208 protein-coding genes and 1 tRNA gene (2 of these 209 cut by a window edge) are annotated in these 230,686 nt (G+C 40.0%); 108 read left to right on the top strand and 101 right to left on the bottom strand.

The window, feature by feature from the left end; all coding sequences use genetic code 11:
- Nucleotides 1–607, top strand: partial view of a hypothetical protein gene (locus tag G4Y78_RS23430; RefSeq protein ID WP_163835308.1) — the 3' portion only. Its footprint begins 176 nt before the window's first position; only the last 607 of its 783 coding nucleotides appear in the window; its start codon lies beyond the left edge, outside the window; it ends in the stop codon at nucleotides 605–607.
- Nucleotides 608–641: 34 nt separating this feature from the next.
- Here G4Y78_RS23430 and G4Y78_RS23425 read toward each other — a convergent pair whose 3' ends face one another.
- Together G4Y78_RS23425 and G4Y78_RS23420 are read right to left on the bottom strand one after the other, a co-directional pair.
- Nucleotides 642–1,787 (bottom strand): IS4 family transposase, encoded by a 1,146-nt coding sequence (locus tag G4Y78_RS23425; protein WP_163830996.1) that lies wholly within the window; start codon nucleotides 1,785–1,787, stop codon nucleotides 642–644.
- Between the two features lie 401 nt (nucleotides 1,788–2,188).
- Complete coding sequence (locus G4Y78_RS23420) at nucleotides 2,189–3,502, bottom strand: aminotransferase class III-fold pyridoxal phosphate-dependent enzyme (RefSeq protein WP_163835307.1); 1,314 nt, start codon at nucleotides 3,500–3,502, stop codon at nucleotides 2,189–2,191.
- Nucleotides 3,503–3,660: 158 nt separating this feature from the next.
- Between G4Y78_RS23420 and G4Y78_RS23415 the strand changes: the two genes are divergently transcribed.
- The 3 genes from G4Y78_RS23415 to G4Y78_RS23405 all read left to right on the top strand — a co-directional run bounded on the left by G4Y78_RS23415 (nucleotide 3,661) and on the right by G4Y78_RS23405 (nucleotide 9,092).
- Nucleotides 3,661–4,485 (top strand): sulfite exporter TauE/SafE family protein, encoded by an 825-nt coding sequence (locus tag G4Y78_RS23415; RefSeq protein WP_163835306.1) that lies wholly within the window; start codon nucleotides 3,661–3,663, stop codon nucleotides 4,483–4,485.
- Nucleotides 4,486–4,502: 17 nt separating this feature from the next.
- Nucleotides 4,503–5,867: a sulfoacetaldehyde dehydrogenase SafD gene (safD, locus tag G4Y78_RS23410; RefSeq protein WP_163835305.1), complete on the top strand. Its 1,365-nt coding sequence runs from the start codon at nucleotides 4,503–4,505 to the stop codon at nucleotides 5,865–5,867.
- 213 nt (nucleotides 5,868–6,080) lie between these two features.
- Nucleotides 6,081–9,092, top strand: coding sequence for a GH92 family glycosyl hydrolase (locus tag G4Y78_RS23405; protein WP_163835304.1), 3,012 nt, complete (start codon nucleotides 6,081–6,083; stop codon nucleotides 9,090–9,092).
- A gap of 180 nt (nucleotides 9,093–9,272) precedes the next feature.
- Here the strand turns inward: G4Y78_RS23405 and G4Y78_RS23400 are convergent, their stop codons facing one another.
- From G4Y78_RS23400 to G4Y78_RS23390, 3 genes are all read right to left on the bottom strand, one after another.
- On the bottom strand, nucleotides 9,273–10,268 hold the full coding sequence (locus G4Y78_RS23400; RefSeq protein ID WP_163835303.1) for a hypothetical protein: 996 nt from the start codon (nucleotides 10,266–10,268) through the stop codon (nucleotides 9,273–9,275).
- On the bottom strand, nucleotides 10,234–12,306 hold the full coding sequence (locus G4Y78_RS23395) for a hypothetical protein (RefSeq protein WP_163835302.1): 2,073 nt from the start codon (nucleotides 12,304–12,306) through the stop codon (nucleotides 10,234–10,236). The genes G4Y78_RS23400 and G4Y78_RS23395 overlap by 35 nt, the downstream gene beginning before the upstream one ends.
- Before the next feature lie 752 nt (nucleotides 12,307–13,058).
- Nucleotides 13,059–13,799, bottom strand: a complete 741-nt coding sequence (locus tag G4Y78_RS23390; RefSeq protein WP_163835301.1) for a GntR family transcriptional regulator — start codon at nucleotides 13,797–13,799, stop codon at nucleotides 13,059–13,061.
- A gap of 257 nt (nucleotides 13,800–14,056) precedes the next feature.
- Here G4Y78_RS23390 and G4Y78_RS23385 point away from each other — a divergent pair, with 257 nt between their 5' ends.
- From G4Y78_RS23385 to G4Y78_RS23335, 11 genes are all read left to right on the top strand, one after another.
- Entirely contained in the window at nucleotides 14,057–15,343 is a 1,287-nt protein-coding gene (locus G4Y78_RS23385) for an ABC transporter substrate-binding protein (protein ID WP_163835300.1), read from the top strand.
- 9 nt (nucleotides 15,344–15,352) lie between these two features.
- The gene (locus tag G4Y78_RS23380) at nucleotides 15,353–16,276 is read left to right on the top strand and encodes a carbohydrate ABC transporter permease (RefSeq protein ID WP_163835299.1); all 924 of its coding nucleotides are present in this window, start codon (nucleotides 15,353–15,355) and stop codon (nucleotides 16,274–16,276) included.
- A gap of 377 nt (nucleotides 16,277–16,653) precedes the next feature.
- Nucleotides 16,654–17,352, top strand: a complete 699-nt coding sequence (locus tag G4Y78_RS23375) for a carbohydrate ABC transporter permease (RefSeq protein WP_230425640.1) — start codon at nucleotides 16,654–16,656, stop codon at nucleotides 17,350–17,352.
- 14 nt (nucleotides 17,353–17,366) lie between these two features.
- Nucleotides 17,367–18,506: an ABC transporter ATP-binding protein gene (locus G4Y78_RS23370; RefSeq protein ID WP_163835297.1), complete on the top strand. Its 1,140-nt coding sequence runs from the start codon at nucleotides 17,367–17,369 to the stop codon at nucleotides 18,504–18,506.
- Nucleotides 18,507–18,630: 124 nt separating this feature from the next.
- Nucleotides 18,631–19,431 carry a glucosamine-6-phosphate deaminase gene (gene nagB / locus G4Y78_RS23365; protein ID WP_163835296.1) on the top strand — a complete coding sequence of 267 codons (801 nt, stop codon included), beginning with the start codon at nucleotides 18,631–18,633 and terminating at the stop codon, nucleotides 19,429–19,431.
- A complete protein-coding gene (gene nagA, locus G4Y78_RS23360; RefSeq protein WP_163835295.1) occupies nucleotides 19,428–20,591 on the top strand; it encodes an N-acetylglucosamine-6-phosphate deacetylase in 1,164 nt (387 codons plus the stop codon). Before nagB ends, nagA begins: the two co-directional genes overlap by 4 nt.
- A gap of 20 nt (nucleotides 20,592–20,611) precedes the next feature.
- A complete protein-coding gene (locus tag G4Y78_RS23355; protein ID WP_163835294.1) occupies nucleotides 20,612–21,523 on the top strand; it encodes an ROK family protein in 912 nt (303 codons plus the stop codon).
- Nucleotides 21,524–21,633: 110 nt separating this feature from the next.
- On the top strand, nucleotides 21,634–21,936 hold the full coding sequence (locus tag G4Y78_RS23350) for a hypothetical protein (protein WP_222937566.1): 303 nt from the start codon (nucleotides 21,634–21,636) through the stop codon (nucleotides 21,934–21,936).
- 177 nt (nucleotides 21,937–22,113) lie between these two features.
- Nucleotides 22,114–22,761 (top strand): SMI1/KNR4 family protein, encoded by a 648-nt coding sequence (locus G4Y78_RS23345; protein ID WP_163835292.1) that lies wholly within the window; start codon nucleotides 22,114–22,116, stop codon nucleotides 22,759–22,761.
- 43 nt (nucleotides 22,762–22,804) lie between these two features.
- On the top strand, nucleotides 22,805–23,533 hold the full coding sequence (locus G4Y78_RS23340; protein ID WP_163835291.1) for a cyclase family protein: 729 nt from the start codon (nucleotides 22,805–22,807) through the stop codon (nucleotides 23,531–23,533).
- Between the two features lie 338 nt (nucleotides 23,534–23,871).
- Complete coding sequence (locus G4Y78_RS23335) at nucleotides 23,872–24,081, top strand: hypothetical protein (RefSeq protein WP_163835290.1); 210 nt, start codon at nucleotides 23,872–23,874, stop codon at nucleotides 24,079–24,081.
- 306 nt (nucleotides 24,082–24,387) lie between these two features.
- On the opposite strand, the gene G4Y78_RS23330 is transcribed toward G4Y78_RS23335, so the two are convergent.
- On the bottom strand, nucleotides 24,388–25,230 hold the full coding sequence (locus tag G4Y78_RS23330) for a substrate-binding periplasmic protein (protein WP_163835289.1): 843 nt from the start codon (nucleotides 25,228–25,230) through the stop codon (nucleotides 24,388–24,390).
- A 792-nt stretch (nucleotides 25,231–26,022) separates the two neighbouring features.
- On the opposite strand from G4Y78_RS23330, the gene G4Y78_RS23325 reads away from it, so the two are divergent.
- The 3 genes from G4Y78_RS23325 (at nucleotide 26,023) to G4Y78_RS23315 (ending at nucleotide 31,503) form a co-directional block, all read left to right on the top strand.
- Nucleotides 26,023–26,499, top strand: a complete 477-nt coding sequence (locus tag G4Y78_RS23325) for a hypothetical protein (RefSeq protein ID WP_163835288.1) — start codon at nucleotides 26,023–26,025, stop codon at nucleotides 26,497–26,499.
- Between the two features lie 615 nt (nucleotides 26,500–27,114).
- The gene (locus G4Y78_RS23320) at nucleotides 27,115–30,744 is read left to right on the top strand and encodes a hypothetical protein (RefSeq protein WP_163835287.1); all 3,630 of its coding nucleotides are present in this window, start codon (nucleotides 27,115–27,117) and stop codon (nucleotides 30,742–30,744) included.
- Nucleotides 30,745–30,846: 102 nt separating this feature from the next.
- Nucleotides 30,847–31,503 carry a peptide deformylase gene (locus G4Y78_RS23315; protein ID WP_163835286.1) on the top strand — a complete coding sequence of 219 codons (657 nt, stop codon included), beginning with the start codon at nucleotides 30,847–30,849 and terminating at the stop codon, nucleotides 31,501–31,503.
- A 70-nt stretch (nucleotides 31,504–31,573) separates the two neighbouring features.
- Here the strand turns inward: G4Y78_RS23315 and G4Y78_RS23310 are convergent, their stop codons facing one another.
- Entirely contained in the window at nucleotides 31,574–31,987 is a 414-nt protein-coding gene (locus G4Y78_RS23310; RefSeq protein ID WP_163835285.1) for a hypothetical protein, read from the bottom strand.
- A 237-nt stretch (nucleotides 31,988–32,224) separates the two neighbouring features.
- Between G4Y78_RS23310 and G4Y78_RS23305 the strand changes: the two genes are divergently transcribed.
- The gene (locus tag G4Y78_RS23305; protein ID WP_163830705.1) at nucleotides 32,225–33,160 is read left to right on the top strand and encodes an IS1595 family transposase; all 936 of its coding nucleotides are present in this window, start codon (nucleotides 32,225–32,227) and stop codon (nucleotides 33,158–33,160) included.
- A 214-nt stretch (nucleotides 33,161–33,374) separates the two neighbouring features.
- Nucleotides 33,375–34,004, top strand: coding sequence for a uracil-DNA glycosylase family protein (locus G4Y78_RS23300; protein ID WP_163835284.1), 630 nt, complete (start codon nucleotides 33,375–33,377; stop codon nucleotides 34,002–34,004).
- 24 nt (nucleotides 34,005–34,028) lie between these two features.
- Here G4Y78_RS23300 and G4Y78_RS23295 read toward each other — a convergent pair whose 3' ends face one another.
- The 7 genes from G4Y78_RS23295 to G4Y78_RS23265 all read right to left on the bottom strand — a co-directional run bounded on the left by G4Y78_RS23295 (nucleotide 34,029) and on the right by G4Y78_RS23265 (nucleotide 42,818).
- A complete protein-coding gene (locus G4Y78_RS23295) occupies nucleotides 34,029–34,841 on the bottom strand; it encodes a lipopolysaccharide kinase InaA family protein (RefSeq protein ID WP_163835283.1) in 813 nt (270 codons plus the stop codon).
- Between the two features lie 282 nt (nucleotides 34,842–35,123).
- Entirely contained in the window at nucleotides 35,124–36,521 is a 1,398-nt protein-coding gene (locus tag G4Y78_RS23290; RefSeq protein ID WP_163835282.1) for a TRAP transporter large permease, read from the bottom strand.
- Nucleotides 36,521–37,060 carry a TRAP transporter small permease gene (locus G4Y78_RS23285; RefSeq protein WP_163835281.1) on the bottom strand — a complete coding sequence of 180 codons (540 nt, stop codon included), beginning with the start codon at nucleotides 37,058–37,060 and terminating at the stop codon, nucleotides 36,521–36,523. The genes G4Y78_RS23290 and G4Y78_RS23285 overlap by 1 nt, the downstream gene beginning before the upstream one ends.
- Before the next feature lie 305 nt (nucleotides 37,061–37,365).
- Nucleotides 37,366–38,358: a TRAP transporter substrate-binding protein gene (locus tag G4Y78_RS23280; protein WP_163835280.1), complete on the bottom strand. Its 993-nt coding sequence runs from the start codon at nucleotides 38,356–38,358 to the stop codon at nucleotides 37,366–37,368.
- A 304-nt stretch (nucleotides 38,359–38,662) separates the two neighbouring features.
- Complete coding sequence (locus G4Y78_RS23275) at nucleotides 38,663–40,021, bottom strand: sigma-54-dependent transcriptional regulator (RefSeq protein ID WP_163835279.1); 1,359 nt, start codon at nucleotides 40,019–40,021, stop codon at nucleotides 38,663–38,665.
- Between the two features lie 22 nt (nucleotides 40,022–40,043).
- The gene (locus tag G4Y78_RS23270; RefSeq protein WP_163835278.1) at nucleotides 40,044–41,837 is read right to left on the bottom strand and encodes a sensor histidine kinase; all 1,794 of its coding nucleotides are present in this window, start codon (nucleotides 41,835–41,837) and stop codon (nucleotides 40,044–40,046) included.
- Nucleotides 41,838–42,008: 171 nt separating this feature from the next.
- Nucleotides 42,009–42,818, bottom strand: a complete 810-nt coding sequence (locus tag G4Y78_RS23265) for a lipopolysaccharide kinase InaA family protein (protein ID WP_163835277.1) — start codon at nucleotides 42,816–42,818, stop codon at nucleotides 42,009–42,011.
- Between the two features lie 254 nt (nucleotides 42,819–43,072).
- Here G4Y78_RS23265 and G4Y78_RS23260 point away from each other — a divergent pair, with 254 nt between their 5' ends.
- Complete coding sequence (locus tag G4Y78_RS23260; protein WP_230425774.1) at nucleotides 43,073–43,909, top strand: HDOD domain-containing protein; 837 nt, start codon at nucleotides 43,073–43,075, stop codon at nucleotides 43,907–43,909.
- A gap of 12 nt (nucleotides 43,910–43,921) precedes the next feature.
- Here G4Y78_RS23260 and G4Y78_RS23255 read toward each other — a convergent pair whose 3' ends face one another.
- The 4 genes from G4Y78_RS23255 to G4Y78_RS23240 all read right to left on the bottom strand — a co-directional run bounded on the left by G4Y78_RS23255 (nucleotide 43,922) and on the right by G4Y78_RS23240 (nucleotide 46,355).
- Nucleotides 43,922–44,299: a VanZ family protein gene (locus G4Y78_RS23255; protein WP_163835275.1), complete on the bottom strand. Its 378-nt coding sequence runs from the start codon at nucleotides 44,297–44,299 to the stop codon at nucleotides 43,922–43,924.
- A 12-nt stretch (nucleotides 44,300–44,311) separates the two neighbouring features.
- Nucleotides 44,312–44,944, bottom strand: a complete 633-nt coding sequence (locus G4Y78_RS23250) for a pseudouridine synthase (RefSeq protein ID WP_163835274.1) — start codon at nucleotides 44,942–44,944, stop codon at nucleotides 44,312–44,314.
- A gap of 217 nt (nucleotides 44,945–45,161) precedes the next feature.
- A complete protein-coding gene (locus G4Y78_RS23245; RefSeq protein ID WP_163835273.1) occupies nucleotides 45,162–45,365 on the bottom strand; it encodes a DUF2788 domain-containing protein in 204 nt (67 codons plus the stop codon).
- Between the two features lie 381 nt (nucleotides 45,366–45,746).
- Nucleotides 45,747–46,355, bottom strand: coding sequence for a DUF416 family protein (locus tag G4Y78_RS23240; RefSeq protein ID WP_163835272.1), 609 nt, complete (start codon nucleotides 46,353–46,355; stop codon nucleotides 45,747–45,749).
- 315 nt (nucleotides 46,356–46,670) lie between these two features.
- Between G4Y78_RS23240 and G4Y78_RS23235 the strand changes: the two genes are divergently transcribed.
- The 5 genes from G4Y78_RS23235 to G4Y78_RS23215 all read left to right on the top strand — a co-directional run bounded on the left by G4Y78_RS23235 (nucleotide 46,671) and on the right by G4Y78_RS23215 (nucleotide 50,479).
- Nucleotides 46,671–47,732, top strand: coding sequence for a potassium channel family protein (locus G4Y78_RS23235; RefSeq protein ID WP_163835271.1), 1,062 nt, complete (start codon nucleotides 46,671–46,673; stop codon nucleotides 47,730–47,732).
- Nucleotides 47,733–47,811: 79 nt separating this feature from the next.
- A complete protein-coding gene (locus G4Y78_RS23230; protein ID WP_163835270.1) occupies nucleotides 47,812–48,465 on the top strand; it encodes a DUF2491 family protein in 654 nt (217 codons plus the stop codon).
- A gap of 72 nt (nucleotides 48,466–48,537) precedes the next feature.
- On the top strand, nucleotides 48,538–48,939 hold the full coding sequence (locus G4Y78_RS23225) for a DUF350 domain-containing protein (protein WP_163835269.1): 402 nt from the start codon (nucleotides 48,538–48,540) through the stop codon (nucleotides 48,937–48,939).
- Between the two features lie 13 nt (nucleotides 48,940–48,952).
- Entirely contained in the window at nucleotides 48,953–49,309 is a 357-nt protein-coding gene (locus G4Y78_RS23220; RefSeq protein ID WP_163830646.1) for a DUF1190 domain-containing protein, read from the top strand.
- Nucleotides 49,310–49,315: 6 nt separating this feature from the next.
- Nucleotides 49,316–50,479: a glutathionylspermidine synthase family protein gene (locus tag G4Y78_RS23215; RefSeq protein WP_163835268.1), complete on the top strand. Its 1,164-nt coding sequence runs from the start codon at nucleotides 49,316–49,318 to the stop codon at nucleotides 50,477–50,479.
- Between the two features lie 38 nt (nucleotides 50,480–50,517).
- On the opposite strand, the gene G4Y78_RS23210 is transcribed toward G4Y78_RS23215, so the two are convergent.
- The 3 genes from G4Y78_RS23210 to G4Y78_RS23200 all read right to left on the bottom strand — a co-directional run bounded on the left by G4Y78_RS23210 (nucleotide 50,518) and on the right by G4Y78_RS23200 (nucleotide 54,837).
- Nucleotides 50,518–50,961, bottom strand: coding sequence for a type III secretion system chaperone family protein (locus tag G4Y78_RS23210; RefSeq protein WP_163835267.1), 444 nt, complete (start codon nucleotides 50,959–50,961; stop codon nucleotides 50,518–50,520).
- 27 nt (nucleotides 50,962–50,988) lie between these two features.
- Nucleotides 50,989–52,773, bottom strand: coding sequence for an inositol phosphate phosphatase SopB (locus G4Y78_RS23205; protein ID WP_163835266.1), 1,785 nt, complete (start codon nucleotides 52,771–52,773; stop codon nucleotides 50,989–50,991).
- A gap of 234 nt (nucleotides 52,774–53,007) precedes the next feature.
- Nucleotides 53,008–54,837 (bottom strand): ABC transporter ATP-binding protein, encoded by a 1,830-nt coding sequence (locus G4Y78_RS23200; protein WP_178124484.1) that lies wholly within the window; start codon nucleotides 54,835–54,837, stop codon nucleotides 53,008–53,010.
- Between the two features lie 363 nt (nucleotides 54,838–55,200).
- Between G4Y78_RS23200 and G4Y78_RS23195 the strand changes: the two genes are divergently transcribed.
- Nucleotides 55,201–55,545, top strand: coding sequence for a hypothetical protein (locus tag G4Y78_RS23195; RefSeq protein WP_163835264.1), 345 nt, complete (start codon nucleotides 55,201–55,203; stop codon nucleotides 55,543–55,545).
- Nucleotides 55,546–55,640: 95 nt separating this feature from the next.
- Here G4Y78_RS23195 and G4Y78_RS23190 read toward each other — a convergent pair whose 3' ends face one another.
- Nucleotides 55,641–58,238, bottom strand: coding sequence for an ankyrin repeat domain-containing protein (locus G4Y78_RS23190; RefSeq protein WP_163835263.1), 2,598 nt, complete (start codon nucleotides 58,236–58,238; stop codon nucleotides 55,641–55,643).
- Nucleotides 58,239–58,576: 338 nt separating this feature from the next.
- Between G4Y78_RS23190 and G4Y78_RS23185 the strand changes: the two genes are divergently transcribed.
- Together G4Y78_RS23185 and G4Y78_RS23180 are read left to right on the top strand one after the other, a co-directional pair.
- Nucleotides 58,577–59,035: a chemotaxis protein CheW gene (locus G4Y78_RS23185; protein WP_163835262.1), complete on the top strand. Its 459-nt coding sequence runs from the start codon at nucleotides 58,577–58,579 to the stop codon at nucleotides 59,033–59,035.
- 163 nt (nucleotides 59,036–59,198) lie between these two features.
- Nucleotides 59,199–60,125 carry a hypothetical protein gene (locus G4Y78_RS23180; protein WP_163835261.1) on the top strand — a complete coding sequence of 309 codons (927 nt, stop codon included), beginning with the start codon at nucleotides 59,199–59,201 and terminating at the stop codon, nucleotides 60,123–60,125.
- A gap of 111 nt (nucleotides 60,126–60,236) precedes the next feature.
- Here G4Y78_RS23180 and G4Y78_RS23175 read toward each other — a convergent pair whose 3' ends face one another.
- Nucleotides 60,237–60,521: a hypothetical protein gene (locus G4Y78_RS23175; RefSeq protein ID WP_163835260.1), complete on the bottom strand. Its 285-nt coding sequence runs from the start codon at nucleotides 60,519–60,521 to the stop codon at nucleotides 60,237–60,239.
- 72 nt (nucleotides 60,522–60,593) lie between these two features.
- Nucleotides 60,594–61,163 carry a hypothetical protein gene (locus G4Y78_RS23170; protein ID WP_163835259.1) on the bottom strand — a complete coding sequence of 190 codons (570 nt, stop codon included), beginning with the start codon at nucleotides 61,161–61,163 and terminating at the stop codon, nucleotides 60,594–60,596.
- Between the two features lie 401 nt (nucleotides 61,164–61,564).
- Between G4Y78_RS23170 and G4Y78_RS23165 the strand changes: the two genes are divergently transcribed.
- On the top strand, nucleotides 61,565–62,125 hold the full coding sequence (locus tag G4Y78_RS23165; protein WP_163835258.1) for a hypothetical protein: 561 nt from the start codon (nucleotides 61,565–61,567) through the stop codon (nucleotides 62,123–62,125).
- A 287-nt stretch (nucleotides 62,126–62,412) separates the two neighbouring features.
- Nucleotides 62,413–62,847 (top strand): thermonuclease family protein, encoded by a 435-nt coding sequence (locus G4Y78_RS23160; protein ID WP_230425639.1) that lies wholly within the window; start codon nucleotides 62,413–62,415, stop codon nucleotides 62,845–62,847.
- A 56-nt stretch (nucleotides 62,848–62,903) separates the two neighbouring features.
- Here G4Y78_RS23160 and G4Y78_RS23155 read toward each other — a convergent pair whose 3' ends face one another.
- The 4 genes from G4Y78_RS23155 to G4Y78_RS23140 all read right to left on the bottom strand — a co-directional run bounded on the left by G4Y78_RS23155 (nucleotide 62,904) and on the right by G4Y78_RS23140 (nucleotide 65,815).
- Nucleotides 62,904–63,242, bottom strand: coding sequence for a DUF3301 domain-containing protein (locus G4Y78_RS23155; RefSeq protein ID WP_163835257.1), 339 nt, complete (start codon nucleotides 63,240–63,242; stop codon nucleotides 62,904–62,906).
- A 92-nt stretch (nucleotides 63,243–63,334) separates the two neighbouring features.
- Nucleotides 63,335–64,186: a polyphosphate kinase 2 family protein gene (locus G4Y78_RS23150; RefSeq protein WP_163835256.1), complete on the bottom strand. Its 852-nt coding sequence runs from the start codon at nucleotides 64,184–64,186 to the stop codon at nucleotides 63,335–63,337.
- Between the two features lie 125 nt (nucleotides 64,187–64,311).
- Entirely contained in the window at nucleotides 64,312–64,785 is a 474-nt protein-coding gene (locus tag G4Y78_RS23145; RefSeq protein WP_163835255.1) for a methylglyoxal synthase, read from the bottom strand.
- Between the two features lie 46 nt (nucleotides 64,786–64,831).
- Nucleotides 64,832–65,815, bottom strand: coding sequence for a phosphatase PAP2 family protein (locus G4Y78_RS23140; RefSeq protein WP_163835254.1), 984 nt, complete (start codon nucleotides 65,813–65,815; stop codon nucleotides 64,832–64,834).
- A gap of 186 nt (nucleotides 65,816–66,001) precedes the next feature.
- Between G4Y78_RS23140 and G4Y78_RS23135 the strand changes: the two genes are divergently transcribed.
- Nucleotides 66,002–66,460, top strand: a complete 459-nt coding sequence (locus G4Y78_RS23135; protein ID WP_163835253.1) for a DUF302 domain-containing protein — start codon at nucleotides 66,002–66,004, stop codon at nucleotides 66,458–66,460.
- Nucleotides 66,461–66,584: 124 nt separating this feature from the next.
- Here the strand turns inward: G4Y78_RS23135 and G4Y78_RS23130 are convergent, their stop codons facing one another.
- Nucleotides 66,585–67,145 carry a thioredoxin family protein gene (locus G4Y78_RS23130; RefSeq protein WP_163835252.1) on the bottom strand — a complete coding sequence of 187 codons (561 nt, stop codon included), beginning with the start codon at nucleotides 67,143–67,145 and terminating at the stop codon, nucleotides 66,585–66,587.
- A 140-nt stretch (nucleotides 67,146–67,285) separates the two neighbouring features.
- Here G4Y78_RS23130 and tpx point away from each other — a divergent pair, with 140 nt between their 5' ends.
- Together tpx and G4Y78_RS23120 are read left to right on the top strand one after the other, a co-directional pair.
- Nucleotides 67,286–67,783 (top strand): thiol peroxidase, encoded by a 498-nt coding sequence (gene tpx, locus G4Y78_RS23125; RefSeq protein WP_163835251.1) that lies wholly within the window; start codon nucleotides 67,286–67,288, stop codon nucleotides 67,781–67,783.
- 366 nt (nucleotides 67,784–68,149) lie between these two features.
- On the top strand, nucleotides 68,150–68,485 hold the full coding sequence (locus G4Y78_RS23120; protein ID WP_163835250.1) for an STAS domain-containing protein: 336 nt from the start codon (nucleotides 68,150–68,152) through the stop codon (nucleotides 68,483–68,485).
- Between the two features lie 94 nt (nucleotides 68,486–68,579).
- Here G4Y78_RS23120 and G4Y78_RS23115 read toward each other — a convergent pair whose 3' ends face one another.
- The 3 genes from G4Y78_RS23115 to G4Y78_RS23105 all read right to left on the bottom strand — a co-directional run bounded on the left by G4Y78_RS23115 (nucleotide 68,580) and on the right by G4Y78_RS23105 (nucleotide 70,662).
- The gene (locus G4Y78_RS23115) at nucleotides 68,580–69,248 is read right to left on the bottom strand and encodes a glutathione S-transferase family protein (RefSeq protein WP_163835249.1); all 669 of its coding nucleotides are present in this window, start codon (nucleotides 69,246–69,248) and stop codon (nucleotides 68,580–68,582) included.
- Complete coding sequence (locus G4Y78_RS23110; protein ID WP_163835248.1) at nucleotides 69,245–69,874, bottom strand: glutathione S-transferase family protein; 630 nt, start codon at nucleotides 69,872–69,874, stop codon at nucleotides 69,245–69,247. The genes G4Y78_RS23115 and G4Y78_RS23110 overlap by 4 nt, the downstream gene beginning before the upstream one ends.
- Nucleotides 69,875–70,425: 551 nt before the next feature.
- Complete coding sequence (locus G4Y78_RS23105; RefSeq protein ID WP_163835247.1) at nucleotides 70,426–70,662, bottom strand: hexameric tyrosine-coordinated heme protein; 237 nt, start codon at nucleotides 70,660–70,662, stop codon at nucleotides 70,426–70,428.
- Between the two features lie 152 nt (nucleotides 70,663–70,814).
- On the opposite strand from G4Y78_RS23105, the gene G4Y78_RS23100 reads away from it, so the two are divergent.
- Nucleotides 70,815–71,237, top strand: coding sequence for a MarR family winged helix-turn-helix transcriptional regulator (locus G4Y78_RS23100; protein WP_163835246.1), 423 nt, complete (start codon nucleotides 70,815–70,817; stop codon nucleotides 71,235–71,237).
- 345 nt (nucleotides 71,238–71,582) lie between these two features.
- A complete protein-coding gene (locus G4Y78_RS23095; protein WP_163835245.1) occupies nucleotides 71,583–72,719 on the top strand; it encodes a phospholipase D-like domain-containing protein in 1,137 nt (378 codons plus the stop codon).
- Nucleotides 72,720–73,257: 538 nt separating this feature from the next.
- Here G4Y78_RS23095 and G4Y78_RS23090 read toward each other — a convergent pair.
- Nucleotides 73,258–74,259, bottom strand: a complete 1,002-nt coding sequence (locus G4Y78_RS23090; RefSeq protein WP_163835244.1) for a type II secretion system F family protein — start codon at nucleotides 74,257–74,259, stop codon at nucleotides 73,258–73,260.
- Between the two features lie 163 nt (nucleotides 74,260–74,422).
- Nucleotides 74,423–75,190, bottom strand: a complete 768-nt coding sequence (locus tag G4Y78_RS23085) for an enoyl-CoA hydratase (protein WP_163835243.1) — start codon at nucleotides 75,188–75,190, stop codon at nucleotides 74,423–74,425.
- Between the two features lie 282 nt (nucleotides 75,191–75,472).
- Between G4Y78_RS23085 and G4Y78_RS23080 the strand changes: the two genes are divergently transcribed.
- Nucleotides 75,473–76,147 (top strand): metal-dependent hydrolase, encoded by a 675-nt coding sequence (locus G4Y78_RS23080; protein ID WP_163835242.1) that lies wholly within the window; start codon nucleotides 75,473–75,475, stop codon nucleotides 76,145–76,147.
- A 44-nt stretch (nucleotides 76,148–76,191) separates the two neighbouring features.
- Here the strand turns inward: G4Y78_RS23080 and G4Y78_RS23075 are convergent, their stop codons facing one another.
- Nucleotides 76,192–77,148, bottom strand: a complete 957-nt coding sequence (locus tag G4Y78_RS23075) for a 2Fe-2S iron-sulfur cluster-binding protein (protein WP_163835241.1) — start codon at nucleotides 77,146–77,148, stop codon at nucleotides 76,192–76,194.
- A gap of 199 nt (nucleotides 77,149–77,347) precedes the next feature.
- On the opposite strand from G4Y78_RS23075, the gene G4Y78_RS23070 reads away from it, so the two are divergent.
- Entirely contained in the window at nucleotides 77,348–78,085 is a 738-nt protein-coding gene (locus G4Y78_RS23070; protein WP_163835240.1) for a L,D-transpeptidase family protein, read from the top strand.
- Here the strand turns inward: G4Y78_RS23070 and G4Y78_RS23065 are convergent.
- The 5 genes from G4Y78_RS23065 to G4Y78_RS23050 form a co-directional block, all read right to left on the bottom strand.
- A complete protein-coding gene (locus tag G4Y78_RS23065) occupies nucleotides 78,082–79,125 on the bottom strand; it encodes an NAD(P)/FAD-dependent oxidoreductase (RefSeq protein ID WP_163835239.1) in 1,044 nt (347 codons plus the stop codon). The two genes, G4Y78_RS23070 and G4Y78_RS23065, sit on opposite strands and share 4 nt — an antisense overlap.
- Nucleotides 79,126–79,458 carry a hypothetical protein gene (locus G4Y78_RS23060; protein WP_163835238.1) on the bottom strand — a complete coding sequence of 111 codons (333 nt, stop codon included), beginning with the start codon at nucleotides 79,456–79,458 and terminating at the stop codon, nucleotides 79,126–79,128.
- Between the two features lie 194 nt (nucleotides 79,459–79,652).
- Nucleotides 79,653–80,105, bottom strand: coding sequence for a LysE family translocator (locus G4Y78_RS30860; protein ID WP_329604976.1), 453 nt, complete (start codon nucleotides 80,103–80,105; stop codon nucleotides 79,653–79,655).
- Between the two features lie 9 nt (nucleotides 80,106–80,114).
- Nucleotides 80,115–80,300, bottom strand: coding sequence for a hypothetical protein (locus tag G4Y78_RS30855; RefSeq protein ID WP_222937563.1), 186 nt, complete (start codon nucleotides 80,298–80,300; stop codon nucleotides 80,115–80,117).
- Between the two features lie 324 nt (nucleotides 80,301–80,624).
- The gene (locus G4Y78_RS23050; protein WP_163835237.1) at nucleotides 80,625–81,539 is read right to left on the bottom strand and encodes a LysR family transcriptional regulator; all 915 of its coding nucleotides are present in this window, start codon (nucleotides 81,537–81,539) and stop codon (nucleotides 80,625–80,627) included.
- Between the two features lie 230 nt (nucleotides 81,540–81,769).
- Here G4Y78_RS23050 and G4Y78_RS23045 point away from each other — a divergent pair, with 230 nt between their 5' ends.
- Nucleotides 81,770–83,290, top strand: coding sequence for a fumarate hydratase (locus G4Y78_RS23045; protein ID WP_163835236.1), 1,521 nt, complete (start codon nucleotides 81,770–81,772; stop codon nucleotides 83,288–83,290).
- Between the two features lie 54 nt (nucleotides 83,291–83,344).
- Here the strand turns inward: G4Y78_RS23045 and G4Y78_RS23040 are convergent, their stop codons facing one another.
- The 12 genes from G4Y78_RS23040 to G4Y78_RS22985 form a co-directional block, all read right to left on the bottom strand.
- Nucleotides 83,345–83,623, bottom strand: coding sequence for a late competence development ComFB family protein (locus G4Y78_RS23040; RefSeq protein WP_163835235.1), 279 nt, complete (start codon nucleotides 83,621–83,623; stop codon nucleotides 83,345–83,347).
- 207 nt (nucleotides 83,624–83,830) lie between these two features.
- Nucleotides 83,831–85,114: an NAD-dependent dihydropyrimidine dehydrogenase subunit PreA gene (gene preA, locus G4Y78_RS23035; RefSeq protein ID WP_163835234.1), complete on the bottom strand. Its 1,284-nt coding sequence runs from the start codon at nucleotides 85,112–85,114 to the stop codon at nucleotides 83,831–83,833.
- Entirely contained in the window at nucleotides 85,114–86,484 is a 1,371-nt protein-coding gene (locus tag G4Y78_RS23030; RefSeq protein WP_163835233.1) for an NAD(P)-dependent oxidoreductase, read from the bottom strand. The genes preA and G4Y78_RS23030 overlap by 1 nt, the downstream gene beginning before the upstream one ends.
- A gap of 36 nt (nucleotides 86,485–86,520) precedes the next feature.
- Complete coding sequence (gene hydA, locus G4Y78_RS23025; protein ID WP_163835232.1) at nucleotides 86,521–87,963, bottom strand: dihydropyrimidinase; 1,443 nt, start codon at nucleotides 87,961–87,963, stop codon at nucleotides 86,521–86,523.
- Between the two features lie 83 nt (nucleotides 87,964–88,046).
- The gene (locus tag G4Y78_RS23020) at nucleotides 88,047–88,913 is read right to left on the bottom strand and encodes a nitrilase-related carbon-nitrogen hydrolase (protein ID WP_163835231.1); all 867 of its coding nucleotides are present in this window, start codon (nucleotides 88,911–88,913) and stop codon (nucleotides 88,047–88,049) included.
- A gap of 85 nt (nucleotides 88,914–88,998) precedes the next feature.
- Entirely contained in the window at nucleotides 88,999–90,306 is a 1,308-nt protein-coding gene (locus tag G4Y78_RS23015; RefSeq protein ID WP_163835230.1) for an aspartate aminotransferase family protein, read from the bottom strand.
- A gap of 409 nt (nucleotides 90,307–90,715) precedes the next feature.
- Complete coding sequence (locus tag G4Y78_RS23010) at nucleotides 90,716–91,048, bottom strand: hypothetical protein (protein ID WP_163835229.1); 333 nt, start codon at nucleotides 91,046–91,048, stop codon at nucleotides 90,716–90,718.
- A 747-nt stretch (nucleotides 91,049–91,795) separates the two neighbouring features.
- Complete coding sequence (locus G4Y78_RS23005) at nucleotides 91,796–92,545, bottom strand: transporter substrate-binding domain-containing protein (RefSeq protein ID WP_163835228.1); 750 nt, start codon at nucleotides 92,543–92,545, stop codon at nucleotides 91,796–91,798.
- A 158-nt stretch (nucleotides 92,546–92,703) separates the two neighbouring features.
- Nucleotides 92,704–95,487 carry a valine--tRNA ligase gene (locus tag G4Y78_RS23000; protein ID WP_163836578.1) on the bottom strand — a complete coding sequence of 928 codons (2,784 nt, stop codon included), beginning with the start codon at nucleotides 95,485–95,487 and terminating at the stop codon, nucleotides 92,704–92,706.
- A gap of 168 nt (nucleotides 95,488–95,655) precedes the next feature.
- Nucleotides 95,656–96,354, bottom strand: a complete 699-nt coding sequence (locus G4Y78_RS22995) for a hypothetical protein (RefSeq protein WP_163835227.1) — start codon at nucleotides 96,352–96,354, stop codon at nucleotides 95,656–95,658.
- 50 nt (nucleotides 96,355–96,404) lie between these two features.
- The gene (locus G4Y78_RS22990) at nucleotides 96,405–96,836 is read right to left on the bottom strand and encodes a DNA polymerase III subunit chi (RefSeq protein WP_163835226.1); all 432 of its coding nucleotides are present in this window, start codon (nucleotides 96,834–96,836) and stop codon (nucleotides 96,405–96,407) included.
- Nucleotides 96,837–96,912: 76 nt separating this feature from the next.
- Nucleotides 96,913–98,409, bottom strand: coding sequence for a leucyl aminopeptidase (locus G4Y78_RS22985; protein WP_163835225.1), 1,497 nt, complete (start codon nucleotides 98,407–98,409; stop codon nucleotides 96,913–96,915).
- Between the two features lie 285 nt (nucleotides 98,410–98,694).
- Between G4Y78_RS22985 and lptF the strand changes: the two genes are divergently transcribed.
- A complete protein-coding gene (lptF, locus tag G4Y78_RS22980; RefSeq protein WP_163835224.1) occupies nucleotides 98,695–99,828 on the top strand; it encodes an LPS export ABC transporter permease LptF in 1,134 nt (377 codons plus the stop codon).
- Nucleotides 99,821–100,888: an LPS export ABC transporter permease LptG gene (gene lptG / locus G4Y78_RS22975; protein ID WP_163835223.1), complete on the top strand. Its 1,068-nt coding sequence runs from the start codon at nucleotides 99,821–99,823 to the stop codon at nucleotides 100,886–100,888. Before lptF ends, lptG begins: the two co-directional genes overlap by 8 nt.
- Before the next feature lie 252 nt (nucleotides 100,889–101,140).
- Here lptG and G4Y78_RS22970 read toward each other — a convergent pair whose 3' ends face one another.
- The 12 genes from G4Y78_RS22970 to G4Y78_RS22915 form a co-directional block, all read right to left on the bottom strand.
- Nucleotides 101,141–101,599: an RDD family protein gene (locus G4Y78_RS22970; RefSeq protein WP_163835222.1), complete on the bottom strand. Its 459-nt coding sequence runs from the start codon at nucleotides 101,597–101,599 to the stop codon at nucleotides 101,141–101,143.
- Between the two features lie 99 nt (nucleotides 101,600–101,698).
- Nucleotides 101,699–103,054, bottom strand: coding sequence for a magnesium transporter (gene mgtE / locus G4Y78_RS22965; protein ID WP_163835221.1), 1,356 nt, complete (start codon nucleotides 103,052–103,054; stop codon nucleotides 101,699–101,701).
- 291 nt (nucleotides 103,055–103,345) lie between these two features.
- Nucleotides 103,346–103,615, bottom strand: coding sequence for an HPr family phosphocarrier protein (locus G4Y78_RS22960; protein ID WP_163835220.1), 270 nt, complete (start codon nucleotides 103,613–103,615; stop codon nucleotides 103,346–103,348).
- A 5-nt stretch (nucleotides 103,616–103,620) separates the two neighbouring features.
- Nucleotides 103,621–104,472, bottom strand: a complete 852-nt coding sequence (gene rapZ / locus G4Y78_RS22955; RefSeq protein ID WP_163835219.1) for an RNase adapter RapZ — start codon at nucleotides 104,470–104,472, stop codon at nucleotides 103,621–103,623.
- Between the two features lie 167 nt (nucleotides 104,473–104,639).
- Nucleotides 104,640–105,101 (bottom strand): PTS IIA-like nitrogen regulatory protein PtsN, encoded by a 462-nt coding sequence (gene ptsN / locus G4Y78_RS22950; RefSeq protein ID WP_163835218.1) that lies wholly within the window; start codon nucleotides 105,099–105,101, stop codon nucleotides 104,640–104,642.
- A 25-nt stretch (nucleotides 105,102–105,126) separates the two neighbouring features.
- Complete coding sequence (hpf, locus tag G4Y78_RS22945) at nucleotides 105,127–105,435, bottom strand: ribosome hibernation-promoting factor, HPF/YfiA family (RefSeq protein WP_163835217.1); 309 nt, start codon at nucleotides 105,433–105,435, stop codon at nucleotides 105,127–105,129.
- A 156-nt stretch (nucleotides 105,436–105,591) separates the two neighbouring features.
- On the bottom strand, nucleotides 105,592–107,112 hold the full coding sequence (locus G4Y78_RS22940; RefSeq protein WP_163835216.1) for an RNA polymerase factor sigma-54: 1,521 nt from the start codon (nucleotides 107,110–107,112) through the stop codon (nucleotides 105,592–105,594).
- A gap of 237 nt (nucleotides 107,113–107,349) precedes the next feature.
- On the bottom strand, nucleotides 107,350–108,075 hold the full coding sequence (gene lptB / locus G4Y78_RS22935; protein ID WP_163835215.1) for an LPS export ABC transporter ATP-binding protein: 726 nt from the start codon (nucleotides 108,073–108,075) through the stop codon (nucleotides 107,350–107,352).
- Between the two features lie 62 nt (nucleotides 108,076–108,137).
- A complete protein-coding gene (gene lptA, locus G4Y78_RS22930) occupies nucleotides 108,138–108,656 on the bottom strand; it encodes a lipopolysaccharide transport periplasmic protein LptA (RefSeq protein ID WP_163835214.1) in 519 nt (172 codons plus the stop codon).
- Nucleotides 108,640–109,224 carry an LPS export ABC transporter periplasmic protein LptC gene (gene lptC, locus G4Y78_RS22925; RefSeq protein ID WP_163835213.1) on the bottom strand — a complete coding sequence of 195 codons (585 nt, stop codon included), beginning with the start codon at nucleotides 109,222–109,224 and terminating at the stop codon, nucleotides 108,640–108,642. The genes lptA and lptC overlap by 17 nt, the downstream gene beginning before the upstream one ends.
- Entirely contained in the window at nucleotides 109,224–109,763 is a 540-nt protein-coding gene (locus G4Y78_RS22920; protein ID WP_163835212.1) for a KdsC family phosphatase, read from the bottom strand. The genes lptC and G4Y78_RS22920 overlap by 1 nt, the downstream gene beginning before the upstream one ends.
- Nucleotides 109,760–110,734 (bottom strand): KpsF/GutQ family sugar-phosphate isomerase, encoded by a 975-nt coding sequence (locus tag G4Y78_RS22915; RefSeq protein WP_163835211.1) that lies wholly within the window; start codon nucleotides 110,732–110,734, stop codon nucleotides 109,760–109,762. The genes G4Y78_RS22920 and G4Y78_RS22915 overlap by 4 nt, the downstream gene beginning before the upstream one ends.
- Nucleotides 110,735–111,494: 760 nt before the next feature.
- Between G4Y78_RS22915 and G4Y78_RS22910 the strand changes: the two genes are divergently transcribed.
- The 11 genes from G4Y78_RS22910 (at nucleotide 111,495) to hisC (ending at nucleotide 121,703) form a co-directional block, all read left to right on the top strand.
- Nucleotides 111,495–113,165, top strand: a complete 1,671-nt coding sequence (locus G4Y78_RS22910) for a M20/M25/M40 family metallo-hydrolase (protein WP_163835210.1) — start codon at nucleotides 111,495–111,497, stop codon at nucleotides 113,163–113,165.
- Between the two features lie 436 nt (nucleotides 113,166–113,601).
- The gene (locus G4Y78_RS22905) at nucleotides 113,602–114,414 is read left to right on the top strand and encodes an ATP-binding cassette domain-containing protein (protein ID WP_163835209.1); all 813 of its coding nucleotides are present in this window, start codon (nucleotides 113,602–113,604) and stop codon (nucleotides 114,412–114,414) included.
- Nucleotides 114,414–115,208 (top strand): lipid asymmetry maintenance ABC transporter permease subunit MlaE, encoded by a 795-nt coding sequence (mlaE, locus tag G4Y78_RS22900; RefSeq protein WP_163835208.1) that lies wholly within the window; start codon nucleotides 114,414–114,416, stop codon nucleotides 115,206–115,208. Before G4Y78_RS22905 ends, mlaE begins: the two co-directional genes overlap by 1 nt.
- Before the next feature lies 1 nt (nucleotide 115,209).
- On the top strand, nucleotides 115,210–115,680 hold the full coding sequence (mlaD, locus tag G4Y78_RS22895; protein ID WP_163835207.1) for an outer membrane lipid asymmetry maintenance protein MlaD: 471 nt from the start codon (nucleotides 115,210–115,212) through the stop codon (nucleotides 115,678–115,680).
- An 18-nt stretch (nucleotides 115,681–115,698) separates the two neighbouring features.
- Nucleotides 115,699–116,361, top strand: a complete 663-nt coding sequence (locus G4Y78_RS22890) for an MlaC/ttg2D family ABC transporter substrate-binding protein (RefSeq protein WP_163835206.1) — start codon at nucleotides 115,699–115,701, stop codon at nucleotides 116,359–116,361.
- Nucleotides 116,361–116,675, top strand: coding sequence for an STAS domain-containing protein (locus tag G4Y78_RS22885; RefSeq protein ID WP_163835205.1), 315 nt, complete (start codon nucleotides 116,361–116,363; stop codon nucleotides 116,673–116,675). The genes G4Y78_RS22890 and G4Y78_RS22885 overlap by 1 nt, the downstream gene beginning before the upstream one ends.
- A 346-nt stretch (nucleotides 116,676–117,021) precedes the next feature.
- Nucleotides 117,022–117,249, top strand: coding sequence for a BolA family protein (locus G4Y78_RS22880; RefSeq protein ID WP_456242947.1), 228 nt, complete (start codon nucleotides 117,022–117,024; stop codon nucleotides 117,247–117,249).
- Nucleotides 117,250–117,300: 51 nt separating this feature from the next.
- On the top strand, nucleotides 117,301–118,563 hold the full coding sequence (murA, locus tag G4Y78_RS22875; RefSeq protein WP_163835203.1) for a UDP-N-acetylglucosamine 1-carboxyvinyltransferase: 1,263 nt from the start codon (nucleotides 117,301–117,303) through the stop codon (nucleotides 118,561–118,563).
- Between the two features lie 22 nt (nucleotides 118,564–118,585).
- The gene (gene hisG, locus G4Y78_RS22870; protein ID WP_163835202.1) at nucleotides 118,586–119,227 is read left to right on the top strand and encodes an ATP phosphoribosyltransferase; all 642 of its coding nucleotides are present in this window, start codon (nucleotides 118,586–118,588) and stop codon (nucleotides 119,225–119,227) included.
- 47 nt (nucleotides 119,228–119,274) lie between these two features.
- The gene (gene hisD / locus G4Y78_RS22865) at nucleotides 119,275–120,600 is read left to right on the top strand and encodes a histidinol dehydrogenase (RefSeq protein WP_163835201.1); all 1,326 of its coding nucleotides are present in this window, start codon (nucleotides 119,275–119,277) and stop codon (nucleotides 120,598–120,600) included.
- Nucleotides 120,600–121,703 (top strand): histidinol-phosphate transaminase, encoded by a 1,104-nt coding sequence (gene hisC, locus G4Y78_RS22860; protein WP_163835200.1) that lies wholly within the window; start codon nucleotides 120,600–120,602, stop codon nucleotides 121,701–121,703. The genes hisD and hisC overlap by 1 nt, the downstream gene beginning before the upstream one ends.
- A 63-nt stretch (nucleotides 121,704–121,766) precedes the next feature.
- On the opposite strand, the gene G4Y78_RS22855 is transcribed toward hisC, so the two are convergent.
- Entirely contained in the window at nucleotides 121,767–122,981 is a 1,215-nt protein-coding gene (locus tag G4Y78_RS22855; RefSeq protein WP_163835199.1) for a S1C family serine protease, read from the bottom strand.
- Between the two features lie 146 nt (nucleotides 122,982–123,127).
- Between G4Y78_RS22855 and G4Y78_RS22850 the strand changes: the two genes are divergently transcribed.
- From G4Y78_RS22850 to G4Y78_RS22820, 7 genes are all read left to right on the top strand, one after another.
- The gene (locus G4Y78_RS22850; protein WP_163835198.1) at nucleotides 123,128–123,889 is read left to right on the top strand and encodes a Nif3-like dinuclear metal center hexameric protein; all 762 of its coding nucleotides are present in this window, start codon (nucleotides 123,128–123,130) and stop codon (nucleotides 123,887–123,889) included.
- Between the two features lie 207 nt (nucleotides 123,890–124,096).
- Nucleotides 124,097–125,005: a sulfate adenylyltransferase subunit CysD gene (gene cysD / locus G4Y78_RS22845; RefSeq protein ID WP_163835197.1), complete on the top strand. Its 909-nt coding sequence runs from the start codon at nucleotides 124,097–124,099 to the stop codon at nucleotides 125,003–125,005.
- 37 nt (nucleotides 125,006–125,042) lie between these two features.
- Nucleotides 125,043–126,683 carry a sulfate adenylyltransferase subunit CysN gene (cysN, locus tag G4Y78_RS22840; RefSeq protein WP_163835196.1) on the top strand — a complete coding sequence of 547 codons (1,641 nt, stop codon included), beginning with the start codon at nucleotides 125,043–125,045 and terminating at the stop codon, nucleotides 126,681–126,683.
- A gap of 586 nt (nucleotides 126,684–127,269) precedes the next feature.
- Complete coding sequence (locus G4Y78_RS22835; protein WP_163835195.1) at nucleotides 127,270–128,289, top strand: amino acid ABC transporter substrate-binding protein; 1,020 nt, start codon at nucleotides 127,270–127,272, stop codon at nucleotides 128,287–128,289.
- Nucleotides 128,290–128,371: 82 nt separating this feature from the next.
- Nucleotides 128,372–129,559, top strand: coding sequence for an amino acid ABC transporter permease (locus G4Y78_RS22830; RefSeq protein ID WP_163835194.1), 1,188 nt, complete (start codon nucleotides 128,372–128,374; stop codon nucleotides 129,557–129,559).
- A 1-nt stretch (nucleotide 129,560) separates the two neighbouring features.
- Nucleotides 129,561–130,661, top strand: coding sequence for an amino acid ABC transporter permease (locus tag G4Y78_RS22825; RefSeq protein WP_163835193.1), 1,101 nt, complete (start codon nucleotides 129,561–129,563; stop codon nucleotides 130,659–130,661).
- Nucleotides 130,662–130,742: 81 nt separating this feature from the next.
- Nucleotides 130,743–131,471, top strand: coding sequence for an amino acid ABC transporter ATP-binding protein (locus tag G4Y78_RS22820; RefSeq protein ID WP_178124483.1), 729 nt, complete (start codon nucleotides 130,743–130,745; stop codon nucleotides 131,469–131,471).
- 131 nt (nucleotides 131,472–131,602) lie between these two features.
- Here the strand turns inward: G4Y78_RS22820 and G4Y78_RS22815 are convergent, their stop codons facing one another.
- The 3 genes from G4Y78_RS22815 to G4Y78_RS22805 all read right to left on the bottom strand — a co-directional run bounded on the left by G4Y78_RS22815 (nucleotide 131,603) and on the right by G4Y78_RS22805 (nucleotide 135,030).
- Nucleotides 131,603–132,475 carry a DMT family transporter gene (locus G4Y78_RS22815; protein WP_163835192.1) on the bottom strand — a complete coding sequence of 291 codons (873 nt, stop codon included), beginning with the start codon at nucleotides 132,473–132,475 and terminating at the stop codon, nucleotides 131,603–131,605.
- A gap of 108 nt (nucleotides 132,476–132,583) precedes the next feature.
- The gene (locus G4Y78_RS22810) at nucleotides 132,584–133,912 is read right to left on the bottom strand and encodes a dicarboxylate/amino acid:cation symporter (RefSeq protein ID WP_222937562.1); all 1,329 of its coding nucleotides are present in this window, start codon (nucleotides 133,910–133,912) and stop codon (nucleotides 132,584–132,586) included.
- 305 nt (nucleotides 133,913–134,217) lie between these two features.
- A complete protein-coding gene (locus G4Y78_RS22805; protein ID WP_163835191.1) occupies nucleotides 134,218–135,030 on the bottom strand; it encodes an SDR family oxidoreductase in 813 nt (270 codons plus the stop codon).
- Between the two features lie 594 nt (nucleotides 135,031–135,624).
- Between G4Y78_RS22805 and G4Y78_RS22800 the strand changes: the two genes are divergently transcribed.
- The 6 genes from G4Y78_RS22800 to G4Y78_RS22775 all read left to right on the top strand — a co-directional run bounded on the left by G4Y78_RS22800 (nucleotide 135,625) and on the right by G4Y78_RS22775 (nucleotide 142,160).
- Nucleotides 135,625–136,365 (top strand): substrate-binding periplasmic protein, encoded by a 741-nt coding sequence (locus tag G4Y78_RS22800; protein WP_163835190.1) that lies wholly within the window; start codon nucleotides 135,625–135,627, stop codon nucleotides 136,363–136,365.
- A gap of 756 nt (nucleotides 136,366–137,121) precedes the next feature.
- The gene (locus G4Y78_RS22795) at nucleotides 137,122–138,240 is read left to right on the top strand and encodes a branched-chain amino acid ABC transporter substrate-binding protein (RefSeq protein WP_178124482.1); all 1,119 of its coding nucleotides are present in this window, start codon (nucleotides 137,122–137,124) and stop codon (nucleotides 138,238–138,240) included.
- A gap of 218 nt (nucleotides 138,241–138,458) precedes the next feature.
- Entirely contained in the window at nucleotides 138,459–139,385 is a 927-nt protein-coding gene (gene livH, locus G4Y78_RS22790; protein WP_163835189.1) for a high-affinity branched-chain amino acid ABC transporter permease LivH, read from the top strand.
- Nucleotides 139,382–140,653: a high-affinity branched-chain amino acid ABC transporter permease LivM gene (locus G4Y78_RS22785; RefSeq protein WP_163835188.1), complete on the top strand. Its 1,272-nt coding sequence runs from the start codon at nucleotides 139,382–139,384 to the stop codon at nucleotides 140,651–140,653. The genes livH and G4Y78_RS22785 overlap by 4 nt, the downstream gene beginning before the upstream one ends.
- A gap of 1 nt (nucleotide 140,654) precedes the next feature.
- A complete protein-coding gene (livG, locus tag G4Y78_RS22780; protein WP_163835187.1) occupies nucleotides 140,655–141,410 on the top strand; it encodes a high-affinity branched-chain amino acid ABC transporter ATP-binding protein LivG in 756 nt (251 codons plus the stop codon).
- 48 nt (nucleotides 141,411–141,458) lie between these two features.
- The gene (locus G4Y78_RS22775; RefSeq protein ID WP_163835186.1) at nucleotides 141,459–142,160 is read left to right on the top strand and encodes an ABC transporter ATP-binding protein; all 702 of its coding nucleotides are present in this window, start codon (nucleotides 141,459–141,461) and stop codon (nucleotides 142,158–142,160) included.
- 243 nt (nucleotides 142,161–142,403) lie between these two features.
- Here the strand turns inward: G4Y78_RS22775 and G4Y78_RS22770 are convergent, their stop codons facing one another.
- Entirely contained in the window at nucleotides 142,404–142,697 is a 294-nt protein-coding gene (locus tag G4Y78_RS22770; RefSeq protein WP_163835185.1) for a hypothetical protein, read from the bottom strand.
- Between the two features lie 644 nt (nucleotides 142,698–143,341).
- On the opposite strand from G4Y78_RS22770, the gene G4Y78_RS22765 reads away from it, so the two are divergent.
- Both G4Y78_RS22765 and G4Y78_RS22760 read left to right on the top strand, forming a co-directional pair.
- Entirely contained in the window at nucleotides 143,342–143,788 is a 447-nt protein-coding gene (locus G4Y78_RS22765) for an RT0821/Lpp0805 family surface protein (RefSeq protein WP_163835184.1), read from the top strand.
- A gap of 30 nt (nucleotides 143,789–143,818) precedes the next feature.
- Entirely contained in the window at nucleotides 143,819–144,700 is an 882-nt protein-coding gene (locus tag G4Y78_RS22760) for a transglycosylase SLT domain-containing protein (RefSeq protein WP_163835183.1), read from the top strand.
- Nucleotides 144,701–144,767: 67 nt separating this feature from the next.
- On the opposite strand, the gene pyrI is transcribed toward G4Y78_RS22760, so the two are convergent.
- From pyrI to G4Y78_RS22745, 3 genes are all read right to left on the bottom strand, one after another.
- Complete coding sequence (gene pyrI, locus G4Y78_RS22755; RefSeq protein ID WP_163835182.1) at nucleotides 144,768–145,223, bottom strand: aspartate carbamoyltransferase regulatory subunit; 456 nt, start codon at nucleotides 145,221–145,223, stop codon at nucleotides 144,768–144,770.
- Between the two features lie 8 nt (nucleotides 145,224–145,231).
- Nucleotides 145,232–146,191 (bottom strand): aspartate carbamoyltransferase, encoded by a 960-nt coding sequence (gene pyrB, locus G4Y78_RS22750; RefSeq protein WP_230425638.1) that lies wholly within the window; start codon nucleotides 146,189–146,191, stop codon nucleotides 145,232–145,234.
- Between the two features lie 321 nt (nucleotides 146,192–146,512).
- Entirely contained in the window at nucleotides 146,513–148,327 is a 1,815-nt protein-coding gene (locus G4Y78_RS22745; protein ID WP_163835181.1) for an adenylate/guanylate cyclase domain-containing protein, read from the bottom strand.
- 159 nt (nucleotides 148,328–148,486) lie between these two features.
- On the opposite strand from G4Y78_RS22745, the gene G4Y78_RS31140 reads away from it, so the two are divergent.
- Nucleotides 148,487–148,813, top strand: coding sequence for a hypothetical protein (locus G4Y78_RS31140; RefSeq protein ID WP_230425637.1), 327 nt, complete (start codon nucleotides 148,487–148,489; stop codon nucleotides 148,811–148,813).
- Between the two features lie 7 nt (nucleotides 148,814–148,820).
- On the top strand, nucleotides 148,821–149,249 hold the full coding sequence (locus tag G4Y78_RS31135) for a substrate-binding periplasmic protein (protein WP_230425636.1): 429 nt from the start codon (nucleotides 148,821–148,823) through the stop codon (nucleotides 149,247–149,249).
- A gap of 28 nt (nucleotides 149,250–149,277) precedes the next feature.
- Here the strand turns inward: G4Y78_RS31135 and G4Y78_RS22735 are convergent, their stop codons facing one another.
- The gene (locus G4Y78_RS22735) at nucleotides 149,278–149,613 is read right to left on the bottom strand and encodes an STAS domain-containing protein (protein WP_163835180.1); all 336 of its coding nucleotides are present in this window, start codon (nucleotides 149,611–149,613) and stop codon (nucleotides 149,278–149,280) included.
- A gap of 389 nt (nucleotides 149,614–150,002) precedes the next feature.
- On the opposite strand from G4Y78_RS22735, the gene G4Y78_RS22730 reads away from it, so the two are divergent.
- The 4 genes from G4Y78_RS22730 (at nucleotide 150,003) to G4Y78_RS22715 (ending at nucleotide 156,512) form a co-directional block, all read left to right on the top strand.
- Nucleotides 150,003–151,211, top strand: coding sequence for a methyl-accepting chemotaxis protein (locus G4Y78_RS22730; RefSeq protein WP_163835179.1), 1,209 nt, complete (start codon nucleotides 150,003–150,005; stop codon nucleotides 151,209–151,211).
- 850 nt (nucleotides 151,212–152,061) lie between these two features.
- Nucleotides 152,062–153,213 (top strand): L,D-transpeptidase family protein, encoded by a 1,152-nt coding sequence (locus tag G4Y78_RS22725; protein WP_163835178.1) that lies wholly within the window; start codon nucleotides 152,062–152,064, stop codon nucleotides 153,211–153,213.
- Between the two features lie 246 nt (nucleotides 153,214–153,459).
- Nucleotides 153,460–154,455 carry an AAA family ATPase gene (locus tag G4Y78_RS22720; protein WP_163835177.1) on the top strand — a complete coding sequence of 332 codons (996 nt, stop codon included), beginning with the start codon at nucleotides 153,460–153,462 and terminating at the stop codon, nucleotides 154,453–154,455.
- A gap of 110 nt (nucleotides 154,456–154,565) precedes the next feature.
- Nucleotides 154,566–156,512, top strand: coding sequence for a ribonuclease R family protein (locus tag G4Y78_RS22715; RefSeq protein ID WP_163835176.1), 1,947 nt, complete (start codon nucleotides 154,566–154,568; stop codon nucleotides 156,510–156,512).
- A 74-nt stretch (nucleotides 156,513–156,586) separates the two neighbouring features.
- Here the strand turns inward: G4Y78_RS22715 and G4Y78_RS22710 are convergent, their stop codons facing one another.
- Nucleotides 156,587–157,369: a substrate-binding periplasmic protein gene (locus tag G4Y78_RS22710; RefSeq protein ID WP_163835175.1), complete on the bottom strand. Its 783-nt coding sequence runs from the start codon at nucleotides 157,367–157,369 to the stop codon at nucleotides 156,587–156,589.
- 252 nt (nucleotides 157,370–157,621) lie between these two features.
- Between G4Y78_RS22710 and G4Y78_RS22705 the strand changes: the two genes are divergently transcribed.
- Nucleotides 157,622–159,274, top strand: coding sequence for a M14 family zinc carboxypeptidase (locus G4Y78_RS22705; protein WP_163835174.1), 1,653 nt, complete (start codon nucleotides 157,622–157,624; stop codon nucleotides 159,272–159,274).
- A 531-nt stretch (nucleotides 159,275–159,805) separates the two neighbouring features.
- Entirely contained in the window at nucleotides 159,806–160,501 is a 696-nt protein-coding gene (locus G4Y78_RS22700; protein WP_163835173.1) for a YadA-like family protein, read from the top strand.
- Between the two features lie 81 nt (nucleotides 160,502–160,582).
- On the opposite strand, the gene G4Y78_RS22695 is transcribed toward G4Y78_RS22700, so the two are convergent.
- From G4Y78_RS22695 to amrB, 4 genes are all read right to left on the bottom strand, one after another.
- Nucleotides 160,583–161,512: an ABC transporter substrate-binding protein gene (locus G4Y78_RS22695; protein WP_163835172.1), complete on the bottom strand. Its 930-nt coding sequence runs from the start codon at nucleotides 161,510–161,512 to the stop codon at nucleotides 160,583–160,585.
- Between the two features lie 202 nt (nucleotides 161,513–161,714).
- Nucleotides 161,715–162,428, bottom strand: a complete 714-nt coding sequence (locus tag G4Y78_RS22690) for a substrate-binding periplasmic protein (RefSeq protein WP_163835171.1) — start codon at nucleotides 162,426–162,428, stop codon at nucleotides 161,715–161,717.
- 463 nt (nucleotides 162,429–162,891) lie between these two features.
- Entirely contained in the window at nucleotides 162,892–163,464 is a 573-nt protein-coding gene (amrA, locus tag G4Y78_RS22685; protein WP_163835170.1) for an AmmeMemoRadiSam system protein A, read from the bottom strand.
- Complete coding sequence (gene amrB, locus G4Y78_RS22680) at nucleotides 163,451–164,230, bottom strand: AmmeMemoRadiSam system protein B (protein WP_163835169.1); 780 nt, start codon at nucleotides 164,228–164,230, stop codon at nucleotides 163,451–163,453. Before amrB ends, amrA begins: the two co-directional genes overlap by 14 nt.
- A 180-nt stretch (nucleotides 164,231–164,410) precedes the next feature.
- Here amrB and amrS point away from each other — a divergent pair, with 180 nt between their 5' ends.
- Nucleotides 164,411–165,496 carry an AmmeMemoRadiSam system radical SAM enzyme gene (amrS, locus tag G4Y78_RS22675; RefSeq protein ID WP_163835168.1) on the top strand — a complete coding sequence of 362 codons (1,086 nt, stop codon included), beginning with the start codon at nucleotides 164,411–164,413 and terminating at the stop codon, nucleotides 165,494–165,496.
- 10 nt (nucleotides 165,497–165,506) lie between these two features.
- On the opposite strand, the gene G4Y78_RS22670 is transcribed toward amrS, so the two are convergent.
- Nucleotides 165,507–165,971, bottom strand: a complete 465-nt coding sequence (locus tag G4Y78_RS22670; RefSeq protein WP_163835167.1) for a hypothetical protein — start codon at nucleotides 165,969–165,971, stop codon at nucleotides 165,507–165,509.
- Nucleotides 165,972–166,326: 355 nt separating this feature from the next.
- Here G4Y78_RS22670 and G4Y78_RS22665 point away from each other — a divergent pair, with 355 nt between their 5' ends.
- Complete coding sequence (locus G4Y78_RS22665) at nucleotides 166,327–167,841, top strand: thymidine phosphorylase family protein (protein WP_163835166.1); 1,515 nt, start codon at nucleotides 166,327–166,329, stop codon at nucleotides 167,839–167,841.
- 137 nt (nucleotides 167,842–167,978) lie between these two features.
- On the opposite strand, the gene G4Y78_RS22660 is transcribed toward G4Y78_RS22665, so the two are convergent.
- From G4Y78_RS22660 to G4Y78_RS22645, 4 genes are all read right to left on the bottom strand, one after another.
- Entirely contained in the window at nucleotides 167,979–170,375 is a 2,397-nt protein-coding gene (locus tag G4Y78_RS22660; protein ID WP_163835165.1) for a Lon protease family protein, read from the bottom strand.
- Between the two features lie 177 nt (nucleotides 170,376–170,552).
- Entirely contained in the window at nucleotides 170,553–170,978 is a 426-nt protein-coding gene (locus tag G4Y78_RS22655) for a globin (protein WP_163835164.1), read from the bottom strand.
- Nucleotides 170,979–171,138: 160 nt separating this feature from the next.
- Entirely contained in the window at nucleotides 171,139–171,627 is a 489-nt protein-coding gene (locus G4Y78_RS22650; RefSeq protein WP_163835163.1) for a protease complex subunit PrcB family protein, read from the bottom strand.
- A gap of 210 nt (nucleotides 171,628–171,837) precedes the next feature.
- Nucleotides 171,838–173,157, bottom strand: coding sequence for an OprD family outer membrane porin (locus tag G4Y78_RS22645; RefSeq protein ID WP_163835162.1), 1,320 nt, complete (start codon nucleotides 173,155–173,157; stop codon nucleotides 171,838–171,840).
- A gap of 672 nt (nucleotides 173,158–173,829) precedes the next feature.
- Here G4Y78_RS22645 and G4Y78_RS22640 point away from each other — a divergent pair.
- Both G4Y78_RS22640 and G4Y78_RS31435 read left to right on the top strand, forming a co-directional pair.
- On the top strand, nucleotides 173,830–174,330 hold the full coding sequence (locus tag G4Y78_RS22640; protein WP_163835161.1) for a hypothetical protein: 501 nt from the start codon (nucleotides 173,830–173,832) through the stop codon (nucleotides 174,328–174,330).
- 83 nt (nucleotides 174,331–174,413) lie between these two features.
- Complete coding sequence (locus G4Y78_RS31435) at nucleotides 174,414–174,542, top strand: hypothetical protein (protein WP_268935010.1); 129 nt, start codon at nucleotides 174,414–174,416, stop codon at nucleotides 174,540–174,542.
- A 151-nt stretch (nucleotides 174,543–174,693) separates the two neighbouring features.
- Here G4Y78_RS31435 and trmA read toward each other — a convergent pair whose 3' ends face one another.
- Complete coding sequence (gene trmA, locus G4Y78_RS22635; protein WP_163835160.1) at nucleotides 174,694–175,779, bottom strand: tRNA (uridine(54)-C5)-methyltransferase TrmA; 1,086 nt, start codon at nucleotides 175,777–175,779, stop codon at nucleotides 174,694–174,696.
- Between the two features lie 5 nt (nucleotides 175,780–175,784).
- On the bottom strand, nucleotides 175,785–177,077 hold the full coding sequence (locus G4Y78_RS22630; RefSeq protein WP_163835159.1) for an NCS2 family permease: 1,293 nt from the start codon (nucleotides 177,075–177,077) through the stop codon (nucleotides 175,785–175,787).
- 348 nt (nucleotides 177,078–177,425) lie between these two features.
- Here G4Y78_RS22630 and hutC point away from each other — a divergent pair, with 348 nt between their 5' ends.
- The 5 genes from hutC to hutH all read left to right on the top strand — a co-directional run bounded on the left by hutC (nucleotide 177,426) and on the right by hutH (nucleotide 183,894).
- Entirely contained in the window at nucleotides 177,426–178,142 is a 717-nt protein-coding gene (gene hutC, locus G4Y78_RS22625) for a histidine utilization repressor (protein ID WP_163835158.1), read from the top strand.
- 219 nt (nucleotides 178,143–178,361) lie between these two features.
- Nucleotides 178,362–179,615, top strand: a complete 1,254-nt coding sequence (gene hutI / locus G4Y78_RS22620) for an imidazolonepropionase (RefSeq protein WP_163835157.1) — start codon at nucleotides 178,362–178,364, stop codon at nucleotides 179,613–179,615.
- The gene (hutG, locus tag G4Y78_RS22615; RefSeq protein WP_163835156.1) at nucleotides 179,608–180,567 is read left to right on the top strand and encodes a formimidoylglutamase; all 960 of its coding nucleotides are present in this window, start codon (nucleotides 179,608–179,610) and stop codon (nucleotides 180,565–180,567) included. Before hutI ends, hutG begins: the two co-directional genes overlap by 8 nt.
- Nucleotides 180,568–180,649: 82 nt before the next feature.
- On the top strand, nucleotides 180,650–182,341 hold the full coding sequence (hutU, locus tag G4Y78_RS22610) for a urocanate hydratase (RefSeq protein ID WP_163835155.1): 1,692 nt from the start codon (nucleotides 180,650–180,652) through the stop codon (nucleotides 182,339–182,341).
- A 20-nt stretch (nucleotides 182,342–182,361) separates the two neighbouring features.
- Complete coding sequence (hutH, locus tag G4Y78_RS22605; RefSeq protein WP_222937561.1) at nucleotides 182,362–183,894, top strand: histidine ammonia-lyase; 1,533 nt, start codon at nucleotides 182,362–182,364, stop codon at nucleotides 183,892–183,894.
- Nucleotides 183,895–184,139: 245 nt separating this feature from the next.
- Here the strand turns inward: hutH and G4Y78_RS22600 are convergent, their stop codons facing one another.
- The gene (locus G4Y78_RS22600; protein ID WP_163835153.1) at nucleotides 184,140–185,285 is read right to left on the bottom strand and encodes a methyltransferase; all 1,146 of its coding nucleotides are present in this window, start codon (nucleotides 185,283–185,285) and stop codon (nucleotides 184,140–184,142) included.
- A gap of 116 nt (nucleotides 185,286–185,401) precedes the next feature.
- Here G4Y78_RS22600 and gorA point away from each other — a divergent pair, with 116 nt between their 5' ends.
- Together gorA and G4Y78_RS22590 are read left to right on the top strand one after the other, a co-directional pair.
- Nucleotides 185,402–186,766 (top strand): glutathione-disulfide reductase, encoded by a 1,365-nt coding sequence (gene gorA, locus G4Y78_RS22595; RefSeq protein WP_163835152.1) that lies wholly within the window; start codon nucleotides 185,402–185,404, stop codon nucleotides 186,764–186,766.
- Nucleotides 186,767–187,042: 276 nt separating this feature from the next.
- Nucleotides 187,043–189,697: a response regulator gene (locus G4Y78_RS22590; RefSeq protein WP_163835151.1), complete on the top strand. Its 2,655-nt coding sequence runs from the start codon at nucleotides 187,043–187,045 to the stop codon at nucleotides 189,695–189,697.
- 213 nt (nucleotides 189,698–189,910) lie between these two features.
- On the opposite strand, the gene G4Y78_RS31795 is transcribed toward G4Y78_RS22590, so the two are convergent.
- Nucleotides 189,911–190,024 carry a DUF6538 domain-containing protein gene (locus tag G4Y78_RS31795; protein WP_408022078.1) on the bottom strand — a complete coding sequence of 38 codons (114 nt, stop codon included), beginning with the start codon at nucleotides 190,022–190,024 and terminating at the stop codon, nucleotides 189,911–189,913.
- 848 nt (nucleotides 190,025–190,872) lie between these two features.
- Between G4Y78_RS31795 and G4Y78_RS22585 the strand changes: the two genes are divergently transcribed.
- Nucleotides 190,873–192,192 (top strand): Na+/H+ antiporter family protein, encoded by a 1,320-nt coding sequence (locus G4Y78_RS22585; RefSeq protein ID WP_163835150.1) that lies wholly within the window; start codon nucleotides 190,873–190,875, stop codon nucleotides 192,190–192,192.
- A 62-nt stretch (nucleotides 192,193–192,254) separates the two neighbouring features.
- On the opposite strand, the gene G4Y78_RS22580 is transcribed toward G4Y78_RS22585, so the two are convergent.
- Nucleotides 192,255–193,157 carry a GIY-YIG nuclease family protein gene (locus G4Y78_RS22580; protein ID WP_163835149.1) on the bottom strand — a complete coding sequence of 301 codons (903 nt, stop codon included), beginning with the start codon at nucleotides 193,155–193,157 and terminating at the stop codon, nucleotides 192,255–192,257.
- 403 nt (nucleotides 193,158–193,560) lie between these two features.
- On the opposite strand from G4Y78_RS22580, the gene G4Y78_RS22575 reads away from it, so the two are divergent.
- Nucleotides 193,561–194,103, top strand: coding sequence for a flavodoxin (locus G4Y78_RS22575; RefSeq protein WP_163835148.1), 543 nt, complete (start codon nucleotides 193,561–193,563; stop codon nucleotides 194,101–194,103).
- Between the two features lie 44 nt (nucleotides 194,104–194,147).
- Here G4Y78_RS22575 and G4Y78_RS22570 read toward each other — a convergent pair whose 3' ends face one another.
- Nucleotides 194,148–195,128, bottom strand: coding sequence for a polyprenyl synthetase family protein (locus G4Y78_RS22570; RefSeq protein WP_163835147.1), 981 nt, complete (start codon nucleotides 195,126–195,128; stop codon nucleotides 194,148–194,150).
- A gap of 425 nt (nucleotides 195,129–195,553) precedes the next feature.
- Here G4Y78_RS22570 and rplU point away from each other — a divergent pair, with 425 nt between their 5' ends.
- The 4 genes from rplU (at nucleotide 195,554) to proB (ending at nucleotide 198,586) form a co-directional block, all read left to right on the top strand.
- A complete protein-coding gene (rplU, locus tag G4Y78_RS22565) occupies nucleotides 195,554–195,868 on the top strand; it encodes a 50S ribosomal protein L21 (protein WP_163835146.1) in 315 nt (104 codons plus the stop codon).
- 17 nt (nucleotides 195,869–195,885) lie between these two features.
- Nucleotides 195,886–196,143, top strand: a complete 258-nt coding sequence (gene rpmA, locus G4Y78_RS22560) for a 50S ribosomal protein L27 (protein ID WP_163835145.1) — start codon at nucleotides 195,886–195,888, stop codon at nucleotides 196,141–196,143.
- 112 nt (nucleotides 196,144–196,255) lie between these two features.
- Nucleotides 196,256–197,452 (top strand): Obg family GTPase CgtA, encoded by a 1,197-nt coding sequence (cgtA, locus tag G4Y78_RS22555; protein WP_163835144.1) that lies wholly within the window; start codon nucleotides 196,256–196,258, stop codon nucleotides 197,450–197,452.
- A gap of 9 nt (nucleotides 197,453–197,461) precedes the next feature.
- Nucleotides 197,462–198,586, top strand: coding sequence for a glutamate 5-kinase (proB, locus tag G4Y78_RS22550; protein WP_163835143.1), 1,125 nt, complete (start codon nucleotides 197,462–197,464; stop codon nucleotides 198,584–198,586).
- A gap of 67 nt (nucleotides 198,587–198,653) precedes the next feature.
- Here the strand turns inward: proB and rpsT are convergent, their stop codons facing one another.
- Nucleotides 198,654–198,920, bottom strand: a complete 267-nt coding sequence (gene rpsT, locus G4Y78_RS22545) for a 30S ribosomal protein S20 (protein WP_163835142.1) — start codon at nucleotides 198,918–198,920, stop codon at nucleotides 198,654–198,656.
- Between the two features lie 209 nt (nucleotides 198,921–199,129).
- On the opposite strand from rpsT, the gene murJ reads away from it, so the two are divergent.
- From murJ to ispH, 6 genes are all read left to right on the top strand, one after another.
- Nucleotides 199,130–200,695, top strand: coding sequence for a murein biosynthesis integral membrane protein MurJ (gene murJ / locus G4Y78_RS22540; protein WP_163835141.1), 1,566 nt, complete (start codon nucleotides 199,130–199,132; stop codon nucleotides 200,693–200,695).
- A 109-nt stretch (nucleotides 200,696–200,804) separates the two neighbouring features.
- Nucleotides 200,805–201,737, top strand: coding sequence for a bifunctional riboflavin kinase/FAD synthetase (ribF, locus tag G4Y78_RS22535; RefSeq protein ID WP_163835140.1), 933 nt, complete (start codon nucleotides 200,805–200,807; stop codon nucleotides 201,735–201,737).
- Nucleotides 201,738–201,841: 104 nt separating this feature from the next.
- Nucleotides 201,842–204,664 carry an isoleucine--tRNA ligase gene (ileS, locus tag G4Y78_RS22530; protein WP_163836573.1) on the top strand — a complete coding sequence of 941 codons (2,823 nt, stop codon included), beginning with the start codon at nucleotides 201,842–201,844 and terminating at the stop codon, nucleotides 204,662–204,664.
- Nucleotides 204,665–204,768: 104 nt separating this feature from the next.
- Complete coding sequence (gene lspA / locus G4Y78_RS22525) at nucleotides 204,769–205,233, top strand: signal peptidase II (RefSeq protein WP_222937560.1); 465 nt, start codon at nucleotides 204,769–204,771, stop codon at nucleotides 205,231–205,233.
- A 12-nt stretch (nucleotides 205,234–205,245) separates the two neighbouring features.
- Nucleotides 205,246–205,722, top strand: a complete 477-nt coding sequence (gene fkpB, locus G4Y78_RS22520) for an FKBP-type peptidyl-prolyl cis-trans isomerase (RefSeq protein WP_163835138.1) — start codon at nucleotides 205,246–205,248, stop codon at nucleotides 205,720–205,722.
- A complete protein-coding gene (ispH, locus tag G4Y78_RS22515) occupies nucleotides 205,722–206,666 on the top strand; it encodes a 4-hydroxy-3-methylbut-2-enyl diphosphate reductase (RefSeq protein WP_163835137.1) in 945 nt (314 codons plus the stop codon). The genes fkpB and ispH overlap by 1 nt, the downstream gene beginning before the upstream one ends.
- A 69-nt stretch (nucleotides 206,667–206,735) precedes the next feature.
- Here the strand turns inward: ispH and G4Y78_RS22510 are convergent, their stop codons facing one another.
- The 8 genes from G4Y78_RS22510 to G4Y78_RS22475 form a co-directional block, all read right to left on the bottom strand.
- Nucleotides 206,736–209,735, bottom strand: coding sequence for a pilus assembly protein (locus G4Y78_RS22510; RefSeq protein ID WP_163835136.1), 3,000 nt, complete (start codon nucleotides 209,733–209,735; stop codon nucleotides 206,736–206,738).
- Between the two features lie 27 nt (nucleotides 209,736–209,762).
- On the bottom strand, nucleotides 209,763–210,260 hold the full coding sequence (locus G4Y78_RS22505) for a pilus assembly PilX family protein (RefSeq protein WP_163835135.1): 498 nt from the start codon (nucleotides 210,258–210,260) through the stop codon (nucleotides 209,763–209,765).
- 17 nt (nucleotides 210,261–210,277) lie between these two features.
- On the bottom strand, nucleotides 210,278–210,979 hold the full coding sequence (locus tag G4Y78_RS22500) for a PilW family protein (protein ID WP_268935008.1): 702 nt from the start codon (nucleotides 210,977–210,979) through the stop codon (nucleotides 210,278–210,280).
- 5 nt (nucleotides 210,980–210,984) lie between these two features.
- Nucleotides 210,985–211,509 carry a type IV pilus modification protein PilV gene (gene pilV / locus G4Y78_RS22495; RefSeq protein ID WP_163835133.1) on the bottom strand — a complete coding sequence of 175 codons (525 nt, stop codon included), beginning with the start codon at nucleotides 211,507–211,509 and terminating at the stop codon, nucleotides 210,985–210,987.
- A gap of 16 nt (nucleotides 211,510–211,525) precedes the next feature.
- Nucleotides 211,526–211,939, bottom strand: a complete 414-nt coding sequence (locus tag G4Y78_RS22490) for a GspH/FimT family pseudopilin (RefSeq protein ID WP_163836572.1) — start codon at nucleotides 211,937–211,939, stop codon at nucleotides 211,526–211,528.
- Nucleotides 211,940–212,060: 121 nt separating this feature from the next.
- Complete coding sequence (locus tag G4Y78_RS22485; RefSeq protein WP_163836571.1) at nucleotides 212,061–212,633, bottom strand: GspH/FimT family pseudopilin; 573 nt, start codon at nucleotides 212,631–212,633, stop codon at nucleotides 212,061–212,063.
- Between the two features lie 316 nt (nucleotides 212,634–212,949).
- Entirely contained in the window at nucleotides 212,950–214,323 is a 1,374-nt protein-coding gene (locus G4Y78_RS22480) for a sigma-54-dependent transcriptional regulator (protein WP_329604900.1), read from the bottom strand.
- Nucleotides 214,324–214,340: 17 nt separating this feature from the next.
- Nucleotides 214,341–215,948 carry a sensor histidine kinase gene (locus G4Y78_RS22475; protein ID WP_163835132.1) on the bottom strand — a complete coding sequence of 536 codons (1,608 nt, stop codon included), beginning with the start codon at nucleotides 215,946–215,948 and terminating at the stop codon, nucleotides 214,341–214,343.
- A gap of 149 nt (nucleotides 215,949–216,097) precedes the next feature.
- Here G4Y78_RS22475 and G4Y78_RS22470 point away from each other — a divergent pair, with 149 nt between their 5' ends.
- Complete coding sequence (locus G4Y78_RS22470) at nucleotides 216,098–217,720, top strand: NAD+ synthase (protein WP_163835131.1); 1,623 nt, start codon at nucleotides 216,098–216,100, stop codon at nucleotides 217,718–217,720.
- 74 nt (nucleotides 217,721–217,794) lie between these two features.
- Here the strand turns inward: G4Y78_RS22470 and G4Y78_RS22465 are convergent, their stop codons facing one another.
- Nucleotides 217,795–218,820: an outer membrane protein assembly factor BamD gene (locus G4Y78_RS22465; RefSeq protein ID WP_230425635.1), complete on the bottom strand. Its 1,026-nt coding sequence runs from the start codon at nucleotides 218,818–218,820 to the stop codon at nucleotides 217,795–217,797.
- A 453-nt stretch (nucleotides 218,821–219,273) separates the two neighbouring features.
- Between G4Y78_RS22465 and rluD the strand changes: the two genes are divergently transcribed.
- The 4 genes from rluD (at nucleotide 219,274) to G4Y78_RS22445 (ending at nucleotide 224,260) form a co-directional block, all read left to right on the top strand.
- The gene (gene rluD, locus G4Y78_RS22460) at nucleotides 219,274–220,236 is read left to right on the top strand and encodes a 23S rRNA pseudouridine(1911/1915/1917) synthase RluD (protein WP_163835130.1); all 963 of its coding nucleotides are present in this window, start codon (nucleotides 219,274–219,276) and stop codon (nucleotides 220,234–220,236) included.
- 9 nt (nucleotides 220,237–220,245) lie between these two features.
- Complete coding sequence (gene pgeF, locus G4Y78_RS22455) at nucleotides 220,246–220,998, top strand: peptidoglycan editing factor PgeF (RefSeq protein WP_163835129.1); 753 nt, start codon at nucleotides 220,246–220,248, stop codon at nucleotides 220,996–220,998.
- A 212-nt stretch (nucleotides 220,999–221,210) separates the two neighbouring features.
- Nucleotides 221,211–223,775: an ATP-dependent chaperone ClpB gene (gene clpB, locus G4Y78_RS22450; protein WP_163835128.1), complete on the top strand. Its 2,565-nt coding sequence runs from the start codon at nucleotides 221,211–221,213 to the stop codon at nucleotides 223,773–223,775.
- A 275-nt stretch (nucleotides 223,776–224,050) separates the two neighbouring features.
- Nucleotides 224,051–224,260, top strand: a complete 210-nt coding sequence (locus G4Y78_RS22445; RefSeq protein WP_163835127.1) for a cold-shock protein — start codon at nucleotides 224,051–224,053, stop codon at nucleotides 224,258–224,260.
- Between the two features lie 143 nt (nucleotides 224,261–224,403).
- Here G4Y78_RS22445 and G4Y78_RS22440 read toward each other — a convergent pair whose 3' ends face one another.
- Nucleotides 224,404–224,787 (bottom strand): hypothetical protein, encoded by a 384-nt coding sequence (locus G4Y78_RS22440; RefSeq protein WP_163835126.1) that lies wholly within the window; start codon nucleotides 224,785–224,787, stop codon nucleotides 224,404–224,406.
- A gap of 305 nt (nucleotides 224,788–225,092) precedes the next feature.
- Nucleotides 225,093–225,179 (bottom strand) — tRNA-Leu (locus tag G4Y78_RS22435).
- Nucleotides 225,180–225,380: 201 nt separating this feature from the next.
- Between G4Y78_RS22435 and queA the strand changes: the two genes are divergently transcribed.
- The 5 genes from queA to secF form a co-directional block, all read left to right on the top strand.
- On the top strand, nucleotides 225,381–226,412 hold the full coding sequence (gene queA / locus G4Y78_RS22430) for a tRNA preQ1(34) S-adenosylmethionine ribosyltransferase-isomerase QueA (RefSeq protein ID WP_163835125.1): 1,032 nt from the start codon (nucleotides 225,381–225,383) through the stop codon (nucleotides 226,410–226,412).
- 31 nt (nucleotides 226,413–226,443) lie between these two features.
- Complete coding sequence (gene tgt / locus G4Y78_RS22425; protein ID WP_163835124.1) at nucleotides 226,444–227,577, top strand: tRNA guanosine(34) transglycosylase Tgt; 1,134 nt, start codon at nucleotides 226,444–226,446, stop codon at nucleotides 227,575–227,577.
- A gap of 44 nt (nucleotides 227,578–227,621) precedes the next feature.
- Nucleotides 227,622–227,951, top strand: a complete 330-nt coding sequence (gene yajC, locus G4Y78_RS22420) for a preprotein translocase subunit YajC (RefSeq protein ID WP_163835123.1) — start codon at nucleotides 227,622–227,624, stop codon at nucleotides 227,949–227,951.
- A gap of 155 nt (nucleotides 227,952–228,106) precedes the next feature.
- A complete protein-coding gene (gene secD / locus G4Y78_RS22415; RefSeq protein ID WP_163835122.1) occupies nucleotides 228,107–229,969 on the top strand; it encodes a protein translocase subunit SecD in 1,863 nt (620 codons plus the stop codon).
- Between the two features lie 36 nt (nucleotides 229,970–230,005).
- Nucleotides 230,006–230,686 carry the 5' portion of a protein translocase subunit SecF gene (gene secF / locus G4Y78_RS22410; protein ID WP_163835121.1) on the top strand. 243 nt of this gene lie beyond the right edge of the window, so the window shows 681 of its 924 coding nt (coding positions 1–681); the start codon lies at nucleotides 230,006–230,008; its stop codon lies beyond the right edge, outside the window.

Below are 230,686 nucleotides of genomic sequence, written 5' to 3'. Positions count from 1 at the left end.
AATTATTAATATTATGTTTAATCTGACGGCTATTGCTGAGGGCAGTAAACAGACAGAAGATATTCCAAAAAATAAGTATAAATATAGTTTACTATGTTTTTTAGGTTCTTTGATGGTTATATTTATGTTTTTGTACTTTGGTGATATTGCATCATCAAAGAAAAAGGAAAGATACCTAATCTCATCAGCATCAGCTTTACTCGAAGAGCAGCAAAGTATCATTGAAAGGCTGTCTGACTACTCTTTTTCTAGAGAGTATATTGAAAATGCAAGTCAAGGTATTAAAGTACTTGGCAAAGTAGAGGAAAAATTTCCAGAAATTACTGTTATAGTCAGAGATAATCTAAATGATAAACAGTTACTATTAGGGTTTAGTAGTTACACAGGCCTTAGAACTGAAGAAAACGCTCTTAAAGTGGACTATATTCTAAGTACTTCTAGTGAAGAAAGACAATATCTAAATTCGGTCTTTGATGGTGAGATTACAGACCATAAGTTCTCATCAAACGATGGTAAGTATGAGATATATTATCCAGTAAAAACTGATAAGGGTATAATTGTAATACATTTATCTCAATATAGCCGGTATGGAAAAATGGGATCGTAAAAATAGAATATAACTTATCACTGCTGTCCCACATTTACAGCATCCTCATTTGCTTATGATCATCTGTATTATTCGGTGGTGAGGGTGTAAATAATGCTTTAAGCTCTCTACGCTCAAACAAAGTGAGTTGCATGAGTCGAGCTATTTGAGTGATCGATAGTGTTATTCCATGAGAAAATTTTAGATAAGCGACGAGCAAATAAGCACACATGGCTACCCATATCTGGGTTAACACGGCATTTTTAGAGGTACCGACAAACGATTTTATCTTTAGGTTTTGCTTTATCCACTTAAAAAATAGCTCTATTTTCCAGCGTTCTTTGTAAATAGCTGCAATGGTGCTGGCTGCGAGCTTACTATTATTAGTTAAAAAGTAATATTGGTTGCCAGTCTCTGGGCATTTAAAACCGATACGACGTAAATGACCTTTATAAACAGCCCCTTGTTGGCTAGTCAACTGAATGTGCTGATCAGAAGTGACTGTACTGCTATTGTCGGTAGGCTGGCGCTTTAGTACACGGTATTTGGCTTGCTTTTTTAGTCGGGTTACAAAGAAGATTCCTTGCTCATTTAAAGTATTAAACCAGCGATAATCAGTGTAGCCACGGTCTACAGCAAGAATACTCCCCTTGGGGAGATCAAGGCTGCGTGCTATCTGTATTTCATGACATTTCCCTTCAGTAATACTCATAAATGCAGGCAAGTAGCCATTATGATCAAACCCAACATGTAACTTGATAGCACCTTTACTTTTTCGAAAATCTGCCCAAGGAAACATGGATAAACACAAGTCGATCACTGATGCATCAAGAGAATACAATGGATTTTTAAAACGAAACTTATGCCCTGGCCGATGATGATGACATTTATTTAATAGCTTATAAAACAAGGCTTCATAAAGCGTAGCGGGTTGCTGTTCATTGACACGGGCCAAACTACTTCTGGTGATATTTCCAATACCATGGTGATAGCGTTTATGCTGCTGAATCGATAGGTGATCAATGATGTCACGCAAACTATTGCGACCTGAGAGTTGACCAAATAATAGCGCAACAAACTGCCCCCACCGAGTCATTTTACGTAGCCGTTGACCCGTATGATGCTGATTGGCTAGTGATTCAAACTCATGTCTAGAAAGCAACTGAAGTATTTGGTGCAAGATTGTGTTACGATGAGCCAAGGCTTAAATCCTCTGGTTTTGCAGTGTTTGGTTGCACTCTCATTGTAACAACTTATGGGGACTTAAGCCTTTTTTGTTTCAATCTTATGGGACAGCAGTGATAACTTATCTCCTCTTGATCATTATATCAGTTAAAGTTTGATTTACTCTAGGGCCTGTTAGCCATCACTGCCGTAGACATTTTTTGGCCCAGCAAGGTACAAGGAGTTTCGCGTAGCATTTTGCATAAATGACTTATAACAGCGATGGGTGGAACAATAATCACGGCCCGAAGGCTTATGACTGTAAAAGCACGACTCGTTGTTGCTCATTGTTAATTTAGAGCACTAAACTTCTCTCTTCGCGTCTCGATTAGTGCTTTTACCGCCAAAACAGTGATATTCAAATAGCGTTAACAGCCCCTAGTACTGACGCAGCACTTTATGTAGAATATCGGTCATTTCCTCAATATGGCTCGGTGTTGATATATACGCAGGTGCAACAATACCAGCATCACCAGTTGTTTTAATATGTAAACCAGCTTCAAATAGTTTTAACTGTAAATCATTTCCTCTATTACCAGGTATTATATCTGATTCTATATCAAACCCGGCAAGTAGGCCATAACCGCGAATATCTTTAATAATAGGTAGTTGACTTAAAGAAAAAATAGCCTCTTGAAAGAGTGGAGCAAGTACAGAAGCTTTTTCAAATAAGCCTTCCTGTTCGTAAATTGCTAATGTTGCTAAAGCAGCTGCACATGCTGCGGGGTGACAAGAATAAGTGTAGCCATGAAAAAACTCTGGCATTCCAGGTTGTCCAGCGTTGATAATAGTGTCGTAGATTCTTTGTTTAACGGCAACAGCTCCCATTGGTTGGACGCCATTTGTTATAGCTTTAGCCATAGTGATAATATCTGGTGCTACATCAAAGCTGTCAGCTGCGAATGCTTTCCCTGTTCGACCAAAGCCAGTAATTACCTCATCGAATACTAGTAATACACCATATTGGTCGCATATCTCCCGAAGGCGTTTTAAATAACCCTGTGGAGGAACTAATACACCTGTTGATCCTGCTATAGGTTCAACAAAGCAGGCTGCAATGGTCTCTGCACCGTAAAGTTGAATCATCCGTAATAAGTCATCTGCTAGCTCAATGCCTTGCTCTCCTTCGCCGATTGTAAATTTATTTTCAGTTAGCCAGGTATGACGCATATGGACAACACCAGGTATACCTTGGCCAAAAACTTCACGATTTTTTACCATACCACTTAAAGAGGTACCTCCTAAATTAACACCATGATAGGCTCTTTCCCTAGAAACTAAGCGCTGACGCTGTGGCTGACTATTAGCGTAGTGGTAGGCATAAGCAATTTTAATTGCTGTATCAATAGACTCGGATCCGGAACTGCAAAAGAATATTCGGTTTAATCCTGTAGGAAGTAGTTTAGCTAACTGTTCTGCTAGGTCAAAAGAAGCAGGGTTAGCCCGCATAAAGTGTGGTGAATAATCCATTGTTTGCAGCTGCTGGAATACTGCATTAGCGATTTCTTTACGGCCATGGCCTAAAGGAGTGCAAAACAAACCAGAACAGCCGTCTAACACCTTTTCACCATGACTATTCCAATAATAAACACCTTCTGCTTTGCAAAATAATTGTGGGTTATCTTTAAATTTTTGGTTACTGGTAAAAGGCATCCAGTGGTAATTCATGTTGGGTTGCAGTTGGTATGCCATACGATGTTTATCCTTTTTCTATGGATCATGTAATGATGAAGGGCAAGTAAGACTGATTCTGATGATAAGCAGCCACTGATAGCGTTATGTAGAGCCAGGTAGTTACAGCTATTTGGTCCAGTTACTGGACCAATTAAATATAAAAGCTGGCTCTATCAATGGGGAGATACTCCAGTGAATATAGAGTTACCTTATTTTACGCATGGGCCATTAGCCTGGGAGTAGACCATTTGGAAGTTATTGATTTAAGTATTACAACATTAGTATTGCTTTCCTTGGTAGCTTTTGTTGCATCGCTAACTTCAACCGTTACAGGTATGGGGGGAGGGATGTTGCTTTTTACTGCAATGAATACTGTTATACCTTTACGCCCATTGGTTGCATTACATGGTATTGTCCAGTTTGGTAACAATTTAATTAGAATTTGCTTTTTATCAGTCAGTATACGTTGGCGTATCGTTATACCGTTTTGTGTGGGTGCATTATTTGGCACTATTACATGTGTGATAGTGATAGAACAGCTGGTGAATGAAAGTTTACCGCTTTTTATTCTATTAGTTTTAATTTTATATACTGTATTTAAACCAAATAAACTACCAAATCTGGTTATTAAGGATAGTAATTTTTTGTATGTTGGTGTAGGAACTGGAATAGTTGGTTTATTGGTAGGTGCTATTGATCCATTACTTGCTGTATTTTTTGTCCGTGATGACTTAAGTAAAGAAGAGATTGTTGCAAATAAATCAGCAATGCAGTGCTTTACTCATTTGCTGAAAGTTCCTGCCTATATGTACTTGGGTTTTTCATTTATTGATCATTTGGAAATTATTATATTACTGTTGGCTGCTTGTACGGCAGGTAATTATTTTGGTATTAAGCTACTTAAAAAAATTAATAAGAAAATTTTCTTCATATTGTTGAAGCTAGTGCTGTTAATTGCAGGTATTCGGCTCAGTTATCAGCTGTTGATATTGATTAATTAAAATACGAGGAAGTAGTGATGGATTATCAAATAACTAACCCCTATAACAACAATCTAGTTGGTGAGTTTAACTATACATCAGCAGCAGATGTTGAAAAGGCATTATCTCTCGTAGATGAAAGTAAGCAGGCACTAGCGCTATTATGTGTTGCAGAACGTTCTGAGATATTAGAAAAGCTAGGATGGTTATTAAAAGAGCATAAAGACAAGCTTGCTAATTTGATTACTCAAGAAACAGGTAAAACCATTAGTGATAGTAGGGTTGAATTAGATAGAGCAATTAATACCACTAAAGCTTGTTCTGTTGAGGTAAGAAAAATAAATGGTGAGTTACTGGATTCAGATGCTTATTCGCCAAAGCGTGGAAAATGGGGGCTGGTTTGTTGGCAGCCAATCGGAACTGTACTTTGTATAACGCCTTTTAATTTTCCAATTAATATTGCTATACATAAAATAGGGCCGGCATTTGCTGCAGGTAACCCGGTATTATTTAAACCAGCCCCACAAAACTATCTTTCAGCTAAATTACTGGTAGACCTCTGTTATGAAGCAGGTTTCCCTAGAAATGCATTGAAGTTGATATTGCCTGATATTCCTATACTAAGTAAATTAATTGCAAATCCGCGGGTAGCTGCTATTAATTTTACGGGGGGAAGCCAAGCAGGCGAAGCAATTGCAAGCAGGGCAGGGTATAAGAAATTATTATTTGAGTTAGGCGGTAATGACCCGCTTATTGTCATGCCAGATGGTAATATTGATCTAGCTATTAACGCAGCCGTTAACCAACGATTTGCTACTGCGGGGCAACGTTGTACGGCTGCAAAACGTATTTATGTACATCAATCCATTTATTCACAGTTTGCTGAAGGTTTATTAGCTAAGGCTGCTATGCTTCAGGTTGGAGACCCTGCTGATCCGGAAATATTTGTAGGACCACTGATTAATAAGCAAGCTGCTGATGTGGTAGAGCAACGTATTAATCAGGCAATTGAATTAGGAGCAACAGTATTGCTTGGAAATAAGCGAGACAATAATACTATTTATCCAACAATATTAGAAAATGTAGCGACTGACAGTGAGTTGGTAAAAGATGAAACCTTTGGCCCTGTCCTGCCTTTACAGGCATTCAACGACATAGAGGAAATTATAGCATTAATTAATGATAGTCCTTATGGTCTTCAGGCAGGCATATTTACTGAATCAATTAGTTTAGCAAAGTACTTATTTGAAAGGCTAAAAGTGGGTACTTTAGCTGTTAATGATGGACCAGGGTTTAGAGCTGAACATTTTCCATTTGGTGGTGTAAAAGCCAGTGGTGTTGGTCGGGAAGGGATTTACTATGCGATACGAGAAATGAGCATTCAGAAAACACTGGTAATTTAAATATAAGATTTTAGGTGCTCCTTATATAGTCAAAGCGAATGGTTTTTAGAGGAGGCTCATCGAGTGACGAGGCCCTATGAGCCTACACATAATAGATGATTGGGGTGAGGAACGATGACTACAAACCCAAAAATTATGCGATAAGAGTATAGGCCTGTCATAAAAATATATACATCTCCTGCTTAAATACTTTTTTCTGATACAGGAGGAGTCATGATGACAGGGATGACACAAAATGTTTTGCGAAAAAAAAGAGTAGGTTTGCTGCTGATTCCTGCGCTACTACTGAGTTTGGCAAATAATGGCCATACAGGGAAAGTTGAAATAGATCATTTGATAGACTGGGTTGATCCCTTTATTGGGACTGGGGGGCATGGCCATACTTACCCTGGCGCTACTATGCCCTATGGGATGGTGCAATTAAGCCCAGATACTCGACAAAATAGCTGGGATGCTAGCGCTGGCTATCACTATTCTGATAACACTATCATTGGTTTTTCTCATACCCATTTAAGTGGTACTGGTGTTGGGGATTATGGTGATATTTTACTTATGCCAACGACAGGTGATGTTCAGTTAGAACAAGGTAGCGAGGAGCATCCAGAAACAGGTTATCGGTCAAGGTTTGAACATGACCAGGAGTCTGCCTCACCTGGTTATTATCAAGTGAAATTAGTTGATTATGGTATCAATGCAGAACTGACCACTACTTACCGGGTGGGAGTGCACCGGTATCAATACTTGAAGGGCGAGCGAGCTAATATCATTCTTGATTTACGCCATGGTGTGGTAACTGATGAAATTATAGATTTGCAACTGGAAGTCATCAGTCCTTATAAAGTGCGAGGCTATCGTAAGACCAATGGTTGGGCACAGGATCAAACCATTTATTTTGTAATGGAATTTTCTCAGCCGTTTAAACAATATGGAATTAAGAACGGTGAGTCGCTTTTAGAAAATGCTAAGAAGGTAAATGGCAAACAAATCGCCGCCTATTTTACTTTTGCAGAGAATACTGAAGAAGTAAAAGTTAAAGTGGGAATATCCCATGCCAGTTTAGACGGTGCAGAGAAAAATCTAGCAGAAGAAATGCCGCATTTTGACTTTGATCGTGTGAAAAAGTCAGCTGAGTTTATCTGGGAAAATGAGTTAAAACGCATTCAGCTTGGCAGGCAGGAAAATCCCACGGATAAAACCATTTTTTATACGGCACTTTATCATGCCATGTTGGCACCTAATATATTTAACGATGTAGATGGTAGCTATAAAGGGCATGATAAAAAAATCCATATAACACATGATTTTAATTATTACACGGTTTTTTCATTGTGGGATACTTTTCGGGCTGAACACCCCTTATTAACATTAGTCGACCAACAAAGAACGGCGGATTTTATCAATACAATGCTCACCATGTATCAACAGGGTGGGCATTTACCTATCTGGGAATTAGCTGGCCATGAAACAGGTACGATGATAGGTCAGCATTCCATTCCAGTGATAGTTGATGCTTATATTAAAGGAATTAAAGGGTTTGATACAAAATTAGCCTATCAGGCAATAAAGGCTGCAATGAATCGTGACTATCGCGGTTTAGTACAATACCGTGAATTAGGGCATATCATGGCGGAAGAAGAAGGGGAGTCTGTTTCGATTACTTTGGAGTATGCCTTTGATGATTGGACCATTGCCCAAATGGCGAAGGCATTAGGCTACATTGATGATTGGCAGTTATATAGTAAGCGGGCCCAAGCATTTGTAAATTTATTTGATCCTTCCATTGGTTTTATCCGACCAAAGCAGTACACCAGTTGGATTGAGCCTTATGACCCAAAGCGGCCCACTGTGCATTACACAGAAGCTAATGGTTGGCAGTATAACTTTTTTGTTCCACACTATGTACAGTTATTAATAGAAAAAATGGGAGGAGATGAGCATTTTATTGATAAGTTGGATGAAATGTTTAATACGGTATCAGATATCCCTGGTAAAGATATTACCGGATTAATTGGCCAATATGCCCACGGTAATGAACCGAGTCATCATATTAGTTATTTATATAGCTTTGCTGGAGCTGCCTGGAAAACTCAAGAAAAAGTTAACCAGATAATGAGTAAGTTGTATTCAACCAAGCCAGATGGTTTAAGTGGAAATGAAGACTGTGGACAAATGTCGGCTTGGTATATTATGAGTGCATTAGGCTTTTATCCTGTCGCACCGGGTAGTGATATTTATGTATTTGGTACTCCACGTTTTAACCAGGTAACTCTTCCTTTAGTGAAAGGTAAAACCTTTACTATAAAAACGGTAGGGCTAACAGGGGATAACTTTTATATTGATAAAGTTGAACTTAATGGTAATTATTATCCCTATAGTTATATACGTCATGAAGATATCGTTGCAGGTGGTGAGCTGGTATTTTATATGAGTGCAGAGCCTAATATTGAGTTTGGTAAGGAGGTAAGCCATAGACCTAAGCACTATCAAGATATTAAGCCATTATTACCAGTGCCTTTATTTCAATCACCCAGTAAGAATTTTTATGACTCAATTAATGTTGATATTAAAAGTTCTGAGCCTGGTGTAAAAATACACTATACAACTAATGGGGAACACCCTACTCAGGAGTCACCAGTTTATTCTCAATCATTAACATTTACTGATACTACTGAATTAAAAGCATTAGCAACAAAAGATGGGTTTTTACCAAGTTACATTCAGTCATTGGAATATGTGAAAATTCCTTATCAATTTGGAGTAACTTATCATACAGAATATACCCCCTCTTATCCTGCCAATGGTGATGTTAGCTTGGTGGACTTTCAAACTGGTAGTACTAATTTTCGGCACCCAAACTGGCAAGGCTTTTATGATGTCAATTTTGATGTAACCATTGATTTAAAACAGTTACGAAAAGTAAAATCAGTGGCAACCCGGTTTTTAGAAGATAGTCGATCCTGGATTTTTTTGCCTAAAAATGTCACTTATTCTATTTCGGTGAATGGGGAGTCATTTAAACAGGTAAAAAATATACCTTATGAAACACCAAGTAATTTTAGACCAGCAGAGGTATTTATGCCTGCTGTTAATCTTGCAGAGGAAAATCCATTTCAATTTATCAGAGTAACGGGAGAAATAATTGGCAATTGCCCTGACTGGCACCCAGGGGCAGGTAAACCGAGTTTTATTTTTGCTGATGAAGTGATATTTAATTTAGCTGAATAAGGCTTTCTTTTTTTACTGGGTGGGCTTGTAAGAAGCAATATTATCTTGCTCTGTAGGTGACGTAAAAGTGGAGTTTAATTGGTAAAAATAGTTTAGTTCCAGCTTTAGCTCTAAAAGGCCAGGAATGGCTCTTTTAGAGTAGAGTGGTGAATTATTCAACTTCCTTTCGCAAAGGGGATATTAACGTAATGTTAACCCTAATTCTTCTATCGTCCTATGCCAATTACTTACATCAATAATAACTGGCTCTGAGTTGGTTGTTTTCAGGCTTAGTTCGTCTGGGTTTTGAACAAAGCTTTTTAGCTTTTGGGCGTTAGCGCTGGCTAATTTGTCATCAATACCGTACTGTTTCATTTGTTTGGCAATTTTTAGGTAATAACTGTCGGGAATTATAGAAGAGTATTGGTAGCCAGGAGGTAATGGTTCTGCATAGGGGTACCAGGTCAGCCAGCGTTTAACCATACCAGTGTCTTCATAAGAGATAGAGAAGTTGACCAGTTCACCGTGATTAAGCCGTTTTTCTATCGCAGCGGGTAGTTTTTGGGTTTTTCCTCGGTAGCGTGCGATATGCTTGATCAAGTTATCCAGTGAGTTGAGTTCAATATTTAAATTAATATGGCCAAACTCATCACTGGAAAGATTACCTTTAAAAGCAAAGGACTGATTAAAAGGATCATATTGCCATTTAACATGAATATCAGTTGCCATTTGCTTATAGCCCATACCTACCAATGCTATTACGGCTTCTTTACCAAACAATGCTGCGTAGAGTTTTCCATGCTTGTCTAAATCCAGCTTAAATCCTTTTAGCTCAATATAGCCATGGTTGAGTGTTGCTGCTTCCAACTGGTTTAGGTTGGTTACCGCTTCTTCGGCCTTAAAGGTAACTTTAGGGCGTTTACCAAGAAAAGAGCGTCTAGCCTGAAAAGTTAACTCGACATTGGATATTTCCAGCTGTTTTTCCCATGGGTCGTAATACAGCTCTTCATATTCAATATATTTGGACAGCCCTTGTTGATAAAGCGCTGTTTTAAATTGCTCCTCAGCCCTATGCTGCATTAATGACCAGCCAGCATAAGCTCCACCAGTAAGAATAAGCAATACAGTGATAATCTTTAAATAACGCATATAGGCTGACAGGTTATTGGTTTTCCTTAGGTGACCACTCAAGTTCATTATATTTTTGCCGGACAAGATTAATAATGTTGCTGTATTCGTTGCATTGCTCTTCTTCACAGGCAATCGCTTCAGTAACAGAAATAACGGGTTTTGGTAGTAAGCTATTGGCTAGCTCTTCTGCACTAACACGGCCTTTGATGATATACCATCCCTCAGTATCGATATGACCACCACTTTCCAACTTGATTGGATAGGGCCAATCAGTACTAGCATCTAATCCCTGAAGGCTGTTTACATGAACAACTGCTGAACCAGCCCATGGTTTTCCAGTAATTAATGAGGCAGCTGCAAGTTCCATAGGAGTGTCTTCAAATAAAAGCTCTGTGTGTAAATAATTAACCCTTTGATAGAAGTTAGCCTGCTTTAACATACCCCAGTCCTTTTGCATGCTAGCCAGACGGACCTTCTGTTGTTGATATCGGATGACAACATGGTTGATGGTGCTTTCATCAACTTGAGTCCACTGGTTTTCCTCTTTTGCCAAGTGAGTTTGATAATGCAACAGGTTTTTGTTTGGCACGGGAAAACGAAATATACCATAGCCAACTAAACTGATTTCACTGAGTTTACCTTGGCTAAACTGGTCTATTAGCCGAGAGGCCTCTTCCACCATTAAACCTTCCAGGGTTGGATCAGTATACCAGCGGGGATCTTCTGTAATTGTGGCTATTTTAACAGGAGTGGTATTAAACACTTTGGAATGGCTATCAAAGCTGAGTAGAGCAAAATAATGAGTGGATAGCCAAGGTGTGGAGCCAATATAAACGGCTAACATTGCTTGGTTTTCATTGTTAAACCTATAGGCTAACGGATAGCCGTTAATTAGGTCGTCACTAAAAGGGATTCCTTGATAGAAAAAGCCAGTAATTGTCGTTTTCTGATCACTTAACTTCAGGCTGCCACCACCATAAAATTGGCTGTCACGGCAAGGAAGGTTAATAGCATATATTGGTCCTTTGAACTCAGGAAGCCCTTTGATTTTAGGAAGGCTTATTGAGCATTCTTCAGCAACATTTTGCAGAGTTTGTTGCTTGGCTTGTTTACTGATGATGAGTTGTTGGTTATCTAAGTCTGGTAGCCAGCCTGCTACATCAAAGGGATGAAACTGATAACCGGCTGGCCCGGTATTTTCCCATTCGACTGCATTGAGCAGATCCGGGTTTGCTGCATCAATAATACCGGTTTGGATTTCTTCGTAACGAGTAGCAGGAATGTTAAACAGTTGTTGTTGACGATAATGAGCTTGGTCCAGAAGCCTTTGCTCTTCTTCTGCAAACAGCTTTTCAGTGGTGCGCTCTATACTGCCAGGCTCATTGGTTAGCTTGATGGTGCCGTGGTAGATAGCATTTTCGACTAAAGGTTGGTTGAGGGCTAACTTTGTAACGAGGTATATTTGAAAATGATCACTTTTTGCTAGGGCTTTAACGCTTTGGCGTGCACGAGAGATAATTTGCTGGACTTGTTTTTTGTTAATGGTTTCCTCAACAGAAGTGACCACAAGTGTTGGGTTGAGAGTGCTCCAACGATTTTCTGATTGGTCCAGAATTGCGTAAGTAGGTAGGTTATCATCACTTTCAGTGGTCAACGAGGGCAACTCAACTACTAATTGCTCTTCTTCAAATAGTTTACGTCGAGCTATGATAGGAAAAGCCTGCAGTTTACTAGTTGAAAATACAAAACCTTGTTTAAAAAAACCATGAAATGTTTCTAAGGTATTTCCGTTGTTATCAACCAGTTCTACTTTACCTTTACCGCTTAAATAACCACCCTCACAGTTGAGACTATCTGATTTAAGGGTAACTTGCTCATTTGCACTGTACCTTAAGTAGGGTAACTTTAAGTTGCAGTTGTCAGTTGAGCGCTTCAAGGTGAAATCCTTGCTATTAATATACTCAATAGCAGGGCTTTGGTTGTTAATTGAACTATTAGCTTGCTCTTCAATATTAGAATTAGCTGTCTCAGCATCATTGCTGGCATAACAGTTGAAAAAGGGTAAAAGTAGCAATGTGAGGAAACAAAACTGCACGTTTTTCATTACAACAGCCTAAAAAGACATCAGTTAATCACTGGTTCCTCTATGAACCAGAATGCACCACTAGTCACTAAGAGGGTAGAATTGTACGGCAAAAGCAGGGCTGGTTATTGGCTTTTTTTAGTTGATATGTGAAAGAAATCTGATTTTTTACTGGTTTAGTTAAGGTTACCGGCTACTGACATGCAAATTTGTCGACAAATTAATAAAGCCTAAGAGGCAAAGCACAATGTCAACTCAAATATACCAATTACTTTTTGATTGCTTTCATTTTGGTATGTGAACAGGATAAAAAATATTTTGTGAATTACTACCAATGCAAGATAAAGTAAAACTCAAAGCCTTATCTGTAATGGTCATGGAGTTTAATCTTTTCTTTAAATAAATGAAATATTGGTAAACTGGTTATACTAAGGACGAGACATTTAAAAAGTGCTGGTATTTATAGTTCATCAGTAATTGAGAGAGCGAGTCACTATTTTGCCTCGTAAAACGATATCTTCTAAGGGAGAGCACCTGGTAACTAACTAAAAGGTATTTCTAAAAATAGTAGTTTTTTGTGAGAGCAAGGTAGTACAACACGGAAGGCCACAGTATATAAGGAATACATGAGGGCTAAGCAGCTACTGCATGCTTAGCAATAGTAACCTCAAGTATTAATAAGAACTAACCGGGCCAAGAGTACCGAGTTAACACAGGAAAAGTGCATTTTTAGAGGCGCTCTAAAACCAAAAGATACTCTTCATTGAGTAGGGCTAATTAAACCCTTTCAACTCTGCAACAAAATCGAAAACATCCGCGCGATAGAATGATTTTGTAAACTCTACAGGGGTACCTTGGTTATTAAATGCGGTGCGGGTGATAAAAAATATGGGTAGTCCTGATTCAATTTTTAAGTGTTGAGCAATGGTATCATTGACAGCAATGGCGCGTATTCTTTGCAAACCACGAACAGGCTCGTGACCATTTTCCTTTAAATAGTTATATAAAGAGCCCTCGAGTGCTTTGGGGTCATCAAGTAACTGTTGAGGCACAATGGTCTCTTCATAGGCAAAAGGTTCATCATCGCCAAACCTTAGTCTTACTAATTTTGAAACCATGCTGCCAGGAGTTAATCCTAAAGTAAGCGCTATTTCAGGAGATGCCATTAAGGTGTCAGCTTCAAGTGTCGTCGAAGTGGGTGTTAGCCCCTTTGAACGCATATCATCAGAGAAATTGCTGAGTACACCATAGCTTCCATGAATCATTCCTCTAACAAAACTACCGGCGCCTTGGCGTTTGTAAATCAAACGATCATTTGCCAGGGCTGCCATTGCTTTCCTGACAGTAATGCGAGAAATACCCAGATTGGTGGCAAGATCCCTTTCTGGAGGTAAGGCGGTTTCCGCTGGCCATTTGCCTTTTTCAACTAATTCACGAATTTGTTGATAAAGCTGCCGATACAGAGGGGTGCTATTATCTGTATTAAGTTGAATTTCCTGTAGTGATACAGTCATGGTAATTTCTCACAAGATTGTAATAAAGTGACAAAACAAAATACCAATAAGGTACCGGGGTAAAATAGGTATTTTTTTTTGTTGACATTGGTAATATCTGGCAGATACTTTTAACAATATAGTATGTTAAATAAAAATAGTCTCAATTGAAGCATACCAATAGAAAATCTACGAATAAAACTAAAGTAAGCAAAAGCAGTATAATAATAACATAAAACTAACGTCGTATATTAGTATAACTATAATAAGGGACCTTCATGAAAACTACAATTAAAGATACCCTTAGATCATTGTTTTGCTTAGGTACCATCTTACCGTTCACTTGCGCAGCAGCCACTACATTAACAATTGAGAGCTGGCGGTCAGATGACCGACTTATCTGGCAGCGACAGATTATACCTGCATTTGAAAAAAAACACCCTAATATAAAGCTTAAGTTTTCACCTACATCACCTGCCGAATACAATGCTGCACTAAATGCACGGCTTGAGTCGGATACTGCTGGCGATTTAATCACCTGTAGGCCCTTTGATACGAGCTTACGTTTATACCAAAAAGATAAGTTAATTAAATTAGACGATGTGCCTACATTGGCTAACTTTTCAGCTATGGCTAAACTAGCTTGGCAAACAGATGATGGTATTGATACCTTTTGCATACCTATTGCTTCGGTGATTCATGGTTTTATTTATAATAAGCAGGTTTTTCAAGAGTTGAAACTAGAAGAACCCACTACAGAAGCTGAGTTTTTTACCATATTAGAAAAAATAAAATCTCAAGGTGATTATATTCCGTTAGCAATAGGGACAGCTGATCAATGGGAAGCGGCGACAATGGGGTTGCAAAATATAGGGCCTAACTATTGGCAGGGGGAACAAGGCAGGAAAGCCTTGATTAATGGCACGCAAAAGCTGTCAGACCCTCCCTACATCAAGGCTCTGACAGCTCTAAGTAAATGGCGACCCTTCTTGGCTAAAGGTTATCAAGCACAAACTTACTCGGATAGTCAGACGCAATTTACTTTAGGAAGAGCGGCTATTTATCCAGCGGGCTCGTGGGAGATTGGTTTTTTTACCAAAGAGGTAGACTTTGAACTGGGTGCATTTAAGCCGCCAGTACCTAAAAAAGAAAATATTTGTTATATCAGCGATCATACTGATATAGGAATGGGAATTAATGGTAAAAGTAAAAACATAAAAGAAGCAAAAATGTTTATAAATTGGTTAGGCTCAAAGGAGTTTGCTGAGTTATATTCGAATGCCCTCCCTGGGTTTTTTAGTTTGTCTAACCATCAGTTTGTGTTAAACAATCCACTTGCTAAAACATTTATTGGTTGGCGTAATGAGTGCCGTTCTACAATAAGAAATTCGTATCAAATTTTATCAAGAGGAATCCCTAATTTAGAAACTCAATTATGGTCAGTGAGCGCTAATATACTTAATAAAACCCAACAACCTGAAGAAGCTGCAAAACAATTACAAAAAGGATTAGCAAGTTGGTATAAACCAAAATTAGCCAAAGCTGAAATAGAAAAGACTAAATAGGTATTTAGCATGTTTATCAGCCAATTAAACAAACGTTGGCATATTCCTTTTTTTATTACTCCTGCCTTGGTCATATATAGTTTGTTCATGATTTATCCATTGATTGAGAGTCTAAAGCTTAGCTTCTTTCAGGTGGATGGGCAGGAGCAAATACAGTTTGTTGGTTTTGCAAATTACCTTCAGCTATTCTTTGATGCCTCCTGGTCAGAGCAGTTTTGGAATGCTTTTGCTAATAATGGTTATTTTTTCCTCATCCACATGTTAGTGCAAAACCCTATTGGTTTGTTAATAGCTGCATTACTGAGTATACGTTGGTTACCAGGCCGTAGTTTTTATCGTACAGCCATTTTTTTACCCGCTTTATTATCTTTTGTGTTGGTCGGGTTTATTTGGAAATTGGTATTAAGTCCATTATGGGGTGTATCAGAAAATGTAATGTCAGTGTTTGGTTTGGAAAACTGGTTTGCTCCCTGGTTAGGGCTTGAAAGCACTGCGCTCACAACAATTGCATTAGTATCAGTATGGCAGTTTGTTGGTATCCCAATGATGCTAATCTACGCAGCTTTATTAAGTATACCCGATGAAATAGTTGAAGCTGCTCGATGTGATGGGTTAAGTGCTTGGACGATATTCTGGAAAATTAAGTTACCACTGATTTTGCCAACTTTAGGTATAGTAACGATATTGACCTTTGTTGGTAATTTTAATGCCTTTGATCTTATTTATGTATCACAAGGTGCTCTAGCTGGCCCAGATTTTTCAACTGATATTTTGGGCACCTTTTTATACCGAACTTTTTTTGGGCATCAGTTGCAATTAGGTAATCCAGCTATGGGAGCAGCAATTGCATCTGTTATGTTTTTTATTATTTTATGTGGTGTTTGCCTTTATCTATTTTTTGTTCAACGGAAGCTGACTCGGTATGAACTATAGCTACAACTAGTTTTACGAATGTCTTTTGAAAATAAGCTTGGTGTCTGATATGGAATAACAGACTATGTTTCCTCTGCTTTTGAAGCATCAACCCGGGGTTGTCAAAAGCTAAATGGGCATCCTTGTTGCAGCTACAGAATGCCCTTTGTCCGCTAGTTTTCGCCAAACCTAAAGTGGATAAGGGTTTAAAATATGTTATCAATAATAAAAAGCATCCTGAAAAAAAGGAGCTTATTTTAATGAGTAAAAGAAACAATTTCATCAATCATATATCCGTACATTTGATACTGATTGTTTATGCTTTGATTTGCACTGTGCCATTGGTGTTGGTCATTATAAACTCACTTAAGACAAAGAAATATATTTTCAAGGAGCCAATGCTGCCTCCAACGAGTGAAAGCTTTTCCTTGGTTGGTTATCAAATTGTGTTAGAGCAAGGAGATTTTTTTGGCTATTTTGCGAATAGTATAATTGTAATGGTAGCTGCTTTGGTTTTTGTATTGTTATTAGGTGCTATGGCGGCATATGCATTAGCTGAATATAGTTTTAAAGGCAATGTGGTAATTGGGCTTTATTTGGCAATTGGCATCATGATTCCTATTCGTTTGGGAACTGTTGGTATTTTAGAACTTGTTGTTGATGTTGGAATAGAGAATACATTATTTGCACTAATTTGTGTTTATATTGCACAAGGGTTACCACTGTCAGTTTTTATCTTAACGGAGTTCATGCGGCAACTATCATCAGATTTAAAAAATGCTGCTCGAGTTGATGGCTTAAGTGAATACGCCATATTTTTTCGAATAGTGCTTCCATTGATTAGGCCTGCACTTGCTACTGTGGCGGTATTTACCATGATTCCTATTTGGAATGATTTATGGTTTCCACTAATTTTGGCTCCAGGTGATGGAGTAAAAACTGTGACATTAGGTACTCAACAGTTTATTGGCCAGTTTGTAACAAACTGGAATGCAGTATTGTCTGCGCTTACATTAGCATTAGTACCGGTATTGATATTGTATATTATTTTCTCCAAGCAATTAATTAGGGGAATTACGTCGGGAGCAGTCAAATAAATAAAGGTTAAGGCATGTCTACTATCCAACTAACAAACATCAGTAAAACCTATAATCGTGTTACTGTAATGGAAAATATTGACCTTTCCATTGCTGAAGGTGAGTTTGTGGCTTTTGTTGGGCCATCAGGCTGCGGTAAGTCTACTCTGTTAAGAATGATTGCTGGTTTAGAACAACAAACAACAGGTAACATTATTATCGATAATCAGGATGTTAGTAAATTACCACCGGCAAAGAGGGGGATAGGGATGGTTTTTCAAACATATGCTTTATACCCTCATTTAACTGTCTTTAATAATATGGCACTTGCATTAAAGCAAGCAAAATTGAAGAAACCTGAAATAGAGCAACGACTGGCTGAAGCGGCTAAAGTATTAAGATTAGAAAAATATTTAAACCGAAAACCTGCAGAATTATCCGGGGGGCAGCGACAGCGAGTGGCTATTGGTCGTGCAATGGTGAGAAAACCAAAAGTATTTTTGTTGGATGAACCACTTTCTAATTTGGATGCAGCATTACGCACAGAGGTAAGACTGGAGCTGGCAAAATTGCATCGTCGTTTATCTTCAACAATGATTTATGTTACCCATGATCAAGTAGAGGCTATGACTCTTGCAGATCGAATTGTTGTATTAAATGAAGGAAAAATAGAACAAGTCGGTGAACCACTGACTTTATATCACCAGCCAGCAAATCAATTTATAGCTGAGTTTATTGGCTCACCAAAAATTAATCTATTACCCGCCGAGTTAACAACAGATAACCGGAAAGTTACTCTTACTTCTTATTTATTTAAGCCTATAAAATGGCCCTGGCAGTTAAATGAAAAAGTAAAAAAAGTAAAGCTGGGAGTAAGGCCTGAAGATATTGAATTGATGAGTAATCATCAGCAGGCTGAGTTGGTAGGAAAAATAATTATGAAAGAAGCTCTTGGCTGTGATAGCTATCTTTATGTTAATTTAGCTGATGACTATAATTTGGTAGTGCGAATAACTGCTGATCAGCCTTGTTTTGTGGGACAATCTGTAGGATTAAAACTGAATTTATCTCGTGTACATTTATTTGCTGAAAATGGTCAGTCATTGAAAACATCAGTAAATGAATCTATGAAGTCAACAGTTATTGAAAAAGAGCAGTCAGCCCAGCTGGTTTAAAAAAAATAGACTAAAGGAAATTTTAGTATACCCAATATGACTTGCTTTTAGGTGCATCAGTCGATTGACTGGGAGTAACCTGAATATAATTCGTGAAGGGAAAAAAGGCACTGGTGGTTAATTAATGGAAATTATAATTCTACCAACACCGGATCATGTGGCCTGTTATGGGGCAGATTTATGTGAGGCTTTAATAAGAGCTAAGCCTACAGCAGTATTGGGATTGGCTACAGGCAGCACGCCTCTGGCTTTATATAATGAATTAATTAAACGCTATCAGCAACAGCGCTTATCATTTAGCCAAATTATCACTTTTAATTTAGACGAATACGTTGGGATTTCAGCAAATCATCATCAAAGCTATCATTATTATATGAAAACCCGGCTATTTGACTTCATTGATATTAATCCTGCTAACACACATATTCCTTGTGGTGATGTAGAGAATGTTTATCATGCCGCTATTTGTTATGAGCAGCAGATTCAAAATAAAGGTGGAATTGATTTACAGCTGTTAGGTATTGGACGAAATGGTCACATTGGCTTTAATGAGCCTACTTCCAGCTTGAATTCTATTACACGGGTTAAAGCGCTGACCAGAGCAACTCAAGCAGATAACCAGCGCTTTTTTGATGCTATAGAGCAACAGCCTACTCATGCCATTACAATGGGTATAAAAACTATTCTGCAAGCAAAACAGTTATTATTGTTGGCTACCGGGGTTAATAAGGCGAGGGCTGTAAAAGCTATGATTGAAGGGCCTGTTTGTGCAATGTGTCCTGCGTCTTGTTTACAACTACACCAATATGCGACCATTGTTTTAGATCAACAAGCCGCAAGTGAACTGACCATGCGAGACTATTATCAATTTGCTAAGCAAGCCAGTGATACTTTTTCCACTCAATACGTGGATTTAGGTCAATGAGTGAATATGTCTTACTGGCCCCTCAACTATTTGATGGTGAACATTGGTATGAAGATTATGCTCTTTGGGTTGCTGATACAAAAATAAAAGCAGTGTTGCCTACTTCTGAGCTACCTCCAGAACTCATGCAATTTACCTATGATGGTATGCTAGTACCAGGGTTTATTGACTTACAGGTTAATGGTGGTGGCGGGATATTATTTAATAATGATCCCTCCCTAAAGACTTTAGAAAAAATGTTGGTAGCACATCGCCAATATGGTACTACCATGATGCTGCCTACTTTAATTACCGCACCCTGGCAGTTAATGGAACAGGCCGTTGGTGTTGTCAATGAGGCAATTAAACGTCATTTGCCAGGTATTTTAGGTATACACCTGGAAGGGCCATTTTTAAATCCACAACGAAAAGGAGCACATCAACCCCAGTTGATGTGTCAGTTGGCAACAGGGATAGTCAGCCACTTACCTAAATTGGGCAGTGGCATTATGTTAATGACATTGGCACCAGAGCTTACCAGTGAGTCAATTATTAAACAATTGATTACTAAAGGAGTTATTTTATTTGCTGGGCACTCTAATGCTACAGAACAGCAAGCGAATACGGGATTTAAAGCTGGTATAACGGGTGTTACTCATCTTTATAATGCCATGTCACCAGTGACAACTCGTGAGCCAGGTTTGGTTGGTGCGGCACTCACCAATGATCAGGTCTGGGTTGATATTATTGCTGATGGTTACCATGTTCACCCTACCAATATGCAATTGGCTATTAAATGCAAGCCAGCAGGTAAAGTATTTTTAGTAACTGACGCGATGGCGACAGTTGGAGCTAATGATTGTAATGGGTTTATGTTAAACGGAGAGCGAATAGAAGTCAGTAAAGGCCGTTGTATTAATCAGCAAGGGGTGTTGGCGGGTGCGCACTTAGGGATGAACCAAGCAGTGAAGAATATCCTACAAATGACAACTGCTAATTTAACAGAAGCTTTACGAATGGCCTCTTTATACCCTGCAGCTGCTATTAATCAAGATCAACAATTAGGTAAGCTGAAACCTGGTTTTCGCGCTTGTGTAACGGTATTGGATAAAACACTCGATGTATTGGCTACGGTGAGTGATGGTGTTGTTTTCAAGAATAAAAAAATGCCAAATGAATGATTTTGATGGAAGTTTAATTAATGCACTATGGGTTTGATATTGGTGGTACCAAAATAAGTTTTGCTGTGTTTGATCAGCAATTTAATCAAATAGCGTATCAGCGGGTTGCTACACCTAGTGGGTTTACTGAGTTGTTGGACTTAATTGAGCAACTGGTTTACCAGCATGATCAACAGTATGGTCAAACTGGCACAGTTGGTGTAGGGGCTCCAGGTTGTGTTAATGGTGAGCTTTGGCTCGCAGCTAATGTTCCAGCGATTAATCAGCAACCATTTAAACAACAGTTGCAGCTAAGATTAAAGCGAAAGTTAGTGGTGACCAATGATGCCCATTGTTTTGGTATTGCAGAGGCAGTTGCTGTCGATGCAGATAAAAGCAAAACAGTATTTGCTACGGTATTAGGTACAGGGGTTGGAGGTAGTCTAATTGTTAATGGCCAGCTAGTCGAAGGAAAGCATGGTCTTACTGGGGAGTGGGGACATCAACCCCTACCTTTGCTTAGTTATCCCTCTACAGTTGAACAATTGAATTTACCCACCTTACATTGCAATTGTGGTCGCGTGGGCTGTATCGATACCTATATTTCAGGTTCCGGTTTACGAAAGTTGGTGAGGTGTTTTACAGAGCAAACTATCAGTGCTGAAGCTGCGGTTGATGCTTGGCGCCAGAGAGAGCCAATTGTTTCTAAGGCAGTTGATAGCTATATAGAATGTCTAGCAGCCAGTTTGGCAATGCTAGTTAATTTTATTGATCCTGATGTCATCATTTTAGGTGGGGGAGTGTCTCAAGTAGCTGAGTTTTACCCGGCTGTTATTTCACGCTGGCAAAAATATACCTTGATTGGCAATACTTCCACCACCCTACAAGCAAGTCAGTTTGGTGGAGATAGTGGGGTAAGAGGGGCTGCCTATTTGGGCTGGACAGCCCAATAGCCTTCAGTACTTGAAGTGTAATGACTGCCTGCTAAGCTGAGATGAGGCTAGTGGTAAGCTTACTTTAGCCAAAGTGAAGGGTATAATCTGTCTTACATAAGGAGATGACAATGGAAGTCAAGAGTTACCATGTTTTATTTTATGGGGGCCCAGAGGGTTACCAAACCAACAGGGCACAAATTGCTTTATATGGCAATGATGGTAAAACCAATGCATTTTTGCGGTTTAATGATGCTGGCATGGAGTATGAGAACGACTATCAACGTGGTGATATCATTTATATGCACATGCCTTCTGCCATGTTTGAAAATATCTTAGATGTGCTCCGTAATGAAAAGCCTGTTTATATCTATTTTGCTCAAGGTAGAGGCTTTTTATCCACCTCCAAAGAGCCAATTGGTGAAGGTGAGTAACACTACAGTACAGTTTGCAATCACTTAATTTGCTTTATTTTTTGTAATGTATTGGTGTTGAGCACTACACTTAGAAAGTGCAGCTTGGATAAGAAGCTGCACTTTTGTTTTATTATCAGGTGTTTTAATAACACCATATAGTAAATAAGGCTATCCCGCTGAAGTGACAAGAGTGTTATGACGATAACTTCTGTTCAGCAACAATGGCAACGGATTGAAATTTGGTTTAAGCAACATGAACCTGCGTTTTTAACAAACTTGGGTCAAGGGGCCAGTGATGTTGCGATTAAACAGCTGGAAGCAGCAATTGGTTTAAGTTTACCAGAAGATTATAAAGCTTTTTTAGCCATTCATGATGGAGAAGGAAGCTTGCGTTGTGATCCGGGTTCTCTTGAAGAGGATGATGACCTGGATGAAGATGCTCCTTTGGTCTGTGGAATTATGCCATTTCATGGTGATTTATTACCAACAGAAGAAATAGTTGCTTACCGAAATCAATTAATTGTTTGTGTTGAAGACTTGGATGATGACCAAACATTACAGAAATTATCTGCTCAGTGCCCAGAAGTGCAGCCGATTTTTTATGATGAGCGATGGATTCCCATTGCAGCAGATCCAGGCCATAATGAAGTATTTATTGATTTAAACCCAACCCCTAAAGGAAAAGCCGGGCAAATATTTATTGACTATAAAGAGCCTCTATATCGGGAGGTGTTAGCCGACTCGTTTGCTGCACTGCTGAAAAAGTATGCAGATGGGTTAGAGCAAGGCCTGTATGAAGTTGTCAAAGAAGATGATATTTTAAGTGTGGTAGAAAGATCATAAGTTAAAACTTCCGCTAACATCATAATCAAAATTGTTAATTAATATGGCGGCGCACCATCCTACTGCATGGATTAATCAACTACTCGGGCGTCAACAGATTGATTTAAGCCACTCTATTGACTCAAATATTCCATTATGGTCTGAAGACCCCAAGGTTGTTTTTACCCAAGTGGCAGATTACTTGCCAGATGGCTATTTTCTACGGAGTTTTACTATGGGAGAGCATAGTGGGACTCACTTGAATGCTAGCAAAAGTTTTATTGATGAAGGGGATGATATTGCCTCGATGCAACGCAGCCACTGGATATTACCTGCGGTGTGTATTGATATTCGAGAGGCTGTTGATGAAGAAGTCACTTACCAGTTAACGGTTGGTGATATATTACGCTGGGAACAACATCAGCGTCCGATTCGAAAAGGAGAAGTACTGCTTGTGTTGACTGGGTGGTCTGAGTACTGGCTTGCTCCCAAAGAATATTTCAATGTAGGAGCTGATGGTATTGCCCAGTTTCCTAGTGTATCGCAGCAAGCAGTTGAATTTTTAATCCACCAGCGAGAAATAGCAGGGTTAGGCATTGACACCCATGGTTTAGACTCGCCCCATGATAACCATTTTGGTATTAATCAAGCTTTATTAAGTAACCAAAAGCTTGCAATTGAAAATCTGGCCCATCTGGATCAATTACCCGCTGCTGATATTTTGCTGTTGGTAGCTGTCTTAAAATTGGTCGAAGGAAGTGGTTGTCCCTCTGCAATAACGGCGATAATTTGAGCGATTAATCTTTTAATTAAAAAAAATCATACGACTGCTTGATTATAGATTTGTTTTTAGTTATTTATGTGATGCCAATAACAACAGGCAGTTTAAAAAGTAAATTTCTTTAGATAAGAACGAACATGTTTAATTAAATCCCATGCCTAGGAGTATATATCCAAAAAGCATGAGGATATGGTCGATGCGAGTTTTTTTAGGAGAGGCTGTCAAGCGACGAAACCCCATGAGCTTATAAATAATAGGTAATTGGGTGAGGCGTGAAGACAACAAACGCTAAAAAACACTCGAGAACAGTATAAGGCCATTCGCAAAAGGGCAGAATTTAGGGGGAGCAGATGGTTGCAGTGACTGCTGAGTGGAAAGTTCAGCTTTGGGTGAATTGCCCAGCGTGTAAAATGCGATTCGATTTTATTGATACTGAAGAGTATCATATTTTGGATCATGATGATTTAATTCCTGCAAAAACCCAATCAGGGCTGGAAATAAAATCGAATTGCCCTAGGTGTGAGCAAGACTTTTATATTAATAATACAGTGTATTACTAATATTAAAAAAAAGCTTCATTACTATATAGCCAAAGCGAATGATTTTTAGGGGGCATCGAATGGTGAGTTCTTGTGGCACTTTTATGTAAATTTAAGTAGCTATTGCAAGCCTTTTTGTATCAGACTTGCCCTCCATGAGTTTATATTTTTATAAATGACTGGTGCTTAACAAGGACAATAAACACTAAAATTTATTCGAGAGCGGTATAGTAATGAATTTTTTGTTAAGTAAGTTTACTTAAGATGGGAGATTTTTTTGCTATAAAATAGCTTAATATAGTTTTTATTTCTGGTTTAAAAAAAGACTTAGTCAGATGAGGGGAACTTTGGATATTCAAAATGATATTTTTTTAGCAGTTGTCGATATTCGTCAGTTTTCTTATATTCAACCAGTGCTTCTGTAAATTTCGCGGCTAATTCATAAGCGTCATCTCTTGCTCTTGAAAAAGCCATATATACAGGAGAATCAGCCAGTGTTGGGGTTAAAAACTCAATCTGATCGAGTACTTGCATTCTCTTTGCGTGGTAGATAATAGTAGGCTTGGTGCCTAAAGCAATGTCAAATCTACCTGCCAACAGCATCTTAATTTGCTCCTGCTCACTAACCGCATTTTGTTTATTTAAGTAATTAGCAGTATCGTATGCTTTGCCAAATGAATAACCAATGACACCTCCAAACCGGTAGTTACTTAATTCTTGCAAGTTGTTTTGATAATTGATATTGCTTCCCTTTTTGATAAACATCCAGGCTGATTCAAATGCATGAGGAACACCCGTATAAATAACAGCCTTTGCTCTGTCAGGAGTATTGAAAAACTGACAAACCATATCAGCTTCTCCTGTTTGAAGATATAAAACTACTCGCCCAAAAGGATAGCGTTTAAATATTATTTTGTGGTTTAACTGCTTAGCAAGTTTCTGGGCAGTTTCAGCAGAGATACCCCGAATAGTGTCTTGATCATCTTGAAAATAATAAGGAGGATAATCAACCATTCCCAGTGCTAGCTTTAACTCTTTTGCAGCAGTATGAGTACTGGCTACACAAAAGAATAAAGATAACTGTATAGTTATTAAAAAGTGAGTTTTTATCTTCGCAGAAGTCAGTATAAACTGTAACGAGTCTGACAACACTGAAGGCCATGATTTCATTGGGCTATATCCAAAAAATGATGTTTTTTAATGAAAACTTTTATCTAAATTACATATTTAGTATAGAGGTTAATAATAATCATTGGCTGATAAGCTCTTTTTATAGCAGAAGGGTATTATTTTTTAGAAGTTAAATAATGAAAGTATAGAGTGCAGGCTATAGCTGTTATTTAGCATAAAGCCACTTTGGTAATTCAGAGTGTTGGAGGGGAGCTATCAATTAAATGACATGGTAGTTGGTGGTAATAAAGATATTCTTGGTTACCAAGAATTTAGCTAACTGCATAAAAGGCAGCTATTTGATGCCGCTGGCGCATTACCCTCCATATCAAGTTGTGATAGTTCAAGCGTTTAGTGATTTAGATATTTTTAGATATAGAGCTAATATAAAATATATTTGTTGATGCAAAATGTAATATAAAATTTATTGAAATGCTTTTGAAAAGAAGTGATAAGCAAATCAGAAGAGGTAGAAGTGATGTCTTAGGGTTGGCATAAAAAACTCCTGAAAGAGAATAGTTAGCACGTTTTTCTGAACCATACAGGCCTAAGAGAGCCCAGCTTTTAGTTATGAATGAGGATGAAGGAAAGTGGCCACTAAAATCATTAAAAAATGTGGTGAAATATAAAATTAAGATTTTATGGATAATAAATAACTATGTAGTTATATACAACTGTTTCTAGGCAGTTGCTTTTGTAGATATTATGCAGCGAACCATACTATAGTGATAGAAAGGTTACCTGATAACACTAAGTGTTATTGCTACTGCAATGGAATGAAAGGTGGTTAAAATGAGTGTTTTTGGCAAGCTTAAGTCTGCAATTAATATGGTTACAGGAGGCGCGGCAGAAGTATCAGTAGAGTTTGAAGAGCCGAAGCTTAATGAACCTTTCAATATTGTAATTCACGCTATGACTAAAAGTGAACCGGTAACAATTGATAAAGTTTACTTAAAAGTTAGAGGTATAGAGGAAGTAGAAGTTGATGTCACTTATACCGAAACCAATCAAGCAGGTGATACACGGTCAATCTCAGACTCTGAACACCGGTCGCAGATAACCTATGAATATGAATACATAGTGAGTGAGGAACAAGTGTTGTCTGCTGACACGGAACATGAGTGGGTTCAGGCTGTGAGTTTTCCTGAAGATTGTAAGCCTTGTTACTGTGGGCTTAATGCTACTCATCGGTATGAAATATTTGCAGGGCTAGATTGCTTTGGTAATGACCCAGATTCAGGTTGGATTCAATTACCTTACTTTAGTTGATTTTTAAGCAGACTTTATAAAATAATTAAATAAGCCTGTATTGTTATAGTATAAACAAGACAGGCTTATTTAGTAGTAAAAAAATATATGGTTATTTTTTTGTTGGCTGAGTGTAATGCTTAAATTGACTCTTTAGTAAATTATACCGATCATGGATTATTTTTTAGGTGTGAAAATTAGTCGGTAAATACTCTCGGAGTAGGGTAATTTAGGTGAGACAACGGAGAGATGAAGCCCTGAAATATAGTAAACTAAATGATTGGGGTAGTTGACGCCTCGGCAATTGCTTCTGCGATGCTCTAATTAGTGATATCCATACTACCTTTCCTAAATTGCATTATCACCATCCTTGCTGGTCAAGAATGATGGTAACAAAGCCTCAAAATTATTCGCAAAGAGTATAGTAAGAAAAGAAAGTTTTATTTTTCTTTATCTATGATATCTATCACAAATCTACTTTTTATAGATATATTGCAAATGTTGTATAAGCATTTAACTATCAAACTGTAAGTTTTGTAAAAAGCGTTGCTTGTGTAGTATGGCTGATGTTAATAAAGCTAGATATATGTATTGAATCAGTCTTGAACTAATAAATTTGGACATAACGTGAAAAAGTTGTTTGAAAAACTGTCAGTAGTAAGTCTTGGTACTTTAATTTCATTTAATTTATATTCTACAGAATCCCAAATTAATAAGGTATTATCCGAATCAAACAATCATACTAACTATCATCTCAATTTATTATCTAATGAAGAAGAAATTGAGCGTGAGGTGGAAGTAGCAGAACAGGCTTATGATATTAATGGCACCCTCTTAGGAAAATTATATGCAGATAACGTGTTTATTCCTGGTCCTGACGTGACTGCTAATCAGGTGCTAAGTAGATTGGGGTTTGATCAGGAAACAGGTTATTTGATGGATGTGTCTTACATAGGCAAAACGATTGAGAAGTTAGCCCGAGAACACTATACTGAATTTTCTCAACCATTTGCTGAAGCATTACTCAAGAGTGCTTTTAGAGCAGTTGGGCTTGACAGCTATTTTCCTTATGGCACAGAACTAAATATTAAAGCCTCTATTGCACTACGAACCCTTCAAGACAGCTTGAATCCAAAAGCAGATACAGCAACTGGTGAGGAGTTGTTATTGCTATTTGATCAATTGAAACCCTTTAGTGTGGCATCTGAAAATGAGAGTGGATCAGAAAGTGATTTCATAACGCCTCAAATTATCGCTGCCTTTATGTATTTAGAAGTTCGTACAATAGATAGACAAAACCTAAATTTTGCAGATGCTGTATTTAGTCTAAAAACAGATAAAATCGTATTGCAAGATCATAATGGTGTTCGATTTATTAGTGGAGCAGAGGGGAAGAAAAGCGGTGAAATAGCTGAAATTATTTTTGGTGAAAATAATGAGTTATCAGAGCTGGTGGTTGCTATTGCACTTGAAGAAGTTGGGGCAGATTACTTTTTTAAGTATGGTTCCATATATAACGTACAAGCGACAGTGGCCAAAAAAATATTACTAGAGAAGGGGGTTGATATAAGTGATTATACACCAGAGGGGCTGCTAGCTGTTTTTTATGAATCTCAAAACAACTATAACCAGGTTTCTGCTCAAACCTTTTTAGATTCTCCTGCATATCAAGCAGCATTACTGCTTGCGCTAATTCAAGGAAAAAATGTTGAGCTTGCTGATGTCACCTATGTGCGTACTAATTATGAACTTCAGCTTGAATATGTTGATTGGGTTACACAAACAGACTTTTCTATTATATTCGACTCCCAAGGTTATATAAGTTTACCTTCTCGTAAGGAAGTAGCTCAGGAAATATTGCAGTCATTAGATGTTTGGGAGCGGTTAACTAGTGAGACAGACAAAGAGGAACTCATCAAAATATTTCTTGAAACTGGAAACGCTCAGGATTATCAAGGAAAGCTCATGATCGGCGCCCTGGGTAATGATAATCAGCTATTTGATAACCTTACTGTAAAGGGAAGCCCATACCTAGGCATTAATGATAAAATTGATCTTAATGATATTTGGAGTCGATCCTATAATGAGTCCGCAGATAAAATTATTGATCTGAAAGTGAATACTTTACGGCTTGATATTTTTCAGCTAGGCGGTAAGAGTGCATTAGATCAATTCGATCAAGGTAAATATTATAGAATTAACAAAGTCCAAAGATTTAGCAGTCAAGTGATTTATGACTTGCCTGAGCCAGTATTTCTTGGCTTTAAACCAAAGCAATCTGAAGAAGGGGCACCATGGTTTAAAATCGATAAAAAAACGGGGGAAGTGTCATACTGGGATAGGTCTTTTACAGCACTTTACCCGACAAACAAAAGGTATCAAACTAACGTTGATGAGCTACTTTTTGGTAGTTGTAGAAAACCATATGATTCTATGCCTGACGGGGTGCCCCAGCATGTAAGAAAAGAGGAGCTGATATGCCATATCGAGTCGGGCATAATGAAACAAAAGTATCAGCTGTATTTTAAGAATCAATTTATAGCGAGTAAGTCAAGTTATAAAGATTTGACTGCCAGTCAAATCTTTATAAATTTTTTGAAAGGTTTTATACCTGGGTTAAGTACATTAGAAGCTATCAATGAAGCAAGTGGAGATGATTACGCTGATCCTAATAATCTTTTATCGAGCCTAGTGACAGACTCCATGAGTATCATCCCAAGTTTAGGTCCTTTATCTAAAGGTGCTAAAGCATCAACGTCAATCCTGCGGGGGACTTCTAAAGCATTGGCGCGAGGGGCTGTTAAACAGGGAATTAAAGGCTTAAGTAAGGCAAGTGCTGTTTTTGCCAAAGGGCTAGCTAAATCATTGAAAAATATTGCCCTAGATGCTTCAAATCTTGATATTGCAATGGCAATTGGTAAATCAGTTAAGCGGTTGTCAACGAATGGGTTAAATCGCTTCAGTGGTAAGCTTATTTCTAGGGTGGGGAATGAATCTATAGGCAGTGTAAATATATCCCAACAATCGATAGTAAGTAAATTGAACAAGCAGTATCGAGTTGAGGATCTAAGTAGTCATGTTGGTCAGCGAGTAAATAGCACCAATAAGTTGTATCACTATTTGGACAACAGCGGACAAGTGCAACAGGATTTGTTTGCATTGCAGATTAATGATGGCCATTATCTATTAGTGAAAAGAGGGCGTAGTCATAATGTGGCGGGAAATGCCAGGACAGAGAATTTATCTGATAGCTCATATTACCTATATCAACCTCAAACCAAAGCAAACCAGCACTGGTTATATAAAGTAGATAGCAGTGATCAATGGACATTGCATCATGTAGGAAATTTTGCTGGTGGAAACAGTAAAACGGGATATTTTTATGCGCCTTTTGGTACAGAAGATATTGTAAACATGGTCATTTCCGATAATGCAACTAAAATGATTGGGGGAAAGGCGCCACTTAAAACAATTGTCGATAGTAGTGCTTATAAAGATCAGTTTATGAATAGCTTATCTAAGTGGGCATCTAATGAAAAAAATGCAGTTTATTTTCAGTTGGTAAAGAAGATTGAAGATACTGCTAAAGCTAAAAATATTCCATTGATTGCAGAGGAGATACTAAGTATAGATCAGTTAAAACAGATACTTGGGGAATCGAGTAAGAAAACCATTTATAATTATTATAAAAGTTATCATATCGTAAAATCATACAGATGGATATCTAAAACAGATAATGTCATAGATAATAAAGGTGCGGGTAAATTTTTCAGTACCTTAGGAGATGACACCAAAATATACGTTCAGGGTCACGGTGAGGCAGCTTCTGATTTGATTTCTACAAAAAATCCAGGCAGCGCAATAGATACATCGGATTTGGCCAGTAGGTTAAAGAATGGTGGTTTACCTCTGGACTATAAAGATATCAGGATTACATCTTGCTGGAGTGCTGATATCTGTCAGCTTACAAGTTTTGATAAAGCTTCGACAGGTATGCCAAGCTATGCAGAGTTTTCTGACAGTTTGAAGCCATTAGCCAAAAGTGTTTCAGATGCTTTTAAGCATAAAGGTTTTAATCAATTAAAAGTGACTGGTTATCATGGGGCTGGGGTGGTTAATAGCTATGAGTACGGCAGACATATGCTTCGTGTTGTATTCCCTCAAAAAGGCGGTGTTTTAGGTAAGATGCGTAAGGTGTTGAAAAAGCCACCATTGTTAGGGAAAACTTTCGAAAAAAGCAGTGAAGCGAGGGTTGTGTTCGAATAATAGCTAATTTTTCATAAATTAAAGTATGTATGTTGTAAACAATATTTTGTATAGTTAATACGAAGAAAATTTAATGGCGGTTATATTAAGGTATTTAATTTAATGTGTACGACAAATAGAGTGGTCCAGATTGCAGCTATAATAGCTACAGTGTCTATTACAGCTTGCTCAAATCTGAATACTGTAACAACTGAGGATGCAGTTAATATTAATAACTTTACTTATACTGGTGGTGTTTTACGAGAGAAGTCATCTACAGCACTTATTGGCTCAGAGGAAACTAAAACTGTTGCTAATCGCTTATTAACAGAAGTAAAAAAAGGGGATCATGCTGTTGGTTTGGCTGCACCACAAATTGGAATTGGTAAGCGAATTTTTGTTTTTCAAGTGCCTAAAGGCATCCCAGAAAAATTAAAGGATAAAAATATTGAAAGCTTGCCCTGGACAGTAGCAATCAATCCAAAATATGTTCCTACTGGTAATGAAGTACAAGAAATGGTAGAGGGATGTTTTTCGGTACCCCATTTTTACGGTACTCAAGTACCTCGTTATAAGAAAATACGTTATAGCTATAGCACTATAGAGGGAGATGAAGTAGAAGGTATTGCAACAGGGCTATTTGCACAAATCTTTCAGCATGAAACAGACCATTTAGATGGTAAGTTATATATTGACTTGGTGAAAAATAAAAATAGTTTGAAGTTGTTGAAAGACTTACCGAAAAAGCCAGTTAAATCAAGTGATGATAAAAAGAGTTAAATTGCTAATACCTAGGACGAATATTAAGCCATAGCAGACGCTATGGCTTAAGGGGCTTCTAATAATATTACTACTTTTTAGTTAAAATAGCAGTAAGATCACCTTTATGATCTACTTCAAACTTACCAAAAAGGGTTTCGCCATTACTCAATTGAACGATAGCGGTAGAGCCTTCTATATCAATGTTATGTACGCCTGAACTGATATCTCCGGTAAAGTCTGGGTCCATTCCTTTAAATTTAACAGTTTCTCCATTGCTAAAACCGCTAAACTTGAAAAATACCACATTAGTATCAAGCCCAGTAGTTTTTACTAAAGTTGCAGGTCCATTAAAGGAACCAACAGAGTCCCAGGTGACAGGAAATCTGGCAGTTAAAGAGCTTAAACCAAAACTGCGAATATGGAAGTTAGACATGTTCTCGATTTGAAGATCGATAGCATATGAGTCAAGAGCATTTGGGAATTTGGCAATAACTTCGCTCATTTTTCAGTCCTTTGATAGTTTCTATTATTTTTTTGAACAGTAGTTTTTTTTGTATTGCTTATTGTTCAGTTAAAAACTGATCCTGCAATAGGTTATTCATGCAGTTGGCTGCAAGTATAGTACACAATGTGCGTATGGGAAGTTATAAGTATACTTTTACCTAATTATCACTATACCTAAGCCATTAACTGCTGTATATTTGAACAGCATGGAAACTTAATTGAGAAGGTATAAATAATGGCTATCAACAAAGTTCAATTTCAAAAAGGCCTGAGTTTAAACGAGTTTCTCAAACAATATGGTACAGAAGAACAATGCTTTAATACCTTATACAAATTGCGATGGCCAGAAGGTTTTCAGTGCCCCAATTGTGGATACGACAAATGCTGTCAACTCACTACTAGAAAGCTTCAGCAGTGCTATAAATGTCACCAGCAAACATCTGTAACTGCAGGTACTATCTTTGAATCAACCAAATTACCATTAAAGACTTGGTTCCAAGGGATGTATTTGATCTCCCAAGACAAAAAAGGTATATCAGCCATAGAATTACATCGCCATTTAGGTATTTCCTATCAAGCTGCCTGGAGAATGAAACATAAGCTCATGAAAGTGATGCAAGAAAGAGAAGGCACCAAGCAATTGTCGGGTTTTATTGAAATTGATGATGCCTATCTTGGTGGTGAGCGTACAGGTTGCAAAAGAGGTAGGGGAGCAGATGGGAAAATACCTTTTGTAGCAGCCGTAGAAACAACAAAACAAGGTCAACCGACACGAATTAAACTGAGCATTTTAAAAGGGTTTAATAAAGAAGAGATAACGGCTTGGAGTAGGCAGAATTTGGCCAAGGGCAGTACCGTAATCTCCGATGGACTGGCCTGTTTTAATGGTGTCATAGAAGCAGGTTGTCTTCATGATAAAATTGTATGCGGTGGTGGTCGTGCATCAGTAGAGGAACCTGAATTTTATTGGGTTAACACCATCCTTGGAAACTTAAAAAGTGCTTTACGTAGTACTTATCATGCTATTCGCGCTAAATATGCACAACGTTATCTTGCTGAATTTCAGTATCGATTTAATCGAAGATTTAGCTTAGTAGAATTTATTCCTAGGCTAGCATTTGTAGCACTGAGAACACCTCCACTACCAGGTAAGCTACTAAATATAGCTTAGGTATGATGATAATTAGGTACTTTTATTGTTAACTAAAGATGGAATAAACATTAATTAATTTATTGTTAATTTTTTATGGCTGAATATCTGTTATTCACTAAATGCAGCTAGCTCGCTAGTAACGTGTTAACAGGCCCTAGTGTAGAAACTGATTGCGAAGCTATCCTTATCAATGTTTCAATACCAATATTAGAGAGATGTTGATTAAGTCATTATGTCAAAGAAGTCTACGCCTAATCTTATTCAATTGGTGGAGCAAGTAAAATCCTGCCGATTGTGTGAAGCAGAGTTACCACTGGGACCCAATCCTGTATTAAGGGTAAGTGGAACAGCCAGGCTGTTAGTAATAGGCCAGGCACCAGGAACTAAAGTACATAAAACCTCAATTCCCTGGAATGACCCAAGTGGTGATCGATTACGTAACTGGTTGGCGATGGGTCGAGACACTTTTTACGATGTCCGAAAGATAGCCATAATGCCGATGGGTTTTTGCTATCCAGGAAAAGGAAAAAGTGGCGATTTACCTCCCAGACCAGAGTGTGCACCAACCTGGCATCAGCAATTGTTGCAATATATGCCTGATATCCGCTTAACTCTGCTGATTGGTCAATATGCCCAGCAATATTATTTGCAGGATAATTATAAAACACTGACTGAAAGGGTAAAAAACTGGCAGCAATGTTTACCTGGTCTATTTCCTTTGCCCCATCCTTCACCACGAAATACCTTGTGGCTAAGGAAAAATCCTTGGTTTGAGGAGGAAATAGTACCTGCTTTGCGAGCGCTGGTAAATAAAGCGCTATGCTCGCAGGTCTATGAAAAATCGATTGGTAAGATTATTTAAACAAGTTTATTTAGCTATGCTCGCTTATGCTAGGATAGGATTTAATTCGCTGTCCTCACCTTCTAAAATATTATAGAAAATAGCCATATTTTTAATACTAGAACCATGGTTTAAATATTGGCTAACAAAATACTCTAAATCTTGTTTTGCCATAGTGTGTTTTGTGTGGCGAATAAAACGAGCAAGGTCTTTATAGAATCGCTGTTTTCTGATTGGGTTGCGTTTAGCTTTTTCTAAATCAATTAGCTTAGCAGTAAAAGAGGCAGATGATGGCACATCATTAACGAAAATGTGCTTTGGATATAAGCAGTTATGGGTAAAACCACTATCATGTAATGCTTTGATTGATCTTGCTACTGCTTTTAATACTAACTGCCAGGAGGATAAATGCTGGGAACGATAGCGTTGATACCATTGTTCAAGGCTGCAATAACCTTCTAGTTCCTGAGTAATTAAAATGGCTTGCATGCCCTCACTAGTATGCATTTCACCATAGTAAAGCGGTACAGCAGTAGGAATGTTATTTTGTTGAAGTAGTTGCAGATTGCTAAATTCACGGGAAAAAGTAGGAATGCCATGGATGGGGTGGCGAATGGTTTTAGTGTTATGATTCAATTGTTTTTTGATAAATACTGGATGCTTTTCACTGGAAGGTGATTGTAACTCAATTTTTGATACGCCACTCCAGCCATTTCTTCTCTGATTAGGGGGCTCTACCCATTGCTCTGGAAACTGCCATATCTCTTTAAACCCGTGTAAATGGTTGCTTTCAAAAATGGCTTGCCAGGTAGGATTAGTGAAAAACTCCCGTTTGGGCTGGTGAGTTTTACTACTCATATTTCCCCCGCGTATCTTTTTAATTTTATTTGTTGTTAGCTAATGGAGCATTGCTAATAACTTTTATATTTATATATTTTGTAAATACAGACTAGAATTTTAGGAAGCGTTTAGCAATAAAGTCAAAGCTTAAGAGTGATAGTTTTGAAGAATTGAAAACAAGTCTCAACTTGGGTGAGTAGTCAGTCGATACTGATAAGATATACCCAAAGCGAAGTGTATAGAAAGGCATTGCTTCCTTGCATGCCTCTTTTGCTATAGAAGAGAATGGTTGGCTACAAGCTAATAGCCTTGCAGCTTATCTAAATACTCCGGTAAAAATAAGGAGATTGATGGAATATAAGTAATTAATAATAAAAAGCCTAGCAATAATATCAACCAGGGTAAGGCGGCTTTTATTACCCACCCAATACTTTGGTTAGTAATACCGGCTGTAACAAATAAATTGAGTCCAACTGGTGGTGTGAGCATCCCAATTTCCATATTAACTACCATTATAATGCCCAGGTGAATTGGGTCGATACCTAATTGAGTGGCAATTGGAAATAAAATAGGCGCCATGATTAGTAAGATTGCTGATGGTTCCATGAAGTTACCAGCTATCAGCAATAGAATATTAACAACAATTAAGAATCCCCAGGCTGGTAAGCCCCATTCCACGATCGTCTGGGCAATCGCGTGAGGAATTTGCTCATTAGTAAGTACATAAGCAAACAACATGGCATTGGCGATGATAAATAGCAGCATTACACTTACTTTAGCTGCTTCTAACACAACTTTTTTAACCTCGGCATCTACCACTGATTTAGGTAGAGCTAATACCATTTGCCAGCCATTACGAGAAATGGCTTTTAGGGCAGATTCATTAGGGTAACGCCAAGGGGTATTTTTAAGAGGGCCAATGTCTCTATAACCAAATACAGCGACTAAAAATGCATAAATTGCGGCAACAGCAGCAGCTTCGGTTGGGCTGGCAATACCGCCGTAGATGGCGCCTAATACAATGACAATTAATAGTAGACCGCCAGTTGCTTTAATTGCAGATACGGTCAATTGCTTAATGCCTGGGAACTGCTGAGCTGGCAAATTTTTAATGCGTGCTACTATATAAATGGCCACTAATAAAATGCCACCCATCATTAACCCTGGAATCAATCCAGCCATAAACATTTTAGCAGCAGATACTTCGGTTGCTGCTGCATAGACTAGCATAACAATGGAAGGGGGAATGAGAATGCCTAAAGTACCTGCATTGGCTATAACACCTGCGGCAAATTTTTCGGGGTAACCTGCACGAACCATTCCGGCAATAACTATAGAGCCAATGGCTGCAACAGTTGCTGGAGATGAGCCTGAAACTGCCGCAAATAACATACAAGCTAACACGGAAGCCATTGCCAGGCCGCCTCTAATGTGCCCAATACCGGCTAAAGCAAAGTCAATCAACCGTCTTGCTACACCACCGGTTGATAAAAAACCGGAGGATAAAATAAAAAAAGGAATAGCCAGTAAGGTGTAATGATGAGAAGTCGATTCAAATAATTTTAAGGCGATAGTGGCTAAAGAAACATCGGAAAAAAATAAAATAGTTAATATGCTGGACAAACCTAATGCAATGGCAACAGGCATGCCAAGCAGCATAAATAAAAATAATAAGGTAAATAAAGCAACTGTTGTCATTATTCTTTACTCCCTTCCTTTGCCAAGGACATGCTTTCTTTTGCTTCATTAGCAAACTGTAAGGTGGAGGTTTCTCCCTTAAATAATTTAATTGCTACTTGAATAAATCGCAGTGCTAATAAAATAAAACCGATTACCAAAATGCTGGATGCTTGCCATTTTTGAATAGGCAAGTCCTCCATTTCCAAGCCAATCATTTTCAGTTTGCTAAGATAAATCCAGCCGCCGTAAATAAATAAACCACAATATACCAAGCAAAGAGTGATAGTGAGTAGTGCAACCAGTCGTTGGTATAGGGAAGGGAGTTTTTTTACAAAAGCATCCACTCCAATATGAGCACCAGTTTTTACCCCATAGGAGGCACCAAATAACACTAACCAAGCACCTAAATAGAGGGTAACTTCTTCAGCCCAAATTAAGCCCTGGTTAAAACCAAACCGCATGACAACTTCGATAAACACCAGAAGTGTCATGGCGACCAGAAGTAGGCATAAAATGACCTCTTCCAGTTTATTTAACCACTGGAAAACTTTTTTCATAATATTACTCGTTAACTTGACTACCCTAAGCTATGGACATAACCCTCTCCACCCAAGCTTTCTTTAAAATAGGTTGTTAAAAGCTAATGGATATGGAGTAGCAGGGTATTCTGTGTAGCGGCGACAAAGATGTCGCTTTAGCTCTTGACGGGCCAAGAAAGGCCCTTCAAGAGTGGAGGAAGAATAGTCTGTTATTCTATATCGAACACTAAACTTATTTTTCCACCTACTCATTCTGACCTTTTCCCCATGGGGAAGAAGAAACTCAGTTTGGTAGCTAAAATGGAGAAAAACTAGGTTATATATTATTTACCCTTATTAGCAGCTAAAGCAGCATGAATTAACTCTTTACCTAGTTCCGCTTCAAATTTTTTCCAAACGGGTTTCATTGTTTCTACCCATTGTTGACGTTCTTCTGGGGTTAATGACACTATTTGAGAACGCTTGGAATCGATGATAGCTTGTTTATCTTCCTGATCTTTAGCCAAGGCTACTTGGTTTCCATAGGTAATTGCTTCTTGTAATGCTTTTTCTACAGCAGGTCGAATATCTGTGGGCAGGCTTGACCAAAACTCTTTAGAGCTGAGTACAACATAGTCTAAAACACCATGGTTTGACTCAGTAATATAAGGTTGTACTTCATAAAATTTCTTAGAGTACATGTTAGACCAGGTATTTTCCTGGCCATCAATAGCTTTGGTTTGTAATAAGGTAAATACTTCAGCAAACGGCTTTTTAACTGGGTTAGCTGAAACAGCTTTAAATTGTTCAACTAATACATCGGAAGCCATAATGCGGAATTTCTTCCCTTTAGCATCAGTTGGGGTTTTTAACGGAGAACTGGCAGATAGCTGCTTAAATCCATTGTGTAAATAGCCAAGGCCGACCAAGCCTCTTTTTTCTAAGGATTTTAATAGTTTTTTTCCTTCAGACCCTTGTTGGAAGCGGTCAACTGCTGCCATATTGTCAAACAAGAAAGGTAAGTCAAAAACCTGAACTTGTTTGTTATATTTCTTTATTTTGGATAAAGCTGGGGCTGCTAGTTGTACATCGCCTAGCAACATTGCTTCAAGTACTTTGTCATCACCAAATAATTGAGCATTAGGAAAGACTTTAACGGTTACTTTTCCCTGTAATCGCTCTTCAATCAGCTCCTTAAACTTGGTTGCCATTTTCCCTTTAGGAGTATTTTCGGCCACCACATGAGAAAACTTAATTTCAATGGGTGCTGCTAAGGCACTTGCTACACACGCTAAGGTAATTGATACTGAAGCAGCGATTGTTTTTAATAATTTCATTATTTTGTCCTCGTCGCAATATCCTAGTTTTTATTTAACTAATCTATTAGCTAATTGTTTTTGAGTTAATATTCACTAGCTATTCCTGGCTAATGAATTACCTAATGGTTCACTATCAATTGGCAAGTATGGGGCCAACTTTAACAAAAAGTAAATAGTTGTTTTTAATCAATAGGTTAAGCTGTGTAACAAGAGGAAAAAATGTTTGAAAAACAGTCGGTAGTGGGTGAAAAGCCATCTATCAACAAAATAAGATGGGTGGAAATCCACCCATCTTATTTTGTTATACCAAAAGTGTTGGAGATTAATAGCCTTTTAAATAGTCTTTACGAGTTAACCCATATTTTTTCATTTTGTCGTACAAGGTTTTACGTGGTAAACCCAGGCAAACCATGGTTTCTTTTATACTTCCTTGGTTTTGTTTCAAGGCCTCTTCGATTAATGCTTGTTCAAATCGTTCAACTTTTTCTACCAGGGTTTGGCGGCGCTGAATATCTTCTATTGTCTGAGAGGCTGGTAGCTCTATGCGCCAGTCGTCGCCTATTAGTACATAGCGTTCAGCCCAATTTCTCAGTTCCCTGACGTTGCCAGGCCAGTCGTGCTGTATCAGTCTTTGTTGTTGTTCAGTGGTGAGAGGACTAACCTCGCGACCATAACGGGCTGCAGCTATGGATGCAAAGTGCTGAAAAAGTAGTAGCACATCATCAAGGCGCTCACGTAAGGATGGGATTTTTATTGTCAGAACATTTAACCGATAATAAAGGTCATTTCTAAACGCGCCTTGCTCACTTTTTGCCAGCAAGTCTTCTTTAGTAGCAGCGACAACACGAATATCCAGATCAATTAATCGGTTAGAACCTAAGGGTTGTACCTGTCGTTCTTCCAATACTCTTAGTAGTTTAATTTGTAAACTCAGCGGCATACTTTCAATTTCGTCTAAAAATAATGTGCCACCATTAGCGTATTCCAGTTTGCCTACACGCTTTTGTCCTGCACTGGTAAATGCACCTGCAGTGTGGCCAAATAGCTCGCTTTCGATCAGATTCTCTGGAATGGCACCACAATTGATAGCGACAAAATGATGCTTGGCACGGTTGCTATGTTCGTGTAGGTAACGGGCAATCAACTCTTTACCAGTGCCTGTTTCTCCCTCAATTAAAATATCAGTAGGTGTATTCATAATTTGATGGATCAGCCGACGTAAGTTGCCTATGGCGGCATTGTTGCCTAAGATTCTGGGGCCGGGGGCGCTTTGGGTGGCTACCTCAACTTTTAGCTGCTGATTTTCAAGAGTAAGCTGGCGCTTCTCTAAGGCTCGTCGTACTACATCAAGAATTAAATCAGAGTCAAATGGCTTTTCAATAAAATCATAAGCGCCTGCTTGCATTGCCTTGACTGCAGTAGAAATATCACCATGGCCAGTTAGCAGGATGACAGGCTGGGTTAAATCCAGTTTAAACACTTGCTCCATTAACTCAATACCAGAAATTCCTGGCATATTAATATCAGTAATAATAATACCCGGCCAGTCTGGTTGATAGGCTTTTAGCATGGTGTCAGCAGAAGCAAAGGTTGTGACTTGATAGTCTGCCAGCTCTAAACTCTGCTGAACTACCCGGCGAATATGTTCATCATCATCGACAAACCAAATGTAACCTTTCATAGAAAACTCTTTTATTGAAAGCCTATTTTTGTTTATTTAGTTTTTGATTATCTTTATAAAGTGGCAACTCAACACTGAATACTGCTCCTCCATCCGGTTGACTAGCAGCAATTAATTTTCCATTAAATGATTCAATGATGCGTTTTGATATAGTAAGTCCTAAACCAAGTCCTAAACTTATCTCTTTAGTAGTATAAAAGGGCTCAAATACTTTTTTAAGATCACTAATGCCAGGGCCAGAATCACTAAACTGAATGATGACTTGATCATTATTGGTTTCAACCGTAATTGTTATTAGTTTCTCAGGGCTTTCACTAAGTTCCTGAATGGCATTGGATAGCAAATTAACAAAAACCTGTTCCAGTCTAACAGCATCACCTAAAATTAAGATTTCCTCCACAGTAAAATTAACAGTGCATCTTATTTGATGGCGTTTAATTTGGTTATCAACGAGGCTTAGAGAGTCATTTATACAGCTTGTGATGTGTACTGGTATTAAGCTACCTGATGTTTTGCGAGAAAATACTTTAAATTGAGCAATGATAGTTGCCATTTTTTTACATAATAAATTGATTTGACCAAGATTATCAGCTGCATCTTTCAAACGGCCTTTGGCTAAAAATTTTCCGGCATTATCTGCATACGCTTGAATAGCGGTGAGAGGTTGGTTTAACTCATGATTGATACTTGCAGACATTTGTCCTAGTAATGCAAGCTTTGCTGTTTGAATCAACTCCTCTTGAGTTTGTTTTAATTCAGCCGCAGTTTTTTCCCTTACTTTGACTTCTTCTTGTAGTCGTTGGTTACTGGCAGTTAAATCTGCAGTTCTAGCCATAACCCGGGACTCGAGTAAATCCCGAGCTTCTCGTAATTGGCGTTCATTTTTAACTTTTTCGGTAATAAACAAAACTACTAATAAACCTAAAGTGAGCAAGGAAGCAACTAGGATAAGGGTGAACCAGCTGTCTTTATGTGCTGAAGCTAAGTCTAGTAAAATATAAACCCGCCAGCCTGCTTCTGGCATGTCAAGATAACTGGTCAAATATTGTCGTATATTGCCATTAGACTCAGGAATAGAAAAAATTTCGGTGGTGTGGGTAAAAGGTTGTGTTAAGGACTTTGTTGTTAACTCCAACTCCATAATTGACTGGTTGCCATAGCGCCTAGCATACTGAAGGCGTCTGAGTTGGCTCATGGATAAGGGCTGTAATGATTTAAACCGCCACTGTGGGCGGCTGCTGATAAAAATAATACCATCAGGGTCTGCCACTACTAACTGGGGTTGACTTCGGTCCCAGGATGTCTCCCAACGGCTTTCAATATTACTGAGGCTTACTTTCACCACAACAATGGCCACAATTCTCTGGTTATGTTGAATAGGATAAGAAAAATAGTAACCACGTTGTTTAGACGTGGTGCCTATAGCATAGTAACGGCCTGCTTTGCCCTGTAAGGCCTGTAAAAAATAGGGGCGATAGTTGAAGTTTCTGCCGATAAAACTGGTTGGTTGATTCCAGTTATTGGCGGCAACAGTTAAGCCGGTGCTATCCAGTAGATAAATATTAGCTGCATTAGTTAGAGTAGCAGTTGTTGTGAACAACTGGTTAATGTGGTCAATTGCTTGGTCTGAAGGTTGAGCTGCGTAAGCTTGCAATAATGGGTGGGAAGCCAGTAACTGAGGAAGAGACTCATATTTTGCCAAAATACCCTGTAAGGTAATTCGATACCGGGCTAATTCATTTTGCGCCTGCTGTTGTAAATTAATATAGGCAGACAGTTTTGTATGTTGAGCAAACCATAGCAGTGTGATAAGCATTGCCATTATGCCTAGAACAATTACAACTAATCGGTGCCTTAAGTTGTTGGATGCTGGCTCCATAAATACCTGCTTAGTTGCCTAAGTATTGCTTGGCACATGATTATTTTATCTTATTATTGAAGCTGTGAAAAACCCTTAAACTTTTCATGTAAGGTTAATAGAGTATTATTAGAGGTGCCCTAAATCCTCTGTCAGCTTTTGTTTTACCTTCATTAGTTTTGGGTAGTGTGAAAAGTATACATCAAGCAATTGGTTTTTATCTTGTTTCGGTAAAGCTGAACTGTGCCTTAAAAAGCACTTAAGATCTTTATAAGCTCGCCACCGTTTGCTGGGTAAATACCTGAGTTTTTCCAGGTCGATGACTTTAATTGGCTGGGGATCGTTTGGGTCCAGTGATACAAAAATATGATTTGGGTATAAGCAATAGTGACATAAGCGGTGGCGGTGTAATTGAATAATCCAGTCAGCAATATGTTGAATGACTCGCTGCCGCTCTATAACAGTAGGACTCTTTTTGTACCATTCGAATAAATTAATGTGGTTGACTAATGCTTTCGTAATTAAAATAGCCTGGTGCTGATTTGCTTGGCGACGCTCACCAAAATATACAGGTGATAGTGTCGGTAGCTGAAGTTGTTGTAATTTACAAATATTTTTATATTCTCGGAGAAATGTAGGCTCTCCGTGAAAAGGGTGGGACAGACTACGAGTGTTATGATTTTCTTGGCGCTTAATAAAAACAAGTAGTGGTGAAAGGTTATTTTCCTGACAGCCGTTTGCTGTTGCTGCATTATTAGTTGTTTCTAAATGCACGTCAGGTTGTAAATGATATTGAATAACTCCACTCCAGCCGTTACGCCGATAGTTAGGCTTTTCAAACCAGTCAGTGGTTAATGACCAGATTAACTCAAATTTATCTAGCTGGTTGTGTTGAAATAGCTTTTGTAAACTGGGCGTGGCGAAGGTTTCAAACATCATTTCTCGGTTAGCAGTTCTAAACGACTCGCTAGTAAACCATAATCAGATAAATAGTCAAATTCTTATAAAGGACACTTTTAATAATTGTTTGCTGCCTTGCTTGGAAAGGCAACCACACTACTTTACTGTTCAAGACCCAGTCAGCTTGCACAGAGGCGATAAACAAAAGTTGCTACTGTGAAGCTTGATGGTTGAAGTTGGCTGACTAAACTGAATCATAAACCACAAACCCTGTTTAAGTTGTCGTGTTGGCTATGAACCCAGCAGAAGAGTTTGATTTAAAAGGTGTTTTTATTCCTCCACAGCCAAAGCTGATGCTGCAGATTAATGAAGCGGGGGAAGATCTTAATAAGATTGCAGAAATAATCAGCACTGACCCTGGTATTGGTGCTCAAGTGCTTAAAACAGTTAACTCACCAGCTTTTGCTAGGACCAAAACGATTAACTCCATTCATCAGGCAGTGATGATGCTGGGGAGTGGCTATGTCACCAATATTATCAATGGATTAATGCTGAAGCGTGCTTATGATCATGTGGATACAGAAGCACTAGAAAGCTTTTGGCAAGGTTCTAAAGACGTATCATTAGGAATGGTCTTGTTAGCCAGACAGCTGAATATGCTTGCAGTAGATGATGCTTATTTGATTGGCTTATTTCACAACTGTGGTATTCCTTTAATGTTGCAAAAATTTCCAAACTACATGGAAATATGTCAGCAATCCTATGGTGAGGGAGTGGAAAATATCGCGGAATTTGAAGACCAGCAGCTTAATACTAACCACTGTATTGTTGGCTATTATGTGGCCAAAGCTTGGCAGCTAAACAAAGATGTGGCTGAAATTATTAGAGACCATCATCACTTGACTTCAACAGAAGATAAGTCCGCTTATTTTAAGGGCAATGAGCAAGATGACTTAGTGTGTCTATTAAAAATGGCAGAGCATATCTGTAAGCTTTATAAGAGTTTAGGCAAGCAAGATACTGACTATGAATGGGAGCATATTAGAGGCACGGTATTGGATCATGTAGGTTTGTCAGAGCCTGATTTTCTTGACTTGCAGGAGCTGACCCGTGAACAACTTGGCTTATAGTTAGCTTTGTGGTTACCAGCGCCAATTGATAACAGGTAGGCGTTTCCACAAGGGGGTGAGTAACCAGTAGCAAAAGATACCTCCTATATCTGCAAGTACATCTAACCCAGAGGCAGATCGATTAGGCAAAAAGCTTTGCACTAACTCAATAAATAAACCATACCCCAATAGTGTTAGTACTTTTGCAAAGCTAAACCGTGTTTTAGGAAAGCTGCTATCCAGTAAATAAGCCAAATAACCAAAAGCAGCAAAATGCTTAAATTTATCGCCAAAGTTAGCTAATACAAAGTCAGGCTTTGGTGAAAACGCAAGCCAGCTGATAACCACCAAGCTGACCAGTAAACAGGCTAATGACAAGCGCTGGTGCAAGTAACTATTACCGTTTGCCATATTACTTTATCGTTATTTCACTTCTGCGAGTTTGTTGGGAGAGATTTCAAGCCACTCGCCAGGTTTTAAAGCTCCTAAGTGTATAGGGCCAATCTGATATCGCACAAGCCGTAATGTCGGGTGACCAATAGCAGCAGTCATTCTTCTGACTTGCCGGTTACGACCTTCAGTAATAGTAATACTTAACCAGCAGGTAGGGATCTGTTTACGTTCTCGGATGGGTGGGTTACGAGGCCAAAGTGCTGGGGGCTCAATAATGCTTACCTGTGCAGGACGAGTCACTCCATCTTTTAATAGGACGCCTTGGCGAAGTTGATTAAGAACCTTAATATCAGGAATACCTTCCACTTGAACCCAGTAAGACTTTGCCAGTTTGTGGCGTGGATGGCTGAGGCGGTGTTGAAGTTCTCCATTATTAGTGAGTATTAGTAAGCCCTCGCTATCCCTGTCAAGTCTGCCTGCAGGGTAGATGTTAGGGATGTTAATAAAGTCAGACAGTGTTTGGCGGCCACTTTGATCAGTAAATTGAGTTAACACTAAGTAGGGTTTATTGAAGATAATAACCCGTGGCTTAGGTTGAACACTTTTTGGCTTAATATCTTTGTAGGGCGAGTGATAGCGTTTGGGCGTGTAGGGGTTGTTCATAGAATAAGTTAACTACTGGCTCAATTTTTCGCGACAGCCTCTATAAAATAGAGGAGTTTGTGAATTGGTTACTAAATGATCCGTATTTGTACGGATTGTGGTCAAGCTAAATTTTAACCAGAATGAAGTTGTTGATAAGCTGCTCCAACCTTATCACTTATCATGTTCGTTCTTATCTTTGCCCAGCCAATAAGCTGGGTTTTTTTATGGCTGTTTATTAATAGCTACCAATCATTTCAACGACGATTGTTTTAATTACAAACGCTAGAACACCTAAACATAGCACCCCAAATAATACAAATGTGCCAAATTTTCCGGCTTTAGACTTTTTGGCTAAGTCATAAACAATGAAAGCCATAAATAATATCAAGCCTGTCAACAGTACTTTAAGCACGAGGCTTTCAAAGTCTTCACCTTCCATTACAACACCTAAACTTCAATATTTACATATAGGATTAATATTCCACCTGACCACAGCAACTCTTTATATAGCCTAGCATGTTGATAGCCGATGAAATATGTGGACTAGTATACAATAAGTTAAATGTCTGGGAGCAACTATCTAACTAATTATATTGCTGACCTGGAATGTCATTGAGTGACAATATTTTGGTTAACTTTGTCACACAAAGTGACTGGCTTGTGAGTTTTTTCACTTAAACACGCTACAAAAAAGTGGCATGATCTCTGCTGCATATTAGATGTCGTGTAAGCTGATAGCTCTATCTTGAAGAGGCTTTAATTAAGAAATATTTAATTAAGTGACTTGCAAGATAGGGCTAATTTTTTCTAAACCCTACAATTAAGCATCTTGCTCATTAGCTGTAATCCCTAGATGACTTATTTGGTCATTCTGTGCAAATTTTCTAAGTGCCTTAATTTCAGCGCTGCTAATAGATTTCTTTTTAGTTAACTGGTTATGTAGTTCTGTAAGGAAGCTGAGCTGAGTTAAATAAAGTGGGTGTGACTCTACATATTGGCGTAGCTCTATACCACTTAAGTCGTCTACTTCCGTGTGTTTGATAAACTTTAAAATAGTGACCAAGCTTAAATCAGCAACATGTACTGCATCTTCCAAGTTAGGTCCTAGTGCAAACATTAAGCACGAGATAACTGATACGGCACTGTCAAGTGCGGGTGATGCTCCATACATGTCGTATTGGTCTAAATCAGGCACAATCTCTTCAGCTTTAGCCAGCCACTTCTCTAAAGCTGCCGTATTTTTTTGGCCTGCAACATGTTCCCAAAGCAAGCTAATCGCTTGTTTCAGTACATTAATATCGCCAAACTGGGTCAGCTCTGAAAAAAGCTGGTAATTAGGTAAACTGCGTTCAGCTATTGCTGTTGCGAAAGCTAATTGTTGCCAGTTAGCAAGCGGTTTAAGCTGTTTAATCAATTGTGCTTCATTCACAAGTTAGTTGATCCTTGTCCTTTAATTATCTGGTAGGGTAGTGTAAACATTGAACTCGACGGGCTCAATGTGTTTACTCAAGATATTAATTGCGTCTGCTTTGTTATGGGTTTGCTTTGTAATTAAAAGAGCCATTTGCTACGCAATTATGATGATTAAACTGCTAATGCAGTATCTATTCTCAACAGCAATATAGTTAAACTATATTCGAGTGGTTGAATGAAGCACCTATCGTTTTGGTTTTCAGGTACACTAGAGGTATGCCTCCTCAGGGTGGGTATTGAAAAAAGTGCAGAATTATTGGTCTGAAGGTACATGATTTATTTACTAAATCGGTTTTTTAAGCAGCTGAATCAACAGTTTTTAATGATATCTCTGGTTGGAATAACACTGGTTGTTGTTTTTCATTCGCTGCTTTCTTGGTTGTTATTGTGGTTATTAGGCGAGGGCGATTTAGTTAAGCCTGAAGTGTATATTTACTACTATTTAACCACGGCAACAACAATAGGTTATGGTGATTATTCGCCAGTGACCATCTGGGGTAGATTATTAGTTGCTTTCTGGGTAATGCCTGGTGCTGTGGCATTATTTGCGGCTTATTTGGGCAAGACAACACAGTTAGTTGTAAGTTGGTGGAGGAGAGGTATGCAAGGTAAGGGGGATTATTCCAATTTAGCTGATCATTTTCTGATTTTAGGCTGGCATGATGATGACACAGCTCGGATGGTTGAGTTAATTACAGCTGATGCCAAACGAGCTGAGCGGGATATTGTATTGTGTGTAGATGATGAGATAGAAAACCCGTTTCCTGATACTGTTGCATTTGTACAAGGGCGCGCCTTATCTGATGAAAATCTACTCATAAGAGCTGGGGTGAAAACTGCAAGTCGAATTATTATTTATGGTCAAACCGATGACCAGACTTTAGCAACTGCACTTGCTGTTGATGCGTTGAAGCCGAAGGGGCATATTGTTGCTCATTTTGAAGATGAACGGAAAGGTGAATTACTGAATAGTCACTGTCCAAAAGTAGAATGTAATACTGATATTGCCGTAGAAATGCTGGTGCGATCTGCAGAAGATCCAGGTTCATCCAGGGTTCAAACACAGCTATTATCGGCTTTATCTGGGCCGACTCAGTACAGCTTAAAAGTGCCAGATCACTTTGCTGGTACTGATTTTGGCAAGCTCTTCTATTATTTAAAAGAGCATCATAATGCCACTGCTTTTGGAATGGCAGGAAATGTAGCAGGTACTGATTTAATTCTTAACCCCAAACCCAATACTCAAGTTAATCGTGGTCAACTGATCTACTTTATGGCGCAGGAACGAATTACAAGCGATGAGGTTAAATGGAACTCATTCGCCTCTGAATAATAAATGGCATCTCTAAAGTTAGTTCTTGTGTGTTCTTAAGTATTAGTGCTTGTTACAAATTAATAAAAGAGGCCAGTCAATGTTTGGAAAATGGTTTAAAGGCAAGCAGCCAGAAGCATCTGAACAAAATAAATTACCTAGCCCATTAAACTTACGGCTTGGAGCGGCGGTGACACTAGATACTGTGGTGATGACTATGCTGGCTGATAAGTTGAATTTTGAAGTGCCTGGCAGTCAGCAAATTATTGAAGCACAAGGTGTCACTAGCCTTGGCATGGGGTCATATATTAACCGTTACTATACATCGGAAGATGGGTTTATCCAGGTTAATACAACAGGTGGTCACGAAGAGCAGCACATTGATGATGTAAAGTTTTTTGTGTTTGCAAAAACGCTATACCCTGGCACTGAAGCAGAGTGGGATACCTGGTTGGCTGTGGGAGGGCAAATAGGCCAGCCAACCTTAAGCTTTCTTGATACTCAATATCAAAGAGGCTTCAACTCAGAGACACCTGGTACCATCCGGCCTATAGAGTTCACCGAGACTGTACATTCAAAAAGTGGTGAGCCCCCTTATCAAGTCGTACATCGTGCTATGTTTTATGAACGCCCATTGAGCGGTAGTGATCGTTATGAAGGATTATTGGTTTCCGCAGAACATAATCCAGATGGGGACTGCCTGGTATTTAGTTTAGGAGTTGATTTAGATCCTATGTCACTGTCTGTTATTTAGAAACATCCTAACGACGCGACAATTTGCTGTGATGTATGACTAGAAAAACTTAATTTGTAATAGGAAAATAACATGCTTACTTATTTATCCAATATAGGCTTATTCTTTTTGTATTTTATTTCAGCATCTGTGCTGACTATGGCGTATGTTTGTATTTACACTAAAGTGACGCCGCATGATGAATGGGAATTGATTAAGAAAAACATTACAGCGGCTGCACTGGCTTTTTCCGGTAGCTTGCTCGGCTTTATTATTCCATTAGCTAGTTTAATTGTCAGTGCGGTAAACCTTATAGATTTATTTTTATGGGGGGTTGTTGCATTACTTGTTCAGTTATTAACTTTTAAAGCAATTAGTCACATTATGCCTTGTATTTCTGAACGTTTAGCTAATAACGAAATGGCTTCTGGTATTTGGTTAGCTGCGGCGTCTATTGGTGCTGGAACAATAACTGCTGCTTGTTTGACATACTAACAGGAGGTGGTTAATGAAACGTTCAAAAACCGTTAAACTAGTCTTGATGGGATTAGCGCCTATTGGTTTGACGGCATGTGATGGTGAGCCGAATTATGAATATATGACACTCAATGAGTGTATTGATTATGTTAGAGCTGTTGATAGAGACTCTGAGTTTGATCTGGATATTTTAATTGGATCAGGATATTCCCGTTCAAAGCTGGATAAGTCCTTTTACAGGTATCGTGAGAAAAAATATGGTTCTTCATACAGTAGTAAAAAATCTTCTACCAGTAGCAGCAAGAAAACCACTACTTCATCTCGTGGTGGCTTTGGTTCCTCATCCTCTGCTCGAGGCTCTTGGGGTAAGAGCAGTTGGGGGGGATAACTAACTATGCAACGAGTGCCGATCAATCCTCGATCAGACTGGCAAGCATTAGCCAATCAGTTGGGTTTTAAATTTCATACCTTGTATGGAGAGCCATATTGGGATGAATCGGCCTATTATCAGTTTACCTTACAGCAAATAGAAAATGATATCGAAGATCCGACAGCTGAAGTACACAATATGTGTCTTGAGCTGGTGGATAAAGTGGTAAATGATGAGCAGCAGTTACAGCGTCTACGGATTCCTGAACTTTATTGGGATTATATTCGTAACAGCTGGAGGGCGGGTGATAAGCATTTATATGGCCGAATGGATTTAGCCTATGATGGCTCAGGTCCTGCTAAGTTTTATGAATATAATGCTGATACCCCCACCTCGCTTTATGAAAGTGCTTTTTGGCAATGGATTTGGCTGGAACAAACGATGGAACAGTCCATGATTCCTGCTAGTAGTGACCAATTTAACTCAATACAAGAGCAGCTCATTGAGCGTTTGACAGCAATAGATATACCACAGCCATTGTACTTTGCTTGTTGTAAAGGAACTGAAGAAGACCGAGGTACTGTCCAGTATTTTGAAGATTGTGCTGTTCAGGCGGGATTAGCTACAAAATTTATTTATGTAGAAGATATTGGTATTAGCCCTGACGGGGAGTTTACCGATTTAGACGATTATACCATTCCTACTTTATTTAAGTTGTACCCTTGGGAATGGCTAATGGACGAGGCATTTGGCCCTGTTATTCCTCAATCTGGCACTCAGTTTTTAGAGCCCCCCTGGAAAGCAGTGCTATCAAATAAAGGTATTTTACCGCTATTGTGGGAGATGTTTCCAAACCACCCTAATTTATTGCCAGCCTTTTTTGAGGATGAAATCAATCAAGGGAGTCGGTTTACCAAAGGATTTGTTCGAAAACCACTATTTTCGAGGGAAGGTTCAAATATTACTTTGCAAGATCACCAGGGTAACCAGCATATAGTGGAAGGCCCCTATGATGATAATGGCTATATTATCCAGGCTTATCATCCATTACCGGTCTTTTCTGATAATTATACCTTGGTTGGCAGCTGGGTTATTGCAGATCAACCTGCTGGTATTGGGATTAGGGAAGACCGGCAAGTAATTACGAAAGACTCATCACGGTTTTTACCCCATGTAATTATTGCTTGAGCAATAAAAAAGGTTTTATATATCATTCACCTAGCCGATTAAACTTTAATTTGACTTTGTGGTTGTGAGTTTTTCGTGTTAGGAAGAGCTAATAGCTCTTCTAAATACCAATTGCAACTATTTACAATGCGTTGAAAACCATCAACTACTTCTTCAACTGATACATTTATAAGAGGCAGATGCAGAACAGCGCATGCCTCTACCGCATCTGATGTAATAAAAAAACTGACAGGGAATTGTAGTTGAGTATCCCGGTTAGCAATCAATAAAGTAGCTAAAAGAGTCGGCTCTGCAGGTGCTGGCCCCAGTGAGGCTAATATTTCGAATTTTTCGTTTGTTGTTTCAGATAAGTGAATGGTTTGTCCTGACTCTAAGGTAAAAACAATTTCTACATCATCATCCAGTACAGGAACATATTCACCGCCAATTGCGGTGAATAAAGCTGCAACTTTTTCATTAAATAAACCACTACTGTTAGACATATTTTAAATCATTTTGCTAATGTTTGGTCAAGCGCTTACTGCACCAGACAGCCCTTGTACTTCTGCACGGTTTGGTTCAGCAATATTATTGGCATTTGAGGCGACAGCAATTCGTCCTCCTTCGAAAATTTTGTAACCTGGAACACCTGTGTTGGCTTGTTGAATTTCATGGTTGCCAGATTCTAATAGCATTTTATCGTGAAGCTTTTGACGCTCACCTATCATGGCACTGGAAAAGTCTGCTGCTTTGCCATCATTCAATTCTTGCTCAATTAGGGATTGTTTTATTTCTGCATCAAGCAGGCCAGTGCGATCTTTACCACTCATACAATTCCAAGCAGGTACTACACCAATCTCATTACTTAGAAGTACCACTTGCTCTGGTAGGGCATAGGCTCTGTTACCATCTAAACGGTGTTGGTTGGTTAATTTAAGCTTAGCAATGTTGTCCATATAGGATTGAATGCGTTGTTTTTTTACTGTATCAGTACAAGCTTCTTTATAGTTAACAGCCCAATTTAACAGTCGATTAAGGGGATCGTTGTTTAGCCTGTCAGCTAGTTTCCAGCCAGTTATATCAGTATTGGGATGTTTATCAGCAAGCTTAACGAGCATAGGGTATTTGCTTGCTAGTTTAGCACCACCATTTACTCCAAAATTAAATGCCAGTACATCAAGTTTTACCGTAATTTCTTTATTTTCACCATTAATATTAATCGTGAATTTTTTTGGTTCTTTACTTGCCCGTTCCCAAGCTAACAGTTGCTCTTGTATAAATTGTCTTTCTTTATAAGCTTTACCTTTGTAAAACTGGGAGGGAGTTAATAGTGAAGTTGATGTTAACTTTAACTGAAATGGTTCATTTTGCCTATTAGATTGTAGGTGTGCTATTAGCTGTTCCTTTTGAGTTTCAAGTGCAGCTTGAATAACTTCATGTGTACGCTTGTCTGCACCCGCTGCGCGAGTATTTGAGTCCTTTATGGCAAATGGCGTATTAACCCCATGGCGAACACCTTGAAAAACAGTTTTACCTGTTGAGTTTTTAAACTTTGACACCCATAAATTAACAGCATGGTTCGTTTCGTTGGTTGTCATGGAACTGATACCTGCCACTTTTGAGTTTTGATAGGTGACTTTTAATGAGGGCAGTCGAGCAGCAGGTATCATTTCGCTTGTATATTGACTGACTTGCTGATCTTGTTTCCATTCAATAGTTTTTGATATTGGTTGCCAATTTTCGGTATTTTGGTTCAGGCGTTTGGCTATCGCTTCTTTTAATTCTTGTTTGACTACTTTTTTTGTATCCTTTCCAATGGGGGCTGCTGCAAGCAGGATATTCTCCATATTATTTTTCAACTGGTTGGCGGCTTTCATCTGTTCTTTAGATGCGAATCCCTTGGTAGGGTATTGTTGTTGAAAATTTTTTAAATTATTGGTTAACGCACTAATTGTTTCCTGATTTTTAAAATCATGCATTGGAAATGTAACTAAAACATCGTGTGCTGCGTTGACATATAACTGAATCAGATTTTGAAGATTTTTTGCATTTTGAATACTACTGGAACTATCTTGGCTGTTTTTTATATTAATGAGCCTTGCAGCTGCAGGCTTCTCATTTTCGAAGGCATATTGGGCAGCAGTTAAATCATAAGATTTTGCTTTTTTACCAATATGGACCTGAAAAAAATGACCAATATTTGAAAAAAAACTGCTAACAGATGATGAAGGCTTTTTGTCATTAGCAATACTCAGATCTATTGAATTATTTGTTTTATCAGTAGAAAAAGCTGGAGAATTGCTAATGCCAGTCATAATAAAGACTCCTAAAGGTCTTATCCTTAACCGTAAAATATATAACCTGATAGTGAAAATAGCTATCAGGTTGCTATGAGTACATTTTTTATAGCTTGAATAGATACAGTGTTCTTTTAGATTTAGGTGATAAATTTTATGGTTTTATCAATTGAGGAGAAGGTTGGTTAGTTATCAGCCCAGTTATATAATAACTGGGCTTTGGTTTGAGTGAGGAAACAATAGTAGGTATGTTTATGTTTCTCCCAAAAAACCACCTGTTTGATGCGCCCATAGTTGTGCATAAATCCCGCCAGCTGATACCAGCTCTTGATGGGTGCCTTGTTCAACAATTTTTCCTTGATCCATTACCACAAGCCGATCCATTGCTGCAATGGTCGAAAGTCGGTGAGCAATTGCAATAACTGTTTTGCCTTGCATGAGTTTATACAGATTTTCTTGAATGGCGGCTTCTACTTCAGAGTCAAGAGCTGAAGTGGCTTCATCCAAAACTAAAATAGGTGCATCTTTTAGTAGCATTCTGGCAATAGCAATCCGTTGTCTTTGCCCTCCGGACAGTTTAACACCACGCTCACCCACTTGTGCTTCAAAGCCTGTATTGCCTTTGGGGTCAGTTAACTCTTGGATGAAGTCATAGGCTTCTGCTTTTTGGCAGGCAGCGATTAATTCTTCTTCTGTGGCATCAGGTTTTCCATAAAGAATGTTTTCTCTTACTGAACGATGCAATAACATGGTGTCCTGGGTGACCATACCAATATTGGCACGTAACGACTCCTGTTTTACAGTGGCGATATTCTGTTCATCAACTTGAATTTCTCCTTGTTCAACATCATAAAACCTGAGTAGTAAATTAACCAAGGTTGATTTACCTGCACCCGAGCGGCCAACTAAACCCACTTTTTCACCTGGTTTAATGTTCAAGTTCAGGTTATCGATAACACCAGATTGTTTGCCGTAGTGGAAACTGACATTGACAAAATCTATAGCACCTTTTTTGACCTGAATTGGTAGGGCTTGGTCATGGTCAAGTACTTCACGTGGTTGGCTTAAAGTATTCATGCCATCCATCACTGTACCAATATTTTCAAACAAAGAACTTATTTCCCACATAATCCAGTGGCTCATTCCATTTAAACGCAGAGATAACGCAACAGCCACTGCAATAGCCCCCGTAGTCACTTCATTTAATGACCATAAATATAAGGACAGAGCGCCTACAGCAAAAACCAATGTATAATTGATCCAATCCAGGCAAACATTGAATCCTGTTACCAATCGCATTTGTTTATGCACAGTAGTTAAGAATAGGTTCATACTGTCTTGGGCGTAGGCTGCTTCACGCTGAGTGTGGGCAAATAGCTTTACGGTTTGAATATTGGTATAGCTATCAACAATACGACCAGTCATTACTGAGCGAGCATCTGCCTGTTGGGTCGAAATACGACGCAAACGAGGAATAAAAAACCATTGAATACCAATATAGGCGCTAAGCCAGACTAACAGTGGAATCATGAGACGTTTATCTGCCTGGCCGATTAGTATGACCATGGTAATAAAATAAATGGAAATATATACCATTACATCAACAAGCTTCATCACAGTTTCACGTATCGATAAAGCGGTTTGCATCACTTTGGTAGCAATACGACCAGCAAAGTCATTTTGGTAAAAAGCCAAGCTTTGTTTTAGCAGGTAACGGTGTGCAAGCCAGCGTATTGCCATGGGGTAGTTACCTAGCAGGGTTTGATGCACTAACAATGAATGGATTAGTAGCACCCCTGGTATACCAATCAATAAGGCAACACTCAATATGATTAACCAGGTTTTTTCTTCGGTAAAGAAAGTAGTGGGGTCATGTTGTTCTAACCAGTCAACCAAAACCCCCATCATTCCGAACATAGAGGCTTCTGCAACAGCAGCAATTGCTGTAAAGAAAGAGACTAACAAAATAGGACGCCACATGCCGCGGGTGTAGTATAAGCAAAACATCAGCAGCGTATTGGGAGGCTGCTCAGGTTCCTGCTTAGGGAAAGCTTTTATTACTCGTTCAAAATAAGCAAGCATCATTTTTCCTTTACAAAACCAGGTTCGGCTATTTCAGCAAACTACAGGTATTTTGCATGTAGTCCAATGAGTCCAAAGTGTTAGTATTTTCAGCATATTTGCTAACAAAGTCCATTCTGGAAATATTGATAGCCTCTTTAGGCTGACTATTTCAACAAAGTACAGCCACTTTTAACATTCGCGAAAGGTATTACGCATTTCACAGTCCTTGGTAGCGCCTGTCAGTATTGAGCATTGTTGATAACAGTGGTGAGCTAACTCTGCACAAAATTTGCTAATTTAAATCAAAAAATTTGCACTTGCCTGTACTATTATTTGGCATTGAATATTATTGCTAATTTAAGTCAACCCAAAGGCTTTATTATGGTAAAAAATATTTTAAGATGGGAGCTAGTATTATTAGCATTATTAATTGCAGCAAACTTGTATCTGCAACTCACACCATTAAGTGAATTTGTAGAGAAGGTTAAATATACTCCAGAACTTGGAACAAAGTTTATTCCTTATTGTACCACGGGTGAGCTATCATCAGTGACAACTGATGTGGAAAGTCAGTTTAGTTGTTTGGCTGATCACCCAGGTGAAAAAGCAAGGGCTATGGTTTTTATACTGAGTATATTAATACTAGCTGCGTTCCCTTTCATTTATGTTTTTGTCGCACTTGCTTGCCGACTGGTGGGGCGAGTAGTTTTTGCAAAATACACTTAAACTGCAGGAGATAAAGATATCTGACAGTGTTATCTAAGGGTGGGGGTCTCCTGTAAGGGGGTAGGTATATAACCCACCCTGTTACTTGTTGGCAACTAACTATAATTAGCTAAAAATTCGGCAACTGCTGAATGCCCATATTTTCTTGCATAATACTCGGCGGTGTGAAAGTTTGAATGAGCTTTAATATCAGCACCTTTTTCAAGCAGTAATTTTACCATTTCTAAATGGCCTTCTTTTGCTGCTAAAGTAAGTGGGTGCCAAGTTTTTCGCATACCAAAATGGTTCGGTTTTACTCCTGCTTCCAGCAATGTTTTGGCAGCATCTAAAGCGTTGGCTTCTGCTGCAATCATTAAGGCGGTGTTTTTTTCATCATCTTCATCTTCTAAATCAGCTTTATTTTCTGCTAATAGCCTGACGACTTCACCGTGGTTATGTTTTGCTGCTTGCATCAATGCTGTCCGTTCATCCCAGGCTTTGGCATCAATATTGGCACCTTGTGAGAGCAGTAGTGCGACAATTGCTACCTCTCCTTTCGCTGCTGCTTTCATTAATGGGGTATAGCCTTGGGGTTGAACATAAGACTCAATATGAGCACCTGCTTTCAACAAACTATTGACAATTTCAGGGTGACCTGCCCCTGAAGCTAGCATTAATGGAGTATTACCATTAGGGTTGAGTCTTTCGGTGCTGGCTTTGTATTTAAGTAGCAACTGCACAGCTTTGTTATGGCCATTTTCAGCTGCCAGCATTAAAGGAGTTGTACTACGGGAAAGGTTGTCTGTCGAATCAATATTGGCACGATGCTGTAGCAATACTTTAATAGCTTGGTTTTTTCCGTGAGCTGCTGCTAACATTAGCGCGGTATTTCCTGCTTGGTCACGTCTTTCGACACTGCGTTCATCATTGGTAAGCAGTAAATCTAGAATTTGTGCATGGCCATTTTCAGCTGCTAGTAATGAAGCTGTTTTACCTTCATGATTAATTGCTTGAAGGTTGGCTCCAGCGGTCAGCAATGTTTCAACCATATCAAATTGCCCTTTGCTAGCGGCTATCATTAAAGGGGTTTGGTGATAAGCTAGTTGGGTATTTGCAGAAACGCCAACAGCTAAAAGGCGTTCCAACCAGGTAGCATCATTTCCTTTTAATGCTCGATTTAATAGTCCCCGGCTTAATGCTCCCTCGGGTTCTGCTGCAACAACTTTAGCTAACTCATTAGCATACTGGTTAATATAATCCGTGGTTTGTTGGCTATTTAATCGGTCAAAAAAAGTATGCCATTGGTCAGAGACTGCTAAATATCGTGGAGACAAATCTAATAGATGTTGATTATTTTTGGTGTTATTGATGGCCTCTATTACTAATGCAGACCAGTTTTCTCGGTGGTTATTGTTAATAATATCAATCTGCTCGGCAGGTAATAAATGCAATAGATCTTTGATTGTTAATAGTTGTAGTTCTTGCTGAATATTATTTTTTTTTAAATGCTGTACAAAAAACAATGGACCTTTATGTAGAATCTCAGTATTTGCTGCATCAGTTGTTGAAATTTTATGATATGGTATAAATGGTACTTCAGGTGTTTCTGCTAACCAACCTTTGCTCTCTAATAGCCGCATTAATGAAAGCGCTGCCAACGTTATTCCTGGGCGTAATTGCAGGCTATCATCCTGAACATCAAATAAATCTTCATGTTTAATTCCATGGGTCTCACCTGGTGCAATTTCCAGCTTACGATCCATCCGATTTAAAGCAGCTTCTATTTTTTGATGGAGGCTTGGGTTTTCATCATTCGGGAATAAATCTGCTCCGTATTCTTCATAAGAAACGGCTTGATCTAAATCAGATGTTTGTAGCTCGCTATTACTTTTAATAACTTTATACTGTTGCCAGGCTGCTTCAACTTCTTCATATAATGGTCTTAAAAATATATCTGCTACAAGCTTGGTGTTGAGTTTTTTCTGAACTGCTTCATAAGCTGCTGTTATGTCTTTAGGCGATATTGCCACCTCTGATATATAACGGTCTTGAATTTTAGTTAAGCCAAAATCTGTAGCGAGGTTATTCATATAACCATTTACATAGTGTATCTCATAGGCTTTTTTGGGGTTGTGGTGATTACGAACAAATTCTGTAATGATTTGTTCAATGGCTTTTTCTTTAGTTTGTTGAAGACTTTCTGACAACCCTCCTGCTGTTAGTGCTAACTCTCTGGTCGTGGAAAGAATATTAGATAGCGTTCCTTCGGAGCAAACGGTTACCCCTTGTGCTAAATTTTGTAAAGCATTCTTACGAATGTGTATAGGTATTTGTTCAACTTGAAGTAAGTGTATTAATTGGTCGATTGACTCTTTTCCCATGCTGTACAAAGTATCTATCATCGGACCAAAATAAGCGTGATCATCAAATAAACGGGTTTCTAGTAGAGAAAACGCCTCTCGACAACCAAGTTGCCAATCTTCGCTGAATTGGCGCAACACTGCCAGTTGCTGACGGTACTCTTCTTCAAATTTAGAAAAATCAGGGCTAGAGCGAAAACTAGGCAAATCTCTATGTTTTGCTGGTGAGTAGCGTATACCTGTTATTACCAAGTTGTTTAAGCCTGGCTGGTGTTGGTCAAGCAAATGAGGGCTTGGAGCTTGGTAATTATTGTTGAAAAACGTTGGAGTAAAAGATGAAACGGCTTGTGGCATTCTGACAAAATTCCTTATTGCTTCTGGTTACCAGCTAACCCCAATCATTGTTGAGTGATAAAGTGCTAACTTAGAAGTTATTACTATAAACAGTCTGTTGGGAGGGGCATGTTTCGATAATTTCCACGACAAGTGCTGGGTAATGGCAACTTTAACCAAATTTGATTGGAGAGTATAGAGGCTGGTTTTTTGAGGTAGCTATACTAATCTGTAACACAATTTGCGATTTTTTGATTTTGTACTGTGGGTCATGAAATCTCGGTCACCCAATAAGGGTCTAAACTATCTAATATAGCTAAAGCAAATAACTTATACCTATAAAAGGTGGTGAATGAGTAATGCAAGAGCAACAAGCATCGGATAATCAAATCGCTCAGTGGTTGACGTTTTCTCTTGAGACTGAAATTTATGCAGTAGAAGTGCTTCGAACCTTAGAGATTCTGAACTTTATGGAGTTGGCTCCAGTACCTGGGGCTCCAGGTTACGTGTTGGGAATGATCAGTCTACGTGGAGAAGTGATTAACGTTAATAGTCTTAGGCTATTGCTGGGGCTTCCTCAAGAGGACGTCACTGATCAATCATGTATTATTTTATTAGATATTGGTGGGCAAATTCAAGGCGTTTTGGTTGATAGTGTGTCAGAAATAGTCAGCATCAAGAGTGAAGATATTGACTCTTCTAACGAACACGGTACTGATTGCCCATTTATAAAGGGTACAGCTCACTATGAGGATAAAATATTAATTTTATTGTCAGTAGAAAAACTATTAGTTGGAGATGTAGGAGACGACTTTTAATGGAATGGATTCGCTTTTAGCGAATATGTCAATATAATACTTCTGCCCTCCTTGTAAATATTTATAATAAGACAACTCTGCTCATTTCTATCCATTTAGATTCAAAATAATAGAAGCTTTTATACTACTAATGTCTCTTTGTAAAACTATGGAGAGTTAAGTAATGAAATGGGTACTCATAGTATGTTTTTTACTATTACCAATCAGTGAGTTAAGTGCAGATAATAAGCTAATTCAGCGTTTGGCAGCTCAACAGGAGGCGATTCAGTTATTAGCACAACAGCTAGATGAACTTAGGAAAAAGTTTAAAAATCTGGAAGACAAGCTTAACAGTGAAAGTTCAAGTAAGATCTTTGGTGGTAAAGTGAGTTTGTCTAAGGATGGCCGTACGGTTGTATTTAGCGGTGTCAATGTACAAATAGTTAATGGAAAAGGTAAAACAAATACTACTAATGGGCTGGGCAATCTGATAGTTGGTTATAATGAATTATTAGTTAAAAATGGTGTACAAATGCATTACTTTTGCACAAATGGAGAATATCAGCATAAAAATACTTGTGAGGGAAATAATAGTAACTGGGGTAATAACCAGCAGAAAACTGGCTCGCATAATATTGTAGGTGGAATAGGTAACTCTTATACGCAGTATGGTGGAATGGTTATTGGAATTCAGAATATTATCAACAGAAAGTATTCTGTTGTCAGTGGTGGGTTGGCTAATCAGGCTAGTGGTGAGTTAAGTAATATTAGTGGTGGATATCATAATATAGCAATTGGCAGACTTAGCAGTATAAGTGGAGGGTTTGATAATATTGCGAGTGGTAAGTGGAGTACTATAAGTGGTGGGTATAATAATCGCTCGGATGGTCAGTGGAGTAGTATTAGTGGTGGCTCTGAAAATAAAGCAATCGGCACTGCAAGTAGTATAAGTGGTGGTGCAGCGAATATAGCTGATGGTTATAGAAGTAGCATTAGTGGAGGGGTTAAAAAGTCTGTTTCAGGTGACTATGAATGGAGAGCAGGGGAGTTTTATCAAACGATTGAACAAGGCAGTAGACGGCAATTAAGTTTATCTCATCATGAAGAGTAAAGTTTTTTATTTCTACAAGAAACAATACTGATGCAAAGCTACAGAGAAAAAGCCACTGAAGCTATTCAGTGGCTTTTATCTTAATGCTGATATCTAAAAAATAAACAGCGATTAATATGGCAGTCTTTCTATATGAGTAATACAAGCTTGTCCATCCAAAGGCTTATAGACTGTTACCATCGCGGGATAAGTAGTTGCGCCAGGATAAACAGGTGTTGCATTACAGAAGTACGCGTAGTTTGTGCCAGAAACCACTTGAGAGGCTACTGAGACAGGTTCATATTTTACTCCCACAAAATGCTCAAAGGCTTCACTAAAAGCAACTTTTGCTTGCTGATCAATATTGCAGGTAAAAGGACCATATGCGCCTAGAGCTGTGCTTGCATTAGAAGACATTTCTTTCTCCTTAAAGAATGTATTTAACTTAAGTGAATTTCTTAATGATTGTGTCGTATAGCTTAAATACTATTATTGTTCTTGCTCAACAACTACATAAGTATAGGCAATCCCTACTGGAGAACCAGCAGCTATAAAGCCGGAATCGACAACTTTAGCTGATATATGCCCAGGATATTTATTATAGAGCTGTTTAACTGCATTACTAAAGGCAAGATCCAGATTGCTTTGATTATAGGCATAACCTACCACCTGATTTTCTTTAACAGACTTAACTGATGCGGGAATAGCTTGGGGTTCATAATCAGCTAATAAATGGGTTACTTTATATTCTGTCGTACCATCAGGGGTTTGAATTTTAATCTCTTGCAGGTCGGGGCTGACTCCTTCAAAAGTTTGCTTGGCAGTGTAAGGGAAATAGCCTATAGCCGGAGTAGTGTATCCTACTACCTTAAAAACAGGTATTTTTGCATGTAAGTCAACAGCGACTACTTTAGTGGAAGTGATTCCTTCAGCTTGTCCTTCAGCGGTAATAGTTAAAGTTGGATTACCATGCTGGTGAGCTAAAACAAGCTCAAACTCTACTGCGGTAACTTTGGTAGGTGAAAGTTCTACTTCCGTTGTATGTGCTTGATTTGCCATTTTAATCTTTCCTTGAATATGTTTTTAGCACTTATATAAAAACGAATTTTTAAAAATAATAATATAAACTGCTGTCACATTAGGTTTGTAATATGAAGGAATGTTTTTTCAGTTTGCTGACTAAAATCAGCTCCATATCATGTTAGTTAACCAATCGTTTCTTGCCACTGTAGTTTTGTTAAGCTTTAGTGATAGTTTTTTATGTTTTCTAAAAAAATGACTTTCATTCACCTTGATTAAATAAATATTACATTATGCATTTTTATATGACTTATAAAAGAAAATTACTTTGTCTGCCTGTTTAAGCCTAAGTTAGAATGTGGCTGGGCTTTTATCTTAACCAGCCGGTAGTTGGTGCAATATTCAAGCAGACGGCGTATACAAAATCAGGATAATAAATAATGAAACTAACGTTATTAACAGCAATGCTTACCGCTTTTTCATCCATTTCCTTGGCTGAGGTGAAGATGATAAAGCTTGGTAATCCTGAACCGGAAATGACTAATCCCACCTTTGAAGTTAATACTGATTCATTACTAACTGAGGGTATTTCACGAAATATTGAAGTAGAACTTGATCGAATTACTGTGTTTGCTTCAAATAATCTACGAGGAACTACATTTATTATTCCCCAGCGGTTAGTTGATGAGTTTTGTGGTGATGTGGATGGCTGTAAGCTTCGTATGGCTATGTATAACTGGGATGGTACTGGTCGCACGGCATCAAGATCGAACCTGTTTTATTACAATAGTACTAATCATGTTTGGCGAGCAGAGAAAGGTGATAAACAAGGTACTGATGTTGATGGCACAACCCAGCATATTATGCAATCCTGGTCTTGTTATTTTACTGATGGTAGCTATGACAACTGGAAGAATGTTGGTGATTCAGAACCTGGCTTTGGGCTTTTATCTTGGAACCAATTTAATGCGGAAGAGTGTCGGTTAACGATTATTGACTAGAGGTACTCTCCAAGGTTTCTATTTTGTAGTCTGATGTAAATTCGGGCTAGGAGGCTCAGCACTCCTAGCGGTGCCTATTACTGTTTATGGCTCAGCGTAAGGCTTAACTAATATAACAAAAAGTTGTCAGACGAACAAGTTATGTACACCTAATGTTGTGAAGGGGTTGAAGTAGCCCAGGCTATTCATAGAGTAAATAATAAGTTTGGTACTTTGCTTGGTTGTTAGCACAACAGTTAGTGTATTTCGTTTAATATCTGTGCTTCTTGTCAAGTGAGGAAGTATTGGTGAAAAAATATACACTAATTGTTGCCCTTTTCCCTGCAATTGTTTTTGGTAAAAGTATTAAAGATACTGATTTTGGTCATGCTGTTGTTAGTAAAGTAACCAGTATCTACGATGGGGATACTTTTCGCGTCAATATTAAAGGGTGGCCTAAAATTATTGGTGAACGGGTTTCTATCCGCGTAAAAGGAGTAGATACACCAGAACTCAAGGGTCAGTGTGAAAAAGAGAAACAACTGGCTCGCAAAGCCAAGCAGCACACTGTGAGCTTATTGCGTTCAGCTAAAAAAATTGAGCTACGTAATATACAGCGAGGTAAGTATTTTAGAATCTTGGCAAATGTCTATGTTGACGGTAAGAGCTTAACCAATAGCTTGATTAAGGCGAAATTAGCCCGTCCCTATCACGGTGGCACTCGAAAAGGGTGGTGTAGTTAAAACCAAGGGGGGAGATTTCCCTCCTTTCTTTTAAAGAAACCGAGGCACTGGATTGATTACTGTAAGTAGGTTTGTTTGGTTGCTTCAGGCTCTTCATTTGGGTTATCAATTTGCATTTGTTGTATTTTATAACCCAGCAACTGGACAGCTCCTTTATAACGCTCAGCACCATCTAAGCTAAACTCAAACTGGTAACCACGAGCAAAGACTATTTGCCCCTGTGTATTACGTTTAAGTTTCACCCAATTAAGAGCAACTGTGTCGTCCAATAGTTGTAATTGCATAGATTTACAAGCCCTCGCTACCGCTTGCTTTGCAGTTTCTTTTGCTTTGATTGCATCCCACCACAGTAAGCCTGCTGTTATACATATGATAATAAGTAACCAGTCCAGCATATCCAATATTTCTTATTTAACTAATCAGCCGACTAAATAGATTACCTGATTAAGCTTAATAACACATGGTGTATTTCTTAAAAATAGTTATCTTAGCTAGTTTTTTTGGCTTGTTTGCTGAGGCTGGTAACCATTTCATCTGGCAGGTCATCTACAGTAAAAGGGGGGGTGATTACTGGATAACTGGGCTTCATTGCCGTGAGGGTGTGATTGAGGATTTTTGCTATAAGCAAGTCACGAAACCAAGTGTAATCGCTAGGAATAATATACCAGGGATGTAATGGGCTATGGGTTAGTTGAATGATTTGCTCATAGCTTTTTATGGTTTGGCTCCAATATTTTTGGATATGCAAGTCGGTAGTTGTTAACTTCCAAAACTCTTCAGGATTGGCAAGCCGTTGCAAGAGGCGATGACGGTGCTCTTGACGGCTAATATGTAAATAAAACTTAATTACTTGAGTACCACTATCCCTAAGCAGCAGTTCAAAGTTATTAATATGAGTGGCATGACTATGTAAGTATTTTGGATCAATATTATTACTAACTATATCCCGAAGTATCCACTCATAATAACTATGACTGAATATCCCAATCATGCCTTTACTGGGTGCATAATGGTGAAACCGTCGAATAAAGTCATGACGTTGATCATCTATACCGGGGGGGTCAAAAGTGTGGGCGGATATGCCGTGTGGACTAAGACTGGTAAATACCTGTTGGAGATTGGATAGTTTGGCAATGCTATCCATGGCTTGAAAAATAATTAACACGGACTGCTTTTGTTCTGCAAATAACTTGGTTTGCCACTCGTGTAAGCTAAGGCCAAGGGTTTGTGCTTCTTTTTTGGCATTAGTTTTATCCAAATTAAAGGTATAACTCGGGTTATATGCCTCTAAATTAAGTTCTCCCTGTGATGGTGGTAAAAAGTAGGCGAGATCCACCATAATAAGCCTATCCTCTCTGTGTTGCTTTTGTTTTTTTCAAGCTATAAGTATAGTTGTGACAGAAGAGATAACCTGTTTTGTTTCAGCTTGATTATTGTTCGTTCCCCACTAAGTAGGTGTTGGTATTAATTGGTCTCTGCAATATGCCGTCGTTTAATTCGGTAATGCTCATAATCAGGCACACTGTGTGTGTAGTTTTCACCTATGAGTGGTGAGCTGATTAAAAAGTCAGCCGAGGCTTGATTACAAGCAACAGGAATGTTCCACACCGCAGCAATACGCAACAGGGCTTTTACATCTGGGTCGTGGGGTAATGGCTCGAAAGGGTCCCAGAAGAAAATCAACATATCAATGTTGCCATCGGTAATTAATGAGCCTACTTGCTGATCACCACCTAAGGGGCCACTAATTAACTTTTCGATAGTTAAATCCAAGTTATGCTCTAGTAATGCACCTGTAGTACCTGTTGCATAGAGTTGATGTTGCTCAAGGATGGGGGCGTGTTCGCTAACCCAAGCTAGCATTTCTTTCTTTTTATTGTCATGAGCCACCAGTGCAATATGCTTGGGTTGGTTCATGTGGCGTTGTGTATACTTCATATTTTGCAATCAAGCCTTAACTGTTTTCAGCATAGTTCATAAGTGTTTACAGTGACAACGTATGACGACTTTGCCACCTTAAGCTAACCCTTGGCCATAGATAACTTACCCATACCCCAAAAATAAAACTACGAATAACTTGTAACAAATAGTAGCTGACTGTATCAAAGGAAGTAGTTACTTTTATGATTAACCCTAAGCCATACCAGATAAGCAGTCCACTGACTATTCCCCCCAGGCAGCGTACTAATCTTCCGTGTGGTTGTGCTAGTTGGTGCCAGCCTTGCTGTTGATAGCAGAGAATAGCGCCAATCCATAATCCAGTCAGCATTGCTGTATCACGACAAATGGACTTTAAATTGATAGGTATAAAGGGTTTATCTGTTTGGCTAGCTGCATAAGCATTAGTTAGCCAATACTCTGGAGTAATAAAAGACAAGGTTGCTAAATAACTGCAAATCCCTGTTAATAAAAAAGCCCCACAAATGCCGAGTACTACTGCTATTTGTGTACGACAGCTTTGTTGGATGAACCAAGGAGTTATTTTATTCTCACAATAACTAAAAATAACTAAACAGGTTAAGGCAACTCCCCAACCTGCAACAACCTGGCTAGGAAAGTGAGCTCCAAGATAAACTCTGGAAAGTCCTACAATTAACATAATGCTAATAGATAGTAGCCAGAAACCAGGGCGGCTAATCGCCAAAGCCCAGCGCCCCCAAAAGCTTAAACTGCTATTAGCATGGCCTGATGGCATACCAAAAGCATGGTCGGGAATACCTTTATATAATTCAGGGACTAACCAATAAGGGCGGGGAGCATGAAAGAGTAACTTGAAAATACCGTTTAGTGTGCTGGATAACAATAAATAACCGCTTAAACTAACACCTAAGCGTGGGTTCCAGCCCCAATAAAGTAAGCCGATGATTATCAGATAAAGCTCACCATAGCCAAGCCAGGAAAATAGTTGAAAAACAAAGTGTAAACTACTTAACTGAGCTTGAACCCAGTTTATAATTGCTACATCCAACAGTCACTTCCTTAGTTTTTTTGTTATTTATGGTGGGATTATACGTAAATTCTAATCTCCAAGGCGAGAGGGCAGGGTGAAAAATAAATTGTTAGCTACTTCCCTAAAATTTAAATTGCCTGGAAGGATTAGCCTGTTAATAGTGTCTATTATAAGAGCTGAATAACAACATAAGGAGTAACTGCAATGAAAGCCAAGCAACTACTATTTACCCTGCTTTGTATGGCTATGTCTGCCAGTATTTGGGCTGATGGTCTTGAACAGATTTCGTCTATTCATAATGTGGACCGTACAACTGACAACTTAGTAAAAGAACTTAACAACCTGAAAGATAAAGGCGTAAGGGTTTTTACTGTTATCGACCATAGAGATAATGCTAAAAAAGTGGGCCTGGAGTTACCACCAACCAAGCTTGTGATCTTTGGTAACCCTAATGTAGGTACTAAGTTAATGCAGTGTGCACACACGACTGCTATCGACTTACCACAAAAATATCTGGTGTATCAAAACAAAGCTGGCAAAACAATGATTACTTACAATAACCCAGAATATTTGGTTAAACGCCATCAAATGAAAGGTTGTGATGCTTTGATTAGTAAAATTCAAGGCTTATTAGCAGGAGTAGCAAATAAAGCAGCCAAATAGCATACTCTTCACGAATGATTTTTATGGCTTGTTGTCTTCACCTCTTACCCTAATCACCTATTATGTATAGGCTCATGGGGCTTTGATGCTCGACGGCTAGCTGTTGTATATCTAGCCGTCAGTTTTAGGCATGTTTCCACTTAATATTACAACCCATACTTGGCACTTGTTTTGTTGAAATGGGTTGTCCTGCAACTAGACTGGTAAGAGCTTGTCGTAGATCTTTGCCTGTTACAGGTTTATTGTTGCTTGGTTTGGCTTCATCAAATTGGCCACGATAAACACACTTTAATTGGCTATCAAATAATAAAAAGTCAGGCGTGCACGCTGCTTCATAAGCTTTTGCAACTACTTGGGTTTCATCATAAAGATAAGGGAATTTAAAGCCTTGTTTTTGTGCCATTATTTTCATTTTTTCTGGGTGGTCATCTGGATGGCTAATCACGTCATTAGCACTGATTGCTACACAACCAATCCCTTGTTCTGAAAATTCATTTAGCAGTTGGGTGTATTGGTCGATAATGTGAATAACAAATGGACAATGATTACAAATAAAAGTGATCAATAAACCTTTAGGACCTTTCAAGTCTGCCAATGAGTACTTTTTATCTGAAATAGTATCAGGTAAGGTGAAGTCAGGTGCTATTGTGCCTAATGGCATCATGTTTGATGGTGTTAGGGCCATATTTAGCCTCCTTGATAAGCTAGAATCCACTTAAAAACGTGTTGTATATGTTGCTGAGAGTATAAATTAGTTGCTTCTTGTTGCCTAATTTTATAAGTAAAATGGTTTTTCATTTTTTCAATGACAAATAGGTATTAATTATGTCTACTGTTACATTTCAAGGTAATCCAGTCAGCGTTTCTGGTAAATTTCCTACAGTTGGTGAAAAAGCAAACTCATTTAGTTTGTGTGGTGCTGACTTGTCGGATATTAAATTAGGCGCCTTTGCTGGCAAAAAAGTTGTGCTTAATATTTTTCCTAGTATTGATACGCCTGTATGTGCTGCCAGTGTTAGAGCTTTTAATCAGAAGGCAGCGGCAAAAGAAAACACCGCTGTTATTTGTATTTCAGCTGACTTGCCTTTTGCTGCTGGGCGGTTTTGTGAAGTTGAAGGAATTAATGGGGTGGTAACTGCATCATTTTTCCGTACCCCTGAATTTACTGAGTCTTATGGAGTGAATATTAATGAAGGTCCTTTACGAGGTTTAGCTGCTAGGGCAGTCATTTGTTTGGATGAGCAAGGCAAAGTGGTTCATAGTGAATTGGTTAAAGAAATTACTGAAGAGCCAAACTATCAGGCAGCATTGGATGCTTTGTAAAATAGTAGAGTTGCCCTGAGATATGCTTTTAACTTCTTAATAATTAATATAATCAAGGCGTGTAATCACATGCTTTGATTAAAACAGCCATAGCTTATTTTTTAGACAAGATTATATTCTGTACAACTGTCCAGGCATAAGGCCCTAGGAGAAAAGGGTAAAATGTCTCTATTCTAGAGTTACTAATGGGGCGGTGCGAGCGGATATATATTAAAAAACGTGATTTTAATCACAAATATTGTGTGACTTTACTATGCCTTTGTTTTTTTTGATCGCATGATTAAGCAAAATGTGAATTAAAACAAAATTATATTTCTACATGTGTTTATTATTCATCCGCCTGTTTGAATAGCGAAGTGATTGTTCATGGAAGCAGCAGGCAGTTATTCAGGAGAGGTTGATGTTATGGCTATTATGACTACTGAAACGAATGATGAAGTTGTCATTCATTTAGGTAAAACTTTTAAAAGTAGCGATGTTGCTGCCTTCGTAGATGCCTATTGCAATAGAGATTCGTCTAAGCAATTGATTGTAAATTTAGAAAAAACTGAATATATCAGCAGTTGTGCTTTAGGGCTATTCATCAATATACAGAAAGTAGGTACGCTTCGGTTTGCTAATGGTAGTGACTTTATTAAGAAACTGTTTAGCCCAACTGGGTTGGATGAGCGGTATTTTATCGAATCTGCGGCTACTGCTTAGTCATATTTCTGCTAATTCATTGTAATAAAAAAGACCTTTAATCAAATGGTCTTTTTTATTGTTACTTCGTTGATAATAGTGCTTGTTAGTAAGTTTACCTTGTCACTATTTTGCTTATTTGCTGAGCTTTCTCTTCATCTGATGCTTCTGATGAGGGGGGGATAGCAATCCCTTTTTGTACTGTTTGGCGTTCGCCAATTAAGTTGATCCATTGTTGTAAATGATTTAAGCCGGCAATATCAATACCACTCCACTCATAATTGCGGACCCATGGCCAGGTGGCAATGTCGGCAATGGTGTATTCATCTCCTGCAAGATATTGATTGGTTATCAATTGTTTGTCCATTACTTCAAATAAACGACGTCCTTCATGTTGATAACGCTCAATTGCTGCTGGAATTTTCTCAGGAAAATAACGGTAAAATACATTGGCTTGTCCCATCATAGGACCAACACCACCCATTTGGAACATTAACCACTGAATTGTTTGTGAGCGCTTGTAGGGATCTTTGGGCAATAATTTCCCAGTTTTTTCAGCTAAATAAATGAGTATGGCGCCAGACTCAAACACAATAAAGTTGTTATTATCACGGTCAATAATGGCAGGAATTCTTCCATTAGGGTTAATGGCTAAATAATCAGGTTGCTTTTGGTCTCCTGCTGATAAGTCTAAATGATGGACTTGATAGTTTAAGCCTAGTTCTTCCAGGGCAATCGATATTTTATGGCCATTAGGAGTGGCAGCAGTATACAGTTCAATCATGTTTGTTCTCCTAAAACGGCTTGAATCGCTGGGTGCTCACTTACTCTGGTATACCAGCTTTGTATGTTAGGTAGGGTGTCATCAAGGCGAATATCCAAATAAGCCATGAACTTAACTAAGACATAAGTGGTAATATCAGCGATGGAATATTTTTCACCTGCTATATATGGACAGTTTTCAAGTTGTCGGTTGAGGGTAGGTAGGAAATTAATTAACCGGTCTTTAGACTCATTTCCCCATGCCTCTACACAGTTTTCACGATCTTTGTAAACCCCAGTAATATTTCTAAATGCTTGAAAACCGACCAGTAGTCCTTGTAACTCAACAATACGCTGCCACATTTCCACTTGGGCGCGTTCTAATGGAGTATCGCCAAACAATGAAGGGGTAGCAGGGTATTGCTCTGCAAAGTAGCGGCAAATCGCAATACTTTCACAAAGGGTGGTGCCATCATCAAGCTCTAGTACAGGAATTTTGTTATTCAAACTTTTGGCTTGAAATGATTCATTTAAGTTTTCTCCTCCACGGATATCAACATTCACCCGTTCTACGTGGATGCCCATTTCTGCCAGGAATAAGCTAACCCTAAGGGCGCTTGGAGCAGTAGGCTGTTCGTATATTTTCATTACAAACCCTTTTCAGAGTAATCTTTTAGAGTGAAATCTAGCCTATACCTCAATGAACAGTCAATTTTGATTGATGTAATTAAAATACACCGTATATAAGGCAAAATAATACGACATGATTTCCAATACGATGGAGTATTAATAAGCAATTTAAAATTGCTTAAAGTAAAAAATTAACATTTATTAATAAATATTCTTAAGAATGCACATAATATGGATGTATCTTATGAACAAGGTAAGTGGCTATTCAAAGTTGCAAATAACATTTCATTTGCTGATATGGAAAGAAAAAAGAGGGAGGACATAAAAATATTTTTGTCCTCCGAGGAGAGTAAAGGAGGTATTAGTTAAAACAGGGACTCCTACATGAATATTCCACTAAACAACTAAATTTTAAAAATTGAATACTAGGGCCTATTAACCCATTTCTCCACGCAGTGGTTGTTACAAGTCATTTATGTAGAATGACTACACGGCATTCCTTGTGCCTCATTGGGCAAAAAATAGTTTACAGCAGTGGTGATCTAAATAGTGTTAACAGACACTAATGGTTATTTTCGCCAATAATTATTAGCCGCTGCTATAGTTTGAAATTCAATAGCGACTATTTGACCTGCTTTCATTAGTTTGGAGCTATCTTCTGCATAGTCTGGCCTTAATTTAGCTCGAATATTTGCGTCGGGTTGAATGGCTGCAATCGTTTTTCGCGCAATTTTTATAGCTAATTCTCTGCCTTCTGCGGGGGTGGTGGTTATCAGTGAAGGTAAAATTTCATCGTATACTGACATGGTTTATTCCTCATAGGGATATTCACGCATAGATTATGTGAATTTTTGTTTGCATGCGAACTATTCGTGGACTAATAATATGGCTGGAGAAGTTGCTTGTCAATTAGTTTGTGTGCAAACTATGTGGTAACGAATTGAGTTAAGGTTTTAATGTGTCTGCTCCCAAGTTAAATGATCAGCTATGTTTTGCACTATACGCCGCGTCTAATGCGGTCACACGCTATTATCAGCCATTATTGAAACCATTGGATTTAACCTATCCTCAATTCGTGGTGTTAATGGCCTTATGGGAAAATGAAGGTATTTCCATTAGCCAGCTGGCGGCAAAAACAGGCTTAACAAAGCCAACAATGACTCCATTGCTTAAACGTTTAGAGCAAAAAGCATTGGTTGAACGTCAAGCTGAGCCTGGGAATGATCGCCAAAAATCGATTGTTTTAACTGAAGCAGGCCGTAGCTTATCTAAACAAGGGGGAGAGATTGCACAAAAGGTGTTTTGTGCGACGGGGTTAACTGAGCAACAAGCCAGGGAGCAAATTGAACTCTGCCAACAACTTATCACGACACTTGAATAGTAGTTTTTATTACTCTCATTCTGCTTTCTTACTTTCTTTCAATAGTCAATTATAAGCTATTTACTTGGCTTTATTGTCTTTTACACTGCGGATCTAAAAATAGAACGATGTATAATAAAACAAGATAAATTATATTAAGGGCTATATTTATATGTAGATTGATTTTATATCCATTGGGCTAAGTTAAGTTTGACATAAATGAAACCAGTTGCTGTGATAGCATGGGTTTGCTGCCTATGAGTATTTAGGGCATGATAAACATCACTTGTTACTTGATCGAGCCTTGGTTGCTGAGCATAGGCTGAATTAGCAATGGGGTGCTGAACTTTATTTAATGAATACAAAGTGACTAAATACTACCCTTGGCGAACTGCAAACTATATAGAGTTACTCGTTGATGGCAATGAGTTTTTCCCGCACATTTTTTCGTCGATTCTTAAAGCTAAAGAATATGTCATTATTGAAATGTACTTGATGACTTCTGGTCTACTATTTGAAGCGCTATATGATGTGCTGACTGAAGTGACTGATAGGAAGGTAAAAGTATTTTGCTTGATTGATGACTTTGGTAGTTTGGGGTTAACAGCAAAAGACCGGCAACGACTACTTAAACTTGGTGTACAACTTACATTGTATAATCCATTAAGTCTAAAAAAACAGCGACTGACGGATAACTTTAACCGTAATCATCGCAAGCTTATTTTAGTTGATGGTGAACTGGCCTATATAGGCGGTTTAGGCATTACTGATGTTTTTTACAACCCTATTACGAGGAAGGCTACCTGGCATGAGGTGATGCTAGCGGTTTCGGGGCAAGTAGTGGCGGACTGGCTAACACTATTTAAACAGACATGGGTGAGATGCAGTGAATTGCCGATTGAGTTAAGCCAGCCGACAGTCAATATAAATGAAGTGGCTCCCCATTTTATGGCAAGGTTGAGTTTTGGTAGCTATTTTATAGATGCAGATATTGTCAGGTCATTAGTCAAGCAAATCAAAAAAGCGCAACATAGAGTTTGGCTGGCTACTCCTTATTTTTTACCTTCTAATAAAGTGAGGCGGGTATTGCGTCGAGCAGCTAGAAAGGGGGTAGATGTACGACTGCTGTTATCTGGAAAATATACTGATAATCGCTGGGTACGTTATGCTGGCCAGCGCTATTATTACCGTCAGCTTCGTGATGGCGTAAAGATTTATGAATATCAGAGCCGATGTCTGCATGCTAAAATGGTATTAGCTGATGATTGGGTTAGTATAGGCTCTTGTAACTTTGACCATTGGAATTTACGTTGGAATTTAGATGCAAACCAAGAAGTTAAGTCCGGGGCGTTTGCTGAAGGCGTTAAGTTATTATTTGAGCACGATTTCAATATCTGCAAGCAATATACTTTTGCCAACTGGTTAGATAGACCATGGCATAAACGCTTCCGAGAATGGTTGTTTAGTGTGTTGGGACGGCTTGCTATTAGAATTGGTCGTTAACCTGTTTGTTATTATCTAACCAAAGTGAATGGTTTTTAGGGACGGCCTCCGGGCGATGAAATTAATCAACAACACAAAGAAGATGTGGAGCAATTTATAAAATCTGTTGAGCCGTACTCCAGTGGGAGTTGTGAAAATTTATTTTTACGCTATTTTCAGTATTTTGCTGGCTTAGTTCTAACATTACTCACTCAAATGGTACTGATTATATGTTAATTGCATGGCAAGCTTCTACTATTGAAATAAATCCTTTAACACTAGGGTTATCTATAGGAGGATGTTTTCTTATTATTGGGCTTATCTTGAGGAGGTATAATATGAGTAGATTAGCCAATAATGCTGTGAAATAAAAAATTTGGTTTGCTAGGGAAATTAAAATAGTTAATGAAAATAAATGATTTTAAATTATTGTAAATATGGTTAAGCATAACATGAAAGAAATATAGCTTGTCATTTGTTGGCAGGTTTTATGTTGTAGGTTTTTTGATGGCTTTTGCTGATTTTATATTAATAAGTCTTATTTTATTCATAGGGCTCACTACGCCACAGTGGTCATTGGTAGTCCACCTTTGATAATACTATAAGCCATCCATACGGCAATTAATACATAAACTAGACGTGGTACCCACTCGGTTATCATACTGGTATATAAGTGAATTTGTTCAGTTTCCATTTTAGCACAATGTAACAGCATGCCACTTAAGTCTCCTGCATGCTCTCCTGTTGAGATCAATTGAGCAATGGTGGGTGCTGTGTTTTCTAAGCTTGAAAATGCTTCAGTGAAATTGTTTCCTGCTTGCAGTGATTGCTGAATAGCTTCAAATTGTTGACGCAGCATCTGGTTTTCTATAAAGCGATAGGCCTTTGGCACTGCTTCCATAATGGGTAGCCCAGCTTGAAGTAATAAACCAAGGGCTTGAATAAAGTCTCGAGTTTGCACTCTCTCATACCAGTTGCCAAAATAGGGGAAATGGATTGTAAATTTGTCCCATTCGCCTTTTAGTGCCCCCAAAAATCCATGACGAATCCAATAGGGTAGTCGCCAACCAATGTAGGCAATTGCTCCAAGTTGACCAAGCAATAATAAATTACCGGTAATATAGGCAAACAGTGTTATATTGCCTTGAAATAAAGCAGGAAACTGTCTAATAAACACGGCACAAATTAAAATAATCACAGGAAATACTAAACGGCTTTTGATTTGCTTAAGTTGAGAGGCACTGGTTTGGTATATTTCAGCTAATTGACGAAATATCGCCGTATGAACGCCACCAGCTTCTGCCACAGCTATTAGATAAGCATCTCTTTCTGTTAATAATCCAGCTCGTTTACCCGCAGTGGATAATGGTTGGCCACGTTTTATATCCTTCAAAGCAAGGCTTGCTCGCTGGGCTACTTGATCATTACCTTGGATAAGTAGGTTGATGGCGTGTTCCATCGACAGTCCAGATTGTTCCAATCGACTTAACTGAATGAATAGGTGAGCACGCTGCTGGTGAGATAATAGGGAGTGTTTAGTGGAACGGGCTGGTTTAGGCATAGTGGGTTGGTACTTGACCAAAGTTATTCTATTTATAGGAAGTGAAAGATAAAGTATTAATTTTGAAGAGTGTAGGTGTGAAGTTTTGCAAAAGCTAGTGGATATGGGGTAATTGACTATGCTACTGCAAGTCTTGTAGTAGCATAGTCAATACAGTATTTGACTAAAACTGACTAAAATCCGCTGGTCGTTTTTGCAAAAATGCTTTCATGGCTTCGGCTGCTTCAGGCGAACTCAGTCGTTTAATAAATTCTGCACCTTCCTGTTTCATTACTTCAATAAGCTTTTCTTTGATGGGTTGCTTCAACAGTCGTTTGCTTAATTGCACTGCACCAGGGGCAAGTGCTGCTAATTGATTGGCTTGATCAACTGCGTGGTCAACTAATTGAGCTGAAGGAACCTGGGCACTGGCAATGCCTAGGCTTACAGCTTCTTCTGAGCCAAACTTTTTGCTGGTTAATAATAGTTCAGCTGCTTTTCGATGCCCAACCAGCCGCGGTAATAGCCAGGTTGCTCCACCTTCTGGGCATAAGGCTAGTTTCACAAAGGGCATTTGTAGTTGGGCATTGTCGCCTACATAAACAAAGTCGCAGTGCAGCAGCATAGTAGTACCAATCCCTACCGCTGGACCATCAACGGCGGCAATCAGGGGCTTTTCTAGCTCAACTAAGGCCTGCAAAAAGTGAAACACTGGGCTGTTAGTACCAGTTGGGGGACGTTGCATAAAGTCATGGATGTCATTACCACTGGTAAAACACTGTGGATTCCCTTCAATAACCACAACTCGTATCTCGTTGTTTTGATTAGCATTAACCAATGCCTCTGCCAAAGTGCTATACATTTGGTTGGTTAACGCATTCTTTTTGTCTGGACGGTTGATTTTTAACCGCAGTAGCTGCTCGTGTTGGTTAACTATCACTAAATCAGGCACGTTGCTTGCTCCTCTTGTTTACCGGCGATTGGTTGCACCGATAATCATCTATTTATAATAGACTATATTAAACGTTTGTTTGAAACTAGGCTAGAGGAGAGTAATAGCTTAAATATTGTTTAGAGAGCGACCAATGTTCGCTTGATTTATAGTTAAGGGTAAACAAATCGCGCATCAAAAAATGAAATGAAGTGAATAAATATAGCTAATTATAAATTCGATAGAAAAAAATGAATATTTATGATTGACTGGCCACAAGTAAACAACTGAAGTATGTTTTTTATGGCGAATTTTAATACACATATTAATGTGGCAGCAACTTGCGGTGGTGTTGTTGCTATTACGGGTTTGGGTGAAGGCATTTTAAGTATTTCACAAGCATTGATTGCTTGGGTGTTAATTTCTATTGGAGGAATTTTGCCTGATGTGGACTCTGATCATGCCAAACCAGTAAAAGCTTTATTTACTGCATTAGCTGCTGGGGCTGTGGTTTTAGTAGTGACGCATATGCAGCCTATGCCGCCAACACCGGTTTTGTTAGTGGTTGGGATATCGGTTTATTTGGTAGTGCGAATATTGGGGTATAAGGTATTTGCTCAATTTAGTGCCCATCGTGGTATTTACCATTCGCTGTTAGCGGGTGCCTTATTTATGGCGGCAACAATTGTCTTATGTCACCAAGTATTGTCGACTAATGCAATATTGGCTTGGGGTAGTGGGGTAGCCATTGCGTTGGGCTTTTTGATTCACTTGGTTTTGGATGAGATTTATAGCGTTGACTTGGTAGGGGTTCGAATAAAGCGCTCGTTTGGTACTGCAATTAAACCAATTGATTTTAGAAACCCACTTAACTCATTAGTGATGGCAGGTATTGTCGTGGGGTTGTTTTTTCTTGCTCCATCACCAGAACCATTTGCCAAGTGGTTTAGTAATCAATGGCTAGGCCGTTTAATATAGGGAGCCATTACTATTTAAAGGTACCCTATCGAGTATATGGAATATTACGGCTGTTGTGGTTCATGGGAAATAAAGGCCATCATTTGAATCTGGTTATCTGGCAGAGAAAGCTCGGCAAAATATTGCCTGGCAGATTTGATCATGCTAGCAAGCCCTGTCAGATAAATATTGTACAGGTTTAACTGGGGTATTTGCTCTATTACTTCAATTAAATTGGCGACTGTTTGGGATGTGACTTGCTGATAATTAAACTGTGGAAAATGCTTTGCCAGTTCTGTTAATGCTTCTTGCCAATATAATTCCTGGGTATTAGAAACCCAATGGATGAGTTTTATATTGCCACGGTGCCCATCCATCTCAAGTTTGTCTTTAGCTGCAAATAAGGCGCTACCTAAACCAGCTTCTGCTGCAATAATTAATATTGGTTGTTGGGGAGAGGTTTCTGGTAACTTAAGGTCACCTTGCAAGTCACTAATCAGCAATTGATCACCAGATTTGGCATCATCATGCACCCAGCGGCTGAATTCTCCCCCAACTACTCGTTGAATATGGAATTTTAATTGAGAGGGTTCGGATAAATTCGTTAAAGCATAGGGTCGTGCAAGCGTTTGTCCTAACCATAAAGTAATGTATTGTCCTGGTTGAAAGCGAACCGGACGAAGTGTGGTTAAGGTTAATTCTTTTATGGTTGGTGTAAGCGAATGGATATTACTAATAATTGTTTGTTGTTGTTCGTGCTGACGATTGATTAAAGCAACTGTTATATCCTGCGTGGGGTGACATTGGCAGGCTAGGAATAATTGTTTGGCTAATTGCTCTTCGCTTAAACCTGCTTGAGCTGATTTAGGTGGTATGCCATTAGTCATTTTCATTAAGCAAGAGTGGCATACTCCAGCCCAGCAGGAATTAGGCACTTTTATTCCTGCTTCTAGCAGTGTTTCAAGCACACTTTTGTTTGCTTTTATAGGAATACTGGTTTTTCCATAGTGAATGGTTGCCATAAGTTACTATACCCATTCCCATTGGCTAAACGCGCCATAATTGGTTACTTTTCCACTATCTATAGAGTAGTGTACCTGAAAATTACTGTGTTAATCTTATGTTTTTAATTAATTTAGCTCTGCTTTCGTTTGCTATACTCTAACTGGGGTATATCCAAATTGTCATAACTCAGTAGTAAATGCAAGTAGTTGGTTAATTATGTTATACATAGCCATATTGATATCGTTTTTTATTTCTTCTAGTGTTGGGGCTTCATTTTATTTCGGTAAACCTGTTTGGTACTCTTACTATATTAGTGTTGTTGGGGTGCGAACGGTTAAGGATGTGATTGATCACTATCAAGAGGATGTACAAGGCCGACTAAAGCCCTATCTGGATCGGGCAGGTTTCAAAGAGTTACCAACAGCCTTAACTCTATTAGGAATTAAAAATGAAAAAAAGCTTGAATTATGGGGGCAAAACCTAGCCGGTGAGTGGCTGTTTATTCGAAATTTTCCTGTGCTGGCAGCCAGTGGCAAAGCTGGACCTAAATTACGGGAAGGGGATAAACAAGTCCCTGAGGGGGTTTATAAAGTCGTTGGCTTTAATCCCAATAGCCGTTTCCACCTTTCTATGAAAATTAATTACCCCAATTCCTTTGATTTGAAATATGCTAAGTTGGAAGGTCGGCATCGGCCGGGTGGCAATATTTTTATTCATGGTAAGGCGGCGTCGATAGGTTGTTTGGCTATCGGTGATCGGGCAATAGAAGAGTTATTTGTGTTGTCTGCATTGGTGGGTAAAGAAAATATTAGAGTGATCATTGCGCCTTCAGATCCGAGAAAAAGCCAGTTGAAAGTAAATAGACCACTTCCTTGGTGGACAAATAAATTATATCAGCAAATTAGTACAGAATTTACTGAGTTTGTGCCACAAGCCTATATAGCCTTGGATTAAGCATCGATGTAATCTACAACTGTCTTAGCCGTTAGTGGGGCGTATTTAAAACCAATCCCTGAGCAGGCTGAAACAAGGTAACAGAGATCATTACGAAACACTTGTGCCATATCTGTTGGGCCTTGTGTCCTGTGATTGTAAGCAAGCAGTTTAGGTTTTATTTGAGAGCAGTTAGGAAAGAACTCTTTGAAATGCATGATAAACTGGCTAACGAGATGATTTTCATTTATAGGGAGATCATTTGTATCAACGGTATGGGTTAAGCTGCCACAACCAAGTTTTAGGGGGATATCTAGTATTAGTGGTATACCCCATAAATCATTATAAGCAGGGAAGGTCCAGGCAGGCATATAAGACCTTACTGGAATAAGCGTTGTTGGCAGTTCAGCGTAAAGCACAAAACAGCGTTTAGTGGCAAAGTTTTGTTGTGAGAGTCCTTCCCAGTGATTCATTTGACCAAGTAAGGCACTTGTTCCTATACCAGCTGTGATAACAACAAAGTCCGCTGAAAATTTTTCTCCTGTTATTGTTGCAACAGTAGCTGTAGTACTATTTATTGTTTGTACTTTTTGGTTTGAGCGTATAGAAACCCCCAGTTTAGCCAAAAGGGTGACAAGATCTTGAAGAATTTGGCTTGCCATTAAGACTCCATATTCAGGGAATAAATAAGCAGATGCCTTTGTACTACCTGATAATATAGGCATTAGCTTGCAAGCATCATCAAAGCTTAGTTTATACGAAGCTGTTAGCCAAGGGACATCTTGCTTTTCTAATAAGACTACACCCGTTTTGTAAAAATGAGTTTGACCAAGCACACCCCATAAGTTATGCCACATGTTGAGTGCTTTTTTGGTAGCGTTAACTCTTTCTGGTTTATTAGGTGTATAGGGGTGTATAAGGCGATGTAGACCATGGGATGCTGACTTTGGATTTGGAATAGAGCCTTGATCGACAACAGTAACGTGCCATCCTGCTCTATTAAACTCATATGCTGTCATTAGACCATTAATACCAGCACCAATAATGATAACTGATTTCATTCAGTTTTTTATTGTAAATAAGTGAGCATCAAAAACTTCCATAAAGTAGTTAACTGAGTGAGTGTTTTTTGATAAATTTGAACTCAATTTTTGCATTAAGCTTGGCATAATTGGATACAAAGATTTGATCCATCCCTGAAGCAAATGGCTAATATTGGCGAGGAATGTTGCCTTATTGTTATTAGATATTGCAGTATCGGCAAGGGTAATCATAAATTGCAGGCCATGAAGGCAATCTTCTGCTGCCTGGCGTAAATGAAAATGTTCAACCGTATAACTTTGTTTGACTCGTTTTATTAGTGTTTGAGCTGCTATTGTATAGGTTTGATCCACCACCAACCTTTTAAAGAAATTTATCTTCCTTGTATTCAATTCATATCATAAATAGTTTAGATGTAAAAATAACCTAAACTTTAGTCGTATACAGCTTGGGGGATGCTGACAAGCTTTATAACATCCAAGGGTTGTCAGAAAATAAATGGCTTTGAAGACTGTTGCCCAATTTTACATATGGGTACTATTAGATGCTAAAAATTTACGTAAATAAGCCAAAATCCAATTAAAATTAACGCAATGGCTGATATGGAATGTAAGGTGGATGTCGTGCGAGGAGAATCCGCTGTGGACTTTGCTAAATAACCTCCAGATAAGCCGGCAAACAAGTCTATGGGTAATGCCGTTGCTGGTACGATAAGTGATATAGCAATAGCTTGAGTTAGGGAATAGTTTCCAGTTGCTAACAGCCCCGGTAATATCGATAAATAGAATAGAATTGTCTTTGGATTCAGAAACTCGACCATAACTGACTGAAAATAAAGTTTTAAAAGAGGAGCAGGTTGAGCTTCAATTAAGCTATTTTCATCTGCCTGATTGTTGACTTCTGCTTTCATTTTTACAAAAGATGAGATACCAAGATAAATAATATAACTACCGCCTATCAAGGCTATAGATTTCGCAATGACTTCACTACTGGCAACAATCGCTGTTACTCAAATTCCTGCTAAAATTGCATGAAAAGCACTACCAGTAGCAAGACCAAAGGCAGATAAAGCACCTGCAGATTTCCTTTGTAATACGCCTCGAGCGCTTACAAATAGTAATGATGGCCCAGGGCTAATTTTCATTAGCAGTGCTGCAAATGCAAAGGCGATAAGATGATTATATTCCTGTTCCATATTAGCTTAGTTCTATAAGTAAAAAAGAGTTGTTTCTTTGAAACAAGAACTATTATTGTTAATAGTTCTATAAAAAATATAATTCTGTTATTGTAAGCATGTTTGCTTGAAGAGAATATGTTATTATACGAAATAGGTTGTATATAAAAACAGTTATTAACTTAATTTTGTTACAGTACTGGTGGGCTTGTTATTTGCCAATAATACCAATTTGAATAATAGTGAGTGAGCTATTGTTTGAATTAAAAATGGTATATTAATTTGTAATCTTTGTGCAGTTAATATGAAATATATACGTAAAGGGATATTTTTCTTTAGCTCTTTTTAAGTTAATAAATACAAATGCTTTGCTTGTTCTGCAAGCTGCTCTTGAATAAAGTGAATTAACCGGCGACATCGCTCAGGTAACATTTGTTGACGTGGATACACCACATAAAGCGCACCTACAGGTATGGTGTATTCAGTGAGTAAGGGGACTAACCGTTTAGTGGTAATGTCTGTTTGTACTTCCCAAATAGATTTCATAACAATGCCTGCGCCAGCGACTGCCCATTGCCTTAAAATTTCTCCATCATTGGTATGGCGATAACCAGTAATGGGAATTTCAAAAATATTATCTGCAAGCGAAAAACGCCAGTATTGCATATGATTAAGCACTAAACACTGATGGTTAAGTAGATCATAGGGTGTTTGAGGATTTCCGTGGCTTTCAATATAAGCAGGTGCTGCACAAATTATTTGTTGATTAGGTGCGACTTTTAAGGCTTTTAAGCGACTATCACTTTGTGGGCCGATACAGATAATCAAATCGACATTTGACCAGTTGATATTTCCAATAGGGTCATTGACCAATAACTCCACTGAAACTTCAGGGTGTTTGTTTGAGAACTGTTCTAATAATAGGCAAATACATTGGCGGCCAATGTCTGCAGGAGCACTTACACTAATATTGCCAATTAAATTGTTTGGCTGATGGGCTAAATGCTGTTCAAGCCCTTCAAGCTCTGCCAAAATTCGCTGGCTGCTTTCCAATACTCGTTCACCAACAGCTGTTAATTGTAAAGTTGTAGAGCCTGGTTCATGCAACTGCAGGTTAAGCGATTTTTCCAATAGTTCGATAGCTTCTACCACTGCACTGTTTTTTTCTGAGAGATTACTGCCTACTGCAAAGCCATCCTGCTGGATGATTTTTGCCAGGTTTAGCATATCCATCAAGTTGACTGGTAGGTGGTTTGGCATTGTTTTCAGTGCTCCTGAATTATCTGACTGATAAGCCTCCTTAGCTAACAAATAACAGTCATTAATAATAAGCTAACTTGTTAGTTAGACAGTATATGTGGCTGTTAGTTAAGCAGGACTGGTTGCTTTAACCTTTTTGCCAAGAAACTGTTAGAATAGCGGCCGTTAACTTAAAACAAAATGAATAGCCTGAGCCTTTTAAGAGAGTTGTAAGAGGAGCACTAGCCCCCATGACTGTAATTCGCCAAGATGACTTTATCGATAGCATGGCTGATGCCTTGCAGTTTATTTCTTACTATCACCCCATTGATTTTATTCAAGCTGTGCATGAGGCCTATCAAAAGGAAGAGTCTCAAGCAGCTAAGGATGCTATGGCACAAATTCTGATTAATTCCAGAATGTGTGCTGAAGGAAAACGCCCTATTTGCCAGGACACAGGGATTGTCACCGTGTTTTTGAAAATCGGTATGAATGTGCAATGGGACGCGAAGTTAAGTGTTGAAGATATGGTGAATGAAGGGGTGCGCCGTGCTTACACTCACCCTGATAACGTATTGCGAGCTTCTATTCTGGCGGACCCAGCAGGCAAGCGAGCCAATACCAAAGATAACACCCCTGCGGTTATTCATATGCAGGTAGTGCCGGGTGATACGGTAGAAGTTCATGTTGCAGCAAAAGGTGGCGGCTCTGAAAACAAAACTAAAATGGTGATGTTAAATCCAAGTGACAGTATTGTTGATTGGGTGGTGAAAACCGTGCCGACTATGGGAGCAGGCTGGTGTCCGCCAGGTATGCTGGGCATTGGTATTGGTGGCACAGCAGAAAAAGCCGCTGTTTTAGCTAAAGAATCCTTAATGGATCCTATTGATATTCATGACTTACGTTCCCGAGGCCCACAAAATCGGGTTGAAGAGTTGCGCCTGGAAATTATGGATGCAGTCAATAAATTAGGTATTGGTGCCCAAGGGCTAGGTGGTTTGACCACGGTTTTAGATGTCAAAATTAAAGACTACCCTACTCATGCGGCGTCGCTCCCTGTTTGTATGATCCCTAACTGTGCTGCTACTCGCCATGCCCATTTTGAGCTGAAAGGCGATGGCCCTGCATTGCAGACACCACCCAGCATTGATAACTGGCCAGATATTACCTGGGATGTTGGCCCAAATGCTCGCCGAGTTGATTTAAACAGTATTACTCATGAAGAAGTCCAAAGCTGGCAACCTGGGGAAACGGTATTGTTGTCTGGCAAAATGCTGACTGGCCGGGATGCGGCACATAAGAAAATGGTTGAAATGATAGCCAATGATGAGCCGTTACCGGTTGATTTAAAAAATCGTTTTATTTACTACGTCGGTCCAGTTGATCCAGTGCGCGAAGAAGTGGTTGGCCCTGCAGGTCCTACTACTTCAACCAGAATGGATAAATTTACCCATACTATGCTGGAAACCACTGGGTTGCTAGGGATGATTGGTAAAGCCGAACGTGGCCAAGTGGCTATTGATGCAATTAAACAATTTGGGGCTGTTTATTTGATGGCTGTGGGTGGTGCGGCTTATTTAGTATCGAAGGCAGTTAAAGAAGCCAACGTGGTTGCCTTCCCAGAGCTGGGTATGGAGGCAATTTATGAATTTGATGTTAAAGATATGCCAGTAACTGTGGCGGTAGATAGCAAAGGGACTTCAGTACATCAAACTGGCCCTCAGGAATGGCAGGCGAAAATTATGCGAGCTGAGCCAGTGGAAGTTCAATAAGTCTTAATGCTCCTTGTCTTTGTATTGTGAGACTGGCAGCCACAAAAACCAGCCTCACAATTCTGCTTCTTTACTCCTTCTTACTCTGACAAATAACACTGCATCATCCACTGCTTTTTTTACTTTTGCTTCCATCTCAACCCGTTCGTCAGGAGATAAGTAATAGGCCATATCAATATCGTAATGAATATAACGTGGTGGCAGGTGGTTTAATGCTACACAAGCAATATCCGGCAAATACTCAGTAAGCGTTGGATCGCGTTGGTATCTATCGAGAATATAGTCTACGACCAAATGCTCGTAATAATTATGGAACTCTTCTTGTAAAGCCATTATGGATAAACCTATGTGAGCTACAGGTACTCTTGTAATACAAGTAGTGTAGCTCAAGCTTGAGGGGGAGGAGGGGTATGGGGTAAAACAGCACCTTCTTCCTCTGCTCAAAAAGGCCTTCCTTGACCTTTAGAGCTGAAGTTGTTCCAGACAGCCGCTACAGAACACCCTGTTTTAATTTGCTTGTGATGGTTTTCTAAAGTTTTATTAAGCTTCCTCTGTGCTTACTTCCCGCATTGGATTATTGGGATGTTGGGTCCAATTTAAATAGGGTTGATTAACGGGCTGAGGTTCCATGGTAATACAGTCAGTTACCGGACAAGTAATTTGACATAAATTACAGCCCACACAGTTTTCATCAATCACCTCATAAACCCGTTGCTGGTTATGTTCGGCTGCTTTAATCGCTTGGTGAGAAGTATCTTCACAAGCAGCAAAACAGCGGCCACAGCCTATACATAAATCCGGGTCAACTCTGGCTAGGGTTTTATAATTTAAATCTAAATACTTCCAATCCGTTAAATTAGGAACGGCTTTGCCGATAAAGTCATTCAGGTTTTTAAAGCCTTTACTCGCCATCCACTGACTTAAACCATCAGTTAATTCATCAATAATATTAAACCCATAAATCATGGCTGCTGTACAAACTTGTACAGTGCCAGCCCCTAATACCATAAACTCAGCAGCATCTCGCCAGGTGGTAATACCTCCAATTCCAGAAATAGGTAGCCCATGAGTTTCTGGGTTGCGGGCAATTTGCCCTACCATATTTAAGGCAATAGGCTTAACTGCAGTACCACAGTAACCACCACTGGTTACTTTTCCTCCGACAGAAGGAGCCCCTACCATGGTATCTAAGTCAATAGAGGTAATAGAATTTATCGTGTTAATTAGCGAAACCGCATCGGCACCACCTTTTTTCGCAGCAGATGCTGGTTGCAAAATATTGGTGATATTTGGGGTGAGTTTAACGATGACAGGTAAGCTTGAGTAATGCTTACACCAGCGAGAGACTATTTCTACATATTCTGGCACTTGCCCCACGGCAGAGCCCATTCCTCGTTCTGGCATACCGTGTGGACAGCCGAAATTTAACTCTATGGCATCTGCTCCAGTATCTTCCACTTGTCGTACAATGTCACGCCAGGAACCTTCATTGCAAGGCACCATTAACGAAACCACCATAGCTCGCTCAGGCCAGCTGCGTTTTACTTCACGAATTTCTTGTAAGTTTACAGCTAATGGTCGGTCTGAAATTAACTCAATATTATTAATTCCCACTAAATTGCCGTACATATCATGGTGGGCGGAATAACGGGAAGAAACATTCACTGGGGGTGGGTCTTCTCCCAGGGTTTTCCAAACAACGCCACCCCAACCCGCCTCAAAAGCACGGTTGACGTTGTACGCTTTATCTGTCGGAGGAGCTGACGCTAGCCAAAAGGGGTTGGGGGATTTTATGCCAATAAAATCACTGGTTAAATCAGTCATTATTTTCCCACCTTGGCTGTTAAATAATGGTGAATGGCTTGTGCTGCTTGTTTGCCTTGTTGTACTGCAGTTACTGTTAGGTCTTCACCTAGATTGATACAGTCACCACCTGCAAATACTTTATCAAGCGAAGTTTGGTAATTACTAAGTACTTTTATTTTTTCCTGTTCATACTCTAAGCATACTTTTTTATCTTTTACATGGGAGGAGTTATGACTAAATGCCGTATCTGCTAACGATTGGCCAATCGCTTTAAATACAAAATCAGTCGGTAAAATTAAATGCTCGCCTTTACCTTGCAACCTGTCGTTTACTAGCTGAGTATGTTCAAGTTCAATAGCGAGTAGTTGCTTTTTATCAGCAATAATTTTGGCAGGTTTAACCCAGGGTAAAATTTTAACCCCATGTAATAGTGCAAGTTGCTGCTCTTTTTCTGTAGCCCCCATTTGTGCTCGACCTCGGCGATAAGCTACCGTTACATCTTTGGCCCCCAGCTTTTTTAACTGTACGGCAATGTCAATGGCAGTATTACCTCCGCCAATAATGACTGCAGTTTTATTGGTGGGGAGTTCTGTTAGTTTTTGTTGGCGAATTTTTTCGATATATTCAATAGCATCGATTACTTGAGGGTGATCTTCACTTTCTACACCAAGCTTACGGCTACTAGCTAAACCAATTGCTAAAAAAACAGCATCGTAACTGTCTTGTAGTTCGTGAAGGTGAAAGTCAACTCCCATGGTTAAATTTGTGTGGAGTTGAATACCCCCAATTGCGAGAATTTTATCGATTTCTTGCTGAGCATAATCATTAATTAATTTATAGCCAGCAATACCGTATTCATTAAGACCGCCAGGTTTGGCTTTGGCTTCAAATAAATCAATTCTATGTCCTTGTTGAGCAAGTTGATGAGCACAAGCCAAACCCGCAGGGCCTGCGCCAACAATGGCAACTTGTTTGTTGGTAGTTGGTTGGCGACTAAAAGGGTAGGGATCACCTGCTAAACTATCGACTGCATAACGTTGTAATAAGCCAATTTGTACTGGCTGGCATTCTGGCTCTTTATTTCTCACACAAGCTTGCTGACATAAGGTTTCAGTGGGACACACTCGTGCACAACTACCACCTAATATATTCTCTTGTAAAATGGTTTTAGCGGCACCAATTGGGTTGTTAGCGCTTATTTTTCGAATAAAGCTGGGAATATTAATCCCCGTCGGGCAAGCCTCAATACAAGGTGCATCGTAACAAAATAAACACTGAGCTGATTCGGTTTTTGCTTCTAATGTAGATAACGGAGGATGCAAATCATCAAAATGATAGCTTTCACTATCAGTAATGTTTGCCTCTGCTAAGTTGATTTTTTCTTGCATAATTAAATTTACTAATCACAGTTTATTATTTTTTTATTAACGTCTGATAGCAAAGGGGGCATTAACTTCGGCTTGTTTAGTTAATGTTTCGTAAATACCGGGATAGGGAGGACGATTTATATAACGGCCTGTGCCTGGTTTGGTCAATAACTTCCCTTCACTCCAAGCTAGTTTTCCTCCTTTAATCGTATGATTGGGAATACCTTTTACGGTTTTACCCTCAAAAATATTAAAGTCAACTCGTTGGTGATGGGTTTTAGCTGAAATAGTGCGAGTGCCATCTGGATCCCAAATCACTAAGTCGGCATCAGAACCAACTCTAATACACCCTTTTTGAGGAAATAAATTAAAGATTTTTGCTGTGTTAGTGGAGGTCAGGGCAACAAAATCATGTTTAGATAGTTTGCCAGTGTTGACTCCCTCATGCCAAAGTACAGCCATTCTGTCTTCTATGCCTGCTGTACCATTAGGAATTTTAGTAAAGTCATCTTTACCCATGGTTTTTTGTTCATTACAAAAACAGCAATGGTCGGTTGCTGTTGTTTGTAAATGACCCGCTTGTAAGGCATTCCATAACGCTTGTTGGTGGTGCCTAGAGCGGAAAGGGGGGCTCATTACATAACCGGCTGCTTGCTGCCAATCTGGATGTAGATACACGCTATCATCAATTAATAAATGGCCTGCAAGACACTCTCCGTATATTTGAAAACCATGATCGCGAGCATAACGAATTTCATCAACGGCATCTTGGGTGGAAACGTGCACTAAATAAAGTGGTGCCCCTAAGGTTTGGGCAATCCGAATGGCACGGCTTGCGGCTTCACCTTCCACTTGAGGAGGGCGAGAAAGAGGGTGACCTTCAGGCCCTGTAATCCCTTTGGCTATTAATTGTTGTTGTAAGTGGTAAACTAGTTCACCGTTTTCCGCGTGAACAGTTGGTATAGCACCTAACTCTAAGCAGCGAGAAAAGCTAGCAACCAATATGTCATCTGTTGCCATAATGGCATTTTTATAAGCCATAAAGTGTTTAAAGCTATTTACCCCATGATTTTTGACCAAGATTTCCATTTCTTGGGAGACTGAGTTATCCCACCAAGTGATGGCTACATGAAAAGAATAATCGGCTGCAGACTTTTGCGCCCACTCACGCCAAATGTGGTATGCCTCTAATAATGATTGTTTAGGGTTGGGAATAACAAAGTCAATAATCATTGTTGTTCCACCAGCAAGACCTGCTGCTGTGCCTGTATAAAAGTCTTCACTGGCTACTGTACCCATGAAGGGTAGCTGCATATGAGTGTGTGGATCAATGCCACCTGGCATTATCAGTTGACCATTCGCATCTATTTTTTTTGTTTGAGCTGGTACGTCCAGCTGATTGCCAATGGCTTGGATTGTTCCATTATCACCACAGTAAATATCAGCTTGATAGGATTCTTCATGAGTGATGATAGTGCCATTTTGTATCAGTAAAGACATGTCGTAAACTCCCAATCCTTATTATTTTGGTGGGTTTTTCAGGCTATACCATTCGCTTTGGCTATACTCAATGCTTTAGGCCACTACTCCCCTTTGGTTAATATATCGTAAGTCTCTGGTCTTCTATCGCGAAAAAACTGCCACTGATTACGGACTTCCCTAACCAGCTCTAAATTTAAATCACAAATCAGTAACTCATCTTTTTCTTCACTAGCTTGGGCTTCTATTTCTCCACGAGGGTTTACAAAGTAAGAAGAACCATAAAAAGTGCCTATATCCCAGGGTGCTTCATTACCTACCCGATTAATGGCTGCGATATAACATCCATTAGCAACGGCTGCAGCAGGTTGTTCTAACTCCCATAAATATTTTGATAACCCTGCTACTGTTGCAGATGGGTTAAAAATAACTTCGGCACCATTGAGTGCTAATGCACGCCAACCTTCAGGGAAGTGGCGATCATAACAAATATAAACGCCTATTTTGCCGTATTTTGTTTCAAACACAGGCCAGTTGGACTGTCCTGGTTTAAAAAAGAATTTTTCCCAAAAACCTGCCACTTGAGGGATATGAGTTTTACGGTATTTACCTAAATATTGGCCATCTGCATCAATTACTGCAGCGGTATTGTAGTAAATGCCTGTCATGTCTTCTTCGTAGATAGGGGCAATGATTACCATTTGATGTTTTTGGGCATACTGCTTTAATAGCTGTATGGTTGGGCCCTCAGGGATTCTTTCCGCTGCACTATACCATTTGGTATCCTGGCTGGGGCAAAAATAAGGTTGGTTGAATACCTCCTGCATACATAATATTTGTACTCCAGACTCTCCGGCTTGATCGATTAATTGAATGTGGGCTTCATTCATTAAGTCGCGGATTTTTTCAGGTGATTCGTTAGTGTCTGCTTTTAAGCCCATTTGGATTAGGCCAGCTTTTACTTTATTCATATACATTCCCTTATATTCCCTTCGTTTTGGTTGTTGGTAGGTTTTACGAAGGTTTATACCGCTTCTATTTTATTTAGAGTTATCTTTATGCGAGATGTTGGAGCACTTTGGTCATGGTTTCCACCAATCGATCAATATGTTGTTTTTCAATAATTAATGGTGGGGAAAATGCAACGGTGTCACCTGTTGTGCGAATTAATAACCCTGCTTCATAAGCATTTAAAAACGCCGTAAATGCGCGTTGACCAGGTGATCCTGGAATAGTCTCCAATTCTATTGCGCCAATCAATCCTAAATTACGGATATCAATAACATAAGGTAGATTCATCATGCTGTGCATAGCATCTTCCCAGTATTGATAAATACCATCCTGACGTTGGAACAGGCTTTCTTCTTCATATACATCCAGTGCAGCCAATGCAGCAGCGCAAGCCAATGGATGCCCAGAAAAAGTATAACCATGGAATAATTCAACCATGTGCTCAGGGCCATGCATAAAGGCTCGATAAATTGCATCACTTACCATGACTGCTCCCATGGGCACTGTACCATTAGTGAGGCCTTTAGCTGTAGTAATAATATCTGGAGTTACTCCGAAATAATTGGTAGCAAACGAATCTCCCAATCGGCCAAAGCCAGTAATCACTTCATCAAAAATCAATAAAATATCATGCTGGTCACAGATAGCTCTTAATTTTTGGAGATAACCCTTAGGTGGAAGTAAGACACCTGCAGAGCCTGAAATAGGCTCAACAATTACTGCGGCGACAGTTGATGGGTCATGTAAATTTAGTAAATTATTTAATGCATCGGCTTTTTCTATACCATGAGATGGTAAGCCTCTGGAAAAAGCATTTCTACTGATATCATGGGTATGGGGTAAATGGTCGACACTGCCTAATAAATTGGCGAACATCTTTCTGTTGGCAACCATCCCGCCAACGGACATACCACCAAAGTTGACACCATGATAGGCCCGTTCTCGACCGATTAGTAAAGTTTTTTGTCCTTGCCCTTTGGCACGATGATAGGCTAAGGCAATTTTTAGTGCAGTTTCTACTGACTCTGAGCCAGAACTTGTATAAAACACATGTTGTAAATTGGTTGGTAATAAATCAGTGAGGCGACTGGCAAGTTCAAACGCTTTTGGATGGCCCATTTGGAATGCAGGGGAGTAGTCTAGTTCTTTCACCTGTTGTTGAACAGCATTAACAATTTTACTGCGACAGTGGCCTGCATTTACACACCATAATCCGGCAATGCTATCCATTACCTCACGGCCTTCTGAAGTGTAGTAAAACATACCTTTGGCCTTAGTAAACAACCGAGGGGATTGTTTAAACTGCCTATTGGCAGTAAAGCCCATCCAGTAGGCATTTAAGTTATTTTCCATCCTGGTACTCTTAAAAATTAATTAACCGGACCATAGTGTTTTTTACATGGCAGATTGAAAGCAGTGTGTTAGTGGAGCTATAAAAAATGGGTAAATGCTTATTAATGTAAACAATGCCCATGGGTTATGAAAACAGTATTTGATTATTTGAGTTTATTATTTATTTTGTTTCTAAAGACTGAAGTAATAAGAGTCAATATAAAGTTTGGGTTGCATTAAGTTTATTATTAATAGTAATATTTTTGTTTTCTTTTAGTCATAAAGTTAAAAAGTTGAAGGCAAATCAGTGCAAATGTTAAATGATTGTTGTTCTTGTTTTGGTATAGTATGGTTTATTGCTATCCTATAGCACTATTTCAAAAAAAGGCCCTGGTACTGGGGCCTGTTTCCAGCTTTTATGTTGAGTATTTTATAATTTGCGGATTTTAGCTGTATTAGGGAAACTGCCTGGACAGGATGTGCTGCTACCTCGGCCAGTAATGACATAGCCATTAGGTAAAGGAGAAATAGAACACATCTTATCTCTGCTAGCAGGCACTTTTACTCGCCATAAATTAGGGAAACGATGTGGAGAGGTACTACTGGATTCACTGGTAATAATATAATTCTTCGGTATTGCTGATACTTTGCAGATAGTATCAGAACTTGCAGGCTTTTTAATTATCCCAACATTTGGAAAACGCCCAGGGCATGAAGTGCTAGAGTTTTCTGCTTTAATAGCATAACCATTGGGTGCAGACATTTTCTGAATTGCCTGGCTGTTTGATAATCCACATGTTTGGAAAGCTACCAGAACAGCTGGTACTTGATGTTTCGCTGATAATTACCCATCCTTGGGGTACTCTTTGATTTTTGCATATCCGCATACTTCGAGACACAATGGAGTTTAATGTATCCATCTGGTCTTGATTAAGCGGTTGAAGTTTTTCTTCATTTTAATTTAATATCTCAATATCAGGGTCCCACTGATAATCTTCAGCAGATGCATATTGAGGCAAACTATTTATTAAAGCCAAAGTAATTGATGTACTAAATAATGTATTCTTCATTTTATGAGTCCTTTCATAATTAATTTTTTACACCCTAGTGGTAGTAGTATCTTTAAGCAAGATAGACAAACGTATAAGACTTTTATTTGTGTGGGCTGTTATGGAAGGATTTGACTAAAGTATAATAATATGAAGGCTTTGACTTGACTGTCTGATGTAGAAATATTCTTGTTGGTGTCTAGTAGTTAATTAGAATTATTGCTTTGTTTGAGTGCTTTAATTCTTAACCTTAAATGAACGTTTTCAATTATTAGCAAAATAATTGCAATTAAAATGAGAAGTTCAAAAAGCAATGATTGTCCACTACTACTCCAAAACAACCAGGCTAATAATGCCAAAGTAATGGCGGTAATCATAAATAGGAAGCGGTCTGCTAGTAACTCTATATATTTTTTCATTTTGGCTGAAATGGTTGTCTTGAATGGTTTTTTGTTGGCATTTTAGTCTAGCTCGTGATTTACTATGACTTTTTGGATGTACTCTTTTTCATCTAGTAAAAACTGATTGAATTTACTTATTATTTTTGCATGTTTAATGGTGGATAAATGGTAATTGCTTTTAGTGTGTGGTAATGATTCATTAAATACAAGTAAATCTGCTTGGTTTAGTTTGTGCTTTAAGTAATAAGAAGCGACTTGAATATTGAAGTAAGCAGCATCTAGTCGGTCGTTGGCTACTTGTTTTATCAGAGAGTCCAGTGAGCTAACACCGCGTAATGTCACTTTGTTCGCTTTGATTAAGTCGAGGTAGTCCCAGGCAGTGAACCCCCTAAGTGTGCCTAACCGTTTGAGCCATTCAATATTTTTGTCTTTATTTTCTGGCTTAACTAAAACACCATCAATAAAACTAAGAACAGGTTGGCTGTAAACGACAGAATGAGCTTTTTTATCTTCTTGCCCCCAATATGCGTTATCAGGAAATTTAAAGTCAACTTCACCATTTAAGTAGCTTTTTAGTAAGCGCGTAACGGGCATACCTTTATACGTAAAGGTGTAATTATTTTTCTTTGCAAAGGCGTCAAGGATTTCATATGCTGCGCCGGAGTACTCTTTATTGTTGTAGCTATAAAAAGGGTAGTAGTCTATATCTTCAACACCCACAGTGAATGTGTTGGCGAACGTTATTGAGGTTAGGCTTATAAGCACTACTACTAAATGAATGGTGAATATTTGAATATTAGGTCTTTTCATCACTTCCATTCCTCCAACACCCTATCAATGAAGCCTTAATGATTGATACTAAGTAAAAGTGTAGAACAGGGTGGGGAGGAAGATACGACTTAAATAGAGTAGTGGAGGTAAGGCTAACCAGCGATTGTGTGGCTAGCCCTATATAGCGCATGTGTGAATTACAAGGCCTCTATACTGGCTTTTTGCTCCAATAGTTTTTGTTGCGCAGCCAGTGCATCTGCTAACTTCGCTTTTTCCTTATCCACAACCTGACTAGGCGCTTTATCGACAAAGCTTGGGTTATTAAGCTTGCCTTGTAGGCGGCTAAGCTCTTTCTCTAGTTTGTCGATTTCTTTGGTTAAGCGAGTAAGCTCAGCAGTTTTATCAATCAGATCAGCCATTGGTACCAGCACTTTCATTTCACCGACTAGCTGGGTTGCAGCAGTAGGGGCTTGATCGTTGCTTTCTAACCAAGTGATAGATTCAATATTGGCCAGTTTTTGCAGGTAGGTTTTATTGGCTTCTAAGCGTGCTTTATCTTCAGTGCTGCCATTTTGTAGTAACACCGGCACCAGTTTTCTTGGGCTGATATCCATTTCGCCACGGATATTTCTGACCCCAACTAATACGCCTTTTACCCACTCGATATCAGCGATGGCTTCATGGTCTAACAAGCTGTCATCGGTTTCTGGGTAAGGTTGTAGCATGATGGTTTCACCTTGCTTGCCTGCTAATGGCGCCAGGCGCTGCCAAATCTCTTCGGAAATAAATGGCATAAATGGGTGTATTAGGCGTAAGGTGGTTTCTAATACACGAACCATTGTACGACGAGTGCCTCTTAATTGAGCTTCTGTGGCTGTTTTGTCATATATAACGGTTTTTGATAACTCAAGGTACCAGCTACAAAACTCGTCCCAAACAAACTGCTGAATAGAATTAGCGGCATGATCAAGGCGAAAAGACTCAGTCGCTTGAGCAACTTCTTGTTCCGCTTGCTGCAAGCGGGAAATGATCCAGCGATCAGCCAAACTGAGTTCAACTTCACCACCGTTCTGTCCGCAGTCTTCGTCTTCTGCATTGCTAAGTACTAGTCGGGCGGCATTCCAAATTTTGTTACAGAAGTTGCGATAGCCTTCCATCCGTCCCATGTCGAACTTAATGTCGCGGCCGGTTGAGGCTAATGAGCAGTAAGTAAAACGCAAGGCGTCTGTACCATAGGGGGCAATACCTTCTGGGAAGTGCTTACGAGTGGCTGCCTCAATGGATTTTTTCATATGAGGTTGCATTAAACCACTCGTGCGTTTGGCCAGTAAATCATCGAAGCTAATGCCGTCAATCAAATCGAGTGGGTCAAGCACGTTGCCCTTGGATTTAGACATTTTGTGGCCATCTTGATCGCGAACCAGACCATGGACATATACTTTCTTAAATGGAATTTCGCCACGGAATTTTAAAGTCATCATAATCATTCGGGCAACCCAGAAGAAAATGATGTCAAAACCAGTCACTAATACGTCAGTTGGATGGAAATCTTTCAGCTCAGGGGTTTCTTCTGGCCAGCCTAACGTAGAGAAAGTCCAAAGCGCAGAAGAGAACCAAGTATCTAGTACATCTTCATCCTGGCGAAGCTGAACAGTTGGGCTAATTTGATGCTTTTCTATTACTTCAGCTTCATCGCGGCCCACATAAACATTGCCGTTTTCATCATACCAGGCAGGAATACGGTGACCCCACCATAATTGACGGCTAATACACCAGTCTTGTAAGTCTCGCATCCAAGCAAAATAAGTATTTTCCCACTGTTTAGGCACAAATTCGATATCACCATCTTCAACTGCTTTGATGGCTGGCTCGGCCAGAGGGCCAACTTTTACATACCACTGATCAGTTAAGTAAGGCTCGATAACTACACCGCTTCTGTCGCCACGGGGCACCTTCAGCTTGTGATCTTCAATTTTTTCCAGTAAACCTGCAGCATCAAAATCAGCAACGATTTGTTTGCGAGCTGCAAAACGCTCCATACCATGGTATTTTTCAGGCACTTCGTTGTTAAGGTTTGCATCAATAGTGAAGATATTAATCATTGGCAACTGATGACGTTGGCCAATTTCATAGTCATTAAAGTCGTGGGCTGGTGTGATTTTTACACAGCCTGTGCCGAACTCCTGGTCTACATAGTCATCAGCAATAATAGGGATACGGCGCCCAGTTAAAGGTAGCTCAACAAATTTACCAATCAGTTCCTGATAGCGCTCATCCTCAGGATGAACGGCAACAGCTGTATCACCCAGCATGGTTTCAGGACGAGTAGTAGCGACTACAATATATTCTTTTCCTTCTGCTGTTTTAGCTCCATCAGCCAGTGGGTAACGGAAGTGCCACAGGTGGCCGTTCTCTTCTTCAGAAATAACTTCTAAGTCAGATATTGCTGTGTGCAGTTTTGGATCCCAGTTAACCAAGCGTTTGCCGCGATAAATTAGATCTTCTTCGTATAAGCGGACAAAGACTTCTTTTACTGCATTTGATAATCCTTCATCCATGGTAAAACGTTCACGGGACCAGTCTACAGAAGCACCCATCCGGCGTAGCTGTTTAGTAATAGTGCCACCGGACTCCGCTTTCCACTCCCAAACTTTTTCAAGGAATTTCTCCCGGCCAAGATCTAAACGGCTTACACCGTCTGCTAGCAGTTGCCGCTCTACCACCATTTGAGTAGCAATACCGGCATGATCAGTCCCCACTTGCCAAAGGGTTTTTTGTCCTTTCATGCGATGGTAGCGGATCAAAACATCCATAATAGTGTCTTGAAATGCGTGTCCCATATGTAAACTACCTGTTACATTGGGAGGAGGGATCATGATGGAGTATGGTTTTCCATCACCCTGAGGAACAAAGTAGTTTTTTTCTTCCCAGGTTTTATACCATTGGCGCTCTAATTCATGTGGTTTAAACGTTTTATCCATGGTAATGACTATTACTGATTGCCTTTTAAGTGGGTAATTAAAAAATGCTAGCCCGGATATTTCACCAGATATTAAGGGTTCTGGGTTTGGATTATACATAAGGTATAACCTTTCAGTTAAGAGGATTATGAACTGAAAGGAAATAAATAAGGGATGGTTGAGAGTTAATCAGTGATTGACAATGTGGTCAATGATGGCGTTTATTTCAGAGCGAATCCGCTTATGGAACTCAGCTTCAATTTGAGGGATAAACTCATCAATCACTTCTTGTAAAACAATTTCGCTCTGCATTTCCAGTTCTTGACGTAATTTGTTGCGAACGCCTTCATCCAGACATTTGGCTCTGCGCAAGTTTTTAGAGGATAGCTCGCTTGATGAGTTGTCCGAAGTATGTGTGGAAGGAATAGGTTGTGAAGAAGTTGGTTTATCTGCCTTATAAACTACCTGTTGGCTCTGTGGTTGCTCCTGTTTAGCTTTAACGCTTTCTGGAATAAATGGATTGTTGACATTAATTTTGTACTGAGCAGCTTTTGAAGGTACTAACTGCTCTGCTCGTTGCTTTTTAGTAGCAGATTTAACAGCTGGTGTTGTTAACGTTGGAATATCTGTGGTCGACTTGTTGGGTTGCTTCTTTTTAATGACATGTCCATTAGTGAGTTGCTGTGCTTTTTTTAAGGTCGAATTGTTTAAAGACGAATCTGCTATGTCATTTAACGTAGGTATATCGTTTCGTTCTATAGATTTTAAGGTGTTTGTATGGCTCAACATATTATCGTGCTGCTTTGACTCAGCTAATAGCCCTTGATGAGGCTTGTCTGATGCTATTGGCTGGTTAGGGTTTTGTTTTGTAAAGTAAGGCTTGGCCATACAGCAATAATAAATACTAATAATTATAACTATGCTCTACGCAGAGCTTGCTAACTTCGTATGTTATGACTGTGTAAAGGATACCCTTGGTCTCGATAACTTTTGAAGTTCTGACGTGCAGTTTTGCGACGTGTGCCATCTCCTGCAACAATTTCTGCTACTCGCTCAAATTGATTAACAAACGAAGGTATTGAATCAGTCAAGTTAATGAGCAAGCTATTCGATGATTTTGCTGGTAATTGCCAGCCAATTTCCACTGGGCAGGGTGCTGATTCATGACTCGCAGCTAATTGGTGAGGGATAAAGCTATCCTCGCGGAAAGACCACAATAGCTCATCAAGTGCTTCAGCCTCAGCTTGCCCATCAGTATGAATATAGACTGACTTGGCATGCTTAACCGCTTTTTCGGCTAAACGGCAGCAAAACTGTTGGCGAGCGGTAGGGTGTTGGTCAGGTAAGATATAGAAGTCAATGCGTGTCATACGAAGTTTGGATTGTGAGAGTGCAATAGAAGTTGGTCAACTATGTATCTTGACTATGTTGGCCAACCCTACTTCACTATTTGGATTGATTGATTAAATACTGCACAAGCAGACTGACTGGGCGACCTGTGGCGCCTTTTTTATCGCCTTTTAGCCAGGCAGTTCCAGCAATATCTAGGTGTGCCCAATGATACTTCTTAGTATAACGAGCTAAAAAACAGGCTGCAGTAACTGATCCTGCTTCTGGGCCACCGATATTTGCCATATCTGCGAAGTTACTATCTAACTGTTTTTGATAAGCATCCCATAGAGGCATGTGCCAGATTCTGTCGTAACTTTCATCGCTAGCTTTTTGTAGGGCTTTAGCTAGTTTATCATTATTACTGTACATGCCTGATGCATGGCTACCAAGAGCAACCACACAGGCACCTGTTAAAGTAGCAATATCTACAACTGATTCAGGCTCGTACCTTTCCGCGTAGGTTAAAGCATCACACAGAACCAGTCGCCCTTCTGCATCGGTATTAAGAATTTCAATGGTTTGGCCTGACATTGACGTCACGATGTCACCAGGCTTGGAGGCATTGCCGCTGGGCATATTTTCGGCAGCAGCAACAATGCCAACAACATTGATTGGTAACTTAAGCTCAATGATACTGTTGAGAGCGCCAAAAACGCTGGCAGCTCCACACATATCAAACTTCATTTCGTCCATACCCTGGCCAGGCTTGATGCTGATGCCGCCACTGTCAAAGGTAATACCTTTGCCAACTAGCACATGGGGCTTGTCACCTTTTTTGCCGCCGTAATATTCCATCACTATTAGCTTGCCAGTCTCTTTGCTGCCCTTGCTGACGGATAGAAAAGAGCCCATGCCTAGCTCTTCCATTTCTTTTTCATCTAGTACAGTGACTTTTAGTTTTGCTTCATCTTTTTTGGCTAGCTGTCTAGCTTGTTTAGCTAGGTAACTGGGTGTACAGATATTACCGGGTAAATTACCAAGATCGCGGGCAACATTAATGCCTTTAATAGTGGCCGCTGCTTCTTGAGTAAGCTGTGAAAGTGTTTTATGGGTAGACTCAGGTGCTAGAAATGTTAGTTTTTTATACTTGCTTTTGGTTGTTTTGGGTTTAGTTGATTTAAGTTGGTTAAACTCATACTGACTGGTACCTGCCAATTGTGCTGCAATGCGAACCACCCAGGTTTTTTCTCGACCAGCCACATGGATATCAGCTAGGGCGATAGCCACCTGTTTTAAGTTAAGTTTATTGAGGGTGCTAAACACAGCGGAGAAAGATTTAATTAAATCATCCTCGGATAGTTTTTTATTAAGCTCGCCTGCACCAAACAGCATAATACGTTTAGCTTTAATTTCACCCAGCTGTGATAAAACTAGTGTGTCGCCAGGTTTTCCTGCAATATCACCTTGTTTAATGATGCTGATTAATTGCCCCTTGGCTGCATCATCAAGGGCTTTGCCAGTGTCGCTTAATTTTGAATTTTCAAATACCGGTATGACCAAGCAATCAGTACTGATTGTGGCTGGTTGAGTGTTTTTGATTAGAAATTCCATGAAAACCCCACAAGACAAATTTATCGCTTTGTTGGATAATTAGCAGTCTTTGCCAGCAGCTACTTAAAAGTAGGTGGGTGCTAACCCAAATATTTTCAATTTAAATGGCAGTGCTGTGAGCTAATTGTTTGACAAACCCTATTAAATTAAGTTTTTGAGTGTAACAGAGTCTTATCTTGATTGCCTATGTACAGGCCAGGGGTGTGAAAGTTTTCGTCGCGCAATGGTAAAGAAAAAGGTATCACAGTATTGGATGGTATTTGGAAAGTAAGTTAGGAGAGCCAGTTGATTATCTTCCGCTACTTAGCAAGAGAAGTTTTTACAGCCATGCTGGCTGTTAGCGGTGTACTGTTACTTATTATTATGAGTGGCCGCTTCAATAAGTATTTAGCGCAAGCTGCTTCAGGGCAGCTGAGTGCAGATTTTTTGTTTGTGATTATGGGTTATCGCCTACCGGAGTTTTTGGAACTGATAATTCCTTTAGGGATGTTTATTGGTATTTTGCTCGCCTATGGTCGGCTATATATCGAAAGCGAGATGACAGTATTAACCGCCTGTGGTGTCAGTCAAAAAAGTATCTTACTACAGACATTGGCACCTGCAGCAGTGGTTGCCTGTATAGTTGCTTTATTGGGCTTGTTGATTACTCCGTGGGGAGCCAAAAATGTTGAAGAAATCTTTGCTAAGCAAGATGCTTTGACTGAGTTTGAAACCCTAGCCCCTGGGCGCTTTCAAGAGCAAGAAAGCGTTGGTCGGGTAACCTATACCGAACGCTTATCTGAAGACAGACTGCAAATGGGGGATGTTTTTATCTCCCAGCAAAATGAAGGAATAGGTAAGCGTGGTATTACTCTGTTATTGGCGGAGGCCGGAGTGCAGCATGTGGAGCAGCAAACTGGAGCTCGTTATTTGATTTTGAACAAAGGTTATCGTTATGACGGTATGCCTGGCCAGGCTGATTTCCGCATTACTGAATACGATACCTATGGTATAAAAATGCCAGAAAGTAAGGCGAGTAAAGAAACAGATAAAGTGAAAGCCATTGCTACAAGTGAATTGATAGGTTCTACCGAGTTAAGCCATGTGGCAGAGCTTCAGTGGCGGTTATCTTTACCAATATTGGTATTTATTGTTGTATTGCTGGCAGTCCCATTAAGTAAGGTAAACCCACGACAGGGGCGTTATTTAAAATTACTACCCGCTATTCTGACTTATCTATTGTATCTGGCACTATTAATTGGTGCCAAAGGGGCAGTGGAAGACGGTAAACTTCACCCTATGGGACTATGGGGGGTGCATGGACTGTTTTTAATTATCGCAGGGTTAATCTTGGCCTACGAGCCATTTCAAACTAAGAGGCGCCAGCAACAACTGCAAAAAAAAACAGCGTTAGCAAATGAGGTGGCAAGCCATGAATAAAATTGATCGTTATATTGCCGCCAGTGTTCTTAATGCGACCTTTTTGGTACTAATGGTAATTGTATCATTGGATACCCTCTTTGCCTTTGTGGGTGAGCTAGCCAGTATGAAAGCCAGTTATCAGCTGGTAGAGGTATTGCAATATGTTGGTTTATCGATACCTAACCGTATTTATAAATTCATTCCTTTTTCTGCTCTTATAGGTTGTTTGGTAGGCTTGGGCGCTTTGGCCAATAATAGTGAGCTGGTAGTGATGAGAGCGGCAGGTGTATCACTGTGGCGAATTGTATGGGGAGTGATGCAACCAACGTTACTGATTATTTTAATTGGTATTTCTATCGGTGAGTTTGTATCACCTTACACTGAACAACTAGCTGATAGCGGTCGAGCGATTGCGCGTAGTAAAGATGGCCCTTCAGCCCAGTTTAGCCAGCAAGGAGTTTGGCACCGAGAAGGTAATGAGTTTATGCATTTTAATGCCGTAGAACCTGGCGGCATTTTGCATGGCATTACCCGTTTTAAGTTTAATGATAAAAAAGAACTGCTAGAGGCAAGTTTTGCTGATCGTGGTGTATTTAAAGGCGATTATTGGTTGTTGCAAAATCTTCAGTCGAATCAGTTTAAAGGCGACCAAGTAACCACTGAACGACTACCATTTTTGCAATGGCAAACGAGTTTGTCTAAGGATTTGTTGGATGTAGTTGTAGTTAAACCTGATGACTTATCTATTCGTGGCTTGAGTACTTATACTGATTACCTGGCTCAACAGGGGCTAAATGCAGGGGAGTACCAGTTAGCTTTCTGGCGGAAAATCCTGCAGCCAGCAGTCATTATTGCTTTAGTGTTAGTGGGTATTTCTTTTGTATTTGGTCCTTTACGTTCGGTGACAATGGGACTAAGAATTTTTATTGGGGTAATAGCAGGATTTTCTTTTAATATTATTCAAGAACTTTTAGGTCCATCCAGCCTGGTATTTGGCTTTTCACCACTCATAGCGGTGACTGTGCCACTATTGTTGTGCTTTATCGTGGGTGGTGTATTGCTGAAAAGGGCAGGGTAGCTGCTTACCTATGTTTAGTTTGAAGTTATTGCAAAAATTAGCAGGCATGAGGCGAGACGGGTTAACCCGCTATTGAATGGTTACCGACCGACTCTAGTTGATAAAAGCCTTGAAAGGCCAGGAAAGGTCTTTCAAGGCTAGCGTAAGAATATCCTGTTACTCCGTATTGAACACTAAACTTATTTTCAACACTCTTTCGCGACAGTCTGGCTGAGGTAAATTATTTTTTCGGTGGCTTTTTCTGAGTGAATATTATTTTTTAGTTTTCTCAAGCAATACGACTTCTGTTTTTGCTGCATAGTCGTAAATCGCTTGGTCTTTCGGATCAAATAGAACCCACCAGATACCAATGCCTCCTAGAATGAAACTTGGAATTCCTATTAAAAAGCGGATTAGGCATTGCTGAAGATTCAGGGTTTTGCCAGCGTAGCTAGTCACCATTATTCGCCAGGCAATCATCCCTGGTGTTTGACCGCTTTTTCGCCAAAAATAAGCATAAAAACTAAAAAATATGATGAGCAGGATTAAGGCTAAATCCCATTTAAAGCCAACTGCAGTAGCTTTTGCTTCACCTACCAGCAAAATACTTATCCATAAATGGATACCAGAAATCACAATAGCAAGAGCTATCAGTAGCAAACCGTCGTATACCATGGCCGCAAGTCGGCGCCAAAGTGGAGCAGGGCCTAAAGATGAAAGTGGCTGTGTCATGCAAAAAACGTCGTTAAATCAGTAGTTGATGCTTCCTGTAAATAAGCGGCATTTTACTTGGTTGGCTCTTAAAAGCACACTTATTTATAGGGTGCACCACTAGGTCAAAAATAAGGTAGCTAGGCCTAAAAACGAGATATAACCCACAACGTCTGTAACGGTGGTTAAAATGACGCTACCAGCGAGTGCGGGATCAATTTTAAGGGTTTTTAGGATGATTGGTAATGCAGCACCTGCCATCACGGCAACTACTAAATTAATAATCATTGCGGCTGCGATAACGGTTGAAATGATGCCATCGTTAAACCAGACAAAAGCCACACCTGATACGACCAGTGCCCAAATTAGGCCATTGACCAACCCTACAATGCATTCCCGATTTAATAACCAGAAAGTGTTGGATTTGCCAATTTGGCCGAGCGCCATAGCACGAATAACCAGTGTTAGCGTTTGACTGCCAGCAATGCCACCCATACTGGCTACGATTGGCATTAATACCGCTAATGCAACAACCTTATCAATGGTATCCTGAAACATCCCAATAAATGCTGAAGCGACAAATGCAGTGACAAGGTTAATACCCAGCCAGACTGCTCTGCGCTTCGCTGTTTTCATGGCTGGGGCGAAAGTATCAGCATCATCTTCCAAGCCAGCCATACTCATCAGAGAGTGATCTGCTTCCTCACGAATAACATCTACAACATCGTCAATGGTGATCCGTCCTAGCAATTTGCCATCGTCATCAACCACTGGAGCAGATACCAGGTCTTGCCGTTCAAACAATTGAGCAACTTGGCTAGCTGGAGTCATTGCATTAATGGCTTCAATATCAGTATTCATTACTTCACGGACCGTGATGGACGGATTGGTGGTGAGCAATTTATTGATGGGCAATACCCCAATGAAGGCATCTTGGCGATTAACTACCAATAAACTATCTGTCATCGCTGGCAATTCATCATGACGACGCAGATAGCGAAATACAACATCCAAAGTATTGCTGGGGCGGATAGTGATGGTATCTGTATTCATCAAGCCGCCAGCAGTATCCTCCGGATAAGACAGAATATGCTCGACTCGTGCCCGATCCTGAGCGTCCATTGAAGACAACACTTGCTGGGTAATTGCATCCGGCAGCTGTTGTAAAAGGTCGACTAAGTCATCAGCATCAAAGCCTGTAGTGATTGCTGCTAACTCATCAGCATTCATTTGATCCAGATAATACTGACGAACGTCGTCACTAAGCTCTTGTAGTACTTCTGCTTCTTGTTCTTTATCGAGTAATTGCCACAGTAAACTCCTGGCCTTGGGGGGAGAGGATTCGATTAAGTGTGCAGCGTCGGCAGCAGGAAGGCTATTAAGCATTCGCTTAACAGGTGAAGAAACTCCTTGGTCCAGCGCAAGGCTTAGTTCTTGTAACTGATCCTCTGATTTTCCGAGTTGTTGTGTGGACATCAGGTAATCCTATTTTTGAGAGCAGCTAGCTGTATGCATTAGCGCTTCATCCTATAAACAAGTGGTATTGAGACTGTTAAATAAGCACTTATTTATAGGATGTAGTGCTAGTTACTACTTTATTTGGCGGGTTAGTTTACCTGAAGAGACTGGCTACTGGTATTGTGGATTGTAGCCAGTTTTATAAGTGATTCCAGAAGTAGAGGTTATTGAAAGCGATTTTGTATTCGCGAAGAGCTATTCGGTTAAAGCTGAAAAGTAAGGTATGCAAATAAACCTAACTGAAGAAGCTTATTCTCCTTCATCGAAATAATTATTGATGAGTTGGGTAATGGCCTCAAAGGCTTTTTTTTCATCGTCACCATCAATTTCAAGATCTAGAACGGAGCCTTTACTGGCAGCTAGCATCATCACTGACATAATGCTTTTGCCGTCTACCATTTTGCCATCTTTACCTACCTTAACAGAGCTACCAAAAGCAGCGGCAGTAGAGACAAGCTTTGCTGCGGCACGGGCATGCAAGCCAAGTTTATTAATGATTATGACTTTTTCTTGAATCATGGAGCCTAAGGCAATTCTCGGTGACGTACTTGAACATTTGGCCACTTTTCACGAAAGTAAATTGCGAGCTTCTCGCTGATATAGACTGAACGGTGGTGGCCCCCCGTACACCCAATGGCAATAGTAATATAACTTCGATTATTTGCTTCAAAGCATGGTAGCCAGTGTTCAACAAAGCGTTTGATATCATCAAACATATCCAATACTTGTTGTTGAGAACCTAAAAATTCTTTAACAGGTTCCTCCAGCCCTGAGTATTGCCTTAAATGGGTGACCCAGTAGGGGTTTGGCAGACAGCGTACATCAAACACGTAGTCTGCATCAATGGGGATTCCTTTCTTAAAGCCAAATGATTGGAAAAGTAGGGCTATACTGCTGTGCTGCTTGCGAGCAACGCGCTTACTGATGATATCTCGCAGTTCATGCAAAGACAGCTGGCTGGTGTCGATAGTAAGGTCAGCCATTTTAGCGATAGGTTCAAGAACTTCTTTTTCTTGTTTAATAGCCTCATCTAAGGAGCGCTGTTGGCTAGAGAGTGGGTGTTTACGGCGTGTTTCACTAAAACGCTTTAGTAAGGTCGCGTGTTCAGCATCAAGATAAATAGTTTCTGCATCAATTTGCTGCTCTTTGAGCGCATTCATAATAGCCGGGAAACGCCTTAAATCCTGGGAAACATTTCGAGCATCAATACTAACCGCTGCTTTGTCGTACAGTGGCTCCTTTTTCATTTCCTCAACAAAGGCAGGAAGCAAACCAGCAGGCATATTATCAATGCAATAATAGCCTTGATCTTCCAGCACATGTAAGCCGGTACTTTTGCCTGAGCCAGAGCGGCCACTGATTATAATTAACTTCATAAATATGCAGAGTTGCTTTGTTAATTCATTTGTAGGGCTGGTAGTACAATCCTAGCCCAAATATATTCTGGGCTAGTATAACAAAGTTTATGTGATATACGGCAGATTAGTTAAGTAATACTCATTAGCTGGCTTTGAAGATTTTAAAACTAACTTAACTATTGTGCTTATGTGGTAGGTACGCTTTGAATTGCAACGTCAAATAACTCAGGATTAGTATCAGCTCGGCGTAAATTATTGCGATAACTGGAGTTTTCGAAGCGGGTAGCAATTTCCTGAAGGATAGCGAGGTGCTCATTTGTGGCTTCGGCAGGAACAACCAGGGCAAAAATTAAGTCTACTGGGTGACCATCCATCGAGTCGAAGTCAATGCCTTCTTGCAGTTTAAGTAAGCAAGCAAAGGGCTTAAGACAACTTTCGAGACGACAATGTGGAATCGCTATGCCATTGCCAAAACCTGTGCTTCCCAACCGTTCACGATTGATTAAATTATCAAACAGTTCATTGGGATTAATATCACCAGAATACTCAGCTAAGAGGTTGGCAATGAGTTGTAAAACTCGCTTTTTACTCCCCCCTTGCACCCCGGTAAGGGTGCATTGTGGGAGAAGGACTTGTTCGATTTTCATGCTTTATAAATAAGTAAACTACTTTTTAACGAATACCGGCTCCCTGAAGTCGATCCAGGGTTTTCTCTTTGTGTTTGCTTAATTGCCGGCCTAGTTTATCACTAAGTAAATCAATTGCAGCATACATATCTTCAGATTCTGCAGTGGCGGCAATGTCAGCACCACGCACATGCAAGCTAGCTTCTGCCTTTTGGCGTAGCTTTTCAACACTTAGGGTAATTTGCACGTTAGTAATGCTATCGTAATGGCTTTCAATGCGATCAAGCTTTTTGGTGACATATTGGCGCAACGCATCAGTCACTTCTACATGATGACCACTGATGTTAACTTGCATGCAACGACCTCCTAATAGGGCTTTATGGTTGTAATCAGCTTCACTGACTTGCTAGGCTGATTGTCAACTGCTTCATTACTAAGTGTAATGGAAAGCAGGCTTGGTATTGCTTGTTGCTAGTCAATATAACGCTTAATTTCGCGCTAACCTATTTCATCACACCAGCCGCTTTCGCTCATTGGACGGCGGAATGGATAGTGATTCACGATATTTGGCTATGGTTCGTCTTGCCACCTTTATGCCTTGCTCTTCCAGTAAGCTGGCAATTTTGCTGTCACTTAATGGTTTTTTAGGGTTCTCCACAGCTACTAACTTTTTAATGATAGCTCGGATAGCAGTGGAAGAGCACTCACCACCAGATGACGTGCTGACATGGCTTGAGAAGAAATATTTCAGCTCAAAGATGCCGCGAGGTGTATGCATAAATTTTTGAGTGGTTACTCGGGAGATGGTTGATTCATGCATTCCAACCGCTTCTGCTATATCGTGCAGCACCAGTGGTTTCATCGCTTCTTCACCATATTCTAAAAAACCACGTTGATGCTCGACAATACGAGTAGCTACTTTCATTAATGTTTCGTTACGACTTTGCAGGCTTTTTAAAAACCAGCGAGCTTCTTGTAAATGGTTTTTCAGATAGGTGTTGTCGGAACTGCTGTCGGCTCGTTTTACCAAAGATGCATAATTGCTATTAATCCGTAGTTTGGGGGTGGCCTCGGCATTAAGCTCGACTAACCAGCGATCATTATGCTTTCTAACAAATACATCAGGAATGACATACTCTGTTTCGGACGGTTGAATATCAGCACCTGGTTTTGGGTTCAGGGCTTGGATCAGCTTTATGCTTTCTGCCAGCTCTTCTTCTTTCAATTTTGTTCGGCGCATAAGCTGATTGTAGTCGTGATGACCTAGCAAGTTTAAGTGCTTTGTTACAATTAGCTTAGCATTATCAAGAAGTGGTGTGTCTTGCGGCAGGTGAGAAAGCTGGATTTGTAAGCATTCCTGTAAGTTTCTTGCAGCTACACCAACAGGATCAAAATGTTGTAAGCGACGTAGCACAATTTCCACTTCTTCTTGTGTAATTTCCAGCTCAGGGTCCAGGCCTTCCCAAATTTCTTCAGTGCTACAGCTAAGGTAGCCATCGTCATTGATCGCATCGATAATAGCAATAGCCACTAAGCGGTCGTTATCAGACATTGGAGTAAGGTTAAGCTGCCACTCTAGGTGGCTGTGCAAAGACTCTGTCGTGCCATTTCGGTTGCTGAAGTCATACTCATCGTCATCTGCTGATGAGGAAGAACTAATAGGAGCTGAAGATGTTTGGTAAACATCGTCCCAGGCACTATCTACAGGAAGGTCATTAGGGATTTCTTCTGACCAGCTGGTTTCGTCTGAGTTGTCTTGAGAAGTTTCAGATGTGCTTTTATCTACGTTGTCTGATGAATCTGATCCATTTAAGCCAGAGCTATTGAGTTGCTGTGAGTCATTGGCTTCACCATTAGCCGATGAGTTGCTGTCAGACTCATCAGTCAGCTCAAGCATAGGGTTGGATTCAAGTGCTTGCTGCACTTCTTGCTGTAAATCCAATGTGGATAGTTGAAGTAGTTTTATGGCTTGTTGCAGCTGAGGAGTCATCGTCAGCTGCTGGCCAATTTTCAAAACTAGGGATGGCTTCATTGCTAAATAATTACCTTATAGTGCAATCGTGCCTGTTTTGATTTGGCAAAGTCAACAACAATGGAAGTGAATTCAAATACGGTTACCTGAGTTGCTGCTTGAACAAGCGACTGAATATTTCCATTGCACCTATTATTTATTTCAATTGCGTGTTTATTTCAGTATTTCTTTTGTTTCTGAAGCTTTGTTATTTCTTAGTGGGTATTAAAAATTATATGAGTATCCTTGCCAGTTGTCTTATATTTTAAAGTCGTGTCCAAGGTATACTTCTTTCACCTGTTGGTTAGTCATTACGGCTTCAGCACTGCCTTCCGCTATTATATGCCCCTCACTAACTATGTATGCATTCTCACAAATATCAAGTGTTTCTCTAACATGATGGTCGGTGATTAGGACGCCAATGCCACGGTCTTTCAAGTGCCAGACAATGTCTTTAATGTCTTTTACCGAAATTGGGTCAACGCCTGCAAATGGCTCATCCAACAGTATGAAGGAAGGCTCTGTTGCAAGTGCTCTGGCAATTTCTACTCGACGCCTTTCACCACCAGATAAACTCATACCCTTACTGTCTTTTATATGGGTGATATTGAACTCTTCAAGTAGTGAGTTGAGCTTTTCTTGTCTTTGCTTACGATTTAGCTCTTTACGGGTTTCCAGAATAGCAAGAATATTGTCAGTGACAGTCAGCTTGCGGAATACAGAGGCTTCTTGTGGTAGGTATCCTATGCCAGCCTGAGCCCGTCCATGCATAGGCAGGTGGGTAATATCACTCTCATCAATCCATACATTACCCTGGTCTGATTTGACTAGACCTACAATCATGTAGAAACAGGTGGTTTTCCCCGCACCATTGGGGCCAAGTAGACCCACTACTTGACCGCTTTGAATTTGTAAGGATACATCTTTTACTACAGCACGGCCTTTGTAGCTTTTGGCGAGGTGCTCGGCTTTCAAAATACTCATATACGGCGCTTATTTCTTTTAAATACAGAGCTGTAAGTTGATTGGCTTTAACAAAGCAGTTCTCATTGATTTTGCCTTTTGCTACGGGGCTGTAACACCATCTCTACGCGGCTCTCATTGGTTTTGCCACCTTTCGCATTAACTTTTTGTGTCTTGGCAAAATATTCAATCTGGTTACCCGTAAAAGTATTGCCCTCTTGAAACAGTTTGGCGTTAGTAATGATGTCTACTTTTTCGGTATTTGAGTAGTATTTGATGGTGCGACCATAAGCTTTGATCAGCTCTTTGTTTTCAGCAGGTTTCTCCCGATAGTGGGCAGGACGGCCTACCGCAACAATTTTATTTATCCCATTACTGTCTGAATAGAGGGTGACCTTATCACCTCTAATTTGAATGGTGCCCTGAGTAATAATGACGTTACCTGTGTAGATATATACGCCAGACTTATCGTCAATATCAGCGCTTTTGGCTTTGATGTTAATAGGTTTGTCTTTGTCACTAGGAAGTGCCCAGCTGAACAGGCTAAATCCAGCGGCTGAGAGAGTGATAATCCCTACAATTAAGTTACTGATTAACTTCATATTGTCCTCTGACATTAGAAAACAGTTGAACTCTATCTTTGGCTAAAAATGCCCGCATACCAACCCCGTGGGTAATAGAACCATTGGGTGATGTTATCACAACTGGGTGCTGAGTATCGGCAACTTCTTCCTCAGCATAAAGGGTTAGAAAGTTGGTTTTCAGTAAAATGCCAAGTTCGCCACTTGATTTCTGTTCTTTGACTCTGACTTGGTCTGATAGCTCAAGAATATCGCCACCAGGCAGCAAGCGGCCATGTTTAGCTGTAGTTTTCCACTGGTTGCCGTTAGTTCGGTATAAATCGATGTTAGGTTGTGCTAATAAAGAAACATCGTTGTGGGGGTAATGGCTGATTTTGTCTGAGACTAACAAATAGTCTTTGTTCCCATCTAAAGAGTACTGGGTAACGCGTGGATTTATTAAATAATAGTCAGGTGCTTGCTCTAGGTTGTCAGCAAGAGGCTCACTTGGTGTGATTATGGGAGGTTTGGCTCCCGTGCCTAGTGCAAGATAGCCACAATAGGCTATTACTAAAATAGCAATCAAGCTTAGAAAGCTGCTTCGATTCATTAGTTTGCCTGTAAATAAGGATCTAGCGCCTGCTGCAAGGTGCTTTGTGCATTCATAATAAAATCACAAACCTCTCTAACTGCGCCTTGGCCACCAGGTGTTTCGGTAACACCATCTGCCAACTGTTTTACCAGCCAGTAGCCGTTAGGCACGCTTAGCCCAAGACCGACTTGCTGAATGGCAGGTAAGTCAGGTAAGTCATCACCTAAGTAGGCTATTTCGTGCCATTCTAACTGAAGTTGTTGGCGTATTTCATTTAAAGCGACTCGTTTGTCTTCACGGCCTTGCAATAAAATCTCAATACCCAGGTTTTTTGCTCGATTAGCGACAACAGGGGTTTCACGTCCGGTGATAATGGCAACTTTTACGCCTGTGGACTGAAGCATTTTGATGCCATGGCCATCAAGAATATTAAAAGTTTTGCTCTCTTGGCCATCGGCACTAAAATATAGCCGGCCATCTGTCATTACACCATCAACATCAAGCCCTAGTAGCTTAACCGGTTGTGCTTTGACTTGTAATTGTGGGTCAAGGTTCATACAACCCCTGCCTTGATAATGTCGTGTAAGTGGATAATGCCTTCAATATGCTTATGCTGCTTAACCACAACCAAACTGGTGATTTTATGATCCTCCATGATGTTCAGTGCTTCGGCTGCCAGAGTGTCGGCGTTAACTGTTTTGCAATGAGCTGTCATTACTTGGCTGATGGGAGTAGTCTGAAGGTTTAGCTCTTGGTCTAGTACCCGGCGTAGGTCGCCATCGGTGAAAACGCCTAATAACTGGTTGTGCTCATCAGCAATTGCTGTCATCCCCAGTCCTTTTTGTGAAACGACAAGTAAAGCTTCTTTTAGAGGTGTTGTTAAGCTGACAATAGGGAGTTGTTCGCCAGTATGCATGATGTCAGAGACTTTGAGCAGCAACTTGCGGCCAAGACTGCCGCCAGGGTGAGAAAAAGCAAAGTCTTCAGCGGTAAACCCTTTGGCTTCTAATAAAGCAATTGCCAGGGCATCTCCCAGCACTAGGCTAGTGGTCGTGCTTGAGGTTGGTGCTAAATCAAGCGGGCAGGCTTCCTTTTCTACATAAGTGTTTAAGTTAACATCTGCTGCTTGTGCTAATGCTGACTTTTCGTTGCCTGTCATACTAATCAGTGGTGTGCCTAGACGCTTTAGCAAGGGAATGAGCATTACCAATTCAGCAGTATTGCCTGAGTTAGATAAAGCTATCACTACATCGTTAGCTGTAATCATTCCCATATCACCATGGCTGGCCTCGCCGGGGTGAACAAAGAAGGCAGGAGTACCTGTGCTGGCGAGTGTAGCCGCTATTTTGTTACCAATGTGTCCTGATTTACCCATGCCCACCACCACAACTCGGCCTTGGCAATTCAGGATGATTTGGCAAGCTTGCGTGAAAGAGCCATCTATTCTGGGGATTAGTTTATCAATAGCATCCCGCTCACTTTTAATAGTGCGAATAGCTGACTGAGCAAAATCAATATCTTGTGACATAGTTCCATGGTGTTGTTGCTGCTTTTGGAATGCAAATTATTTGGTATTTGTCGGAATTGAGCAAGGTAAAATATTCGACCTGTAAGCATTTGAGCGCAAATTTACTGTTACTCATGTATTTTCAGATGAAGAGGCTTATATAGATATTATCGTTGATTGACTGATTTACTTGAGCATGGATCAGGACTGGAGAGAGAAGGTTATAATGGATGAGGTCAGAGGGATGGTTGAAAAATGGTCTTTTTGAACAGGTGGAGAAGCCCTGGGTTTTGTCTATAGCCATAAACAAAAACAGATCACTAGTTGGTTGTGTTGTGCTCAGTTATGTGAATATTGGTTGGGCAATTAATTGATAACTGTTATCTAGGCAACAAATTTAGTTTAGGAGTATTAATTATTATAAAATAGCTATAAATTTTTCCTTATTCGTCAGTTTTTGTATGAATTGGATAAGGTATGCTTCCTACCTAATGCGCAGCCCTGAAAGCAAGTCAGGAGGTTGTGTATGTCAAAATGAAAAATGCGATCTGGTATTAAGAAATATCCCATTCTTTTATTTTACGGTCACTGCTAATCAAAATGGTAACTGTTTAATTGATGAATATTAATTAAATTATTTTTGTTTTATTTGGCAGTTTCTAGCTTGGTTTTTGATTAATTAACAGTTGCTTGAAAAGTGAGCAAGTGTTTTTAGGGGTGAATGCTAAAAAACTAATGCTCATTTTGACTTTCTGCATGCAGTGAAAATACGAGGTTACCCATGCTGATAAAAAATATTAGCGCTATTGCTTTAGTGGGCGCATTAAGTAGTTTAGGGTTTGCTGGTGAGCAGCCTCCTGCCTGGATTACAGTGGATGATGAGGCTTATCAACTGGTAAAGGATGGAATGCCAAGCTTGTTTTCTGGTTATGAAACAGAGCAAGGTTTAATTGATCGACTGGAAAATATTAGTCAGGGTAAAGTGCATATAGTTGCTATTAATCCTAAAAAAATACCTGCATTAAGCTTGTTTTTGCATATCAAGCAAAAACGCTGTGGTGGCTTTATCCAACATGAAACTGCTGAAACAGCGATATCTGGTGTGGCTAATGCATTTAATCCGCCAAGCACAATGGCTGAGATCAATTACCAAATTAGTGAAGATGAATTGGTAAGAAAACTGATTGCACAAACCAAAGAAAGTAGTATTCGTGAAACTATACAGCATTTGTCCAATTATCATGATCGTTACTATAAAAGTAAAACAGGCGTAGAGTCAGCTAACTGGATTAAAGATTTTTGGCAAAAATTAGCAGGTGATAAAGATGGTATTTCGATAGAAACATTTAAACATAATAGTTGGCAGCAGCCTTCAGTGGTTATGACTTGGCAAGGTACTGAAACGCCGGATGAAATCGTTGTGCTTGGTGGACACTTGGACTCAATTAATGGCCGAGGTAATACTCAACTTAAAGCGCCGGGTGCAGATGATAATGCTTCAGGTATTGCGACCATTTCTGAAGTTATTCGGGTATTGGTAGAAAGTGATTTTAAACCGAAAAAGACCATTAAGTTTATGGGGTATGCGGCTGAAGAAGTAGGGCTGAGAGGTTCTTCAGAAATTGCTCGCCAACATAAAAATAGCGGAGCTAAAGTTGTGGGTGTGCTACAACTTGACATGACCAACTACAATGGCTCCCAAGATGATTTCAATTTGGTTTCAGACTATACGAGTGATAAACAAAATAAGTTTATTGCAGAACTAGCGAAAAAGTACTTGCCGCAATTAAAGGTTGGCTATACTCGCTGTGGTTATGGCTGCTCAGATCATGCGTCTTGGCATAACAATGGCTTCCCTGCCTCGATGCCTTTTGAAGCTAAGTTTAACCAAAGCAATAGAAGTATTCATACCGAGCGGGATACCTTAGGACAAATGGGCAGCAATGCTAACCATGCACTGAAGTTTTCAAAGTTAGCTACTGCTTTTGTAGTGGAAATGGCTAAGCAAGCCGCTGGTGATAACCCCCAGCCACCTAAGCCAAATCCGAACCCAGATGATGGAAAATATCAGCAGCTGTCCACAGGAAAAGACTCTTGTCTAGGTATTCTGTCTGATGGTACCGCAATAGGCTCTCGCGCAAATACTACTGAATGTAACAGCACTCCTAGTCAACTTTGGACGATTGACAGTAAGGGGTTGATTCACCCTAAACATGCGCCTGAAAAATGCCTGATAATGAGGAACTGGAAAAAAGGGGTTAATACCGCTGAGTTAGGTGAATGTAAAGCAGAGCAGCTGAACCAGCGATGGCAGTTGGAAAATGGTCGTATCAACAATGTGGCCTATCCAAACTTTTACCTGACACATTTTGGCCGCTATTATGGTGATTGGACTGGGGTTTGGACAAAATACGAAAGTGACTATCAAAAGTGGAACTGGAAAAGTAAATAAACAGTTGTATTAAACGTAGTATGTTGAGTTGTCTACAAACTAACGAAAGTGGAGAAACGTTTAATCAAATAAAGGTTGGTTGATATTTGTTCTATTTCGTAGTTTGCTTCTTAATTAGGCTGACTGTTAGCCTGGCATTTCTGCAGTTTGCTCAGGTGTCTAGGTTAAGGTCAGCTTATTTTGTAGTATTTCTTTTTCGCGTATAAAAATAAAAAATCTGTTTGCTATTTAATAAATAGGAAAGATACCTATTCGGCCCTGTTGTTGATCGTGCTATTCTCCGCGGCTGCTGTATAACGGTTGATCAGGTTATGATAAGCCTTAGTTCAACTTTTACTAAATTTGCTAAAGAAGTGTTACCATACCTCGCAAGACGCATACTTAATAAACGGCTGATGTTGATAAAATTGTTGTTGATGGATAGGGTGATAGCCTGATGACAGCTCATGATAATAACTTTGTGGAAATCAAAGGGCTTAGCTATCGCCGCGGAGATAGGGTTATTTTCGATGATATCGATATTAGTATACCCCGCGGTAAAGTAACAGGCATTATGGGGCCTAGCGGCACTGGAAAAACCACCTTACTTAGGTTAATTGGTGCTCAGTTGAAACCAGAGTCAGGTGATATTTTTGTTGATGGGCAAAACGTACCTAAGTTGTCGCGTAATGAGTTATTTAAACTACGCAGTAAAATAGGCATGCTGTTTCAAAGTGGTGCCTTATTCACGGATATGAGTGTGTATGAAAACGTCGCCTTTCCACTGAGAGTTCACACAGAACTACCGGAATCGATGGTGCATGACATTGTTTTAATGAAGCTTCAGGCAGTGGGCTTACGTGGTGCGAGAGATTTAATGCCCAGTGAGTTATCTGGGGGGATGGCGCGTCGTGTCGCGTTGGCAAGGGCCATTGCGTTAGATCCAGTAATGATTATGTATGATGAGCCATTTGTTGGTCAGGATCCTATTGCAATGGGGGTATTGGTCCAATTAGTTCGTCTATTAAATGATGCTTTGAATTTAACCAGTATCGTTGTGTCCCATGATATCCATGAAACCGCAAGTATTGCAGATTTCTTGTATTTAATTAGTGATGCCAAAGTAATTGGCTATGGCACGCCAGAAGAACTACTGAATTCAGATGATCCAAGAATCACCCAGTTTATGCAGGGCTTACCTGATGGCCCAGTACCCTTCCACTACCCAGCTCAAAAATATGTTGATGATTTAATGGGAGGGGGTGTTTAGTGATTCATGATTTTTGGGCATTTTTACGCAGACTGGGGCAAGCTGGACTGCTTAAAGTAGAAGCGATTGGTCGCTCAGGCATTTATTTGATGCTGGCAATTTTCGGTCGCTCAGGATTTGGCTCTCGGTTTCAGCTATTGCTCCAGCAGCTTTACTCTGTTGGTGTTCTATCGCTCATTATTATTGCCGTGTCAGGTCTGTTTATAGGCATGGTGCTTGGTTTACAAGGCTATAACATATTAGTGCGTTATGGTTCTCAAGAAGCGGTTGGGCAGATGGTTGCCTTGACTTTGGTTCGTGAGCTTGGGCCAGTTGTTACAGCACTACTATTCGCAGGTCGGGCAGGCTCTGCTTTGACAGCTGAAATTGGCTTGATGAAGGCTACCGAGCAACTGTCTAGTATGGAAATGATAGGGGTTGATCCTTTAAAGCGAATTGTTGCTCCTCGGTTTTGGGCTGGGTTTATTTCCATGCCATTGTTAGTGGCCATCTTTAACATGGTGGGTGTTGTTGGTGGTGCTATGGTGGGTGTTGACTGGCTTTCTATTGATGAAGGATCTTTCTGGGGCAACATGCAACAAACAGTGAATTTTGGTGATGATGTAGTTAATGGCATTATCAAAAGCTTAGTGTTTGGTTTTGTTGTTACCTGGATCGCGGTTTTTCAGGGCTATGATACCCTCCCTACCTCAGAAGGCATTAGTCGTGCTACGACTAAGACCGTGGTTTATTCATCCCTAGCAATCCTGGGACTCGACTTTATCTTAACTGCAGTTATGTTTGGAGATTTATAAGATGCGCATGAGAACGGTGGAGATCAGCGTCGGTGCGTTCATGCTGGCAGGGATTTTTGCCCTGGTAATGCTAGCACTTAAAGTGAGCGGCTTGTCTATTGAAAATAATCAGCAAACCTACCGGGTTCATGCCTTTTTCGATAATGTTGGAGGGCTTAGCCTTCGAGCTAAAGTGTCGATGAGTGGTGTGACCATTGGGCGGGTAGTTGATATCAAGCTTGATAAAGAACTGTATCGAGCAAAAGTGGTAATGGATATTCATAGTGATGTTAAAAATATTCCCTTAGATAGTACCGCTAGTATATTAACCTCTGGCCTGTTGGGAGAGCAGTATATAGGCATTAGTGTGGGAGGGGAGGAAGAGTTTCTCGATGATGGTGATGAACTTGAAGATACTCAGTCTGCGCTGATTTTGGAAGATTTAATAGGAAAGTTCCTACTAAATACAGTCAAACAAACTGATAGTGAATAACTGGTTTAAGGAAGCTTTATGAAAGTGATGACTCAATGGTTATCAAAGTTAGTGGTAGTTTTTGGCTGGCTTTTAGCTGTATCAACAGTTGTTTCCGCTCATGCAGCTGAAAGCCCAGATGCAACAGTGAAAACAACAACTGATAAGATGCTGACAGTGATCAAAGAAGGTAAGCAAACCTATAAACAGGCACCAGATCAATTTTACTCACAGCTGCTGACGGTTTTAGAGCCCGTTGTTGCCTTTGATGTTATTGCTCGTGGAGTAATGAGTATTAAATATTCAAAGCAGGCGTCTGATCTACAAATTGAGCAGTTCACTAAAGCCTTTAAAGTGAGCATGGTTGAGTTTTATGGTAAAGCACTGTTGAAATACGATAATGAAAAAATAGAAGTACATCCAGTTAATAAAGCTGCCTTGAAAAAAAGAAAAGTGCCTGTAGATATGACTATCTATGCGTCAGGTGGGACAACTTATCCACTCACTTACACCATGTTCAAAGATAAAAAGTCGAACCAATGGAAAATGCGTAATGTGATTGTCAACGGAATTAATATTGGCAAACTATTTAGAACCCAGTTTTCTGAAGCAATGCAGCAGAACAAAGGTGACTTGCAACAAGTGATTAATAATTGGACTGATATTATGAAGACTGCAAATGAAAAGAAGGGTAAGTCTTAGTGGCCGACTGTGAAGTATTATCTATTGCGCCTGGGCAGCTAAAATTGGTTGGTAGTATAACTTTTGAAACTGCTACAGACATTGAGCTGCAAGGGCGAGAGTTATTAATAAAACAGGTTGGTAGTTGCACTGTAGACTTGGCAGAGCTGGAAGATGGCGGGAGTGCAGCTTTGTCAGTATTACTCTCCTGGATGCGTCAAGCTCATCATTTATCAATCAGCTTGTCTATGATCAATATGCCTATTGATCTCTATGATTTAGCAAGAGTAGGTGGTTTAGATTCTGTGTTGCCTATTCAAATTCAAGCGCCTTAGCTATAGCTTGCTGGGGAAGGAGCCTCAGTAGCAATCTAGGTGTTATGAAAAAAACTCTCCAAAAGTAACTCCTCCAAAATTAGTCTTTCCAAATTAACTTCTTCTTTGTAGTTGAATGAGCTTTTTCGAAAAGAGTTGATTGTATCTAGAAAAGATTTCCAAAAAGGTGTGTCAGTTTTCGCCTTTTTGCTTGTTTTTATATATCATTACCGCCCTTTCTTGAAGCTGTAACTTCATATTAGATCATTATTTATACATACTGATATTTAGTATATTAGAAAACACCCAAGTACAATCATATACCAAGGGTGACCGCGAAGGGGAGAAACAAGTGCAGGCATTAGAAGTGAAGCAGCTAGTAGAATCAGCTTTACCCAATACTGAAGTGGTAGTTGAAGGTGAGGGCTGTAACTTCCAATTAACATTAGTTAGCGATGAACTGATGGCTCTTGCTCCTGTAAAGCGTCAACAGCAGGTTTATGCTCTTTTGAATGAGGCAATTACCTCTGGTGCAATTCATGCGGTGACTATGAAGTTTTTTAGTGTGGCTGACTGGCAGGCTCAATCCCAATAAGCCGGTAGCCTGACTATTTATCGACGTGACAAATTAACAGCAGGAGCTTGCATGGATAAACTGATTATTTCTGGTGGAGTAAAACTTGATGGTGAAATTAGAATTTCAGGGGCTAAGAACGCTGCTTTACCCATCCTAGCTGCAACGCTTCTGGCTGATGAGCCTGTAACTGTTTGTAACTTACCCCACCTAAATGATATTACCACAATGATTGAGCTGTTTGGCCGAATGGGGGTTGAACTGGTTATTGATGAAAAGCTCAATGTGGAAGTCCATGCTAATACGATAAAAAGCCTTCATGCTCCGTACGAGCTGGTGAAAACCATGCGAGCCTCGATTTTGGTTTTAGGACCAATGGTGGCTCATTTTGGCCAGGCTGAAGTTGCTTTACCAGGTGGTTGTGCAATTGGTAGCCGACCAGTTGACTTACACATCCGTGGCTTAGAGGCAATGGGAGCTGAGATTAAGGTCGAAGATGGTTACATCAAAGCAAAAGTAGATGGCCGCTTAAAAGGAGCCAAAATCTTCCTTGATACTGTGACTGTAACGGGTACTGAAAATCTGTTGATGGCAGCCTGTCTAGCAGACGGGGAAACCATTATTGAGAATGCGGCTAGAGAGCCTGAAGTAGTTGATCTTGCCCACTGTTTGATAAAAATGGGTGCCAAAATTACTGGTCATGGTACTGATACAATTCGGGTTCAAGGGGTGGAGAAACTGTCTGGTTGTCACTACTCCGTATTACCTGACCGTATTGAAACGGGTACCTATTTAATTGCTGCAGCGGCAACTGGTGGGCGAATTAAAGTTAAAGATACTGCACCTGATACCCTTGATGCTGTGCTCGTAAAGCTGAAAGAGGCGGGTGCTCATATGGGCGTGGGTGAAGACTGGATTGAACTTGATATGAAAGGTCGACGCCCTCAAGCTGTTAGTTTAAAAACAGCACCATACCCCGCGTTCCCAACCGATATGCAAGCACAGTTTACAGCGATGAATGCAGTAGCAGAAGGTACCGGGCGTATTACGGAAACCATTTTTGAGAATCGCTTTATGCATGCCCTGGAAATGATTCGAATGGGGGCTGATATGGTTGTTGAGGGTAATACTGTTATTGTCACTGGCGTCTCTCACTTAAAAGCGGCTCCAGTAATGGCGACTGATTTACGGGCTTCAGCCAGCTTAGTGATTGCAGGGCTGGTTGCTGATGGTGACACAGTAGTAGATCGTATCTACCATATTGACCGTGGTTATGAATGTATAGAAGAAAAGCTGCAATTATTAGGCGCTAAAATCCGGCGAACTCCTTCCTAACGTAGTTGAAATAATACTAGGCATGAAACAGTCAATAATGATCGCCCTGTCTAAAGGGCGAATTTTAAAGGATACCCTTCCTTTACTTAAACAGGCCGGCATAGAGCCCACTGAAGATCTCAATAGCCGCAAACTGATTTTTCCTACCAATCATTCTCATATTAATTTGCTTATTGTTCGTGCCACTGATGTCCCTACTTATGTGGAGTATGGTGCGGCTGACATGGGAGTGTCCGGGAAAGATGTGTTGCTTGAGCATAGTAGCCAAGCTTTGTATGAGCCTCTCGATTTAAATATCGCTAAGTGTAAATTAATGACTGCAGGGCCTGTGGGGCGAGAGCCAGGCCCTGGTCGGCTGAAAGTGGCAACCAAGTTCGTCAATATTGCTAAGCGTTATTATGCCGAACAGGGCAAACAGGTTGATATCATTAAGCTGTATGGCTCAATGGAATTGGCACCCTTAGTTGGGTTGGCTGACAAGATAATTGATGTGGTTGATACGGGTAATACACTTAAGGCTAATGGCTTGGAGCCACAGGAGTTAATTGCTCATATCAGCTCTCGACTAATAGTTAATAAAGCGGCGATGAAAGTGAAGCACCATGCGTTAAAGGAAATAATAGATGGGCTAAAACAAGCTGTATTAAACGCTAGTAATAACTAATAAACTAGTGATAACAAGAAAGTGCCATTTAATAAGAGGTTCCAAACGTGTCTGGTGTGTCTATTACCCGGCTTAACTCAGCAGCCGAGTCGTTTAACCAGCAGTTAGACGAGTTACTTAAGTGGGAAGCAGTATCTGATCTCAATGTTAATCAAACTGTAATAGAAATTATTGATCAGGTCAGACAGCATGGAGATGAAGCATTAGTAACCTATACCAATCAATTTGATCGCCTTTCCGTCACTTCTGCATCTGAGTTAGTCGTTTCAGCAGAAGCACTTCAAACTGCATTAGAGCAAATATCCCCTGAGCAAAAACAAGCACTAACAGATGCTGCTGACCGAATTCGTCAATATCATGAAGAGCAAAAGAGCTGCTCATGGCAGTACGCTGAGCTGGATGGCACCATTCTGGGTCAACAAGTGATGCCGTTAGACCGAGTGGGGGTCTATGTGCCTGGTGGTAAGGCGGCTTATCCTTCATCAGTACTGATGAATGTGATTCCTGCAAAGGTTGCTGGGGTAAAAGAAGTCATCATGGTGGTGCCTACCCCTGATAATCAGATTAATTCACTGGTGTTAGCTGCTGCAGCGATTGCAGGGGTGGATAAAGTTTTTCGAGTTGGTGGTGCTCAGGCAGTAGCGGCTTTAGCTTATGGTACAGCTACCATCCCCAAAGTGGATAAAATCGTTGGTCCAGGCAATATTTATGTTGCCACTGCCAAACGGATGGTGTTTGGCCAGGTGGGTATCGATATGATTGCTGGTCCATCAGAGATTTTGGTGATTTGTGATGGCAAGACTAATCCGGATTGGATTGCGATGGATTTGTTTTCTCAGGCTGAGCACGATGAAGATGCTCAAGCTATTTTAATTTCCCCTGATAGTGACTATTTGGAAGCGGTTGAGAGTAGTATTAATAAGTTGCTTCCAGAAATGGAGCGAGCAGAGATTATTTGCCAGTCACTCACTCGGCGAGGGGCGTTTATTCAGGTGACTGATCTGGATGAAGCTATTGAGATTACTAACCGTATTGCCCCTGAACACTTAGAGTTGTCTATCGAGAACCCTGAACAGTATTTGCCTGTGATTCGACATGCTGGTGCTATTTTTATGGGAAGACATACCCCAGAAGCATTGGGAGATTATTGTGCGGGCCCAAATCATGTGTTACCAACTTCTGGAACCGCTCGCTTCTCATCGCCACTGGGGGTGTATGACTTTGAAAAGCGCTCTTCCATCATTAACTTTAGCGCCAAAGGTGCTATTAAAGCTGGTCAAATTGCATCGGTGTTAGCCAGAGGAGAGGGCTTAACAGCTCATGCCCGGTCTGCTGAATTCCGAATGGGTGGGTTACGTGAGGGAGATGCATAATGCCACAGAGAGAGCTTGACCAAGCTGTTAAAGCACGGATAGAAAAGTGGATTCGCCCTGATATTCAGTCACTAAAAGCCTATCAGGTTGCTGATGCCTCTGGGTTAATAAAGTTGGATGCGATGGAGAATCCCTACACCTGGAGCGACTCCCTTAAAAAACAATGGCTGGAGCAAATGCAAAATCAGTCATTTAACCGTTATCCCGACCCGCAGGGGAAAGTGGTTGTTGACGGATTAAAAGAAGCTTTTGGCATTGAGTCCCATCATGATGTTTTATTGGGTAATGGCTCAGATGAGTTAATTCAGATAATCATTGCAGCTTTGGCTACTGATGACTTAACCGTACTGTCTCCAGAGCCTAGCTTTGTTATGTATGAAATGATCGCTAAGTTCCTAAGGGTTAACTATGTAGGCGTGCCTTTGGGTAAAGACTTTAAGCTTGATTTGACTGCAATGCTGGATGCTATTGAAACTCATCAACCTGGTGTAGTTTTCCTGGCACAACCCAATAACCCGACTGGTAATTTGTTCGGCGAAGAAAAAGTGCGTCGAGTGATAGAAGCAGCGCCAGGCTTGGTGGTAGTTGATGAGGCTTACCTGGCATTTGCAGATAGCAATGCGCTGAAGTTACTGTCTGATTACAGTAATCTAGTAGTGATGCGTACTTTATCTAAAGTCGGACTAGCAGGTTTAAGGTTAGGCTTCTTAGTGGGGCATCCTGGCTGGATAACAGAGCTTAATAAAGTGAGGCTGCCTTACAATATTAATCAGCTGACTCAGGCTAGTGCTCAGTTTGCACTGGCCAACTATGATCAACTGGCTAAGCAAATAACCCAACTGGTGACTGACCGCGAGCAGTTGTATAAGTCGCTTCAACAGCTGGATGGCATTACCGTCTGGCCAAGTCAGGCCAACTTCATTTTATTCCAAAGTGATAAGATACCTGCGAGAGAGTTGCACCAATCTCTTGTAGAAGAAGGGATTTTAATTAAGTGCCTTGATGGTGCTCATCCATTGCTCACAGACTGTCTAAGAGTAACGATAGGAACCCCAGAAGAAAATTCAGTGTTTTTAAAAGCGCTAGCTAAGTTGCTTCAATAGTAGGAGGGGTTAAAAGAAGGGACCAGAAATTTATTAGCCCCTTCTTTTACACCTTCTGCTGTATTAGCGTTTTTTTCTCGTTTTGAAACTCGGTCGTTGTCCTATTACGGAATCAACGACTAGCTTTTGCCCATTTCTAACCGCCTCAATCACGACTTGCTCACCAGGTTGCATTAAAGCCACCTGCTGCATTACTTTGCGACCAGCTTTAGTGGACATGCCGTTAATTTCAGTAATGATATCACCTCGCTGAAGTCCTGCCTGGTGCGCTGGCCCATTACGGTATACCCCAGTAATTAGAATCCCTTCTTTATTGTCTAAACCAAATGCATCAGCTAACTCTGGCGTGAGTGATTGTGCCTCGATCCCTAGCCAGCCTCGAATCACTTTGCCGTGTTTGACGATAGATAGCATTACATCGCGAGCAATTTCTGATGGAATGGCAAAGCCAATCCCTTGTGAACCACCTGACTTTGAAAAAATAGCGGTATTGATGCCAATCAAATCTCCATAGGCATTAATTAGTGCACCACCTGAATTACCGGGGTTAATGGCAGCATCAGTTTGAATAAAATCTTCATAGGTGCTGAGGCGTAGCTTATTTCTGCCAGTAGCGCTGATGATACCCATAGTCACCGTTTGCCCTACGCCGAAAGGATTGCCGATAGCGAGTACTACATCGCCAATGTCTGCTTCTCTGGATTGGGCTAGGGTAATGGCTGGTAAATTTTTCATATCAATTTTTAACACTGCCAGGTCCGTATCTGGATCGGTGCCTATTACCCGAGCACGGGTGTCTCTACCATCTTGTAGCGCCACAATGATTTCATCAGCACCCTGAATAACATGGTTATTGGTTACCACATAACCTTCTGGGCTCATGATTACCCCTGAACCTAAGCTTGACTGCATACGTTGCTGATTAGGCATTTGGTCATAGCCAAAAAAGTCACGAAAAAAAGGGTCATCAAAAATGGGGTGGCGATGCTCACGAATAATTTTGGTGGTATAAATATTGACTACGGCAGGTGCCGCCTTTTTAACGGCAACATTGTATGATACAGGCCCTGCAAGCGAAGGTGATTTATCTGTAGTATAGCTTGATTCATCATTGGTATAACTGGCTGGAGTAACCCCATCGCTATAGCTAACCTGAGTCAAGTGGGGAGTAGGTGTCGATGATTTGTTTGTTAACTCAGGAAACTGCTGGAGTATAAGTATTGCAACTAATACCCCAGAAATAGCAGGCCAGGTAAGAAACTTAGTAAGTTTATTCATGCGTAACCCTGTTTGCGGATACACTTTAGGCAAAGCTGAGTAGTGCAGTCCTCAAGTTGTCTCAATTAAATGCTTGCTATTATACGGATTATTCGCCTAGTGTGTCATCTCACATGTAATCTTTTTTTGGAGGTAATTTTTTAACAATGGCTATTTCTCGCCAATCCTTGCTTGATTTGTTAGATCAAACTTTGGAACCCCATTTTTTTAAAGACTACTGCCCCAATGGCCTTCAAGTTGAAGGAAAGACCGAAATTAATACGGTTGTTACTGGCGTAACAGCATCGCTTGCACTTATTCAAGCAGCCATAGAGAAGAATGCTGATGCGATTATTGTCCATCATGGCTACTTCTGGAAAGGTGAGTTGGCAACTATTACAGGCATGAAAAAGCGCAGGCTTGAGCTGTTATTAAGACATGAGATTAGTTTATTGGCATATCACTTACCATTAGATGCACACCCAGAGCTGGGTAATAATATTCAACTGGCTAGGCGACTTAATTTTAAGCCAGAAACAGGCCTAGAGCAGAATAACCCAAGAAGCATCGGTTTAGTGGGCAGTTTAACTGAGCCACAGTCATTGCCTGAATTAGGAGAACATCTTCAGCTAACACTTGGCCGTGAGCCTTTATTGATATCTGGGGGAGACCACCCAATCAAACGGATTGCTTGGTGTACTGGCGCTGCTCAAGGCTTTATTGATCAGGCAATTGCCCATAAGGTTGATGCTTACCTAACTGGAGAAGTTTCTGAGCCTACTGTTCACACTGCTAGAGAGATGGGAATTCATTTTATAGCGGCAGGTCATCATGCTACTGAGCGCTATGGAGTAAAAGCGTTAGGGGAGTATATTCAACAGCAGCTTGGTATTAATCATATCTTTGTTGATATCGACAATCCAGTTTAGCCAGAATGCTGAGAGCGGCTGGTATCATAAGAAATACCTGGGCTAGCGCAGCTAGATATATCTATATTATTTATTTGTATAGATAGCCATCTTCTTATAATCAGTTTTAATTTGTTATATTAGTCTGCAGCGTAAAGTATCTATTAAATGGGTACTTTACTCCACTTCAACCATCAAGCTCCATAAGATAAGTGTTGTGAGTACCCCATGGCGGCAAAAAAGCAGACTCATTTAAGCCAACTCGAGGCTGAGAGTATTCATATTATAAGGGAAGTGGCGGCTGAGTTTGATAACCCAGTGATGCTTTACTCTATCGGCAAAGACTCAGCTGTGATGCTGCATTTGGCGATGAAAGCATTTTATCCAGGGAAGCCACCATTTCCTTTGTTGCATGTTGACACGACCTGGAAGTTCAAGGAAATGATTCAGTTTCGGGATCAGCGGGTGAAAGAGCTGGGGCTGGAGCTGCTTGTTCATACTAATCCAGAAGGTTTAGCACAAAATATAAGTCCCTTTGTACATGGTAGTGCCAAGCATACTGATATAATGAAAACTCAAGCATTGAAGCAGGCCCTTGATAAATATGGCTTTGATGCGGCATTTGGTGGTGCTCGTCGAGATGAAGAAAAGTCTCGTGCTAAAGAGCGAGTTTATTCTTTCCGTGATCAAAACCATCGTTGGGACCCTAAAAATCAACGCCCAGAATTATGGAATATTTATAATGGGAAAATAAATAAAGGCGAAAGTATCAGGGTATTTCCCTTATCAAACTGGACTGAGCTAGACATTTGGCAGTATATCCATCTAGAAAACATCCCTATTGTTCCACTTTACTTTGCTAAATCAAGGCCTGTCGTTAATCGTGATGGTGTGGATATCATGGTTGATGATGATCGCATGCCACTGGTTGAAGGTGAAAAGCCTGTAATGAAGAACGTCAGATTCCGTACGTTAGGCTGTTATCCTCTAACTGGTGCAATTGAGTCAACAGCGACTACGTTGCCAGATATTATTCAGGAAATGCTATTAACCAAAAGCTCTGAAAGACAAGGTCGGGTTATTGATCACGATAGCGCCGGCTCAATGGAAAAGAAAAAGCAGGAAGGCTATTTCTAAAGCCACTGTTTTGTACGAATAAATTCAGGAACCTGCGATGTCACACCAATCTGATTTAATTGCTTCTGATATTCATGCTTATTTAGCTGAGCACGAACAAAAACAACTGCTGCGCTTTTTAACCTGTGGAAATGTAGATGATGGCAAAAGCACATTAATCGGTCGTTTATTGCATGACTCTAAAATGATTTATGAAGACCAGCTGGCAGCAGTGCAGGCTGACAGTAGTAAAATAGGAACGACAGGGGAAAAGCTTGATTTAGCACTCTTAGTTGATGGTTTACAAGCTGAGCGTGAACAGGGCATTACCATTGATGTTGCGTTTCGATATTTTTCAACAGCAAAACGTAAATTTATTATTGCAGATACACCAGGCCATGAGCAGTATACTCGGAATATGGCAACGGGTGCTTCAACCTGTGATTTAGCGATTATTTTGGTTGATGCTCGTTATGGTGTGAAAACACAAACTCGTCGTCATAGTTATATTGCAGCTTTATTAGGGATTAAACATTTAGTTGTTGCAATTAATAAAATGGATTTAATTGAATATTCTGAAGAAAAATTTAATGAAATAAAAAAAGATTACTTGGATTTTGCTGAGCAGATTAATGTTAGCGATATTTGTTTTGTGCCTATTTCTGCATTAGATGGTGATAATGTAGTTGAATTTAGTACAAATATGCCGTGGTATCAGGGCGAAACGTTGATGCACATTTTAGAAAATATCACTATCGACAATGATAAAAATATCACCGATTTTCGTTTTCCTGTTCAATATGTTAATCGCCCCAACCTCAATTTTAGAGGGTTTAGTGGCACAGTTTCATCAGGCACAATTAAACCTGGCGATGAAGTTGCTGTATTGCCCTCAGGTAAATCAAGTAAGATTAAAAGCATTGTTAGTTATGATGGGGAACAGGAAAAAGCGAGTGCAGGCGAAGCTGTAACTTTGACATTAACAGATGAAATCGATGTGAGTAGAGGTGACATGCTAGTAAAAGCTGGTGATAAGCCCTTTGTTAGTCGTCAGTTCATAGCTCATGTTGTTTGGATGTCTGACGCTCCATTAACAGAAGAAAAGCAATATGACATTAAACTATCCTGCAATTCCACTGCGGGTCGTGTAGAGTCCATTCAATATAAGATTGATATCAATACGCTGGAAAAATGTCCCGCCAGCCAATTGGAATTAAATGAGATTGCTGTTTGTAATTTAGTTGTTAATAAGCCAGTCGTTTTTGATTCATATGATCAAAATCGCTTGGCGGGCTCATTTATTCTCATTGATCGGTTAACCAATGTAACTGTTGGGGCTGGAATGATAATCAGTGAGGAAACGACACAACAGAAAAGTAGTGTTGTTACGCCTGCTCAGCGAAAACAACGGCTTCATCAGCAGCCACTGGTTATCATAATTAATGGTGAGCAGCAGTCATTTGTATATACTGCTCAACGTTTGGAGCGATTGTTATTCGATTTAGGAAAAACAGTGGTTGTATTACCGGATAACTGGGATCAAGAAATCTATCAAAGAGTTATTCCAACCTTATTATCTGCAGGCTTGATTGTTATATCTAAAGCGATTGATAATTTGGCAACTGAAAAGGTGCTTAAAATTGATCATAACGATATATCGCTAGAGGAATTAGAACGGCTAGTAACTTATAATGTTTAAAAACATTTGAGGGTATTAAAAACTACTTCTTAAACCTGAGATGTTGACCAATAAGTCAGTATCTTGGGTTTTTTATGATAAATAGTTTTCCAAGTTTGTTTTAAATAAGATTCTAGAATATGTTATAGGTCTAATATAGTGCAGCTGTGCCCTACATAAGTTCAAATATTAAATATAAGTAGCTGCTAAGATTCATTTTCCCTAATCTGTAAACGTGAACTATAAAAAAATTTGACTCACGCCCCATCTTTTGCTCTAAATTAGAACTCGTGCCTCAGAGTTACAATAGGACACAAACCAGTGTTAATTTAACATTGCATTATTAAGTAAAAATTGTTTAATTAGACTGACTCTTTTGGGGCATCAGCAGAAAATGCACCAAAATGATGAATATAAAATAAAGTAACTAATATAATAGTTATAACAAGCCATTTTTATAGAATGGTATAAGTCGGAGTCGGGGAAGAAACTGAAAGTACTGGTAAAAGTACCATTATAGGAGGCCGGCAAGAACGCCCAGGGGTAATGCCCCGTACCAGGGAAGGGCTTTCCCATAAATAAATAATACCAAGGATACAAAACAATTATGAAGATGATAGGTCTAGTAGCGGCTGCAACCGCAATCAGTGTGTCTTTTGCCTCTGCTTCTATTTCTGCTGATACTTTATCAACAGTAAAAAAGAACGGTTTTGTCAAATGCGGTGTTAGTACCGGTTTGCCTGGTTTTTCGAACCCAGATGATAAAGGTAAGTGGCAAGGTTTAGATGTGGATGTCTGTCGTGCAGTAGCAGCAGCAACCCTCGGTGATGAGAAAAAAGTTAAATACATTCCGCTTACTGCGAAAGAACGCTTTACTGCTCTACAATCAGGTGAAATTGATATTCTTTCTCGTAACACCACTTGGACACTGACTCGTGATGTATCCCTAGGATTAAACTTTGCTGGCGTTAATTATTATGATGGCCAAGGGTTTATGGTCAGCAAAAGCTTAGGCGTCAAGAGTGCGAAAGAACTAGATGGTGCTGCAGTTTGTATTCAGTCAGGTACTACTACCGAACTTAACTTAGCAGACTATTTCCGTCAGCATAAAATGAAGTATACACCAGTTGTATTTGATACTTCTGACCAAACTGTTAAAGGTTTTGAAGCGGGTCGTTGTGATGTGTTAACCAGTGACCAATCACAGCTCTATGCGCTAAAAATCAAGTTATCTAAACCGCAGAATGCGATGGTATTGCCAGAAATAATTTCTAAAGAGCCATTAGGTCCAGTGGTTAAACAGGCTGATGATAAATGGTTTAACATTGTTAAATGGTCATTATTTGCCATGGTTAATGCAGAAGAGCTTGGGTTGACTTCCTCTAATATTGATGCCAAGAAAAAGGCTAAAAACCCTGAAGTTAAACGCTTTGTTGAAAGTGATGGTCCTATTGCAAAACAGTTGGGCTTAAACCAAGACTGGGCTTATCAGATAGTTAAGCAAGTAGGTAATTATGGAGAGTCTTTTGATCGCAATGTTGGTAAAAACTCGCCTTTAAACATCGACCGTGGTGTGAATGCTCTATGGAGCAAAGGCGGCTTCATGTATGCCCCCCCAATGCGCTAAGCATTTCTCAAAAAGCGGCTACAATCATTTGATGTAGCCGTTTTGTCTAATTAGCTTTGCAGTAACTTGGAGAATTATAAAAATGCCGGACAACAAGCATAATCTGGCAACTGGAAACGTGAGTTTCTGGAATGATCCAGCCAAGCGATCATTACTCTTTCAAGCCATTTTATTTATAGCAGTTTTTGCTGTTGGATATATTATTTATCAAAATACTCAGCATAACCTGGAAAGCCGTGGAATAACTACAGGTTTTGAGTTTTTAGATGCAGAAGCTGGGTTTGGTATTATCCAAAGCCTTATTCCCTATGATGAAACCCATAGTTATGGTAGAACCTTTGTCGTAGGCTTGTTGAACACCATTTTAGTGTCTGCACTAGGAGTATTTTTCGCGACAATTTTGGGTTTTCTGATAGGTATTGCTCGTCTATCTCATAACTGGTTAATTTCTCGGATAGCCGCAGTCTACATCGAAATATTTCGTAATATCCCTCTCTTGTTGCAGATATTTTTCTGGTATTTTGCTGTGTTAAGGCTTTTGCCAGGACCTAGGCAAAGTCTTGAATTTTCTGGTATAGCTTTTCTCAATGTGCGTGGGATATATCTGCCTTCACCTATCTTGAGTGAAGGGTTCGGCTGGGTTCTTGCCGCACTGGTGATTGCAGTTATAGCAATTGTTTTTATAAAACGATGGGCTAAGAAAAGACAAAATACAACTGGTGAACAGTTTCCAGTTTTTTGGGCGTCGCTTGCTATATTAATTGGCTTGCCATTTATAGTATTTCTTATCAGTGGAGCCTCTTTACAGTGGGAAATACCAGAACTCAAAGGGTTTAACTTTAGAGGCGGTTTAACCATTATTCCTGAACTAAGTGCACTATTAATTGCTCTTACTATCTATACTGCGGCATTTATTGCAGAGATTGTTCGATCAGGGATTGAGTCGATTAATAAAGGGCAAACTGAGGCAGCTCATGCACTAGGAATTAATCCTGGTAAAACACTACAACTGGTCATAATTCCACAAGCGATGCGGGTTATTATTCCCCCATTGACAAGCCAATACTTAAATCTTATCAAAAACTCATCACTGGCAACAGCAATAGGCTATCCCGACTTAGTTTCGGTATTTGCTGGTACAACGTTAAACCAGACTGGTCAGGCTATCGAAGTTATATCAATGACGATGGCAGTATACTTGACATTGAGTTTACTCGTGTCTCTGTTTATGAACTGGTATAACAAACGCATGGCGTTGGTGGAGAGATAAGATGATTCATAACGACAATAAACTACCAGACTTGCCTCCACCAAAAAATACAACAGGTGTTATTGGCTGGGCTAAGGAAAATTTATTTTCATCACCTTTAAATACAATTTTTACAATCATAGGTTGTTATTTGCTTTATATCAGCCTGGTACCTGCTATTGAGTGGGCCTTTATTAAAGCTGATTGGCTGGGTGATTCGAGAGAAGCTTGCACCAGTGGTGGGGCTTGTTGGGTTTTTATTACTGCTAGGCTAGACCAGTTTATTTATGGATTTTATCCAGAAGATCTACATTGGCGAGTTAATATAGTTTTCGCTATTTTTTCCGTATTAATTGCTGCCTTAGTTATTGAGAAGACTCCTTATAAAGGCTGGATTGCAACTTTTGCATTGGTGGTATTTCCAGTTATTGCCTTCTTCTTACTTTATGGTGGCGGGTTTGGTTTAAAAGTAGTTGAAACCCATAAATGGGGCGGCTTGATGCTGACACTGGTACTGGCTGTTGTCGGTATTGTGGCTGCATTACCTTTTGGTGTCTTATTGGCGTTGGGGCGTCGTTCTGAGATGCCTGTAGTTAAGTCTTTCTGCGTCATGTTTATTGAAATTTGGCGTGGCGTGCCATTAATAACTGTGTTGTTTATGGCGTCTGTGATGTTGCCATTATTTATTCCGGAAGAGGTATCCTTTGATAAACTGTTACGTGCTTTAGTGGGTATAGTCATGTTCCAGTCAGCCTATATGGCTGAAGTAGTTCGTGGAGGACTACAAGCAATACCTAAAGGACAGTATGAGGCAGCTAAAGCACTTGGTCTTAGTTATTGGAAATCAATGGGGCTAATTATTCTTCCCCAGGCATTGAAAATGATGATTCCAGGGATTGTTAATACCTTCATTGCTTTGTTTAAGGATACCAGCTTGGTATTAATTATTGGCCTTTTTGATCTACTTGCAATTGTTCAGGCAGGTTTGTCAGATCCAAAATGGTTGGGCTACTCGGTAGAAGGATATGTATTTGTAGCTTTTGTTTTTTGGATCTTCTGTTTTGGTATGTCTCGATATAGTCAGGCTTTAGAGAAAAAGCTAGATACTGGACATAAAAGCTAACCAATTAGGTTTCAAGATTTAGAGGTTATTTACATGTTAGAAAAAACAGATAAGCCTGGCATGCAAGTTAGTGATGAAGTGATGGTTGAAATGCGCAATGTCAATAAATGGTATGGCGAATTTCATGTCTTAAAAGATATTAATATGAAAGTGAACAAAGGGGAGCGGATTGTAATTTGTGGCCCCTCTGGTTCAGGTAAGTCCACCACGATTCGCTGTATTAATCGGTTGGAAGAACACCAGCAGGGTGAAATTATAGTTGCTGGCACCCCATTGACAAATGATGTTAAGAATATTGAAAGCATTCGTCGTGAAGTGGGGATGGTGTTTCAACATTTTAACCTATTTCCACATTTGACAGTGCTGGAAAACTGCTGCTTAGCACCGGTTTGGGTTCGTAAAAAACCACGTAAAGAAGCAATAGCAACTGCAATGCATTATCTGGAGCGGGTTAAGATACCTGATCAGGCTAATAAATACCCCGGTCAATTATCGGGTGGCCAACAGCAACGGGTAGCAATTGCGCGAAGTTTATGTATGAACCCTGAGATAATGTTATTTGATGAACCGACCTCAGCACTTGATCCCGAAATGATTAAAGAAGTGCTGGATACTATGATTGAGCTGGCGGAAGATGGCATGACAATGCTATGTGTAACACATGAGATGGGTTTTGCTAAAACCGTTGCTAATCGGGTAATCTTTATGGATGGAGGGCAAGTGGTTGAGGAAAATGAGCCCCATGAATTCTTTAACAACCCTCAGTCAGAGCGAACTCAGCTATTCTTAAGTCAGATTTTACAGCACTAATGAATAGTTAATTTACTGATCCAAAATAGTTAAAAGCTTACTCTTCTATGTGGTAAATCAGGATAACAGAACTGATTTGCCACAGTTTTTATTTTCACCAGTCTCCCTTTAAATGTTCTTTGGATTTTCAGTTATTTTGATAGTTGCTGAGTTTGATATTTTTTAGCCATTTTGGTAATGGTGATTCCACTAATGACTATAAAAATAGAGCCAAGAATAATAAAAATATCAGGCTTTGTTTGCCAAACCAGATAGCCAATAACTATTCCCCAAACGATGCATGAATACTGAAATGCACCTACCATAGAAGCTGACACAGTTTTTAACGCATTAAAAATGAAAATTTGTGCAAAGCCAGCAGCCAAACCGCAAGCAGCAAATAAGGATAAGTCTAGTAGTCCTGGCATGGAAAAAGAAGGAATCATTAGTAAACCAGAAGCAAGAATAGTAAAACTCATACCATAGAAAAGCATTGAGCCTTTATTTTCAGTGGCACTCATTTTTTTCATTAATACTGTATTTAATGCAAAGCAGATTGCTGCCCCTAAAGCACCTACAATTCCTACATTAAACGTTGTAAATCCTGGTCTTAAGACAACCAGTACACCGATAAACCCAATCCCTATAGCAAGGTGCTGATGTATTGTATTTTTATCTCCTAATAAAAAGGGAGATATTATACAAAGTATAATGGGGCCAGTGAGAATAATGGCAAAGCCATCTGCCAGTGGCATTAAGCTAAAAGCAAACAGAGCGGTTAAACGGAGCCCTAGAATAATGATGCCTCTCAACAGGTGAAGAGTCGGGCGTTGAGTTGAAAGTAGTTTTTTAGGTGGTATTTTTATCAGCATAAAGCTAACAGGTAACAAGCTGAATAAAGAGCTAAAGAAAGTGATCTCAGCAATGCTATAACTTTGGGTTAACCATTTGCCAATAGCGTCCATCAGGCTAAATAAAAAGTAACCAAAAATAGTACAGAAAATACCAGAGTAAACTGACTGCACAATAGAGTCCTTTGTGACTAAGAAATACCCATGTTCTTGATCAGGTACGAAATATTAAAAAACTATGAAAAGAATAGTAGGCCAGACTGTGCCTGGCCGGTTTGAGTTTTAAGCTGATTTATCAATTAAGTCTGAAGTTGATGCTACGGCATAGGTGCAGACTAAATCTCCAGTAACATTATTGGCTGTTTCAAACATATCCAAAATTGGGTTAATGCCTAATGCCAATGCAACAATGATAGAAATTTGAGTAGGATCCAAGCCCATTGCTTGTAAAATAATAAACAACAACATCAGACTACCGCCAGGAACACCACCAGCACCAATTGAGGCAAGCACCGTGGTTATTACCAATACTACTAGTGCACTAAAGCCCAGCTCCATACTAAACATGTTGGCTGCCAAAATGGCAAACATAGGGAGATGGACACAAACACCATCCATATTAATGGTTGCACCTAATGGTAAGGAAAAGCTTGCTAGCTCATTTTTTACCTTGAGATCATCTTCGGCAACGCGTATAGAAACAGGCAGGGTGGCAGCACTACTACGAGTAATGAAAGCAGTAATAATAGCTTCTTGCATGATTTTCATGACAGGGATGGGGTTACGCCTTGTTACAAGGGCAAGTAGTAAAGGGTAGGCAATGAAAACCATTACCAAGACACCAGCAATAACACCCACAGTTACTTCTACATAGGGTCCGGCAATTTTAGGGCCGTAGGCGCTGAAGTTTGCAATAGATAAAGCAAATACACCAACAGGAGTATATTCTAAAATCCAATCTACAAGCTTAAAAATAATATCCCGTCCAGCGGAAATGATCTCCATTAGTTTATTGAGCGCATTCTTTTGTTGCTCATCTTTGCTGCTTTCAAGCAACACTCTAAGTGCTAAGCCAAATAAAATAGAAAAGGTGATGATAGCTAAAAAATTACCATTGGCTAATGCTCCGAATGGGTTTTCGAACATGCTCAATAAAATGCTAAGGATACCACCTTGTTTTGCTTCAGCTTGCGTAGCTTTTAGTTCAGCTGCTTCTTGAACTTGGCTGGTAGCAGCAATGCTTTCCCAAGCCTCTAAAGCTGCTTCGCTGCCTGGGTTAAATGCCGTAGCCATTAAAGCACCTATCGCTGCAGCTAGAAAAGAGCAGAGTAAATACCACCCGATTACTTTTAGTCCAACTTTGCCAAAGCGTTGAATGGGTAAGCTTGCAGAGCCAACGATTAACGAGAAACAAATGACTGGCACAACAATCATCTTTAACATGCTGACCAATAAATCACCAAATGGCTTGATATATTGCAGTGCACTTGTTGTTTGTTCGGGTGTGCCCAATAACCACATAGCGCAGCCAATGGCTGAACCAGCTAAAAAGCCGATGAAAATACGCATTAGCAGCGATGACGAAAAATAAAGCTTAGCAAGTTGTTTCACATTACATCCTATTACTAACGATAGCTGACTCGCTGATTTACCTATGGTTGCCAAAGAAAGCAAAAACCAAAGGAATCATAAGCTAGGAGTACTAGCTGGAACCCCCAGAATCTTTGGTATCTGGTGAAGTATTCTAACTAGCTCGAGTTTTTCTTCAGAACATAAAAGCTTTGGCTGACCTAACCCAAAGCGGGCACATTTTATACGTAGTAGTACTAGGATGCGAGTCTATGAAAGTATAATGATGGGCACATAAGGCATCCGCTTGCTAAAAACAAGCATTAGCAAGCAGAGCAAAGAATAGTCTAGCTTTTTCCTTTAAGCATTTTCAGTAGTTCATTCATAGCGGTTGTCGTTCCACCTAGTGACCAGCCACCATCAACCGGTATTACCGTGCCGCTCACATAGCTACCATAATCTGAAGCGAGAAACATAGCCATATGGCCTATATCATCGGTCGTTCCGAGCCGGTTGAGAGGAACAGTTTTTTGCACGACTTGTTGAATGGCTGGTGTTGGTGCTAGTCGTTTCATTCCTTCAGTATTTTCAATCGGGCCTGGAACGATTGAATTGATTCTGATGCCGTCAACTCCCCACTCTAAGGCAAGCACACGAGTGAGCATATCAACCCCAGCTTTTGCTGCGCAAACATGGCTTTGTAAAGGAGATGCAACAAAGGCCTGTGGTGCGGAAATATTAATGATAGAGGCTCCTGGCTTGGTGAGGTAAGGGTGGGCAGCCTGTAATACGTTAAAGCTTCCTAATAAGTCAATATCGACAACAGACTTAAAGCCATTGGCAGACATACCTAAAGCAGGGGATGGAAAGTTACCTGCTGCGCCTGAAACTAATACATCAAATTCACCCCATTGTGCATGGGCCAGTTTGAATGTTTCTTTTACTTTGTCTGCATCGCGAACATCAACGCTAAAGCCAATAGCTTCTGCACCGAGCGTTTGTAGTTCGCTTACGGCTTTATCTACTTTTTCTTGAGAGCGACTGGCAACTGCAACTTGAGCACCATGGCTGGCAAAACACTTAGCAATGCCAAGATTTATGCCACTAGTGCCGCCCATTACAAAAACTCGTTTGCTATTAAAGTTAAAAGCTTGATTCATACTTCCTCCTGGTTTTGCTGAACTTGGAACTTAGCTAGTTATAAGCACTCAATTTGTTGGTGAGTTGATCTTGTTTAGTTGCTTTATGCCCTTATTTAGCCACTACTTAATCAGCATTTGATGCATTACATGTCGTATTGTTTTATTGCTGAAGCTGAAGACCTATATTAAAGATAGTGCTAGGTATAGTGAGCTTCAGTGTCAAGTAAAGGGGTATAATATCACAATTAAAACGATTGTTTGAAATGTGTTGTCTTGATTATATGTCAAAATAGTCAGATAGGAAGGCAGTGTAGTAAAGTCTAATATAAGACAAAGCTTGGGCGTTACTGGCTAGTCACTGGGAACTTGGCTAACCTGATGTCAGATAAGGTCAATAATTGTACGCTGTAAGTCTTATGTTATAAGGGTGACTATTAGTGAGTATCAAAACGAGCGTATAATAGGTCAGACCGCCCAGATAAAGGGCTTGGTGGCTGGTTAGTGTTGCACCCTGTGAATGTGCGGCAGCTGGAGAGTAGGAGGCTCATTTTTTCAGTTTCAGAGTGATTACCAGCTAGAAAAATAGAAAACTGAGTAGTTCGAGAGGAATTAATGTACACCAGAATATTCACTCTTATCTGTTGTAGCTTGGTTACTACAATAGCAATGGGGGCCAGCTATAAATTAAACCTGCTCACCGAAAATAATCCCCCATTTAATATGAGTACTACTGGGAAAAAGTTTGCTCGTGAAGAGAAGGTGGATGGGTTAGCTACTGTCATTTTACGTGAGATGTGTAAACGGGCTCAGATAACTTGTACTTTTACGTTACGCTTTCCTTGGAGTAAGATTTTAGAGCAGGCTCAAACCAAGCCAGGCTATGCTATCTATACGACAGTACGGACCCCTGAACGGGAACCTAATTTTAAGTGGGTTGGGCCAATTACCCGAAATGACTGGATATTTGTTGCCAAAACAGACAGCAGTATTGAAATAAAGAACTTGGATGATGCAAAGAAGCTGCGAGTGGGAGGTTATAAAGGAGATGCTAAGGCTAAGTTTTTAGAAAGCAAAGGCTTTAGTTTGATTACCTCACTACAAGACCAACGTCTTTTAGATAAGCTGAACAAGGGGCAAATTGACGTATGGGCAACCAGTGATCCTGCTGGCCCTCAACTTGCTCAAAAACATAATGTACCAGTCAAAAAGGTTTTTATTATTCAACGAAAAGACCTTTATCTTGCCGTCAATAAACAAGTGCCTGATGAAATTATAGACAAGTTACAAAAAGCTTATGAGAAAATGGCGCAAGAGGGCGTCGTTAAGCAAATAGAAGAGCGTTTTCTGCAATAACTTCCTTTTCCACTAGAGGTGGGCAATAAGAGTCCACCTAAGTTTGTTTTTCTTAAGGATCTTTTTAAGTAAACAAGGAAAGTTTTCACAAACAAACCTATCAATTAACTTCTTCTTTAAATTATTATTAATACTTTATTTAGATTTTATTGTATTAAATTGATTAATTACTCCATTTTTTGTGGTTGTACTGATTCTTTGTCGACTTTAGTCGAGGCTTAATCCTTTGCAAGCTAACGATACTTGATGTACTTTAAGTGTTATGAGGGAAAATAACTAAAAACAGCTTTATATAAAAAATAATTATTTAGATGTCATATTGTTGTCTAAAATTATATAAGAAGAGATTGTTGTAGCACATTTTTTTAGTCAAAAATTGCATAGACTATAGAGATAACTGCCTGTCTTATATGGGGCTAAATTTAGCGGGAGAAAACTCTATAGGGAGGGAGAAACTGCTAATAAAGACATCATTTAAGAATAAAGGTACTTATTAAGGGCTCAAAAGAAAGTAAAGACCAGGGCGCAAGGAAGTTGTAAGCCTAGAAAGAACGTGTGAATGTTTTGGTATACAGATAGTATCTAATAATGCTGGAAGCTGTTTCTTAGTTGGTGAAAGCAATGTCGCTAAGTGAACAGTTATGAAGTAACTTCTATACGCCCATTATCTATAAAAATTAATATGCTGATGGATCGATGAAAGGCAAAGCAATGATAAATATAATGATGACTAATAAGAAGATGCTAAAACAGCAAATGATAAAAAAAATTACCAAAACAGTTGCTGCTTTAGTAATAACGGCACCGATTCTGTCTTCCACACTAGCCTCTGCTGAAACAATCAAAATAGCACTAGCAGGCCCTGTCACTGGCCCTGTTGCCCAATATGGGGATATGCAGTTTATTGGAGCTAAAATGGCTATTGAGCAAGTGAATAAAATGGGGGGGGCAAATAGTAATACCCTTGAAGGTGTAGTATACGATGATGCCTGTGATCCTAAACAAGCTGTTGCGGTAGCAAATAAAATAGTGAATGATGGAATTCGTTATGTAATAGGACACTTATGCTCTAATTCAACACAACCAGCATCGGATATTTATGAAGATGAAGGCGTGTTAATGGTTACAGCAGCATCGACCAACCCTGATATTACTACCAGGGGTTATAATCTAGTTTTTAGAACAATTGGGCTGGATAGTTTGCAAGGACCTACGGCGGGAAAATTCATTGTAGAAAAAATCAAGCCTAAACGTGTTGCAATTATTCATGATAAACAACAATATGGTGAGGGAATTGCTACTGCAGTTAAGAATGTGCTAGAAAAAAACAATATTTCCGTTGTCTTATTTGAAGGGGTGACTTCAGGGGATAAAGACTTTTCTGCTTTGATTGCCAAGTTAAAAAAAGAGAACGTAGATTTTATTTATTATGGTGGTTATCATCCTGAATTGGGATTAATTTTAAGACAGTCTGCTGAAAAAGGCCTAAATGTACAGTTTATGGGGCCTGAAGGTGTAGGTAATAAAGATATTAGTGCTATAGCAGGGAAAGCATCAGAAGGACTGTTGGTAACTTTGCCAAAAAGTTTTGATGAAGACCCGGAAAATGCCAAACTGGTTAAGGCATTTAAAGAAAAAGGTCAAGACCCTTCTGGACCATTTGTTTTTACTGCTTACTCTGCAGTACAAGTAATCGCAGATTCTATGAATATTGCTAAGTCATCTGAACCGGAAACTGTTGCAAAAGCATTACGCAATAATCAGTTTAAAACCCCTACTGGAACCTTGGCTTTTGATAAAAAAGGTGATTTAAAGGACTTCAGCTTTGTTGTTTATAAATGGCATGCAGATGGCAGTAAATCTATTTTGAAATGATTAAATGCCTTTTGTTGGGGCTGAAAAGCCCCTGCTTTGTCAGGTTTGTATTAAATTATCTAATTAATGAGGTTTTAGATTTTTCTCATTAAAGCAAGAATTTATAAAATAAATAATTGACTATCTGGCTTCAAGTAAAAAACTCTTTTACTAGTAATGTTTTTTTCTGAAAGTAACGCATTGTTGTAGTGTTTTCAAAGTACATAAAGGCTTAAATAATGTCAGAAAGCATTTACTATTTTATTCAACAGCTGTTGAATGGTCTGACTGTTGGTAGCACCTATGCACTTATTGCTATAGGTTATACAATGGTGTACGGCATTATTGGTATGATTAATTTTGCCCATGGCGAAGTATATATGATAGGTAGCTATATAACATTTATTGTATTAGCTGGGCTAATGATGCTTGGTTTGGATAGCCTTGTTGTTTTATTAGTGGCTGCTTTTATTATTAGCATGATTATTACTAGCACCTATGGTTGGAGTATTGAGCGAATTGCTTATCGTCCGTTGCGGGGAGGCAATCGACTAATTCCTCTAATATCAGCAATAGGGATGTCAATATTTCTCCAAAACTATGTCCGCCTGGGACAAGGTTCTAGAGATATTGCTATGCCTTCTTTAATTGAAGGTGGGTGGAACTTTGGTCCCGCTGAAAGTTTTCATGTAACTTTATCGTATATGCAATTAGTAATTTTCGTGGTTACTATTGTTTCAATGACCATTTTATCATTGTTTATAAGCCGTTCTAAAATGGGCAGAGCCTGCAGAGCATGTGCTGAAGATTTAACGATGACCAATCTTTTGGGAATAGATACTAATAAAATAATTTCTCTTACCTTTGTTATTGGCGCTGCATTAGCCGCTATAGCAGGTGTATTGCTTAGTTTATATTATGGTGTGATAAACCCTTATTTGGGTTTTATAGCAGGATTAAAGGCATTTACCGCAGCAGTGCTAGGTGGCATTGGTAGTATTCCAGGTGCTATGTTAGGAGGAATTTTGTTAGGCATTGCAGAAGCATTTACAGCTGGTTATTTAAGTACAGAGTATAAAGATGTTGTAGCCTTTCTATTCTTAGTGTTCATATTGCTATTTATGCCAACAGGTATACTTGGCAAACCAGAGGTTGAAAAAGTATGAAGCAAAATCTACTTAATGCTCTGGTTGCTGCAATTGCGACACTTGTTTTAACCGTGTTGCTATTAGGAGTTAAACTAACACCACAAGGAACAACTTTAGTTATAGTAAGCGCTGATCAAACTGTCTGGTGGATGATTGTATCTGCAATGGTTGTCGTATTCTTTTATCAGCTCTTTAGAGAACAGTTGCCTTTAACAGGTTTAGTTAGTTTAGGAGCTAAGCTTCCTATTTTACCCAGTAAAATACCTGCAATTGTTGGCTCAAGCGATACAACAAAAAAACTATTGGTAATGACTGGTTTAGGCATTATTTTACTATGGCCTTTTTTTTCGACTCGTAGTTCTATTGACTTGGCAACACTCACTTTAATTTATGTGATGCTAGGTTTAGGATTAAATATTGTTGTAGGACTAGCTGGTTTACTGGACTTGGGATATGTAGGTTTCTATGCAGTTGGCGCTTATAGCTATGCATTGTTAGCAGAATATTATCAGTTTTCTTTTTGGATGAGTTTACCAATTGCAGGTTTATTAGCTGCATTTTTTGGTTTTATTTTAGGCTTTCCAGTTTTGCGGTTAAGGGGAGATTATTTAGCTATTGTCACCTTAGGTTTTGGTGAAATAATTCGAATTTTACTTAATAATTGGACTGAGCTGACAGGAGGACCTAATGGTATAGGTCAAATTCCTAAACCCACCTTATTTAGCCTTGAGTTTGGTAGACGAGTTAAGGAAGAAGGTAATATTGCTTTTCATGAGTTTGTGGGAATCCCCTATGAGAGTAATTATAAAGTAATATTTTTATATATATTGGCGGTAGTTTTAGTATTAGCTACTTTGTTTGTTATTAACCGAGTATTGAGAATGCCCTTAGGCAGAGCATGGGAAGCGTTAAGAGAAGATGAAATTGCTTGCCGTTCACTTGGCCTAAATCCAACAGTAATTAAGTTATCTGCATTTACCATGGGTGCTTCTTTTGCTGGTTTTGCAGGGGCTTTTTTTGCAGCTCGACAAGGCTTTATTAGTCCGGAATCATTTACTTTTATCGAGTCCGCAATTATCTTGGCGATCGTTGTATTAGGAGGAATGGGGTCGCAAGTGGGGGTTATTCTAGCTGCAGTTGTGATGACAGTGTTACCGGAGTTAGCGAGAGAGTTTCAGGAATATCGAATGTTACTTTTTGGCTTACTAATGGTTCTGATGATGATTTGGCGTCCTTCTGGATTGTTACCCATGAAACGTCCGCAAATTGAGCTGGCTAGGTTATAAAATGTTAATTGCCAAAAGTTTAACCATGTGTTTTGGTGGGCTAGTTGCAGTAGATAATGTAGATCTCTCAATTGATAAACATCAGATTGTTTCTATGATAGGCCCTAATGGGGCTGGTAAAACAACGGTATTTAACTGCTTAACGGGCTTTTATAAACCTACATCTGGAGAAGTGCACTTTGAAACTACTCCTATTCATCACTTACCTGGTTTCAAAATAGCGCGTAGGGGAATTGTTCGAACTTTTCAGCATGTACGCCTATTTAAAGAAATGACAGCTATCGAAAACTTGCTGGTGGCACAACACTTTAATTTAAATACGAATTTGTTTGCAGGATTATTTAAAACACCAAGCTTTAAGAAAAGTGAAGCAATCGCATTAGATAATGCTGCCTTTTGGCTTGAACAGGTGCAATTGATTAAAATGGCGAATAGACCTGCTGGAAATCTTGCCTATGGACAACAGCGTCGTTTGGAAATAGCTAGGTGTATGGTTACTCATCCTAAGTTATTGATGTTAGATGAGCCTGCAGCAGGTTTGAACCCTAAAGAGACACAAGAGCTAGATGAATTGATTCTAAATTTAAGAAGTGAATATGCCATTACAGTGTTGTTGATTGAGCATGATATGAAATTGGTAATGGGGATTTCTGATAAAATTATAGTAATTAATCAAGGCAAGCATTTAGCAACGGGTACTCCTGAAGAAATAAAAACCAATCGCGAGGTTATTAATGCTTATTTGGGTGAAGGGTAGTTTACCTACTTTAGGTCAATTATTCTATACTGGTGCTAAAGGTCGCTTATGCTGAATGTGGAAAGTATCTCAGCCCATTACGGTAAAATTCAGGCATTAGATAAAGTAAGCATTAAGGTTAAAGAAGGAGAAATTGTTACTTTAATTGGTGCTAATGGTGCTGGTAAAACGACTTTATTAATGTCAATTTGTGGTGATCCTAAAATAAGTGAGGGGACTATTCATTACCTCAACCAAGATATTACTCAGTTGCCAACGGCTAAAATAATGCGTTCAGGTATTTCAATTGTGCCTGAAGGCAGGAGAATTTTTGCTCGACTGACTGTTGAAGAAAACCTTCACATGGGAGGTTTTTTTACTGAACCCCAGGTATTTATTCAAAGACTTAATTTTGTTTATCAGTTATTTCCCCGCCTTAAAGAAAGAGAAAAGCAACGGGGAGGTACAATGTCAGGAGGTGAGCAACAGATGTTGGCTATTGCCAGAGCACTAATGAGTCAACCGAAGTTACTGTTTCTCGATGAGCCTTCACTAGGATTAGCGCCCATTGTTATTCAGCAAATTTTTAATATTATCCAGCGGTTAAGAGATGAAGGCGTAACAATTTTTTTAGTAGAACAAAATGCTAATCAGGCATTGAGACTAGCTGATAGAGGATATGTATTAGAAAATGGTCAGGTTGTATTACAAGGTTCTGGTAGTGAGCTATTGACTAATAAAGACGTAATTAAGGCTTACTTAGGAGGTTAAAAAACACCAGCAATAATTGACTATTGATACAACGAAACTTTACTGCTTAATCAATTGTGCTGGTTACAATTCATTTTAAACATGCCAATAAATCGCACGGGACTTGGTTATTTTAATAGAACGATTCTATCAAAATATATACGACGAAAGGTGAATTAAAAAACTAATTTATTAGCAGGTTTTTCGTAATTTAACTATAGATTTAAGGGTAAATACGTAGAGCCTGCAAGCATGCCTGTTCATTTAAATAGCAAGTTGCTGAATACTATCTATAAAAATAGCTCCCATTAGTGAGTCGCCTTTTAAATAACCATAACGTTCACTCTGTCCTTCAAGATGGTCAGATACTCTATCAGCGATATCGGGTCTGTCGATATTGATATTAAAACGCTCTGGTTTTTGTGAGGAAAGTTGAAGAGGCGTGTAAGGTTCTTGCCAGTTCGTACCTGCGCAATGGTCATACAGTTCTTGTAAGGCGAGACTATCTAAACTATATAAGTGATCAATAACTTTTTCATTAGTCATATTGTTATTCATAATGGCTTCCTTCCACGTTATGAGAATGTTTTTATTGGTCCATTCTCAGGTTTAGTTACACTTTATACCGCATAGAGAAGCATAATATATGCCAACTATTTAGCCGACCTGGTATTATTTTTATTTTAAAAAGGTCATTACTAAGCTGATTATTCACACTAGTCTACTTTACTTGGTAAATATTTCATTGATGTAAATTAACTTTAGGTTCAATAATTTTATACAAATTATTTGATATTAAGTTGGGTATAGATTGAACAGCTCTAGCAAATAAATACTAATTTTAAGCTCTATTCGCTGAACACCATAGTTTAATGTGCACTAAATTAATTTGTTGGAAACCAATATGGAGCACTTTAATACTGAAATTTTATTCAAGTTGTGCTTGTTTTGATTGACTAACGGGTAAAATGTTAAGGACAGGAAGGCTAGCCTGTTGATTATGATCGTACGAAACTAAATCAAGGAATACTTAACGAAATTCTTGTGCTTTTGGTGACTTTAAGAAAAAAATATTTCACATTTATGAAATGAAAGCTCGACAGATAAGCTTTCTAAAAGGTTTTTGATTGCAGAGATAAGGAGATTACGCTTATAAATCACTTTCTGTATAGCAGGTGAGTTACCTTTAAGGGAGGGGTGTTTTGTTAGCCTTGTTAAGACGCAGTTTTGTCTTATTGATTATATTTGTCTTATCTAGTTGTGCTGAGTTTCAGCCATCTAATACCTTAATGGGATCATTACTTGGTGCTGGTGTTGGTGCGGGCATTGGTTATGCCGCCTGTAAAGATAAAAGTAAGGTAGCCAGGCGAAACTGCCTGATTGGTGGTGGTTTGGTAGGAGGTATTATTGGTGGAGTTGTTGGCTCTTATATGGATAATAGTGACCAACAACGTGCTTACCAGGGGCTACGCTCAACACCCTCTAAAAAACAATACCATTGGACTAATCCGCGAACTGGCAATCGCTTTACAATCAAGCCGTTGAATAAGCGATCAAAAAGTGGTTCCACTTGTCGTGATTACTTGGTCTGGAGTAGGCCAAAAGGAGCTAAGAAAGCACATAGACAAAAGGGCTCAGCGTGTTATTAGCAGTAGTTAGTATGGTGTATTGGTAAGGTAATGAAAAACATATATTGCTATTGTCTAATTTTGTTGGGTTGTGCTTTTGCATCCAGTTGTAAACTATTACCAGAAAAACAGATTGAAAAACGACTTTATGATGATACTCAGGCGTTACTAGAGTTTCAGTTAATGGATGGAGAAATAGCCAGTTGGGTAGATAAAGCACAACCTGGTATTGAGAGAAATCTAGCTATTTTTCTTACTCATCGTTATCGTGGAAAGCTTTGTCGGGATTACTATACAGTGGTTATTGATCATGGTCATAGACAACCTAAAGTGTACGGTACTACATGTCGATTGTCTGATGGCCAATGGCAGCAAGTAAGGTGGAGTAACTCAACGGGAAGTTCTAGTTCTAGCAGAAAAGCGAAACGAAGGTATCAAAGCTTAAAGCAGTTGGGAAAACAGCTTCAATATCCTCGTTATTCGAGTAAATACAACTTACCCTCGCGGCTAGCAAAAGCGAGTCAACGAGCAGAAAAAAAGTATCGCTTACCACTTAGACAGTATATTGATAAAGCAGCTAAGCGCAATAACTTGAGTCCTGTATTAGTGCATGCTGTAGTAAAGACTGAATCAAATTATAACCCGCGAGCAGTATCTCATGTTGGAGCTAAAGGCTTAATGCAGCTGATGCCTGCCACTGCAAAAGAAGTGGGCGTGAATAACCCATTTAATGCTCGGCAAAATGTCCATGGGGGCAGCCGTTATTTAAAGAAAATGCTGACTCGGCCAGGGATTAACGGCAACGTAGCGCTGGCTTTAGCTGCTTACAATGCAGGTTACGGCAATGTACGTCGTTATGGTTATAAAGTACCGCCTTATCGAGAAACGAAAGCTTACGTTAAGCGGATAGTTGGGCTAATACATTCAAGTTAATCTGAAGTGAGAGTGTTTTATAAGTGCATATTTGCACTTATAAAACATTATAGTAAGTATTTATTATTTATACGCCAGCGACAATTTCCTTATTAAAGCTCCTTTCGCAATATTTGCACTTGAGAAATACTGCACTATTAGTTTGTTTAACCGAGAAATAGCTCTTTACTGGCTCAGTCAAAGAAATGCAATTAGAGTTCGGGCAGGCAAATATTCCTTCGATAGCATTTGGAATAACCATTTTAAACTTATCTATTACCTTGTAATTTTCGATGACATTAATAGTGGCACTGGATGCAAAAAGTGCCAGTTGATAAGCCTCTGGTTCTGAGAAAAGCCTATTTTCAACTTTGATCAGATCTTTTAAGCCGAGGTTTTTACTCGGTAAGTTAAAGCCAACAGTAATTTTTTGTTTTCCTTCAATCAGGTGTAACTGTTTAAGTATTTTAATACCCTGGCCAGAAGGAATATGGTCTATCACAGTACCAGTGCGGATAGCCTCTACCATTAATTTATTAGCCATACTACAACTTAACCTTCAATTGATGATTCGTTTAATACCAAGCTCAATAGCGCTTCACGAGCATAGACGCCATTTTTAGCCTGTTCAAAGTAATAGGCATAGGGCGTTTCATCGACAGCTACATCAATTTCATCCACTCTGGGTAGAGGGTGTAAAATTTTCATATTGGCTTTCGCGTTGGCTAGTTGGGCTTTACCTAAAATATACTTGGCAGCAATGTGCTGATATTCGGTTTCATCGAAGCGTTCCTTTTGTACCCGAGTCATATAGATAATATCGGCATGGGGCATAATTTCATCAAAATTGGTACAAACTTGAAAGTCAATCTGTCGTTCTTTGAGCTCAGTTAAAATATAGTCTGGCATTGCTAATGCTGTTGGCGATAAAAACTGAAATCGACAGTTAAATAAGGATAATGCCTGTGCCAGAGAATGGACAGTACGACCATATTTTAAGTCACCTACAAACGCGATATTTAGATTATCCAGACGTTGTTGACACTCATAAATACTGAATAAATCCAATAATGTTTGAGTCGGGTGCTGGTTGGAGCCATCGCCACCATTAATAATCGGGATAGATGAAAACTCACTGGCAAGACGTGCGGCCCCTTCTTTGGGATGACGGATAATGACGGCATCTACATAAGAAGCAATAATGCGGATTGAGTCTGATAAAGTTTCACCTTTTTTGCCTAGGGAAGTATTACTACCGCTATCAAAGCCGATAATGGTTCCACCAAGTCGTTGCACAGCGGTTTCAAAAGATAAACGGGTGCGAGTTGAGGGTTCAAAGAAGCAGCTGGCAATGACTTTGTTTTTTAATACGTCATGCTTTACCGATAGTTTTAGTTTTTCTGCTGTAGTCACAATCAGTTCTAACTGAGCTCGTGTTAAGTCAGAAATTGAGATTATGTGTTGTTGAAATAATGGATTCGACATAGCAACACTCTCATTAATATTAGCCAAAAAAAAGCCCCTTAATTAGGGGCTTGTGGAAAAATAACAACAAATGGTTTGTTTGTTGCACCTGTAAACGATTGACCTGTTCGTAGCATGGTGAGTGGATGATAAAAATTGCTTTCATATTAAATACTACAATTGACTCAGCTGGCTATTGATTGACCTATATTCAGGCCATTCATAAATAAAGCTTACTTTAACACCATCTAACCAAAGTTTAGTTGAACTCTTGGTTAGAGTTGCATCAGGTTATTTGTTAAGCAAGTACAACCGAAAATTCAGGGCATTTTACAGTTTGGTTAAGAAAACTCAACTCTTTATTGACTGTCATTGGCTTATAGCGGTATCCGGGTCTTGGCTCTCAATGACCTCTGGTAGAGGAGTGAAAACACGTACAGTATTGTGTTTGCCGCGAATTGGAATATCACCAATTTCTTTGAAAGTAATTTGAGTACATTGTTTTACTGTAGTCTCAGCCACTAGAATGGCTGTTCCATACTCTTTGTTTAAACTTTCCAAACGTGCTGCCAGATTAACTGAATCACCATGTACTGTATAGTTTAGCTGCTCTCGAGTGCCAACACTTCCAGCAATTACCTCTCCGGTATTAATGCCAATACGACATTGTATACTAACTCCATCAAAAAACTGCTGATTCAATTGAGACTGAATCATTAAGCTAGCATGTACCGCTTGGTTAGCATGGTTAGGTTGGGGGTTTGGAATGTTGAATATTGCTAGAATTGCATCCCCTTGAAATTGAGTAATCATTCCTCTGTATTTGTCGAGTACTTTTGCTGTGAGTGCAAAGTATTGATTTAATACAGCTACCAGTTTGCAGGGGGAGAGTTGCTCTGCCATGCTGGTGAAACCGACTATATCTGAATAGAAGATAGTCGCAGTATGTAGCTCAGGTGTTACCTGACCATTAGCAGCCAGAATTTTTTTAGCAATGTCGGTAGGCACATATTGACCAAATAATCGCCTGACTTGTTCATGTGCTTTAAGCTTATCGATCATTTGATTGTAAGCAGTTGCCACAGAATCAAACTCTGCAATCGGGTGGTGAGGAAGTTTTTCCAGATCACTGACAGCCATATTTGCAATATTGTCAAAGCCACTAGCAATACGTTTAAAGTCTTTGCCAATGCGATTGCCAAACCAGGAAGCCAGCAGAACAAAGATTATTAACAATACTATGCCAATAACTAAGAGCTTAACTATAGTCATGATAGGTTCAAAAACCTGTTCATGGGCTAAATAGATACCAACCAGCCATGGCTTGTCACTAAAGCCTCTAAGCTCCTGAAAAATAAAATAATAGTGATTATCTTTCCAGTAGACACGGTGTTCTCTGAATTTTTCCTTCTCTATTAAATACGGTTGATGTTGGGTATTTTGCCAAAAAACTGAGAGAGGGCTTTGTCTGAGTGTATTAAGTTTGGGTATCGGTTGCTGTGGTTGAAAATGTAATTGAATTGGCTGGCTAGGTTGAGCAACGGCAATGGCTTGTTGCTGTTGATCAAGAATAAATATAGGGGTTTCAAATTGACGGCTTATTGTTGTAGTAAGTTGGTTTAACTTAGTAAGGCTGATGCCTGCAATCAATACTCCACGGGTTTTATCAGGCAGTAATACAGTACGTAGCACTGGGATGATACTTTGTTTTAACTCATGAGAATAAATAGGTGCAAGCCATTGGTTCTGGCTATTAAGCGTGGTGCTATTCAACGCTTCCTGTATAGGCTGGTAGCTGAGCCAATAGTCAGTCACTAACTGTTGTTTTTTTCGATTATAAAATCGAGAGAAGTAAAGGTCATCTACATAAGCAATTCCAACGGATTGTGGCACTGCAGCTAGGGTGCCGTTCATCATTTTATTAAACTCAGGGGAGTCATCTACTTGCAGTTGTCCTGACTCTAAAATAGTGGCTGCATAGTCGAGTTGTTCGTTAATAGGGTTCAGGTACTCAGAAACCTGCTCTTTTATAGCGAATAGTGAGACAGTTGCCAGCTCTTCAAGCAAAGCCAAGGTATTTTTGCGAGTACTAGATATGCCCAAGTAAAGCACTAAGCCAACGGCGATGACGAGTAGTAGGCCAAAGCCAATACTTAAAATAGAACTAATGGAAGGTTTTCGCATAGCCCTCGTTCGCACTAGATTGTTAATAAAAGATCCTGTTTCAGGCAAAGCATACCAGTTAATGCTTAAATTAGTCGTTATATACTACTGGCATCGTATCAGCTGGTGCTACTGTAGCAAAGATAGAATTATGATAACAGCCAGTAAAGCTGGGAGGTTATGATGAAGCGGTTAATATCACTGGTTATTGGTTTGGCTTTGGCTATGGATTTTGGAATGCATTCCGCTGTGATAGCTGAAACAGTGTACCTCACTTCGTTGGACTGGCCACCCTACACTGGCAAAAAGCTTAAACAACAGGGTGCTTCAGTTGCTGTCGCTAAGGCTGTTTTTAAAGCTGCAGGCTATGATCTAGTTGTGGAGTTTTACCCTTGGAAACGAGCGGTTGACTTAGCTAAAGATGACCCAAAATATGCTGGCTATTTCCCTGAATATTATGCAGCTGAGTTAGCGCAAAACTTTACTTTTTCTGAGCCAATAGGGTAGTGGGCCTTTGGGGTTTGCTGAGTTAAAATCTGCAGCTGTAGCTTGGCAAACCTTACATAATCTTAAAGAAATTAAAATTGGTACTGTCAGTGGTTATGTTAATACGGCAGAGTTTGATCAAATGGCGGCAAAGGGTGAGTTACGAATTGATGCTGCAGGCAGCGATACGGCAAATTTATTGAAGTTGAATGGTGGAAGGATTAGCTTGGCTGTCATTGATAAAAATGTGATGTACTATTTACTTGCCACAGAAAAAAAACTAGCAAAGGCAAAAAATAACATACAGTTTAATAATAAAATGTTAGAAGACAAGAAACTTTATATTTGTTTTAAAAAAAATGATAAAGGGAAAAAGTTGGTCAGTGCTTTTAATGCAGCACTAAAGCAAGTTAATGTTCAAGAAATTATGAATAAATATTTTTCGGCTGAACACTAGAGTGTTTATCTTTGTTAGTTGAGTATTATTAGTGAACAGCTTTTTTGGGCTGTACCATGAAAGCCTCATCAAACTTAGATAAAGAAAATAGCTTTATTATATAGTTGTTACAGTTTATTAGTTTTATTTTGTTTTTACTGCAGTTTAAGTACTTCTTCATGTTAAGGAGAATGCCAAGAGCAGCGCTGTCAATATATTCAGTTTCATATAAATCAATAATATAAGTGTAGTTATTTTCCTGTTTATCAGTATAAACTTCTCTAAATAAATGGACTAGCTGGAAGGTGAATTCCTTTCCAATTTTAATTATTACATTATCACCAGAGACTGATGTGCTGAGCTTTGGAGGGTTATATTCGTTCATCTAAAGTTTGCCCTTCATTCTAGCTAGACTTGTTGCTGAAGCAAATATAGTGTTTCTTTTGGGTGTATGAATAGCCTATGAAATAAGGTGGTTTAGGTAAGTGATAAGCCTTTGGGTAAAAGTGTAGTTAATTTTTTAGCGTTTGTAAGTTTACTGAGTGATATGAAAAAATTATTTTTTAATGAAATTTTTAGGTGGTTACAGGGGGGGATAATTGTGAAAGTCCGTCAAACTAAATGATATAGTAACAGAAGTAAGCGTTATTGTGCTATAAACTTATAGATACTCTACTCTTCAATTGAATATGTCTAGGAAAGAAAGGACTAGTTGATTGTATTGTTAGTTAGCTAGCTTGGTTAAGTATAAGTTGCAAGCAAGGAAAAGCTACTATGAAATTAATATTAAAGAACTCATGGTTTGCTGTAACACTAAATATTATCGCAATAATACTTAGTGTTATGGTGGTTGAGCATAGTGGCGTTTTTTTTGCAATATTATTGTCTGTCGTGTTAGTTGCTTGGTTGTATTCTTTTAAAAATAGTTCATTTAAATTGAATAATAAACTACACGAGAAAGATGAAGAAAAAGATAGAGTTATTTATGATGAGGTGAAAGGCTTTATAAGTAAAGCAAGAGAGCTAGTTCATAGCAAAACGACTTCAATGAAAGGTGATAATGAGAAAATTCGTATGATAACTGCTGATGCGGTTACCAAGCTAGAAAGTAGCTTTTTAATTTTAGACTCTTCGGCTAAAAAGCAAAATAAGTTGATTTCTGAGATAATTTCTTATTTCTCTAAAGATAAAAATAGGGAAGAGGATTCACAAGGGACAGTAAACTTTGAAGAGTTTTCCAATAAAACATCGGTAATTATTGAAAATTATGTAAACATGCTAGTTAATATGAGTGATCATAGTATACAAGCTGTATATAAAATAGAAGAAATGGTTAGTGAGCTTGATGGAATGTTTGCTCAACTATCTAAATTGAGAAATATTACTGATCAAACAAGCTTGCTTGCTTTAAATGCAGCAATTGAATCAGCCAGAGCAGGGGAGGCTGGGAAAGGGTTTGCGGTGGTTGCTCAGGAAGTAAGAAAACTATCATTTAAGTCGAATGATTTTAATTGTTTAATTCGATCTCAAGTTGAAACGGTTAAAGAAAAAGTGAATGAAGTGGAAGGAATTGTAGGCAATATTGCTTCAATGGATATGAATAATATGATTAATGCGAAAGGTTGCATAGATCAAATGATGGAAGGATTAAGTAACAGTGAGGTTGAGGTCAGTAGATTAGTTGTAGAATTAGCTGATGTAAGTCAAGTGACTTATCAAGAAGCACATAAAGCAATTACTGCATTACAGTTTGAAGATATAGTCAGGCAACTTACCGAAAAAATAACAGAGGAGTTAAATTATTTAGAGAAAAGCATTGATATTAGTGATGACTATTCTACTCAAGATTATAATGTTATCTCTTATCTCAAACAAATAAGTAATAGAATTGCTGAAATCATAGCCGCAAGAAATGTGGAGTCTCATTTTAGTCATAATATCGGGAATGAGTCGGTAAATCCTGGCGATGCAGAGCTATTTTAAATAAGTTAAACGAGCTTCTTTAAAAAGAGGTTATGTGTTTATGCTACATTGTTGATTTATATGATGTTTCTGTACTGCTCGCTTCCGTACTTTCCTATCTGTGAATGATTAACTCTATATGACTCTAGTGTCTGGTTGTAACTGGGTTATTTTGCCTATCAAACATAACACTAAAGTGTTAGTTCAACAGCTAAGCGCAATTATGTGAAAAAAATCAAGTTTTTAAATAACTCGCGTCTCATATTTATAAAGTCTTAAGCAACAAGTGATGTAGTTGTCAGAAAATCTAGGCAGGAAAACTATAGAATTCACGTAGGCAGAGTCGAGTGATTCTCATAATTTTTATTTAAACTCGGCTCAATAATTATTTTAAATCTATGTGTTACTTATATCCATATGTTTAGAATATTATAGGGTGAATGCTATGGGATAGAGACTTTTGTAAATAGAAGTTTCTATAAAAGCACTATTTCTATAAAAATAGTGCCCAATTGATTTTTAATATAGTTGCATATCAGCTTTGCAAATGGCTGGTTGTACTTTTTGTAACAGATGTAGTTTGTTTATATAACTGACAATGTAGGTAATCACTGAATTTAAGAGTGATTTTGTAACTCGAGGTTTTTTACTACCGGCTATAATTTGGCTTACATATAACATAACTCTAATCAATATTGCTGGACAGGGTGTGTATAACGTTTATTGAATCCAGTAATTGATAAAATGGCTTAACTGTAATGGGAATAGCCTTAATTAGAGTGCTGTAGTCCACTATTAGGTAGCGAAATAAAGCCTCGTATGACAATTCTGTCAGTGATGATTTGTCAATCGAATACATGGAGGAAGGTTTGTGCTAATTCGCTGCCTAAGGCTGGTGATAGCGTTAATAATAACCCCTGTCGCAGTTGCCAACACAACGTCTAATCATACGCCGAATAGTCAACAGTATCACCACTTGTCTAAGGCGTTGATGCATTATAAACACTTGGAAGAAACTGGTGCGTGGAGCCAACTTCCCACTTACTCTCAGGTCCTGACTCAAGACCCCGTTAAACGGGCTGCATTGTTGCATAATCTACTGTTGTTAACAGGTGATATTGACAAGCCAGGTGGTTCGTTGCAAAAAGGCTTAAAAAGCTTTCAGCACCGGCATAAATTACCTGTAAATGGAATATTGGATTATAAAAGCTATCAAGCTTTGGCTCAGCATCCAGGAGAAAAAGCCGCTATTATTGCTAAAAATCTTTCACGTTTAGATCAATTACCAGAAAACATGGGTGATCGTTATGTTCTGGTGAATATTGCTGACTACAGCTTAAAATTAGTGGAAGATAATGCAACCAGGTTAACAATGAAAGTGATTGTTGGGAAAAAAGCCCGCAAGACTCCTATCTGGGCCGACACGATTCGCTCTATTGTGGTTAACCCTCCTTGGAATGTGCCTAAAAAAATAGCAGTTAAAGATATTTTACCAAAGTTAAGACGGCAGCCGGACTATTTGCAAAATCATAACTTCCTTGTATTAAGAGGGTGGGGACAAAATGCTCAGATGGTGCCACCTTATTCATTAGTTGAGTCTGGTAATCCTTGGCGGAAAGTGTCGTATAAAAGTTTTCCCTACCGATTAAAACAATTACCTGGACCAGGTAATGCGCTAGGACGGTTTAAATTTGACTTCCCAAATAAACACTCTGTTTATTTGCATGACACATCTCAGCCTCATTTATTCCGAAAAAATAACCGAGCATTAAGCTCTGGTTGTGTGAGGGTAGAAAAGCCAAGACAATTAGCAGAAAGCCTACTCCAACTTAATCGTGGCTGGCAGCCTCAGCGATTAGATAAGTTACTGGACACTAATAAAACAGTGACTTTACGACTTGAACAGCCAATCCCTGTTTACTTAGCTTACATGACAGCCTGGGTTGATACTGGTGGGAAGGTTCACTTTGCAAACGATATTTATGGTCATGATCAAAGGCCTCTAGAGGTAGCTAGACGATAATAGCCTGCTCTCTAATTCGCAGAATTATCTGTATACAAAACCAATGGGTTTAAGTGGAGACTTATAAAACCCATTGGTTAATAAGTATATACATCTACCGTATTTCCCTGTCGCTTAATCTGAGTATTTCACCAACCTCTTGCCCAGCTTTACCCATGTAGCATTAAACTCTTTGACAGTGAATGAAGTATTCGGGTTAACTCTTTTCCTGTGAAGCATTGGTCAGGGTAAAGCACGAAGTTATTCATGAGTAACATAAGCAGCAAGAAGATTGAGCTTGATAGCAGCATATTAGCTGCTGGAAAGGTAGGGCATTGCTGGTTGGTAGGGCCTTTTCCAAAGCATAAACCCTACTGCGATTATCTGTTTTATTTTGCCTATCACTTTGCTGATCAGGTTCATGTTGTAGTAGCGAGTAATACTGAACTTAAACGAGTTAACCAGCAATATCCCTTTACTTATGTTCACCTAGCAACATCTGCCAGTCAGGTTTCCGTTGTGATAGAAACTGAAGAAGGTAGTCCTAGATCAAAACAATTCTTTCTAGTGTTTAAGGAAACCGATTGGCTGTTAGCGAGTGGCCTGGGGATGGTGCCTTTGCCTGTTGAGCTCGCCTTATCTTATCCTGAACTGTTGCAGGCATATACTGAACAAAAAAAATCAGTACAGCCCAGTTATCAAACAACAAGTAGAGCGATAGAGAACGACGATCAATTAATAGGTAGTAAAGTGGCTATCATAGGCCCAGAGTCTGCGGGTAAATCAACCTTGGCTGGTGGGTTGGCACAAACGCTCAAATTGCCACTCGTTAATGAATATGCAAGGCTATGGTTAGAGCATCGAGGAAATGTTGGCTGTTATGAGGATATTGGCCTAATAGCTAAGGTGCAGTTGGCCATTGAACAAACCATTGTTAATCAAGCAGATAGCTTTTTACTTGATACGGGGATAATGTCCATTCAAATCTGGAGCGAGGTGCTATTTGGTCAGGCTCCAGAATGGCTAGTGAAACTTGTTCAACAACATCACTACGACTTGGTACTACTGGTATCTCCTGACCTGCCTTGGCAGTTTGATTCACAGCGTTGTCAGCCTACTCAGGCAGAACGTGAAAAGTTTTTTCAGCTATGTGAAGCATTATTAACTCAACTTAATATTGAGTATCAGATCATTGCTGGAAACAAGCGACTAGAACAAGCTCAGCGGGTTTTAATGGGCAAATTTACTCATTCGTTCAATTGATTTCAAAGCTGCCAGTTTATTAACCAATGGGGATTCAGTAGAATGGCCGGATTCCTGGCCTTTACTGGCTATTTAGTTGAACGAACCGATACGCAGAAGTCCTTTAACTCATGTTAAGTAATGATTCATTAGCCCAGCTTAAACAATTAAAACAACAGCTCAAGGCTCAAAAAAAACTGTTTCAAGGCAAAGTAAAAGACTCCCCGCTTAAGACAGCTACCATTCTATTGGATGATGGAAGGCAAGCCTTATTGCCCGCTGAAGAATCGCAAAAAGTGCTCCCGCATGATCAGGTGAAAGTTACTTTGACGGGCAAAGGTAACCAGCTTACTGCAGAAGTAGAAGAGTTGGTTCGAAGCGATTTTAAGGAATTCACCGGTAAGATCGTTGTAAAGGGGAAGGCGGTTTTTGTTGATCCAGACTACGGGCGAATGAATCGTTGGATTTTCATTCCACCTAAACAACGTGGTAAAGCACAAGCCGGTGATTATGTTCGCTGTCGATTGACCCAGCATCCAATTAAAGACGGCAAGCCACAGGCAGAAGTGTTAAACGTGATTGGTAGTGATAAAAAAGCTGGTATTGAAGCCAGTTATGTTATTAATAAATACCAATTGCAAGATACATGGCCAGAGGCTGTGCAACAGCAGGTTGAGCAGATTTTAGCGACTAGTACGCGTGATAAAGTAACTGAGCAGCATCGGGATTTAACCACTGTTCCTTTTGTTACAATCGACTCTGCCACTACTCAAGATATGGATGATGCGCTATTTGCAGAAGCTAGTCAGGAAGGTTGGCGAGTATTAATTGCGATTGCTGATCCAGCCAGTTGGGTGGAGCCTGGTACACCAATTGATCTGGCTGCTAGTGAACGTGGCATGTCTGTTTATTTACCAAGCTGTACGCTAACAATGTTGCCTGAAGTGTTATCGAATGATCGTTGTTCGTTAGTTGCCAATCAGGAGCGGTTAGCTTTGGTGTGTGAAATGCAGCTAACAGCTAATGGGGTAATCGCTAGTTATCAGTTTTTTCAGGCTGTGATTTGCTCTAAAGCAAAACTGAGCTATGAATCAGTGAGCGAATATATTGACCAGGGAAATAAAATGGCTCTGGGCGAAGACAATGAGCAATTAGTTAGCACAATTGACTCACTTTATGCAGTTCAGCAAGCATTAAGTCAGTATCGTGAAAAGCATGCCGTTAGTTTTGAAAATAAGCCTGACTATCATTTGGTGCTGAATGAGCAGCAAAAAATAGCAAGCATAGAAAAACAGCAGCGACTGTCTGCCCATAAATTAGTTGAAGAGTGCATGGTCGCTGCCAACCGGAGTGCTGCGCAGTTTATTAAAGAAAAGGCTGCTAACTCAGGTATTTATATTACTAATGCAGGCATTCGGAAAGAACGGCAGGATGATGTGGCAAAATTGCTTGAGCAGCAACTACCTAAGTTTGATTGTACTCAACTAGCTGGCCCAATGGGGTATCGTCAAGTATTATTGACACTGAACAATCATGCTACTGAAGTACCAGTCAAGTCTATTCTTAGCCGACAGCTTGAGCGCAGTTTATTTAGTAATGAGCCACTACCTCATGCAGGAATGGGGTTTGACGTTTACACTACATTCACTTCTCCGATTCGTAAATATAATGATTTATTAATGCACCGCTTGATTAAGGCATTATTACTGAATGATTCAGTAGAGCCAATGGCTAACAAAGTGCTAGAACAGTTGCAACAGCAGCAATATCGGATTCGTCAGGCAACCAATGAAATGGAGCAATGGTTAATCTGTCAGTTTTTACAAGATAAAACAGATGAGGTGTTTCAAGGTAAAGTGGTACAGCTCAATGGTTTTGGCTTTACAGTCCGGTTAGATGGGAATGGGGCAGAAGGGTTTGTGGATACTCGCAAACTTCCGCAAAAATATAGCTTTGATCCTTTATATCAGACCCTTACTAGCGAAGATCAGCGATTTACTTTAGATCAAGCGGTTAATGTACAGTTAGGACAAGTCGATACTAAACGCCGTAGTATACGGTTTACTTTAGCAAAATAGCTACGTTGTTTTGAGTAGAAAAAAGCCACATAATGATAAAGTTATGTGGCTTTTTTAGTGTTTTGTAGATTTTTTTACTTTTTATATTTTCCAGCCATTAAGTCTTCCCGCCATTTTTCAGGTAGCCCTTTATCGGTGATTTTTTTTAGCCCGGCATTGAATACTTTTAGCAATCCTTCACTTCCTTCTTTATTTTTAGAGAATAGTAAATGCCCTGTGGCCTCGACTAATGGTTTAGGGTGGAAAGCGATAAGGTGGACCGAAGTTTGGTCGAATTGGTTGGACAGCAGATCAAATCCAGCAACGGTTCCCATTGGAAAAATGTCTATTCTATTGGTAAGTAGTTTTTTAAAGTTCTTTTCATCACTTGATGCGGTACTTATTTTTATTGTACCTGCTTTACCTGCTTCCCAAAATTCTTTGGTATAAGTAAAACCAGTTGTAGCGCCAATCGTTTTTCCTTTTAAGTCTGCAACCTTACTCCAGTCTTTTAGAGGGGTAGATTTTAAATGAAAAAATACAGTTTTTTCTGTCATTACAGGGCTACTATAATGAAAGTCTTTTTCTCGATCAGCTGATCTAAACCAAAATGAGGTAGCGTCAAAATCCCCTTTTTTAGCTGATTCATATGCGCGCTTCCAAGGTAAAAATTTATATTCAACGGTATAACCTTCTTGTTCAAACGCGGCGGTAATGATATGGCTTACATAACCCATATTGTTAAGCTTCTCAGATACCCATGGACTGTACTCACCAGTCGATATAACTACCTTTTTATCAGAAAGTGCTGTTAAAGAGTAAGCGGTTGCAACCAGTCCTAAAATAAAGTAGCTGGTTATTTTTTTGGTGTATGTCATCTTTACTACCTTTGAGTAAATATCAAGTTACATCGCTTTAAAACAGATTAGTACAAAATTCTAGAAAGAACAGTGAGCTAAAAAGAACAGCAACAATAGAGTAGGTTACAGTAGAGGCAGTGAAAACAAGCTATTGCTCGCAGTGAATGGGCAGGTTACTCTAGTAGCGTTACTTATTTATAGGGTGTGTTAATAACCAACTATATATAATCGAAATAAAATGGATTAAAGAAAAAGGACAAGGAAATAACAATGAAACTATATTCATGGGGACTGGCCGGATTGATGTTAACAGGTGTTGCCAGTAGCTTGGCCCATACGAGTAATATATTTGTTGACCAGCATAAGCAGACAGTTAAAGCCTACTTTCCCTCTTTGACTAAAGCCCATCAAGCGGTAATGCAGTTTGATACTTTAGAGTCGGATTATCAAACGGGTTATCTCACTATTGTTGCTACCCAACAAGAACAAAAAAAGCTCATTGCATCAGGTTTTCGATTAGAGTCATATCCCAGCTATCAACAGCGGTTAAGGAGTAGGCGGGATCTTGCTGAAAATGTCAGTGGTATTCCCGGTTATGCTTGTTATCCCACGGTTGAAGAAACTTTCCAGCAAGCACAAGCTTTACAAGCTGAGTATCCAGACTTGGTTCAGTTGGTGGATATAGGTGACTCTTGGGGAAAAAGTAATAATCAAGGAGGGTATGATTTACTAGTGATTAAGCTGACTAATCGTACCCATGATCTTGAATTTAAGCCTAAGTTAGTAATGAACAGTGCAATTCATGCTAGGGAATACGCAACAGCAGGATTAACCCTAACTTTTGCCAAACGGTTGCTCGCTGACTATGGAAAACAAGCTGATGCCACCTGGGTTTTGGATAATCATGAAGTACACATTTTGTTGCAAGCAAATCCCGATGGTAGAAAAAAGGCTGAGCAAGGTATTTTATGGCGTAAGAATGTTAACCTGGATGCGAAATGCTCTTGGAGTTCAAGTCGAACAGGAATCGATCTTAACCGTAATTTTAGTTATGCCTGGCATAGTACCAGTGGAGGCTCTAGTGGCAGTGTTTGTAGTGATACCTATCGTGGCGCAGCAGCTGGCTCCGAGCCAGAAGTTCAAGCCCTTGAAGCTTATTTAAAGGACGTGTTTCCCGATCGGAGAGGACCCAATCGTGATGATCCTGCACCAGAAGACACTAGTGGTATTCACTTGGACATTCATAGTCACGGTAAGTTAATTCTTTGGCCATGGGGGACGAAAGGTAGCAACGCGCCAAACCATCAGGCATTACAAACTTTGGGGCGTAAGTTTGCCTATTTTAATGACCATACCCCTTATCGTTCTGTTGAATTATATGAAACAGATGGCACTAGTGATGGAGCCAGCTATGGTGAGCTGGGTATAGCAGCAATCACTTTTGAATTAGGGAAGGCATTTTTTGAGTCTTGTGATTATTATCAAACGAAAATTTTACCAACCAATTTACCTGCACTGATGTATGCAGCAAAAGTAGTAAGAACACCTTATAAAACGCCAGCAGGTCCAGATATCGTCGAGTTAAAACAGCTAAAACAAGCGGTGTTTAACCGGGAAATAAAAAATAGTGTTGAATTAACAGCCATAGCTAATGACCGGCGTTTTAATAATACCCGGGGCACTGAGCCGACCCAACTCATTCAAAAAGCAGTCTATTTTATCGATCAACCACCTTGGAAGGCAAACACACCCAGTGGCTGGTTTGAAGCGGCAGATGGTGTATTTGATCAAGCTGTTGAAAATATTAAAGCGACTGTTGATACAACAGGCTGGGCAAAAGGGAGGCATACAGTCTATGTCACTGCACAGGATGCAGATAATAACTGGGGAGCAGTCAGTGCTGTATTTGTTGAGATTAACTAAATATACTTATACACCTTATAGCTAATCCGTAGTAGATAATGTGATCAGCTTTGCCAGGATGTTTTGTTATTGGGTTAAATATCCTGGCGGGGTTATTACAAATTTAGTGATGTATTTCTTATAGCTATTTTAATAATTATTCTTGTTTAATTAACTATTGTGTTAATTGCTGGAATAAGTGAGTTGTTCTTTGTTTTTTCTGAACTGTTTTTGTTCCTTCTTCTTTTGTGATCTGTATTTGCTTTTTATAATTTTATGAGATGGATTTTCAAGAAAAAAATTATCTTCTGCTGTGTTATTTTGATTGTGTTGTAAAAATATATAAGTTGCTGAAATATATGAGGTTAGTGTTGAGAGAAAAATAGGATGGCAAGATTATTGTAACGAGTTTAATTAGTTTTTGTGTCTTAAATTGTTAAATAGGCGACAATTGAATTGGTGTTTATAGGTTAATAGAATTTCACAAAACTTCTGTTTGTTAGTTTGTTTATTTGAGTGAGTTAATTAACCTAAGGTGTGGGTCGTCTAATTATGAAGTTAAAAAACTGCCTTTCTGTTTTGTCGTTATCATTAGTGTTTAGTGTAGCCAGTAATTATGCATTAGCTGCTGATCCTCTATGGAATAAAAAAGAAATAGATCAAAATAGACAGCGTATAGAAAAAAATGAAAATAATATTCAGATGGCTAAAAGCACCAATGCTAAGCAAACAAAGCGTCTGAATCAACACGATAACGATATTCAAGCCAATAAAAAACTAGCGGGTGAGGCTAAACAGTGGGCAATGAATGCAGAGAATAAAGCTATTAATAATGAGAAAAAAATAAATAAAAATACTGAGACTCTGGAAAATCATGAAACCCGTATAACAACTAATACTAAACATATTGGTCAAAACAGTCAGAGGCTGGATCGTCATGATGGTCAAATTTCAGATAATACAACTAGAAGTTTAAATAACAGTGCTCGTATCGATAGCTTGCAAACTCAAATTGATGACTTAGAAGATGATGCTTTTTCAGGTATTGCTACATCTATGGCTATCGCAGGCATGCCTCAAGCAGTTGATGGTAAAAATCTAATTTCTGTGGGTGCTGGTTATTATAAAGGTAAACAAGGAATTGCTGTGGGTATCTCAGCCAACCGTGGAAAACATACTACCAAGTTTTCACTTGGCACGGGTGGTGGTAGTGTTTCTGGTTCAGTTGGCTACGGCTACTCATTTTAATATTATTTAAATAGCAACTCTTCTTTTATTCCCAATGGTATTGGCTATCAATTAAGAAGAGTTGCATTGACTAATAAACTATTAATCATAAATAGTCATAGAGTCTCTTCTACATTCTGGTGGAATCCATTGTTGCCAGACATGCTTTTTGGTTTTAATCCACTGTTGTGCTGCTTGTTGATGAGTTAAGTACAGACCATCTACCCAATAAACAAGCTCAGCAATCAGCTCATTAGTAAAGTTTATTCTTTTCGCTACTTGATAGGCACAGGGCCACTTATTGGGAAACTCAATCCAGGCGATTTTTGTTAACCAGCCATTCTTAGGATTACCACAGTCATAAGTTGCATTGGGATTAACACCCCAGGATGGGTCTGTTTCGCACTGAGCTGAATACTCTGGAAACTCTACGAATTTACCACTGTATTTATATTCAACCCAGTTAGGCGTCCAGTTAAAAAGTACTATGGGCTTTCTGTTGTTGTAAGCCTGCTCTAGTTCAATCCAGAGTTGGTCGCCATGGGACACTCTTTCGACAATAAAATTTAATCCTAATACTCTGATTCGCCTGGCATCTGGTTTTTCCCAGGGGCCGCCTAAATAAACCCCTTTTCCTTTTGACTCCTGTTTTGAAAATATTCCATAGCAAGATTGCAGTGCTTGCCAATTTGGTAAACCAGGACATTTTTCTTCAACATAAGCTGGATACCACCAGTCTTCTCGGGTTATGGCATTATGGTTGCCTAAATCAATAATTCTGTTGTTATCCATGAGCTTTTGGTATTGAGCAGCCATTGTTCCTTCCCAAACTTCCAATTGGAGATGAATATGACCCCGGCTAATCATATTCCATTGAACATCCGTTTTGAGCTGCACGAAAGAGGTTTTGTAGCCCATTTCATTGAAAAAAATAGCAGCGATATTTGACATAACAATTTGGCTTGTCCAGTCATTTGTCACAATTTTTATCCGCTCATGGGTGCTACCCGCGAGTGGTTCTGATATTGACATGGATATGAGCAAGGTTTGAAGCAAAAGGCTATAAATATACATTTTAGATAGCAGTTTAGTAGCGTTAAATATCTTGTAAATATAGCCTATGAGTTGAAATTAAACTAAATTAAAAAAAGATAGGTGAGAGTGCTGATTTTCACCCGCTTGATTATTCTTGAAATGATTTGATTGTTATTTGGAAAACCGCTTGAAGTAGTGATTACCAGGTATTGATACCATAACTAAGGGAATATTTTTTTACAATTTTATCGTAACCACCATTTGCTCGAAGCTCTACGAGTGCAGAGTTGAATGCATTGATTAAGTCTATTGAGACAGTTTTTTTGCTTAATAAATAGTGAACCTGACCAGTTTTTACTACTGTTTCATAATGTAATGTGAATTTATCATCCAATTTCTTTCTAATAAGCTGAATGATATCTGTAACCGGGTAGCCAATAAATCCATCAATTTTCCCCTGGTCTATTAACTGGTAAAAAGAGGATGAGTTATCTACAGAATGCAGCTTATTTTTATGACTTGCCAATAGTGTATCTAATTTAGAGCCGTAAGTATTTCCTTTGGTTACGCCTAAAGTGAATGGACCTGCTAATAATTGGGCTAAGCTTTTACTGGCAAAAAGATCTTCATCTGATTTTCTGATATAGATACCTGCATACTCGTTACGATAAGGAAAGCTATAATGTGCCCATTCTGCTCGGTTATTATTCCAGGAAGCACCAGTGGCGATATCTAGCTGTCCCTCTTTTATCATGGTTAGGCGCGTATCCCATGACAAATCTTTCTTATTGATCAATTCAAGTTTACAGCCAGCTTTCTCCACAATAGCTTTAAGTAAATCGATATCAAACCCAGTAACAGGGCTATCTTTTGGCTGAATAACAAAAGGCTCTCGTTGTGTGCCAATTGCCATTTTCAAAGTTTTTTTACATTTGAATTCAGCGGCAAATACTGTTTGTTGATTGAGCCATAATAGTAGGCAGCTTAAGAAAATATATTTTTTCATACTCAGTATGTTTGGTCTGTTATAGAAAATTAATCAGCTACTATAATTTTCTAAATATGATGTTCTTTAAAAAAATGGCATTATTGAAAGTGTGTAAATAAGTCTGCCATTTCTGGTTTTCTTTTAATTGCAAGTTTTAGAAATACAGGCAAAAACAAGCAATGATATAGTGACTAACCTTAAGAAATCGACTGGTTTAGTATTACTAAAATAGCCTCTATGGAAAGTGGAATAGTACTGATTTTAGGTTTTCGGTGTCAACTATATTTACAATAGTGTGAGGGAGGTGGGGTTTTAGAAATAAACTGTAGTGTTGAGGGAATATTTATTTATTGTAAATAGTTATATTTATATTGCAAATGAGGCAGTATTAGTCTTCATGAAAAGCGAAGACCTGGTATTTGTAGCACTTTACTTTGTTATTCCAAAAGTCAGTAGGCAGTCCTGCTTTTTGTTTGAGTTGGTTAAAAAAATCAACAGGGTCAGTTAATTTATCCCATACTTGAGGTAAAAAAGTGCCCCGGTGTTGTTTATATTCCAGAATAACACCATCTTGAAAAGGCTTTAATTGATTTATTAGTGACTGTTCGTCAATAAAGCTTATCGGTTGATGAGGTGATAATATGGATATTTCAATTTTAATTTTATCTAGTTCGCTACTTTCCATATTAGGGAACCGATAATCTTCGAACGCACTTGCGTATGCATTATGGTGCACTTCCAATACCAAAGGGCGGGTAGCGCTTAGACTACCGATGCAGCCTCTTAAGAATTGCTGTTTTGTCAAGGTTACAAAAGCACTACGTTCTGCCTGAAGAGTCGTAGAATACTCATCAGGATTCACTTTGGGCAATGATTGTTTTTTACAACCTGCAGTAATTACCTGACGTGCCAGTTTCAGTAATGTTTGTTGGTCTTCTTGGTCTATTTTAGCGTAAGGCATAGGCACCATATCCTACGACAGTATCTTTCGGGCCAGCAGTATCTCCAGAGTTGCGTGTGTCTAAAATGGTGACTTCAAGTCCTTTTCGCTTTGCTGTTAATAAAATTCCATTAATAGGTTTACAACCACAGGCTTCTTCTCCGTGTAAATGGTAATCAAGATGTTTAATTTTCTCGGTTGTAGCGGCATCAATGGCTTTGGCTTCCTGATAAGGATGATAGTGGCTTAAGTCTGAACTAATGACTATTAAGGTCTCAGGCCCTCCCCAAAAGTGTTCAATGACGTCAGCGACAGATTCGGCACTGGCGTGGCCAACCACAAAAGGAACTAGCTTGAATTGGGCTAATACTGTTTGTAGAAAAGGGAGTTGTACTTCCAGGCAATGCTCGTGGGTATGAGCAATATCCAGAACTTGGACATCGACCAGTTGAGCTGCTTCCTCTATAGCTTGTGTATCTATGCTAACCATTCCCAGCGGCGTATTAAATGCTTCAGTTGCGGGTAAGGCTAACCCAGTAAAAGGAACTCGGTGGGAGGGACCGAACATGATAACCCGTTGAATCTTATCCTTTAATGGCTCTAGCAGGTGATAAGCTTTTGCTGCGACAGAGCCAGAATAAATATAGCCAGCATGAGGCACGATTAATACTTTCGGGGCCATATTGACTGGATCATCAATTGCCAGCAGGTTTTTGACAGTATTGCTGAGGTCTTGAGGTGACTCTGGGTAAAACATGCCGGCTACGGCGGGCTGGCGAATCTCCATAGCGAACCTCCTAACTCAGGTGTACTCTAAAGGTTAACATAGTGCTTGAATTATAGCGTTTGAAATAGATACCAGCATATTAGGTTGGAACATAGATAAGCGAAAAACGTTCACACAAGCATCTGATTTATACATATAGTTTTATTATAGAGCCTAATCAATGGCTGGTAGGGTAGGTTGATGGCTTTCTCAAGTGTTAATACAGTAGCCACAAAATATTGGCATCAATTGGAAGATGGACGGATTCAATGTGATGTTTGCCCAAGGCATTGTAAATTAAGGGAAGGACAGCGTGGTTTATGTTTTGTTCGCGCCCGTGAAGATAACCAAATTGTGTTAACCAGTTATGGCCGTTCTAGTGGCTTCTGTGTTGATCCCATAGAAAAAAAACCGTTGAACCATTTTTATCCTGGTACACCGGTACTGTCGTTTGGTACAGCAGGTTGTAATCTTGCCTGTAAGTTTTGTCAAAACTGGGACATGAGTAAATCCAGAGAAATGGATACGCTGGCTGATCAGGCATCACCTGAACAGCTAGTGATAGCTGCTAAAAGCCTGGGATGTCGAAGTATTGCTTATACTTATAATGATCCAGTCATCTTTATGGAATATGCCTTGGACGTGGCAGCGGCTTGTAGAGAAAATGATATTTTTTCTGTTGCCGTAACCGCAGGTTATATTTGTAAGGAGCCGCGAGTGGAATTTTATCAGGGAATGGATGCAGCCAATATAGATTTAAAAGCTTTCACTGAGCGTTTTTATAAGAAAATTTGTGGTGGTGAATTAGGTGCAGTATTGGATACTCTGAAATATCTTAAAGATGAAACTAAAGTATGGTTTGAAATTACCACCTTATTAATTCCAGATGAAAATGATAGTGATGAAGAAATCCATCAAATGTCCGAATGGATTATGGAAAATCTTGGGCCATTTATCCCAGTGCACTTTACTGCTTTTCACCCTGATTGGAAAATGCTGAATAAATCCCGTACCCCTGCACAAACTCTGACCAAAGCAAGAAAAATTGCAATGAGTAAAGGGTTGAATTATGTCTACACTGGTAATGTATTTGATGTAAAAGGTGAGAGCACCTATTGCCATCAGTGCGGAGCCATGTTGATTGAGCGTAATTGGTATGTATTGGGATATTGGGGTTTGGATGACCATGGTCATTGTGTCAATTGTGGTACGCCACTGGCAGGTTTTTTTGAGCAGCAACCAGGTGTTTGGGGGGCGAGGCGGTTACCCGTGCGGATGGTGTCGTAAAAAAACTGTGCTATTCATGGTCGTTACCATTTAATTGTAAGGCATTCATCATAAACTGTTTTTTTCGCTGTTTTTCTATATAGAGCAGATTATTAAGCGTTTCTTTCGCTTTGCTTGATTGGGCATGACTGGCGAGTAGTTGGTATAAATCAATTAGTCGATCATCCAGCTCTAATGCAATTTCAATAACATCATTAAGGGATATGTCTTTGCCATAATCTTTTGCGTGGTATTGTTTAAACAAGGGGTCGTTAGTGAGTTCTTGATACCACAAGTTAATCACTTGGCTGGGGGCATGCTCTTCAATTTTCAGTAAATTATCACTAATCGCTTTTTCATGTTCTACCAGATAATCTAGCAATAACTTCACTTTTTTTTGTTCTGCTTTACGGCTCAACTTCTGATAAAGTTGGCTCATTTGCCAATGGGTTTTAACGACATAATCCAGTACATCATGGAGCTTGGGAAATTGCATGGGTTGCACCTCTACAAATTGGAAATAACAGTCCATGTTATGGTTAGTTTAGACTTACGGAGGCGCTAGTGCCTTGTTTTCGAACTTGAATAAATAAACAGTTGTATAAATTGTAACGGGCATTGAAACGACAAAGATCTCGGGTTTTCCGCTATGTAAAAACTATTATAATCTCGTGGGGTAGTCGAGGTGCATTTGTAATGTTATTGCTTTATTTGGTGTATGGAACACCTATTACTGTTGTAGGTTTGTGATAACGGTAATATGCTACTTGTAAGAAGTTTATGTAATTTTTCGAGCGTTACTATAGCCAAAGCGAATGGTATAAATTAAGACTTGTTGCTGAAGGACCACAATGGAAGCTGAAAAACAGCCGTTACGATTACGTAGGATTGGTATTGATACCCATCAAGAGCCGGTTGCTTATTTAAGGCAAGATAGCCATGTGTGTAAATCGGAAGGGTTTTCTGTTCATTCACGAATTAAAGTGGCCACTGAAAATCATAGTATCATTGCCACAATTCAATTTATTACCAGTCAGTTGTTAACTGACCAGGAAATTGGTTTATCTGAGGCTGCTTGGACACTATTAAAAGCAGATGAAGGAGAACAAGTACATTGCAGTCATGCTAAACCGGCAGACTCCTTTACTTATATAAAAAGCAAACTGGCTGGAAAGTCATTTGATGAGGCATCGGCTTTTGAGGTGATGCATGATATTTGTTTAGGGCATTATCCTGATATTCAGTTAGCTACTTATTTGGGGGCTTGTTCTGGCACCCATTTATCGCCTCCAGAGGTAATTGCTATTACAAAGGCCATGGTTGATTCTGGCCAGCGCATTGACTGGGATATACCACAAGTTTTGGATAAGCACTGTGTAGGAGGCGTGCCTGGAAACCGTACTTCACCATTAGTGGTAGCTATAGTGGCCGCAGCAGGTTTAACTATGCCGAAAACATCCTCCCGCGCCATTACGTCACCTGCTGGTACTGTCGATACCATGGAGGTAATGACACCTGTTAATCTCAGTCTGAAACAAATTCAGCAAGTAGTTGAACAAGAAAGTGGCTGTTTGGTGTGGGGGGGCTCTGTGAGCTTATGTCCTGCTGATGATATTTTATTAAGAGTGCAAAGGGCATTGAACCTGGATAGTGAAGGGCAAATGGTGGCATCCGTGTTGGCGAAAAAAATAGCGGCTGGCTCCAGTCATGTGCTCATTGATATTCCTATAGGGCCAACGGCTAAAATTAAAAACCAGGCTACGGCGTTTCGTTTGCAACGGTTGTTAGTTGCTACAGGAGAGGCCTTGGGTATTGAGGTTACTGCGATGACATCTGATGGTAACCAACCTATTGGTTTTGGGGTTGGCCCTGCCTTGGAAGCAAGAGATGTATTAGCCGTGCTACGCTGTGAGCCGGATGCACCAGTAGATCTAGCCCAACGTGCGCTGACCATTGCAGGAAAACTATTGGAAATGGGAGGGAAGGCTGAAGAAGGAGATGGGTATCGGCTTGCCCAGAAAATTTTAAATTCCGGAGCAGCTGAGAAAAAATTTATTGCTATTTGTGAAGCTCAGGGGGGCTTTACAGAGCCACCAGTAGCGAACAATGCTTATGAAGTAACTGCATCTCATAATGGCATTATTACCTATATTGATAACCGCTTTATTGCGAGGTTGGCTCATTTTGTTGGAGCGCCAGCAGTAAAAACAGCGGGTTTGGAAATGCAAGTTAAATTAGGTGATCAAGTAACACAAGGGCAGCCTTTATTTACTTTACATTCCGAGGCAACAGGGGAGTTAAGTTATGCGTTGGAATTTCTACAGCAACACCCTAATGCCATTCGAATAGAAGAAACTTGGTTATAGAGGTGAAGAATGGAGATAGTTAAATGTTCTGCGGCAATTGCTCATGCAATGTTCTCATTTCACCATGCTCTCACTATCCTTGGTGATCAGGAATAAAGAAAACAAAACTAGAAGTTATTCGTGAAGGGTATATATTGTTAATCATGATGGTGGTGATTATTAGCCAATTTTGAAAGTTTTTTCAGTTTAGTAATCGCAATACCGTTAATTGAATTGGCAGGGTATTGCTGGTTTTCATCAAGTTCACCAATGGGGCGATGGGTAAGCAGCTCTAGTGCTTGATCTACTTTGGTAATAGCATAAATTGTAAATTTATCAGCTAATACAGCTTCTACAACAGGTTGATTGAGCATCAGGTTTTTTACATTAGCAGAAGGGATAATTACACCTTGTCTGCCTGTTAATCCTCTTTTTTCACATAAATTAAAAAAACCTTCAATTTTTTCATTAATACCGCCAACGGCTTGTACTTCACCATATTGGTTAATTGATCCAGTTAGCGCCAAACTTTGAGAGAGGGGAATTTGGGTAATTGCTGATATTAAACAGCATAATTCAGCAAGTGAGGCGCTATCGCCATCCACCTTACCATAAGACTGTTCGAGGGCAATATTAGCCGTTAAATTAAGTGGAAAATCCTGGGCATATTTTTGACCTAAATAGCCAGATAAAATCATGACCCCTTTGGAGTGAATTGCCTGCCCTAGCTCAGCTTCCCGTTCAATATCGACAATGCCTGAGGTACCAGGAAAAACCGTAGCAGAAATTCGCGAAGGGGTACCAATACAGCTGTTGCCTAAATCCAGTACAGTTAAGCCATTTATTTTGCCAACGTATTCTCCCTGTGTATCAATTAAAATTGTGTTATCCAGCATATCATCCATTATATCGTTGGCAAGGCGATTGGTACGCCACTCTTGACCATGAAGTGCGCGTTCAATATGATCGACTTCAATTAACTCATCTCTGGCCATTCGTCTTAAACAATTCGCTTCGCTAACTAAGTCAAACATGTCTCTAAAAGAAGCGGATAATTTCAATTTATTTTCTGCCAGTCGTAAACTATGCTCCATTAACCGCGCAACTGCTGCAGAGGTGAGTGGTTCAAAATTATTTTTTTCAACGTAAGTTTGCATGAGTCGTGCGAAACCATCTTTGGTTTCTTCATTGAGAATAATTTCATCATCAAAATCGACAGTTACTCTAAACAACTTATGAAAGTCCGCATCGTAAGCTTGCAATAAATGGTAGGTTTCTCGATCACCAATCAAAACAATTTTCACTTTAAGAGGAATGGGCTGAGGGTTGAGGCTAATGGTATTAACTAAACCAAGCTCAGATACAAGAGACTCCAAGCGTATTTCCTCTTCTTTCAATGCTCTTTTGAGGGCATCCCACACATGATGCTCATTCAGTAACTTATCGGCATCAATAATCAGATAACCCCCATTTGCCTGATGCAGCGAGCCAGGGCAAATATGGCGAAAATTAGTTACTAACGTACCTAAATCACTGCTGTATTCCACTCGACCAAATAAATTTCGATAGCTGGGGTGAGGCTCATGAGTAACAGGAGCGCCTGCTGTTTTATCCCTAGCGACTACCAAATTAGGGGCAAACTCATTAACCAGCGCTTCTCTCTTTTCCGCATCTTCACGAGCTTCTTCACTTTCTGCTACTAATATTTCGATAACTGTTTTATGCAGTTGCTCTTTAGTCGCTTGAAGAAAATCCTGTATTTTTGCCATTCCTTTATATTTATCATGTAAAGGACGAAAGAGTGGAGCAATAGCTCGATTAATGGTTTGTCGATTGAGTTTGCGCATTTTATCTGATGACTCACGCTTCCATTGTGGGAGTCCAACTAAAGCTTCATTCAGTAGCATTTCCAGGTGTGAGATATGTTGGTGAAAGGCATCTCGTTCTGCATCAGGTAAGCTGGCAAATTCGGCTTCATCCATGGTTTTGCCGGCTTTCATTGGGGTAAAGCTGATTGTATTAGTGTCCCGAAATAGGGCAATACTGTGTTTCAGGGCAGCTTTCTCTACTGTATCGATAGCCCGATCATATTGCTGATTAAACTCTTGCTCGATTTTAGCCTTTTGCTGTTGATAGCTAGGGTGTTCAAATGCTGCTGGAAATGTGGCAAGTAAGTTATCCAATAATTGTTCAAAATCATCTCTGAAAACATTGGCCGTTCCTGCTGGTAGCGCCAACACAAAGGGTTCTCTAGTCAACTTGTAATTATTGACGTAAAGAAAGTCATCAGGCGTTGCTTGTCGTTTCGCTTCTTTATCAAGAAATGCCTTAACATAGGAATTCCGACCACTCCCAGGCCTGCCCATTACATACATATGGTAGCCACTTTGTTGCATAGCCACACCAAACTGTAAGGCGGTAACAGCTCTATCCTGGCCTAAAATGCCATAATAAGGTTTTAGTTTGTCAGTGGTTGCAAACGGAAAGTCATTGTGGGATATCGTGGTCTTTAGCCGTTCAACACTAAGCTTTAACTTATCAATTTGTTGTTTCATCGCGTGATCCAGCCATTCTTTGTTATAAGTTTAGCTTTAACCCGAATACTTCATCAGATCACTGAAACTAGAAGATGGCTAATGAAATACTCGGTTTAACCTGTTGGATCGACAGCTAGAGTAAGCGTGCAGCCAGGCAACAAATAAAGTAAGAGGAATGGGGGTAAAAGCAAAAGTTTAGCTTGCAACATGGTTATATTTAAATTTCATATAAGTAATGCCACTTGCTAGTACTAGCCGCCAAGCAAGCTCAACATCATCTGAAAATGTATCATCATATTGAGCCACGGTTTCGATAAGCGCCTCTAACCAGATATCATACCACTCAGGAAGTATATTCAGATGTTGGTAATTGTGTTGAATGGCAATTTTTTCTAAATAGTCAGTCGCATTATTTGTAGCGTAAAAGGTGAGCAGTTTGTAAAAAGATTTTTCCAATAATCGTTTTTGTTTAGCCATGTCAGTGTTAGCAAAGGTGTGTGCAATTGCATCTGATTTGCTAACAAAATTTACATAAAAGGCATCAAAAAATGACTGGGCATTAATTTCCTTGCCTAGTACTCGCTCGTAACTGGCATCAAATATATTTTCAAAATCACTCATCGCTTTTTACTTAGTTGTTAAGGCACTGCTAAAAATTATACTTTAAACAGTGCCAGTGAGAGTAATACACTGATCCTCTTATAATTATAGCATTTGAGTAAAGTGATATTTTTGTGTCAAATCAAAGAATACTCTCTTATTGAAATTAGGCCGCTTTTGCTTATTCACACTCCATGACTTGATTGGTTTCCTTAAATACAACCTGCATGGGGGTACGAGGGATTTTCACTTGCACCAGTTGATAAGGCGATGTGAGGACACTTATAACAGCGCAGTTACGCCCAGGTTCAATGGAGTTAACTGTTGCAATTACTTTGTTATCTTTTTCTCGTATATCAGCTACTTCAATCATAAAACCTCCAGTGGGTTGAGCCCCCATGTAAACCCCAAGCACTAAATATTCACTAAAGTCGATTAAAGGTAACCCCTCACCACCATTTGGATTTTCTGCGTAGTAACGGGCCGCTAACGTATCTTGATCAGTAATCACTTCGAGTTTTTTCGAAAGTTCAACGCTGTGAGTACCATGGTCAATAACTGAATAGGGAAGTGGTTCTGCAATAGGGTCAGCCAGGCTGTAATCGGCCATTGCAATATTAGCAGAAAGCAGTGCAATAGCAGAAAGTGTATTGATGAAATGTTTTCTCATTATTAACAGTCCTTGTAAATAATTTTAGTTAAACTAAACGGCAATTATTGTATTAGCAATAGCTAAAAATAACGTGATTGTTTTCACGGTTGGCTGAAAATATAAATAAGGTCACCCATAAAAAAGCCTGCCACTTTGGGCAGGCTGAAAGGAATAGTAGGTCACTAGATAATAGACACGTCTAGTCGTGTTCTTTATTGTTAGTAGTCACTAGAAGATATTGAAGGTGTAGTCGAAGTAGATTTGGTTATTATCTATGTCTTCATTTTTTAACCCAGACTCTTCTCTATGAGTATAGTTTGTCCACGTGAGCTTTAAACCTTTAAGTGCAGCTGTCTGAAATTCATAAGCGATGGTTGTATCTCTACCCCATTCTTTGTTGCCACGGCTAACAGCTTCAACACCAGTGTTGTTCTTATCGCCATCAAAGCCTTTTCTATATCCTGCTTCTAAGGTAAGTCCAGGTACCCCAACTCCTGAAAAATCATACTCAAAACCAACCATTACCGCTTTTTGATCTTTGCAAATGAAGTCTGACCAGTAGGGAACCATGGAATTGAATCCTCCAAAGCCTAGCGGGGAAGCAGCCCAATCATACTCAAAATCAGCCCCTTTTGTTTGATGATAAGCTGTTTTTATTGTTAATTCGTCTACTGTGAGCTTGGCTAAGAGCTGAGTATTTTGCGAGTCATATCCATCAAAGCTGGCTGCTTGAGCAGCAGTTCTATCATCATTTATTTTGCTTCTAATAAAAGCGTCACCATTTTCCTTTACTCTATGATGAATACCTTCTAAATAAAGCTGTGTATCTTTGGCCAAGTTAAATGTGTGGTAAAGCTTGAATTGCTGTCCTTCTAAAAAGCTATTTGATTCCCCCCAGTCATATTCAAAGCCCAATCCATTTTCAAATTCGTAGGCAAGGCCATAATTTTGAATATAATTAACTTCTTCAGTTCCATCACTAAAATGTTCAAAGTGACCCATGCTTCTCCATGAGCCTTCGGTTAAATATGTACCATGTAATTTTAGACCATGAATATTAATATCGGCTGCAGTGCCGTATACAGAGCTAGGTACTGCACGGGAAGAAGAACCTTGAATTAGATTAGTATCACGGCGCATTCGACCGTGTTTAAAATTAAAGTTCAGGTCGTCATCACCTAGTTTAACTTTTACATAAGCCTGACCTAGCAGGTTGATATCGTTAGTTTCTCCAGGGTTTCTTCCATCAGCTGGTAAATGGGTAAAATTGTTTCCAGGGGAGTCTAAGTCCCAAGCGCCATAATAAGAAGCATCAAAACCAATAATATTGGCAAAGTAACCTGACGTATAATTGAGTTGAATACCTTGTATCCACTCTCTGTTGTCATAGTCAGAACCGTTGCGACCATCTCTGTTAAAATAAACATTTCTTAGCATTCCATCTAACGAGCTGCCTTCAATAAAGCCTTCATCTGCATGGGTTACCATATTAAATGAAGAAGCAGCTAAGACGGCGGTGCAAAGCGCGGTGCGTTTGAATATATGCATTGTTATTATCTACTCCTAAAGGTTGTGTAATCCCCTTATGTCTTCAAGGGGCTAGCCCGAACACATCACTAAGCAGCAGAAGAGTTTTGCTACCTAATGAATTTTTGGGTTAGTTGTTTCTTATCCACTTACCTGCTGTTTTTTTCTGGCCAAAAAACACCTTCCTGATTAGTTATTAGTAAACTTACAGACTGCAAAATGCTTCAGCATTTCTTTATTTAAAAGAGCTGAGGCAGTAGTTTTTTGGATTAAAGGTAAGTAAATAAAAACTTTTTATTATTATGATACTCGCTTTAGTTATTTGTTTGATTAATATCTGTTATGACTGACAGTGTATTGTTACTGAATTTTAACTTAAAAACAAACCCCTTTGTATTGGATTTTAGTATATGTTGGATTGTTGAATACGACATATATGGTTTGGTTTGTATAGAAAAGCTTACAAATAAAGGATCTTTGGCTAATACTCATAAAGAGACTTGCATGGCAGAAAAATTAGCTCTGATAAAAAATTTCTTCAGTCTTATTGTGACTAAACAGTCTAAACAAATATACAGTTGAATATTGCTTTTTTGTTTAATAAATAAGAAATTACTGTTTTAGTATTATTTAAAGAACCGCCTGAGAGAGTTATGTGTGGTTGTGCTTTTTCTGTGTGATAAGGAGTCAGTCTTGAAATCTTACTTGTTTATTTCCTCATTATTAATTGCAACTACAAGTCAAGTAGTTGCTGCTGATGATTTTGTAGCTAGATATTTGTGTTATGCCGATGGAAAAATACGTCAGAATGGGGCTGGTGCGCCGGTTAATTCTCGGCTTGAAATGAAGTTGATGAGAGATGAGAAAGGTTTGGTTTATTTAGCCCAGACTCTTGGGCATGTGTTAGTAACCGATGACACTGAACCGACTATTTTAGCCGATCACTATGGCTATTATGGGTTGTTTAGATTTGGTCGACTTTATCAAAACCCAAATTATAATCCCACCGTTTATTATGATCACTATCAGTTTAAGCCTTTTAATGCTGTGACCACCAATGGTTTTGATGGTGGTGGTATGTGGGGTTCTTTTGTTTTGCCAAAAAGTCTGGATAAGGAAGTGGCTGCACATTATATTTTTCAGGCGGGCTCTCATATTGGTGGGACCATTGATTATAAATGCAAGCGCCGTTGATCCTGATCAACTAAAGAGTTTACCGCCTCTTTTAAGCTGTAGTTGTATTTCAGTTTAATCATTCTGTTGAAAGGAGGTAAGTGATGACCTCAACAGTCGCTGTGGCGGGTATGACAATGATGATTTCGTTCGGTACTATTTTGATTGCAGGGCTAGCAGTTGGAATCATTGTTTCGATTGTAGAAAATCGAGTAAAAAGGCCTGATTATTGAGGTTGTCAATAAAACTAGGGAATATGGGATAACAGGGTATTCTGTAGCTGCAAAAATGTTGCTTTAGCCCTTGGTTGTCTATGGAAAGCTCTTCAAGGGTGAAAAAATACCCCGTTATTACTGCACCGGGAGCTATATTTATTTTTTAATATTATCTTCTTTGCAGTAACACCCCTGCTTCCATATGGTGGGTATAAGGGAACTGGTCAAACAACGCAAAACGCTTTATTTGATGGGTTTCCATTAAGTTGGTAATATTCTGCTGCTGAGTAGTGGGGTTGCAGGAAATATAAATAATATTATCGAATCGCTTTACCAACTCTTCTGTTGCAGGATCAAGCCCAGCTCTTGGTGGGTCTACAAAAACAGTGGAAAACTGGTAGTCCTCTAAATTGACATGGGCTAGTCGGCGAAATGCTCTGACTTTATTTAATGCTTCAGTTAATTCTTCACTAGCCATCCTAGCAATAGTGACATTCTGAATATTATTACACTTGAAATTGTATTCAGCTGCTTTGACAGACGTTTTCGAAATTTCTGTTGCCAACACCTTATTAAATTGCTTGGCTAATGGCACAGTAAAGTTTCCATTGCCGCAATAAAGTTCTAGTAAGTCACCACTGAGTTCTTCAGCAATACCTGTAGCCCAACTCAACATCTTTTCACAAACAAAAGCATTGGGTTGGGTAAAACTATTTTCGATTTGTTGATAGATATAACTTTGATCATCAACTGCTAGTTTTTCTATTACATAGTCCTGGGATAAAACTATTCTTTGCTTACGTGAGCGACCAATAATATGAATATTGAGTTGTTGCTCTAATTGCTTAGCTGCTTGTTCCCAGTCATCACCCAATGGTTTGTGGTAAATCAAGCTGGCTAAAACATCATCGGTTTGGGTGGCAAGGAATTCCACTTGAAATAGTCGCTTGTGAAGAACCTCTTCCGCTTGCAGTGCTTCGAGTAATTTGGGCATCAACTCTGAGATGGATAACGTTGCAACAGGAAATTCAGTTACCTCAATTACTTGCTTATTTTTGGGATTAAACATGGCGTAGTGAATACGGCCGTTGTCTCGCCAGATCCTAAATTCAGCACGCATTCGATAGTGTTGTGGCATCGAAGGATAAATTTCCAGCTGAGGAGGACTAAATTCAGCATAAGCTATACTAAGCTGTTCTGCTTTTTCTTTGAGTTGCTGGGGATATTGCTTGGGGTCGATATGAATAACAGCCATGGGCTCTATACCAAAACAGTTAACTTAACTAAAAATAATACGCTTAAGATTAAGAGCGCTGGATTCAGTTGATTGGCTTTACCACTCAGTAATTTGATAATAGTGTATGAAATAAAGCCAAGGGCGATACCGTTAGAAATTGAAAATGTGAGTGGCATGGTAACAGCAGCAATAACGACAGGTGCAGCATCAGTGATATCATCCCAATTAATATGAATTAGCCCACCTGTCATTAGTACTGCAACATAAAATAATGCAGGGGCCGTAGCATAGGCAGGGACGGTACCAACCAAAGGAGAGAAAAATAAGCACAATAAAAACAGTGCCGCTACCACGACTGCTGTTAAACCTGTTTTACCACCGGCTTCGATTCCTGCTGCACTTTCAATGTAACTTGTAGTGGTTGAAGTACCAAGCATTGCACCAGCCATTGAGGCAGAACTATCAGCCATTAAAGCTTTACCTAGTCGAGGTAAACGCCCTTGTTCATCAAGCATTTTACCTTTTTGTGCAACAGCAATTAAGGTGCCTGAGGTATCAAATAAATCAACGAAAATAAACGCAAAAATAATGCTGATCATGCTGACTTCTAACGCATCAGCAATGTTTAATTTCATGAGAGTTGGAGTCAAGCTAGGAGGCATAGATAGTATACCTTGATACTCTGTTTGCCCTGCTAACAGGCTGATCACTGTTACTGCTAAAATACTGATCATGACGTTGCCAGTTATTTGTCGGTGGCTAAGTGCAATGATCAAAAAGAATCCTAAAGCGGCCATGGCAACAGGGAATGATGCAATATTACCTAAGGTAACAAATGTTGCGGGGTTATCTACCACCAAGCCAGCGTTTTTTAGCGCAATAAAGCCGAGAAATAAGCCAATGCCTGCACCTATTCCTACTCGCAATGCCATGGGAATGCTATTAATAATCAATTCACGAATATGCAAGGCACTGAGGATAAAGAAACAGATACCAGAGATAAAGACAGCACCTAATGCGACTTCCCAAGGATAGTGGAGCTGATTGACAACAGTAAAAGTAAAAAACGCATTCAGGCCCATTCCTGGTGCTAGTGCGATGGGATAATTTGCCCATAACCCCATGATCAAACAGCCAATGGCAGCAGCTAGGCAGGTAGCGACAAAAACAGCACCTTGGTCCATTCCCGCAGCAGCTAGCATATTGGGGTTAACAAAAACGATGTAGGCCATCGTTAAGAAGGTGGTAAAACCGGCTAATACTTCGGTTTTTACACAGGTATTGTGGGCTTTGAGTTTAAATAATGCCTCAAGCATTTAATGACTTCCTCATTGACCAAGAGATGCGTCTTTTACCACACCCAGTAGCTATGGTGTTGAAAAGATGGGCGATCTTACCGCAAATTGCAGGGAGGTTCGAATAATGTTTGCTTGAAAACAAGTAATTGATGGTATTCTAAGGATGCCTGTTAATTTCTACACAGTTAGTTGTTATCAGAGTAAGTGCATTTTTAGATGTACTCCTAAGTAAAAGGAGTCGTTGCCAAATTAAGCAGTTGTGCTAATAGCTGGTAGATTCATTAATACAGGCGTTTGACCCAAACTAATTCACATAGTTATCCACAGTTTGTGTGAGTAACTCGAAAAAAGTAGAACTAGAGTATTATGGTGACTAACGACAAGCCCCGCTACCAACAGATAAAAGACTTTATTTACCAGAATATTCGTGATCGTCACTATAAGCCTCATGACAGGATTCCCACGGAGCATGAGCTTTCTGACAAGTTTCAGGTTAGTCGGATGACGGCCAATAAAGCGATCAGGGATTTAGTGAAAGAAGGGTTGTTAGTTCGCTACCCAGGACAAGGGACTTTTGTTACTGACTTGAAAGTGGAGTCCCCTTTATTAGAGATTAAAAATATTGCGGATGAAATCCGTAGTCGTGGCCATATTTATAGTAGTGAGGTGGTAAAGCTTGAGGCGGTACCAGCTACTGAACAAACAGCTCTAAAGTTAGGAGTAGTAGAAGGTGAAACGATTTTTTACTCGCTGATTGTTCATTTGGAAAATGACTTGCCATTACAAGTGGAAGAGCGTTATGTCAACTCAACGGCTGTACCTGACTATTTAGAGCAGGATTTCACTGAAATTACACCTAATGAATATTTAACTAAGCATTGTCCACTTTCAGAAGCAGAACATGTTGTTGAAGCGATTATGCCTGAAGAAACTACTCAGCAGTTGTTACATATAGAGTCAGCTGAGCCTTGTTTATTGGTTAATCGTCGTACTTGGTCATCAGGCCAGCTCATCAGTGTTGCTAAGCTTATCCATCCCGGCTCTCGCTATAAGCTTCTCTCTCAAGCGATCATGGCTGAATAGTATTCAGCCAGACTTCCTATTCTTATGAAATAAGTCAAAAATTAGTCATTGACGAGCAACTTGAACTCGATCTATATTTGTATATACAAATCTTGTTTGCAGAATACCTATAGGCATCAGCTAAGGAAAAGGAAGACGGGGAAGAGTTGCTTTTAGTTTATTTGTATATACAAAATAAAATTTTAAATAATAGCAAAAATCAATTAGGACCAAGCCTGAATGGAACAAGCACATTCTAATGCGATAGCAGACATTATCTGGACTAATGTTAACCTGATTACGGGTGAGCTAACTGGTCAAGGTTTAGTTACAGCCCATAACCAATCCGTAGTGGTTAAAGATAGCAAGGTAACCGCTATTTTGGATCAACCCTTAGAGTCTGTATTACCAGAAGCTAAGCAAATTATTGATGGGCAAGATCGTTGGTTAAGCCCAGGGTTGATCGATTGCCACACGCACCTGGTATTCGCTGGGAGTCGTGCTAATGAATTTGAGCAACGTTTAGAAGGTGTGCCTTATGAAGTCATTGCCAAACAAGGTGGCGGTATTCTAGCCACAGTAAATGCTACTCGATCTGCTTCTGAAGAAGAATTACTTAAACTAGCCTTGCCACGGTTGGATGCATTAATTGCTGAAGGAGTTACCACGGTTGAAATTAAAAGTGGTTATGGTTTAACCCTGGGCGATGAATTAAAAATATTGCGGGTTGCCAAACAATTAGTTAATCACCGTCCAATCAACATTTCTACAACTTTATTAGCTGCCCATGCGGTACCTCCTGAGTTTAAAGGTAAAGCCGATCAATATATCGATTTAGTCTGCAATGAAATTATCCCTCAAGCAGCAGAACAGCAATTAGCTGATGCAGTGGATGTTTTTTGTGAAGGCATTGGCTTTAGCCCTGAGCAATCTGAACGAGTAATGCTAGCAGCGCAAGCTTACGGATTAGGGATAAAAGCCCATGTGGAGCAACTATCGAACTTATCCGGTGCGGCACTAACGGCTAAATACCAAGGTTGGTCTGCTGATCACTTGGAATATCTAGATGAGGCAGGTGTGAAAGCACTAGCTGAAAGCAATACAGTTGCAGTGTTATTGCCAGGCGCATTTTATTTTTTAAGGGAGCAGCAATTACCTCCCATTGATTTACTTAGAAAATACCAAGTGCCAATGGCGTTAGCCACAGACTTTAACCCAGGTACTTCGCCGCTGGCTTCCATACGACTGATGATGAATATGGGCTGTACTTTATTTCGCATGACCCCGGCTGAAACTATTGCTGCAGTAACTTCTCAAGCAGCTAAAGCATTAAACATGGCAGAGATGAGGGGCATTATTAAGGAAGGGATGGCTGCCGACATGGTGCTGTGGGATATTCAACACCCGGCAGAATTAGCCTATCAATTTGGCTCATCAGTTGTTGTTCAGCGAGTGATTAATGGTCATATCACAGAAGGTGGTATCCATGTATAAACCAGCCAATATGTCTCTCTGGCAAGGACGGGTAGATGAGTTTGAAGGAGACGCAGGGCTGCGTTGGCATCAGTGGATAAAGCCATTTAAGCCTGGTGTTACGCCTGGAGTGACAATAGTTGGCTTTGCCAGTGATGCTGGGGTGATACGTAATCAAGGTAGGCCAGGTGCTTGCCAAGGGCCAGTTGCTGCAAGACGAACGTTGGCTAATCTGCCTAATCGATTATCCCGACCACTTTATGATGCAGGGGATGTGATTTGCCCTGGTGATCAGTTGGAGTTTGCTCAATTAACTTTAGCTTGTCATGTGGAAATGTTATTGGCGGCAAGGCATTTTCCGCTAGTCATTGGTGGTGGCCATGAAGTGGCGTGGGGTAGTTATCAGGGGCTAGCTAAATATGCTGAAGGCTGCCATCAGCAACCAGTGATTGGCATTATTAATTTTGATGCGCACTTTGACTTGCGCCAGGATGCTAAACCTAGTTCTGGAACCCCTTTTCGACAAATTGCTGAATACTGTCAGGCTCAACAAACGCCATTTAAATATTGCTGTTTAGGTATCAGCGAGGCCAGCAATACACTTGCTTTATTTAATCGAGCACAACAGTTGGAAGTGAGTTATCGATTGGATCGAGACACGAACTGGCAACAACTGCCGGCTATTGAAGCCCAGCTTGATCAGTTTATTCAGCAATGTGACTGGTTGTATCTCACTGTTTGTTTAGATGTTTTTCCTTCAGCTGTTGCACCTGGAGTGAGTGCTCCAGCTGTATGTGGTGTGGAATTATCACTGATAGAACATTTAATTCAAAACAAAATTAAACCCGCCATTGGGGCTAATGGTTTTCCCAAACTTAAACTAGCAGATATTGCTGAATTTAATCCGGAATTTGATCGTGACCAACAGACTGCAAGACTAGTGGCACGATTAACCGACTTAATAACACGATAAACAATATCCACCTTCCATGGTGGTCAAGGTCGACGACAACAAAGTATAAAAATCATTCGTGAAGGGTAATAGGAGATAAGCGATGACTAGAGTAGACAAAACTAGAAAAATTAAAGCGGCTACTGGCACAAAACTAACAGCCAAAAGTTGGTTAACTGAAGCGGCGTTACGGATGTTAATGAATAACCTTGATCCAGAAGTGGCAGAAAAACCTGAAGAGTTGGTGGTTTATGGTGGTATCGGCCGAGCTGCTCGTAACTGGGAGTGTTATGACAAAATCGTTGAAGTACTGACCCGTTTAGAAAATGATGAGTCCTTATTAATTCAATCCGGTAAGCCTGTAGGGGTTTTTAAAACCCATCCTGATGCGCCGAGGGTATTAATTGCTAACTCTAATTTAGTACCTCACTGGGCTAATTGGGAGCATTTTAATGAGCTGGATAAACAAGGACTAATGATGTATGGCCAAATGACTGCAGGTTCTTGGGTATATATTGGCTCCCAGGGAATTGTTCAGGGAACCTATGAAACTTTTGTAGCCGTAGGCAATAAACATTTTAGTAGCGATTTAACTGGTAAATGGATTTTAACTGCCGGTTTAGGTGGTATGGGGGGAGCGCAGCCATTAGCTGCTACCATGGCAGGGGCTTCGATGTTAGCAGTAGAGTGTGACGAGAGTAGAATAGATAAGCGTTTAGAAACCCGTTATCTCGATTATAAAGTCAATAATCTTGACGAAGCCTTGCAAATGATTAATGACGCCACGAAGCAAGGGAAAGCTATATCTGTTGGGTTATTAGGTAATGCTGCAGATATTTTCCCAGAATTAGTTGCTCGTGGTGTTACCCCTGATGTTGTTACGGACCAGACTAGTGCACATGACCCGCTCAATGGTTATTTACCCAAAAGTTGGTCACTGGAATATGCAGCTGAAATGCGACACAAAGATCCGCAGGCAGTGGTAAGCGCGGCTAAAGCGTCAATGGCAATTCATGTTAAAGCAATGCTGGCATTGCAGGGAAAAGGTGCTGCGACGTTGGATTATGGTAATAATATCCGACAAATGGCGTATGAAGAGGGGGTGGAAAATGCATTTGATTTCCCTGGCTTTGTACCCGCTTATATTAGGCCATTATTTTGTGAAGGAATTGGACCATTTCGTTGGGCGGCATTATCCGGTGACCCGGAAGATATTTATAAAACCGATGCAAAAGTAAAAGAATTAATTCCAGATAATCCACACCTGCATAACTGGTTGGATATGGCTCGGGAGAAAATTCAGTTTCAAGGCTTACCTGCTCGTATTTGTTGGGTGGGTTTAAAGGATCGGGCAAGGTTGGCACAAGCATTTAACGAGATGGTGGCCAATGGTGAATTAAAAGCCCCTGTAGTAATTGGCCGAGATCATTTGGATTCTGGCTCTGTCGCAAGCCCTAACCGTGAAACAGAAGGGATGTTGGATGGGTCTGATGCAGTATCAGATTGGCCTTTACTCAATGCTTTATTAAATACCGCCGGCGGTGCCACCTGGGTCAGTTTCCATCATGGTGGTGGTGTTGGGATGGGCTTTAGCCAACATGCAGGTGTGGTCATTGTAGCTGATGGCAGCAAAGAAGCGAAAGCACGACTCGGTCGAGTACTGTGGAATGATCCTGGTACAGGCGTGATGCGCCATGCTGATGCAGGTTATCAAATTGCTATTGATTGTGCTAAAGAGAATGGCCTTGATTTGCCTATGTTAGAAGAAACCGTTAAAAGCAAGCATGCTGAATAAACAGCTTGGAGGTTATGGTTGTGGATAAATTATTATTAAAACCAGGAAAGCTCACGTTAAATACATTACGTTTTGTACTTCAAGCGCCGGTTAATATTCAGCTTGCTGAAGAGGCTTTGCCAGCTATAGAAAAAAGTAACGCTACGGTTAATAAAATTGTGGCAGAAGACCGGGTGGTTTATGGGGTAAATACTGGCTTTGGCTTGCTAGCTAACACACACATTAAAAAAGATGAGCTGGAAACGTTGCAGCGCAGTTTGGTGTTATCCCATGCCGCTGGTACAGGGAATTTTATGGATGATAACGTAGTCCGGCTGATGATGGTGCTAAAAATTAATAGTCTGGCCAGAGGGTTTTCTGGGATTCGTCTGAAAGTCATTGATGCGCTGATTGCTTTATTAAATAAACAAGTTTATCCCCTAATTCCTGCTAAAGGGTCAGTAGGTGCATCCGGGGATTTAGCGCCACTAGCTCATATGAGCACCGTGTTATTGGGTGAAGGTGAGGTACGCTATCAAGGTGAGCGTCTCTCCGGTGCTGAAGGGCTGAAAATTGCTGGGCTTTCACCCATTACCTTGGCACCTAAAGAGGGGCTAGCATTACTTAATGGTACTCAGGCATCCACTGCTTTCGCCTTAACGGGGTTATTTGCGGCAGAAGACTTATTTTCCATGGCGGTGGTGGCAGGTGCCATGTCAGTAGAGGCTGCTTTAGGGAGTCGTCGTCCATTTGACGAACGGATTCATCTGGCCCGTGGCCATCAAGCTCAAATTGATGCTGCTGCATCTTATCGGGATTTGTTGGAGCATAGTGACATTGAAAAATCCCACCAGAATTGTGAAAAGGTCCAAGACCCATACTCCTTACGTTGTCAGCCTCAGGTGATGGGGGCTTGTTTACAACAGATTCGCGATGCTTCAAAAGTATTGTTAACTGAAGCCAATGCAGTGTCGGATAACCCACTGGTGTTCAGTGATGCTGATGACATTATTTCCGGGGGAAATTTCCATGCAGAACCTGTCGCCATGGCTGCAGATAACTTAGCCTTGGCAATTGCTGAAATTGGCTCCCTCTCTGAACGGCGAATGGCGTTATTAATAGACAGCAGTTTAAGTAAGTTACCCCCATTCTTGGTGGATAATGGTGGGGTTAATTCTGGTTTTATGATTGCTCAGGTGACTGCTGCGGCACTGGCGAGCGAAAATAAATCCCTGGCACATCCTGCTTCTGTCGATAGTTTACCGACTTCTGCTAACCAGGAAGACCATGTATCAATGGCGACTTTTGCGGGAAGACGACTGATTGACATGGCTGATAATACGGCTGGTATTTTAGCGGTAGAATGGTTGGCGGCTTGCCAGGGTATAGACTTTCGTGCGCCACTAACGACCTCTCCTAAACTGAAAGAGGCTCATCAATTACTCAGGGCTGAAGTCAGTTTTTACGATAAGGACCGTTACTTTGCGCCGGATATTGAGTTAGCCAAACAGCAGATCAAGTCAGGCCAATATCGAGGGTTTGTATCACCTACTATATTACCGAGTTACACTTGATTGATTAAATGAAGCAGCCCTTAATTGATTGATGTCAATAGGGGCTTTTATTTATTGCAAAATGACTAATTTTTTTAATTCATATGTAGCAATATGCTTAAAATAGTCATGAATATATTGTGACCGATTTGTTAAAGTCTCTGAATTTAAAGCCCCTTTTTTACTGAAACAGCTAGTCGTTAACAGGGTTATCCACAGAAACTGTGGGTAAGTTTAAATGTGGGTAAACACTCTCAGTAAACAAGTTATCTTTTTGTAGATTTTAAGATAACAAACTTAGTATTGCTGGCTAAAGTTTGTACGTTGCCAAATAGTCGTTTCAACTTAACATGATAATTTAAGTGCCGATTACCAATAACTCTTAACTCCCCCTCCTTTTGTAGCACTTGTTTGGCTTGGCTAAACATTCGCCAGGCAATATGATCGCCAACTGTATGCTGTTGATGAAAAGGTGGGTTACAGACAATATAATCAGCACTATTGTTGTCAAAGCCAGTTAAACAATCGTTAACAATAAAGCTAGCCTGGTTGTCTGGAAACTGGTTTTTTATCCAGCCCGCTTTGGCTGAAGCAACTGCAGAAAAGGACTCATCAACCAGGGTAAATTGCGCATCTGGGTGGTCTTGATATGTGGCCATGGATAGCAAGCCGTTACCACAACCTAAGTCAATAACCTGTTGTGGGTTGTGACTACACCGCAAGTGCTCTAGAAAAAAGCGGCTACCTATATCCAGCTTATGTTGCCCGAATACATTAGCAAAGTTTATTAAAGTAAGCTTTTGCTTGCTGTTTGGTAGCTCAATGGTTAGTTCTTTAGGATAAGGATTGATTACAGGGTTTTTTAATGTAGTTTCGTTTAGAGTAATGTGGATAAGTCGGGCTTTTTTCTTGGCTAATGAGGGCTTGGTGGGGCCAATTAGTTGTTGAATACATTCAGCCATGCTTGTCTGTAAATATTTCACCATGCCAGCAGCAATAATTTGTGTATCAGGTTTAATCAGTGGTCTAATTTTAAGCAGAGCTGCTTCGAGCAATGCTAAGGTTTTGGGTACTTTAATAATAATGGCTTGAAAATAACCAGTAGGTTTATCAAGGTGTTCAGTTAATGGCATGATACTGGGACAAGTAAGCTGGTTAGTTTGGCTATTAGCTTTAATGCTTTGCTTGCTTAGGTATGAGTCGGTAATAACGGTTGGGTTTAATTGATGGAGGCTTAAACTCAGTGCACCAAAACTATCGTTGATAATTAAGCAGGGGCCTTGAATACTTTGCTCGTATAAATAGTCTAGCAAATACTCATCTGCTGCATCCCAGGCTCTCAGAGTTTCATTTTTTTGTCTTGGGTAGCGATTAAGTTCTAAGCTACTCCAGGCAGTTGTTAAGTGATTCATACAAAGCATTTAAAGTATGTTTAGAAAGAGTAGGCTGGCTTGGTTAAAAGCTGTTAGTTGGTGGAAACATTATATACTGTTTTGAATATTGAGGATGTGGTAAATAGAGAGTGTAAATGACTAGCTCAAAATATGATTATGATTTGTTTGTTATCGGTGCCGGTTCTGGTGGGGTGAGGGCTAGCCGTATGGCGGCGAGCTTTGGGGCCAAGGTTGCGATTGCAGAAGACCGTTATATGGGAGGCACTTGTGTCAATGTAGGATGTGTGCCTAAAAAACTGTATGTTTACGGTTCTCACTTTGGAGAAGACATTATTGATGGGGCCGGTTATGGTTGGCAAGCCAGTGATGTTTCCTTTGACTGGACTACTTTACGGGATAACAAAAAACAGGAAATTACCCGTCTTAATAGTGTGTATCGTAATTTGCTTAAGAATGCAGGGGTAAAGCTGATTGAGGGTCGTGCCTCTTTAGTTGATGATCATACGGTTAAAGTGGGCAAGAAAAAATACACTGCTGAGCGTATTTTAATTGCAACAGGAGGGTGGCCGTACATCCCTGAGTTTCCTGGTAGCGAAAATGCGATTACTTCTAACGAAATATTCGATTTAGAAAACCTTCCCAAGCGGATAATAGTTGTTGGTGGTGGCTATATAGCGGTGGAATTTGCTGGTATTTTTGCAGGTTTTGGTGTTGAAACACACCTGATTTACCGTCGGGATTTGTTTTTGCGGGGGTTTGACCAAGATGTTCGCGAGTTTGTGCGCGATGAGGTGGCTAAAAAGCATATTAATCTGCACTTTAAGACAGAAATAGACAAAATTGAAAAGCTCGCTACAGGAGCTTTGGTAGCTCATACTAATCAGGGGGAACAAATAGCTGCTGATGTTATTTTATACGCCACTGGCCGTAAACCTAACCTGAAAGGACTAGGGCTTGACAATGTTAAAGTTAAATTAAACGGCGATGGCACCATTAAAGTAGATGATTATTTTAGTACCAGTGAATCTTCTATTTATGCTGTGGGTGATGTGACCGGTGGGCCTGAATTAACCCCCGTTGCGTTGGCTGAAGGCATGGCACTAGCGAAAACCCTCTACTTAAATCAACCGACTAAAGTTGACTATGAGAACATTCCTACTGCTGTATTTTCACAGCCTAATATTGCTACTGTAGGATTAACAGAAGAGCAGGCGAGTGAACGAGGTTATGAGCTGGAAATTTATAAAACCAGTTTCCGTCACTTGAAGCATACCCTGTCAGGACGTAATGAACGCACGATGATGAAGCTCATTGTGGATAAAGACTCGCAGCGAGTATTAGGCTGTCATATGGTAGGGGCTGATGCAGGAGAAATTATTCAAGGTTTGGCGGTGGCGATAAAAGCTGGTGCGACAAAAGATGTATTTGATAGCACCATTGGTATTCACCCTACTGCAGCAGAGGAATTTGTCACGATGAGGGAGCCGATTAGTCATTAGGTTTTCATAAAATGCACATAATCTTTTTAGCCATTGAAAGCAGGCTTGCTTAGGAGGATGTACGTTCCTTAGTTTTTTTACTGCTTTTCATCGTCTAGTAGTGCATCCTTAATTTATAAGATGTAATACTGGATCGTCTATGCTTAAAGTAATTGCATCAATTCCATGGATGGCCGATGAGAGATGTTTTTTAGTACAATCAAGGGGAAGATATCTGCAGTCTTTAGTTGTTTAGTACTAATCATTATTGGCGTCGCAGTTAGCAGTTACTGGAGTGTGGATAGAATCCAGTCTCTTTTTAAAGAGTATAGCGATGAGAATGCAGTTGCATTCACCATGGCTGGAGTTAAACACCAAGCCAATACGCTTCATAACACTCTCTTACTTTATCAGGCAACAGGTCAAGCACGTTATAAACGTGAGGTAGTTGATCTAATGGCCTCGTTGCAGGCAGGTATTGTCCGGATAGCTGCAAACTTATCTGGTGCAAGAAAAGTCAATGCGCAAAAAGTCAGTGAACAGCTACTGAAGTATGAGCAGTTATTCGGCCAAATGTCTTTGGTTCAGCTGGAGTACAGTGAGTCAATTACTCGAGTAAGCTATCAGTTTAATCGTTTTTTTCTAGCAGCAACCAGCAGCCTGCAACAGATAAATCATAGCCCTAATCTGGATAATCTGATTCGTCAACAGCAAATGTTAATTATGTTGCATTCCCAAGTGATAGGGCAGCGTGATTTAGTTGCTGCTCAGCAAACTTTTTCTGGTCAAATATCTGAACAATTAGCTCACTGGCAAGCTAGTTCCAGTGTACCTGCCTGGCAGCAGATTGCTAATGATTATATGGCGGAATACGACAAGCTAGTGAGTTTACAAAACAGTTATCGTTTATTGAAAAAAAAACTACAACAAATGACGAATGATTTAATGGTGCTTGCAGCAGAAGCAAACCAACAAACATTTGAGGCAATGAATTATTGGCAAACTCAGATTAGTCGGTCGGTTAACTGGATTAATACAACTGTTAAGTGGTCTGTATGGTTGGGGATATTAGCGGGAGTGATGTTGGCATTATGGATGGTAAATTCTATCGCGAAGCCACTGGAAGCGATTAAAAAAGCATTAGTGCGTTTAGCTGAAGGCCAGCAAGAAGAAAAAATTCCTTATTTAAGTAGAAATGATGAAATTGGTGATATGGCCAAAGCTGCAGATGTATTTAAGCAGGCTAACCAAAAAACCCAAATGTTGCTGAATAAAACCAGTATATTAGTAACAGAGCAACAAAACGCTAACTTTAAACTTCAACAAGAAATAAAAGAGCGTCAGCGGGTTGAGAAAGCTTTGGTCAAAGCCAGGCAAGCAGCAGAGCGGGCCAGTCAGTACAAAAGCTTGTTTTTAGCGAATATGAGCCATGAAGTGAGAACACCTCTTGGTGGTGTGGTTGGTATGCTGTCTTTACTGCAAGAGTCAGAGTTGGCAGAAGAGCAGCGGGGTTATGTTGACAACGCGATGAAGTCTTCTGAGGCACTACTCTCGATTCTTAGTGATATTCTTGATTATTCAAAAATTGAAGCTGGTAAGCTGACGCTACAACTTGCTCCGTTTCATCTTCGTCACTTGGTTGAGGATATTGTATTTTTAACTGCTTTCAGAGCTGCGCAAAAAAATATCAATTTGCAATATGTTATTGCCAAACATCTTCCCTTGCATTTGATTGGTGATGTAGGGCGAATCCGGCAAATATTGACCAATTTTGTAACCAATGCAATTAAGTTTACTGATCAGGGATATGTGTTAATTACAGTATCAGGCCATTGTGAGTTTGATGAAGTCATTATTGAGTTTGCAGTGGAAGACACAGGTTGTGGTATACCACAAGAGCAGTTGAAGATTATTTTTGCTGAATATCAACAGGCTGATCAAGTAGGGAGAGGAGGGACTGGCCTTGGCCTGGCAATTACTAAAAAGCTTGTTGAAATTATGTGGGGGCAGGTAAAAGTGACTAGCGAGGTTAATAAGGGATCTTGCTTTATAGCTACACTGCCTTTAACAATCTGTCATGAGCCTTTGCCGACCATTAAGCTATCTCCCCCAATGGCTAAAGGTTTGATGATTGATCCTGACCCTATCAATGGCAAAGCGGTATCAATGCTAGTTGAAGCGCTGGGTGCAGAACTGTTATATGTACAACAGCCAACAGAAGTTGAAGATGTATTACAGCAATATGGCCAAACAGTAAATTTTATTTTACTGAATGCTTTGTGGGTTGAGCAAAATAAAAAACTGATCAGTTATCTGCAATCATTACCCCTTTTGGCTAGCGCCCCAGTTATTGTATTAGGGACATTAGGCAGTCTACAAACAGTCGATAAATACCAGGTTTATCATTGTGCTGGCTATTTGGCTTATCCAATAAAACTGGAAGAGTTGTGTCGTGCTTTAAGGCAGCAGTCAAGCCCTGGAGTGCTGAAACAAGTTGATTGTCAGAATACTGAAGAAGCTGAGGTACCAAAAACACTGAAATCAACTGCGTATAAGTTTTTGCTTCGAGTCTTATTGGTAGAAGACAACCCTGTTAATCAAAAAGTGGCAGCAAAAATGCTTGAGAAGCTAGGATGCTCAGTGGTAGCCGCTAACAATGGTCAGGAAGGTATTCAGCAATGGCAGCAACAGTCATTTGACTTGGTCGTAATGGATTGCAACATGCCTGTTATGGATGGTTACGAAGCCACTCGCCGAATTCGCGACTTAGAGCAAGATCAACTTGACTCAAGACATACTACCATTGTGGCATTAACAGCCAATGCTATGAATGGTGAACGAGAAAACTGCTTATCGGCGGGTATGGATGATTACCTAACTAAACCAGTGAAATTGATCGATTTAAAACGTATTGTTGATCAGATAGTAAAAACGGTTGATTTTACTGAGTAGTGAATAGGGTATTTTTGCAGGATGCTTTATTTCTGTTTGAAATGGAACTAACTGCCCAGTCACTGGTCTTAGTAACTACCATGATATAGTTAGTAAGGTGTCTTATAGCTCCTAATGAAGCGCCTTGTTAGTAAATAGATATCTGGTTTTCATTGAGTCTCCCCGGATAGAGGTAGTCTGTATTTCTTAAAGAAATATAGCTGCCTGCTTTTTTTAATTAGTTTGAAGTGAAAAGACTATTTCCCTCTTACGGAAGGTATCGTAGACATCCATTGGTATTACTTTTCTAAAGTGGTAAGTAGTACCTCTCAAAACTGTATTACTCATCCTAAACCTCATTTTGCAGTAAAGATAGCTATGAAAACTAGGGTTTAGAAGGGGGAAAGAAGTACAGATTTTGTAGCAAAGCATGACGCCAAATTTGTAGCAAATTAAGTGAAGATAACTTCTGACTGTTACTCATAAATTAATAAACAGCGTGACTTCACAATATTTTTTTGACATTCATCACATTTTTGGGCAGAGTGTAGCCGCTGGCTAACAATACTAGTCGGCTCTGAAGGCTTTACTTTGTGTGGAATTTATTGCGCCAAAGTTTGTCTTACAGTAGTTCCCGTACGTTATTTATGCCCTGTTGTTAATCAATAGGGTTTTTTTTGCTCGTATGTGATCATTTCCACTAGTTGTCTTTTACCCACTTTATTTCCTAAGCCCCTCACCTTTGTTTATCAGCATCTCTTAGTTTTCTGTATACACCAGAAGTATTTCATTATTGTGGCATTGCTTGTCTGATTAAAAAGTGCATAGATGAAGCATATGAGGTTAAAGGCATGAAATAGATAAAAGTATTTGGCGGTTAGTAGCTATTCAGGTACCATCGTGGCTTTTTGGGTGGGAAGCATCTGGTATTGTAGATCTTGTTAAATGCCAAGTCTACTTACCAACTCTTTTGGTAAGGCTAACACTTCCATTTAAGTGTTTTGTCTTATTTTTTAATATTTATATAGATGCTGCTTTGTGGGTGTTGCTCAAAACTTTGTATAGACCTTTTAAAGCATTCTACCTGCAAAAAACGCTAGGGTCACTACTTAAAATGTAAATTTTTTGTGGTGGGGGGAGTAGTCGTACATTTTTGAATGTACGGCATTGTGTTGTTAACGGGGAAAGATTAAATAATGAATGCTGTGGTTGTTGCCGTAGCCACCATGTTATTGCTGAGTATTGTTCGACTTAATGTCGTCATGTCTCTCATTATTGGAGCTTTAGCAGGCGGCTTAGTTGGTGGGCTAGGTTTTTCAGGCACATTAAAAGCCTTTAATGATGGGCTGGGGGGAGGTGCTGAGGTAGCATTAAGTTATGCTTTACTTGGTGCTTTTGCTGTGGCTGTTGCTAAATCCGGCTTGCCCCATTGGATTGCTGATAAGTCACTAGCCCGATTAAATCATCAGGGAAATACTGGTGCTAGCCATATGAAATGGCTGATTATCCTGGTGTTAACCTTGGTGGCAATGAGTTCACAGAACCTTATCCCTGTGCATATTGCGTTTATCCCGATGCTTATTCCGCCTTTGCTTATTGTTTTTGCCAAACTACAGCTTGATCGCCGTTTAGTAGCCTGTGTATTAACGTTTGGCTTGATTACGCCTTATATATTTTTACCGGTAGGGTTTGGTGGAATATTTCTGAATAATATTTTGCTAGCTAACATCAAAAACTATGGAATGGATACCTCTCAGGTCAGTGTTATTCAGGCTATGGTGCTACCTGCTTTAGGTATGTTATTTGGTTTGTTGGTAGCAGTTTTATTTAGTTATCGTAAACCTCGTCAATACAGTATGGGGGCTATCAAACAAGTAGAAAAAACGGATGCTAGTTATTCACCCTTTTCTTTGCTAGTAGCATTGTTCGCCATTGCAGCGACATTTGTTGTACAGCTGGTGACCGATTCAATGGCGCTTGGAGCGTTAATAGGTTTTTTAATCTTTTCTGCTAGTGGTATTTTCAAGTGGTCTGAAGCGGATGGATTGTTTGTTGAAGGGCTGAAGATGATGGCTATGATAGGCTTTATCATGATCACGGCTAAAGGCTTTGCGGCAGTGCTTCAGCAAACAGGAGATATTAAATTACTTGTTGATACATCAGCAGCTTGGTTTGGCAGTAATAAAGTCCTGGCTGCTTTAGTAATGCTATTGGTGGGCTTATTAATTACCATGGGCATAGGCTCTTCCTTTTCAACTATTCCTATTATTGCAGCAATTTATGTCCCATTAGCGTTAGAGTTAGGGTTTAGTTCAATGGCAACTGTTGCGCTGGTGGGTACTGCTGCTGCACTGGGGGATGCGGGTTCGCCCACGTCTGATTCCACTTTGGGACCGACCGCTGGATTAAATGTTGATGGTCAGCATAATCATATTTGGGATACAGTGATACCAACATTTATTCACTATAACATTCCATTGCTAGTGTTTGGCTGGCTAGCAGCACTGGTACTTTAATTTTAAAACAATAAAGGGGTGGTGAGCCCCTTTATTGTTTGATTTGAAAATAAACGTAGCGGTTAGGATGCAGTAGCGGGTTGTTTCAGCTTAATAGCACGAGACTCTAGTTTTGCTAATAAGTCTGCCAGTTGTTTACGTTCTTGCTCAATGATTGTTGGAGTCCTTTCACTACGCAGTTTGCGCTGTTTATTGACGGCAGCCAATATTCGCTGTTGGTTCTCATTGCAAACCAGCTCTGGTGTTTCAGTTGGCTGAGTGTCAACCTTAGTGCTTAGATCACTATTATTAATTACTTCTGCTGGTTGCTGTTCAGGAGCAGGTTTAGCTTGAGTACTATATGCACTAACTTTGGCAAGCAATGAATCTAGCTGCTCTGAGTCAATTTCATCAATAGCTGCTGTCTGTTTAGCTGTATTAGCAACAGGTTTTGCTTGATCTGCTTTGCTCCGCTTATAGGCTTTTGCATTAGCGGTTAACTGCGCCAGGATAGAGACAGGTTTTTCTTGAGGAATAACAGGTTGTGGTGTTGGCTCCTGTTTAATCTCCGGCTGGTCTACTTGCTCTTTCGCATCAGATTGTTTAGTTGTAGCCTCTGTTTTATCTGTAGCTTCTACTGCATCATTTGTTGAGGGTTTCGGCTTGCTTGTAGTGGTTCTTTTTTTAGCTGTAGTTGTAACTCGCCTTTGGTTAACAGCTGTTTTATAGCCTCTTAAGCTCTCTGCCTGTAATGAATCAACTGCTTCCTGCTCAAGGGCTAATAATTCGTCACGAGTTTCTGCGTAATCCCATTCTTCTACATCAAACTGATCATCGCCGTAACGACAGATTTGATTATATAAGGGGTAATCTAAACCTTGCTCTGCTGCAGAGACAATTTTAGCCCACTGAGACTCAAGGCTGTTCCGGGTAGAACCGACAAACACTTGACCTGTAACTTTGTTGGTAATGGTGAAAATAATCAACACGACACCTATACAGCACTGACTACTCAGAAAAAAAGGCGAAATTATACAGATGAAAAACCTTCTCGGAAGGGGTTGACAAAGCTTTTTGTGAAAAAAAATTTTTAATTTAAATAGTGGTTGAAAGCTGCGCATTTTTTAGGGATAGAATAGTAAAAAATGAGTATTTTTTGAACTTTGTGAGAGATTGGTTAAATACCAAAATGCAACAGCTGTCTTTTGTTTGCTTTTTGCCAAATAACTTGTTTTTTGTGATGGGTAAGCCTTGGTTGGCTGATATCTGGCTAAAGCCATTCGACTTTTTATTTTTGGTCATTGTAATTTAGGTTGGCATTGAGAATAGGAGGTAGCTTGGTTATTATTAACAAAAGATAATGTTTCTCATTTGTATTTGGAGGCGTTTGTGCTCACGATTGGACTGTTTTACGGTAGTAGCCTGGGAAATACTGAGGCGGTTGCCACTAAAATCCAGCAAGGGTTAGCAGGGCTTGCAGAGGTGGTATTACACGATATTGTCGAGTCAACGCCAGAAACCTTTGATCCTTATGACTTTTTGATTATGGGTATTCCTACCTGGGACTTTGGTGAGTTGCAAAGCGACTATGAAGATCAGTGGGAAATGCTCCAGCAGGTTGACTTCTCTGGCAAAATTATAGCGCTATTTGGCCTGGGAGATCAGTTTGGTTATGCCGACTATTTTCTTGATGCTATGGGAGCATTGCATGAGCTGATTACCTTGCAGGGAGGAATTACCGTTTCTGAGTGGCCTGTCAGTGGGTATGACTTTGAAGCATCCAAAGCATTGACTGAAGATGGAGAGCATTTTGTTGGGTTGGCTTTGGATGAGGACCAGCAATTCGAGTTAACTGATGAGCGAATTGCTGGCTGGTTGAAGCTGGTCAAGCAAGACTTTGGTTTGCAGGATTCAGGCACGGCAGTTGGTTAAAAATACCTTAGCCTAAATGACTACTATGGTCTGGTGAAGTTCAGCTAGTAACTTCTATTCACAGAAAAGTGAGCTAGCTCAACCATAGCTTGCTTGTGCTCAGAGTCTGGTAAGTCTGTAATACACTTAATGGCTAGGTCTGCTTGCTGTTCAGCAAGAGACTGGGTATAAGCCAGCGCACCACTACGTTTAACTGCTGAGATAACAGCTTCTAAGTCAAGTTGGCTAGGGTTTTCAATCGCATCTTTCACTAATTTGGCATCATCAGAGGAGCCGGACTCAATTGTATGAATAAGTGGTAGAGTTGGTTTGCCCTCGGCAAGATCATCGCCAACATTCTTACCCATCTCTTCTACACTACCCTGAAAATCCAGCACATCATCAATTAACTGAAACGCCATACCTAAGTGATAGCCATACTGACGTAAGTTATTTTCCTGTTCTGTTGAGCTATTAGCGAGAATTGCTGCTGTTTGTGAAGAGGCTTCAAATAGCATAGCGGTTTTGCAGCGAATGACTTCTAAGTAATCTGCTTCAGTGGTGGCCGCATTACCAATATTCATTAGCTGCATCACTTCACCTTCAGCGATTACATTAGTGGCATCAGCTAACACCCGCATGATTTGCAGGTTGCCAAGCTTAACCATCATCTGAAATGCTCTTGAATAAAGAAAATCGCCTACCAATACACTGGGAGCGTTTCCCCATATGGCATTCACGGTTGCTCGGCCACGGCGAAGTTTAGATGTATCAACAACATCGTCATGAAGTAAGGTTGCGGTATGCAAAAACTCAATAATCGCTGCAAGGGGAATATGATCCTGCTGCTGATACTGACAGGCTTTTGCTGATAACAGCACTAATAATGGTCTTAGGCGTTTTCCGCCTGCTTCAGTTATATAGTGGCTGATTTTATCTACCAGGCTGACATCGGAGTGCAGCTGGCTGATAATTTGATCGTTAACACCACTGAAGTCTTGTTTTACAGTCTGATAAATACGCTTTAGTAGGTTGGCCTGAGACATGTCAGCAAATCATGCAAATTCAGATAGGATGGGGCCGAATCCTATGGGTTGATGCCAGGAGTGTCAAGGCGATCCTATAAATCAGCTATGCTTGTTTTTATTAAGTTGTTGTTAAATTGTGCTGCATCATTATGGTAATGATGCAGCACATGCTTGCTTAGAGGGTTGACATCCCTTAAAATGCACGCCCCAAATTCGAAGATCCGGGACTCAAACTTATTTTGTTATGTCTGTTCAGCAATGCTTGTAACGACATGGGGTTTGCTAGTTCTATATGTGCGGGTCTGAGCGGTACCAGCTTTCAGTTAATTAGTTATTTACTGTTAGTTAGGTCCCACCTAAGCGCAAGGTTTTTCGAGCTGAAATCCGGCTTGCCGGATGCCTTTAACAAAAAGGCTTTATTTAGGATTTTCGGAGAAAAGATTATGTACGCTGTGATTGTTAGCGGTGGTAAGCAATACCGCGTTGCTGAAGGTGACACGCTAAAACTAGAAAAGCTGAATGTCGCTACTGGCGACAACATTGATTTTGATCAAGTGCTTTTGGTTGCCAATGGCAGTGAAGTAAAAATTGGTGCCCCTGAAGTTGCTGGTGCTAAGGTTTCTGCAGAAGTGTTGAACCATGGCCGCGGCAAAAAAGTTCAGATCATCAAGTTCAAGCGCCGTAAGCATCATCGTAAGCAAATGGGCCATCGTCAATGGTTCACAGAAGTTAAGATCACTGGCATCAATGCAGGTTAATTCTTAGGAGGTGGATCATGGCTCACAAGAAGGCAGGTGGTAGTACCCGTAACGGTCGCGACTCAGAAAGTAAACGCCTCGGTGTCAAACGCTTTGGCGGGCAGGTCGTTAAGGCCGGTAACATTTTAGTTCGTCAGCGTGGTACTCGTTTTCACGCTGGAGACAATGTAGGTCTGGGTAAAGATCACACTTTGTTTGCAAAAGCAGACGGTAAAGTTGTATTTGAAGTAAAAGGCCCAAGCAAGCGTAAGTTTGTACGTATTGAGGCGGTCTAACAGAGCAAATACCCCGAAAAAGCCCCGTCTCTGACGGGGCTTTTTTGTATTAGGCCTAAATATTTTTCTGGGCCTCTATGATTGAATTAAAAGCTGGCCGGGAGGTTGGGACATGAAGTTTGTAGATGAAGCCTTAATTTCCGTAGAAGCAGGTAACGGAGGGCATGGCTGCCTAAGCTTCCGGCGGGAAAAGTTTGTCGCCAAAGGTGGCCCTGATGGGGGCGATGGCGGTGATGGTGGTAATGTCTATCTAGAAGCTGACAATGATTTGAATACCTTGGTGGATTTCCGTTACCAGCCTCGCTATCGAGCAGAAAGGGGCGAAAATGGCCAAGGTAGCAACTGTACAGGTAAATCTGGTGAAGACTTGATTCTTAAAGTGCCAGTCGGTACTACCATTATTGATGATGACACGTTAGAAGTCATTGGTGATATGACTGAAGTGGGGCAGCGATTGCTAGTCGCTAAAGGGGGCTTCCATGGCTTGGGTAATACTCGCTTCAAGTCCAGTACTAACCGAGCTCCTCGGAAAACCACTAATGGTAAAGAAGGTGAAAAACGTAATCTTCGATTGGAACTGAAGGTGATTGCAGATGTGGGTTTATTGGGTTTGCCCAACGCAGGTAAATCCACTTTTATTCGAGCAGTATCGGCCGCCAAACCAAAAGTCGCAGATTATCCCTTTACCACGCTAGTGCCCAACCTTGGAGTTGTTAAAGTCCAAAATCACCGCAGTTTTGTGGTGGCTGATATTCCTGGGTTGATTGAAGGTGCTGCAGAAGGTGCAGGACTGGGAATTCGCTTCCTGAAACATTTGGCGCGTTGTCGGATTTTATTGCATTTAGTGGATATTGCACCGTTGGATGAGTCTGATCCAACCGAAGCGGCCAAAGCAATAGTTAATGAGCTAGAGCAATTTAGCCCTGCTTTAGCAAAGCGAGACCGCTGGTTGATCTTTAACAAAGTTGATTTATTACCTCCTGAAGAAGCTGATAAACGCTGCCAACAAGTAATTGACGCCCTGGGCTGGCAGGGGCCTGCTTATCGTATTGCTGCTATAGCCAAGCAAGGTACTGAGCAACTTTGCCAGGACATTATGCGTTTTATTGAGTTTAGAGATGAGCAGGAAGCAGAAAATGCGGAGCTGGCTGAACAAGAAGTTGAATTCCGCAGCAGAATGGAAACTGAAGCGCGTGAACGGATGCAGCAGTTACGTGAGGCACGTCAGGCTACGAGAAAAGCAGCGAAGACTCAGGATGACGACGATGACCTTGATGATGGTGATACTGAAGTTTTCTACGTCCCATAAGTTAAGAAAATGAGCAAACGACAGTTACTAACTCGTGCAAAGCGCTGGGTAATAAAAATTGGTAGTGCACTACTAACCGACAACGGTAAGGGGCTTGATACCCAGTCGATGGCTGGCTGGGTTGATCAAATAGCTGAGCTGAGTCGACTTGGTCATGAAATTGTCTTGGTTTCATCTGGCTCGGTAGCTGCTGGGATGTCTCGTTTAGGATGGACTGCACGACCGAGTGCTATCCATGAGTTACAAACGGCTGCGGCTGTAGGGCAAATGGGCTTAGTACAAGCCTATGAAAGTCGCTTTAACACTCATGGCATGACCACGGCACAGGTATTACTGACTCATGCTGACTTATCTGATCGCCAACGCTATCTTAATGCTCGGAGTACTCTAAGATCGCTTTTAGCCTTGGGTGTTATCCCTGTGGTTAATGAAAATGACACAGTGGTGACTGATGAAATTCGTTTTGGTGACAATGATACTTTGGGTGCACTGGTTGCCAATTTGATTGAAGCTGATGTGTTGGTGATTTTGACCGATCAGCAAGGGCTGATGACAGCAGACCCGCGTAAAGACCCTACAGCTGAACTGGTTTCTGAAGTAATGGCCAGTGACGCTAAACTGGATTTGATGGCATCTGGTGGAAGTGGGCAGCTGGGGCGTGGTGGAATGGCTACTAAACTAAGAGCTGCAAGACTAGCTGCTCGCTCTGGTGCAGCAACAGTGATTGTTGGTGGGCGAGTGGCCAATGTGCTAACTCGCCTGCAACAAGCTGAGTTATTAGGAACCTTATTGTTACCAGAGCATGAGCGACTACTGGCTCGTAAGCAGTGGCTGGCAGGGCACTTAAGAACTAAAGGTAGGCTAGTGTTAGACCAGGGCGCTGTCCGGGTGCTTCGTCAGGAAGGACGGAGTTTGTTGCCTGTAGGAGTAAAAGCGGTTTCAGGTGAGTTTCAGCGTGGTGAAATGGTTGCCTGTGTTGATGATAATCAGCGGGAGATTGCTAGAGGGTTAGTTAATTATAATGCTTTGGAGGCAGCAAAAATTGTCGGCAAGCCCAGTCATCAAATTCAAGCCATTTTAGGCTATGTAGATGAGCCAGAGTTGATTCACCGAGACAACCTGGTATTGGTTTAAGTCAGGCGTTAAAGTCTGCAAATAAAAAAAACCGGCAAATGCCGGTTTTTTTGTATTCGCTTTCAGCTTAAGCAGCTAATGCTTTGATTTTTGCATTTAGGCGGCTTTTATGACGAGCAGCTTTATTTTTGTGGATGATGCCTTTGTCAGCCATTCTGTCGATAACAGGTACAGCTGCAGTGTAAGCCGCTTGAGCTTGCTCAAAGTCTTTAGCTTCAATTGCTGCTACTACCTTTTTAATCACTGTACGAACATATGAGCGCAGGCTGGCATTGTGTTGACGACGTGATTCAGCCTGGCGCGCACGTTTTTTTGCAGAGGGAGAGTTTGCCACCGTCTTGGTCCTCGAATTCTATATGCACTAAATTAAAGACGCGCCACTATGCCTACTTGCAAGGCACTTGTCAATATTTGGCCATGTTTTCTAGCTATTAGTGGCGACTACCTGTGAACACTATAGCCATTGTAAAACGATAAGCTAGCTTTGTATTGTGCTTATTGGCGTATAATACGCCTCCTGTTTCTACTGGCTTAGGTTTTGATATGTCGGATAATTCAGTTGAACAGCCCTCCAGTAAGCCGAGAGGGTTGTTAAGATCCAGTTTGCTGGTGGGCATCATGACAATGCTTTCTAGGGTGCTGGGGCTTGTGCGGGACATTGTAATTGCCAATTATTTTGGTGCTAAAGCCGAAGCAGATGCTTTTTTTGTGGCTTTTAAAATTCCTAATTTTTTGCGCCGACTATTTGCCGAAGGGGCTTTCTCTCAGGCATTTGTCCCAGTGTTGTCTGAGTATAAAACCAAGCGCAGCTTTGCTGAAGTGCAGCTGCTAATTGCCAGTACTGCAGGAACTCTAGCAGCTATTTTAATGTTGACCACCATAGTGGGGATATTACTGGCTCCCTGGCTGGTGATGCTGTTTGCACCTGGCTTTCATAATATGCCAGAGAAAATGACATTAGCAGGGGAGTTGTTACGCTTGACCTTTCCCTATTTGTTATTGATTTCATTAACGGCTTTTGCGGGAGCGGTATTAAACAGCTTTGGTCGGTTTGCTGTGCCGGCATTTACTCCTGTGTTATTGAATGTCTCGCTGATTGGCTGTGCGATTTTTTTAAGCCCTTATTTAGATGTGCCGGTAATGGCACTGGCTTGGGGAGTAGTGATTGCAGGGATTATTCAGTTGGTATTTCAGCTGCCGTTCCTAGCAAATATTCATTGTTTGCCTGGGCCTCGGTGGGGAGCAAAGCATGAAGGTGTAAGGCGAATTATGAAGCTGATGTTGCCTGCTTTGTTTGGGGTATCAGTCAGCCAGATTAATCTGTTGCTGGATACTGTACTGGCTTCTTTTTTGGTAAGTGGCAGTGTGTCTTGGCTTTATTATTCCGACCGATTATCTGAGCTACCGCTGGGGATTTTTGGGATTGCCATAGCCACGGTGATTTTACCCAGCTTATCCCACAAACATGCAGCGGACTCAAAAGAAGCCTTTTCTAAAACCCTTGATTGGGCTGTGAGAATGGTGCTGCTGATAGGGCTTCCTTCAGCTGTTGCCTTGTTTATTCTTGCCGAACCCTTGATTGCCACATTATTTCATTATGGGAAGATGACTGATAATGATGTGTATATGGCATCGTTAAGTTTAAGAGCATATGCGACAGGACTGCTGGCGTTTATGGTGATTAAAGTGTTGGCGCCTGGCTATTACGCTAGGCAGGATACCAAAACGCCGGTTGGTATTGCGATAAAAGCCATGATAGCCAATATGGTATTTAATTTAATTTTGGTTTATCCCCTTAAGCATACAGGACTTGCACTAGCTACTTCGTTATCGGCTTTTTTCAATGCTGGGTTGTTGTTTTGGGGACTTTATCGCTCTCAAGTATTTGTATTACAACCAGGCTGGTGGAAATATTTGGCTCAATTGATGGTTGCTAATGGTGTAATGGGAGTATCTATTTTTTATCTGGCTGCACCGGTTGAACAGTGGTTAGCATGGGGCTGGGTAGATAGAGCAATTTCTATCGCTATCCTAGTGGGGGTTGGACTACTGACTTATGCTCTGGTGTTGCTGCTGGCAGGGATTAGGCCAAGGCAGTTTAAGCATTAAGGTTCTTTCTACTAGCGCTTAATGTTGGTCAAAGGCTTTGGGTGTTTTCTGGCAATAGCTGCGATATAATCAGCCGTTTCATTAAAATTTACTTACATTAGGATTTTACATGCGCTTAATCCGTGGTCTTCACAATTTAAAGCCAGAACACCAGGGCTGTGTTGCCACAATTGGAAATTTCGATGGTATTCATCGAGGCCACCAGCGTATTTTAGCCAGTTTAAAAGCCGAAGCAGCAAGGTTATCGTTGCCTGTAACGGCAATTATCTTTGAACCTCAGCCTAGAGAGTATCTAAATCCAAGCCAAGCGCCAGGCCGATTAACCAGCTTTGCTGAAAAACTTTATTGGTTTAAGAAGCTTGGGGTAGACCAGCTGCTGTGCTTGTACTTTGATCATAAATTACAACAGTTGTCGGCAGATGACTTTATTAACCAAGTACTAGTTAATGGGCTTCAGGTTAAGCACCTGGTAGTGGGGGATGACTTTCGTTTTGGTTGTGATCGTAGTGGTGACTTTAATAAACTAACTGAAGCAGGCTTACGTGATGGCTTTGTTGTTAAGCCAACTGAAACGGTTACCACTAATGATGGCAGACGAATCAGCAGTACTCGCATCAGAAAAGTGATTGTCGCAGGTGATTTTCAGCAGGCTGAGCAATTACTTGGTCACCCTTTTCAGATCTGTGGTAAGGTCGTCCATGGTCAGAAATTAGGGCGCCAGCTTGGAGTACCCACGGCCAATATCAGACCTAATCGTACTCAGTTACCGTGTAGTGGGGTGTTTGCGGTAAAAGTGACTGTAAATCATAAGCTGCATTACGGTGTTGCTAATCTAGGTATTCGTCCTACGGTTGATGGCCGCAAGTCTTCATTGGAAGTGCATTTATTTGACTTTCAAGGTTCTTTGTATGGTCAACGCTTAGTAGTTGAGTTTCTGCAGAAAATCAGAGACGAAAAAGCATTTAGTGGCTTGCCTGAATTGCAAGCGGCTATCCAGCAGGATATAAACGTTGCCCGTAACCTTTTAATTGCCCAATTATAGTATCATAGCCAAAGCGAAAGCATTTTAGGGGTGGCTAGTTGTCACCAGTACTAAAAGTATTCGTGAAGGAGTGTTTGTTAACAGAGCGTTTGGTATTAACCACCATGACAGATTATAAATCGACATTAAACCTTCCAAAAACCAGCTTTCCAATGAAAGCTAATTTGGCTCAGCGTGAGCCACAAATGCTCGCTCGCTGGGAAAAAATAGGTCTTTACCAACAAATTCGGAACATTAGCAAAGGCCGTGAAAAATTCATTCTTCATGATGGCCCTCCATATGCTAATGGTGATATCCACATTGGGCACGCCGTTAATAAAATACTAAAAGACATCATTATTAAGTCAAAAACCCTAAGTGGTTATGACTCACCTTATGTGCCTGGTTGGGACTGTCATGGCCTGCCAATTGAGCATAATGTTGAGAAAAAAATTGGCAAGGCCGGCACTAAAGTTGACTACCCTGCTTTTAGAAAAGAATGCCGTAAATACGCATCCAAGCAGGTTTCTGGGCAAAAGAAAGACTTTATTCGGCTCGGTGTGTTGGGGGATTGGGAAAACCCCTACCTGACAATGGACTACAAGTTTGAGGCGGATATTATTCGTGCCTTAGGCCGTATTGCTAAAAATGGCCATCTGCATAAAGGTTATAAACCTGTTTATTGGAGTGTAGTAGGTGGTTCTGCTTTGGCAGAAGCTGAAGTGGAATATCAGGATAAAACCTCATTTTCTATCGATGTTCGCTTTACTGTTGTTGACCAGGCAGCAGTATTAAATCACTTTGATGCTACAGATAAGGGAACTGGCCCTGTTAGTGTGATTATCTGGACTACTACTCCCTGGACGCTGCCAGCCAACCAGGCGGTTGCTGTACACAAAGAGTTAAATTATGCACTAGTGCAAGTGGATCTTGGTCAAGGTGCTGAACGGGTTGTATTGGCTGCTGATATGGTGGAAAGCATCATGCTGCGCTATGAAGTTGATACCTATCAAGTGTTGGCTACTTGCAAAGGAAGTGATTTAGATCATTTGGCCTTACAACACCCGTTTTACAACAAGCAAGTGCCAGTCATTTTAGGCGAGCATGTTACCACTGACGCAGGTACTGGGGCTGTGCATACGGCACCAGATCACGGTGTAGATGACTTCAATGTTGGCAAGCAGTATAGCCTTGGAACATTAAATTTAATCGATGACAATGGTGTTTATCGTGAAAATACCGAGCTGTTCGCTGGTGAGCATGTTTATAAAGTAGATGAAAAGGTTGTTGCGGTTTTAGAGGAAAAAGGAAAACTGGTTCGCCAAACCAAAATTACCCACAGTTATCCTCATTGCTGGCGTACTAAAACACCATTGATTTTCCGTGCCACGCCACAGTGGTTTATTAGCATGGAACAGCAGGGCTTACTTGAGCAAGCAGAGACTGCAGTAAAAAGTGTGCAATGGACACCAGCCTGGGGGCAGAACCGTATCGAAGCGATGCTGGAAAGCAGCCCAGATTGGTGTATCTCACGCCAGCGCACTTGGGGTGTACCAATTGCTTTATTTATCCATAAAGAAACACAGGAATTACACCCTAATACTTCAGAGTTAATTGAGGCCGTTGCCAAGAGAGTTGAGGAAAAAGGCATTGATGCCTGGTTTGCGCTAGATGCAGAAGAACTGCTTGGTGAAGAAGCTGATCAATACACTAAAGTGACTGATACCTTGGATGTTTGGTTTGACTCTGGTGTCACTCATGCTGCGGTATTAGAGCAACGCGAAGAGCTACAATTCCCTGCTGATTTGTATTTGGAAGGCTCAGATCAACACCGTGGTTGGTTCCAGTCTTCTCTAAAAACAGCCATTGCAACGCGTGGTGAGGCACCTTACAAAGCGGTATTAACCCACGGTTTTACAGTGGATGCCCAAGGCCGCAAGATGTCTAAATCAGTAGGCAATGTAGTAGCTCCACAACAAGTGGTTAATAGTTTGGGTGCTGATATTTTACGACTGTGGGTGGCAGCCACTGACTACAGCTCTGAAATGTCAGTATCGGATGAGATTTTAAAACGCACAGCGGACGCTTATCGTCGTATTCGTAATACAGCTCGCTTCTTGTTGTCTAACTTGAATGGATTTGAACCCGCAGAGCATTTAGTGCCATTTAATGAAATGCTGGCATTAGATCAATGGGCAGTTGATCGGGCTTATCAGCTTCAGCAAGAAATTATTGGTGCTTACAATCGTTACGAGTTAATCCAGATTTATCAAAAAGTGCATAATTTTTGTTCGTTAGATATGGGTGGCTTTTATCTGGATATCATTAAAGATCGTCAATATACCACCCAGACAGATAGCTTAGCCCGTCGCAGTGCTCAAACGGCTCTGTATCATATCATTGAAGCGTTTAGTCGTTGGGTTGCACCAATCTTGAGCTTTACTGCTGAAGAAATCTGGCAGGCGATTCCCGGTGAGAGAGGTGAGTCTGTCCAGTTGACTACCTGGTATGAGCAGTTGGAACCATTACCAGAGTCAGTGGTGATGGATAGAAATTATTGGCAGCAAGTCTTACAAGTGAAGACAGCGGTTAACAAGGCACTAGAAGCCGCTAGAAATGAAGGAGAAATCGGTGGCTCACTAGAAGCTGCGATAACTCTTTATGCTTCAGAAAAATTGCAGCCGGTGCTGGCTGCATTGGGTGACGAACTGCGGTTTGTTTTTATTACTTCGCAGGCAGAAGTGAAGTCGTTAGATGAGTCTGATGAAAGTGCAGTAGACACTGAGGTAGAAGGCTTAAAATTAGCTGTACATAGCTTAAGTCATTCAAAATGTGTACGTTGTTGGCACCGTCGTGAAGATGTGGGTCAGCATAATGAACATGTGGAGCTATGTGGCCGCTGTGTAGAGAATGTCGCGGGAGCTGGGGAGAAGCGTTTGTACGCTTAATCTTATTATTAGTTAGTAGCTTCTTTTAGCGAGATAATAGCCACTCCACTAGTTGTACGATGTTGGAGTGGCTTTTTATTATTAGTACATATGCTGGGAAGATTATGTTGAAGTGGTTATGGGTTTCAGTGCTGGTCATTATTATTGACCAGCTAACAAAAGCAGTTGCTGTTGATGTATTACAGTTTCGGGAGTTAGTGCCAGTACTACCTGTATTTGGCTTTACGTTGGCTTATAACACAGGTGCGGCCTTTAGCTTTTTAAGTGAAGCCGGAGGTTGGCAGCGTTGGTTTTTCAGTGTGATTGCGGTGGGAGTCAGTGCATTTTTAGTGTTGTGGCTGAAAAAACTCAAACAAGATGAACACTGGCAGGCCATTGCATTAGCCCTGATTTTAGGCGGTGCATTAGGTAACTTGTATGACAGAGTTGTTTTAGGTCATGTGGTCGATTTTCTATTATTACACTACCAGGACAATTATTTTCCCGCATTTAATATTGCAGACACGGCTATTAGCCTTGGTGCAGTGATGCTTATTATTGATATGTTTAGAAAACCTCAGCAGCAGTAGGAAATTAGTATCATGACTTCATTAGCCATAGGTCCCAATTGCCAAGTCACTATGCACTTTGCTTTGAAGTTAGCTGATGGTGCTGTGGTGGACTCAACCTTTGACAAACAGCCTGCCACATTTGTGGTAGGTGATGGCAATTTACCTGAAAACTTTGAGCAAACAATTTTTGGCTTGCAGGCAGGAGATCACAAAGAATTAGTGTTAACCCCTGAATATGCCTTTGGAATGACCAACCCAAATAATATTCAGCAAATTGCTCGTAAATCTTTTGACCCGGGGTTGGAATTGTCCCCAGGTTTGGTGGTGTCATTTGCCGATGCTAATAAAGCTGAATTGCCAGGTGTGGTGAAGTCATTTGATGACGAAATAGTTGAAATAGATTTTAATCATCCCTTGGCTGGACAAACCCTTAATTTTGAGGTGAAAGTTTTAGCAGTTGAACCTGCTGATGAAGTGAGCCAAGTTACTGAAAAGGAGGGTCGCTAATGAAAATTAAATTAGCCAATCCACGAGGCTTTTGCGCAGGGGTTGATCGAGCCATTGAAATTGTCAACCGAGCACTAGATATCTTTGGCCCGCCTATTTATGTACGCCATGAAGTAGTCCATAACAAATTTGTCGTCGAAAACCTCAAAGAAAGAGGCGCGATTTTTGTCGATGAGCTTCATGAAGTGCCTGATGATGTCATTGTCATTTTTAGTGCTCACGGGGTTTCAAAAGCAGTACAAAATGAAGCACAGGAGCGTGGCTTAAAAGTATTTGATGCAACCTGTCCGCTAGTCACCAAAGTACATATGGAAGTTGCCCGTTACAGCCGTGATGGCATGGAGTGTGTGCTGATCGGCCACAATGGTCACCCGGAAGTTGAAGGCACCATGGGGCAATTCGATTACAACTATGGTGGTAATATTTATTTAGTTGAAAATGAAGCGGATGTTGCCAAACTGGAAGTACAAAACCCAGAAAAACTCGCCTATGTTACTCAAACCACTTTATCAATGGATGATACAGCGAAAGTCATTGATGCCCTAAGAAAGTATTTTCCAAAAATTCAGGGACCAAGAAAAGACGACATTTGCTATGCCACTCAAAATCGCCAAGATGCAGTAAAAGATTTAGCAAGTCAATGCGATGTGGTGTTAGTCGTTGGTTCCCCTAATAGTTCTAATTCCAATCGATTAAGAGAGCTGGCAGAACGAATTGGCTCCTCTGCTTATCTCATTGATAACGAAGATGAAATTCAAACTGAGTGGTTGAAAAATGTTACTAGTATAGGCTTAACTGCCGGTGCCTCCGCCCCAGAAGTGTTGGTTACAAAAGTGATTAATCGGTTACAACAGTTAGGCGCTGAAGCCCCAGAAGAATTACAAGGCCGAGAAGAAAATGTGGTGTTTTCGATGCCCAAGGAACTTAGGGTAAAGCAGGTTTGATTCTGTTGATTTTGAAGCAATAAAAAAGGCAGCGGAAGCTGCCTTTTTTGATTGTTTATGGAGGAACTCCTATCCTCTATTCTCTCTCCAGAAGGTTTTTCTGAGGCGATCAACATCAAGCTGTGCTTCAGTTTCTTCTAATCCAACAAATACAGGAATTTTACCATCTTTAGAGGTAATATTTTCATTAATCCAGGGTTGTCCTGGAATACCTGATGCTTTTAAGTCTACATATCGTTGGCTACTGGTTTGTCCAGAGCTGCCAGCAGTGGCTGCACTAATATAGCTAGTGCCATCATCAAAATTCACCGCGTAAAGCCTTGACTTCCCACTTCCAGGTTTGCAGACAGTCGCTTGTTTTTCTGGAATATAAGTAGTAAAAAATAGTGCTCCAGCATAAGTTGTTGATTGGCTTAATGCCTTTTCTCCTTCATCAAGGTTGATATACCATCCTTTCGCTAGTTTTGTTTCTTCAGAAGGCTGTAGAGTTGTTGCTTTTGTTCTACTGCTTACATCAAGTAAGTTACTATAGCTTAATACATCAGTTGACTTTCTCTCTGTGGTGATGTCGCCTTCTTTAATAGCATAAAATCTATTAGTAAATGTCTTATCTAGGGGATGAGCACGATAGCCTGAGCCAAGTGCAATTGATAAGTACGGACTTTGACCACGTAAACGTACCGTTGAAACATCTGGCTGGTTGTAAAATAAGCGAGGCTTGTCACCAGATAAGCTTGCTATTTTCTGAAAACTATAACCATCAGTTTTGGAAGATTTCTTTTTCGAGTCTTTCAAGTCTAATCTGTAAATATTACCCCGAATATCAACAGCAAATACTAAGTCTACGACTTTATCATTATTTGTGTCTAGAGCACTTACTGAGGCTGTCACACTTGCTTCGGTATCAAAGCTTTTTAGCTCAGTACCTGTGTTAGCATTGAGAATATATAACTTTTTACCTTTAGTTTCTTGGTCGGTTAGCAGGGTTTGGTTGTCATCTACAAATTGAAGGTTTGTTCCATCAATTTTTATACTATCGTATTTAGGGTCGTAACCTCCCCCAAAAACTACGGCGAATTCTGGAGTGTTACTTAGCTGTACCTGCATAACATTTGGCATAGACCAAGTTTGAGATATGTCACCAGAGCTAAACTCCCATTTGAGTTTGGGGGTCTCTCTATTAGTAATATCTAAAGCAAATACTTTATTTCCTCCTCGCCTCATTGATATGTACAGGTTAACGTAATCTGTATTATTTATCTTGCCATCATTATTTCCATCAAAGATTAACGTATCAAGGGGACCATCTAAACCATAGGCCTTAGTTTTATTATCAATCACTGCATTGTCTTTATATATTTTTAAATTTTTTAATAAGTCAGGTGGAATGAACCCATACAGTTCTTTACCACTATTTGTAGCATCTTCTGTTGTTCCATCTGACTTTTCTTTTCTTGAAATATCAATTGCATGAATAAAGCCGAGGTTAGTTCCAAAATAAGCAGAGACGGTTATGTTTCCATTATTATCTTTATCATAGTTTACAACCTGCAAATTAGTGTGTAGTGGGTCTCCAATGATTTGTTCGTTATAAACCCAGTCTATAATGGTTTTCCACTCTGCCTCATCACTTACATTGTAATCGGCAAAAACTTTATAATTTTGTAACTCTACAAGCTTGTTATTATCATTAGAATCATATGTATACAGTTTCCTCTGTCTTTTATCGGTAGGGAGTTTACTTCTCATACCACCCTTTAAAGAGTCTTTACCATCTTTTACACTACTCCAGTAACTAGTCACGTCTTCAGTAAAGTAACCATCAGAGATGGCTGTAACATTTATATCTGTTCCTACAATTTTGCCATTGTGAAATTTGTAATGTTTTAGATTGCCTTGCCAGTTTGGTCCTGCGGCAGGTTTGAAAACAGGGAAGTAAAGGTCATTACCCAGTTCTAAAGAGTTTGTTGCGCTGACTGGTACTGATGGTGTCGCATTAGATGTTCCCGCACCACTTGCAAGACTGACAGCTGTTTTAAGTGCTTGGACTACAGCATTAGGATTGGTAGCATTGAAAAATGAACCACCACTATTTGAGGCTGCGCTTTTTAAAAGGGCTGGCTCTGCTCCACCAAAACCACCGATGGTATTGACAGCAACAGTACGTTTAATATTATTACTGGCATCGCCATCTAGATCATTATTTCCCATATACCATGCAAGCTCATCTAGACAGTTGCCACTGCATTTTCCTAGGCCTGAGGGAAGAGTACTATTTCTAATTAAAGCTTTAATTTCTGTATTAGAACCACCATCCCCAGAGGGGTCGCCGTCAGTGAATAATACAATACTATTTTGTTGGCACTCTACTTCATTAAATGGGGAATTATATTTAGAGCCCGAAACGCCAACACTCTTAAACTTACCATTCTTTCCTGTGAGTCCATATTTTGGAGTTTGCCCTGTATAAAATAAATAAGCTTCATATAGAGTATCACTTAAAGGAGTACCTAAGTTAGTAGGGTAAGCATTTCTTGGATTGTAAATTATATCGATAAGAGCCTTTCTATTTTGATCTTCATTAATATCTCTAAAGTCGGAAGCTACAAAAGCACCTGGATATAAAAAGAACATAAGTCCAAGGTTAATATCATTTGTATTAGCAGCTACATTAGCTGCTGCATCCTGAATGATTTGTAGGCGAGTGCGATAATTGTTATCGTAGTAGCTGTTATTAAAACAGTTTGAAATACTTCCACCACCATTGCCGCCGCCGCTATTCTTTTGGCATTTTTTAGTAGGCTCGGCAAATCCTTTTAAATCAAAACTATCTCGATAACGTTTGCCATTTGCTTTTTCATTTGAGTCTTGTTTGTTGTTATTATTTTTGTCTTCCCACCCAACTTGATGTGTTCCTTCCATACTTCCAGAGTTATCAAGAATAATCAATACATTAGGTGGCTCGTTAGGCGCAACATATATTTCCGTATCATCAGCGTAGTTGGTGGTTGCATTAAAAATAAAGCTGAATGTGAGAATGTATTTAAGATATTTTTTTATGGTCTGCATTGATCTGTTGCCTTATAAGATAAACTGTTATTTGTTGGAGAATTTTTTTTGTTTTGGGCCTGTATAACTTAATCCATATGTTTGGTTTGAGTTAGAACCACTAGTTTTTTCTAATTGTGCATTAAGCTCAAACAAGTAAGTGGCTTTAGGTGAATTAATATCATTTGAGAAAGTATTAGTTTTGCCAAAACCCGAGAAGCTTGATAATCCTTCATAATTAAGCTCAGACTGGTTGCTGGTAATCCCACGTTTAGTGGTTTTGGCTTGATCTAATGAATGATTGAGGTTTGCTTTCTGATTGGTGCTGTTAACAGCTTCGTAAATTTTTTTTATATCTGATTTCAGATAAGTAACTTGTCCATCTAATTCACTTTGTGTGAGTTGAAATACGTCTAAGCTTTCTTGGCTATTACTAGCCATTTTTTCTTCAACTGTTGATGTTGACATAGCTGCAATACCAATCAAGCTAAAAATTGCTAATAGAACAAGACTAATAATTAGTGAAGATCCTTGTTGTTTGTACATGATTATTACATCTCTCATTAAAGTGCGTTCTTTATCTGAACAGTTGTGCTGTATGGTTGAACTGTATTATTTGCTGAAGAGGCCTCGACAGTTACTTTTACTGCTTTTACATTTCTTTCATCAACCTTTTGAACTTCTGCATCACTCAAGTATTTTTCAGTTGTTCCAGAGGAGCTTTTAGCAATGGCGTATTGGGCTGTTAAGCTTTCAATACCACTAATTAAGACTTGTCCTGGAGTCAGCTCAGTATCTGTAGTTAAATTATAACTACGACAAAAAAGTGATGATTCATTGTTATTGCTGGGGTCTTGGGCTACGTAATAAGCATTAACAATTAAATCCCCTCTTGTTATGTCACTACTTCTCCCGGCACAATCCATTCCATCGGGTGGTTGATAAGCTATGGATAGTTGGCCAGGCTTTAGACCAAATTTATCTTTATCACACTTCTTGAGCTTACTATCACAATCAAATAAAAAAAATGCAGTATCAGTGTCGGCTCCCTCGCTTTCCCAATAACCAGCCATACGTAGGTCTTTTGCTATAAAAGTCAGAGCAATTCGTCCATTTTCTTGTGCCCTGGCAAGTTCATCATTTTGTCGATATGTTTGTGTGATACCTAAAAATAATTGAAGAATACCGGCGATTATGAGTAAACCTAGTAATAATGCAATCATCAACTCTATAATTGAAAAGCCTTTTTGTTTGTATATGTGCATTATCTTTACCCTTCAATTTTTACAAGAAGTTCAACTCTAGGGTTGTTATTACCTTGTCTACTAAACTTGCCTGAAGCTTCTTCCCATTCAACTGTGACAGTGATATCTGCATTAGGACTGCAATCAGTAGGGGCACATGTAATGGTTGGAGTTAAATTGGCTAGTATTTCTTTGTTAGTCGCTTCATCACAAAATATATTCCATAGATCATGTTGAGCTATCTCATTATGAGTACATGATGCACTTCTTCCATTGCAGTTCTTAGGCTTGCTTGAACAGCTAAAACTATTAGTTTTTGTATACCCCCCGGCTGCATTGTTGATAATGCCAAGAGGGTTTGCTCGCATTCTTTCTACTAATTCTTGTGCAAGCCAGATGGCTTGAGAGCGTTGACTAGCCTGATAAGTGCTTTTAATTGACTGTGCTTGCATACCTGCCAAGCCAAGGAGACCGATAGCAATGATTAAAATAGTGATTAGGACTTCAATTAGCCCAATACCTTGTTGATTTGTATATTGATTTATTTGCATGCCATTGCCTATTTGATTAATTTTGACGGCTTCCCGTACGGTTTAACACTAAAGTTCTGCTTTCACTTGCTCCTTGAAGAGTAACAGTGACAGTATCTGTGCCTGAAGCGAGATTTATTGATCCTCTCGAATTGAAAACTATGGGAGCTGATGTAATAGTAACGCCTAAATTCACTTCTCTAATGACATTAGAAGAGCCTGCGCTGATAGTAATATTTGTACCTGATGGTGTTAATGTGATTTCAGTATTTCGAGTGATCGCACTATTTCTTGCAAAACTTACTGAAGAAGTAAACTCACTTTCTGCTGTGTCAAGCTGATATCTAGTTAGAAAATTATTAAATGAAGGGACAGCAAATGTTAGAATGATTGCCCCTATTGTAATAGTGATCATCAGTTCGATCAGTGTAAAACCTTGAGTGCGCTGCATGATGCGTGGCCTCCTGTAATAAATTTATCACGCATTCTCCATACAGGCTTAATATAGACACTGATCAACCGATAAGCAGGATATTTTGTAACCTAACTGGTTATTTTACTGAAAAAAACTACTAGCAGTTCTCGTTTAGTATTTTTTGGGCGTCACGACTTTGACGTGATGGGGTGTTATGGCGAACTCTACCAACAAAATTGACAATTAATTGTCTTGGTGCGTAGCTTTCCTGATTTTTTGGGCATAAGGTGATACGGCCAAAAATTGGTCGAGATAGTCCTTCGGGATGGTAACGTAGGTATTGTCTTCTGGAAGACAGGCGGGCATTGATATAGCCATTAATATTAACTGGAATAATTCGTAATAATTGTTCGTTATTATCTAGTTTGCCATTACGATTGGGGTCGGTAAAAATCATTAGTTGTTCTGTTTGCCAGTGGCGTAAACAGTTTTCGCCTTTGCTTGGACACATAGCAACGTAAGTTTGTTGGGTAATGGCATAGTCTCGGGTTAACTGGATGGCATTATGTAACTGCATCATGGTCGTGCGGGCTTGATAATTATGTACCATTGAGCTTAAGCCAGGTATGCCAATCGTTACGATAAGTGAAAAAACTGCAATGGTAGTGAGTAGCTCTATTAAGGTGAAGCCTGCTGAATTAAGTTGGGTAAAATCCTTATGTATCTTCATGAATCCTTCTTTATATTTTACGGCTAGATTTGTTTTTCTGGAGTGTAAGGATTATTGAGTGATCGTGTTGTTAACTGTTGACCAGATTTGTTGGTGTATTGTTTGAGTCCTCAAGCTTTTGAGAAAAATGTTAATTATTTAATGCCGTAGATTGGAAAAATCATAAATGGTAGATTGAAATAGTGTGCCATTTGATAATGGATTGAATGAATAATTAAAAAAGATTCAGTTGTTTAGATTAAGGATTTTATGGATGCTATTAAATAAAAAAGAGGGATTATATAAAAATGTGCTTTATAAATATTGGATGTTAAGTTTATTCTAAATCTAATTTCTTTAGTCGGTAACGAAGGGCTCGAAAGGTAATGCCCAGTTTTTTCGCTGCAGCCGTTTTATTCCAGCGAGTATCTTCTAAGGCTTGAACAATGGCTTTGCGCTCTAAATCTTCCAAATAGTCTTCTAGAGAGCTAACACCTCCTGGAGGTGGTGTGGTTGCTTGTAACGCAAGCGGGTTGCTAGTTTCAGTATCACTTAGCTTAAGGTCATCTCTTTGAATGATATCTTCCTCACAAAGGGTAAATGCTCTTTCTAAAGTGTTTTCCAGTTCTCTGACATTGCCTGGAAAAGCATAATTTTTCAGAGTAGCTAAGGCTTCTCTGGAAAGGTGGGGTGGTGTTAAATCACAACTATTGGCAATTTTATTCAAGAAATGCTGAGCCAATAAAGGGATATCTTCTGGGCGTTCTCTTAAGGGGGGAACTTTTAATTCAATAACATTGATTCGATAGAATAAGTCTTGGCGAAAATTCCCTTCATTAACCAGTTGATTAAGTTCTTTATGGGTTGCACTGAGAATCCTGATATCTACCTTAATTTCATTTTCAGTGCCCACGGGGCGGATCGACTTTTCTTGAATTGCTCGTAATAATTTAACTTGCATAGATATAGGTAAATCGGCTACTTCATCTAAAAATAAGGTGCCGCCATTAGCTGCTTGAAATAGCCCTGGTTTATCGTTAACAGCGCCGGTAAAGCTACCTTTTTTATGGCCAAAGAACTCACTTTCCATTAGTTCTGAAGGGATTGCACCACAATTGACGGGTATGAAAGGTGCGTCTGCACGGGCACCTTCTTCATGAATAAGTCGAGCCACTAATTCCTTACCGCTTCCAGATTCACCGCTGATATAAACAGGGGCTTGACTTCTAGCCAGTTTGATTACTTGTTTACGTAATTGCTTAATGGCTTTTGAGTCACCTAGTAACTGAGTTTCACTGGTAATTTTTACTTCGGCAGCATGATTGGACTTATTTAATTTTAAGGCAGAACTGACTAAATCACGCAGGCGTTGTAAGTCAACAGGCTTGGAAACAAAATCAAAAGCGCCAGCCTTTAATGCGGTAATAGCGGTATCCATATTGCCATAGGCAGTTATCATTGCGACTGGAATTTTACTGTAGTGTTGTTGGATGTGTTTAACTAGGTCAATACCATTTCCGTCAGGTAGGTTCATATCGGTTAAACAGAGATCAAAAGCCTGGTTGGTCAAGTGTTGATAAGCTTGTTCAAGGCTACTGGCTGCTTCAGTGTCTATTTTCATGCGTCCTAAGGTGATTTCCAAAAGCTCCCTAATATCTGGCTCATCATCAACTATTAGCACCAAAGGGTTTGCCATGGTTTTCAGTCTCATTGCTTTGATCTTATTGTTTAAGGTTCTAAGTAGCTTTGATTACGTTGTGGATGAGCAAATGTAATTCTAAAACAGCACCCACTTTCACTCCTTTTTATTAAGTTTAGGCTTGCCTGGTTAGCTTCACATAATTCTCTTGAAATATATAAGCCCAAACCAGTCCCAATGGTTTCGGTCGTATAAAAAGGCTCAAAAATTTGTTCAGATAGGCCATTTTGAATGCCAGGTCCTTTATCAATAATATCCACATAAGGTTGTCCAGTGTCCTGTTTCATACTAATGACAATTTTAAGATAGGCTTCCCCAGTATTTAGGTAGCTGTAGCGCAGACCATTTTGACAAAGGTTGGTGACTACTTGGCTTAATTGATGGGGGTCAAATACAACTTCAACTTGGCTATTAAAGGCTTGAATATCAAATAAGGGAGATTGAATGCCAGTAAAATGTTCTTCACTTAAATGTTTTCTCAACCATGGCTCAAGTTGTAGTGTTTCTGGTTGAGCTTGCTTTCGCTTAGCCACTTGTAAAATGTTTTCAATAATATTATTTACCCGTTTAGAGTGATTCTGAATAATTTCAATTAAACGCTCATCTGCTCTTGTGATATCCGGTGACTCGTGTAGTAACTGAGCGGCATGGCTGATGGCACCTAATGGATTTCTGATTTCATGGGCGATACTAGCAGTAAGACGGCCTAGTGAAGCCAGCTTGAGTTGTTGTGCCTGCTGGGTTAGTAATGAAATATCATCCAAAAAAACTAAAGTATTCACATGACCACTCATTGGTAAACGGGTGAAATTAGCTTTTACTTTTGGACTTTCAGTGGTTGCTTGAAAAGGTTCAATGCGGGTGCGTGGATTATTTTGCCATTTAATCAGGGCTTGCTTTAGCTGAGTAGAAGCTTGTTCAATGGTTTTAGGATAGTTACTGCTATTTAGCAAGAATTTTGCTGCTTCATTCATCATGATTAAATGTTGGTCGTTGCTAATGACAAGAATGCCAGTACGCATGCGTTGAATGATTACCTGATTGAGTTTCTGTAAATTAAAAAACTCTGTGCGGCGTTGTTCTGCTAGTTCTTCACTACGGCTTAATCGTTCTGAAAGGGTTTGGATAAAAAAAGCAGTAGCAAAATAAATTAACCCTAATAAACCGCTGCTAATTTGAGTTTGTAAGCCAATGGTTAAGTTAGTGCTGCGAAATAAGGTAATAGCAACAATACAAAGTGAAGCAATTGCAGCGAGTAAAAGCCCTAATTTACCTCTAATTAGAATATTGCCTGCTGCAACAGAAACGACGACTAAATTACCAAATGCCAGGTTTTTTGAGGTTTGCAATGAAAGTAATAAGCTCAATAGCAAAATATCTGTGCAGCTGATGCAAAAGGTAATAGCTGTTGAAGTGGGGTGGCGAATACTGATAAAGACAATAATGTTGATAAATAAATAAACAATTGAAAAAAGTTGTAGTGATTTTAGGTTGTCAGGATTGAACAACACAATATTCAAGGGACTAAAAGCACTAATAGTGAGGACTAACCCTAAAAGCAGTCGGTAAAGGTTATAGATACGCAACACTCTAAGATTAAGATTGGCTGGTGGTAGTGTTGACGTCTTATTATCCATTTTAATGGTTGTGGTTGCTTTTATTCTGTTTGCTTTAGTTTAGCAAAGCCAAGGAAGTTATTGATGTGGATGGGTTAGTGAACTCTGTTCTTTAACTAAAATTAATGGGACAATAGAGCAAGTAAAACCAGTTCAATGTGGGGGTTGGTATGACGGCTGTATTACGAATTGTGATGGCACAAGTGAATGTGTTGGTGGGGGATTTAGAAGGAAATACCCAACGAATTATTGAGACTGCACAGCAAGCAAAGCAACAGTTTGCGGCAGATATAGTTGTTTTTCCTGAGTTGTGTATTTGTGGGTATCCACCTGAAGACTTGTTATTGCGTGACAGCATGCAAACTCGGGTGCAACAGTCATTGCAAAAGTTACAAGCTGTTGAAGATATTTGCCTAGTTGTTGGTGCGCCTGGAGGAGCGAACAGTGAATATAACCAGGCTGTAGTATTGCATAATGGCCAGCAACTAGCTGTTTACTCTAAACAGTGCTTACCAAATTACCAAGTGTTTGATGAGCGCCGCTATTTTTTGCCTGGCAAAGAAGCGGTTGTATTTGAGTATAGGGGCATCAGGATAGGACTGACAGTTTGTGAAGATATTTGGTTTCCAGAACCTGTGACTCAAGCTAAAGCCGCAGGTGCTGAGTTGATCTTAAGCCTCAATGCTTCTCCGTTTCATCGAGGTAAAGAGGTAGAACGTAGAGAAGTTGCCAAGCAGCGATGCTTAGAAGTGCAACTGCCGATGGTTTATGTTAACCAAATGGGTGGGCAGGATGAGTTGGTATTTGATGGCGGCTCTTTTGCTATGGATAAAGATGGAACAGTGGCAGTGCAAGCTGAGTTTTATCAAGAAGGGATTTATTTGGCAGAGTATGATATTGATAGTCAATGCTTGATAAAGCAATCTAATCAGCCAGCAATTCCTGAATTACTTCCCAGTATCTATCAGGCATTAGTGCAGGGGGTGCGTGATTATGTCAATAAAAATGGCTTTAAGGGAGTTGTGTTGGGTTTGTCAGGTGGGATTGATTCTGCTCTAACCCTAGCAGTGGCAGTCGATGCGCTAGGGAGCGATCGTGTAGAGGCAGTGATGATGCCATTTCGCTATACCTCAAAAATGAGTCTGGAAGATGCAGAGCAAGAAGCAAAAACGTTGAGAGTGCGTTACTCAGTATTACCAATAGAGCCAATGTTTAATGCTTTTATGGAGACACTGGCTGATGAGTTTGCTGGCACCAATGTTGATACGACAGAAGAGAATTTGCAAGCCCGTTGTCGTGGAGTGTTGTTAATGGCTATTTCTAATAAAAAAGGCTACTTGGTATTAACTACAGGTAACAAAAGTGAAATGGCCGTGGGGTACGCCACTTTATATGGTGATATGGCAGGTGGCTTTGATGTATTGAAGGATGTGCCTAAGTCATTAGTTTACCAATTATCCAGCTACTGCAATCGTAATGGTATTGTTATTCCTGAACGCGTGATTGAAAGGCCACCCTCTGCTGAGTTAGCTCCGGATCAAGTCGATCAGGATTCATTGCCCCCTTATGATGTATTGGATGAAATTTTGGCGCTTTATATTGAGCAGGATAAAAGTGCTGAGGCAATTATTGAGGCGGGTTTTCAGCGAGAAGATGTATACCGCGTCTTACGTTTAGTGGATATTAATGAATACAAACGACGTCAGGCAGCCATTGGGGTGAGGGTTACAGCAAGAGGTTTTGGTCGTGATCGACGCTACCCTGTAACCAACGGCTGGAAGCTGGGCATTTAAAACTTATAATAAGGCAAAATAAAAAAGGGAAGCATCGCTTCCCTTTTTTGGTGATACATTATATATAGTGGGGATTATTCCTCTGTCTCAGGCTCTTCAGGTTGCTCAGAACCATCATCACCAACTACACCGAAGGTCATGATGTTTAACCAAGAACGCTCGCCTGTAGTTTCTTCATCTTCAGCACTTTCTTGCTGTGGCTGCTCTTCCTTAGCTGGTTGCAATAATGACTGGCGGCTAGGGGGAATACTTTCTTCAGGGTCATCTAACAAACCAAAACTGATGATATTCCAGACTGATGGGTCAACATCATAATAAACTTTGTACTTAGCAAAATTACCCTGACTGTCCAGAGATGGGTGCTTAGGGTAATTAGTGCGCAGCACTTTTAAGGCATTATTGGCCGCTTTAGCTAGGCCTAAGTGCTGGTTAGCTTCAACTAAAATGGCTAGTGCATCAGGTATTGCTGGAGTTTCCTGCATATTCTCAAGTACGTAACGGGCGCGGTTAGCGGCAGCCACATAGGCTTTGCGTTTCATGTAGTAGTTAGCTACATGGATTTCATAACGTGATAATTGGTTGCGTAGGTGAATCATCCGCTTTTGCGCGTCAGGGGCATAACGGCTGTTAGGAAAGCGCTTAAGCAACTCAGCAAATTCATTGAATGAATCTCTTGCCTGGCCTGGGTCGCGCTTACTCATATCAATTTCAACAAAGCGCTCAATAAAGCCAACATCGGCAGTGTAAGAAGCAAGGCCCTTCATATAGTACGCATAATCAACATTTTCATGTTGGGGGTGAAGTCGAATAAAGCGCTCAGCTGAGGCTTTTGCGGCTTCTTGTTCCTGATTTTTGTAGTAGGCAAAAATTAGATCGAGCTGAGCTTGCTCTGCATAAGAGCCAAAAGGGAAGCGTGACTCTAAGGCGCGTAGTTTATCAATGGCCTCACTGTAATTACTGGTATCGAGAGCGAGCTGAGCTTGCTGATATAATTCAGCCTCAGTTAAATGTTCGGGAATATCTTTTTTGCTATCGGATGCACAAGCACTGAGCAATAACGCCAGGCTTAGCAATAATGAATACTTAATCATGCGCACCATTAATAGAGTTCCTTAGCTGTGGCTTAAATACCCTTCGCATTGGGTATAATGTAATCACCAATAAATAAAATGGCGTATATTTAAATTTTAATAGATACAAGCTTCCCATAAGCTGCCATTGGATGACGATAGCTGTCAAATAAGGCTTTTATATGGCAGTTTAAAGCTATTTCTTTAAACGCTGTTGTTTAAGTCGGTGCTGGGTGAAACTACTCATGATTTACCCAAAGCTAATGGTTTGTTAGAAGGCCAACTGTGATAAACTCCCAAGCATTATTACCCGTTATAACCGTTCATTATCCATTACCACCTAATAATGTTAATGACGATTTACCATTCGCACTGACTGTAAAACGTGAAGCGGCTTCAAAATAATCGCTGTATTTAACCACAGCTAGTGAAGTAAACCAAAGTAAACCCCTGTAGTTGACAATTTTTTGCGAAAATCATCCCATGGCTGAACATATTGTACTGGAATCTGTTGTACCTTTTGAGCAGGGCGGTGGCCGGCTAGACCAAATTGCAGCGCGCTGTTTTCCTGACTTTTCCAGAGCTAAGCTGCAAGCTTGGATTAAACAAGGGGAGCTAACCGTTGATAATGTGGCTCGTAAACCAAAAGATAAGCTCTATGGTGGTGAGCTGCTTCGATTAAATGCACTGGTTGAAGATGATGAGACCCATCAGCCAGAAGAAATTGAGCTCAACATTGTCTATGAAGATGATGACATTTTGGTGCTTAACAAGCCTGAAGGCTTAGTTGTCCATCCGGCTGCGGGCCATCATAGTGGTACTTTATTGAATGCGTTGCTACATCATTGTCCCGATTTGGCCAGTGTTCCTCGTGCTGGCATAGTGCATCGGTTGGATAAAGACACCACCGGGATTATGGTGGTAGCGAAAAACCTGGCAGCACATACCAGTTTGGTAGCCCAATTGCAGGACAGGGCAATATCCCGTGAGTATGAAGCCATTGCCTGTGGAGTTATGACGGCAGGTGGCACCGTAGACCAGCCGATCGGCCGCCACCCAACGCAGCGTACCAAAATGGCAGTGATTGATTCTGGTAAAGAAGCAGTGACCCATTACCGGGTATTACATCGGTTCCGTGCGCACACGCATGTGCGAGTTAAATTAGAAACAGGGCGAACTCACCAAATTCGAGTTCACATGAGTCATATTCACTACCCATTGCTTGGTGATCAGGTTTATGGCGGGCGCTTAAAATTGCCAAAAGGGGCAAGCAGTGAGTTTATAAGTAGTCTGCAACAGTTTAAACGACAGGCGCTGCATGCTCGACAACTGGGTTTATATCATCCCACAACTGATGACTATATGGAGTGGGAAACCCCTTTGCCTGAAGACTTTAAGCAACTACTGCAACTGTTGGCCGATGACCAGCAAAGCTGTGAGGCATAAGAGGTATTTGTGAACAGTACCCCCCCTCAATTATTAATACCTGACTGGCCGGCACCTGCAACGGTTCGCTCAGTTGTGACTACACGGCAGTCAGGTATAAGTCAGCCGCCTTATGACTATTTTAACCTGGCTTTACATGTAGGGGACAATGAAGAGAGAGTGCAAGCCAATCGTCAGTGGTTGCAAAACCAGTTTTCCCTCCAACAAACTCAATGGCTTGAGCAGGTGCATGGTATAAACGTAGTTGCAGCAAATTATGAATCTGCAGCAGCGGTGCCGCAAGCAGATGCTGTATTTACTCGTCAAACACAACTAGCTTGTGCAGTAATGACAGCAGACTGTTTACCTGTTTTATTTTGCTCAAAGCAGGGAGACTGGGTAGGCGCTGCGCATGCGGGCTGGAGAGGTCTGTCTGCAGGAATACTGCAACAGCTAGTGGATTTTTATTCAGGCAAAAAGCAAGACCTAATAGCTTGGTTAGGTCCAGCTATAGGTCCTGAGCAATTCGAAGTAGGGCTTGAAGTGAAGGAAGCCTTTCAGCACTTAGGTAGTGATGCTGAAGCTGCATTTCAGCTAACGAAAAGGCCTGGGCATTATTTAGCTGATCTTTACTGGCTTGCAGAGCTGCAACTGAATCAGCTGGGGATTGATCAAGTATATGGCGGTGGTTTTTGCACCTATAGTGACCACCAACGTTTTTATTCTTATCGGCGTTCGTCACAAACGGGGCGAATGGCAAGTTTGATTTGGCTGGAAGCGTAAAAAGTCATTCAATTGCCCCAAGTCAACAGACATTCCTTGAAAACCGATTAACTATCTCCATATAAACTAATAAGTAACCTGGTAGGCTCAAGAATAAATTACAAATACGCGTAATCTCACCGGTGAACCTTTTCTTATACAGGCTATTGCAGCTAATGTTAATGCAACAGTTGTGGCCTACTTATGTAAAAAATTTATAGGTGGATTTAGGAATGAGAGTTGACCGATTAACCAGTAAACTACAAATGGCTTTGGCTGATGCCCAATCAATCGCAGTGGGTCGTGATCACAATTATTTGGAGCCAGTGCACCTCATGGCTGCACTGCTGGATCAAAAAGGTGGTTCGATCAAGCCTCTGTTAATGCAAGTTGGCTTTGACATTAGCTTACTAAAACAGGGGTTGGAAAAAGCATTAGATAATTTACCTGTTGTTTCAGGTGGTGATGCTGATATTCAAATGTCCCCCCAGCTTGGACGGCTACTGAACTTAGCCGATAAATTATCACAAAAAGCCGGTGATCAGTTTATTTCCAGCGAAACCATTTTGCTTGCGGCAATGGAAGATAAAGGTCCGGTTGGGGAGCTGTTAAGTAGTCAGGGAGTCAGTCAGCAAGCTCTGGAAACCGCAGTTAAAAACCTGCGCGGTGGCCAGGCAGTTAATGATCCCAACGCAGAAGAACACCGTCAGGCATTAGACCGTTACACTATTGATTTAACGGTGAAGGCTGAAAAAGGCCAGCTTGACCCTGTGATTGGCCGTGATGATGAAATTCGCCGGACAATTCAAGTATTACAGCGTCGTACTAAAAATAACCCGGTTTTAATTGGTGAACCAGGAGTTGGTAAAACTGCTATTATTGAAGGTTTGGCTCAGCGTATCATTAATGGTGAAGTGCCCGATGGTTTAAAAGATAAACGTATTTTAGCGTTGGATATGGGGGCGCTGATTGCTGGTGCGAAGTTTCGAGGTGATTTTGAAGAGCGTTTAAAAGCAGTTTTAAATGAGCTGGCCAAACAGGAAGGAAGGGTCATCCTGTTTATTGATGAACTCCATACCATGGTCGGAGCAGGTAAGGCTGAGGGATCGATGGATGCTGGTAATATGTTAAAGCCTGCTCTAGCGCGAGGTGAACTTCATTGTGTAGGGGCGACAACCTTAGATGAATATCGCCAATATGTTGAAAAAGATGCTGCCTTAGAGCGTCGCTTCCAAAAAGTGTTAGTTGATGAGCCTAACGAAGAAGACACTATCGCTATTTTGCGTGGTTTAAAGGAGCGCTACGAAGTACATCATGGGGTAGATATTACAGACTCTGCCATTATTGCAGCGGCTAAGTTGTCTCATCGTTATATTACTGACCGACAACTGCCGGATAAAGCTATTGATTTAATTGATGAAGCTGCTAGCCGCATTCGGATGGAAATGGACTCAAAACCAGAAAGTATGGATCGGCTAGAACGTCGCTTAATTCAGTTGAAAATTGAGCGCGAAGCACTGAAAAAAGAAGATGATGAAGCTTCCAAAAAACGTTTCAGCAAATTGCAAGACGATATTAGTAAACTTGAAAAAGAATACGCTGATTTAGAAGAAGTCTGGAAGTCAGAAAAAGCTTCATTGCATGGCTCGCAAAAAGTAAAGGAAGAGTTAGAGCGGGCGAGAACCGAGTTGGAAGCTGCGCGCCGAAGTGGTGATTTAGCAAGGATGTCTGAACTGCAATATGGTCGGATTCCTGAACTGGAAAAACAGTTGGATTTAGCCAGTCAGGCTGAAATGAATGATATGCGCTTACTGCGTAATCGGGTATCTGAAGAGGAAATTGCTGAAGTCGTTTCAAAGTGGACTGGTATCCCTGTTGCGAAGATGCTTGAAGGTGAAAGGGAAAAACTACTGCGAATGGAAGAGGCTTTACATCACCGAGTAATCGGTCAAGATGAAGCTGTGCTTGCTGTATCTAATGCAGTGCGCCGATCTCGGGCTGGGTTGGCTGATCCTAATCGGCCCAATGGATCCTTTATGTTTTTGGGGCCTACAGGGGTTGGTAAAACAGAGTTATGTAAGTCATTAGCCGAATTTTTATTTGATACCGAAGAAGCCATTATTCGGATTGATATGTCTGAATTTATGGAGAAGCATTCAGTAGCACGGTTGGTCGGTGCTCCTCCAGGTTATGTAGGTTATGAGGAAGGTGGCTACCTGACAGAAGCTGTACGTCGTCGGCCTTATTCTGTGGTATTGCTGGATGAGGTGGAAAAAGCTCATCCTGATGTATTTAATATTTTGCTGCAGGTATTAGAAGATGGTCGCTTAACTGATGGCCAAGGTCGGACTGTTGACTTTAAAAATACTGTCGTGGTCATGACTTCTAATTTGGGGTCTGATTTGATTCAAAAGCAAGCCCAAGATTTTGAAAGCCTGAAAGCAACACTTATGGACATTGTAGGAGACCACTTTAGACCTGAGTTTGTAAACCGGGTGGATGAGTTAGTAGTGTTTCATGGCTTGTCAGTAGAGCAAATAAAAGGCATTGCTGAAATACAACTGAATCGTTTGCGGCAACGACTGCAGGAAAAAGACTTAAATTTGCAGCTTGCTGATAGTGTGCTTGAAAAGCTGGTGAATGTTGGGTTTGATCCGGTTTATGGGGCAAGGCCTTTAAAAAGAGCAATACAACGTTGGCTGGAAAACCCTTTAGCTCAAGAAATACTAGCAGGCAAATACAACCCAGGTGAAACTATTCAAGTGGGTTTAGTGAATGATCAGATAACTTTCAGTTAAGGCGCAAATATAATGGTTGTCCGTAAAGTTATTACATAACTTTGTGGGTAAAACACTAACACTTGACAACTGATGGAGTAACTGCTGTAAAGTGGTAGTCTAAATTGCAGCCTATGTTTAAACGCTTTTGCAATAAAGTGAATAAACAAGGCTACAGGTTAGCTTTACGTTGTAAAGTAATGTTAAAAGTTCAGCACATTGGATGTAATTATTTGAGTTGACGGCACTCCTGTTTACCCTATAATTCATGTGCTTAATTAATATCGGATCGATCTATGTCTAATCAACAAACTGGCACAGTTAAGTGGTTTAACGAATCAAAAGGCTTTGGATTTCTGGAGCAAGAGTCGGGCCCTGATGTGTTCGTCCATTATAGTGCTATTCAAGGTACTGGGTTTAAAGTGTTAACTGAAGGTCAACAAGTACAGTTTACTGTTGCTCAAGGGCCTAAAGGCTTGCAAGCTGAGAATGTAGTTCCCCTATAAGTAATAATTATTGCTTATATATTGTGGGTGGTGTTTATTGCACTGCCCCAAGTCTCTTTATTCTTATCAATCCCTCTTAATTTTGCCTTTGTATTGTCTGAAAATGTTGTGGTGGCTATCTAATAGTAGTTATTTAACCATAACTAGGTTTCAACGCTAGGCGTAGCTCTGTTTAATTTAATTGTCACTAATACAGTTCTAGTACTAGAAAGGTTTACTAGGTAGCCGCCGAACAATAATACAATTCCAGTACTAAATAGCATGCCTGACAAGCCTACTTTCTGTATAATGTCGTGGGTAAAGAAGGGGCAATAACATTTACCAAATAGTATTTCGGGGGTGAAATTTACCCAGTGACCTGACTCAATAAAGTGTAATATTTGTAAAATTACTACAAAGATAGTGGCAACAATTGCAAATGTGCCAGCAGTGCTGAATAAAAGGGAAATTAATTGTAGAACCAGTTTAAATAGCTGAGTCAGTTTTGACTTGAAATTATCAGGTAAAGAAGTATTAGATTGGTTCATACTAAGCTCTTGTGGTATTAGTTGTAATTCAAGACTGATTTTAAAAGTTTAGTGGGCAATATTAGAGGGGTTTTTGAATTTCTGAATAATAATTTGCTGCTTTGTTTATAAAAAACAGGGCGAAGGGCTTTGTTAATGTTTTTATTAAATCAGATAACAAAGACAGAAATACTGTCTGCAGAAAAATAATGTTTTAACTTGTAAAGCTGGTTTTTTTTTAGAAGCTACGTGAAATTAGTAATAGGATAAGGTTTATTTAAATTAAGCTTGGAATTGGGGTTTGATTATTGTTTTTTACTTTTGAATGGTACCAGCGGGCGGACTCGAACCGCCACGCTATCGCTAGCAATGGATTTTGAATCCATCGTGTCTACCAATTTCACCACGCTGGCATAATTGGTGCGAAGTATAACAAAGGATTATGTAAGGTCAACTGTTAATTTCCAATCAGCTGTATTGCGTATGCACACTTCTAACCCTGGCTAGCTGTCCCTATTTTCATCAAGGGTTTCCATGAGAATCTACTTTTTCTGATTGGTCCAGCGGCACTTTTTCGGTAAGCTAGCGTGTTTTTATAGCTGTTGTACTGAAACATGCAAGTTAAAGATTTTAGCTTTGAACTACCTGAAGAGTTGATTGCCCAGTATCCTTTAGAATCTCGCTCGGGAAGCAGGCTACTATGCTTGAATGGAAAGACGGGTGAGATTGCTCATCAACAGTTTTGCCAGCTAGTTGATATGTTACAACCTGGCGATCTGTTGGTGTTTAACGATACCCGAGTGATTCCTGCCAGAATATTTGGTCAGAAAGAAACTGGCGGTAAGCTAGAAATATTAGTGGAACGAATTGAGTCGGATAGCCAAGTATTAGCTCACATCAAGGCAAGCAAACCACCCAAACCAGGTAGTAGAATCAAACTGGCAAATGATGTCTGGGTGACCATGCTCGAGCGAGTTGATAGTTTGTTCCGCCTGCAGTTTCCTGGAACACAAACTGTATTAGATGTTTTAGACGTAATTGGCCATATGCCACTGCCGCCGTATATGAAGCGAGATGATGAGTTGGCAGACAGAGAACGATATCAAACCGTATATAACAGCAAACCCGGAGCGGTAGCTGCACCAACTGCAGGTTTGCATTTTGATCAGGCAATAATTTCTCAGCTTGAAAAAAAAGGTATTAATAAAGCATTTGTTACCTTGCATGTGGGGGCAGGAACATTCCAGCCAGTCAGGGTAGACAATGTGCTAGACCATAAAATGCATGCTGAGCTGATTGAAGTGACACCGGAAGTTTGCCAGTTAGTGAAGCAAACTCAGGCGGCAGGTAAGCGCGTTATTGCAGTAGGTACCACTAGTGTGCGCTGTTTAGAAACTGCGAGTATGACGGGTGAAATTGCACCTTACCAAGGGGAAACTGATATTTTTATTTACCCAGGTTATCAGTTTAAAGCGGTTGATGCCTTAGTAACTAATTTCCACTTACCAGAATCCACATTGCTGATGTTGGTGTCAGCGTTTGCAGGTGCAGAAACAATCAAAAAAGCTTATCAGGAAGCGGTTGAGCAAAGATATCGATTCTTTAGTTATGGCGACGCCATGTTTATCAGCCAACGTCAGAATTAATTGATTTTATTTAAATAGTGTTGAGTACTTTATGGCTCGTGAATGTTTTTTAAAGTTTGAGCAAGTTACGACAGATGGTCTTGCCCGCCGATCCAGGTTGCATTTCCCGCGAGGTGTTGTTGAAACACCAGCCTTTATGCCGGTGGGTACATACGGCACCGTTAAAGGGATGTTACCAAGAGATATAGAAGGCATTGGCGCACAAATTATATTGGGTAATACCTTTCACCTAATGCTAAGGCCTGGCACAGATATTATTTCTGCACATGGTGACTTGCATGACTTTATCGGCTGGGAAAAGCCTATTCTGACTGATTCTGGTGGCTTTCAAGTCTTTAGTTTGGGTGAAATGCGAAAAATTACTGAAGACGGTGTGACTTTTCGTTCACCCGTTGATGGTTCCAAAGTATTTATAAGCCCCGAGCGTTCTATGGAAGTGCAACGAGCACTTGGCTCAGATATTGTGATGATATTTGATGAATGCACGCCTTATCCTGCCACACATGATCAAGCCAAACGCTCAATGGAGTTGTCATTACGTTGGGCAGATCGAAGCAAACGAGCCCATGGTGATAACCCCTCTGCTTTATTTGGGATTATTCAAGGGGGGATGTATCAGGATCTGCGTGAGCAGTCACTTAAGTCATTAAAAGAAATTGATTTTGATGGCTATGCGATAGGTGGTTTATCGGTTGGGGAGCCAAAACATGAAATGATGCAGGTGTTATCTGGGGTGACCCCCTTGATGCCTGAGAATAAGCCCCGATATTTGATGGGTGTGGGTACACCTGAGGATATTGTCGAGGCAGTCAGACGAGGTGTTGATATGTTTGACTGTGTAATGCCCACCCGAAATGCTCGTAACGGACATTTATTTACTTCTACAGGAGTGGTTAGAATTCGTAATGCGGCCAATAAAGCAGATACTGGCCCATTAGATGCTGAGTGTGATTGTTATACCTGTAATAATTTTAGTCGAGCTTATTTGCATCATTTGGACAAGTGTAAAGAGATTCTAGGCTCTCAGCTCAATACGATTCATAATTTGCGTTATTACCAGAAGCTGATGGCGGGCTTACGGGAAGCCATTGCAAATCATCAGCTAACTGAATTTGTGGCAGAGTTTTATCAAAAACGCGGTGAAACAGTACCTTCGCTAGGTTAGTGCATACAAATACTGATTTATATTAACAACGGAGTAATACAACAATGAGTTTATTTATTAACGAAGCTTTTGCCGCTCCAGCTGCTGCACCACAAGGTGGTGGGATGATTCAAATTGGCATGTTGGTGCTAATGGTTGCAGTATTTTATTTCCTGTTAATTCGCCCACAGAAAAAGCGAATGAAAGATCATCAGCAGCTGGTTGAAAACCTTAACAAGGGCGATGAGGTTGTTACTAATGGTGGGATTGTAGGTAAAGTCACAAAGGTCTCTGAACAATTTGTCACATTGCAGGTTTCTAACAATGTGGAGTTGAATTTTCAGAAGCAGGCCATATCTGCAGTATTACCAAAAGGTACTATCAAAGCGATTTAATAATCTAGCGACTTAATCATCACTAACGGTTCAGCTAGAGAAAAAGCTTTTTTTAATAGCCTTTGTTAGTTGATTAACCCGCCAACCACTGACCCGTCAGGCAAGCACTGGCTTGCCGGGTTCTGTTGAAACAAGAAGGAATATAGGGCAGAACCATGCTCAATAAGTATCCAATTTGGAAGTATTTCCTCATCATTTTTATTGTCTCGATAGGGGTAATTTATGCATTGCCCAATTTGTATCAAGATGATCCAGCCATTCAAATCTCCCATGATCGGTCTGTAAATCCAATTTCTGAGTCAACCCTTCAGCAAGCCAAAGAGCGCTTACAGAAGCAAAATATTGAGATAAAAGCATTTGAAGTGACTAGTAAAGGTGGGGGGTTACTCAGGCTAACTAGCTTTGAAGATCAGTTGAAGGCTAAGTCAATTATTAAAGATTGGCTAGGGGATGAATATATTGTTGCCCTCAACCTAGCAGCAACGACACCTGATTGGCTGCGGTCGATGGGGGCAGGCCCAATGAAACTGGGCTTGGATTTGAGTGGGGGCGTTCACTTTTTATTGGAAGTGGATATGGGTAAAGCTATTGCTACTCGGTTAAAAGGTATTCACAACGAAGTTCGCTCAGAGCTTGGTAAACAAAGTGTACGCTATAAGGTTGCAAACCATTCTACCAATACTCGCTGGGTGTTGAATTTCAAAAATGAAGGCAACCGTGATAAGGCGATCAGTATGATTCGTGGTAAGTATACGGATCTTCAAGTGAATGCTGGTGAAGATGGCGCTGTTTATTGGGTGAGCTATCAGTTTTCTGAGCTAAAAGTAAAAGATATTGAGGATTACGCTATTAAGCAGAACCTGACTTCACTGCGAAATCGGGTTAATGAGCTAGGGGTTTCAGAACCACTGGTACAACGACAAGGCCGTAATCGAATAGTTGTTGAGCTGCCAGGTGTGCAAGATACTGCGGAAGCTAAAAAAATCATTGGTAAAACCGCTAACCTGGAGTTTCGTTTAGAAGCCCCTCTTGATGCCAAAGCAGGTCAATATGAAATTGTTGATCGCAAAGAGGGCAGCCAGGCTAAGTTAGAAAAGAAAATTATTGTGACGGGAGATCAGGTTGCTGATGCTCGTGATAGCTTTGATGAAAATGGCCGCCCTCAAGTTAATATCACCTTGAGCGGAGGTGGTGGTCAGCTGATGAATAAGTCGACTCGTACTAATGTTGGTCGTCGCATGGCAGTTATTTTTATTGAAGAGCGGCCTTATACCAAAGAAGTTGAGCAAGTGGTTGATGGTAAAACCACCATTGTCAAAGAAACAAGGTTTAAAGAAGAAAGAAAGGTTATTAGCTTAGCCACTATTCAATCCGCGCTGGGTACTCAATTTAGAATCACTGGTTTGGACTCTGTTGCAGAGTCCAAAGAGTTGGCTCTGCTACTAAGAGCGGGTGCTTTTGCTGCGCCAATGTACTTTGTTGAGGAACGTACTGTTGGTCCAAGCTTGGGTAAAGAAAATATTGAGCTGGGCTTTAAGTCTGTGGTGGTAGGCTTTATTTTGGTGCTGTTATTTATGCTGGTTTATTACAAAGTATTTGGTTTATTTGCCAATATTGCTTTGGGGTTAAACCTGGTTCTGTTAATCGCCTTTATGTCTATCTTATCAGCTACTCTGACTTTGCCAGGTATAGCAGGGATTGTATTGACTGTGGGGATGGCGGTGGATGCGAATGTGTTAATTTTCTCCAGAATTAAAGAAGAAATGAAGCGTGGATTGCCCTTGCAGCATGCTATTCATGAAGGTTATGACCGTGCCTTTGTGACAATTCTGGATGCAAATATTACCACCTTGTTAGTCGCTATTATTCTTTATGGAGTGGGCACTGGCCCAGTACGAGGTTTTGCTGTCACTTTATCTATCGGTATTGTGACTTCAATTTTTACTGCCATCGTAGTGACGCGTGGATTGGTTAATTTGACCCATGGTGGTCGTCAACTGAAAAAGCTGTGGATATAACTTTCTTAGTTTTGATAGCAGATTAAAGGCAAAAGGATGAATGACAACAACGAAAAAGTGTTGAATTTTATGGGCGGGCGGGTAGTCGCTGCTGCGCTCTCTATCGCCCTCGTGTTAGGCTCGATTATTTCGCTCTTTTCCAGCCAACTGCAATTTGGTTTGGATTTTACAGGAGGAACTTTAATTGAGCTTGGCTATGATAAAACTGCCGACTTGGAAAATATTCGTAAAGAGTTACAGTCTGCTGGCTACCCTGATGCGGTAGTGCAAGATTTTGGCTCAGATAAGGATGTGTTGGTACGTATTGCAGGTGATAAACCATCACTGGGGAATGATGTGGCTGCAATACTCAAATCATCTTATGACGGAGAAATTGAGTTAAGGCGTTCAGAGTTTGTTGGTCCTCAAGTGGGTGAAGAGCTACGAGAGGATGGTGGACTGGGTATGTTGCTAGCGCTTGGAGTGGTGATGCTTTATATCGCTGCTCGTTTCCAGTTTAAGTTTGCGCTGGGGGCTGTACTAGCATTGGCCCATGATGTCATTATTACACTTGGTGTTTTTTCTGTTTTTAATTTGAGCTTTGACCTAACCGTGTTGGCTGCACTACTAGCTGTTATTGGTTATTCACTGAATGACACCATTGTTGTTGCTGACCGTATTCGTGAAAACTTTAGAAAATTAAGGAAAGCAACGCCAATCGAAGTGATAAATGCCTCC

Source organism: Spartinivicinus ruber (genome assembly GCF_011009015.1).
Lineage (GTDB): Bacteria > Pseudomonadota > Gammaproteobacteria > Pseudomonadales > Zooshikellaceae > Spartinivicinus > Spartinivicinus ruber.
Note: the sequence above shows the minus strand (reverse complement) of the source record. Positions and strands in the feature narration are given on the sequence as shown.

Coding starts and splice junctions, on each gene's coding strand:
- G4Y78_RS23420 (WP_163835307.1), bottom strand. CDS start 3,502: ATGGCATACCAACTGCAACCCAACATGAATTACCACTGGATGCCTTTT.
- G4Y78_RS23415 (WP_163835306.1), top strand. CDS start 3,661: ATGGGGAGATACTCCAGTGAATATAGAGTTACCTTATTTTACGCATGG.
- safD (WP_163835305.1), top strand. CDS start 4,503: ATGGATTATCAAATAACTAACCCCTATAACAACAATCTAGTTGGTGAG.
- G4Y78_RS23405 (WP_163835304.1), top strand. CDS start 6,081: ATGATGACAGGGATGACACAAAATGTTTTGCGAAAAAAAAGAGTAGGT.
- G4Y78_RS23400 (WP_163835303.1), bottom strand. CDS start 10,268: ATGAACTTGAGTGGTCACCTAAGGAAAACCAATAACCTGTCAGCCTAT.
- G4Y78_RS23395 (WP_163835302.1), bottom strand. CDS start 12,306: ATGAAAAACGTGCAGTTTTGTTTCCTCACATTGCTACTTTTACCCTTT.
- G4Y78_RS23390 (WP_163835301.1), bottom strand. CDS start 13,799: ATGACTGTATCACTACAGGAAATTCAACTTAATACAGATAATAGCACC.
- G4Y78_RS23385 (WP_163835300.1), top strand. CDS start 14,057: ATGAAAACTACAATTAAAGATACCCTTAGATCATTGTTTTGCTTAGGT.
- G4Y78_RS23380 (WP_163835299.1), top strand. CDS start 15,353: ATGTTTATCAGCCAATTAAACAAACGTTGGCATATTCCTTTTTTTATT.
- G4Y78_RS23375 (WP_230425640.1), top strand. CDS start 16,654: ATGCTGCCTCCAACGAGTGAAAGCTTTTCCTTGGTTGGTTATCAAATT.
- G4Y78_RS23370 (WP_163835297.1), top strand. CDS start 17,367: ATGTCTACTATCCAACTAACAAACATCAGTAAAACCTATAATCGTGTT.
- nagB (WP_163835296.1), top strand. CDS start 18,631: ATGGAAATTATAATTCTACCAACACCGGATCATGTGGCCTGTTATGGG.
- nagA (WP_163835295.1), top strand. CDS start 19,428: ATGAGTGAATATGTCTTACTGGCCCCTCAACTATTTGATGGTGAACAT.
- G4Y78_RS23355 (WP_163835294.1), top strand. CDS start 20,612: ATGCACTATGGGTTTGATATTGGTGGTACCAAAATAAGTTTTGCTGTG.
- G4Y78_RS23350 (WP_222937566.1), top strand. CDS start 21,634: ATGGAAGTCAAGAGTTACCATGTTTTATTTTATGGGGGCCCAGAGGGT.
- G4Y78_RS23345 (WP_163835292.1), top strand. CDS start 22,114: ATGACGATAACTTCTGTTCAGCAACAATGGCAACGGATTGAAATTTGG.
- G4Y78_RS23340 (WP_163835291.1), top strand. CDS start 22,805: ATGGCGGCGCACCATCCTACTGCATGGATTAATCAACTACTCGGGCGT.
- G4Y78_RS23335 (WP_163835290.1), top strand. CDS start 23,872: ATGGTTGCAGTGACTGCTGAGTGGAAAGTTCAGCTTTGGGTGAATTGC.
- G4Y78_RS23330 (WP_163835289.1), bottom strand. CDS start 25,230: ATGAAATCATGGCCTTCAGTGTTGTCAGACTCGTTACAGTTTATACTG.
- G4Y78_RS23325 (WP_163835288.1), top strand. CDS start 26,023: ATGAGTGTTTTTGGCAAGCTTAAGTCTGCAATTAATATGGTTACAGGA.
- G4Y78_RS23315 (WP_163835286.1), top strand. CDS start 30,847: ATGTGTACGACAAATAGAGTGGTCCAGATTGCAGCTATAATAGCTACA.
- G4Y78_RS23310 (WP_163835285.1), bottom strand. CDS start 31,987: ATGAGCGAAGTTATTGCCAAATTCCCAAATGCTCTTGACTCATATGCT.
- G4Y78_RS23305 (WP_163830705.1), top strand. CDS start 32,225: ATGGCTATCAACAAAGTTCAATTTCAAAAAGGCCTGAGTTTAAACGAG.
- G4Y78_RS23300 (WP_163835284.1), top strand. CDS start 33,375: ATGTCAAAGAAGTCTACGCCTAATCTTATTCAATTGGTGGAGCAAGTA.
- G4Y78_RS23295 (WP_163835283.1), bottom strand. CDS start 34,841: ATGAGTAGTAAAACTCACCAGCCCAAACGGGAGTTTTTCACTAATCCT.
- G4Y78_RS23290 (WP_163835282.1), bottom strand. CDS start 36,521: ATGACAACAGTTGCTTTATTTACCTTATTATTTTTATTTATGCTGCTT.
- G4Y78_RS23285 (WP_163835281.1), bottom strand. CDS start 37,060: ATGAAAAAAGTTTTCCAGTGGTTAAATAAACTGGAAGAGGTCATTTTA.
- G4Y78_RS23280 (WP_163835280.1), bottom strand. CDS start 38,358: ATGAAATTATTAAAAACAATCGCTGCTTCAGTATCAATTACCTTAGCG.
- G4Y78_RS23275 (WP_163835279.1), bottom strand. CDS start 40,021: ATGAAAGGTTACATTTGGTTTGTCGATGATGATGAACATATTCGCCGG.
- G4Y78_RS23270 (WP_163835278.1), bottom strand. CDS start 41,837: ATGCTTATCACACTGCTATGGTTTGCTCAACATACAAAACTGTCTGCC.
- G4Y78_RS23265 (WP_163835277.1), bottom strand. CDS start 42,818: ATGATGTTTGAAACCTTCGCCACGCCCAGTTTACAAAAGCTATTTCAA.
- G4Y78_RS23260 (WP_230425774.1), top strand. CDS start 43,073: ATGAACCCAGCAGAAGAGTTTGATTTAAAAGGTGTTTTTATTCCTCCA.
- G4Y78_RS23255 (WP_163835275.1), bottom strand. CDS start 44,299: ATGGCAAACGGTAATAGTTACTTGCACCAGCGCTTGTCATTAGCCTGT.
- G4Y78_RS23250 (WP_163835274.1), bottom strand. CDS start 44,944: ATGAACAACCCCTACACGCCCAAACGCTATCACTCGCCCTACAAAGAT.
- G4Y78_RS23245 (WP_163835273.1), bottom strand. CDS start 45,365: ATGGAAGGTGAAGACTTTGAAAGCCTCGTGCTTAAAGTACTGTTGACA.
- G4Y78_RS23235 (WP_163835271.1), top strand. CDS start 46,671: ATGATTTATTTACTAAATCGGTTTTTTAAGCAGCTGAATCAACAGTTT.
- G4Y78_RS23230 (WP_163835270.1), top strand. CDS start 47,812: ATGTTTGGAAAATGGTTTAAAGGCAAGCAGCCAGAAGCATCTGAACAA.
- G4Y78_RS23225 (WP_163835269.1), top strand. CDS start 48,538: ATGCTTACTTATTTATCCAATATAGGCTTATTCTTTTTGTATTTTATT.
- G4Y78_RS23220 (WP_163830646.1), top strand. CDS start 48,953: ATGAAACGTTCAAAAACCGTTAAACTAGTCTTGATGGGATTAGCGCCT.
- G4Y78_RS23215 (WP_163835268.1), top strand. CDS start 49,316: ATGCAACGAGTGCCGATCAATCCTCGATCAGACTGGCAAGCATTAGCC.
- G4Y78_RS23210 (WP_163835267.1), bottom strand. CDS start 50,961: ATGTCTAACAGTAGTGGTTTATTTAATGAAAAAGTTGCAGCTTTATTC.
- G4Y78_RS23205 (WP_163835266.1), bottom strand. CDS start 52,773: ATGACTGGCATTAGCAATTCTCCAGCTTTTTCTACTGATAAAACAAAT.
- G4Y78_RS23200 (WP_178124484.1), bottom strand. CDS start 54,837: ATGCTTGCTTATTTTGAACGAGTAATAAAAGCTTTCCCTAAGCAGGAA.
- G4Y78_RS23195 (WP_163835264.1), top strand. CDS start 55,201: ATGGTAAAAAATATTTTAAGATGGGAGCTAGTATTATTAGCATTATTA.
- G4Y78_RS23190 (WP_163835263.1), bottom strand. CDS start 58,238: ATGCCACAAGCCGTTTCATCTTTTACTCCAACGTTTTTCAACAATAAT.
- G4Y78_RS23185 (WP_163835262.1), top strand. CDS start 58,577: ATGCAAGAGCAACAAGCATCGGATAATCAAATCGCTCAGTGGTTGACG.
- G4Y78_RS23180 (WP_163835261.1), top strand. CDS start 59,199: ATGAAATGGGTACTCATAGTATGTTTTTTACTATTACCAATCAGTGAG.
- G4Y78_RS23175 (WP_163835260.1), bottom strand. CDS start 60,521: ATGTCTTCTAATGCAAGCACAGCTCTAGGCGCATATGGTCCTTTTACC.
- G4Y78_RS23170 (WP_163835259.1), bottom strand. CDS start 61,163: ATGGCAAATCAAGCACATACAACGGAAGTAGAACTTTCACCTACCAAA.
- G4Y78_RS23165 (WP_163835258.1), top strand. CDS start 61,565: ATGAAACTAACGTTATTAACAGCAATGCTTACCGCTTTTTCATCCATT.
- G4Y78_RS23155 (WP_163835257.1), bottom strand. CDS start 63,242: ATGCTGGACTGGTTACTTATTATCATATGTATAACAGCAGGCTTACTG.
- G4Y78_RS23150 (WP_163835256.1), bottom strand. CDS start 64,186: ATGGTGGATCTCGCCTACTTTTTACCACCATCACAGGGAGAACTTAAT.
- G4Y78_RS23145 (WP_163835255.1), bottom strand. CDS start 64,785: ATGAAGTATACACAACGCCACATGAACCAACCCAAGCATATTGCACTG.
- G4Y78_RS23135 (WP_163835253.1), top strand. CDS start 66,002: ATGAAAGCCAAGCAACTACTATTTACCCTGCTTTGTATGGCTATGTCT.
- G4Y78_RS23130 (WP_163835252.1), bottom strand. CDS start 67,145: ATGGCCCTAACACCATCAAACATGATGCCATTAGGCACAATAGCACCT.
- tpx (WP_163835251.1), top strand. CDS start 67,286: ATGTCTACTGTTACATTTCAAGGTAATCCAGTCAGCGTTTCTGGTAAA.
- G4Y78_RS23120 (WP_163835250.1), top strand. CDS start 68,150: ATGGAAGCAGCAGGCAGTTATTCAGGAGAGGTTGATGTTATGGCTATT.
- G4Y78_RS23115 (WP_163835249.1), bottom strand. CDS start 69,248: ATGATTGAACTGTATACTGCTGCCACTCCTAATGGCCATAAAATATCG.
- G4Y78_RS23110 (WP_163835248.1), bottom strand. CDS start 69,874: ATGAAAATATACGAACAGCCTACTGCTCCAAGCGCCCTTAGGGTTAGC.
- G4Y78_RS23105 (WP_163835247.1), bottom strand. CDS start 70,662: ATGTCAGTATACGATGAAATTTTACCTTCACTGATAACCACCACCCCC.
- G4Y78_RS23090 (WP_163835244.1), bottom strand. CDS start 74,259: ATGCCTAAACCAGCCCGTTCCACTAAACACTCCCTATTATCTCACCAG.
- G4Y78_RS23080 (WP_163835242.1), top strand. CDS start 75,473: ATGGCGAATTTTAATACACATATTAATGTGGCAGCAACTTGCGGTGGT.
- G4Y78_RS23075 (WP_163835241.1), bottom strand. CDS start 77,148: ATGGCAACCATTCACTATGGAAAAACCAGTATTCCTATAAAAGCAAAC.
- G4Y78_RS23070 (WP_163835240.1), top strand. CDS start 77,348: ATGTTATACATAGCCATATTGATATCGTTTTTTATTTCTTCTAGTGTT.
- G4Y78_RS23065 (WP_163835239.1), bottom strand. CDS start 79,125: ATGAAATCAGTTATCATTATTGGTGCTGGTATTAATGGTCTAATGACA.
- G4Y78_RS30855 (WP_222937563.1), bottom strand. CDS start 80,300: ATGGAACAGGAATATAATCATCTTATCGCCTTTGCATTTGCAGCACTG.
- G4Y78_RS23050 (WP_163835237.1), bottom strand. CDS start 81,539: ATGCCAAACCACCTACCAGTCAACTTGATGGATATGCTAAACCTGGCA.
- G4Y78_RS23045 (WP_163835236.1), top strand. CDS start 81,770: ATGACTGTAATTCGCCAAGATGACTTTATCGATAGCATGGCTGATGCC.
- G4Y78_RS23040 (WP_163835235.1), bottom strand. CDS start 83,623: ATGGCTTTACAAGAAGAGTTCCATAATTATTACGAGCATTTGGTCGTA.
- preA (WP_163835234.1), bottom strand. CDS start 85,114: ATGACTGATTTAACCAGTGATTTTATTGGCATAAAATCCCCCAACCCC.
- G4Y78_RS23030 (WP_163835233.1), bottom strand. CDS start 86,484: ATGCAAGAAAAAATCAACTTAGCAGAGGCAAACATTACTGATAGTGAA.
- hydA (WP_163835232.1), bottom strand. CDS start 87,963: ATGTCTTTACTGATACAAAATGGCACTATCATCACTCATGAAGAATCC.
- G4Y78_RS23020 (WP_163835231.1), bottom strand. CDS start 88,913: ATGAATAAAGTAAAAGCTGGCCTAATCCAAATGGGCTTAAAAGCAGAC.
- G4Y78_RS23015 (WP_163835230.1), bottom strand. CDS start 90,306: ATGGAAAATAACTTAAATGCCTACTGGATGGGCTTTACTGCCAATAGG.
- G4Y78_RS23010 (WP_163835229.1), bottom strand. CDS start 91,048: ATGTCTGCACCCAATGGTTATGCTATTAAAGCAGAAAACTCTAGCACT.
- G4Y78_RS23005 (WP_163835228.1), bottom strand. CDS start 92,545: ATGAAAAGACCTAATATTCAAATATTCACCATTCATTTAGTAGTAGTG.
- G4Y78_RS23000 (WP_163836578.1), bottom strand. CDS start 95,487: ATGGATAAAACGTTTAAACCACATGAATTAGAGCGCCAATGGTATAAA.
- G4Y78_RS22995 (WP_163835227.1), bottom strand. CDS start 96,354: ATGGCCAAGCCTTACTTTACAAAACAAAACCCTAACCAGCCAATAGCA.
- G4Y78_RS22990 (WP_163835226.1), bottom strand. CDS start 96,836: ATGACACGCATTGACTTCTATATCTTACCTGACCAACACCCTACCGCT.
- G4Y78_RS22985 (WP_163835225.1), bottom strand. CDS start 98,409: ATGGAATTTCTAATCAAAAACACTCAACCAGCCACAATCAGTACTGAT.
- lptG (WP_163835223.1), top strand. CDS start 99,821: ATGAATAAAATTGATCGTTATATTGCCGCCAGTGTTCTTAATGCGACC.
- G4Y78_RS22970 (WP_163835222.1), bottom strand. CDS start 101,599: ATGACACAGCCACTTTCATCTTTAGGCCCTGCTCCACTTTGGCGCCGA.
- mgtE (WP_163835221.1), bottom strand. CDS start 103,054: ATGTCCACACAACAACTCGGAAAATCAGAGGATCAGTTACAAGAACTA.
- G4Y78_RS22960 (WP_163835220.1), bottom strand. CDS start 103,615: ATGATTCAAGAAAAAGTCATAATCATTAATAAACTTGGCTTGCATGCC.
- rapZ (WP_163835219.1), bottom strand. CDS start 104,472: ATGAAGTTAATTATAATCAGTGGCCGCTCTGGCTCAGGCAAAAGTACC.
- ptsN (WP_163835218.1), bottom strand. CDS start 105,101: ATGAAAATCGAACAAGTCCTTCTCCCACAATGCACCCTTACCGGGGTG.
- hpf (WP_163835217.1), bottom strand. CDS start 105,435: ATGCAAGTTAACATCAGTGGTCATCATGTAGAAGTGACTGATGCGTTG.
- G4Y78_RS22940 (WP_163835216.1), bottom strand. CDS start 107,112: ATGAAGCCATCCCTAGTTTTGAAAATTGGCCAGCAGCTGACGATGACT.
- lptB (WP_163835215.1), bottom strand. CDS start 108,075: ATGAGTATTTTGAAAGCCGAGCACCTCGCCAAAAGCTACAAAGGCCGT.
- lptA (WP_163835214.1), bottom strand. CDS start 108,656: ATGAAGTTAATCAGTAACTTAATTGTAGGGATTATCACTCTCTCAGCC.
- lptC (WP_163835213.1), bottom strand. CDS start 109,224: ATGAATCGAAGCAGCTTTCTAAGCTTGATTGCTATTTTAGTAATAGCC.
- G4Y78_RS22920 (WP_163835212.1), bottom strand. CDS start 109,763: ATGAACCTTGACCCACAATTACAAGTCAAAGCACAACCGGTTAAGCTA.
- G4Y78_RS22915 (WP_163835211.1), bottom strand. CDS start 110,734: ATGTCACAAGATATTGATTTTGCTCAGTCAGCTATTCGCACTATTAAA.
- G4Y78_RS22910 (WP_163835210.1), top strand. CDS start 111,495: ATGCTGATAAAAAATATTAGCGCTATTGCTTTAGTGGGCGCATTAAGT.
- G4Y78_RS22905 (WP_163835209.1), top strand. CDS start 113,602: ATGACAGCTCATGATAATAACTTTGTGGAAATCAAAGGGCTTAGCTAT.
- mlaD (WP_163835207.1), top strand. CDS start 115,210: ATGCGCATGAGAACGGTGGAGATCAGCGTCGGTGCGTTCATGCTGGCA.
- G4Y78_RS22890 (WP_163835206.1), top strand. CDS start 115,699: ATGAAAGTGATGACTCAATGGTTATCAAAGTTAGTGGTAGTTTTTGGC.
- murA (WP_163835203.1), top strand. CDS start 117,301: ATGGATAAACTGATTATTTCTGGTGGAGTAAAACTTGATGGTGAAATT.
- hisG (WP_163835202.1), top strand. CDS start 118,586: ATGAAACAGTCAATAATGATCGCCCTGTCTAAAGGGCGAATTTTAAAG.
- hisC (WP_163835200.1), top strand. CDS start 120,600: ATGCCACAGAGAGAGCTTGACCAAGCTGTTAAAGCACGGATAGAAAAG.
- G4Y78_RS22855 (WP_163835199.1), bottom strand. CDS start 122,981: ATGAATAAACTTACTAAGTTTCTTACCTGGCCTGCTATTTCTGGGGTA.
- G4Y78_RS22850 (WP_163835198.1), top strand. CDS start 123,128: ATGGCTATTTCTCGCCAATCCTTGCTTGATTTGTTAGATCAAACTTTG.
- cysD (WP_163835197.1), top strand. CDS start 124,097: ATGGCGGCAAAAAAGCAGACTCATTTAAGCCAACTCGAGGCTGAGAGT.
- cysN (WP_163835196.1), top strand. CDS start 125,043: ATGTCACACCAATCTGATTTAATTGCTTCTGATATTCATGCTTATTTA.
- G4Y78_RS22835 (WP_163835195.1), top strand. CDS start 127,270: ATGAAGATGATAGGTCTAGTAGCGGCTGCAACCGCAATCAGTGTGTCT.
- G4Y78_RS22830 (WP_163835194.1), top strand. CDS start 128,372: ATGCCGGACAACAAGCATAATCTGGCAACTGGAAACGTGAGTTTCTGG.
- G4Y78_RS22825 (WP_163835193.1), top strand. CDS start 129,561: ATGATTCATAACGACAATAAACTACCAGACTTGCCTCCACCAAAAAAT.
- G4Y78_RS22820 (WP_178124483.1), top strand. CDS start 130,743: ATGGTTGAAATGCGCAATGTCAATAAATGGTATGGCGAATTTCATGTC.
- G4Y78_RS22805 (WP_163835191.1), bottom strand. CDS start 135,030: ATGAATCAAGCTTTTAACTTTAATAGCAAACGAGTTTTTGTAATGGGC.
- G4Y78_RS22800 (WP_163835190.1), top strand. CDS start 135,625: ATGTACACCAGAATATTCACTCTTATCTGTTGTAGCTTGGTTACTACA.
- G4Y78_RS22795 (WP_178124482.1), top strand. CDS start 137,122: ATGATAAAAAAAATTACCAAAACAGTTGCTGCTTTAGTAATAACGGCA.
- livH (WP_163835189.1), top strand. CDS start 138,459: ATGTCAGAAAGCATTTACTATTTTATTCAACAGCTGTTGAATGGTCTG.
- G4Y78_RS22785 (WP_163835188.1), top strand. CDS start 139,382: ATGAAGCAAAATCTACTTAATGCTCTGGTTGCTGCAATTGCGACACTT.
- livG (WP_163835187.1), top strand. CDS start 140,655: ATGTTAATTGCCAAAAGTTTAACCATGTGTTTTGGTGGGCTAGTTGCA.
- G4Y78_RS22775 (WP_163835186.1), top strand. CDS start 141,459: ATGCTGAATGTGGAAAGTATCTCAGCCCATTACGGTAAAATTCAGGCA.
- G4Y78_RS22770 (WP_163835185.1), bottom strand. CDS start 142,697: ATGAATAACAATATGACTAATGAAAAAGTTATTGATCACTTATATAGT.
- G4Y78_RS22760 (WP_163835183.1), top strand. CDS start 143,819: ATGAAAAACATATATTGCTATTGTCTAATTTTGTTGGGTTGTGCTTTT.
- pyrI (WP_163835182.1), bottom strand. CDS start 145,223: ATGGCTAATAAATTAATGGTAGAGGCTATCCGCACTGGTACTGTGATA.
- G4Y78_RS22745 (WP_163835181.1), bottom strand. CDS start 148,327: ATGCGAAAACCTTCCATTAGTTCTATTTTAAGTATTGGCTTTGGCCTA.
- G4Y78_RS31140 (WP_230425637.1), top strand. CDS start 148,487: ATGATGAAGCGGTTAATATCACTGGTTATTGGTTTGGCTTTGGCTATG.
- G4Y78_RS22735 (WP_163835180.1), bottom strand. CDS start 149,613: ATGAACGAATATAACCCTCCAAAGCTCAGCACATCAGTCTCTGGTGAT.
- G4Y78_RS22730 (WP_163835179.1), top strand. CDS start 150,003: ATGAAATTAATATTAAAGAACTCATGGTTTGCTGTAACACTAAATATT.
- G4Y78_RS22720 (WP_163835177.1), top strand. CDS start 153,460: ATGAGTAACATAAGCAGCAAGAAGATTGAGCTTGATAGCAGCATATTA.
- G4Y78_RS22715 (WP_163835176.1), top strand. CDS start 154,566: ATGTTAAGTAATGATTCATTAGCCCAGCTTAAACAATTAAAACAACAG.
- G4Y78_RS22710 (WP_163835175.1), bottom strand. CDS start 157,369: ATGACATACACCAAAAAAATAACCAGCTACTTTATTTTAGGACTGGTT.
- G4Y78_RS22705 (WP_163835174.1), top strand. CDS start 157,622: ATGAAACTATATTCATGGGGACTGGCCGGATTGATGTTAACAGGTGTT.
- G4Y78_RS22700 (WP_163835173.1), top strand. CDS start 159,806: ATGAAGTTAAAAAACTGCCTTTCTGTTTTGTCGTTATCATTAGTGTTT.
- G4Y78_RS22695 (WP_163835172.1), bottom strand. CDS start 161,512: ATGTCAATATCAGAACCACTCGCGGGTAGCACCCATGAGCGGATAAAA.
- G4Y78_RS22690 (WP_163835171.1), bottom strand. CDS start 162,428: ATGGCAATTGGCACACAACGAGAGCCTTTTGTTATTCAGCCAAAAGAT.
- amrA (WP_163835170.1), bottom strand. CDS start 163,464: ATGCCTTACGCTAAAATAGACCAAGAAGACCAACAAACATTACTGAAA.
- amrB (WP_163835169.1), bottom strand. CDS start 164,230: ATGGAGATTCGCCAGCCCGCCGTAGCCGGCATGTTTTACCCAGAGTCA.
- amrS (WP_163835168.1), top strand. CDS start 164,411: ATGGCTTTCTCAAGTGTTAATACAGTAGCCACAAAATATTGGCATCAA.
- G4Y78_RS22670 (WP_163835167.1), bottom strand. CDS start 165,971: ATGCAATTTCCCAAGCTCCATGATGTACTGGATTATGTCGTTAAAACC.
- G4Y78_RS22665 (WP_163835166.1), top strand. CDS start 166,327: ATGGAAGCTGAAAAACAGCCGTTACGATTACGTAGGATTGGTATTGAT.
- G4Y78_RS22660 (WP_163835165.1), bottom strand. CDS start 170,375: ATGAAACAACAAATTGATAAGTTAAAGCTTAGTGTTGAACGGCTAAAG.
- G4Y78_RS22655 (WP_163835164.1), bottom strand. CDS start 170,978: ATGAGTGATTTTGAAAATATATTTGATGCCAGTTACGAGCGAGTACTA.
- G4Y78_RS22650 (WP_163835163.1), bottom strand. CDS start 171,627: ATGAGAAAACATTTCATCAATACACTTTCTGCTATTGCACTGCTTTCT.
- G4Y78_RS22645 (WP_163835162.1), bottom strand. CDS start 173,157: ATGCATATATTCAAACGCACCGCGCTTTGCACCGCCGTCTTAGCTGCT.
- G4Y78_RS31435 (WP_268935010.1), top strand. CDS start 174,414: ATGACCTCAACAGTCGCTGTGGCGGGTATGACAATGATGATTTCGTTC.
- trmA (WP_163835160.1), bottom strand. CDS start 175,779: ATGGCTGTTATTCATATCGACCCCAAGCAATATCCCCAGCAACTCAAA.
- G4Y78_RS22630 (WP_163835159.1), bottom strand. CDS start 177,077: ATGCTTGAGGCATTATTTAAACTCAAAGCCCACAATACCTGTGTAAAA.
- hutC (WP_163835158.1), top strand. CDS start 177,426: ATGGTGACTAACGACAAGCCCCGCTACCAACAGATAAAAGACTTTATT.
- hutI (WP_163835157.1), top strand. CDS start 178,362: ATGGAACAAGCACATTCTAATGCGATAGCAGACATTATCTGGACTAAT.
- hutG (WP_163835156.1), top strand. CDS start 179,608: ATGTATAAACCAGCCAATATGTCTCTCTGGCAAGGACGGGTAGATGAG.
- hutU (WP_163835155.1), top strand. CDS start 180,650: ATGACTAGAGTAGACAAAACTAGAAAAATTAAAGCGGCTACTGGCACA.
- G4Y78_RS22600 (WP_163835153.1), bottom strand. CDS start 185,285: ATGAATCACTTAACAACTGCCTGGAGTAGCTTAGAACTTAATCGCTAC.
- gorA (WP_163835152.1), top strand. CDS start 185,402: ATGACTAGCTCAAAATATGATTATGATTTGTTTGTTATCGGTGCCGGT.
- G4Y78_RS31795 (WP_408022078.1), bottom strand. CDS start 190,024: ATGAGTAATACAGTTTTGAGAGGTACTACTTACCACTTTAGAAAAGTA.
- G4Y78_RS22585 (WP_163835150.1), top strand. CDS start 190,873: ATGAATGCTGTGGTTGTTGCCGTAGCCACCATGTTATTGCTGAGTATT.
- G4Y78_RS22570 (WP_163835147.1), bottom strand. CDS start 195,128: ATGTCTCAGGCCAACCTACTAAAGCGTATTTATCAGACTGTAAAACAA.
- rplU (WP_163835146.1), top strand. CDS start 195,554: ATGTACGCTGTGATTGTTAGCGGTGGTAAGCAATACCGCGTTGCTGAA.
- rpmA (WP_163835145.1), top strand. CDS start 195,886: ATGGCTCACAAGAAGGCAGGTGGTAGTACCCGTAACGGTCGCGACTCA.
- cgtA (WP_163835144.1), top strand. CDS start 196,256: ATGAAGTTTGTAGATGAAGCCTTAATTTCCGTAGAAGCAGGTAACGGA.
- proB (WP_163835143.1), top strand. CDS start 197,462: ATGAGCAAACGACAGTTACTAACTCGTGCAAAGCGCTGGGTAATAAAA.
- murJ (WP_163835141.1), top strand. CDS start 199,130: ATGTCGGATAATTCAGTTGAACAGCCCTCCAGTAAGCCGAGAGGGTTG.
- ribF (WP_163835140.1), top strand. CDS start 200,805: ATGCGCTTAATCCGTGGTCTTCACAATTTAAAGCCAGAACACCAGGGC.
- ileS (WP_163836573.1), top strand. CDS start 201,842: ATGACAGATTATAAATCGACATTAAACCTTCCAAAAACCAGCTTTCCA.
- lspA (WP_222937560.1), top strand. CDS start 204,769: ATGTTGAAGTGGTTATGGGTTTCAGTGCTGGTCATTATTATTGACCAG.
- fkpB (WP_163835138.1), top strand. CDS start 205,246: ATGACTTCATTAGCCATAGGTCCCAATTGCCAAGTCACTATGCACTTT.
- ispH (WP_163835137.1), top strand. CDS start 205,722: ATGAAAATTAAATTAGCCAATCCACGAGGCTTTTGCGCAGGGGTTGAT.
- G4Y78_RS22510 (WP_163835136.1), bottom strand. CDS start 209,735: ATGCAGACCATAAAAAAATATCTTAAATACATTCTCACATTCAGCTTT.
- G4Y78_RS22505 (WP_163835135.1), bottom strand. CDS start 210,260: ATGTACAAACAACAAGGATCTTCACTAATTATTAGTCTTGTTCTATTA.
- G4Y78_RS22500 (WP_268935008.1), bottom strand. CDS start 210,979: ATGCACATATACAAACAAAAAGGCTTTTCAATTATAGAGTTGATGATT.
- pilV (WP_163835133.1), bottom strand. CDS start 211,509: ATGCAAATAAATCAATATACAAATCAACAAGGTATTGGGCTAATTGAA.
- G4Y78_RS22490 (WP_163836572.1), bottom strand. CDS start 211,939: ATGCAGCGCACTCAAGGTTTTACACTGATCGAACTGATGATCACTATT.
- G4Y78_RS22485 (WP_163836571.1), bottom strand. CDS start 212,633: ATGAAGATACATAAGGATTTTACCCAACTTAATTCAGCAGGCTTCACC.
- G4Y78_RS22480 (WP_329604900.1), bottom strand. CDS start 214,323: ATGAGACTGAAAACCATGGCAAACCCTTTGGTGCTAATAGTTGATGAT.
- G4Y78_RS22475 (WP_163835132.1), bottom strand. CDS start 215,948: ATGGATAATAAGACGTCAACACTACCACCAGCCAATCTTAATCTTAGA.
- G4Y78_RS22470 (WP_163835131.1), top strand. CDS start 216,098: ATGACGGCTGTATTACGAATTGTGATGGCACAAGTGAATGTGTTGGTG.
- G4Y78_RS22465 (WP_230425635.1), bottom strand. CDS start 218,820: ATGGTGCGCATGATTAAGTATTCATTATTGCTAAGCCTGGCGTTATTG.
- rluD (WP_163835130.1), top strand. CDS start 219,274: ATGGCTGAACATATTGTACTGGAATCTGTTGTACCTTTTGAGCAGGGC.
- clpB (WP_163835128.1), top strand. CDS start 221,211: ATGAGAGTTGACCGATTAACCAGTAAACTACAAATGGCTTTGGCTGAT.
- G4Y78_RS22445 (WP_163835127.1), top strand. CDS start 224,051: ATGTCTAATCAACAAACTGGCACAGTTAAGTGGTTTAACGAATCAAAA.
- G4Y78_RS22440 (WP_163835126.1), bottom strand. CDS start 224,787: ATGAACCAATCTAATACTTCTTTACCTGATAATTTCAAGTCAAAACTG.
- queA (WP_163835125.1), top strand. CDS start 225,381: ATGCAAGTTAAAGATTTTAGCTTTGAACTACCTGAAGAGTTGATTGCC.
- tgt (WP_163835124.1), top strand. CDS start 226,444: ATGGCTCGTGAATGTTTTTTAAAGTTTGAGCAAGTTACGACAGATGGT.
- yajC (WP_163835123.1), top strand. CDS start 227,622: ATGAGTTTATTTATTAACGAAGCTTTTGCCGCTCCAGCTGCTGCACCA.
- secD (WP_163835122.1), top strand. CDS start 228,107: ATGCTCAATAAGTATCCAATTTGGAAGTATTTCCTCATCATTTTTATT.